Source organism: Conexibacter sp. W3-3-2 (assembly GCF_009707605.1).
Lineage (GTDB): Bacteria > Actinomycetota > Thermoleophilia > Solirubrobacterales > Solirubrobacteraceae > Paraconexibacter > Paraconexibacter algicola.
On sequence record NZ_WLYW01000001.1, the window covers coordinates 3,649,178 to 3,876,875 of the forward strand.

At 74.1% G+C, this 227,698-nt stretch carries 201 protein-coding genes, 1 tRNA gene and 6 pseudogenes (2 of these 208 cut by a window edge); 99 read left to right on the top strand and 109 right to left on the bottom strand.

All coding sequences use genetic code 11. The annotated features are described in order from the left end of the window. The 4 genes from GKE82_RS17620 to GKE82_RS30400 all read left to right on the top strand — a co-directional run. Positions 1–949 carry the 3' portion of an NAD(P)/FAD-dependent oxidoreductase gene (locus GKE82_RS17620; RefSeq protein ID WP_154734193.1) on the top strand. It extends 530 nt beyond the left edge of the window, so the window shows 949 of its 1,479 coding nt (coding positions 531–1,479); its start codon lies off the left edge, out of view; its stop codon occupies positions 947–949. 55 nt (positions 950–1,004) lie between these two features. Next, on the top strand, positions 1,005–1,775 hold the full coding sequence (locus tag GKE82_RS30935) for a peptidoglycan DD-metalloendopeptidase family protein (RefSeq protein WP_154734194.1): 771 nt from the start codon (positions 1,005–1,007) through the stop codon (positions 1,773–1,775). 13 nt (positions 1,776–1,788) lie between these two features. Further along, a complete protein-coding gene (gene thpR, locus GKE82_RS17630) occupies positions 1,789–2,364 on the top strand; it encodes an RNA 2',3'-cyclic phosphodiesterase (RefSeq protein WP_154734195.1) in 576 nt (191 codons plus the stop codon). 145 nt (positions 2,365–2,509) lie between these two features. Then, complete coding sequence (locus GKE82_RS30400) at positions 2,510–4,903, top strand: hypothetical protein (protein WP_154734196.1); 2,394 nt, start codon at positions 2,510–2,512, stop codon at positions 4,901–4,903. A gap of 105 nt (positions 4,904–5,008) precedes the next feature. On the opposite strand, the gene GKE82_RS17640 is transcribed toward GKE82_RS30400, so the two are convergent. Genes GKE82_RS17640 through GKE82_RS17650 form a run of 3 tightly spaced genes read right to left on the bottom strand, consistent with a single transcriptional unit; the run spans position 5,009 to position 6,909 of the window. Further along, complete coding sequence (locus tag GKE82_RS17640; protein WP_107568366.1) at positions 5,009–5,692, bottom strand: SDR family NAD(P)-dependent oxidoreductase; 684 nt, start codon at positions 5,690–5,692, stop codon at positions 5,009–5,011. Positions 5,693–5,722: 30 nt separating this feature from the next. Next, positions 5,723–6,586 (bottom strand): aldo/keto reductase, encoded by an 864-nt coding sequence (locus tag GKE82_RS17645; protein ID WP_230316210.1) that lies wholly within the window; start codon positions 6,584–6,586, stop codon positions 5,723–5,725. A 5-nt stretch (positions 6,587–6,591) separates the two neighbouring features. Beyond that, positions 6,592–6,909 carry a GNAT family N-acetyltransferase gene (locus GKE82_RS17650; protein WP_154734197.1) on the bottom strand — a complete coding sequence of 106 codons (318 nt, stop codon included), beginning with the start codon at positions 6,907–6,909 and terminating at the stop codon, positions 6,592–6,594. 106 nt (positions 6,910–7,015) lie between these two features. On the opposite strand from GKE82_RS17650, the gene GKE82_RS17655 reads away from it, so the two are divergent. The 8 genes from GKE82_RS17655 to GKE82_RS17690 all read left to right on the top strand — a co-directional run bounded on the left by GKE82_RS17655 (position 7,016) and on the right by GKE82_RS17690 (position 14,194). Next, positions 7,016–8,188: a S1C family serine protease gene (locus tag GKE82_RS17655; RefSeq protein WP_154734198.1), complete on the top strand. Its 1,173-nt coding sequence runs from the start codon at positions 7,016–7,018 to the stop codon at positions 8,186–8,188. Then, entirely contained in the window at positions 8,185–9,171 is a 987-nt protein-coding gene (locus GKE82_RS17660) for a VWA domain-containing protein (protein ID WP_154734199.1), read from the top strand. The genes GKE82_RS17655 and GKE82_RS17660 overlap by 4 nt, the downstream gene beginning before the upstream one ends. Positions 9,172–9,250: 79 nt before the next feature. Beyond that, positions 9,251–9,484, top strand: a complete 234-nt coding sequence (locus GKE82_RS17665; protein WP_146175302.1) for a hypothetical protein — start codon at positions 9,251–9,253, stop codon at positions 9,482–9,484. Continuing rightward, positions 9,485–10,138, top strand: a complete 654-nt coding sequence (locus GKE82_RS17670; RefSeq protein ID WP_107568372.1) for a response regulator transcription factor — start codon at positions 9,485–9,487, stop codon at positions 10,136–10,138. It abuts the gene before it with no gap. After that, complete coding sequence (locus tag GKE82_RS17675) at positions 10,138–11,238, top strand: HAMP domain-containing sensor histidine kinase (protein WP_154734200.1); 1,101 nt, start codon at positions 10,138–10,140, stop codon at positions 11,236–11,238. The genes GKE82_RS17670 and GKE82_RS17675 overlap by 1 nt, the downstream gene beginning before the upstream one ends. Positions 11,239–11,263: 25 nt before the next feature. Next, positions 11,264–12,304, top strand: a complete 1,041-nt coding sequence (locus GKE82_RS17680) for a MoxR family ATPase (protein WP_154734201.1) — start codon at positions 11,264–11,266, stop codon at positions 12,302–12,304. 4 nt (positions 12,305–12,308) lie between these two features. Beyond that, on the top strand, positions 12,309–13,247 hold the full coding sequence (locus GKE82_RS17685; protein ID WP_107568375.1) for a DUF58 domain-containing protein: 939 nt from the start codon (positions 12,309–12,311) through the stop codon (positions 13,245–13,247). Next, positions 13,244–14,194: a VWA domain-containing protein gene (locus GKE82_RS17690; protein WP_107568376.1), complete on the top strand. Its 951-nt coding sequence runs from the start codon at positions 13,244–13,246 to the stop codon at positions 14,192–14,194. Before GKE82_RS17685 ends, GKE82_RS17690 begins: the two co-directional genes overlap by 4 nt. Positions 14,195–14,210: 16 nt before the next feature. Here GKE82_RS17690 and GKE82_RS31575 read toward each other — a convergent pair whose 3' ends face one another. Next, positions 14,211–14,510, bottom strand: a complete 300-nt coding sequence (locus tag GKE82_RS31575; RefSeq protein WP_375337007.1) for a hypothetical protein — start codon at positions 14,508–14,510, stop codon at positions 14,211–14,213. Here GKE82_RS31575 and GKE82_RS17695 point away from each other — a divergent pair. Then, complete coding sequence (locus GKE82_RS17695) at positions 14,427–15,482, top strand: DNA polymerase domain-containing protein (RefSeq protein ID WP_154734202.1); 1,056 nt, start codon at positions 14,427–14,429, stop codon at positions 15,480–15,482. The genes GKE82_RS31575 and GKE82_RS17695 overlap by 84 nt on opposite strands. 12 nt (positions 15,483–15,494) lie before the next feature. On the opposite strand, the gene GKE82_RS28900 is transcribed toward GKE82_RS17695, so the two are convergent. Further along, on the bottom strand, positions 15,495–17,555 hold the full coding sequence (locus tag GKE82_RS28900; protein ID WP_230316211.1) for an ABC transporter substrate-binding protein: 2,061 nt from the start codon (positions 17,553–17,555) through the stop codon (positions 15,495–15,497). 65 nt (positions 17,556–17,620) lie between these two features. After that, complete coding sequence (locus GKE82_RS17710) at positions 17,621–18,022, bottom strand: RidA family protein (protein ID WP_154734204.1); 402 nt, start codon at positions 18,020–18,022, stop codon at positions 17,621–17,623. A 62-nt stretch (positions 18,023–18,084) separates the two neighbouring features. Here GKE82_RS17710 and GKE82_RS17715 point away from each other — a divergent pair, with 62 nt between their 5' ends. From GKE82_RS17715 to GKE82_RS17730, 4 genes are read left to right on the top strand one after another with little or no spacing between them, the layout of a single operon-like run. Next, positions 18,085–19,074, top strand: a complete 990-nt coding sequence (locus tag GKE82_RS17715; RefSeq protein WP_154734205.1) for a YafY family protein — start codon at positions 18,085–18,087, stop codon at positions 19,072–19,074. A 37-nt stretch (positions 19,075–19,111) separates the two neighbouring features. Further along, positions 19,112–20,545, top strand: a complete 1,434-nt coding sequence (locus GKE82_RS17720) for an MFS transporter (RefSeq protein ID WP_154734206.1) — start codon at positions 19,112–19,114, stop codon at positions 20,543–20,545. Then, positions 20,545–21,198 (top strand): hypothetical protein, encoded by a 654-nt coding sequence (locus tag GKE82_RS17725; protein ID WP_107568387.1) that lies wholly within the window; start codon positions 20,545–20,547, stop codon positions 21,196–21,198. Before GKE82_RS17720 ends, GKE82_RS17725 begins: the two co-directional genes overlap by 1 nt. An 11-nt stretch (positions 21,199–21,209) precedes the next feature. Next, entirely contained in the window at positions 21,210–21,650 is a 441-nt protein-coding gene (locus tag GKE82_RS17730) for an SRPBCC family protein (RefSeq protein WP_154734207.1), read from the top strand. Between the two features lie 41 nt (positions 21,651–21,691). Here the strand turns inward: GKE82_RS17730 and GKE82_RS17735 are convergent, their stop codons facing one another. Continuing rightward, on the bottom strand, positions 21,692–24,271 hold the full coding sequence (locus tag GKE82_RS17735) for a hypothetical protein (RefSeq protein WP_154734208.1): 2,580 nt from the start codon (positions 24,269–24,271) through the stop codon (positions 21,692–21,694). Between the two features lie 142 nt (positions 24,272–24,413). Here GKE82_RS17735 and GKE82_RS17745 point away from each other — a divergent pair, with 142 nt between their 5' ends. Then, the gene (locus tag GKE82_RS17745; protein ID WP_196189286.1) at positions 24,414–29,990 is read left to right on the top strand and encodes an ExeM/NucH family extracellular endonuclease; all 5,577 of its coding nucleotides are present in this window, start codon (positions 24,414–24,416) and stop codon (positions 29,988–29,990) included. A gap of 21 nt (positions 29,991–30,011) precedes the next feature. On the opposite strand, the gene GKE82_RS17750 is transcribed toward GKE82_RS17745, so the two are convergent. Next, entirely contained in the window at positions 30,012–31,205 is a 1,194-nt protein-coding gene (locus tag GKE82_RS17750) for an FAD-dependent oxidoreductase (protein ID WP_154734211.1), read from the bottom strand. 102 nt (positions 31,206–31,307) lie between these two features. On the opposite strand from GKE82_RS17750, the gene GKE82_RS17755 reads away from it, so the two are divergent. Beyond that, positions 31,308–31,949, top strand: a complete 642-nt coding sequence (locus GKE82_RS17755) for a response regulator transcription factor (RefSeq protein WP_309233685.1) — start codon at positions 31,308–31,310, stop codon at positions 31,947–31,949. An 18-nt stretch (positions 31,950–31,967) separates the two neighbouring features. Here GKE82_RS17755 and GKE82_RS17760 read toward each other — a convergent pair whose 3' ends face one another. The 3 genes from GKE82_RS17760 to GKE82_RS27250 form a co-directional block, all read right to left on the bottom strand. After that, on the bottom strand, positions 31,968–32,252 hold the full coding sequence (locus tag GKE82_RS17760) for a hypothetical protein (RefSeq protein WP_154734212.1): 285 nt from the start codon (positions 32,250–32,252) through the stop codon (positions 31,968–31,970). 100 nt (positions 32,253–32,352) lie between these two features. After that, on the bottom strand, positions 32,353–32,655 hold the full coding sequence (locus GKE82_RS17765; RefSeq protein WP_154734213.1) for a hypothetical protein: 303 nt from the start codon (positions 32,653–32,655) through the stop codon (positions 32,353–32,355). A 54-nt stretch (positions 32,656–32,709) separates the two neighbouring features. Next, positions 32,710–33,150: a DUF488 family protein gene (locus tag GKE82_RS27250; RefSeq protein ID WP_196189287.1), complete on the bottom strand. Its 441-nt coding sequence runs from the start codon at positions 33,148–33,150 to the stop codon at positions 32,710–32,712. A 113-nt stretch (positions 33,151–33,263) separates the two neighbouring features. On the opposite strand from GKE82_RS27250, the gene GKE82_RS27255 reads away from it, so the two are divergent. Beyond that, the gene (locus tag GKE82_RS27255) at positions 33,264–33,557 is read left to right on the top strand and encodes a hypothetical protein (RefSeq protein ID WP_196189288.1); all 294 of its coding nucleotides are present in this window, start codon (positions 33,264–33,266) and stop codon (positions 33,555–33,557) included. Positions 33,558–33,677: 120 nt separating this feature from the next. Here the strand turns inward: GKE82_RS27255 and GKE82_RS17775 are convergent. Next, positions 33,678–33,750: transfer RNA gene (locus GKE82_RS17775), tRNA-Phe, on the bottom strand. A gap of 95 nt (positions 33,751–33,845) precedes the next feature. On the opposite strand from GKE82_RS17775, the gene GKE82_RS17780 reads away from it, so the two are divergent. Continuing rightward, on the top strand, positions 33,846–35,483 hold the full coding sequence (locus GKE82_RS17780; RefSeq protein ID WP_154734215.1) for a hypothetical protein: 1,638 nt from the start codon (positions 33,846–33,848) through the stop codon (positions 35,481–35,483). A gap of 8 nt (positions 35,484–35,491) precedes the next feature. Here GKE82_RS17780 and GKE82_RS17785 read toward each other — a convergent pair whose 3' ends face one another. Together GKE82_RS17785 and GKE82_RS17790 are read right to left on the bottom strand one after the other, a co-directional pair. Beyond that, complete coding sequence (locus GKE82_RS17785; RefSeq protein WP_154734216.1) at positions 35,492–36,172, bottom strand: CAP domain-containing protein; 681 nt, start codon at positions 36,170–36,172, stop codon at positions 35,492–35,494. A gap of 81 nt (positions 36,173–36,253) precedes the next feature. After that, positions 36,254–37,246 carry a M23 family metallopeptidase gene (locus GKE82_RS17790; protein WP_196189289.1) on the bottom strand — a complete coding sequence of 331 codons (993 nt, stop codon included), beginning with the start codon at positions 37,244–37,246 and terminating at the stop codon, positions 36,254–36,256. Between the two features lie 148 nt (positions 37,247–37,394). Here GKE82_RS17790 and GKE82_RS17795 point away from each other — a divergent pair, with 148 nt between their 5' ends. The 3 genes from GKE82_RS17795 (at position 37,395) to GKE82_RS17805 (ending at position 45,754) form a co-directional block, all read left to right on the top strand. Beyond that, the gene (locus GKE82_RS17795; RefSeq protein ID WP_196189290.1) at positions 37,395–40,217 is read left to right on the top strand and encodes a LuxR family transcriptional regulator; all 2,823 of its coding nucleotides are present in this window, start codon (positions 37,395–37,397) and stop codon (positions 40,215–40,217) included. Positions 40,218–40,310: 93 nt separating this feature from the next. Continuing rightward, positions 40,311–43,154 carry a hypothetical protein gene (locus GKE82_RS17800; protein WP_154734218.1) on the top strand — a complete coding sequence of 948 codons (2,844 nt, stop codon included), beginning with the start codon at positions 40,311–40,313 and terminating at the stop codon, positions 43,152–43,154. Continuing rightward, positions 43,154–45,754, top strand: coding sequence for a pre-peptidase C-terminal domain-containing protein (locus GKE82_RS17805; protein ID WP_154734219.1), 2,601 nt, complete (start codon positions 43,154–43,156; stop codon positions 45,752–45,754). The genes GKE82_RS17800 and GKE82_RS17805 overlap by 1 nt, the downstream gene beginning before the upstream one ends. Here GKE82_RS17805 and GKE82_RS17810 read toward each other — a convergent pair. Next, positions 45,751–46,368 carry a TetR/AcrR family transcriptional regulator gene (locus tag GKE82_RS17810; RefSeq protein WP_158276736.1) on the bottom strand — a complete coding sequence of 206 codons (618 nt, stop codon included), beginning with the start codon at positions 46,366–46,368 and terminating at the stop codon, positions 45,751–45,753. The two genes, GKE82_RS17805 and GKE82_RS17810, sit on opposite strands and share 4 nt — an antisense overlap. Before the next feature lie 352 nt (positions 46,369–46,720). On the opposite strand from GKE82_RS17810, the pseudogene GKE82_RS30405 reads away from it, so the two are divergent. The 8 genes and pseudogenes from GKE82_RS30405 to GKE82_RS17840 form a co-directional block, all read left to right on the top strand. Beyond that, positions 46,721–47,041, top strand: a pseudogene (locus GKE82_RS30405) (AarF/UbiB family protein); the annotation flags it as partial. Positions 47,042–47,063: 22 nt separating this feature from the next. Next, a complete protein-coding gene (locus tag GKE82_RS28905; protein ID WP_309233819.1) occupies positions 47,064–47,924 on the top strand; it encodes an AarF/UbiB family protein in 861 nt (286 codons plus the stop codon). Further along, positions 47,921–49,333, top strand: coding sequence for a cytochrome P450 (locus GKE82_RS28910; RefSeq protein ID WP_230316213.1), 1,413 nt, complete (start codon positions 47,921–47,923; stop codon positions 49,331–49,333). The genes GKE82_RS28905 and GKE82_RS28910 overlap by 4 nt, the downstream gene beginning before the upstream one ends. Then, positions 49,330–50,850, top strand: a complete 1,521-nt coding sequence (locus GKE82_RS17820) for an NAD(P)/FAD-dependent oxidoreductase (protein ID WP_107568409.1) — start codon at positions 49,330–49,332, stop codon at positions 50,848–50,850. Before GKE82_RS28910 ends, GKE82_RS17820 begins: the two co-directional genes overlap by 4 nt. Then, positions 50,847–51,632 (top strand): SDR family NAD(P)-dependent oxidoreductase, encoded by a 786-nt coding sequence (locus GKE82_RS17825; protein WP_154734221.1) that lies wholly within the window; start codon positions 50,847–50,849, stop codon positions 51,630–51,632. Before GKE82_RS17820 ends, GKE82_RS17825 begins: the two co-directional genes overlap by 4 nt. A 2-nt stretch (positions 51,633–51,634) precedes the next feature. Further along, on the top strand, positions 51,635–53,086 hold the full coding sequence (locus GKE82_RS17830) for an NAD(P)/FAD-dependent oxidoreductase (protein WP_154734222.1): 1,452 nt from the start codon (positions 51,635–51,637) through the stop codon (positions 53,084–53,086). Continuing rightward, positions 53,086–53,601 carry a hypothetical protein gene (locus GKE82_RS17835; protein ID WP_107568412.1) on the top strand — a complete coding sequence of 172 codons (516 nt, stop codon included), beginning with the start codon at positions 53,086–53,088 and terminating at the stop codon, positions 53,599–53,601. Before GKE82_RS17830 ends, GKE82_RS17835 begins: the two co-directional genes overlap by 1 nt. A gap of 142 nt (positions 53,602–53,743) precedes the next feature. Continuing rightward, complete coding sequence (locus GKE82_RS17840) at positions 53,744–54,655, top strand: type IV toxin-antitoxin system AbiEi family antitoxin domain-containing protein (RefSeq protein WP_154734223.1); 912 nt, start codon at positions 53,744–53,746, stop codon at positions 54,653–54,655. A gap of 60 nt (positions 54,656–54,715) precedes the next feature. Here GKE82_RS17840 and GKE82_RS17845 read toward each other — a convergent pair whose 3' ends face one another. The 3 genes from GKE82_RS17845 to GKE82_RS17855 are packed head-to-tail and all read right to left on the bottom strand — an operon-like array spanning position 54,716 to position 59,051. Beyond that, positions 54,716–56,614: a hypothetical protein gene (locus GKE82_RS17845; protein ID WP_154734224.1), complete on the bottom strand. Its 1,899-nt coding sequence runs from the start codon at positions 56,612–56,614 to the stop codon at positions 54,716–54,718. Further along, positions 56,611–57,534: a short-chain dehydrogenase/reductase gene (locus tag GKE82_RS17850; protein WP_107568415.1), complete on the bottom strand. Its 924-nt coding sequence runs from the start codon at positions 57,532–57,534 to the stop codon at positions 56,611–56,613. Before GKE82_RS17850 ends, GKE82_RS17845 begins: the two co-directional genes overlap by 4 nt. Beyond that, positions 57,531–59,051 (bottom strand): NAD(P)/FAD-dependent oxidoreductase, encoded by a 1,521-nt coding sequence (locus GKE82_RS17855; RefSeq protein WP_230316214.1) that lies wholly within the window; start codon positions 59,049–59,051, stop codon positions 57,531–57,533. The genes GKE82_RS17850 and GKE82_RS17855 overlap by 4 nt, the downstream gene beginning before the upstream one ends. 91 nt (positions 59,052–59,142) lie before the next feature. Here GKE82_RS17855 and GKE82_RS17860 point away from each other — a divergent pair, with 91 nt between their 5' ends. Further along, complete coding sequence (locus GKE82_RS17860; protein ID WP_196189291.1) at positions 59,143–60,459, top strand: TetR/AcrR family transcriptional regulator; 1,317 nt, start codon at positions 59,143–59,145, stop codon at positions 60,457–60,459. Positions 60,460–60,586: 127 nt separating this feature from the next. Continuing rightward, positions 60,587–61,117 (top strand): hypothetical protein, encoded by a 531-nt coding sequence (locus tag GKE82_RS17865; protein ID WP_154734226.1) that lies wholly within the window; start codon positions 60,587–60,589, stop codon positions 61,115–61,117. On the opposite strand, the gene GKE82_RS30940 is transcribed toward GKE82_RS17865, so the two are convergent. The 3 genes and pseudogenes from GKE82_RS30940 to GKE82_RS17880 form a co-directional block, all read right to left on the bottom strand. Continuing rightward, positions 61,087–62,559 carry a Zn-binding domain-containing protein gene (locus tag GKE82_RS30940; protein WP_154734227.1) on the bottom strand — a complete coding sequence of 491 codons (1,473 nt, stop codon included), beginning with the start codon at positions 62,557–62,559 and terminating at the stop codon, positions 61,087–61,089. The genes GKE82_RS17865 and GKE82_RS30940 overlap by 31 nt on opposite strands. 247 nt (positions 62,560–62,806) lie before the next feature. Continuing rightward, a pseudogene (locus GKE82_RS17875) lies at positions 62,807–63,451 on the bottom strand (DEAD/DEAH box helicase); the annotation flags it as partial. A 9-nt stretch (positions 63,452–63,460) separates the two neighbouring features. Further along, a complete protein-coding gene (locus GKE82_RS17880) occupies positions 63,461–65,578 on the bottom strand; it encodes an ATP-binding protein (RefSeq protein ID WP_154734228.1) in 2,118 nt (705 codons plus the stop codon). 106 nt (positions 65,579–65,684) lie between these two features. Between GKE82_RS17880 and GKE82_RS17885 the strand changes: the two genes are divergently transcribed. Beyond that, the gene (locus tag GKE82_RS17885; protein ID WP_107568421.1) at positions 65,685–66,512 is read left to right on the top strand and encodes an HAD family hydrolase; all 828 of its coding nucleotides are present in this window, start codon (positions 65,685–65,687) and stop codon (positions 66,510–66,512) included. Positions 66,513–66,520: 8 nt separating this feature from the next. Here the strand turns inward: GKE82_RS17885 and GKE82_RS17890 are convergent, their stop codons facing one another. The 7 genes and pseudogenes from GKE82_RS17890 to GKE82_RS17915 form a co-directional block, all read right to left on the bottom strand. After that, positions 66,521–66,706 (bottom strand): hypothetical protein, encoded by a 186-nt coding sequence (locus GKE82_RS17890; protein ID WP_107568422.1) that lies wholly within the window; start codon positions 66,704–66,706, stop codon positions 66,521–66,523. 32 nt (positions 66,707–66,738) lie between these two features. Further along, positions 66,739–67,509: an NAD(P)H-dependent glycerol-3-phosphate dehydrogenase gene (locus GKE82_RS28925; RefSeq protein ID WP_309233686.1), complete on the bottom strand. Its 771-nt coding sequence runs from the start codon at positions 67,507–67,509 to the stop codon at positions 66,739–66,741. A gap of 109 nt (positions 67,510–67,618) precedes the next feature. Further along, positions 67,619–67,885, bottom strand: a pseudogene (locus tag GKE82_RS30945) (glycerol-3-phosphate dehydrogenase); the annotation flags it as partial. 87 nt (positions 67,886–67,972) lie between these two features. Beyond that, positions 67,973–68,818 (bottom strand): glycerate kinase, encoded by an 846-nt coding sequence (locus GKE82_RS17900; RefSeq protein ID WP_154734229.1) that lies wholly within the window; start codon positions 68,816–68,818, stop codon positions 67,973–67,975. A 172-nt stretch (positions 68,819–68,990) separates the two neighbouring features. Then, positions 68,991–69,971 carry an ATP-dependent DNA ligase gene (locus GKE82_RS17905; RefSeq protein ID WP_107568425.1) on the bottom strand — a complete coding sequence of 327 codons (981 nt, stop codon included), beginning with the start codon at positions 69,969–69,971 and terminating at the stop codon, positions 68,991–68,993. 10 nt (positions 69,972–69,981) lie between these two features. After that, positions 69,982–70,482, bottom strand: coding sequence for a PaaI family thioesterase (locus GKE82_RS17910; RefSeq protein WP_154734230.1), 501 nt, complete (start codon positions 70,480–70,482; stop codon positions 69,982–69,984). Next, a complete protein-coding gene (locus GKE82_RS17915; RefSeq protein ID WP_154734231.1) occupies positions 70,479–71,876 on the bottom strand; it encodes an MFS transporter in 1,398 nt (465 codons plus the stop codon). The genes GKE82_RS17910 and GKE82_RS17915 overlap by 4 nt, the downstream gene beginning before the upstream one ends. Positions 71,877–71,972: 96 nt before the next feature. Here GKE82_RS17915 and GKE82_RS17920 point away from each other — a divergent pair, with 96 nt between their 5' ends. Then, positions 71,973–72,470, top strand: coding sequence for a helix-turn-helix domain-containing protein (locus GKE82_RS17920; protein ID WP_309233688.1), 498 nt, complete (start codon positions 71,973–71,975; stop codon positions 72,468–72,470). A gap of 25 nt (positions 72,471–72,495) precedes the next feature. Here the strand turns inward: GKE82_RS17920 and GKE82_RS17925 are convergent, their stop codons facing one another. Beyond that, complete coding sequence (locus GKE82_RS17925; protein WP_196189292.1) at positions 72,496–73,488, bottom strand: DMT family transporter; 993 nt, start codon at positions 73,486–73,488, stop codon at positions 72,496–72,498. Between the two features lie 71 nt (positions 73,489–73,559). On the opposite strand from GKE82_RS17925, the gene GKE82_RS17930 reads away from it, so the two are divergent. After that, on the top strand, positions 73,560–74,525 hold the full coding sequence (locus tag GKE82_RS17930) for a LysR family transcriptional regulator (RefSeq protein WP_154734233.1): 966 nt from the start codon (positions 73,560–73,562) through the stop codon (positions 74,523–74,525). A gap of 116 nt (positions 74,526–74,641) precedes the next feature. Continuing rightward, positions 74,642–76,267, top strand: a complete 1,626-nt coding sequence (locus tag GKE82_RS17935; RefSeq protein WP_154734234.1) for a serine protease — start codon at positions 74,642–74,644, stop codon at positions 76,265–76,267. Between the two features lie 26 nt (positions 76,268–76,293). Here the strand turns inward: GKE82_RS17935 and GKE82_RS28935 are convergent, their stop codons facing one another. Next, positions 76,294–76,503 (bottom strand): hypothetical protein, encoded by a 210-nt coding sequence (locus GKE82_RS28935; protein WP_230316216.1) that lies wholly within the window; start codon positions 76,501–76,503, stop codon positions 76,294–76,296. 83 nt (positions 76,504–76,586) lie between these two features. Beyond that, positions 76,587–77,246, bottom strand: a pseudogene (locus tag GKE82_RS31580) (SDR family oxidoreductase); the annotation flags it as partial. Between GKE82_RS31580 and GKE82_RS17945 the strand changes: the two are divergent. After that, complete coding sequence (locus tag GKE82_RS17945; RefSeq protein WP_107568431.1) at positions 77,140–77,856, top strand: metal-dependent transcriptional regulator; 717 nt, start codon at positions 77,140–77,142, stop codon at positions 77,854–77,856. The pseudogene GKE82_RS31580 and the gene GKE82_RS17945 sit on opposite strands and share 107 nt — an antisense overlap. 153 nt (positions 77,857–78,009) lie before the next feature. Here the strand turns inward: GKE82_RS17945 and GKE82_RS17950 are convergent, their stop codons facing one another. Next, a complete protein-coding gene (locus GKE82_RS17950) occupies positions 78,010–78,834 on the bottom strand; it encodes a PhzF family phenazine biosynthesis protein (RefSeq protein ID WP_154735241.1) in 825 nt (274 codons plus the stop codon). A 2-nt stretch (positions 78,835–78,836) separates the two neighbouring features. Further along, on the bottom strand, positions 78,837–79,505 hold the full coding sequence (locus GKE82_RS17955; RefSeq protein ID WP_107568432.1) for a peroxiredoxin: 669 nt from the start codon (positions 79,503–79,505) through the stop codon (positions 78,837–78,839). A 100-nt stretch (positions 79,506–79,605) separates the two neighbouring features. Here GKE82_RS17955 and GKE82_RS17960 point away from each other — a divergent pair, with 100 nt between their 5' ends. Then, the gene (locus GKE82_RS17960) at positions 79,606–80,901 is read left to right on the top strand and encodes a CAP domain-containing protein (protein ID WP_154734236.1); all 1,296 of its coding nucleotides are present in this window, start codon (positions 79,606–79,608) and stop codon (positions 80,899–80,901) included. Between the two features lie 8 nt (positions 80,902–80,909). Here GKE82_RS17960 and GKE82_RS17965 read toward each other — a convergent pair whose 3' ends face one another. Next, on the bottom strand, positions 80,910–82,001 hold the full coding sequence (locus GKE82_RS17965; protein WP_107568433.1) for a PLP-dependent aminotransferase family protein: 1,092 nt from the start codon (positions 81,999–82,001) through the stop codon (positions 80,910–80,912). A 106-nt stretch (positions 82,002–82,107) separates the two neighbouring features. Here GKE82_RS17965 and GKE82_RS17970 point away from each other — a divergent pair, with 106 nt between their 5' ends. From GKE82_RS17970 to GKE82_RS17985, 4 genes are all read left to right on the top strand, one after another. After that, positions 82,108–83,022, top strand: coding sequence for a collagen-like protein (locus GKE82_RS17970; RefSeq protein WP_154734237.1), 915 nt, complete (start codon positions 82,108–82,110; stop codon positions 83,020–83,022). Positions 83,023–83,400: 378 nt separating this feature from the next. Continuing rightward, on the top strand, positions 83,401–83,577 hold the full coding sequence (locus tag GKE82_RS28945) for a hypothetical protein (RefSeq protein WP_154734238.1): 177 nt from the start codon (positions 83,401–83,403) through the stop codon (positions 83,575–83,577). 64 nt (positions 83,578–83,641) lie between these two features. Continuing rightward, entirely contained in the window at positions 83,642–84,031 is a 390-nt protein-coding gene (locus tag GKE82_RS17980) for a response regulator (protein ID WP_196189294.1), read from the top strand. 21 nt (positions 84,032–84,052) lie between these two features. Then, positions 84,053–85,798, top strand: coding sequence for an FAD-binding dehydrogenase (locus GKE82_RS17985; RefSeq protein WP_309233689.1), 1,746 nt, complete (start codon positions 84,053–84,055; stop codon positions 85,796–85,798). On the opposite strand, the gene GKE82_RS17990 is transcribed toward GKE82_RS17985, so the two are convergent. From GKE82_RS17990 to GKE82_RS18005, 4 genes are all read right to left on the bottom strand, one after another. Next, entirely contained in the window at positions 85,735–86,196 is a 462-nt protein-coding gene (locus tag GKE82_RS17990) for a VOC family protein (protein WP_154734240.1), read from the bottom strand. The genes GKE82_RS17985 and GKE82_RS17990 overlap by 64 nt on opposite strands. Before the next feature lie 267 nt (positions 86,197–86,463). Beyond that, the gene (locus GKE82_RS17995; protein WP_154734241.1) at positions 86,464–86,820 is read right to left on the bottom strand and encodes a VOC family protein; all 357 of its coding nucleotides are present in this window, start codon (positions 86,818–86,820) and stop codon (positions 86,464–86,466) included. Continuing rightward, positions 86,817–87,605, bottom strand: coding sequence for an MBL fold metallo-hydrolase (locus GKE82_RS18000; protein ID WP_107568440.1), 789 nt, complete (start codon positions 87,603–87,605; stop codon positions 86,817–86,819). The genes GKE82_RS17995 and GKE82_RS18000 overlap by 4 nt, the downstream gene beginning before the upstream one ends. A 15-nt stretch (positions 87,606–87,620) precedes the next feature. After that, positions 87,621–88,301, bottom strand: a complete 681-nt coding sequence (locus GKE82_RS18005) for an HAD-IA family hydrolase (protein ID WP_107568441.1) — start codon at positions 88,299–88,301, stop codon at positions 87,621–87,623. A 106-nt stretch (positions 88,302–88,407) separates the two neighbouring features. Here GKE82_RS18005 and sucC point away from each other — a divergent pair, with 106 nt between their 5' ends. The 11 genes from sucC (at position 88,408) to GKE82_RS31585 (ending at position 102,348) form a co-directional block, all read left to right on the top strand. Further along, a complete protein-coding gene (sucC, locus tag GKE82_RS18010; protein ID WP_107568442.1) occupies positions 88,408–89,556 on the top strand; it encodes an ADP-forming succinate--CoA ligase subunit beta in 1,149 nt (382 codons plus the stop codon). Next, complete coding sequence (sucD, locus tag GKE82_RS18015) at positions 89,556–90,434, top strand: succinate--CoA ligase subunit alpha (protein WP_107568443.1); 879 nt, start codon at positions 89,556–89,558, stop codon at positions 90,432–90,434. Before sucC ends, sucD begins: the two co-directional genes overlap by 1 nt. Positions 90,435–90,571: 137 nt before the next feature. Further along, complete coding sequence (locus GKE82_RS18020) at positions 90,572–92,500, top strand: integrin alpha (protein ID WP_154734242.1); 1,929 nt, start codon at positions 90,572–90,574, stop codon at positions 92,498–92,500. A 180-nt stretch (positions 92,501–92,680) separates the two neighbouring features. Continuing rightward, the gene (locus GKE82_RS18025; RefSeq protein ID WP_154734243.1) at positions 92,681–93,544 is read left to right on the top strand and encodes a hypothetical protein; all 864 of its coding nucleotides are present in this window, start codon (positions 92,681–92,683) and stop codon (positions 93,542–93,544) included. After that, entirely contained in the window at positions 93,537–93,887 is a 351-nt protein-coding gene (locus tag GKE82_RS18030) for a hypothetical protein (protein ID WP_107568446.1), read from the top strand. Before GKE82_RS18025 ends, GKE82_RS18030 begins: the two co-directional genes overlap by 8 nt. A 1-nt stretch (position 93,888) precedes the next feature. Then, entirely contained in the window at positions 93,889–94,182 is a 294-nt protein-coding gene (locus GKE82_RS18035) for a hypothetical protein (protein ID WP_107568447.1), read from the top strand. Beyond that, on the top strand, positions 94,179–96,476 hold the full coding sequence (locus GKE82_RS18040) for a glycosyltransferase (protein WP_154734244.1): 2,298 nt from the start codon (positions 94,179–94,181) through the stop codon (positions 96,474–96,476). The genes GKE82_RS18035 and GKE82_RS18040 overlap by 4 nt, the downstream gene beginning before the upstream one ends. Before the next feature lie 4 nt (positions 96,477–96,480). Then, entirely contained in the window at positions 96,481–98,268 is a 1,788-nt protein-coding gene (locus GKE82_RS18045; protein ID WP_154734245.1) for a hypothetical protein, read from the top strand. A 2-nt stretch (positions 98,269–98,270) separates the two neighbouring features. Continuing rightward, positions 98,271–99,056: a hypothetical protein gene (locus GKE82_RS18050; RefSeq protein ID WP_154734246.1), complete on the top strand. Its 786-nt coding sequence runs from the start codon at positions 98,271–98,273 to the stop codon at positions 99,054–99,056. Then, positions 99,056–100,576: a hypothetical protein gene (locus tag GKE82_RS18055; protein WP_154734247.1), complete on the top strand. Its 1,521-nt coding sequence runs from the start codon at positions 99,056–99,058 to the stop codon at positions 100,574–100,576. Before GKE82_RS18050 ends, GKE82_RS18055 begins: the two co-directional genes overlap by 1 nt. Then, the gene (locus tag GKE82_RS31585) at positions 100,573–102,348 is read left to right on the top strand and encodes a substrate-binding domain-containing protein (protein WP_375337008.1); all 1,776 of its coding nucleotides are present in this window, start codon (positions 100,573–100,575) and stop codon (positions 102,346–102,348) included. The genes GKE82_RS18055 and GKE82_RS31585 overlap by 4 nt, the downstream gene beginning before the upstream one ends. A 2,419-nt stretch (positions 102,349–104,767) precedes the next feature. Here the strand turns inward: GKE82_RS31585 and GKE82_RS18065 are convergent. Genes GKE82_RS18065 through GKE82_RS18075 form a run of 3 tightly spaced genes read right to left on the bottom strand, consistent with a single transcriptional unit; the run spans position 104,768 to position 107,552 of the window. Next, positions 104,768–105,244 (bottom strand): N-acetyltransferase, encoded by a 477-nt coding sequence (locus GKE82_RS18065; protein WP_154734249.1) that lies wholly within the window; start codon positions 105,242–105,244, stop codon positions 104,768–104,770. Continuing rightward, entirely contained in the window at positions 105,241–105,705 is a 465-nt protein-coding gene (locus GKE82_RS18070; protein ID WP_154734250.1) for a DUF4442 domain-containing protein, read from the bottom strand. Before GKE82_RS18070 ends, GKE82_RS18065 begins: the two co-directional genes overlap by 4 nt. 50 nt (positions 105,706–105,755) lie before the next feature. Beyond that, a complete protein-coding gene (locus GKE82_RS18075; protein ID WP_154734251.1) occupies positions 105,756–107,552 on the bottom strand; it encodes an acetyl-CoA carboxylase biotin carboxylase subunit in 1,797 nt (598 codons plus the stop codon). Positions 107,553–107,744: 192 nt separating this feature from the next. Here GKE82_RS18075 and GKE82_RS18080 point away from each other — a divergent pair, with 192 nt between their 5' ends. The 3 genes from GKE82_RS18080 to GKE82_RS27270 all read left to right on the top strand — a co-directional run bounded on the left by GKE82_RS18080 (position 107,745) and on the right by GKE82_RS27270 (position 109,621). Next, positions 107,745–108,185: a hypothetical protein gene (locus GKE82_RS18080; RefSeq protein WP_154734252.1), complete on the top strand. Its 441-nt coding sequence runs from the start codon at positions 107,745–107,747 to the stop codon at positions 108,183–108,185. Positions 108,186–108,719: 534 nt separating this feature from the next. Further along, on the top strand, positions 108,720–109,388 hold the full coding sequence (locus tag GKE82_RS27265) for a hypothetical protein (RefSeq protein WP_196189295.1): 669 nt from the start codon (positions 108,720–108,722) through the stop codon (positions 109,386–109,388). Beyond that, positions 109,385–109,621: an endonuclease domain-containing protein gene (locus tag GKE82_RS27270; protein ID WP_196189296.1), complete on the top strand. Its 237-nt coding sequence runs from the start codon at positions 109,385–109,387 to the stop codon at positions 109,619–109,621. Before GKE82_RS27265 ends, GKE82_RS27270 begins: the two co-directional genes overlap by 4 nt. 273 nt (positions 109,622–109,894) lie before the next feature. Here GKE82_RS27270 and GKE82_RS18090 read toward each other — a convergent pair whose 3' ends face one another. The 6 genes from GKE82_RS18090 to GKE82_RS18115 all read right to left on the bottom strand — a co-directional run bounded on the left by GKE82_RS18090 (position 109,895) and on the right by GKE82_RS18115 (position 115,836). Further along, positions 109,895–111,208: a sulfate adenylyltransferase subunit 1 gene (locus GKE82_RS18090; protein WP_154734253.1), complete on the bottom strand. Its 1,314-nt coding sequence runs from the start codon at positions 111,206–111,208 to the stop codon at positions 109,895–109,897. A gap of 21 nt (positions 111,209–111,229) precedes the next feature. Further along, positions 111,230–112,156, bottom strand: coding sequence for a sulfate adenylyltransferase subunit CysD (gene cysD, locus GKE82_RS18095; RefSeq protein WP_107568459.1), 927 nt, complete (start codon positions 112,154–112,156; stop codon positions 111,230–111,232). Then, positions 112,153–113,082 (bottom strand): sulfite exporter TauE/SafE family protein, encoded by a 930-nt coding sequence (locus GKE82_RS18100; protein WP_233243783.1) that lies wholly within the window; start codon positions 113,080–113,082, stop codon positions 112,153–112,155. The genes cysD and GKE82_RS18100 overlap by 4 nt, the downstream gene beginning before the upstream one ends. A gap of 4 nt (positions 113,083–113,086) precedes the next feature. Beyond that, positions 113,087–113,716, bottom strand: a complete 630-nt coding sequence (locus GKE82_RS18105) for a phosphoadenylyl-sulfate reductase (protein WP_196189297.1) — start codon at positions 113,714–113,716, stop codon at positions 113,087–113,089. Continuing rightward, positions 113,704–115,545, bottom strand: coding sequence for a nitrite/sulfite reductase (locus tag GKE82_RS18110; protein WP_107568461.1), 1,842 nt, complete (start codon positions 115,543–115,545; stop codon positions 113,704–113,706). Before GKE82_RS18110 ends, GKE82_RS18105 begins: the two co-directional genes overlap by 13 nt. 96 nt (positions 115,546–115,641) lie before the next feature. Beyond that, a complete protein-coding gene (locus tag GKE82_RS18115; protein ID WP_154734254.1) occupies positions 115,642–115,836 on the bottom strand; it encodes a hypothetical protein in 195 nt (64 codons plus the stop codon). An 89-nt stretch (positions 115,837–115,925) separates the two neighbouring features. Here GKE82_RS18115 and GKE82_RS18120 point away from each other — a divergent pair, with 89 nt between their 5' ends. After that, entirely contained in the window at positions 115,926–117,008 is a 1,083-nt protein-coding gene (locus GKE82_RS18120; protein WP_154734255.1) for a hypothetical protein, read from the top strand. Positions 117,009–117,029: 21 nt separating this feature from the next. On the opposite strand, the gene GKE82_RS18125 is transcribed toward GKE82_RS18120, so the two are convergent. Then, positions 117,030–118,001 carry an ornithine cyclodeaminase family protein gene (locus GKE82_RS18125; RefSeq protein ID WP_196189298.1) on the bottom strand — a complete coding sequence of 324 codons (972 nt, stop codon included), beginning with the start codon at positions 117,999–118,001 and terminating at the stop codon, positions 117,030–117,032. Positions 118,002–118,041: 40 nt separating this feature from the next. Next, positions 118,042–118,683 (bottom strand): RDD family protein, encoded by a 642-nt coding sequence (locus GKE82_RS18130; protein WP_196189299.1) that lies wholly within the window; start codon positions 118,681–118,683, stop codon positions 118,042–118,044. A 48-nt stretch (positions 118,684–118,731) separates the two neighbouring features. Here GKE82_RS18130 and GKE82_RS18135 point away from each other — a divergent pair, with 48 nt between their 5' ends. The 4 genes from GKE82_RS18135 to GKE82_RS18150 all read left to right on the top strand — a co-directional run bounded on the left by GKE82_RS18135 (position 118,732) and on the right by GKE82_RS18150 (position 122,945). Beyond that, the gene (locus GKE82_RS18135; RefSeq protein WP_146175307.1) at positions 118,732–119,496 is read left to right on the top strand and encodes a class I SAM-dependent methyltransferase; all 765 of its coding nucleotides are present in this window, start codon (positions 118,732–118,734) and stop codon (positions 119,494–119,496) included. Between the two features lie 38 nt (positions 119,497–119,534). Beyond that, positions 119,535–120,212 (top strand): Bax inhibitor-1 family protein, encoded by a 678-nt coding sequence (locus tag GKE82_RS18140; protein ID WP_107568467.1) that lies wholly within the window; start codon positions 119,535–119,537, stop codon positions 120,210–120,212. Positions 120,213–120,347: 135 nt separating this feature from the next. Next, entirely contained in the window at positions 120,348–121,775 is a 1,428-nt protein-coding gene (locus GKE82_RS27275) for a collagen-like protein (RefSeq protein WP_196189300.1), read from the top strand. A gap of 141 nt (positions 121,776–121,916) precedes the next feature. Beyond that, a complete protein-coding gene (locus GKE82_RS18150) occupies positions 121,917–122,945 on the top strand; it encodes a S8 family serine peptidase (protein WP_154734259.1) in 1,029 nt (342 codons plus the stop codon). Positions 122,946–122,954: 9 nt separating this feature from the next. On the opposite strand, the gene GKE82_RS18155 is transcribed toward GKE82_RS18150, so the two are convergent. Continuing rightward, positions 122,955–123,245, bottom strand: coding sequence for a metal-sensitive transcriptional regulator (locus tag GKE82_RS18155; RefSeq protein ID WP_107568469.1), 291 nt, complete (start codon positions 123,243–123,245; stop codon positions 122,955–122,957). A 47-nt stretch (positions 123,246–123,292) separates the two neighbouring features. Here GKE82_RS18155 and GKE82_RS18160 point away from each other — a divergent pair, with 47 nt between their 5' ends. From GKE82_RS18160 to GKE82_RS18170, 3 genes are read left to right on the top strand one after another with little or no spacing between them, the layout of a single operon-like run. Further along, positions 123,293–123,490, top strand: a complete 198-nt coding sequence (locus GKE82_RS18160) for a heavy-metal-associated domain-containing protein (RefSeq protein ID WP_107568470.1) — start codon at positions 123,293–123,295, stop codon at positions 123,488–123,490. A gap of 2 nt (positions 123,491–123,492) precedes the next feature. Beyond that, positions 123,493–124,449, top strand: a complete 957-nt coding sequence (locus GKE82_RS18165; protein WP_154734260.1) for a hypothetical protein — start codon at positions 123,493–123,495, stop codon at positions 124,447–124,449. Next, positions 124,446–126,668, top strand: a complete 2,223-nt coding sequence (locus GKE82_RS18170; protein ID WP_154734261.1) for a cation-translocating P-type ATPase — start codon at positions 124,446–124,448, stop codon at positions 126,666–126,668. The genes GKE82_RS18165 and GKE82_RS18170 overlap by 4 nt, the downstream gene beginning before the upstream one ends. On the opposite strand, the gene GKE82_RS18175 is transcribed toward GKE82_RS18170, so the two are convergent. Beyond that, complete coding sequence (locus GKE82_RS18175) at positions 126,565–127,326, bottom strand: helix-turn-helix transcriptional regulator (protein WP_154734262.1); 762 nt, start codon at positions 127,324–127,326, stop codon at positions 126,565–126,567. The two genes, GKE82_RS18170 and GKE82_RS18175, sit on opposite strands and share 104 nt — an antisense overlap. A gap of 65 nt (positions 127,327–127,391) precedes the next feature. Here GKE82_RS18175 and GKE82_RS30950 point away from each other — a divergent pair, with 65 nt between their 5' ends. After that, a complete protein-coding gene (locus tag GKE82_RS30950) occupies positions 127,392–128,342 on the top strand; it encodes a DMT family transporter (protein ID WP_309233690.1) in 951 nt (316 codons plus the stop codon). Here the strand turns inward: GKE82_RS30950 and GKE82_RS18185 are convergent. The 3 genes and pseudogenes from GKE82_RS18185 to GKE82_RS18195 all read right to left on the bottom strand — a co-directional run bounded on the left by GKE82_RS18185 (position 128,339) and on the right by GKE82_RS18195 (position 132,753). Continuing rightward, positions 128,339–129,982 (bottom strand): alkaline phosphatase, encoded by a 1,644-nt coding sequence (locus GKE82_RS18185; protein WP_154734263.1) that lies wholly within the window; start codon positions 129,980–129,982, stop codon positions 128,339–128,341. The two genes, GKE82_RS30950 and GKE82_RS18185, sit on opposite strands and share 4 nt — an antisense overlap. Before the next feature lie 240 nt (positions 129,983–130,222). After that, positions 130,223–131,787 (bottom strand): annotated as a pseudogene (locus GKE82_RS30025) (acyl-CoA carboxylase subunit beta). A gap of 129 nt (positions 131,788–131,916) precedes the next feature. After that, positions 131,917–132,753, bottom strand: coding sequence for a hypothetical protein (locus GKE82_RS18195; RefSeq protein WP_154734264.1), 837 nt, complete (start codon positions 132,751–132,753; stop codon positions 131,917–131,919). 98 nt (positions 132,754–132,851) lie between these two features. On the opposite strand from GKE82_RS18195, the gene GKE82_RS18200 reads away from it, so the two are divergent. Then, positions 132,852–133,193, top strand: coding sequence for a hypothetical protein (locus GKE82_RS18200; RefSeq protein ID WP_107568478.1), 342 nt, complete (start codon positions 132,852–132,854; stop codon positions 133,191–133,193). On the opposite strand, the gene GKE82_RS18205 is transcribed toward GKE82_RS18200, so the two are convergent. From GKE82_RS18205 to GKE82_RS18235, 7 genes are all read right to left on the bottom strand, one after another. Further along, complete coding sequence (locus GKE82_RS18205; RefSeq protein WP_107568479.1) at positions 133,112–133,609, bottom strand: DUF2269 family protein; 498 nt, start codon at positions 133,607–133,609, stop codon at positions 133,112–133,114. The two genes, GKE82_RS18200 and GKE82_RS18205, sit on opposite strands and share 82 nt — an antisense overlap. A 70-nt stretch (positions 133,610–133,679) precedes the next feature. After that, complete coding sequence (locus tag GKE82_RS18210) at positions 133,680–135,308, bottom strand: methylmalonyl-CoA mutase (RefSeq protein WP_107568480.1); 1,629 nt, start codon at positions 135,306–135,308, stop codon at positions 133,680–133,682. Between the two features lie 103 nt (positions 135,309–135,411). Beyond that, positions 135,412–137,880 carry a DUF1963 domain-containing protein gene (locus GKE82_RS30955; protein ID WP_154734265.1) on the bottom strand — a complete coding sequence of 823 codons (2,469 nt, stop codon included), beginning with the start codon at positions 137,878–137,880 and terminating at the stop codon, positions 135,412–135,414. After that, the gene (locus GKE82_RS18220; protein ID WP_107568482.1) at positions 137,877–138,248 is read right to left on the bottom strand and encodes a type II toxin-antitoxin system VapC family toxin; all 372 of its coding nucleotides are present in this window, start codon (positions 138,246–138,248) and stop codon (positions 137,877–137,879) included. The genes GKE82_RS30955 and GKE82_RS18220 overlap by 4 nt, the downstream gene beginning before the upstream one ends. After that, positions 138,245–138,508 (bottom strand): type II toxin-antitoxin system prevent-host-death family antitoxin, encoded by a 264-nt coding sequence (locus GKE82_RS18225; protein WP_309233692.1) that lies wholly within the window; start codon positions 138,506–138,508, stop codon positions 138,245–138,247. Before GKE82_RS18225 ends, GKE82_RS18220 begins: the two co-directional genes overlap by 4 nt. Before the next feature lie 45 nt (positions 138,509–138,553). Then, positions 138,554–139,183, bottom strand: a complete 630-nt coding sequence (locus GKE82_RS18230) for a bifunctional 2-polyprenyl-6-hydroxyphenol methylase/3-demethylubiquinol 3-O-methyltransferase UbiG (protein WP_154734267.1) — start codon at positions 139,181–139,183, stop codon at positions 138,554–138,556. A gap of 39 nt (positions 139,184–139,222) precedes the next feature. Beyond that, positions 139,223–140,728 carry a hypothetical protein gene (locus tag GKE82_RS18235; protein WP_107568485.1) on the bottom strand — a complete coding sequence of 502 codons (1,506 nt, stop codon included), beginning with the start codon at positions 140,726–140,728 and terminating at the stop codon, positions 139,223–139,225. 116 nt (positions 140,729–140,844) lie between these two features. Between GKE82_RS18235 and GKE82_RS18240 the strand changes: the two genes are divergently transcribed. Genes GKE82_RS18240 through GKE82_RS18250 form a run of 3 tightly spaced genes read left to right on the top strand, consistent with a single transcriptional unit; the run spans position 140,845 to position 144,179 of the window. Next, positions 140,845–142,473, top strand: coding sequence for a flippase activity-associated protein Agl23 (locus GKE82_RS18240; protein ID WP_196189301.1), 1,629 nt, complete (start codon positions 140,845–140,847; stop codon positions 142,471–142,473). Positions 142,474–142,482: 9 nt separating this feature from the next. Next, a complete protein-coding gene (locus tag GKE82_RS18245) occupies positions 142,483–143,115 on the top strand; it encodes a molybdenum cofactor biosynthesis protein MoaE (protein WP_154734269.1) in 633 nt (210 codons plus the stop codon). Beyond that, a complete protein-coding gene (locus GKE82_RS18250) occupies positions 143,112–144,179 on the top strand; it encodes a GTPase (protein WP_107568488.1) in 1,068 nt (355 codons plus the stop codon). Before GKE82_RS18245 ends, GKE82_RS18250 begins: the two co-directional genes overlap by 4 nt. An 18-nt stretch (positions 144,180–144,197) precedes the next feature. On the opposite strand, the gene GKE82_RS18255 is transcribed toward GKE82_RS18250, so the two are convergent. The 3 genes from GKE82_RS18255 to GKE82_RS18265 form a co-directional block, all read right to left on the bottom strand. Then, positions 144,198–146,309, bottom strand: a complete 2,112-nt coding sequence (locus GKE82_RS18255) for a DUF2298 domain-containing protein (RefSeq protein WP_154734270.1) — start codon at positions 146,307–146,309, stop codon at positions 144,198–144,200. Further along, on the bottom strand, positions 146,302–146,913 hold the full coding sequence (locus tag GKE82_RS18260) for a GNAT family N-acetyltransferase (RefSeq protein WP_196189302.1): 612 nt from the start codon (positions 146,911–146,913) through the stop codon (positions 146,302–146,304). Before GKE82_RS18260 ends, GKE82_RS18255 begins: the two co-directional genes overlap by 8 nt. Before the next feature lie 64 nt (positions 146,914–146,977). After that, complete coding sequence (locus tag GKE82_RS18265; protein WP_107568491.1) at positions 146,978–147,511, bottom strand: ferritin; 534 nt, start codon at positions 147,509–147,511, stop codon at positions 146,978–146,980. A 105-nt stretch (positions 147,512–147,616) separates the two neighbouring features. Between GKE82_RS18265 and GKE82_RS18270 the strand changes: the two genes are divergently transcribed. The 4 genes from GKE82_RS18270 (at position 147,617) to GKE82_RS18285 (ending at position 151,469) form a co-directional block, all read left to right on the top strand. After that, positions 147,617–147,820: a hypothetical protein gene (locus GKE82_RS18270; RefSeq protein WP_107569731.1), complete on the top strand. Its 204-nt coding sequence runs from the start codon at positions 147,617–147,619 to the stop codon at positions 147,818–147,820. A 12-nt stretch (positions 147,821–147,832) separates the two neighbouring features. Continuing rightward, positions 147,833–148,780, top strand: a complete 948-nt coding sequence (locus GKE82_RS18275; protein ID WP_107568492.1) for a UDP-glucuronic acid decarboxylase family protein — start codon at positions 147,833–147,835, stop codon at positions 148,778–148,780. Between the two features lie 89 nt (positions 148,781–148,869). Further along, positions 148,870–150,399: a sugar transferase gene (locus GKE82_RS18280; RefSeq protein ID WP_107568493.1), complete on the top strand. Its 1,530-nt coding sequence runs from the start codon at positions 148,870–148,872 to the stop codon at positions 150,397–150,399. A gap of 71 nt (positions 150,400–150,470) precedes the next feature. Next, positions 150,471–151,469 (top strand): endo-1,4-beta-xylanase, encoded by a 999-nt coding sequence (locus GKE82_RS18285; RefSeq protein ID WP_196189303.1) that lies wholly within the window; start codon positions 150,471–150,473, stop codon positions 151,467–151,469. A 205-nt stretch (positions 151,470–151,674) separates the two neighbouring features. On the opposite strand, the gene GKE82_RS30960 is transcribed toward GKE82_RS18285, so the two are convergent. The 4 genes from GKE82_RS30960 to GKE82_RS18305 are packed head-to-tail and all read right to left on the bottom strand — an operon-like array spanning position 151,675 to position 154,605. After that, positions 151,675–152,709 carry a glycosyltransferase gene (locus GKE82_RS30960; RefSeq protein WP_154734273.1) on the bottom strand — a complete coding sequence of 345 codons (1,035 nt, stop codon included), beginning with the start codon at positions 152,707–152,709 and terminating at the stop codon, positions 151,675–151,677. Continuing rightward, positions 152,706–153,071, bottom strand: a complete 366-nt coding sequence (locus GKE82_RS18295) for a hypothetical protein (RefSeq protein WP_107568496.1) — start codon at positions 153,069–153,071, stop codon at positions 152,706–152,708. The genes GKE82_RS30960 and GKE82_RS18295 overlap by 4 nt, the downstream gene beginning before the upstream one ends. Further along, positions 153,071–153,832: an ABC transporter ATP-binding protein gene (locus GKE82_RS18300; protein ID WP_309233693.1), complete on the bottom strand. Its 762-nt coding sequence runs from the start codon at positions 153,830–153,832 to the stop codon at positions 153,071–153,073. Before GKE82_RS18300 ends, GKE82_RS18295 begins: the two co-directional genes overlap by 1 nt. Beyond that, positions 153,829–154,605, bottom strand: coding sequence for an ABC transporter permease (locus GKE82_RS18305; protein ID WP_196189304.1), 777 nt, complete (start codon positions 154,603–154,605; stop codon positions 153,829–153,831). The genes GKE82_RS18300 and GKE82_RS18305 overlap by 4 nt, the downstream gene beginning before the upstream one ends. Here GKE82_RS18305 and rpiA point away from each other — a divergent pair. Together rpiA and GKE82_RS18315 are read left to right on the top strand one after the other, a co-directional pair. Then, positions 154,604–155,326: a ribose 5-phosphate isomerase A gene (rpiA, locus tag GKE82_RS18310; RefSeq protein WP_154734275.1), complete on the top strand. Its 723-nt coding sequence runs from the start codon at positions 154,604–154,606 to the stop codon at positions 155,324–155,326. The two genes, GKE82_RS18305 and rpiA, sit on opposite strands and share 2 nt — an antisense overlap. Before the next feature lie 307 nt (positions 155,327–155,633). Continuing rightward, positions 155,634–156,644 carry a BadF/BadG/BcrA/BcrD ATPase family protein gene (locus GKE82_RS18315; protein WP_154734276.1) on the top strand — a complete coding sequence of 337 codons (1,011 nt, stop codon included), beginning with the start codon at positions 155,634–155,636 and terminating at the stop codon, positions 156,642–156,644. Positions 156,645–156,719: 75 nt separating this feature from the next. Here the strand turns inward: GKE82_RS18315 and GKE82_RS18320 are convergent, their stop codons facing one another. The 4 genes from GKE82_RS18320 to GKE82_RS28970 are packed head-to-tail and all read right to left on the bottom strand — an operon-like array spanning position 156,720 to position 160,687. Continuing rightward, positions 156,720–157,139, bottom strand: a complete 420-nt coding sequence (locus GKE82_RS18320; RefSeq protein ID WP_154734277.1) for a VOC family protein — start codon at positions 157,137–157,139, stop codon at positions 156,720–156,722. Between the two features lie 11 nt (positions 157,140–157,150). Continuing rightward, positions 157,151–157,963, bottom strand: a complete 813-nt coding sequence (locus GKE82_RS18325; protein WP_154734278.1) for a PfkB family carbohydrate kinase — start codon at positions 157,961–157,963, stop codon at positions 157,151–157,153. Between the two features lie 10 nt (positions 157,964–157,973). Further along, positions 157,974–159,866, bottom strand: coding sequence for a hypothetical protein (locus tag GKE82_RS18330; protein ID WP_154734279.1), 1,893 nt, complete (start codon positions 159,864–159,866; stop codon positions 157,974–157,976). Further along, positions 159,863–160,687 (bottom strand): WecB/TagA/CpsF family glycosyltransferase, encoded by an 825-nt coding sequence (locus GKE82_RS28970; RefSeq protein WP_107568503.1) that lies wholly within the window; start codon positions 160,685–160,687, stop codon positions 159,863–159,865. The genes GKE82_RS18330 and GKE82_RS28970 overlap by 4 nt, the downstream gene beginning before the upstream one ends. 125 nt (positions 160,688–160,812) lie before the next feature. On the opposite strand from GKE82_RS28970, the gene GKE82_RS18340 reads away from it, so the two are divergent. Both GKE82_RS18340 and GKE82_RS18345 read left to right on the top strand, forming a co-directional pair. Continuing rightward, positions 160,813–161,844 (top strand): glycosyltransferase family 1 protein, encoded by a 1,032-nt coding sequence (locus GKE82_RS18340; protein WP_154734280.1) that lies wholly within the window; start codon positions 160,813–160,815, stop codon positions 161,842–161,844. Then, positions 161,841–162,818, top strand: coding sequence for a glycosyltransferase (locus tag GKE82_RS18345; protein WP_196189305.1), 978 nt, complete (start codon positions 161,841–161,843; stop codon positions 162,816–162,818). The genes GKE82_RS18340 and GKE82_RS18345 overlap by 4 nt, the downstream gene beginning before the upstream one ends. Here GKE82_RS18345 and GKE82_RS18350 read toward each other — a convergent pair. Then, positions 162,808–163,713 carry a bifunctional 2-polyprenyl-6-hydroxyphenol methylase/3-demethylubiquinol 3-O-methyltransferase UbiG gene (locus GKE82_RS18350; protein ID WP_154734281.1) on the bottom strand — a complete coding sequence of 302 codons (906 nt, stop codon included), beginning with the start codon at positions 163,711–163,713 and terminating at the stop codon, positions 162,808–162,810. The two genes, GKE82_RS18345 and GKE82_RS18350, sit on opposite strands and share 11 nt — an antisense overlap. Positions 163,714–163,737: 24 nt before the next feature. Between GKE82_RS18350 and GKE82_RS18355 the strand changes: the two genes are divergently transcribed. Further along, the gene (locus tag GKE82_RS18355) at positions 163,738–164,697 is read left to right on the top strand and encodes a glycosyltransferase family 2 protein (RefSeq protein WP_199223895.1); all 960 of its coding nucleotides are present in this window, start codon (positions 163,738–163,740) and stop codon (positions 164,695–164,697) included. A 4-nt stretch (positions 164,698–164,701) separates the two neighbouring features. Continuing rightward, positions 164,702–166,099, top strand: coding sequence for an NAD(P)/FAD-dependent oxidoreductase (locus tag GKE82_RS18360; RefSeq protein ID WP_154734282.1), 1,398 nt, complete (start codon positions 164,702–164,704; stop codon positions 166,097–166,099). On the opposite strand, the gene GKE82_RS30965 is transcribed toward GKE82_RS18360, so the two are convergent. The 3 genes from GKE82_RS30965 to GKE82_RS27280 are packed head-to-tail and all read right to left on the bottom strand — an operon-like array spanning position 166,065 to position 168,753. Continuing rightward, positions 166,065–167,036: a glycosyltransferase family 1 protein gene (locus tag GKE82_RS30965; RefSeq protein WP_154734283.1), complete on the bottom strand. Its 972-nt coding sequence runs from the start codon at positions 167,034–167,036 to the stop codon at positions 166,065–166,067. The genes GKE82_RS18360 and GKE82_RS30965 overlap by 35 nt on opposite strands. Next, on the bottom strand, positions 167,033–168,085 hold the full coding sequence (locus GKE82_RS18370) for a glycosyltransferase family 4 protein (RefSeq protein WP_196189306.1): 1,053 nt from the start codon (positions 168,083–168,085) through the stop codon (positions 167,033–167,035). The genes GKE82_RS30965 and GKE82_RS18370 overlap by 4 nt, the downstream gene beginning before the upstream one ends. After that, entirely contained in the window at positions 168,082–168,753 is a 672-nt protein-coding gene (locus GKE82_RS27280; protein ID WP_196189307.1) for a hypothetical protein, read from the bottom strand. The genes GKE82_RS18370 and GKE82_RS27280 overlap by 4 nt, the downstream gene beginning before the upstream one ends. A 91-nt stretch (positions 168,754–168,844) precedes the next feature. Between GKE82_RS27280 and GKE82_RS18375 the strand changes: the two genes are divergently transcribed. From GKE82_RS18375 to GKE82_RS18385, 3 genes are read left to right on the top strand one after another with little or no spacing between them, the layout of a single operon-like run. Then, entirely contained in the window at positions 168,845–169,459 is a 615-nt protein-coding gene (locus tag GKE82_RS18375; protein WP_196189308.1) for a methyltransferase domain-containing protein, read from the top strand. Between the two features lie 4 nt (positions 169,460–169,463). Continuing rightward, complete coding sequence (locus GKE82_RS18380; protein WP_154734286.1) at positions 169,464–170,531, top strand: glycosyltransferase family 1 protein; 1,068 nt, start codon at positions 169,464–169,466, stop codon at positions 170,529–170,531. Further along, complete coding sequence (locus GKE82_RS18385) at positions 170,528–171,715, top strand: glycosyltransferase (RefSeq protein ID WP_154734287.1); 1,188 nt, start codon at positions 170,528–170,530, stop codon at positions 171,713–171,715. Before GKE82_RS18380 ends, GKE82_RS18385 begins: the two co-directional genes overlap by 4 nt. A gap of 10 nt (positions 171,716–171,725) precedes the next feature. Here GKE82_RS18385 and GKE82_RS18390 read toward each other — a convergent pair whose 3' ends face one another. The 7 genes and pseudogenes from GKE82_RS18390 to GKE82_RS18415 all read right to left on the bottom strand — a co-directional run bounded on the left by GKE82_RS18390 (position 171,726) and on the right by GKE82_RS18415 (position 180,280). Further along, positions 171,726–173,357: a hypothetical protein gene (locus GKE82_RS18390; protein ID WP_154734288.1), complete on the bottom strand. Its 1,632-nt coding sequence runs from the start codon at positions 173,355–173,357 to the stop codon at positions 171,726–171,728. A 4-nt stretch (positions 173,358–173,361) separates the two neighbouring features. Then, entirely contained in the window at positions 173,362–175,596 is a 2,235-nt protein-coding gene (locus GKE82_RS18395) for a M48 family metallopeptidase (protein WP_154734289.1), read from the bottom strand. Then, on the bottom strand, positions 175,574–176,176 hold the full coding sequence (locus GKE82_RS18400; protein ID WP_154734290.1) for a hypothetical protein: 603 nt from the start codon (positions 176,174–176,176) through the stop codon (positions 175,574–175,576). The genes GKE82_RS18395 and GKE82_RS18400 overlap by 23 nt, the downstream gene beginning before the upstream one ends. Positions 176,177–176,324: 148 nt before the next feature. Continuing rightward, a complete protein-coding gene (locus GKE82_RS28975) occupies positions 176,325–177,386 on the bottom strand; it encodes a glycosyltransferase family 4 protein (RefSeq protein ID WP_154734291.1) in 1,062 nt (353 codons plus the stop codon). Next, positions 177,383–177,883, bottom strand: a pseudogene (locus tag GKE82_RS28980) (glycosyltransferase family 4 protein); the annotation flags it as partial. The gene GKE82_RS28975 and the pseudogene GKE82_RS28980, both read right to left, overlap by 4 nt. Next, positions 177,871–178,557 carry a glycosyltransferase gene (locus tag GKE82_RS28985; protein ID WP_230316219.1) on the bottom strand — a complete coding sequence of 229 codons (687 nt, stop codon included), beginning with the start codon at positions 178,555–178,557 and terminating at the stop codon, positions 177,871–177,873. The gene GKE82_RS28985 and the pseudogene GKE82_RS28980, both read right to left, overlap by 13 nt. 37 nt (positions 178,558–178,594) lie before the next feature. Next, a complete protein-coding gene (locus GKE82_RS18415; protein ID WP_309233695.1) occupies positions 178,595–180,280 on the bottom strand; it encodes a glycosyltransferase in 1,686 nt (561 codons plus the stop codon). A gap of 24 nt (positions 180,281–180,304) precedes the next feature. On the opposite strand from GKE82_RS18415, the gene GKE82_RS18420 reads away from it, so the two are divergent. Next, entirely contained in the window at positions 180,305–181,468 is a 1,164-nt protein-coding gene (locus GKE82_RS18420) for a glycosyltransferase family 4 protein (RefSeq protein WP_154734294.1), read from the top strand. Between the two features lie 303 nt (positions 181,469–181,771). Here the strand turns inward: GKE82_RS18420 and GKE82_RS18425 are convergent, their stop codons facing one another. Beyond that, a complete protein-coding gene (locus tag GKE82_RS18425; RefSeq protein ID WP_154734295.1) occupies positions 181,772–182,740 on the bottom strand; it encodes a PD40 domain-containing protein in 969 nt (322 codons plus the stop codon). 178 nt (positions 182,741–182,918) lie between these two features. Next, a complete protein-coding gene (locus GKE82_RS18430; RefSeq protein WP_107568519.1) occupies positions 182,919–183,878 on the bottom strand; it encodes an NAD(P)-dependent oxidoreductase in 960 nt (319 codons plus the stop codon). Between the two features lie 100 nt (positions 183,879–183,978). Between GKE82_RS18430 and cysC the strand changes: the two genes are divergently transcribed. Then, positions 183,979–185,148 carry an adenylyl-sulfate kinase gene (cysC, locus tag GKE82_RS18435; RefSeq protein ID WP_154734296.1) on the top strand — a complete coding sequence of 390 codons (1,170 nt, stop codon included), beginning with the start codon at positions 183,979–183,981 and terminating at the stop codon, positions 185,146–185,148. On the opposite strand, the gene GKE82_RS18440 is transcribed toward cysC, so the two are convergent. From GKE82_RS18440 to GKE82_RS18450, 3 genes are all read right to left on the bottom strand, one after another. Further along, positions 185,112–186,371 (bottom strand): nucleotide sugar dehydrogenase, encoded by a 1,260-nt coding sequence (locus GKE82_RS18440; RefSeq protein WP_107568522.1) that lies wholly within the window; start codon positions 186,369–186,371, stop codon positions 185,112–185,114. The two genes, cysC and GKE82_RS18440, sit on opposite strands and share 37 nt — an antisense overlap. 93 nt (positions 186,372–186,464) lie before the next feature. Beyond that, positions 186,465–187,988, bottom strand: coding sequence for an exopolysaccharide biosynthesis polyprenyl glycosylphosphotransferase (locus GKE82_RS18445; RefSeq protein ID WP_154734297.1), 1,524 nt, complete (start codon positions 187,986–187,988; stop codon positions 186,465–186,467). Positions 187,989–188,115: 127 nt separating this feature from the next. Next, entirely contained in the window at positions 188,116–188,964 is an 849-nt protein-coding gene (locus tag GKE82_RS18450; protein ID WP_107568524.1) for a WecB/TagA/CpsF family glycosyltransferase, read from the bottom strand. A gap of 149 nt (positions 188,965–189,113) precedes the next feature. On the opposite strand from GKE82_RS18450, the gene GKE82_RS18455 reads away from it, so the two are divergent. After that, entirely contained in the window at positions 189,114–190,076 is a 963-nt protein-coding gene (locus tag GKE82_RS18455; protein WP_309233696.1) for a GDP-mannose 4,6-dehydratase, read from the top strand. Positions 190,077–190,082: 6 nt separating this feature from the next. Here GKE82_RS18455 and GKE82_RS18460 read toward each other — a convergent pair whose 3' ends face one another. Both GKE82_RS18460 and rfbA read right to left on the bottom strand, forming a co-directional pair. Beyond that, on the bottom strand, positions 190,083–191,033 hold the full coding sequence (locus GKE82_RS18460; RefSeq protein ID WP_154734298.1) for an alpha/beta fold hydrolase: 951 nt from the start codon (positions 191,031–191,033) through the stop codon (positions 190,083–190,085). A 43-nt stretch (positions 191,034–191,076) separates the two neighbouring features. Continuing rightward, complete coding sequence (rfbA, locus tag GKE82_RS18465) at positions 191,077–191,943, bottom strand: glucose-1-phosphate thymidylyltransferase RfbA (protein WP_107568527.1); 867 nt, start codon at positions 191,941–191,943, stop codon at positions 191,077–191,079. Positions 191,944–191,979: 36 nt separating this feature from the next. Between rfbA and rfbB the strand changes: the two genes are divergently transcribed. Continuing rightward, positions 191,980–192,978, top strand: coding sequence for a dTDP-glucose 4,6-dehydratase (gene rfbB, locus GKE82_RS18470; protein ID WP_154734299.1), 999 nt, complete (start codon positions 191,980–191,982; stop codon positions 192,976–192,978). Positions 192,979–193,002: 24 nt separating this feature from the next. Here the strand turns inward: rfbB and gmd are convergent, their stop codons facing one another. Then, positions 193,003–193,971, bottom strand: coding sequence for a GDP-mannose 4,6-dehydratase (gmd, locus tag GKE82_RS18475; RefSeq protein WP_107568529.1), 969 nt, complete (start codon positions 193,969–193,971; stop codon positions 193,003–193,005). Positions 193,972–194,113: 142 nt separating this feature from the next. Between gmd and GKE82_RS18480 the strand changes: the two genes are divergently transcribed. After that, positions 194,114–195,139 (top strand): glycosyltransferase, encoded by a 1,026-nt coding sequence (locus tag GKE82_RS18480; RefSeq protein WP_154734301.1) that lies wholly within the window; start codon positions 194,114–194,116, stop codon positions 195,137–195,139. Here GKE82_RS18480 and GKE82_RS30410 read toward each other — a convergent pair. Then, positions 195,049–195,645: a CatB-related O-acetyltransferase gene (locus GKE82_RS30410; RefSeq protein WP_309233697.1), complete on the bottom strand. Its 597-nt coding sequence runs from the start codon at positions 195,643–195,645 to the stop codon at positions 195,049–195,051. The genes GKE82_RS18480 and GKE82_RS30410 overlap by 91 nt on opposite strands. Before the next feature lie 21 nt (positions 195,646–195,666). Between GKE82_RS30410 and GKE82_RS18490 the strand changes: the two genes are divergently transcribed. The 5 genes from GKE82_RS18490 to GKE82_RS18510 are packed head-to-tail and all read left to right on the top strand — an operon-like array spanning position 195,667 to position 201,540. Next, entirely contained in the window at positions 195,667–196,674 is a 1,008-nt protein-coding gene (locus GKE82_RS18490) for a class I SAM-dependent methyltransferase (RefSeq protein ID WP_154734303.1), read from the top strand. Further along, a complete protein-coding gene (locus GKE82_RS18495) occupies positions 196,671–198,104 on the top strand; it encodes a flippase (RefSeq protein ID WP_154734304.1) in 1,434 nt (477 codons plus the stop codon). Before GKE82_RS18490 ends, GKE82_RS18495 begins: the two co-directional genes overlap by 4 nt. Further along, the gene (locus GKE82_RS18500) at positions 198,104–199,273 is read left to right on the top strand and encodes a glycosyltransferase family 1 protein (protein ID WP_154734305.1); all 1,170 of its coding nucleotides are present in this window, start codon (positions 198,104–198,106) and stop codon (positions 199,271–199,273) included. The genes GKE82_RS18495 and GKE82_RS18500 overlap by 1 nt, the downstream gene beginning before the upstream one ends. After that, positions 199,270–200,382, top strand: coding sequence for a glycosyltransferase family 1 protein (locus tag GKE82_RS18505; RefSeq protein WP_154734306.1), 1,113 nt, complete (start codon positions 199,270–199,272; stop codon positions 200,380–200,382). The genes GKE82_RS18500 and GKE82_RS18505 overlap by 4 nt, the downstream gene beginning before the upstream one ends. A 15-nt stretch (positions 200,383–200,397) precedes the next feature. Beyond that, positions 200,398–201,540 (top strand): glycosyltransferase family 1 protein, encoded by a 1,143-nt coding sequence (locus GKE82_RS18510; RefSeq protein WP_309233698.1) that lies wholly within the window; start codon positions 200,398–200,400, stop codon positions 201,538–201,540. An 8-nt stretch (positions 201,541–201,548) separates the two neighbouring features. Here the strand turns inward: GKE82_RS18510 and GKE82_RS18515 are convergent, their stop codons facing one another. Beyond that, positions 201,549–202,694 (bottom strand): glycosyltransferase family 4 protein, encoded by a 1,146-nt coding sequence (locus GKE82_RS18515; protein WP_154734307.1) that lies wholly within the window; start codon positions 202,692–202,694, stop codon positions 201,549–201,551. Between the two features lie 305 nt (positions 202,695–202,999). Between GKE82_RS18515 and GKE82_RS18520 the strand changes: the two genes are divergently transcribed. Further along, positions 203,000–204,046 (top strand): glycosyltransferase family 2 protein, encoded by a 1,047-nt coding sequence (locus tag GKE82_RS18520; protein ID WP_154734308.1) that lies wholly within the window; start codon positions 203,000–203,002, stop codon positions 204,044–204,046. Between the two features lie 528 nt (positions 204,047–204,574). Next, positions 204,575–206,272, top strand: a complete 1,698-nt coding sequence (locus GKE82_RS18525) for a DUF2142 domain-containing protein (protein WP_154734309.1) — start codon at positions 204,575–204,577, stop codon at positions 206,270–206,272. Positions 206,273–206,303: 31 nt separating this feature from the next. Here the strand turns inward: GKE82_RS18525 and GKE82_RS18530 are convergent, their stop codons facing one another. From GKE82_RS18530 to GKE82_RS18550, 5 genes are all read right to left on the bottom strand, one after another. Next, the gene (locus GKE82_RS18530) at positions 206,304–208,346 is read right to left on the bottom strand and encodes a hypothetical protein (RefSeq protein WP_154734310.1); all 2,043 of its coding nucleotides are present in this window, start codon (positions 208,344–208,346) and stop codon (positions 206,304–206,306) included. A 125-nt stretch (positions 208,347–208,471) separates the two neighbouring features. Then, positions 208,472–209,740, bottom strand: a complete 1,269-nt coding sequence (locus GKE82_RS18535; protein WP_154734311.1) for an RNA polymerase sigma factor — start codon at positions 209,738–209,740, stop codon at positions 208,472–208,474. Positions 209,741–209,975: 235 nt separating this feature from the next. Then, positions 209,976–211,148: a glycosyltransferase family 4 protein gene (locus tag GKE82_RS18540; protein ID WP_154734312.1), complete on the bottom strand. Its 1,173-nt coding sequence runs from the start codon at positions 211,146–211,148 to the stop codon at positions 209,976–209,978. A 173-nt stretch (positions 211,149–211,321) separates the two neighbouring features. Beyond that, complete coding sequence (locus tag GKE82_RS18545; protein ID WP_196189050.1) at positions 211,322–212,647, bottom strand: IS256 family transposase; 1,326 nt, start codon at positions 212,645–212,647, stop codon at positions 211,322–211,324. A gap of 89 nt (positions 212,648–212,736) precedes the next feature. Then, positions 212,737–213,258: a DUF1697 domain-containing protein gene (locus GKE82_RS18550; protein WP_154734313.1), complete on the bottom strand. Its 522-nt coding sequence runs from the start codon at positions 213,256–213,258 to the stop codon at positions 212,737–212,739. Positions 213,259–213,377: 119 nt separating this feature from the next. Here GKE82_RS18550 and GKE82_RS18555 point away from each other — a divergent pair, with 119 nt between their 5' ends. After that, complete coding sequence (locus tag GKE82_RS18555; protein ID WP_154734314.1) at positions 213,378–213,857, top strand: hypothetical protein; 480 nt, start codon at positions 213,378–213,380, stop codon at positions 213,855–213,857. Positions 213,858–213,860: 3 nt separating this feature from the next. On the opposite strand, the gene GKE82_RS18560 is transcribed toward GKE82_RS18555, so the two are convergent. Both GKE82_RS18560 and GKE82_RS18565 read right to left on the bottom strand, forming a co-directional pair. Next, complete coding sequence (locus GKE82_RS18560; protein WP_154734315.1) at positions 213,861–216,002, bottom strand: glycosyltransferase; 2,142 nt, start codon at positions 216,000–216,002, stop codon at positions 213,861–213,863. Beyond that, on the bottom strand, positions 215,999–216,280 hold the full coding sequence (locus GKE82_RS18565; RefSeq protein ID WP_154734316.1) for a hypothetical protein: 282 nt from the start codon (positions 216,278–216,280) through the stop codon (positions 215,999–216,001). The genes GKE82_RS18560 and GKE82_RS18565 overlap by 4 nt, the downstream gene beginning before the upstream one ends. A gap of 23 nt (positions 216,281–216,303) precedes the next feature. Between GKE82_RS18565 and rfbC the strand changes: the two genes are divergently transcribed. Continuing rightward, positions 216,304–216,870, top strand: a complete 567-nt coding sequence (gene rfbC, locus GKE82_RS18570) for a dTDP-4-dehydrorhamnose 3,5-epimerase (protein WP_154734317.1) — start codon at positions 216,304–216,306, stop codon at positions 216,868–216,870. A gap of 171 nt (positions 216,871–217,041) precedes the next feature. Here rfbC and GKE82_RS18575 read toward each other — a convergent pair whose 3' ends face one another. The 5 genes from GKE82_RS18575 to GKE82_RS18595 form a co-directional block, all read right to left on the bottom strand. Next, positions 217,042–217,479 (bottom strand): hypothetical protein, encoded by a 438-nt coding sequence (locus tag GKE82_RS18575; RefSeq protein ID WP_154734318.1) that lies wholly within the window; start codon positions 217,477–217,479, stop codon positions 217,042–217,044. A gap of 204 nt (positions 217,480–217,683) precedes the next feature. Further along, positions 217,684–218,421 (bottom strand): bifunctional 2-polyprenyl-6-hydroxyphenol methylase/3-demethylubiquinol 3-O-methyltransferase UbiG, encoded by a 738-nt coding sequence (locus tag GKE82_RS18580; protein WP_196189310.1) that lies wholly within the window; start codon positions 218,419–218,421, stop codon positions 217,684–217,686. Positions 218,422–218,730: 309 nt separating this feature from the next. Continuing rightward, positions 218,731–219,558: an ABC transporter permease gene (locus GKE82_RS18585; protein WP_154734320.1), complete on the bottom strand. Its 828-nt coding sequence runs from the start codon at positions 219,556–219,558 to the stop codon at positions 218,731–218,733. Beyond that, entirely contained in the window at positions 219,555–220,817 is a 1,263-nt protein-coding gene (locus tag GKE82_RS18590) for an ABC transporter ATP-binding protein (RefSeq protein WP_154734321.1), read from the bottom strand. Before GKE82_RS18590 ends, GKE82_RS18585 begins: the two co-directional genes overlap by 4 nt. A 67-nt stretch (positions 220,818–220,884) precedes the next feature. After that, positions 220,885–221,562, bottom strand: a complete 678-nt coding sequence (locus tag GKE82_RS18595; RefSeq protein WP_154734322.1) for a class I SAM-dependent methyltransferase — start codon at positions 221,560–221,562, stop codon at positions 220,885–220,887. Between the two features lie 51 nt (positions 221,563–221,613). On the opposite strand from GKE82_RS18595, the gene GKE82_RS18600 reads away from it, so the two are divergent. Further along, positions 221,614–223,848: a glycosyltransferase gene (locus tag GKE82_RS18600; protein WP_154734323.1), complete on the top strand. Its 2,235-nt coding sequence runs from the start codon at positions 221,614–221,616 to the stop codon at positions 223,846–223,848. Positions 223,849–224,371: 523 nt separating this feature from the next. Here the strand turns inward: GKE82_RS18600 and GKE82_RS18605 are convergent. The 4 genes from GKE82_RS18605 to GKE82_RS18620 all read right to left on the bottom strand — a co-directional run. Then, positions 224,372–224,653, bottom strand: a complete 282-nt coding sequence (locus GKE82_RS18605; protein ID WP_154734324.1) for a hypothetical protein — start codon at positions 224,651–224,653, stop codon at positions 224,372–224,374. Positions 224,654–224,746: 93 nt separating this feature from the next. Beyond that, on the bottom strand, positions 224,747–226,639 hold the full coding sequence (locus GKE82_RS18610) for a glycosyltransferase family 4 protein (protein WP_154734325.1): 1,893 nt from the start codon (positions 226,637–226,639) through the stop codon (positions 224,747–224,749). Between the two features lie 66 nt (positions 226,640–226,705). Then, positions 226,706–227,665: an NAD-dependent epimerase/dehydratase family protein gene (locus GKE82_RS18615; protein WP_154734326.1), complete on the bottom strand. Its 960-nt coding sequence runs from the start codon at positions 227,663–227,665 to the stop codon at positions 226,706–226,708. Continuing rightward, positions 227,662–227,698, bottom strand: partial view of a hypothetical protein gene (locus GKE82_RS18620; RefSeq protein ID WP_154734327.1) — the final stretch only. The gene runs 1,343 nt beyond the window's last position; only the last 37 of its 1,380 coding nucleotides appear in the window; the start codon falls outside the window, past its right edge; it ends in the stop codon at positions 227,662–227,664. The genes GKE82_RS18615 and GKE82_RS18620 overlap by 4 nt, the downstream gene beginning before the upstream one ends.

Below are 227,698 nucleotides of genomic sequence, written 5' to 3' on the forward strand. Positions count from 1 at the left end.
CGGCAAGCGCGTCGTCGTCATCGGCAGCGGCGCGACCGCGGTGACGCTGATCCCGTCGATGGCGCGCGAGACCGCGCACATCACGATGCTCCAGCGCTCCCCCAGCTACGTGCTGTCGATCCCGTCCGTGGACCCGGTCGCGCAGCTGCTCAAGCGGTTCGTCGGGCAGGAGCGCGCGCACCAGAGCACGCGCCGCAAGAACATCCGCATCCAGCGTGGCCTGTACAAGCTCGCGCAGCGCTACCCGAAGGCGGTCCGCAAGGTCATCATGGCCGACGCGCGCCGGCGGCTGCCCAAGGGCTACGACGTCGACACGCACTTCAACCCGTCCTACGACCCGTGGGACCAGCGGCTGTGCATGGTCCCCGACGGGGACTTCTTCCGCTCGATCCGTCGCGGCGACGCGTCGGTCGTCACCGACACGATCGACCGCTTCGTCCCCGAGGGGATCCGCCTGACCTCCGGCCGCGTCCTCGAGGCGGACGTCGTCGTCACGGCGACCGGCCTGAACATGCTGGCGTTCGGCCGCATCGAGCTCGCGGTCGACGGCGAGGACGTCTCGATCCCGGGCTGCGTCGTCTACAAGAGCATGATGCTGTCGAACGTGCCGAACTTCGCGTTCGCGTTCGGCTACACGAACGCGTCGTGGACGCTGAAGGTCGATCTCGTCTGCGAGCACTTCTGCCGCCTGCTCGACCACATGGACGCGCACGGCAAGACGACGTTCACGCCGCGCTTGGACCGCGAGATCCGGCGCGCCCCGCTGATGGACCTCAGCTCCGGCTACGTGCAGCGCGGGATCGACCGGTTCCCGCAGGCGGGCGCGGAGGGCGCCTGGACCGTGGAGATGGCCTACGAGGCGGACGTCGCGCGCCTGCGCGAGGGGCCGATCGAGGACGCCGACCTCGTGTTCGGGACCGCGTCCCCGCGCGAGCCCGCGACCGCCTGACCGGTCGCGCCGACGCGGCCGGGAGCGCCCCCGGCCGCGTCTATGATCCGCGACCGTGCTCGCGCTCCTCGCCACCGCGGCGGCCGCCGCTCCCCCGCCGGACTTCGGCGTCACGCAGCAGCAGGTACGCCCCGCGCGGATCTTCCTCGTGCGCGACCCGGTGCGGATCGCGTTCACGCCCACCGGCAGCCGCACGCTCGACCTCGACGTCGAGATCGTCGCCGAGCGCGACGGCACGGTCGCGCGACGGCTCACGGTGCGCGCGGCGCGACCGGGCCGGGAGCAGGTCGTGCGCTGGGACGGCGTGCGCGGCAGCGGGGCCGCGGCGGCGGACGGTCGCTACCGCGTCCGCGTCGTCGCCCCCGCGATCGGGGAGCGCCGGCGGCTCGGGACGTTCACGCTGCGCGGCCACATGTACCCGATCCGCGGCCCGCACGCCGACCGCGGCGTCATCGGGCTGTTCGGGGTGCCGCGCAACGGCGGGCGCACCCACGAGGGCTACGACGTCAACGCGCCGTGCGGCACGCGGATGGTCGCCGCGCGCGGCGGCACCGTCGTGCGCAGCCGCTTCGACCCGGTGCTCTACGGCCACGAGGTGATCGTCCGCGGCGCGCTCGACGGGCGCACCTACCGCTACGCGCACCTGCGCACCACGCCGCGCGTGCGCCGCGGGGACCGGGTCCGCACCGGGCAGACGATCGGCTCGGTCGGGGACACCGGCAACGCCCGGACGACGGGCTGCCACCTGCACTTCGAGCTGCGGACCCGCGGCGGGCGGCTGCTGGACCCCCAGCCGTTCCTGCACCGCTGGGACCGCTTCAGCTGACGCGCCGCGGACCGTGACGCGCCCCGGCCACCGGCTGTTCGTCGCGGTCGCACCGCCGCCGCGCCTGGCGGACGAGCTCGCCGCGTGGGCGCGCGCCCACCGCGGCGCGGGCCTGCGTCCGGTGCCGCCCGCGAACGTGCACGTGACGCTCGCCTTCCTCGGCGCCCGCCCCGCGGCCGACGTCGAGGCGGCGCTGCGCGCCGTGCGAGCGGGGGTCGACGAGTGGACGCTCACCGGTGGCCGCGCCCCGGTCGAGCTGGCGCTCGCCGGGCCGTGCTGGCTGCCGCCCCGGCGGCCGCGGGCGCTCGCGGTCGACGTGGTCGACTCCACGGCCGCCCTCGGGGAGCTGCGCGACCGGATCGTCCGCGCGCTCGACGAGGCCGTGGGGTTCGCGGAGGACCATGCGCGCTTCCGCCCGCACGTGACCGTCGCGCGCGGCGCCGGGCGCGCGGTGCAGGACGGGGGCGCGCCGCTGCTCGGGCCGTCCCCGCAGGCGACGTTCCCGGTCGACGTCGTGACGCTGCACCGCTCGTTCCTGGAGCCGGGCGGCGCCCGCTACGAGGCGCTCGGCGACGTGCCGCTGGGCTGAGCAGCGGCGCGCCGGGTCGTCGGTCGGTGGCGGGAAATACCCACGTGCGGGTTGGCGGTCCGGCGGGTCGCGCCCTAGCATCGCGCGCCGGCAGGTCCGGGCGGGGGTACGCCCGGGGTCCACACAACGGCAAGGCAGGGGTTCCATGAGCAGGTCAGCACTGAGGCGCGCGGTCGCGTGCGCGCTCGTCGTCGTCCCGGGCGCGCTCGCGGGCGCGTCCAGCGCCCACGCGGCGCTCGCGCAGCAGGCGTACGTCAAGCCGCATCACAGTCCCGTCGGCCAGTTCTTCGGCCACGGGGTGGCGATCGACGGCGACACGATGGTCGTCGGCGCGCGCGCCGAGGGCTCCGGAGCGGTCGGGGTGAACGACAGCCCGACCGCCACGCCGGCACGGCCCTCCTCCGGTGCCGCGTACGTGTACGTCCGGACGGGGGCGACGTGGACGCAGCAGGCGTATCTGAAGGCCTCGAACCCGGGGGAGAACGACGGCTTCGGCTGGTCGGTGGACGTCGACGGGGACACGATCGTCGTCGGCGCGCGCGACGAGGACAGCGCCGCGGTCGGGGTGAACGGCAACGAGGCCGACGACACCGCCGGGAACTCCGGTGCGGCCTACGTGTTCACGCGCACCGGCACGACGTGGTCGCAGCAGGCGTACCTGAAGGCCTCGAACACCGAGGCCGGTGACAACTACGGCGTGTCGGTCGGCGTCGACGGCGACACGATCGTCGTCGGGGCGGCCGCCGAGGCCAGCGCGTCGACGGGGGTCAACGGCAACCAGAACGTCAACGGCACCCTGGCGTCCGGGGCGGCGTACGTCTACACGCGCACCGCCGGGAGCTGGAGTCAGCAGGCGTACCTGAAGGCGTCCAACACCGGCTTCAACGACCGCTTCGCCGCGGTGGCGGTCAGCGGCGACCGCATCGTCGTCGGCGCCTGGGGCGAGGCCAGTCAGTCGCCGCTGGGTGACCAGGCCAACAACACCGCGTCGGGGGCCGGTGCCGCCTACGTGTTCGCCCGGACGGGGACGACCTGGACGCAGGAGGCGTTCCTGAAGGCCGGGACGGTCGCCACGAACGACCGCTTCGGCTGGTCGGTGGCGATCGACGGATCCACGATCGCGATCGGTGCCACCGGTGATGACAGCGTCGCCACCGGCGTCGGCGGGACGGAGGCCGACGACTCGGCGAACGATGCGGGTGCGGCCTGGGTGTTCGTCCGCAGCGCTGCGGGCGAGTGGACCCGGCAGGCGTACGTGAAGGCCTCCAACACCCGTGCAGGCCAGTCGTTCGGCCATGCGATCGCGGTCGACGGCGACCGGCTCGTCGTCGGTGCGACCGGCGAGTCGAGCACGGACCGGGGCGTCGACGGACCGAACCCGTCGAGCACCTCTGCCTCCTTGTCGGGCGCGGCGTTCACCTACACGCGCTCCGGGACCACGTGGACGCCGGAGCACCGCCTGAAGGCCTCCAATGCGGACAACAGCGACCAACTCGGGTGGTCCATCGGCGTCAGCGGCGGGACCGTCGTCAGCGGCGCGTATCTCGAGCGCGGCGCGGCGACCGGCATCAACGGGGACCCGACGAGCAACACGGCGATGTCCGCCGGTGCGGCGTACGTGTTCGCGGCGCCGCTGCCGGCGCGTCCGACGCAGGTCGGGACCGACCCGAGCGGGGGCGGGAACACGACGTCGCCGAAGCTGCGCGGTGTCGCTCCGGCGGGGTCGACGGTGACCGTGTATCGGTCGGGGGACTGCTCGGGTGCGCCGGTGGGTTCGGGCACGGCGGCGGCGTTCGCGCTCGGCGGGGCGGGGATCTCGATCACGGTTCCGGCGAACACGGTCTCGACGCTGACGGCGACCGCGACGGTGGACGGGGTCGCGTCCCCGTGCTCGGAGGCGATCACCTACGAGCACGACGGCGTCGCGCCGGGCAAGCCGACGCTGGCGGTGACGCGGGTGTCGGCGACCCAGGTGCGGGTGCGGGTGACGGGCACGGAGCCGGGGTTGGTGTTCCTGTTCCGGGCGGCGATGTGCTCGGGGCCGCCGCAGCCGGCGCTGTCGACCGCGCAGGCGGCCGACGAGGGCTTCCTCGTGGATGCGCCGGAGTCGGGCACGACGACGATCTCCGCGACGGTGACCGACCGGTTCAACAACCCGGGCGCGTGCAGTGATCCGGTGACGATCGGCACCGCCCCGGCGAGCCCGGCCGCCCCGGCGGCCACGCCATCCCCGGCGGTCACGCCCGACGGTGGCCCGGCGGCGGCGCCCGCGGTGCCGGTGGTGACGCCGAACGTGTGCCGGTCGGTGCGGCGGTTCACGGTGCGGCTGCTGCGCGGGGCGCGGTCGGCGACCGTGACGCTCGGGGGCAGGCGGCTGGCGGTCCGGCGGGAGCAGGGCCGGCTGGTCACCACGGTGGATCTGCGTGGTCGGCCCGCGCAGACGGTGACGCTGCGGATCCGGGTGCTCACGCGTGGCGGTCGGGTGGTGCAGCAGACGCGCACGTACCGCACGTGCGTGTTCGTCCGCGCGGCCAGCTGAGGCTCGTACGCTCGCCGCGCCGGCGCCCGCGTGGTGCCGGCGCGGCGCGGTGCGTCGTGGACCGCTCGTCCTTCGCGGAAGGATGAGCGGTCCACGCGACCCCGCTCACCAGGGCAGCGGCTCACCGTCGCGGAAGAACCCGCCGGTCGGGCCGTCGTCCGGCAGGCGCACGCCCCACAGGACGCTCGCGGCACCCTCGGCGACCGTCCGCTGGGCCTGCGGGCCGCCCATGTCGGTCTGCACCCAGCCCGGGCACGTCGCGTTGACGAGCACGCCGTCGGCGCGCAGCTCGTTGGCCGCCGTGACCGTCAGCATGTTCAGCGCGACCTTCGAGACCCGGTAGGCGCCCGCACCCGACTGCGCGTCGGAGAGCTGGCCCATCCCGGAGGACACGTTCACCACGCGGCCGCGCGGGCCGGCCGCGCGCAGCTGCCGGGTCAGCGCCTGCAGCAGCGCCCAGGCGCCGAGGACGTTCGTCTCGAACACGCGGCGCACCTCCTGGAGGTCCTGCTCGAGGACCGGGCCGCGCACGTTCTCGCCGATGATGCCCGCGTTGTTCACCAGCGCGGTCGCGCCGCCGAACTCGCTCGCCCGCGCCGCGACCGCCCGGACGCTCGCTCCGTCGGTGACGTCCAGCTGCACGGGCTCGACCCCGTCGACGCCCTCGAGCGTCGCGGGGTCACGCGCCCCCGCCAGCACCGTCCACCCGTCGGCCGCGAGCGTCGTCGCGACCTCCCGGCCGATGCCCCGGCTCGCTCCGCTGACGACGACGACTCCGCGTGTGCTCATGGAGCGAGCCTACGACCCGGCGATGCTCGGCTACGGCCGCACGAACGTCTCGGGGTCCGGGCCGATCCGCCGGCCGGCGTCCAGCGCGGCGATCGCCTCCATGTCCGCCTCGGTGAGGTGGAACGACAGGACGTCGTAGTTCTCCGCGATCCGCGACGGCGTCACCGACTTCGGGATCACGACGTTGCCGAGCTGCAGGTGCCAGCGCACGACGACCTGCGAGACGGTGCGCCCGTGGCGCTCGGCGATCCCCGCGAGCGTGTCGTCCTCGAAGACCTGGCCCTGCGCGAGCGGGCTCCACGCCTCGGTCGCGATCCCGAGGTCCTCGTGCTCGCGGCGCAGCCCGGTCTGCTGGAAGTACGGGTGCAGCTCGACCTGGTTGATCGCCGGGGTGACACCGGTCTCGTCGACGAGCCGCTGCAGGTGCGCGGGGTTGAAGTTCGACACGCCGATCGACCGCACGAGGCCCTGCTCGCGCGCCTCGACGAACGCCTCCCACGTCTCCACGTAGCGGTCCTGGGAGGGGACGGGCCAGTGGATGAGGTACAGGTCGACGTGGTCGAGCTCGAGCTGCTGCAGCGACCGCTTCAGCGCCGCGGTCGCCTGGTCCTTGCCGTGGTCGTCGTTGAAGCACTTCGTCGTGATGAAGACGTCGTCGCGGTCGATGCCGCTGGCGCGCAGCGCCTGGCCGACGCCCGCCTCGTTGCCGTAGGCGGCGGCGGTGTCGATGTGGCGGTACCCGACGCGCAGCGCCTCGGCGACGGCCTGGTAGGTCTCCTTCGGGGGGACCTGCCAGACCCCGAAGCCCAGCTGCGGGATCTGGACGTCGCCGTCGAGCGTGACGGTGGGGACCTGGACGGAAGAGGAGGAGGACATGCCCTCTGGCATGCCCATCGCGCTCACCGTTGGAACTGCGGACGGAGCGCCGGGGTGACCAGATCGGCGTAGTCCGGATGCCGGTGGATCCACCCGGCGACGAACGGGCAGACCGGCACCGCCTCGAGCTCGCCGGTCGTCCGCACCCAGTCCAGCGCGGCGCGCGCGAGCGCCCCGCCGACGCCCTGGCCCTCGAACGCCGGATCGACCTCGGTGTGCGTGAACACGACGCGCACGCCCGCCACGAGGTACTCCGCGTAGCCGGCGAGGCGACCGTCGACGTGCGCCTCGAAGCGCGGCTTGTCGGCGTCGGGGTGCTGGGTGACGATCGGAGCGGCCATCGCCGCAGCCTAGTCGGCCCGCCCGCGCGGCCGAGTTGGCGCGGGCGCGCGCGCCGGTCGGGGGCCGTTACGGCGGCGTGACGCCGGATGCGACACCCTCCCGGTCATGTCCCGCCGCCGCGACCCCAGCCTGTGGACCGACCGCCCCGACGACTGGCCCGAGCGCGGCGACGAGCCGCCGCGGCAGTGGATGGACCCGCTCCCGCCCGAGCCGCCCCGCAAGAGCCGTCGCACCGCGCTGATCGTCGGCGCCGCCGTGCTCGTGGGCGCGGGCGGCGCGAGCGCGATCGCCGCGCTCGGCGACGACGAGCCCGACCGCGTCCCGCGCGGCACCCAGGCCGCGCCGCTGCCCGCCGTCAACGGCCAGCTCAAGCAGTCCTCCACCGCCAAGCTCTACGCGGGCGCCAGCGGCGCGGTCGTGTCGATCCGGGTGCGGTCCGGCAGCAGCCTCGGCTCCGGCACCGGGTTCCTCATCGACAAGAACGGCACCGTCGTCACCAACGCGCACGTCGTGCAGGACGCGCGCACCGTGGCGATCCGCCTCGACGACGGCGCCGAGCCGATCGAGGCGCGCGTCGCCGGCACCGACCCGTCCACCGACCTCGCCGTGCTGCGCGCCGACCCCGACGACGTCAAGGGCATCACGCCGCTGAAGCTCGCGGACTCCGACGACGTGCGGGTCGGCGACTACGCGCTGGCGATCGGCTTCCCGCTCGGCCTCGACCGCACCGCGACCGAGGGGATCATCTCCGGCCTCGAGCGCGTCATCGAGGCGCCCAACGGCTTCCGCATCGACGAGGTCCTGCAGACCGACGCCCCGATCAACCCCGGCAACTCCGGCGGCCCGCTGCTCGACGGGGCCGGCCGGGTCATCGGCGTCAACTCGCAGATCGCGACCGCGGGCGGGGGCGGCGGCAACGTCGGCATCGGCTTCGCCGTCCCGTCGAACACCGCCCGCGAGATCGTGCCGCGCCTGCTGGCCGGCGAGCGGATCCGCCGTCCGTTCCTCGGCGTCAGCACCGGCGACCCCGTCAGCGGGCCGGCCGGCGCCACGGTCGCCGAGGTCGTCTCGGGCGGCCCGTCGGACCGGGCCGGGATCCGCGTCGGCGACCGCATCACCGCGGTCGACGGCAAGGCCGTCCGCGAGGCCGACGACGTCGCCGACTCGATCGCCGACCTCAAGCCCGGCGACGAGGTCGACGTGAAGCTCACCCGCGGTGGCGCGCAGGAGACCGTCCGCGTGCGTCTCGGCACGCGCCCCGAGCAGGCGACGCCGTGAGCTTCGGCGCCCCGCTCTGGTTCATCGCGCTGCTGGTCGTCCCCGGCATCGTCGCGGCCTACGTCGTGCACGAGCGCCGCGCGGGCGCCCGGAGCCGGGCGCTGATCTCCGCGCCGCTGCTCGCCGCGGTCGCGCCGCGCCGGCCGCGCTGGCGCCGGCACGTGCCGGTCGCGCTGCAGGTGCTCGCGGTGACCGGCCTGATCGTCGCGCTCGCCAAGCCGCAGACGACGCGCGCGGTCACCGTCGAGCAGGCGACCGTCGTGGTGGTGACCGACCGGTCCGGCTCGATGCTCGCGACCGACGTGGCCCCGAACCGGCTGGTGGCGGCGCGCAATGCGGCGCAGACGTTCGTCGACGCGACGCCCGACACGCTGCGGCTCGGCGCGATCGCCTTCAACCAGCGGGCGACCGTGCTCGCCAACCCGACCCGCGACCACGACGCGGTCCGCGCCGCGCTCGGCACGATCCGGGCGGCGGGCAGCACGGCGACCGGGGACGCGATCACCTCCGCGCTGGAGATGATCCAGCGGGCGGGCTCCCAGGAGACCGAGATCGACCCGTTCACCGGGCTGCGCCGCGAGACCGTCAAGGCGCCCCCGTCCGCGATCGTCCTGCTGTCCGACGGCAAGAGCGTGCGCGGCGGCAGCCTCACCGAGGCCGCCGAGAAGGCCAAGGAGCTGAAGATCCCCGTCTACACGGTCGCGCTGGGCACGCAGTCCGGCACGATCACCGGCTCCGACGGCCAGGTCCGCGACGTGCCGCCCGACGTCCAGGCGATGCGCGACGTCGCGCAGACCACGGGCGGCGAGGCGTTCGCCATCAGCGACGCCCAGGAGCTCGACCGCGTCTACGAGAGCCTCGGCTCGAAGCTCGCCAAGGAGGACCGCAAGCAGGAGGTCTCCAGCACCTTCGCGGGCACCGCGCTGCTGCTGATCCTGCTGGGCGCGCTGGCCTCCATCCGCTGGTTCGGGCGCGTCATCTGAGCGCCGACGCGCCTCGTTCTCAGGAAACTCTCAGCTTCCCTGAAGGTTGGGGAACGGTCCCTGCGGTGAAGTGGACGTCATGCCCTCCGCTCTCGTGCACCGTGCCGTGACCGCGCTCGCCGTGACGCTCGGCGCCGGTGCCCTCGCCGCGTCCGCCAACGGCATGCGCTCGATCGACAGCGAGCTCGTCTCCGTGACGAAGCCCGTGCAGCAGCAGGAGCAGGTGAAGCCCTGCCCCGAGCCGCAGAACCAGGTGCCCGACGGCGAGGTCCGCGAGTCGCTGCCCGGCAGCGAGAACGCGCGGGAGCTCTAGATGCGCCTGCTCCTCGCCGAGGACGAGCCCAAGGTCGCCGCCGCGGTCGCCAAGGGCCTGCGCCGCCACGGCGCCGCCGTCGACGTCGCGCCCGACGGCGCCGTCGCGCTCCAGCACGCCCGCGTCCACCCGTACGACGTCGTCATCCTCGACCGCGACCTCCCCGAGGTCCACGGCGACCAGGTCTGCCGCACGCTCAGCGCCGAGCAGCCCGAGACGAAGATCCTCATGCTCACCGCCGCCCGCACGACCGACGACCTCGTGCAGGGCCTGGCGATGGGCGCCGACGACTACCTCGCCAAGCCGTTCCGGTTCGCCGAGCTCGTCGCGCGCGTCCACGCGCTCGCCCGCCGCGGCGGCGTCGCCCGCCCGACCGTGCTCGCGCACGGGGACATCGAGCTCGACCCGGCCCGCCGCACCGCCACCCGCGCCGGCCGCGATCTCGAGCTCAGCGCCAAGGAGTTCGGTGTCCTGCAGGCCCTGCTCGCGGCCGACGGCGCCGTCGTCAGCCCCGAGGAGCTGCTCGAGCGCGTCTGGGACGCGAACGTCGACCCGTTCACGAACACCGTCCGCATGATCGTCATGAAGCTCCGCCGCAAGCTCGGCGAGCCCGCCGTCATCCACACCGTCCCGGGCGCCGGCTACCGCCTCTGATGCGGCGCTGGTCCTCGCTCCGGGTGCGGCTGACGCTGGGCTGCGTCGCGCTCGTCGTGGTCCTCAACGCCGGTGTCCTGGGCCTGAGCTGGGGCCTCATGGACCGCCACCTGGAGCGGACCGTCCCCGCCCAGTACGCGACCGACGTGGCGTCCGAGCTGGCCCGCCAGTACGTGCTCGCCGTCGTCGGCGCCGGACTGCTCGCGCTCGCGCTCGCCTGGGCCGGTGCCGGCCGGCTGCTGGCCCCCGTGCGGCGGATCGCCGCGACCGCCCGGCGCGTCGGCGAGGGCGACGACCTCCGTGAGCGCGTGCGGCTCCCCGACGGGCCGCAGGACGAGCTGCACGACCTCGCCGTCACCTTCGACGGGATGCTCGACCGCGTCGAGGGCGCGGTCGGCGCGCAGCGGCGCTTCGTCGCCAACGCCAGCCACGAGCTGCGCACCCCGCTCACGTCGATCCGCGCCGAGGTCGAGGTCGCGCTCGACGACCCCGACGCGACCGCCGAGGAGCTGCGCGCCGTCCTGCGCAGCGTCGTCGAGACCGGCGAGGGCGCCGAGCGCCTGATCGACGGGCTGCTCGTGCTCGCCGGCGCCACCGACGGCGTCCCGCGCCGCGAGCCGGTCGACCTCGCCGACGCCGCCGGCCGCGCGCTCGACCAGCTCGGGCTCGAGCGGGTCCCCGGTCGCGTCGAGCCCGTCGTCGTCCGCGGCGACGACGTCCTCCTCACCCGCGTGGTCGTCAACCTCGTCGAGAACGCGATCGTGCACGGCGAGGACCCGGAGCTCGACGTCCGCCGCGAGGACGGCGACCGGGCCGTCGTGGAGGTCCGCAGCCGTGGACCGCAGCTGGACCCGCAGCTCGTCGACCGCCTGCACCAGCCGTTCGAGCGCGGCGGCCGCACCCGCCGCGAGGGCCGCGGCGCCGGCCTCGGGCTGTCGATCGTGCACCAGGTCGCCCGCGCCCACGGCGGCACGCTGCGCCTGCACGCCCGGCCCGGCGGCGGGCTCGTCGCGCGCGTCGAGCTGCTCGCCGACCCGCTCCCCGCCCCTGCGGTCGGGCCGGCCGCACGCCGCGACGAGGCGGCCGTTACCCCGACGTGACGCCCGGTCCCGCACCATGTGGGACATGAGCGAACCGCACGGCCACGATCCCCTCCTCCCCGAGACCGCCGTCGAGGACGACGTCGCCGGGCAGGCGCGCAAGGCGCTCCAGGGCGCGCTGTGGGAGTGCAAGCGCGTCGTCGTCGGGCAGGACGCGATGCTCGAGCGGGTCCTCATCGCGCTGCTCAGCGGCGGCCACGTGCTGCTCGAGGGCGTCCCCGGCCTCGCGAAGACGCTCACCGTCCGGACGCTCGCCGACACGCTCGGCGGCAGCTTCAACCGCATCCAGTTCACGCCCGACCTCGTCCCCGCCGACCTCGTCGGCACGCGCATCTGGCAGCCGGACACGCACGAGTTCCGCACCGAGCTCGGCCCGGTCGTCGCCAACCTCGTCCTCGCCGACGAGATCAACCGCGCCCCCGCGAAGGTCCAGTCCGCGCTGCTGGAGGTCATGCAGGAGAAGCAGGTGACGATCGGCGGCCAGAGCTACCAGGTGCCGAGCCCGTTCATCGTCCTCGCGACCCAGAACCCGATCGAGTCCGAGGGCACCTACCAGCTGCCCGAGGCGCAGGTCGACCGCTTCCTCTTCAAGATCAAGGTCGACTACCCCGACCTGGAGGACGAGGTCGCGATCGCCCGCGGCCAGGCCGGCGAGGGCCTCCAGGCCCAGCGCGTGCTCGAGCCCGCCGACCTGCTGCGCTACCGGCAGGCCGCCCGCGGCGTGCAGGTCGACCGGCAGGTCGCCACCTACGCGGTGCAGATCGTCGCCGCCACCCGCGACCCCGCCCGCCACGGCCTGCACGACCTCGCGCCGCTGATCGAGTTCGGCGCCAGCCCGCGCGCGTCGATCGGGCTCGTCCAGGCCGCCCAGGCCGTCGCGCTGCTGCGCGGCCGCTCGCACGTCACCAACGCCGACGTCCACGACCTCGCCCGCGACGTGCTGCGCCACCGCGTCGTGCTCACCTACGACGCGCTCGCCGACGGCGTCGACGTCGACGAGCTCCTCGACCGCCTGCTCCTGCACGTCGCGCCCGAGGGGCGCGCGCCGCTCTCGCAGGCCGGCTGACCGGATGGCCCGACCGCCCCGAACTCCGAAGACGACGGCCGGCCCGTCGCTCGTCGTCCCCGCCGGACGGCAGGGCCCGGGCACGGTCACCAGCGACGCGGTCGCGCGCGTCGACCTCGGCCTGCTGCGGCGCGCCGGCGGCGTGCTCCCCGGCGACCACCTCGGCATCGGGGCGGGCGCCGGCACCGAGCTCGCCCGGCTGCGCCCCTACGAGGCCGGCGACGACGTGCGGCAGATCGACCCGGCCGCCACCGCCCGCACCGGCGAGCCGCACGTCCGGCTGCAGGTCCCGGAGCGCTCGATCACCACCTGGCTGGTCCTCGACGTCTCCCCGTCGATGGGGTTCGGCAGCCGCGACCGGCTCAAGAGCGACATCGCCGAGGGCGTCGCCGCGGTCGTCGGCCGCGTCGCGATCCGGCGCGGTGGCCGCGTCGCGGTCGTCACCGCCGGGGAGGACACCCCGCGGATGCTGCGCCCGCGCGGCGGCCGTGGCGCGCTCGCCGGGCTGCAGCGCCTCGTCGCGCAGGGCATCCGCCCCGACGGCGTGCCCGGCGGGCCGCTGTCGGAGGCGCTCGTGCGCGTCGCGCGGCTCGCCCGCACCCGCGGCGTCGTGGTCGTCGTGTCGGACTTCCGCGCCGAGGGCGAGGAGTGGACGGTCATGCTGCGCCGCCTCGCGTCCCGGCACACGGTCGTCGCGATCGAGATCGCCGACCCGCTCGAGGCCGCGATCCCGGACGTCGGGCACCTGCAGCTCGTCGACCCCGAGACCGGCGAGCTCGTCGAGCTCGACACGTCCTCGCCCGCGCTGCGCGAGCACTACGCGAAGGTCGAGTCGACCCGTCGCGCGCGGGTCGCGCGCGCCCTGCGCCGTGCGCCCGCCCGCCACGTGCAGCTGTCCACCGACCGCGACTGGGCCCGCGACCTCGTGAAGGCGCTGCGATGAGCTTCCAGGAACCGCTCCACCTGCTCGCGCTGCTGGCGATCCCGCTGCTGCTGCTGTTCTGGCGCAGCGAGCAGGCGCGCCGCCGTCGGATCGCGATCCGGCACCCGGCGGCCGGCATGGTCGCGCGGACCGGCGTGGCGCGCACGGGCACGCTGCGCCGCGTCCTGCCCGCGACGCTGCTGGCGTTCGCCGCGGTCGGCCTGACCGCCGCGTTCGCGAAGCCGACCCGCACCGTCGACGTCCCCGTCGACCAGGCGGCGATCATGCTCGTCACCGACCAGTCCGGCTCGATGCAGGCCGACGACGTCGCGCCGAACCGCATCACCGCGGCGAAGAACGCGGCGAAGACGTTTGTCGAGGAACTGCCCGACGGGCTGCTCGTCGGCTTCGAGAGCTACTCCAGCGGCGTCGTCAGCGTCGTCGACCCGACCACCGACCACGACGAGGTGCGCGACGCGATCTCCGGCGTGGAGGCCAACGGCGGCACCGCGACCGGCGAGGCGCTGACCGCGGCCCTGGACCGCCTCGAGGCCCGCAAGACCGACGACGGCCGCACCGCGCCCGCAGCGATCGTCCTGCTGTCCGACGGCAAGACGACCGAGGGCGTCGACCCGCTCGTCGCCGCCGAGCGCTCCAAGCGCCTGCGGATCCCGATCTACACGGTCGCCCTGGGCACCGACGACGGATACGTGATCGGCCCCAACGGCGAGATCCTCGCGGTGCCGCCGGACCGCGAGACGCTGCGCGAGATCGCGCGCCTGTCGGGTGGCCGGCCGTTCGAGGCGGCCGAGGCCGGCGAGCTCGACGCGGTCTACCGCACGCTCGGCTCGCGGATCGGCACCCGCAAGGAGGACCGCGAGATCACGACCGCGTTCGCGGGCGGGGCGCTCGTGCTCCTGCTCGCCGGGCTCGGCACCGGCCTGCGCTGGCGCAGCCGCCTGGTCTGAGACGGGCGCGGCCCGGTCAGCGCAGCGGCCGCCCGCGCAGCCGGGCGGCCTCCAGCAGCCGCTCGAGCGCGAGGTCGAACGCGGCGTCGCGCAGCGGCCGGTCCGCGCGCGCGGCGCGCTCGCGGACCTCGTCGCAGGCGCGGCGCATCGCCGCCGTGAGCCGCAGGTCGACCTCCTCGGCGGTCCACTGCTCGCGCAGCAGCCCCTGCTGCCGGGGCGATAGCGTCCGCCCATGCCGTCCCCCGCGATCGAGCTCGACGCCGGCGGTCGCGCGCTGCGGGTCTCCAGCGCCGACCGGGTGATCTTCCCCTCCCACGGTGCCACCCCGCAGATCAGCAAGCGCGAGATCGTCGAGTACTACCTGTCGGTGGAGGACGGGATCATGCGCGCGCTGCGCGAGCGGCCCGTCACGCTCGAGCGGTGGCCCAAGGGCGTGCGCGACGACATGCGCATCAGCACCCGGGACGGCTTCAAGGGCGACGCCTTCTACCAGAAGCGCGTGCCCAAGGGCGCTCCTGACTACCTCGAGACGGCGCACATCACGTTCCCGTCGGGGCGCACCGCGGACGAGATCTGCCCGACGGAGATCGCCGTCGTCGGCTGGGCCGCCCAGATGGGCACGATCACCTTCCACCCGTGGCCGGTGCGCCGCGCCGACGTCGACCATCCCGACGAGCTGCGGATCGACCTCGACCCGCAGCCGGGCACCGACTTCGCCGACGCGGTCAGCATGGCGGCGAGCGCGCGTGAGCTGCTGGACGAGCTCGGCTACGTCGGGTTCCCGAAGACCTCCGGGGGGCGCGGCATCCACATCTACGTGCGGATCGAGCCGCGCTGGACGTTCACCGACGTCCGCCATGCAGCGATCGCGTTCGGCCGCGAGCTCGAGCGGCGCCGTCCCGGTGACGTGACGACGAAGTGGTGGAAGGAGGAGCGCGGCGAGCGGATCTTCGTGGACTACAACCAGAACGCGCGGGACCGCACGATCGCGTCGGCGTACTCGATCCGCCCGAAGCCGGGCGCGCCCGTGTCCGCCCCGGTCGAGTGGGACGAGCTCCCGTCCGTGCAGCCGTCGGACTTCACGGTCGCGACGATGCCCGCCCGGTTCGCGCAGCGCGGCGACCTGCACGCGGCGATCGACGACGTGCAGCACTCGCTGCAGCCGCTCCTGGACCTGTACGCGCAGGACGAGCAGGGCGACATGCCCTACCCGCCCGACTACCCGAAGATGCCGGGCGAGCCCAAGCGCGTGCAGCCCTCGCGCGACACCGACCGGCGCGAGGGCTGACGCTCCCGCCGGTCAGCCGATCCGCTGCGGGGCGGTGCCGGCGACCGCGCGCTCGAGCCGCGGCACCAGCCGCTCCAGCAGGTACGGCAGGCTCAGCGGCGTCGGGTAGTACAGGGCGCCCGCGAGGATCCGGTCGGTGTACACGGCGTGCCGGTCGCGGACGGCGCGCAGGCCGCGGAACGTCGGCACCTCCAGGAGCTTGCGGACGTCCGCGGCACGCTCGGTCGCGGCGACGAGGACGTCGGCGTCGAGCACGTCGAGCCGCTCCGCCGAGACGCCGACCTGGACGCCGCGCTCGGCCGCCAGCGGCGTCAGCCGCGGGTTGACGGTGAAGCCCAGCAGCGACAGCGGCTGCGTGTTCAGGCCCTCCGGGTAGGCGTACAGCTGCCCCTGGTAGAAGCCGTTCTGCGTGAACGTGATCGTCTTCCCGGCGAACTCGGGATGCTCGCGGGCGACGGCGGCGTAGTCGCGCTCGATCGAGGCGACGAGCTCGCGGCCCTGTCGGGCGCGACCGAGGGCGGCGGCGATCAGCTCGGTCTGCACGTCCCACGGGGACAGGAACCTCGTGCCGCCGCGGGGCTGCGCGACGGTCGGGGCGATGCGGCGCAGCTTGTCGTAGTCGGCGCGCGCGAGGCCCGCGTTCGTCGCGAGGATCAGGTCGGGGCGCAGGGCGGCGATCCGCTCGAACGCCAGGCCGTCGGTCGTCGGCAGGACGGTCGGCGTGGCGTCCCCGAGCTCGTCCTGCGCCCACGGCCACACGGCGTCGGGCTGCTCGCCGTACCACTCCGAGGTGGCCAGGGGGTGAGGCCGAGGGCCAGCACGGTGTCCTGCTCGGTCGGGCCGAGCACGACGATCCGTCGCGGCGCGGCCGCGACGGTGGTGGAGCCGAACGCGTGCGTGACGGTCGCGGGGAACGTGCCGCCGGAGGCCGTCGTCCCGGCGTCGGTCCCGGTGGGGTCGGAGCTGCCGCAGGCGGCCAGCGCCAGCGTGGCCGCGATCGCGGCGAGGGCGGGGAGCAGGCGGGACATCAGCGGCTCCCCCCGGTGGTGACGACGCGGTGCGGGGCGCGGCCCTGCAGCGCGCGCCCGAGCTGCGGCACGAGACGCTCGAGCACGTACGGGAGGCTGAGCGGGCTGGTGAAGTAGATCGCCCCGGCGAGCGTGCCGTCGGTGAAGACGGCGCGGTTCTCGCGCACGCCGTCGAGCGCGCGGAAGGTCGGGACGCGGTCGAGCGCGGCGACGTCGGAGGGCTTCTCGGTCGCGAACAGCAGGGCGTCCGCCTCGAGCAGGTCGACCCGCTCGGGGAGAGCGTCACCTGCTCCCCGGCCTTCTCCCGCAGCCGCGTGATCGCGGGCGCGATGCGGAAGCCGAGGTCGGTGAGGAACTCCGTGTTCAGCCCTTCGGGGTAGGTGTAGATGAGCCCGTCGTAGAACGCGTTCTGGGTGAAGGTGACGGTCCTGCCCGCGAACTCGGGGTGCGCGCGGCGGGCGGCGGCGAACGCGCCGCGGATCCGGGCGACGATGGCGCGGCCGGCGGCCGGGCGGCCGAGCGCGGTGGCGATCGTGACGGTCTGCTGGTCCCAGGGGGAGAAGACGTCGCTGCTGCCCTTCGGCGCGGCGACGGTCGGTGCGATCCGGCTGAGCTTCTCGTAGTCGGACCGCTTCATCCCGGCGTTCGTCCCGACGATCAGGTCGGGGCGCAGCGCGGCGATCTTCTCGAGCTCGAAGCCGTCGCCGAGGCTCAGGACCTCGGGCCGGGCGTCGCCGAGCTCGTCCCGCGCCCACGGCCAGACGGCGTACGGCTGCTCGCCGTACCACTCGGTGGTCGCGACGGGGACCTCGCCGAGGGCCAGGAGCGTGTCCTGCTCGGTGTAGCCGACGGACACGATCCGCTGCGGGCGTCGCGGCACGGTCGTGGTGCCGTAGCGGTGCTCGACGGTCGCGGGGAACGTGCCGCGGTCGGCGGCGGCGGGCGTGGTGGCGGCGGTGGGCTCGGGGTCGGGCTCGGACGAGCCGCACGCGCCGAGGGCGAGCGCGGCGGCGGCCAGGAGGGGGATCGGGAGGCGAAGGCGCATCCGCACATAGTAAGGGTGCCCTTACAAAGTCCGCGTCCCGGCCCCCGCTCCGGCGCCACCGGTCCTCAGCCGACCGCGGTCGCCTCGAGCTCGACGAGCAGGTCCGGCAGGACCAGCCTCTTCACCCCGAGCACGGTCGTGGCCGGCTGCGCGCCCGCCCCGCCCAGCCGACCCGCGAGCACGCCGTAGTGACCGAACAGCAGGTCCACGTCGGTCGCGTAGACCGTCAGGCGCACGAGGTCCGCCAGGCCCATCCCCGCCTCGGCCAGCACCGCCTCGAGGTTGTCCAGGGCGAGCGCGAGCTGCGCCTGCAGGTCCCCGGCGTGCTGCGGCTCGCCGCTCGCGCTCATCGCCGCCTGACCGCTGACGTGCAGCGTCCGGGTGGCGCCGGTGACGAGCTCGCCCTGCGTGTAGCCGAGCGGCAGCGACCAGGGCCAGGGGTTGATCGGAGTCCGTGTGGGTGTCATGGCCGCCACGCTGACAGGGGCATCACGACACCCTCTGTCGTGTATCCGGAAAACTTGCGCTGATGCGCGCCGACCGCCTGGTCGCCCTCGTGCTCCTGCTGCGCCAGCGCGGCCGGATGACCGCCGCCCAGCTCGCCGAGGAGCTCGAGGTCTCCCCGCGCACCGTGCTGCGCGACGTCGAGGCGCTCGCGGTCGCCGGCGTGACGATCGAGGCCGAGCGCGGCCGCTACGGCGGCTTCACGATCGACCCCGGCCTGCGCACCGAGCTGACCGGCCTGACCCAGGACGAGGCGCTCGCGCTGCTCGCCGCCGGGACCCGGCACGGGGCCGGCGCGTTCGGGCTCGGCTCCGCGCTCGCGTCGGCGATGCTGAAGGTCCTGGACGCGCTGCCGCCGCCCCGCCGCGAGGCCGCCGCGGGCGCGCGCCGCCGACTGCTCCTGGACCCCGAGGTCGATCTCCTCTCCCGGCGCGTGCCGCGCGAGGACCTGCCCGACGCCGTGGTCGCCGCCGTCCGCCGCGCCGTCCTCGACGGGCGACGGCTGTCGCTCCTGCACGCCGCGCCCGGCGGGGAGCCGCGCCGCCGGACGGTCGACCCGGTGGGGCTCGTCACCGTCCGCGACCTCGGCTACCTGCTCGCGCTCCGCGACGGCGAGGACCGCACCTACCGGCTGTCCCGCATCCGCGAGGCGACGGTCCTCGACGAGCCCGCCCGCCGGCCCGCCGACGTCGACCTCGAGCGCGAGTGGCGCGAGCGCAGCGCCCGCTTCCGGGCCGGGGACGGCCAGCTCGCCGTCCGGCTGCTGCTGCACCCGCGACGGCGCGAGGAGCTGCTCGACACCGCGCTCGCGGTGCTGCACGAGGAGCCGAGCCCGCCGCAGGACCCCGAGCGGCAGCTGCTGGAGGTCACCTTCCAGGACCTCCGCCACGCCGAGTGGGCGCTCTGGCAGCTCGGCACCGACGCCGTGGCGCTCACACCCGACGCCCTCCGCGACGCGCTGCGCGAGCGGGCCGCCGCGTTCGCCGCCGCCTACGCGCGACCGCGGCCCGACTGAGCCGCCGCCCGCGGCCACGACCCGGCACACTGCCGGGATGCGGTCCGACCCCCCGCAGGCTCCCGCGGCGCGGGCCGCCCCCGCCGCGCCCCGCGGTGCGGTCGCCGTGCTCGCGCTCGCCGTCGGGATCGTGCTCGCCGACAGCGCGATCGTCACGCTCGCGCTGCCCGAGATCCTGCGCGAGCTCGGCGCGGAGGTGGCGGAGGTCGCCTGGGTCCTCACCGGCTACAACCTCGTCCTCGCGCTCGCCGCCGTGCCCGCCGCCCGTCTGTGCGTGCGCCCGAGCGGCGCCCCTGTCGCGGGGACGGTCGGGCTCGTCCTCTTCGCGGCCGCCTCGGCGGGCTGCGCGCTGGCGGGCACGCTTGGCGTGCTGATCGGCGCCCGGATCGTGCAGGCGCTCGGCGGCGCGCTGGTCATCGCCGCGTGCCTGGAGCTGCTCGTCGCCGCGACCGGGGACGAGCGGCGCGGCGCGGCCCGCTGGGCGGCGGCCGGCGTCGCGGGCGCCGCGATCGGGCCGGTCGCGGGCGGGCTGCTCACCGAGGCGATCTCCTGGCAGTCGATCTTCATCGCGCAGGTGCCGCTCGTGCTGCTCGCGGTCCCGGCGACGCTCGCCCTGCGCGGGGCGACGGCGCCGCACGCCGCCCCGGCGGACGCGCCGCCGGACCGGCCGCACGTCGCCGCGAACCTCGCGCTCGCGCTGCTCAGCGCCGCCCTGACCGCGGCGCTGTTCCTGCTCGTGCTGCTGCTCGTGGAGGGCTGGCGGCGCTCCCCGGCCCTGGCCGCCGTCACCGTCACGGTCATCCCCGTCGCGGCGATCGCCGCCGGCGCGCTCGCGCGGCTGGCGCGCGCCGGCACGCGGGCGGAGGCCGTGGCCGGGGCGATCCTGATGGCGGGCGGCCTCGTGTCCCTGGGGCTGCTGCCGGACGCCGACCCGCGCTGGACCCTCGCGCCGCAGGCGCTCGTCGGGCTCGGGCTCGGCCTGACGATCGACTCGCTCACCGCCGTCGCGCTCGCCGACCGGGTGCCGCGCGCGCTGCACGGCGGCTGGACGATCGCCGCCCGGCACGCGGGGGTCGTCGCCGGGCTCGCGCTGCTCACCCCGATCTTCACCGCCGACCTGCGGGACGCGCAGCGCCCGGCGCAGGAGGCGATCGCCGCGCTCGTCATCGACGCGCCGCTCCCGGCGACGACGAAGCTCGACCTCGCCGACGGCCTCGGCCGGCAGCTGCAGGCCGAGGGCGGTCGCGTGCCCGACCTGCGGCCGGCGTTCGCGGCGCTGCGGCTGCCGCCCGCGCAGCGGGCCCGCGCCGAGGTGCTCGAGCGCGCTCTCGACGACCAGCTCGAGCGGGCCGCGACCCGGGCGTTCCGCGACGCGTTCCTGCTCGCGGGCGGTCTGGCGCTGCTCGCCGTCCTGCCCGCCCTGCTGCTCGGCGGTGGCGCGCCCGGCCCCGGTCGTCCGGCGGGATCGTGATGCGCGCGCTGCTGCTGCCGCTGCTCGCGCTCGCCGCGTCGGTCGGACTGATCGCCGTCCACCTCGCCTCCGGCGGGGACGACTTCGTGCCGCGCAGCCCGGCGGACCCGTGCGTCGAGCGGCCGCTGCGGCCGGCCGCCCAGGTCGACGACCTCGAGCCGCTGGTCGAGGAGCTCGTCGTGCTCGGGGTGGCGCGCGCCGCGTGCACGTTGCGCGTCCCCCGCGAGCGGCTCGTCCTCGCCCTCCCGGTCGCCCGCGACCGGCGCGCGATCGCCGACGACGCGACGCTCGCCCGCGCGCTGAAGGGCGGCCTGGCCCGCACCCTCGACCGGCTGGAGCGCGGCGACCGGCTCCCGCGCGCGTCGGCGCTGCGCGACGCCTACAGCGACCAGCTCGGCCTGCCGGGCCTCGCCGAGGAGGCGGTCCGGCGCATCCCCGACGGCGTCGTCGACGACCTGCTCCCGACCGGCGCCGTGCTGCGTCGCGCCCTGGACGACCTCGACGTCCTCGCGGTGATCCGCGAGATCGACGAGCCCGACGCGCTCGAGCGGCGGCTGCGCGACGGGATCGAGCGCGCCGCCCGCGCCGAGGCGCGCGAGCGGCTCATCGGCAAGCTGCCGGGACCGCTGCGCTCGCTGCTCGGGCTCGGATAGCGTCCGCCGTCGTGAGCATCGAGATCAGCCAGGACATCGACGTCGACGCGACGCCGCAGGAGGCGGCCGCCCTCGTCGCCGACCTGCCCCGGTGGCCCGAGTGGTTCGCGCTCCACAAGGGCTGGTCGGGCGACGAGCCCACGGGTCCGGCCGGCAAGGGCACGACCTTCAAGCACCGCATCCGCGTGATGGGCGTGAGCGGGGACGTCACCTGGAAGGTCGCGGAGTCCGACCCGCCGCGCCGCTTCCGGCTCGAGGGCAAGGGCCCGAGCCGGTCGAACATGGAGGTCGACTTCCGCATCGCCCCGCGCGCGGGCGGCGGCAGCACGCTGTCGTTCACCGCGAAGATCGGCGGCCTCGCGCTGCGCCCGTTCGAGGGCCAGATCAAGCCGTGGCTGATGGTCCGCGTCGACCGCACGACCGACGCGCTGCAGCGGCTGCTCGCGGAGTAACGGCCGCGCAGAGGCCGGGCCGGACCGCGCCCGGCGGGAGCTCAGTCCTGCATGAGGCCGAGCTTGCAGACCAGGCCGAACGCCGGGGCGGCCGCGCTCGCGCCGTCGCGGGCGGCGAGCGTGCGCGACGCCGTCTCGCTGACCGGCCGGATCCGCATCGCGGCCGCGGCGACGGCCGGGTCCGGTGCGACGGCCGCGAAGCGGCGCGGGACCTGCGCGAACGCGCCCCGCAGATCGCGGCCGCTGCCGCGCGCGGCGCGACTCGTGGTCACGCCGACGGCCTGCACGCGCCCACGCGACACGCGGTACGCGTAGGTCGTGGCGCCCGCGCGCCGCGCGACGATCCCGCCCGTCAGGCGCCGCACGCCCGGCCGGCGCAGCAGCGCGCCCGCCGCCGTGCCCGGCCGCACGCCGCCCGCCTCGTGCCCGGGCGCGCTGGAGGCGACGAGGTCGACGCGGCCGCTGCGCGCCCCGACGACCGCGACCGCGCGGGTCCGGGCGGACCGCGCGCCGCGCACGCCCCACGTCCACGCGCGGCCGCGCCGCTCGGGCTGGCCCGCCGCGCGCAGCAGCGCGTCCGGGGTGGCGCCGAGCCGGATCGTGCCGAGGCCGCGGCGGGTCAGCCGCTGCCGCGGCTCGCGCGAGGTCAGCGGTGCGATGCCGTTCGTGCGCTCCCACATCTGCAGGTACGCCTCGGTGCCGCGCAGCAGGTCCTCGGCGATCTGCGGCCCGCCGAGCTTGCGGACCTCCTCGACCCAGTCGGCGTACAGGCCGTAGTGCGCGACGCCCTCGCGGGCGTAGTCGAACGTGCGGCTGCCGGTGCGCTGGCGCTCGAACGTCACGCGTCCGTCGAGCGAGCGGAACGGGTACGTGACCCTGGCCGGCGAGTCCTGCGGCAGCGGTGCGCCCTGCTCGGCGAGGCCGCCGAGGTCCGCGCCGAAGCCCCAGCCGAAGTAGAACGGGGACTCGCCGTCCTTCGGGCGGTACTCCTTCCACCGCTCCACGAAGCGACCGGCCGAGGACGCCTGCGGGTAGGCGAGGCCGCCGAGACGGCGCAGCCGCGGCCAGTTGTCCGGGTCCATCCAGGAGTGCGGGCTGATGACGCCCGAGTAGCCCTTCGCCTCGGCGAGCGTCAGCGTCGCGTCGACGGCGGCCTGCGACATGTGGTCGGGGTTGACGATCCAGCCGCGCTCCATCAGCCGCCGCACCGCGTGCGCGCCGAGGTCGGTCAGGCCGCGCGTGTTGCAGTGCGGGCCGGGCGGGTAGGCGGGCAGCGTGCCGCCGGGCACGCCGGCCTCCTTCAGCGCCTCGGGCACCGGGCCGCCCTGCGTCGGGACCTCGTTGTCGGTCAGCGCCGTGCCCGGCTCGCACGTCTTCGCGTCCCACCAGCGCCCGGCGCTCAGCCGGTTGCCGAGGTTGACGATGATCCCGGAGGTCCCCTCGTCGAACCGGACCCCGCCGAGCGGGTTGTCGTACTTGCCGACGAGCAGGGAGGAGCGGACGCCGAGCCGGTGCAGCTCGGCCATGTCCCGGTCGATCTTCGCGGCGTCGCACGTCGGGGCCTCGACGCCCGAGCAGCCGAACGGCTCGCTGAGCTCCATCTCCAGGACGACCGCCATCTTTCCCGCGTTGACGACCTTCCGGGCCTCGAACGGGTCGGTGACGATCCGGAACCAGCCCTTGCCGGGACCGCCGTTGAGCGCGTCGACGTACTCCTCCATCTGCCGGATCGACCGGACCGAGCGGCGCACCGTCTCCATCTCGTCGCACGGCTGGTCGCGGTTGGTCTGCAGCAGGCAGAGGATCCGGTTCTCGTTGACGCCCATGACCATCAGGCGCATGCCGGACATCCAGACCCGCTCGACCCACTTGTAGTACGTGCCCTCGTAGGTGAGGTTCGTCCGCGACCAGGAGTCGAGCGTCGGGTACCCGGCGGTGCTGTGCGGCGCGACCGGCGACCCGTAGCTGAGCAGGTTCTGGAACGGGGCGGCCGCCCCTCGGGGCCCCTCGATCTCCTCGCAGTCGGGCAGCGCGCGCGTGATCCCGTACGGGTGGAACGGCGCGCCGCAGTGGAAGCGCCCGCCGAAGTACAGGTAGGTCATCCAGTGCATGTGGCCGTCCATGAAGCCGCGGGTCTCCCCGTAGCTCGTGGTGCCGCGCGCCGGGGTGCCGGTGGCGTTCAGCTCGGCCTCGGGGAACCGCGGGCAGCCCTCTGCCGGGGCGGCCCGGACCGCCGGGGCGGAGGTCGCGGCGACCGTGGTGCCGTCGCGGCCCAGCGCGCGTCCCGGGTCGGTGGACGGGGAGAGCCTGAAGCCGCCGCCCGGCACCTCGGTGACGGTCCAGTCCCCGGCCGGGGACGGGCCGGGCGCCGCGGTCGTGCCGTCGCCCGTGGCGGTCAGGAACCGCCCGTCGCCGGTGAGCAGCAGGTAGCCGCCCAGGCGGGTGGCCTGGAAGCGCAGCGGCCCGGCGACCGGGGCGCCGTCGGGTGCGGTGAGCGTGAAGCAGCCGCCCTGGAAGCCGTAGCGGTCGGGCGGGCCCGCAGCGGCGGCGCTCGCGGCGGTGGCGCCGGCGACGGACGCCGCGGTGGCGAGGAGGACGAGGACCCGGGAGCCGGCGCGCATGCCGCGAGTCTTACATGAACGGTCACGTTCGTGTGACTGCGCGTCGCGCTTGACCGTCGGTGCGCCACGGTCACCGGACGTTCACCGGCCGGTCACGGTGCGGTAACGGGAGGCCGGGAAGCCGCGACTAGCGTCGCCGCCCGTGATCCCCAAGTCGCTGGTCCCTGCCGTCCTCTGCTGCCTCGCCGCGCTCCCGGCGACCGCTGTGGCCGACACCGCCACCCATTCGCTCTCCGCCGGATCGCTGAATCAGAATTGGACGAACGCGGGTCTGATCACTGCGAACGACAACTGGACCGGGGTCCCATCCATCACCGGCTACCTCGGCAACGTCGGTTCCGCGACGGACGCGGATCCGCGCTCGATCACGGCGTCGACGACGGACGAGGACGTCATCGCCAACCAGACGAACCCCAACACCGTCACGACGGGGGGCGTCGCCGAGTTCGCGATCACGGACCCGGTCGTCGCGCTCCAGGGATCCGGCACGGCGACCGCCCCGAACCTCGTCCTGCGCGTCAGCGCCACCGGTCGCAAGGACACGACGCTGACCTTCAACGCCCGCGACATCGACGGCTCGGCGGACAACGCTGTGCAGCAGATCGCCGTCCAGTACCGCCTCGGAACCAGCGGTGCGTTCACCCGCGCCGGCATGGCAGCCACTGACGGGTACATCTCCGACGCCACGACCGGCCCGTCCGCCGCGACCCTCGTCACCCCCGTCACCGTGACGCTTCCCGACGCGACGGACGGCCAGGCCACGGTCGACATCCGGATCCTCACCTCCAACGCGACCGGTTCCGACGAGTGGGTCGGCATCGACGACCTGACGGTCAGCTCGACCGCCGCGACCGTCGACCCGGAGCCGACGCCGACCCCCACGCCGACGCCGACACCCACGCCGACCCCGACGCCCGAGCCGCCGACGGTGCGGCCGATCGCCGAGATCCAGGGGACCGGGGCGACCAGCCCGCTCGACGGCCAGACCGTCACCACCGAGGGCGTCGTCACCGCCTCCTACCCGACCGGTGGCCTCAACGGCTTCTACCTCCAGACCCCGGGCACCCCGGACACCCCGGACACCCCGGGCGCCTCCGACGCGATCTTCGTCTACGGCGGATCGACCGGGTTCGCGACCTCCCCGGCGGTCGGGGACCCCGTCCGCGTCACCGGCACGGTCAGCGAGTTCAACACCGTCACCCAGATCACCGCCACGAGCGTCGCCGCCGCCCCGTCGGTCACCGGCACCGTGACGCCCAGGACGACCGTTCCGGGCACCGACTGCGCCCTCCCGGGCACCGACTGCCTCGCCGGCACCGCGCTCGACGCCGCCCGCGAGCCGCACGAGGGCGAGCTGTTCCAGCCGACCGCCGACTGGACCGTCACCGACTCCTACGACGGCTCGCCGTTCCCGAGCACCTCCTCGAACTTCTTCGGCGAGATCGGCCTGGCGGCCGGCAGCGACCGCGCGCTCGTGCAGCCCACCGAGGTCCACGACGCCCAGACCGAGTCCGCGCTGATCACCGCCCGCACCCGCTACAACGACGCCCACCGCATCGTGCTGGACGACGGCGCGACCGTGAACTACACGACGCAGACCGGCCAGCCGTACCCGTGGCTGACCCCGACGAACACCGTGCGCGTCGGCGCCGCCGTCACGTTCCCCAAGCCGGTCGTCCTCACCTACGGCTTCGGCACCTGGCGGGTGCTCCCGCAGTCCCAGGCGCAGGGCGCGTCGACCGACAAGGTCGCCTTCGAGCAGGACCGCCCGGCCGCCCCCGCCGCGGTCGGCGGGGACATCCGCCTGGCCACCTTCAACGTCCTGAACTTCTTCCCGACCACCGGTGAGGAGTTCGTCTCCTCGGGCCTCGGGAGCTGCACGTACTTCACCGACCGGGCCGGGCAGCGCACGACGACCCGTGACTGCGGGGCCAGCGGCCCGCGCGGGGCCGCGAACGACACCAACCTCGCCCGGCAGCGCGACAAGATCGTCGACGCGATCGGCAAGCTCGGCGCGGACGTCGTCGCGCTCGAGGAGATCGAGAACTCCGTGAAGTTCGGCAAGTCGCGCGACTTCGCGCTGGGCGCGCTCGTCAGCGCCCTGAACGCCGCGCAGGGCGCCGGCACCTGGGCGGCCGTCCCGTCCCCGCCCGCGGCGGAGCTGCCCGACCTCGCCGAGCAGGACGTCATCCGGCCGGCGTTCATCTACAAGCCCGCGAAGGTCGCGCTCGTCGGCCCCTCGAAGGTCCTGACCGGCAGCGCCGCGTTCGCCAACGCGCGGGAGCCGCTCGGCCAGGTCTTCAAGGCGGTCGGGCGCCCCGACAGCCAGGGCTACCTCGTCGTCGCCAACCACTTCAAGTCCAAGGGCTCCGGGGCCGACGACGGCACCGGCCAGGGGCTCGCCAACCCCGACCGCGTCGCGCAGGCCCAGGCGCTCGTGACCTTCGCCAACGACCTGAAGACCGCGCGTGGCGTCGACCGCGTCTTCCTCACCGGCGACTTCAACGCGTACTCCAAGGAGGACCCGATCCAGGTCCTCGAGGACGCCGGCTACGACGCCCTGGAGGCCGACGACCCGACCCGCGAGAGCTACAACTTCGGGGGCCTCGACGGGTCGCTGGACCACGTGCTCGCCAACGCGGCCGCGAAGACCGACGTCGCCGGTGTCGACGTCTGGCAGATCAACGCCAACGAGTCCGTCTTCTACGAGTACGGCCGCTTCAACGCCAACGTCACGAACCTCTACGACGCGGGGCCCTACCGCTCCTCCGACCACAACCCGGAGGTCGTCGGGATCGACCTGCCGGCACGTCCGCCGGTCGAGGTCCAGATCCTCGGGACCAACGACTTCCACGGCCGCCTGGTCGACGACCCGCAGTCGACCGCGGCGGGCGCAGCGGTCCTCTCCGGGGCGGTCAAGCAGCTCCGCGCGCAGAACCCCAACACGGTCTTCGCCGCGGCGGGTGACCTCATCGGCGCGACGACCTTCGACTCGTTCATCGACCAGGACAAGCCGACGATCGACGCGCTGAACGAGGCCGGTCTCGAGGTCTCGGCGGTCGGCAACCACGAGTTCGACCAGGGCTACGACGACCTCGTGAACCGTGTCATGAACCTGAACGCCGCGAAGGGCGGTGCCCGCTGGAAGTACCTCGGCGCGAACGTCCGCTTCAAGGCCTCCAACTCCCGGGCACTCGAGGGCACGTGGATCAAGGAGATGGACGGGGTGCAGGTCGGCTTCGTCGGCGCGGTGACCGAGCACCTCGACGAGCTCGTCTCGCCCGCCGGGATCGCGGACATCAAGGTCACCGACATCGTCCAGGAGACCAACGTCGCCGCCGCGGACCTGAAGACCGCCGGCGCCGACGTCGTCGTCCTGCTCGTCCACGAGGGCGCGCCGAGCACCGCCTGCGAGACCATGGCCAGCGATCCGGCCTCCGACTTCGCGCGGATCATCACCGGGGTCAGCGACGACGTGGACGCGATCGTTTCGGGCCACACGCACCTGGCCTACGACTGCTCGTTCCCGGTCGCCGGCTGGGCCTCCCGCCCGGTGACGACGCGGCCCGTGGTCTCCGCGGGCCAGTACGGCTCGAACCTCAACAAGCTCACCTTCACGGTCGACCCCGGGACGGGGATCGTGCAGGCCCGCAGCCAGTCGATCCTGCGCCTGAAGGCGGCCAACGCCGGCCCGGCCAACTACCCGCTCGACGGCCCGACGAAGACGATCGTCGACGCGGCGGTCGCCAACGCCGAGGTGCTCGGCGCCCAGGTGCTCGGTCGGATCGGAGCGCCGTTCAACCGCGCCAAGCTCTCGACCGCCGCGGAGAACCGTGGCGGCGAGTCGAGCCTGGGCAACCTCGTCGCCGAGGTGCAGCGCTGGGCGACCCGCAACGCCGAGTCCGGCTCGGCGCAGCTCGCATTCATGAACCCGGGCGGTCTGCGCGCCGACCTGGCCGGTGTCGCCGGTGCACTGCCGCGCGACGTCACGTTCCGCCAGGCGGCGACCGTGCAGCCGTTCGCCAACACCCTGGTGAACATGGACCTCACCGGCGCCCAGATCAAGGCGGCGCTCGAGCAGCAATGGCAGCCGGCCGGGGCGTCGCGCCCCTTCCTGAAGCTCGGGATCTCCAAGGCGCTGACCTACACGTACGACGCGGCGCTGCCGCAGGGGTCCCGGATCACGGGCATCCGGGTCGACGGCGTCCCGGTCACCCCGACGCAGACGTTCTCGGTGACCGTCAACTCCTTCCTCGCCAGCGGCGGTGACAACTTCAGCGCGTTCGCCGGCGGCACCGGCAAGCAGGACACCGGCCGGACGGACCTGCAGGCGATGGTCGACTACTTCGCCGCGATGGCGAGCGGCGTGCAGCCGCCGCTGGCGCTCGACGCGTCGCAGCGCGCAGTCGGCGTGCGGTTCCCGAGCGGGGCGCCCGCGTCCTACGCGCCGGGCGCGACGGTCGCGTTCTCGCTGAGCTCGCTCTCGATGTCGACGGCCGACGACGCGAAGGACGCGAACGTCACGGTCAAGCTCGGCAGCGCGACGCTCGGGACCTTCCCGGTGACCACCACCGCCGGGACGACGCCGGACGACGAGATCGGGACGGCGAGCGTCAGCGTGACCGTCCCGGCGAACGCGCCCGCCGGCCCGGCCGATCTCGTCGTCGAAGGCGCCACGACGGGCACCCGGGCGGTCGTGCCGATCACCGTCGCCCGCCGCCAGGCGGTCACCGCCACGGGCGCGAGCGTCGTCTGGGGCCAGACGCTCGCCATCCCGGTCACCGTCGACGGCAACGCGGGGACCCCGACGGGCACGGTGGAGCTACGGGACGGCACCACGCGGTTGGTCGACGGCACCCTGGGCGCCGGCGGCACCGCGACGCTGACGCTCCCCGCCCGCTCGCTCGACCCGGGCACGCGGACGGTGACCGTCGCCTACGGCGGTGGCGGCGTCTACGACGCGCAGACGACCACGATCACCGTGACCGTCACGAAGGCCCCGGCCACGGTGTCCGCGCCCACGACCGCGGTGCCGTTCGGTCAGAACGGGACCGTCGTCGTCACCGTCAGCACGCCGGCCGGCACGACGCCGACCGGCACCGTGCGGATCCTGCGCGGGGCTGCCGAGCTGGGCAGCGCCCCGCTCGGATCCGACGGCCGCGCCACGGTGCCGGTGGCCTCCTCGGGACTCGCCTCCGGACCGAGCGAGCTGACCGCGAGGTACGACGGGAGCACGTTCCTGCAGGACGCGTCCTCGACGTTCACGTACACGGTCGGCGCGGCCCCGACCCCAGACCCCGATCCGACGCCGCAGCCGACCCCGACGCCCGTGACCCCCGAGCCGACGCCCGGCACCCCGACCCCGACCCCGGGCACCCCGGGCACGGGCCAGACGCCGACGACCCCGCAGCCGACCCCCGGCCCGGGCACCACGCCCCAGCCGCCGGTGAGCGGCCAGGGACCGGCGGCGTGCGTCGGCAACCGCCGCGTCACCGTCACGCTGCGCCCGAAGAAGGGCCAGACGCTGCGGTCGGGCACCGCGACGTTCCGCGGTCGGGCGGTCACGCTCCGCAAGCGCGGGCGCGTCCTCGTCGCCACGATCGACCTGCGGGGCCTGCGCGAGGCGACCTACACGGTGCGGCTCGTCGGTCGCACCACGACCGGCCGCCGTGTCACGGCGACGGTCCGCGTCAAGAGCTGCGTGCGGACCGCGCGCTGAGCCGGTGCTGCGCCGGTGCCCTCACGTGGGCGCCGGCGCGAGCACGGGGATCTCGAGGTCCAGGCCGGGGGCACCCGGGCCCGCCTGCAGCGGCAGCCGCACCAGCCCGCGGCCCTCGAGGTACGGGGCCAGGTGGCGGCCCGCGACCTTGCTCGGCGGCCACCACAGCGGCTCGGCACCCACCGAGCCGACGTCGCGCGGACCCTGGCGCTCGAGGAAGCGGTCGCGCCGTCCGGTGAGCAGCCGCCCGCGGAGCACCTGCCGCAACGGCGGCAGGACGTCCAGGCGCCCGAGCTCCCAGGCGATGTGCGCCGCGGCGGCCTCCGCCTGCTGGCAGGCGAGTCCGCCCTGCTTGACCGGCCGGTCCGTCATGTCGCCGACGGCGTAGACGCCGTCGAGGCCGTCGACCACCCCGTGGTCGCTCACGGGCACGAACCCCTGCGCGGTCGCGGGCACCCCGTCCAGGCGCGGGCCCTCGAGCGCGGGGAGCGCGAGCACGCGGTCGACGCGCAGCACGGGATCGAACCCCGTGTCGACGATGCCGCCCGCACGGACCTCCGCGGCGACGCCCCGGTGCACGGTGATCCCGGCGTCGCGCAGCAGCTCGGCCACCACCACCGATCCCTGGGGGCCGAACACCGACAGCGGCTGCAGCTCGGGCGTGACGAGGTGCAGCTGCGTGCCGGGCCGCCGGACGGTCAGCGCCTCCGCGGTCATCAGCGCCAGCTCGTAGAGCGGCAGCGGCCACGTCGCCCCGCGCGGCACGACGAAGGCCGCCGAGCGCGCCCGGCCGCTGTGCAGGTCGGCGACGAGCTCGCCGAGCGGGCGGCGCCCGGCGCCGAGCGTCGTCGCGGCGCAGAACGCCGGGACCGCGGTGGCGCCGAGCGCGAGCACGAGCGTGTCGTAGGGGATCTCCAGGCCGTCGGCGCATCGCACGCGACGCCGGTCGGCGTCGACCGCGACGACCGCGGCCCGCACGAACGTGCCGTCGAGCTCGGCCAGCAGCTCGCGCAGGGCGATCCCGTCCGCGCTGCCGCGACCGAACGGCGCAGCGGTCTGCAGGGCGCGCAGCTCGAACACCGGCTCGGGGGCCACGAGCGTGAGGTCGACGGCGTCCGCGGCGAACGCGCGGAGGGCCAGCACCGCCTCCAGCGCGGCGACGCCGCCGCCGACGACCACGACGCGGATGGGCGGGACGGGGGCTTCACTGGACATGGCCCGATCCTGCCGCGGGCCGGCGGTCGCGCCATCCGGGCGGGACGCTCGCCGCGGTCCGTGTCCACTACGGACCGGGGTCCGCGGGCTAGCATCGGGGGTGTGAGCGAGATCCGCATCGTCCTCGCCGACGACCACGGCGTCGTGCGCTCCGGTCTGCGCCTGCTGCTGGAGGCCGAGCCGGACTTCGCCGTGCTCTCCGAGGCGGCGGACGTCGACGGGATGCTGCGCGCCGTCCTGGGCCACAAGCCCGACGTGCTCGTGCTCGACCTCAACATGCCGGGGACGACGTCGAGCCTCGACGCGATCCCGGGAGTGGGGGAGCGGTCCCCGGGCACGCGGACGGTGATCCTGACGATGCAGGACGACCCCGAGTACGCGCGCCGGGCGCTGCGCGCGGGCGCCTGCGGGTACGTGCTGAAGGAGGCGGCGGACACCGAGCTCGTCGAGGCGGTCCGCAGCGCGGCGGAGGGACGCACGTACCTGACCCCGAGCCTCGGGGCGCGCCTCGCGACGCTCCCCGAGACCCCGCAGGGTCCGCCGGACGACCTCTCCCCTCGAGAGCGCGAGGTGCTGCGGTTGATCGCCCTCGGGCACACGAACCCCGAGATCGCGCAGCAGCTCTTCCTGTCGGTCCGGACGGTCGAGACGCACCGGACCCACGTCCAGCAGAAGCTGGGCCGCAGCTCGAGGGCGGAGCTGGTCCGCTACGCCCTCGACCACGGCCTGCTGACGCCGGACTGAGGCCGGCGTCGGCAGCGATCAGTGCGCCACGGGCCGCAGCCGCGGCCGCGCGGAGCGCGCGGGGGCGGGACGGGCGTCGACCGCCGCCGGGGCGGTCGACGGGACAGGCGCCGCGTCGTCGGCCATGAGCGCCACGACCGACCGGCAGATGAGGACCGCGCAGACGGCGATCAGCGCGAGGACCGCGGCGACCGCGGCGGTGCTGGCGACCGTCCACATCCAGATCTCGGCGGCCACGACGCCGTACACGACCGCGGCGGCGAGGGCGATGAAGGCGCCCGGGGAGCGGGTGATGAGGAACATGGCTCCATGCTCCGCCCCGCGGGACGCCCGCACGTCCGGGGCGGCCACCGGTCCGGGTGCGGGCTTTCCCGCAGGTCGGCTCCGTGGTCCGGTCGCCCGCTCAGTCCCACAGACCCCGGAACTGCCACGTGAGCGGTGCGCCGCAGCGGCTGCACGGCACCGTGGCGGTCCGGCCGGTCACGAGCCGCTCGAGCGCGGCGTCGACGCGGACGGCCGTCGCGCCGCAGTCGGGGCACGGCTCGTCCGGCGCGCCGGCGGGATCGGCACCGACCGATCGTGCGCGACCGCAGCCACCGCAGGCCCGTACGACGCGCTCGACGAGGAAGCCCGGACCGACGGTCAGCGGGACGTCGGGCGCCGCGCAGCCGGCGCCGGTGCAGTGCAGGAGTCCGAAGGTGCCCATGGGGACGGGTCGCCCCGGGCGGGCCGGGTCTGACGGTCGCGCAATCTGGCCGGTCTACAGGTCGATCACGACGAGCTCGGGGCGGCGCTCGCGCAGCGCGTCGGTCACCTGGCGGCGGTGGCACTCGTGCGGCTGCGCCTCGAAGCACAGCAGCGCGGTGGCCGGGCCCTCGTCGAGCTCGGCGGCGAGCGCGTCGAGCTCCTGCGCCGCCGTGTCGCGCAGGTGTGCGCGGTACTGCTCGGCGCCCTCCTGCGCCCGCCGGTTGCGGTAGAGCCAGCGGATGTCCGGGGGCGTGCCGAGCGTGCGCCGGTTCTCGTAGGCGATGCCCGCCTCCTGAAGGGTCGCGCCGAGCCGCGTCTTGGAGAACCCGGCGCGGCGCGACTGCGGCCGGAACCGCACGTCGAGCACGCGCCGCACCCCGGCGGCCTGCAGCTCGGTGACGAGCTCCTCCAACCGCACTCCCTCGTAGCCGATCGTCCAGATGCGCGGGGCCATGGTCATGGTGTACCCGTCGCCGCGGCGGGAGGAGCCGGGCCACGGCGAGAGCCGGCGCCGGATGGACAGGACCGGCCCGCGGGAGCGTGGGCGGCGTGCGATGGTCCCCGGTGATGAGCGCCGAGCCCGACACCACGCCCGTCTGCGCGCACCCCGGGTGCCGTCGCGACGCGGAGTACCGCGTCGCGACCCCGGACCGGCTGGTGACGCTGCGCTGCCGCTGGCACGTCGACGAGGCCTGGCGTCCGCACGGCGCGGCCGCGACGGTGACCGCCATCTACGGGGACGCGCCCCCGATCGACACCACCCGCACCACGCGTCGCCCGCCCGTCGGCGCGCTGGTGCTCGGCGCGCTCTTCGTGCTCGTGGTCCTCGGCTTCGCCGCGCTCGCGCCCGTGCTGCTGTAGGTCCCTGGATCGAGCGACACCACCGCCGAAGGCGGCGGGCGGCAGGACCGGGTGCGTGACAAGTCCCGCGCGTCCTCGCCCCGGAACGCGGAAGGCCCCGCATCGCGGGGCCCTCGGGGATGGCACCTCCCGGACTTGAACCGGGGACACCACGATTTTCAGTCGTGTGCTCTACCAACTGAGCTAAGGCGCCAGGGCTGCACAGGATAGCGGGACTCCCGCGAGCGTTGCGCTCCGACGGTCGGGCGTCCCATCCGTGGGGTCGGGAGCGGTTACGCTCGCAGCCCCATGTCGCCGCGCACCCTCACGCTGATCCCGATCGTCGTGGTCGCGGTCTTCCTCGGTCTGCTGGTGCTGATCGTGACCGGGGGCGGCGACGACGACGGCGGGAGCGGCAGCGCGGCGACCGCGGAGATCGCCGACCCGCTCGCGGAGGCGCTGACCTTCGTGCCCACGGACGCGCCGCTGGTCGGGGTCGTCGAGACGGACACGGCGGCCGGTCCCGCCGCCGCGCTCCAAGCGCTCGGCGGGCGGATCCCGGGCGCGGCGCTCGCGAGCGGCGCGCTGGGCGAGCTGCTCGGCGACCAGGAGCTCCAGGCCGAGCTGCTGCCGCTGCTCGGCAACCCGCTCGTGGTCACCGCCACCGAGCTCCCGCGCGAGGACGCGACGCCCGCACCCGCCGGCCTGCCGTTCCGCGTGCCGTCCCCGCGCCGCCTCGCCGAGCACGTGCGCGTCGCGACCGTCGTGCGCGACCGGGCCGGCCTCGACGCGATGCTCGACCGCATGACCGGCACCGGGATGCTGCAGCGCGACGGGGAGAGCCGCGGCTTCGACCGCTACACGCGCACCGACGGCGCGTCGCTCGCGGTCGACGGCCCGGTGCTCGTCGCGACCGGCTCCCGGACCGACCTCGGACAGGCGCTCACGCTCCACGCGCGCGCGACCCGCGGCGGCGGCGCCACCGGCGGCGACGGGACCGGGGCGCTCACGCCCGTCGGCCTGCGCGAGCGGCTCGCCGGCCTGCCCGGCCGTGGCGCCGCCGTCGCGCGCATCGCCGCCGACGTCGAGGAGCTGCAGGACGCCGACCTCAGCGAGCTCGAGGTGCCGTGGCTCGGCGCGCTGCGGCGCGTCGCCCTGGCGCTCGTGCCGTCCGAGGACGGGCTCGACGTCCGCTTCCGGCTCGCCACCGACCCGGAGAGCGTGACCGACGGGGACGTGCCGATCGCCACCGGTCCGGGGACCGCGTCGCCCGCGGCGCAGGAGGACGCGCCGGTCGTCGTCGGGATCCGCAACGTCGCGCACACGATCGAGTTCGTGCGCCGCACCCTGCGCTCCACCGCGCCCGAGCTCGCCGCGCAGGTCGACGGGGTCGAGTCGAGCCTGCGCCGCCTCGCGCGCGTCGACCCGTCCTCCCAGCTGCTGCTGAAGCTCACGGGCACCACCACGGTCACGCTCGGGCCCGGCGGGGGCGTCGAGGTCCGGGCCGAGGTCCGCGACCCCGAGATGATCGAGGACGTGCTGCGGCGCCTGCCGAGCGCCGCCGCGGGCGGGGCGCTCACCGGCGGCGTCTCCGGGGAGGTCGACCTCGCGGGGATCGCCCTGCGCGACCAGGGCGACGGCACCTACGTCGTGGAGCGGGACGGCGGGCCGCTCGCGCGCGTCGCCGTGCTCGGCGAGGCGCTCGTGGTCAGCACCGACGACAGCACCGACCTGCAGGCGCTCGCCGACGCGTTCCCCGAGTCCCCGCCGGAGGGCGCGCGCGGTGCCCTCACCGCCCGGGTCAGCGCCGAGGAGGCGATCGACCTCGTCGGCCTCTCACCGGACCTCGCCGAGGCGCTCGGCACGTTCGGGACCGTCACCCTGCAGGCCCGCGGGGAGACCGAGGCGGTCTCCGGCTCGATCGGCCTCGTCGAGGGGGACGAGTAGCCGCGCGGCTACCGCGTGCCGAAGTTCTGGACCGCGTATCCGTCGACCCAGGCGGGACCGATGAGCGTGTAGATCGGGTCGAGGATGTTGCGCTTGTGGCCCGGGCTGGCCATCCACCCGCGGCACGTCGCCTCGGCGCTGGAGAAGCCCATCGCGATGTTCTCGCCCATCGCCCGGAACGGGAGCGCGCCCTGGAGCGCCGCCTCGATCCGGTCCCACGGGGTGCGGCCCTCGGGCGTCTCGTGGGAGAAGTAGGACCGCTGCGACATGTCGGCGGCGTGGCCGCGCGCCGCCCGGGTCAGCGACGCGTCGATCTGCAGCGGCCCGATCCCGCGCGCGGCGCGCTCGCGGTTGGCGCAGTCCATCACGCCCTGCTCGAGCGCGCTGATCGTCACGGTCTCGACGACCGTGTCCACCGGGGTCGGCGGCTGCGTCTCGTCGACCGGCTCGTCGTCCTGCACCGGCGGGGTCGGCGTCACCGGCCGGACCGGGCGGCGGACCGGCTTGCGGCACGCCCGCCGGACGGCCTTCTTGCGCGCGGCGCTCGAGGACTTCTTCGCCTTGGCCTTCGCGGCCTGGCAGGCGGTCGGCTTGCGCTTCGCCTTCGCGTCGGCGGACGCGGGCGCGGCCGAGCCGACGAGCAGGACGGCGGCGAGGAGGAGGAGCAGCAGCTGAAGGATCGGTCGCATCACGACCTCGGTCGGCAGCTCGCCGTCCCACCTGCGACATCCGGCCGTCCGATGTGGACGGATGTCCGGCGCGTGTCGCGGTCAGCGTCCGGCCCACGCCCGCAGCTGCGGGAGCGGGTCGACCGGGGTCGAGCGCGCGTCCACGCGCCAGCCGCCCGTCCAGATCTCGAAGTGCAGGTGCGGCCCGCTCGACGCGCCCGTGTTGCCGACGTCGCAGACCCGCTGTCCCGGGGTCACCGGCTGGCCGGCGCGCACGACGACGGTCTGCGCGCGGCAGTGCGCGAAGAAGAACGAGCGGCCGTCGACGGCGTCGATCACCGCGTACCAGCCCGCCCCGTCCCGCTGGTAGTCGACCGCGCGCACGGTGCCCGCCGTCGGGGCGACGACCGGCACGCCGCGTGCCGCGACGATGTCCTGGCCCTGGTGGACGTGCCCGTCACGGGCGGCGCCGAAGCGCGCGCCGTCCCCGCCGAAGCTCCACGGGCCCTGCACCGGGAACACCCCGCCGGCCCGCACGAGCGGGGCGCTCGGGGTCGGGGTCGCCGCCGGGGTCGGGGTCGCCGCGGGGCGTGGGGCGGCGCGCACCACGAGGCTCGCCCGTCCCGACGCGCGGGCGCGGCGCAGCAGCGTCCCGCCGCCCGGACCGGTGGCGTGCAGGCGCACCGTGTAGCGGCCGGCGACCAGGCGCGTCCCGCGCGGCCAGCGGACCGTGATCGTCCGGCCGGTCCGGACCCGTCCCAGACCGACGCGCAGCACCTGCCCTGTGCCACGCGCCGGCCAGAGAACGAGTCGAGCCCGCACCGTCAGCACCCCCTGCTGCTCGATGCGGAAGGTGATCCGCGGCGGCGTCGTCCCCTCCGTCACGCTCCCCGGGCGGACGCGAAGGGACTGCGCCACGGGCCGCGGATCCCGAGCCGAGAGGACCACCTGGCCGTACTCGGCTCCACCCGACCCACCGTGCGTGGGCGGCACCTGCGCGCCTCCGGCCGACGCGTCCGCGGAGCTCGCGAGCGCACCGGCGACCGTCGCGACGAGCGCGCAGGTCGGCAGGAGGGACTGGCGGGGACCGGCCACGACCGGACCATCGGCCCGCCCGCGCGCGACCGCACCCCGGTGTGCAGCCTTGTGGAGGTTTCGGGCGGAACGGGTGGAGGTTTCCGCCGGGAAGCGGCAGGTTCGGCGGCTCGACCGGGCCCCGGACGCGCCATATAGTGGAGCGGACGTGAGCCCGGGGGGACCCACCGGCAGGCCGATGCTGCAGCGGGAGGCAGAGCTCGCGCGGCTGCACGCCCTGTGCGCCGCCGCCGCCGACGGGCACGGGGCACTCGCCTTCGTCGAGGGGCACGCCGGCATCGGCAAGACCCGGCTGCTGGACGCCACGGTCGCCGCGGCGACCGACCGCGGGCTCGGGGTGCTGCGCGCCCGCGGCGGGCTGCACGAGCAGGGCGACGCCTACGGGATCGTCCGGCAGCTGCTCGGGTTCGTCCTCGACGAGCGCCTCGCGCTGCTGCACGGTCCCGCCGCGCTCGCGACCGGGGTCCTGGAGGGCCGCGCGCAGCCCGGGGCCGACAGCCCGTTCCCGGTCCTCCACGCGCTCCACCGGGTGCTCGTCACGCTGCTCGCGGACGGGCCGCTGCTGCTCGTGGTCGACGACGCCCACTGGGCCGACGAGCCGTCGCTGCGGCTCCTGGACGTGCTCGCCGCCCGGGTCGACCGGCACCCGCTCGCGCTCCTCGTCGCGGCCCGACCGCGACGCCCGGGCCGCGACGACACCGCCCGCCTGCTGGCCGCCCTGCGCGCCCGCGCACCCGACGCGCTCGTCGAGCCGGCCCCGCTGGGCCCCGCCGCCGTGCGCGAGCTGCTGGCCCGCGACGGCGCCCCCGCCCCGCGCGACGACGTCGTGCGCGCCTGCGTCCAGGTCACCGCCGGCAACCCGTACCTGGTCGGCGAGGTGGTGACGAGCCTCGAGCGCGCGGGGCGAACCCCGGCGACCGCCACGGAGGCGGAGATCCGCGGCCTGGGCCCCGCGTCGATCGCCGCGTCGCTGCGCCTGCGCCTCTCCGTGCTGCCGCCGTCGATCGAGGCCGTGGCCGAGGCCGTGTCGATCCTCGCCCCCGCGGCGGAGATCCGGCACGTCGCCGCGCTCGTCGACCGCCCCGGCGACGAGGTGGCGGTCGCCGTCGACGTGCTCGCGGGCCTCGGGATCCTCGCGCCGCGTCGCCCGGTGCGGTTCACCCATCCGATCGTCGCGCAGGCCGTGTCCGATGAGCTGCCGCCGGCGCAGCGCGCCCGGCTGCACCGACGCGCGGCCGACGCGCTGCTGGCGGAGGGGCAGCCGCCGACCCGCGCCGCGTCGCACCTGCTGCGCTGCGAGGCGGCCGGCGACCCGGAGGTCGTCGCCGTGCTCCGCGCCGCTGCGGTGACCGCGCTCGCCCAGGGGGCCGCGACGCCCGCCCGCCGCTACCTCGACCGGGCGCTCGCCGAGCCGCCCGCCCTCCCCGACCGCCCCGGGCTGCTCGGGCTGCTCGGCCAGGCGCTCGCCGCCGAGGGCGTCGACCTCGACGAGGCCTGTCGCCGGTTCGAGGAGGCCGCCGAGCTCGAGCCGACGCGCGAGACGGCCGCCGTCCACCTCGAGCACGCTGCGCGGCTGCGGCTCTTCTCCGGCGATCCGGCGCGCGCCCTGCGGCTGCTCGACCGGCCCTTCGCGCGCGGGACCGTCGACCGCGAGACGACCCTGCGGCTCCGGGCCCACCAGGCGTCCATCGGCGTGCTCGCCCCGCTGCACGGCCGACCGGAGCTGGAGCGCCTGGAGCAGTGGGCCGCGCTGCCGGGCGACACCCCGGGGGAGCTCGCGGTGCTCGCCGAGCTCGCCGCGGCACGCTGGCTGCAGGGACGCATCCGCGACGCCGCCGCGCTCGCGCAGCGCGCGCTCGCGGACGGGCGGCTGCTCGCCGCCGAGGGACCGCTGTCGACCGGCTTCAACCACGCGCTGCACGTGCTGCTGGACGCCGACCGCCACGATCTCGCCGAGCCGGTGCTCGGGGAGGCGCTCGCGCTCGCCCGGGCGCAGGGCGCCACCCTCGCCGCGAGCAGCCTGCTCGGCCTCCGCGCGGTGGCGCTGTGGCGGCGCGGCGACGTGCCCGGCACGCACCGCGCGGCGCAGGAGGCACTCGCGCTGCTGCACGAGGTCAGTCCGGGGATGGCCGGCCCGGCGCAGGCCGGGTACGTGGCGCTCGCCGCGGTCGAGCTCGGCGATCTCCCCGGGGCCCAGGCCGCGCTCGACGGCGCGGGGCTCGTGCCGCAGCTGCACGACCTGACGTTCCTCGGCGCACCGTTCGACGCCCGCGCGCGGCTGCAGCTCGCCCGCGGCCGGTCCCGGGAGGCGCGGGACACGCTCGAGGAACTCGCGGACCGCGACCGTCGCCTGGGGCTCGGGCACCTCAGCACGCCGTGGCGTCGCACCGCCGTCGAGGCGGCCCTGGCCCACGACGCCCGCGAGGAGGCGCGGACGATCGCCGACGAGCAGCTACGCCGCAGCGAGCGGTGGGACGTCCCCTCCGCGCGCGGGCTCGCGCTCGCCACCAGCGGGCTCGTCACCGCCGGCCCCCGCGGGATCGAGCAGCTGCGCGCCGGCATCGCGCTGCTGGAGGGCTCGCCCGCCCGCCTGGACCTGGCCCGCGCGCAGCTGGACCTCGGGCGCCTGCTGCGCCGCGAGCGCCGCGAGACCGACGCCCGCGACCCCCTGCGCGCGGCGCTCGACCTCGCCGACCGCTGCGGTGCCGCGACCCTCGCCGACCGGGCCCGCGAGGAGCTGCTCGCCACCGGGGCGCGGCCGCGCGGCGCGCGGACCAGCGGTGACGCCGCGCTGACCGCGGGCGAGCGCCGCATCGCCCGGCTGGCCGCCGCGGGGCGCACGAACCGCGAGATCGCCGCCGAGCTCGTCCTGTCCGTGCGGACCGTCGAGAACCACCTCGGCCGCGTGTACGGCAAGCTCGGGATCGGCTCCCGGCACGAGCTCGCAGGCGCGCTCGAGCCCGAAAGATGAGTGGTCACCACTCATGAGATGCCTGCGGGTGACGGGCAGGATCGGGCCTGCACGGGGACCCCACCCCGGCGCGCTCCGAAAGGCAGCAGTCCCATGTCCGTCCGTCCGCGGCTCCGTGCCGCGCTCCTCGCCACGCTGCTCGCCGTCACCGGCTCCGCGATCGTGGCCGCGCCGTCCCACGCGGCCGTCGAGATCCTCAGCCGCGGCTTCGCGCCCGACCCGGCCGTCGAGGGCGGCCAGGCCACCCTCACCGTCGACGTCACCGTCGGCCAGGCCCCGTACATCGTCGAGTTCTTCTGCTGCGACGCCACGAACATCGACACGCCGGCGCAGACGAAGGTCCTCCAGGAGACGAGTCCCGAGACCCAGGGCCTGCGCGGCACCCACGCGTTCACGTTCGACGTCGGCGCCGCGGGCACCCCCAACCGCACCGTCACCGTCCGCGTCACCGACTCCACCGGCGCCCAGCAGCGTCAGGCCCTCACCTTCCAGCCGCCGACGCGCGCGACGCCCCCGGTCCCGGTCACACCGCCCGAGCCCGCCGGGCCGACCCGGGTCGAGAACTGCCCCAAGACCGTCGAGTTCACGCTCGTGCGCCTGCGGACGACCGGCGGCTCCTGCTGGCAGGAGATGCGCGCCGGGACCGACGCGCTCACGCTCGGTGGCGTCGCGCTCGAGCCGCGCCAGCGGTTCTTCCAGACCGCGGACCGGTTCGTCCTCAACGGCATCCCCTTCCCCGCCGCCCCGGACGGCACCACCTACGTGCTCGGCGCGCCGACCCAGCGGGCGCCCGGCGGCACGCTCGGCATCGACCGCAGCATCGAGGTGAAGCTCGGCCCGGTCACCGTGCTGCGCGGCCAGCTGCTGTGGAAGCTCCCCTCCGGCACGAGCGAGGGCGCGCTGCCGGCGATCACGCTGCCCGCCGGGCGGCTCGGCGGCCTGCCGATCGGCGGCCAGGTGCAGGCGATCTTCCGCAAGCGCGCCGGGCGCTTCACCACGTCGTTCCCGATCAGCGTGACGCTCCCCTCGATCTTCCGGCCGTCCCCCGGGACCACCGGGGCGATCACCGGGCAGACCGAGATCTCCACCGACGACGCGCGCGGCGTCAGCGTCGACGGCGGCCGCATCGAGGTCGCCAACGCGGCGATCGGCAAGGTCGCGCTGAAGAACCTCTGCTTCTCGTACCTGTCGGCGAACGTGTCACGCAGCTTCGCGGCGTGCGAGCCGCCCTCGCTCAACGGCGCCCCGGCCGTGCAGTGCACGCCGCCGTCCCAGCGCCAGGAGCGCTTCGACGGCTCCGTGCTGATCGGCCTGCCGACACCGTCCCGCGCGGACTTCGCCGCCTACGGCGGCATCGCGGGCGGCCAGTTCGCCTACGCGGGCGGGTTCGTCGACAACGCGCGGATCCCGCTCGTGCAGGGCATCACGCTCGAACGGGTCGGCTTCGGCCTGTGCCTGCGTCCCGACGTCGTCGTGCGCGGGGACGCGGGCCTGGGCTTCGCCAACGGGCTCGTCCGCGGCGACGTCTCCGTCACCTACGCCGAGCAGGGCCGCACGTTCTTCGTCGAGGCGGCCGGCTTCCTGCGCGTCGCCGACATCCCGGTCGGCAACGGCCGCGTGCGCGTCAACAGCAACGGGGTCGTCGACTTCGACGTCAACGCCAGCGTCCTGCTCGCCGGCGGCTTCGTCCAGATCAACGGCGGCGTCTCCGGCTTCGTCCAGCCGCGCCCGTTCCTGTTCAACCTCGACGGTCGCGTCGCGCTGTGCCTGAACCTCGGGATCTTCGGCTCGCCGTGCGTCGCCCAGGCGTCCGCGACGGTGTCGAGCCTCGGGATCGGCGGCTGCGGCGAGTTCAGGTTCATCGGCGCCTTCAGCGGCTTCTTCTTCTACCAGACCCCCCGCAACGGGAAGCGGTTCGACTTCGGCGCCGGCTGCGGCTTCCAGTCCCGCGTGCGGATCGCGCGGCCCCGGCAGATCGGGCCGCAGGAGCTGACGTTCCCGGTCCCGCCGGACAACGACCAGTACGTGCTGCACGTGCAGGGCGTCGGCAAGCCGCCGAAGATCCTCGTCTCCAGCCCGACCGGCCGCACGTTCCAGTCCGGCCCCGACGCCCAGACCACCGACAACGCGACGTTCCTCATCGTCGAGAACCCCGAGGCGCCGGAGACGAGCGTGTTCTTCAGCAAGGACGCGGTCGCGGGCGGCTGGAAGGTCCGGGCGCTCGAGGGCAGCCAGCTGGCGGGCGCCGAGTTCCAGGCCGAGGAGAAGCGGCCGACCGTCGTCGCCGGCACGATCCGCGCCACGCGCGACGGGCAGCGCGAGCTCGACCTGCGCTACCGGCTGCGCGAGGGGGACACGGTGACCCTCGACGTGATCGGCAAGGACTTCCAGCAGCCGATCGCGTCCGGCCTGCGCGGCCGGCCGTGCACCGGCGGCCGGCGGGCCCCCGGCTCCACGACCGCCGAGTCCCGCTGCCGCACGCTGCGGTTCCGGCCCGCGTTCGGCTACGAGGGGCGGCGGATCGTCCGCGCGATCGTGCTCGACGCCCAGGGGGCCGAGCAGGACCGCTTCGACGTCACCTCCTACATGGCGCCCGCGCCCGCCACGCCGCGGCGGACCCCGGCGCTGCGCCTCGTGCGCCGTGGCAGCGACGTCTTCGCGGTCTGGGGACGGACCGGGGGGAACACCACCCGCTACGCGGCGTACGCGACGCTCGGGGACGGCCGCCGGCTCGGCCACACGGCCCCCGCCGACTGCCTGGCGTGGCGGATCGGCCGGGTCCGGCGCGACGTCCCGGTGACGTTGCGGATCCAGTCCGGCCGCCAGGACATCCGCTTCGGCCGGACCGCCAGCGTCACCCTCCGGGCCGGGGCGAGCTACGCGGGGCCGCGCGCCCTGCGCTCCGCCCGCCTCCCCCGAGCCTGCGCCTCGATCTGATGCGCCGCCCGCTCGCCCTGCTCGTCGTCCTCGCCGGACTCGTCACCGCCGCCCCGGCGTCGGCCGTGCCGCTGGAGGCGACTCCGTTCCCGGCCGAGCCGGTCGTCGGGGTGGAGCCCAACGAGACGCCCGCGACCGCGCAGCCCGTCCTCAGCGGCCAGCGGATCCGCGGGACGCTGCTGGCCCAGGAGGACGTCGGCCTCGACCTCGACCACTACCGCGTGAGCGCGCAGGCCGGTGAGCGGCTGTTCGCGGCGGTCACGACGGCCACCAGCCCGGTCGCGGACGTCGGCCTGCGGCTGATCGGCCCCGACGGCACCACGGTCCTGGAGTCCGACGCCGACGACGGCGAGCAGAACCCGCTGTCGGCGACCCTCGCCGGCGTCCCGCTCCCGCAGACCGGCACGTACACGCTGCGGGTCTCGCGCGACGGGCCGAACGTGATCGCCCCGTACGACCTCGTCGTGCGGGTCGTGCCTGGGGCCGCGACGGCCGAGAGCGAGCCCAACGACGTCGTCGCGCAGGCCAACCCGCTCCCGGCCGGCGGCGTCCTCGGCACGTACGCGGCCGGGGTGGGCGGCCAGGACCTGCACCGCCTGCAGCTGCAGGCGGGCGACACGGTCGCGCTCGCGCTCGACCTCGACCCCGAGCGCGACGGGGTGACCTGGAACGGGCGCCTGGCGCTCGCGGGCCCGTCGGGCCCGCTGGACCGGGTCGACGATCCCGGCGGTGACGCGACGCCGTCGGAGGCGCTCGTCCTGACGGCCGCCGAGACCGGCACCTACGTCGTGACCGTCGACTCCTCGTCGGCCGGGTCGGCGACCTCCACCTACCGGCTGGTCGCGACCGCGGTCGCGCGCGAGACGCCGTCGTGCCGCAGCGTCGCCGGCTCCCCGGCGGGGATCGGCGACGGCACCACCGAGGTGCCGATCGTCGTCACGGACCCGGCGGAGATCCGGCGGCTCGCGGTGAACCTGAGCATCACGCACACGCGGCTCGAGGACCTCGACGTGGCGCTGCGCTCCCCGTCCGGCGTGGAGGTGGCGCTGTTCAACGACGTGGCCCTGGGCGCCTCGGGCACCACGACGCACACCGCGACCTACGGGACGCTGGCCGGCGCGACGCTCGGGGTCGGGCTCGCGCCCGTGTCCGTCGCCCCCGGCGCCACCACGCGGCTGCAGTGGTTCGAGGGGACCGAGGCCTCCGGGACCTGGCGGCTGGTGCTGCGCGACGACACCCCGGGCAACGGCACGAGCGGCTCGGTGCTGCCGCCGACGCTGGTGCTGTGCCCGCAGGACCCGCTGCCCACCGGGAACGAGCTCTTCGCCGCGACCTTCAACGCCGACGACGGCGGCTTCACGCACAGCGGCACCGCCGACGAGTGGGAGCGCGGGACGCCCGCGACGGTCGCCACCAGCGGCCCCAACCCGGTCGCCGGCCTGTCGACGTGCGGCGAGGGCAGCGGCTGCTTCAAGACCGACCTCGACGGCACCTACGGCAACGGCACCCAGGTGCTGCTCTCCCCGCCGATCTCGCTCGCCGGCCGCAGCGGCCGGATCCTCGCCAGCTGGCGGCAGTGGTTCCAGCTGGAGTTCGCGCGGTTCGACTTCGCCCGCGTGAGCGTGGTCGAGGTGGGCGGGGCGAACCCCACGACGCTGTGGGAGTGGGACGGGCCGACGATGACGAACGTGGGGGTCGGTCCGGGCGTCGGGCTCGCGATCCCCGCGGCCGCCGGCTGGGCGCGGCTGACCGGGAACCTCTCCGCCTACGCGGGACGGACCGTGCAGCTGCGCTTCGCGCTGCAGGGCGACGCGAGCGTCAACTACGCCGGGCTGGCCATCGACGACGTCCGGATCGTCCAGCCGACCGGCACGCTGACGGTGGCGCCGGCCGGCGGCGGGACGGGTCGCGTCACCTCGTCGGTCGGCGGGATCGACTGCGGCGCGGCCTGCGCGTCGACGGCGCTGCCGCTGGACACCCCGGTCACGCTCACCGCGGTCCCCGCCGCCGGCAGCGTCTTCACCGGCTTCGCCGGTCCCGGCTGCAGCGGTGCGGCGACGACGTGCACGGTCACGCTGGACCGCAGCCGCACCGTCACCGCGACGTTCGAGCCCGCGCCCATCCCGGACCCCGGGGTGAACCCCGGCACCGGCACCGGGACCGGGACCGGGACCGGGACCGGGACCGGCGCACCGGGCGCCGCGACGCCCGATACGGGCAGCGGCTTCCTGCCCGACCCCGGGCTCGCCGGGGACGTGGACGCCGACACGGTCCGCCCGGCGCTCGCGATCCGGCTGGGCCGCGGTCGCCTGACCGCCCGGCGCAGCGCCACCGTCACGCTGACGCTGTCCGAGCGGGCGTCGGTCGCGGGATCGCTGAGCCTGCGCACGTGCACGCGCCGGCCCGGCGCCCGGCGGTCGACGTGCCGGACGACCACGCGGTCGGTCGTGCTCGGGACGCGCGGACAGGGGCGCAGCACCGCGCGGATCCCGCTGCGTGGCCTGCGTCCGGGCACCTACACGCTGCGGCTCACGGCCCTGGACGCGGCGGGCAACCGCTCGGCGGTCCGGACGCTGCGGCTGACCGTGCGCCGCCGCTAGCCGTCCAGCAGGGCGCCGGCGACGTCGGCGAGCACCGGCTTCATCGCCGCCCAGCGCGCGTCGATCTCCGCCGCGCCCGACACCGGGATCGCCATCACGAGCCCGCGGATGAGGGAGACGGCGGCGTCGATCGACGGCCGGAACCGCGGGTCGTCGCTGATGTCCGGGAACAGCGTGGCGGCCGTGCCGAAGATCAGCCCGCCGAGGCGCTGCTCGAGCTCGTGCAGGGCGGCGGCGAGCTGCGGCTCGGCCCATGCCGCGGCCCACAGCTGCGCCGCGGCGATCGCGACGGGGGACGTGAACTGCGCCCACGCCTGGTCGAGCACCGTCTCGCGCTGGGCGGGCTCGCGCAGCGCGACGAGGTCGAGCGCGTCGATCGCCTCGTCGGCGAGCCGCATCGCCAGGTGGCTGACGGTCTCGACGAGCAGCGCCTCGCGGGTCGGGAAGTGGTGCATGAGCGTGCTCTGCGCGACCCCGGCGAGCTCGGCGACCCGCCGCGTGGTCAGCTCCGCGTAGCCGTCCGCGACGAGCACCTCGCCGGTCGCGTCGAGGATCGCCGTGCGCGTGGCGACGCGCTGCTGGGCGCGGGTGAGGCGGCGGGGCTCGGCGGTCATCGAGCCGCAGTGTCGCAGGCGGCGTGTGCAGGCCTGCGCGCGTTGCGGTGGAGCCCTCCGCATTTCGCCGTTCACATGATCGACCAACTCTGGTACGGTGCCGCCCGTCGATCACGTGATCGGCGAAATCGATCAGGAGGACGGCGGGATGGCGAACGAGATCCGAGGCTCGCGACTGCGACGGGCCGCGTCGATCACCGGCGTGGCGGCCGGCGTCGCGGCGCGCGAGGCGTCCGCGCGCGTCATCACGAAGACCGGGGACTCCGACGCCCGCCGCGCGGCGGCCAACCGCCAGCAGCTCAAGAGCGCGCAGGCGCTCGTCAAGGTCTTCGCCGGCATGCGCGGGGCCGCCATGAAGGTCGGCCAGACGCTCTCCGCCGTCGACCTCGGCCTCGTCCCCGAGGAGATCCGCCCCGAGTTCCAGGAGATCCTCGCCACCCTCCAGCAGGGCGCCGACCCCGTCCCCTTCCGCGCGATCCGCAAGGTCGTCGAGGAGGACCTCGAGGCCGCGATCCCCGACCTCTTCGCCTCCTTCGACGAGACGCCGCTGGCCGCCGCCTCGATCGGCCAGGTGCACCGTGCCCGACTGCACGACGGCCGCGAGGTCGTCGTGAAGGTCCAGTACCCCGGCATCGCCGAGGCGATCCACGCCGACATGCAGAACCTGCGGCTCGGCCTGAAGCTCCCTCGCCTCGATCGCCCCGGGCATCGACACCGGCGCGATCGCCGACGAGATCCGCGAGCGGATCGCCGAGGAGCTCGACTACGAGCTCGAGGCCTCCAACCAGCGCGCCATGGCGCGCGTCTACCGCGACCACCCGTTCGTCGTCGTCCCCGACGTCGCCATGGCGCTCTGCCGCGAACGGGTCATCGTCATGGACTTCGTCGACGGCCGCCGCTTCGCCGAGGTCCGCGACCTCCCCGCCGCCGACCGCGACCGGCTCGGCGAGATCCTCTGCCGCTTCTACATCAACGGCCCGATGCGCCACCGGCTGCTCAACGGCGACCCGCACCCGGGCAACGCCCTCTACCTCGACGACGGGCGCGTCGCGTTCCTGGACTTCGGCTTCTTCAAGCGCCTGGGCGACCGCGAGGTCGAGCACCTCGTCCGCTCCAACGTCGCCACCTACCGCGGCGACGCCGACGGCCTGCTCGACCTGATCGTCGAGCTCGGGGCGCTCCCGCCCGACCCGCAGCTCGCCCAGCCGTTCTACGAGAGCTACCACGCGATCTTCGGCTGGCTGATGGTCGACGAGCACACCACCGCCGACCCGAGCACCACCGCGGAGATGATGCGCCGCTACACGCAGATGCGCGGACAGGAGGGCTTCGACGAGCTCGTCCTGCCCGCCGAGCACTTCGTGATGATGCGCTCGGTCATGCTCCTGATCGGGCTGCTCGGCCAGCTCGGCGCCACCAACCGCTGGCTCGACATCTCGCGCGAGTGGATGTTCGGCGACGAGCCCGTCACCGAGCTCGGCCGCCAGGAGGCCGCGTTCTTCGCCGGCCGCCACGACTACACCACCCCCGCCGTCGACGCCGGGAGCCGGGCATGAGCACCGCCGTCCGCACCCCCTCGGTCAGCGGCCTGCACGCCGCCCAGTCGATGCTCCTCAAGGGCCTCCACACCGGCTCCCCGATCGTCAAGGGCGCCCCCGGCAGCGACATCGCGCGCATGCGCGTCGGGCGCCGCACGTCGTTCACGATCAAGCACCCCGACTACGTCGACCACGTCCTCCACGGGGCCGCCGACCGGTACCACAAGAGCATCGAGTACGAGCTCCTGCGCGCGGTCCTCGGCCTCAACCTCTTCACCGACGAGGACGACTCCTGGCGCCGCCACCGGATGCTGCTCAACCCGACCATGTCCAAGCGTCACGTACGCGGGATGGTCGACCTCATGATCGACCCGATCGCCGCCTACGTCGACGCGTTCGACGACGGCAGCGACCGCATCGAGGTCGAGATGGCGTCCTCGATGGTCGGCCTGACGATGGACGTCGTCGGCACCGCGCTGTTCGGCCACCGCTTCGGGGAGGTCGGCGCGAAGATGACGAAGGTCGTGACGACCGGCCTGCGCAGCGCCGAGGTCGCCACCCGGCTGCTCATCGTCGCCTCGCCGCCCGTCTGGGGCATGCGCGCGTTCTCCCGCGCGCTGCACCACGCGCCCTACGTGCCGCCGCCGCTGAACGCCCTGCAGTGGGTCATGCGGACCGTCGACGAGATCGTCTGGGACCTCATCGACGACCGCCGCGCCCACCCCACCGGCACCGACGACCTGCTCAACCTGCTCCTCTCCACCCAGGACGAGGAGGGTCGCCACCTGCCGCTGCGCCGCGTGCGCGACGAGGTGACCACGTTCATGCTCGCCGGCCACGAGACCACCGCCAACGCGCTCGCGTGGATGTGGTACCTGCTGGCGCTCAACCCCGACGCGCGCGACCGCATGCTCCGCGAGGTCGACGAGGTCCTGGACGGCCGCCGGCCGACGGTCGACGACATCCCCAACCTGCCGTGGACGACCGCCTGCTTCCAGGAGGCGATGCGGTTCTACCCGCCCGCGTGGATCATCCCGCGCACCGCGATCGAGGACGACGAGATCGACGGCCACCGCATCCCCAAGGGCGCGACGGTCATCGTCCCGATCCACGCGATCCACCACGACCCGCGGTTCTGGCCCGACCCCGAGGTGTACGACCCGTCGCGGTTCCTGCCGGAGAACGCGCGCGGCCGGCCGCGGTCGCACTACCTGCCGTTCGGCGGCGGCCGTCGCATCTGCATCGGCACGAGCTTCGCGCTGATGGAGACGACGCTGATCACCGCGATGATGTCGCAGCGGTTCGTCTACGACCTGGTGCCCGGGCACCCGGTCGAGCCGGAGGCGACGCTGACGCTCCGGCCGCGCAACGGTGTGAAGATGGTCGCGCGACGGCGCGTCGCGAACACGACGAGGGAGGCAGCATGAGGACAGCGGACCACGAGGTCGTCATCGTCGGCGCCGGGTTCTCCGGCATCGGCACGTCGATCCGGCTCACGCAGGCGGGCATCCACGACCACCTGCTCGTCGAGGAGGGCGACGACGTGGGCGGCACCTGGTACTGGAACACCTATCCGGGCGTCGCGGTCGACATCCCCTCGTTCAGCTACCAGTTCAGCTTCGAGCGGCGGACCGACTGGTCGCGCATCTACGCGCCCGGCAAGGAGCTGCGCGCGTACGCCGACGACATCGCCACCAAGCACGGGGTCCGCGCGAAGACCCGCTTCGGCACGCGCATCACCGGCGCGACGTTCGACGAGGACGTCCACCTGTGGCGGCTGGAGACCTCGGCCGGCGACGAGATCACCGCCCGCTTCGTCGTCGGCGCCACCGGCGTCCTCACCCAGCCCAAGCCGCCGGAGATCGAGGGCCTCTCCTCGTTCGGCGGCACGACGATCCACACCGCCCGCTGGGACCACTCCGTCGACCTGCGCGGCAAGCGCGTCGCGGTCATCGGCACCGGCGCGTCCGCCGTCCAGCTGATCCCGGAGATCGCCACGGAGGTCGAACACCTCACGGTCTTCCAGCGCACGCCGATCTGGTGCCTGCCCAAGCCCGACGGCCCGCTCCCCGGCGCCGTCAAGTGGCTGATGGGCAAGATCCCCGGCGGCGACCTCGCGGCCCGCGCGGCGAGCCAGGCGTTCGTCGAGATCACGTTCCCGCTGGCCGCCCACTACTCGGCGGTCGTGCCGTTCGGCAAGCTCGGCGAGAAGGCCGGACTGCGCGCGCTGCAGGAGGTCCGCGACCCCGAGGTGCGCGAGAAGCTCACCCCGAAGTACGCGGTCGGCTGCAAGCGCCCGAGCTTCCACAACTCCTACCTGCAGACGTTCAACCGCGAGAACGTCCTGCTGGAGACCGACCCGATCGCGCGCATCACGAAGACCGGCGTGCGCACCGAGGCGGGCACGCTGCACAAGATCGACGTGCTGATCCTCGCCACCGGGTTCAAGGTCTTCGAGCACGGCAACATGCCGCCGTTCCGGGTCACCGGACGCGACGGCCTCGACCTCGAGGCGTTCTGGGACGAGCACCGCTTCCAGGCCTACGAGGGCATCAGCGTCCCCGGGTTCCCGAACTTCTTCATCGTGCTCGGGCCCTACGGGTACAACGGCAGCTCGTACTTCAACCTCATCGAGACGCAGACGCGGCACATCCTGCGGGTGCTCAAGCGCGCACGCGCGGAGGGGGCGACCGCGGCCGAGGTCCGGCGCGAGGCCAACGACCGCTACTTCCACGCCATGCTCGCCCGGCGCGGCGGCCAGATCTTCTGGCAGGACAGCTGCGCGGTCGCCAACAGCTACTACTTCGACGCGCACGGCGACGTGCCGTTCCGGCCCGCCCCGACGATCGAGACGGTGTGGCGGTCGCTGCGCTTCGACCTCGACGACTACGCGTACACGCGCGCGCCGGTCACCGCGGACGAGCCGGTCGGGGCGGCGGCGTGAGCCGCGTGCGGCTCGCCGAGGCGCTCGCCGTCGTCACCGGCGCCGGCTCCGGGATCGGGGCCGCGACGGCGCGGCGCTTCACCGCGGCGGGCGCCACCGTGATCGGCGTCGACCTCGACGGGGACGCCGTCGCCGAGGTCTGCGGCGCGTCCTCCTCCTACGTCTGCGACGTCGCCGACCGCGCGGCGGTCGAGGAGCTCGCGGACCGCATCGCGGCCGACCACGGGGACGTCGACGTCCTCGTCAACAACGCCGGTGTCGGGGTCTACGGGCCGTTCCTGGACGCGTCGCTGGACGACTGGGACTGGCTCGTGTCGATCAACCTCGACGGCGTCGCGTACGGGTGCGCGGCGTTCGGGCGCGGCATGGTCGAGCGCGGGCGCGGCCAGGTCGTGAACGTCGCCTCGGGTGCCGCGTACATCCCGAACCGCAACATGGCCGCCTACTGCGCGACGAAGTCCGCGGTCGTCGCGCTGTCGCAGTGCCTGCGCGCGGACTGGCGCGGGTCCGGGGTCGGCGTGAGCGTCGTCTGCCCGGGCGTCATCTCCACCCCGATCGCGCGCGCGACGCGCTACGTCGGGCGCGAGGCGCACAAGGCCGACCGCGGCGCGGCGCTGCTGGCCCGCGGCCACTCCCCGGACCTCGTCGCGAAGGCGATCGCGGACTGCGTCAAGCGCAACCGCGACGTCGTGCCGGTCGGGTTCGAGTCGACCCTCGCTTACAAGCTGCTGCGCGGCGCGCCGCAGCCGATCCAGGGGCTCGTCGCCCGCGGGGCGATCTGAGCGTGCACCACCGCGTCGCGATCATCGGTGCCGGGATCTCCGGCATCGGGATGGCGGTCCGCCTCAAGCAGGCGGGCATCGACGACCTCGTCCTGCTCGAGCGCAACCACGCCGTCGGCGGGACCTGGTTCGAGCACACCTACCCGGGCTGCGCGTGCGACGTCCCGACGCACCTGTACTCGTACTCGTTCGCGCGCAACCCGTCGTGGTCGCGGCTGTTCCCGCGGCAGGACGAGATCCTCGCGTACGTGCGCGGCGTCGCCGACGACCACGACGTGATCCGGCACGTCCGCTTCGGCACCGAGCTGCACGAGGCGCGCTGGGACGCCGACGCGTCCTGCTGGCGGCTGCGCACGAGCACCGGGGAGCTGTCCAGCGACCTGCTCGTCAGCGCCGTCGGCGGCACCGCCGAGCCGCACACCCCCGCCTTCCCGGGAGACGACACGTTCGCCGGCCACCGCTTCCACTCCGCCCGCTGGGACCACCGCCACGACCTCACCGGGGAGCGCGTCGCGGTCCTCGGGACCGGGCCCGCGACGGTCCAGTTCCTGCCGCGGATCGCGCCGCGCGCCGCGCACGTCACGGTGTTCCAGCGCACCCCGCCGTGGGTGCTGCCGCACCCCGACCGGCCCGTCCCGCTGCCCGAGAAGCTCCTGTACCGGCTGCTGCCGCCCGCCCAGGACCTGCACCGCAACCTGCTGTTCGCGCTGTACGAGGGGCTCGGGTACGGCTTCCACACCGACCAGCGGATCCTCCGCCCGCTGGAGGAGCTCGGCAACGCGCACCGGCGGCTCCAGGTCCGCGACCCCGTGCTGCGCGCGCAGCTGAAGCCCGGCTACCGGCTGGGCTGCAAGCGCCCGATGATGTCCAACACGTACTACCCGGCCCTCGGCCGCGAGGACGTGACGCTCAGCACGGCGGGGATCGAGCGGATCGTCCCGGAGGGGATCGTCACCGCCGACGGCGTCACCCACCGGGTCGACACGATCATCGCCGGGACCGGCTACCGCTACGCGCGGTCGGAGGGGGCGGACCGGATCGTCGGCCGCGACGGCCGCACGCTCGGCGAGGCGTTCCGCCCGTCACCGCACGCGTACAAGGGCGCGACGGTCGCCGGGTTCCCGAACCTGTTCCTGCTGCTCGGTCCGAACTCGATCGGGATCAACTCGGCGATCTTCTCGCTGGAGGCGCAGATGACCTACGCGCTCGCGGCGATCGGCGCGATGGACGAGGCCGGGGCGGCGACGGTCGAGGTGCGCCCCGACGCGCTGGAGGAGTACGCGGCCGAGCTCGACCGGCGCAACGCGGGGACGGTCTGGACCCAGGGCGGCTGCTCGAGCTACTACCTCGACGAGACCGGCCGCCAGTACGCGCTGTATCCGGGCTTCGCGACCGCGTATCGCCGCCGCACGAGCACGTTCGACGCCGACCGCTACGTCCTGGGCGCCGCCTGATGCTCTGGTTCTTCCGTGGCGTCGTCGCGCTCGCCGAGCTGCCGACGACGCTCGACCGGCTCGCCCGGGCGCTGCAGAACATCGACCGGCTCGCCGAGCTCGACGACTCGCTGGAGCGCATCGCCGCGCTGGGCGACAGCGTGGAGCGGCTGTCCACGGTCGTCGAGTCGCTGCCCGAGCTGACCCGGCACGCGGCGGCGCTCGAGAACCTCACCGCCCACGCCGCGTCGCTGCCGGAGCTCACGCGGGCGGCGTCCTCGCTGCCCGCCCTGACCGCGTACGCGGCGTCGCTGCCGGAGCTGACCGCGCACGCCTCGGCGCTGCCCGACCTGAGCCCGCGCGTCGAGCGGCTCGAGCGCATCGCCGAGCAGATCCTCGCGGACCTCGACACGCTGCAGCCCGCGGTCGGCGCGCTGCAGGCCGTGGCGACCGAGCTGCACGAGGCGGTCGGGCCGATCGGCCGGATCGCCGGCCGCCTGCCCGGCGCCCGCGACCGGTCGGCGGCCGAGAGCTGAGCGCGACCGCCGTACGAACCCCGCGCCTGGTGCGGGGGTTCGTACGGCGGTCGCCACGCGCGCGGCCCCGCGCGCAGAATCGGCACGGGGCCGTCACGGACGCGTCTGCTTCCGTGACGTGCCGGGGGGCCATGCTCGCCGCATGGTCGACTGGCAGCAGATCACCCGGCACGCCCGACGCCAGGACGGCGCCGTGTCCCTCGGCCAGCTGCGCCTCGCAGGCATGACCGACGACCAGGTGCTCCGCGCGTGCGCCACCGGCCGCCTGCACCGGCGCCACCGCGGGGTGTTCGTGGTCGGCAGCGACGTGCCGACCCGTCACGGACGGCTGTGGGCCGCGTCGCTGGCCGCCGGCCCGGGGGCGTGGCTGTACGGCCTCACCGCGCTGGAGCTGCTCGGCCTCCGGCCACCGGCGGGTGACGCGATCCACCTCGGCGCGCCGACGCGCCGGCGCACGCGCGGCGCCGTGGTCCTCCACGAGGCGTCGCGCGTCGAGGCGCGACATCTGTGGCGCCGCCGCGGGATGGCTGTCGCCTTCCCGCCGCTGGCGCTGCTCGGCGCCGCGCCGTCCCTCGACGACGACGCGCTCGCGGTCCTCGTCGCCAACGCGGTCGCGCGACGCATGACCGCGCCACCCCGGATGCTGGCCGCCGCCGAGCACGTTCTGCGCCACCCGGGGGTCCCGGCGCTGCGGCGCGTCGTCGCGGCCGAGCTCGCGGACCCGGGGCACGGCCGCACGCACGCGGAGATGGTGGCCCGATTCCTGGCGCTGCTGCGCGCCCTGCCCGGGCTTCCGCCCTACCGGCGCAACGAGCCGCTGCACCTGGCCGAGGACCACGTCGTCGTCCCCGACGTGTGGTTCCCCGGCCCGCGGGTGTGGCTGGAGCTCGAGTCCCGGACCTGGCACGAGCAGCGCCGCGCGATGGACCGCGACCGCCGCAAGGACCAGCGGGCGGCGGCGCTGGGCGTCGTCGTCTTCCGGATCACGTGGCAGCAGCTGCTGCACGAGTGGGAGCGGGTCGCCCGCGACCTGCTCGCCGTGCTCGCCCGCTGACCGCCGTACGAACCCCGCGCCTGGTGCGGGGGTTCGTACGGCGGTCGGGTGCCGGTCGGCTCAGACGCCGACCGGGACGCGCTTCTCGACCTCGCGGATCACGCGGTCGGCGCCCTCGATGAGGAAGCCGGGGGGCGCCTGCACGGTCGGGGCCTGGCCGCGCATCCGGCCGAGCCGCACGCAGATCCACGCCATCAGCACGAGCAGCGACAGGTCCATGGAGAGGACGAGCAGCAGCGCGGGCATCCACGCCCACGTCGGGCCGTCCTCGCGCCGCTCGATCTGCAGGAGCTTCGTGTCGCGGATCATCGTCCGCGTCGCCACGGGCTCCGCCGCGAAGCCCGCGAAGTCGAGCGCGGGGTCGGCGGGCATCCGGATCGGGGCGGAGATCATCGTGCGGCCCTTGTGGAAGCGCACGAACGACTTCCAGGTGCCGCCGATCGGCACCGGCCGCGACGAGCGCAGCGTGCCGTCGGCCTGCCGCACGAGCGGCTCGGCGTAGCGCCCGTTGCCCTGCCAGCCGAGGATGTACGCCCAGTTGCCGTCCCGCGCGAGCTCCGGGTCGGAGAGCCGGACCGTGACGTCGGCGACCTGCGTGCGGTCCCCGCCCGGGGCGACGGCCTCGCGCACGTTCGCGATCCGCACCTCGGCCGTCTCGCCCTGCGGGGTCTGGACGATCGCGGCGTTGACGCACAGCCCGAGGGCGAGGGCGGCGGCGGCCAGCGCGGTGCGCAGCGGTCGCGGCCCGGCGGGCAGCGTGCCGGTGAGCGCCTGGCCCATCAGGGCGCCGAGCGCGCCGCCCGCCAGGCCGGCGAGCAGCGCGACGGGGATCGCCTCGGTCAGCAGCGCGGGCTCCCACGCCACCGGGTAGGCGACCTGGGTCCACGCGTAGTTGGCGGCGAGGCCGATCGTGCCGACGCCCGCGCCCGCGACGAGCCCGAAGCGCAGCGGCGAGCCGCGCAGGCCGCGCCACGCGACCGCCTCGATGATCAGCGCCTCGGCGACGAACAGCGGCATCGCGGGCATCGTCGTGTCGAGCGGCCCGCCGATCGCGAGCGTCATCGCGACCTGCATCGGCATCCACACGGCGAGCGCGCCGAACGTGCCGCCGCGACCGCCGAGGATGCGCGCGAGCACCATCGTGTGCGCGCCGCCGAACGCGAGGATCATCGGCATCCAGATCTCGCGGTACTGCGGGACGCCCCAGTTGAACTCCGCCAGGGACGCGGTCCAGAGGTAGAGGAAGATGCTCGCGATCAGCCCGGCGATCGGGCGGCGCAGCAGGCCCTTGGCGCCGAACGGGTCGCGGCCGGCGGCCCGTGCGCCCTCGGCGAGCAGCAGCGCGGCGCCGGTGCCCGCGGCGAGCACGCCGCCGATGAACATCGTGTGCGTGGGCCCCCAGAGGGTGACGTCCTGGCCGAAGATGCGGTGCCAGAGGTCGTCGAGCGGGAAGCCCAGCAGCGCGAACGCGGAGCCGCCGGCGAGCAGCGCGGCGGCCGCGGGCACGGTCCCGACCCCGCGCACCCGGAACGCGACCGAGCTCGACGCGGACGGCCTGCGCGGCGCCATGCCGACCGACAGCACGCCCATGAGGAACATGCCGATGAGGCCGAACAGCAGCGGGTAGTGCGCGGCGGTGCCCAGCGGGCCCTCGTCGCGGCCGACATCGATGTGCAGGCCGATGTCCCAGGTGGCACCCCAGATCGTCAGCAGCGACCCGAGGATCGCGCCGAGGCCCGGGATCGCCGCCCAGCCGGGCAGGCCGACGGCCCGCTCGACGCGCGTCTCGAAGGCGCGGAAGCGCGGGGCGCCGCCGCGGCGGTAGGCGATGATCAGCCCGAGCAGCGCGAACGTCGTCAGCGAGATGCCGCCACCGACGATGAGGATGTCGGCGATCGGGGCGCCGCCCGCGGGCTTCTCGGCGATCGCCGGGTCGGCCTGGGCGAGGAGGGGGGTCATGCGCGGTCCTCCGAGGGGGTCGTGGTGGTGAGCAGCGGCTGCTCGTCGATGGGCCCGGCGGCGATGCCGAGCGTCAGGTCCTGGGCGGCGAGGCCGGGCGCGGGCGCGGCGGCCTCGAGCGCGGCGGGCAGCCGCCGGCTGCGCATCGCGCGCTGCTCGGCGAGCGGCTGCACGAGCCCGCGCAGCCGCAGCGCGCCGCCGACGTAGCGGGGGGCCCACACGCGCGCCCGGCGGCCGACGACCGCGCGCTCGATCGCGTCGGCGGCGACGTCGACGGACACGTGGCGGCGCACGAAGCCGGGCATCAGGCCCTCCATCGCCTGCGAGGAGGCGTGGTGCATCGAGCTGCGCACGAGGTCGGTGTCGATGAAGCCGAAGTACGCGCAGCCGACGCGGGTCCCGCCGGGGCGCAGCTCCTGCCGCAGCGCGTCGGTGAGCGCCTCGACGCCCGCCTTCGACGCCGCGTAGGCGCCCATCAGCGGGGCGTGCGAGGCGGCGGCGAGCGACGCGACGTTCAGCAGGTAGCCCTGGCGGGCGATGACGTGCGGCGCCGCGGCCCGCACGGTCCGCAGGACGCCGAGGAGGTTCACGTCGATCTCGCGCTCGAGCTGCTCGATCGGCGCGTCGACGACGGAGCCGATGAAGTGCAGGCCCGCGTTGGCGACCGCGACGTCGAGCGCGCCGAACCGCGCGACCGTGTCGTCGACGGCGCGCTGCACCGCGGCGGCGTCGGTCACGTCGGCCTCGAAGGCGGCGGCGCGCGGGCCGAGGCGGTCGGCGAGCGCGTGGAGCTTCTCGGGCTCCAGGCCGACGAGCGCGACGTTGGCGCCGCGGTCGTGCAGGCGCTGCGCGGCGGCGGCGCCGATGCCGCGCGCGGCGCCGGTGATGAGGACGGTGCGTCCCGCGACGTCCCAGCTCATGCCACGACCTCCGTGGGCGCCGGGGCGGCGGGCGTGCCGTCCGGTGTCGGCACGGGAGCGTCGAAGCGGTAGTCGGCGTCGACGACGGTGCCGAGCGTGCGGCGGAACCGCAGCGAGGACGCGGGCCACAGCGTCGTGTTGCGGCCCTGCTCGTCGAGGTACCAGGAGCTGCACCCGCCGCGGATCCAGACGGTCTTCTCCATCCGCCGGTCGATCCAGCGGTTGAACGTCGCCTGCGCCTCGGGCCGCGGCTCGATGACCGCGTCCCCGCGCTCGCGCAGCCGCGTCAGCGCGGCCATCGTGTGGGCGATCTGCTGCTCGATCATGAAGACCTGCGAGGTGTGGCCGGTCCCGGTGTTCGGGCCGGGCATGAGGAAGAAGTTCGGGAACCCGGCGATCGTCGTGCCCTTGTGCGCGCGCATCCCGTCCGCCCAGGCGGTCCGCAGGTCGACCCCGTCGCGTCCGACGACGGCGAGGTCGCCGACCGGGTCGGTGGCGGCGAACCCGGTGCCGAAGACGAGGACGTCGGCCGCGTGCTCCACGCCGTCGGCGGTGACGACGCCGCGGGCCGTGACGCGGGCGATCCCGCCGCCGACGACGGCGACGTTCTCGCGCGCGAGCGTCGCGTACCAGTCGTTGGAGAGCAGCAGCCGCTTGCAGCCGATCCGGTAGTCGGGCGTCAGCTGCCGGGCGAGCGCGGGGTCGCGCACGAAGCGGCGGATCCAGGCGCGCCCGACGGACTCCAGCGGCCGCGTGAGCGCCTGGAAGCGCGTGTTGCCGAGACCCGCGTACTCCTGCGTGGCCCAGACGAGGCCGCGGACGGCGCGCTGGGTGACGGGCAGGCGGCGGTGCAGCGCCTGCTGCACGCGCGGGATCGGGAAGTCCGGCTTGGGCAGCACCCACGGCGGGGTGCGCTGGAAGACGTCGACGTGCGCGGCCTCCTTCGCGATCCGCGGGACGAACTGGATCGCGCTCGCGCCGGTGCCGACGACGGCGACGCGGGCGCCGCGGAGATCGACGTCGTGGTCCCAGCGGGCGGAGTGGAACCAGGGGCCGGCGAAGTCGCCGAGGCCCTCGACGTCCGGGTAGGCGGGGCGGGACAGGCCGCCGGGCGCGTTGACGACGACGCGCGCGACGACGGCGGGCTCGCCGGCGACGTCGACGGTCCAGCGCTGCATGGCGTCGTCCCAGCGCATCCCGGTGACCTCCTGCCCGAAGCGCAGGTGGTCGCGCACGCCGAAGCGGTCGCAGCAGTCCTCCATGTACGCCTGGATCTCGTCGTGCGGCGCGTAGAAGCGCGACCAGTCGGGCTTCGGCGCGAACGAGAACGAGTAGTAGGGGGTGGGGACGTCGCAGGCGCAGCCGGGGTAGTGGTTGGCCCGCCAGGTGCCGCCGAGGCCGTCGGCCTTCTCGAGCACGACGAAGTCGTGGTGGCCGCTGCGGCGCAGGGCGATCGCCATGCCGAGTCCGGCGAATCCGGATCCGATGATGGCGACGTCGGTGTGGGTCGGCGTCATGCTGCTGGTCCTCCTCGGGACACGTTACGGCCTTGTAGCTACGGCATCGTTACATACTCCTGACTGCTCGGACAGTCACACTGGGTGTCCGGTGGCCTCCCGAACGCCACGGCTCGCGCCCGAGGTCCGCCGGGCGCAGCTGCTCGACACGACGCTCGACCTCATCACCGAGGAGGGCTTCGCCGCGGTCTCCGTCGAGGCGGTCGCCCGCCGCGCGGGCGTCACCCGCCCGGTCATCTACGACCAGTTCGGGGACCTCGACGGCCTGATGGTCGCGCTGCTGGACCGCGAGGAGGCCGCCGCGCTGCAGCCGCTGCTGGCGATCGTCGGGGAGGACCAGGGCGACGACGTCGACCCCGAGGCGTTCCTCGTCGAGGCCGTCGAGACGTTCTGCGAGGCGGTGCTCGCCGCCCCGCGCACGTGGCGGCTCGTCGTCATGCCGCCGCGGGGCCGCTCGCCCGAGCTCGAGGCGCGCGTCACCCGCAGCCGCCGGATCGTCGTCGAGCGCGTCGCCGCGCTGCTGCACTGGGGGCTCGTCCGTCGCGGCGGGCCGCTGGGCCTCGACGCCGAGCTGCTCGCGCGCGTCGTCGTGGCCTGCGGGGAGGACGGCGCGCGGCTCATGCTCGAGCAGCCGGACCGCTTCCCGCCCGCCCGCCTCGCCGCGCTCGCCCGCGAGGGGCTGCAGCTGCTGCCCGCCGACGCCACGCCCGCCGGCGCCCCGCGACCGACCCTGCCCGACCTCGGCCCGCCGCGCCCGTCCGCCGCACGGCGCCCGGAGCCGGACCCGGCCGACCCGCCGCCCGCGCCCGCCCGGCGGATGCCGCAGGCCGAGCGCCGCCGCCAGCTCATCGGGGTGGCGCTCGACCTCGTCGCCGCCGAGGGCTTCGGCGCGCTGACGATGGAGGAGGTCGCCCGCCGCGCCGGGGTCAGCAAGGTCGTCGTCTACCGCAGCTTCGCGAACGTCGGCGTGCTGCTCCTCGCGCTCCTGCGCGTCGCCGAGCGCCGCACGCGCACGACCCTCGAGGGACTGCTGCCGACCGACCCGGCGGGCCGCACCCCCGCGGTGCTGCTCGGCGAGGCGCTCGCCTCGCTGCTCGCCGCCGCCGAGCACGACCCGCCGCTGTGGCGGCTGGCGCTGCTGCGTCCCGAGCAGGCGCCCAAGGCGGTGCAGGCGGTCATCCACCGCCGTCGCTCCGCGCTGGCGCGCGACCTGCGGCCGCTCGTGCGCTGGGGCCTGCAGGGCGTCGGCGCGCGCGCCTCCGGCGTCGACGTCGAGGTCCTCACCCGCCTGCTGCTCAGCGCCGGGGAGGAGCTCGTCCGCGAGGTGCTCGAGGAGCCGCGCACCCCCGCCGACGAGATCCTCGAGAAGGTCTGGACGCTGCTCGACCGGCTGCCGGTCGGCGACTGACGCTGCTCTACGATCCGGGCGTGCGCCCCGATCCGGACCGTCCCCTCCCGCAGTTCCTGCTGCGCCGCCTCGTCGCGATGGCCGCCGTCTTCCTCGTCCTCTGGGGCCTGCTCGAGCTGGTGGGCGCGTGACCGTCGCCGAGCGCCTCGAGCGCGCCCGGACCGACCGCGAGCTCCTCACCGTCGAGCACGCCCCGACCGACGAGGCGTTCGACGGGTACGTCGTCGCGGTCGGGCCCGAGTGGTTCGCGCTCGCGGTCGTCGAGCCCGCGGTCGTCGCCCTGAACGGGCTCGTCGTGCTGCGCCTGGTGGACGTCGCCGCCGACGCGCCCGAGGGCACGTTCGTGGCCCGCGCGCTCGAGCACCAGGGCGTCGAGGTCCCCGGCGATCCGGGGCTCGAGCTCCACGCCACCGGCAAGCTGCTGGAGAGCGCCGCCGCGCGCCACGCGGTCGTCACCGTGCACACCCGGCAGGGCGAGGTGCTCATCGGCGTGCCGACGAGCACCGCCGACGGGCGCGTCGAGCTGCTGGAGGTCGACGCCGACGCGGAGTGGATGGACGACACGCCCGTCATCGCCCACGAGGACGTCGCGCGCGTCGACCTCGGCGGCCGCTACGAGCAGCTGCTCTACGAGCTGGCGGGCCCGCCGCCGGGCTGAGCCGCCGCGGGCGCCCCCTGCGCGAGCATCGCGCGCAGCAGGTGCAGCGCGCCCGCCTTGTGCAGGTGGTCGTTGAGGTTGCCGCACTTCGGCGACTGCACGCACGACGGGCAGCCGTGCTCGCACGGGCACTCGCCGATCAGGCGCTGCGCGTCGCGGGTCAGCTGCTCGAACCGCGCGAACCCCTGACGGGTGATCCCGATGCCGCCGGGGTGGCCGTCGTAGATGAAGATCGTCGGGCCCCCGGTCTGCGGGTGCGCGTTGGTCGAGAGGCCGCCGATGTCCCAGCGGTCGCACATCGCCAGCAGCGGCAGGACCGCGATCTGCGCGTGCTCGGCGGCGTGCAGCGAGCCGAGCAGGAGGTCCAGCGGCAGCGCCTCGGGCGAGGTGGTCAGCTGCCCGGGGCCGACGCCGAGCACCTCGGGCCCGAGCTCGTACCAGAGCGCCTGCGTGGTGAACGTCGTGGGCGGCAGGTCGAGGGTGTGGAGGTCGATGACCTCGTGGCTCTGGAGCTTCTTGCGCTGGTAGGCGAGCACCTGGTCGGTGACGCTGACGATCCCGAAGCTCAGGGTCACGCCGAGCACGTCGCGGCGGTCCAGCAGCTTCTCGATGTGGGTCATCGTCTCCTGCTTGGCCTGCGTGTACCAGTCCCCGTGGAACGGCTCGACGAGCGCGTGGCGGGCCCGCAGGTCGAGCTCGCGGACCTCGTAGGAGCGCGCCTGGTGCAGGTAGATCGAGCCGTCGTGGAGCGTCTTGTACGCGCGGCCGCCCTCGACGGTGCCGAGCATCTCGCCGCTGCGGACGTCGACGACCGCGAACTGGTCGGTCGAGGAGGACCGCAACGACACGCGGCCGGCCGGGAAGTCCTCGGGGGCGCGCAGCACGTACTGGCCGCGCCGCTGCACGAGCGTGCCCTGCGCGACGAGCTGCTCGCAGTGCGCGACGAGGTCGGGGCCGAGCACCTCGACGTCGGTGCGCGGGTCCAGCGGCCCCTCGTGCGCGGCGCAGACGAGGTGGGCGTGGTGGATCTCCTCGCTGGTGTGGTCGAGGATCGCGGCCTCCACGGGCCGGTCGAGGAACTCGTCCGGGTGGCGGCAGAAGAACTGGTCCAGGCCGTCCTCGCCCGCCACGTAGACCGCGAGCCCGCGCCCGCGGCGCCCGGCCCGGCCCCACATCTGCCGCAGCGACGCGACGGTGCCGGGGAACTCGACGCACACGGCGGCGTCGAGCTCGCCGATGTCGATGCCGAGCTCGAGCGCGTTGGTGGTGATGACCGCCTGGGTCTCGCCGCGCATCAGCCGGCCCTCGAGCTCGCGACGCTGCTGCGGCGTGTACCCGGCCCGGTAGGGGATGACCTTGTCGGCGAGGTCGGGGTCGAGCTTGTCCTTGACCATCTTCGCGACGAGCTCGACGCCGCCGCGCGACTTCACGAAGCAGATCACGCGCGCGCCGCCCTGCACGAGCGAGACGACGACGTCGGCCGCCTCCCCCGCGCGCGCTGCGCCGCGTCTGGAGCGCCTCGTCGGTGACCGGCGGGTTCCACATCGCGATCCGCCGCGCCGCGCCGGGGGAGCCGTCCTCGTCCACGTGCTCGATCTCGGGCAGCCCGGTGAGCCGCTGCGCGAGCTCGACCGGGTTGGCGATCGTCGCGCTGGCCAGCAGGAACCGCGGCTCGGTGCCGTAGGCGCGCGCGATCCGGCGCAGCCGCCGCAGCACGTTCGCGACGTGGCTGCCGAACACGCCCCGGTACACGTGCGCCTCGTCGATCACGACGACCGCGAGGTTCGCGAAGACGTCCGCCCACAGCCGGTGGTGGGGCAGGATCCCCATGTGCAGCATGTCCGGGTTGGTGAGCACGAGGTTCGCGCGGCGGCGGATCTCGCGCCGGTCCTCGACGCGCGTGTCGCCGTCGTAGATCGCGGGCCGCAGCTGCTTGGTGAGCCGCAGCGCGTGCAGCGCCCGCGCCTGGTCCTGCGCGAGCGCCTTCGTCGGGTAGAGGTAGAACGCGCGGGCCTTCGCGTCGCTGCACAGCACGTCGAGCGTCGGCAGGTTGAAGCACAGCGACTTGCCCGACGCCGTGCCCGTGGTGACCACGAACGGCCCGTCGGCGGCCGCCTGCAGCGCGTGCGCCTGATGGCGGTAGAGCTCGTCGATCCCCGCGCGCGCGAGCCCGGCCAGCAGCGCCGGGTGCAGGTCGTCGGGGACCGGTTCGAGGACCGGGGCGCGCGCCCCCTCGTAGGCCTCGCGGACGAGCCGCCCGTCCTCGCCGCCGGTCCGCAGGAGCTCCGCCCACGGGTCGGCGGGCGGAGCGGGCGAGCGGGACGGCGGGGTCACCCGTCGAAGTTAGCGCGCCGCGAGCACCGCGTCGGCGACGCGGTCGCAGGCCTCCCGCAGCTTGCGGAAGTACGTGGCGCGCGAGACGTTGAGGTCGAGCGCGGCGCGCTCGTGCCCGCCGTCCGGGTCGAAGTAGCCGCGCCGGATCGTCTGGGCGAGCAGGCGCTCGTCGACGCTGTCCCCGAAGCCCTCGCGGACCGCGCGGTCGAGCTCGGCGCGGACGGCGGCCGCGCGCTCGGCGGGCGTCCCGAGCGCGGGCGCGAGCGGGCTGGCGGCGAGGTCCAGCGGCCGGTGGTAGCGGCGCAGCGCGAGGCGGATGTCGTCCGCGGTCACGACCGGCCGCCCGGCGTCCGCGTCCGCGGCGGGCGCCACGGGTCCGGGGACGGTCGCGGAGCCGGTGCGCACGAACCGTCGCGCGGGGGCGGGCGCGGAGACCAGGCCGTCGTCGCCCTCGTCCCCGGCGACCTCGCCGCGCGCCGCGCGCTCCCCGGCGCGGGCCGCGATCTCGGCGTGGATGACGTCGCGCAGCTGCTGCAGCACGCCGCCCTCGCCGTGCTCGAGCACGTGGCACTGGATCACCCGGCCGCCGCCGCGGCGCACGTCGAGGTGCGGCACGTGCACGGCCCCGGCGCCCTGCGCGAACGCGCGGGCCACCGGGTTCTCCGGGTCGATCGGCAGGTAGCTGCGGCGGATGTTCGGCAGGCCGCAGCGCAGCATCGCCGCGGTGTTCATCAGCGCGATGACCGGCGAGTGCACGTTGCCCTCGCGGCCGCTCGTCAGGTCGGTCGAGTCGCGCCAGACGAGCGTCTGGTCGCTGTGGTCCTGCTCGGCGGCGTGCTCCAGCCAGGGGCCGAGCAGCGGGTCGCGGCGCACGACCGGGTTGGCGGCGCGCGGCGTTGCGCTGATGCAGTAGCCGGCGAGGCGGTCGGAGGCGTCGCGGGCCATGACGACGTGCTCGGGTGCGCGCTCGATGAACGGCCGCACGTGCGAGTCCCACACGCCGGGCCCGAAGCGGTCGGCGAGCGCGTGGGCGATCGTCGTCGTGTCGCCCGCGCGCGGGCCGTCGAGCCGGTGGGTGACCGAGCCCTCCGCCCCGAAGCCCCAGCGCAGCGCCTCGGCGTCCATCAGCTCGGCGAGGTCGGTGATGCGCCGCAGGCCGTCGGTGCGGGTCAGCCCGTGGATGTGGTCGGTGATGCGCGCGCGCAGCCGGCACTCGAGCTCGGGTGCCCCGGCGCGCAGCTCGGCGCGCACGGCGCGGCGCAGCAGGTCGTGCAGGGCGATGCCGTCGCCGACCCGCTCGGAGAAGGACCGCTCGCGCAGCCAGCGCTCGGCGCGCCGCGCGTCCACGTGGGGGAGGACCTCCTCGAGCAGCTCGCGGGTGCAGACGCGGGCGATCGCGGCGACGGCGAGCACCTCGCGGTCCCCGGCGCCGATCTCGGGACCGGCGATCCGCTGCACGAGCGTGCGGGCGAGGTCGGGGCGGCCGTCGAGCGTCGGGGCCACGAGGTGCGGGGCGCGCGCGGTGCCGCCGGCGGCGTCGAGGCCGACGGCGAGCGCCAGCGGCGACCCCAGCGACCAGCGCACGAGCGTGTCGGCGGCCGCCTCGTCGGTGATGCCGTGGCGCTGCACGAGCGCGAGGGCGTCGGACTCGTCCAGGGGCCCGAGCTCCAGCGAGGTCGTGACGGACTCCCAGCCGTCCTGGAACCACTCGGGCTCCGGCGTGCGGCGACCCGCGATGACCACGAGGGAGCCCTCGGGCAGCGCGGGCAGGACGCGGCGGCGCAGGTGCGTGCCGGTCGCGGCGAGCCGCTCGTAGGTGTCGAGCAGCACGACCGGACGCTCGGCGCCGCTGACGCCGTCCAGGGCGGCGTCGAGCTCACCGGGCACCGGGGCGATGTCGCGGCCCTCGACGCGGTGGACCGGCCGGCCGGACGCGGCGGCGCGGCGGCCGATCTCGCGCAGGAGGGTCGACTTGCCGATCCCGGAGGGACCGTGCACGAGGACGACGGACGCGGGCGCGTCGGCGTCGTCCAGCAGAGCGGCGAGGCGGGAGAGCTCCGTCTCGCGGCCGACGAAGCGCTGGGCGTCGCGGCGGGCCAGTCGCTGGCCGAGCGTGGTGGTGGTCATCGCGCCTTCAACGGGCCTTCCACCCGGTGCTTACGCGGGCCAGCGAAAAAGTTCTGGTGGACGTCCGGTCCCTGCATGCGATCCCCGTGTGCATAGGCTTCACGCCATGCTCGATGCCGTCTACGTCGACCTCGACGGAACGCTCCTGGGGCCCGGTGGGGCCCTGTTCCGCGACGCCGAAGGCGGATTCTCCCCCCTCGCGGGGCGTGTTGTCGAGGCCTGCGTGCGGTCGGGCGCCGAACTGGTGGTGATGACGGGCCGCCGCAAGGCGCAGGCGATGGAGGACGCGCGGCTGCTCGGGCAGACCTCCTACGTGTTCGAGGCGGGCGCGTGCGTCGTCCTGGACGGCGAGGAGCACTGGATGACCGCGCCGCTGCTGCCACGGCCCGGGGCGCGCGGCTCGATCCACGACCAGATCGAGGACGCGGGCGCTGCGCAACTGCTGCTGGACACCTATCCGGGGCGCCTGGAGTACCACGACCCGTGGCACGTCGGCCGCGAGGTCTCGCACCTGTTCCGGGGGCTCGTCGACGCGCAGGAGGCGACCGCGCTGCTGGCCGAGCACGGCCACGACGGGCTGCGGCTGCTCGACAACGGCGGCGTGCACCGGCGCTCGGAGGCGCTCGCCGGACTCGAGCAGGTCCGCGCCTACCACCTGGTCCCGAAGGGGGCCTCGAAGGCGGCGGCGGTGGCGTTCCACGCGCGGGCGCGCGGCCACGACCCGGCGCGCTGCATCGCGGTCGGGGACTCGCGCGAGGACCTGCAGTGCGCGCGGTCGGTCGGGACGTTCTGGCTCGTCGCCAACGGCCTGGCGAAGGATCCGTCGATCCGCGAGGCGCTCGCCGCGCAGCCCAACGCGCGCGTGGCCGAGGGGGCGCACGCCGCCGGGGTGTACGAGGCGGTCGTCGAGACGCTGGCGACGCGCGGCGGCTGACGGCGCGCTCAGCGGCGGCGCAGGGTGCGCCGCAGGACCTTCAGGCCGAGCAGCACGAGCACGGCGGCGAGCGCGAGCAGCCCCGCGGCGGCGAGGTCGCCGCCCAGCGGGTCGTCCCGGCCGATCGCCACGCCCACGAGCAGCAGCACGGGCGCGAGCAGCAGCAGCAGCGCGACGAGCAGCGACGAGAGCACCGGTCCGCCTCAGCCCGCGCGTCGGTGCGCGGTCACTCGGGGTCCCCGGCGCGGCGGGCGGCGCGGCGCGCGCGCCGGTCCTCCCAGCGGGTGCGCATCCGCGCCCGGAAGGTCTCGCCCTCGCCGCGCGGACGCGGGCGCCAGCGGGCGGGGGACGGCGGCACGGTGGTGCGCACGAGCGCGACCCAGCCGTCGAGCGGCAGCTCCCCGGCGATGAGGTCGGCGAGACCCCGGGTGACCGGCGCGTCGACCCCGGACCGCTCGAGCGCGCGGGCGAGCAGCGGCACGGACTCCAGTGCCTCGACCGCCTGCCCGATCCGCCCGGGGATCTCGGCGGTCGGCACGCCCTCGCCGAGCAGCTCGCCCGCGCGACGGTTGCGCGACTGGGGCGCGAGCGCCGTCGCGACGAGGTCCCCGGTGCCGGCGAGCCCGATCATCGACTCGGGCCGGGCGCCCTGCGCCTCGGCGAACCGCCAGACCTCGGCGAAGATGTGGCCGGCCGCGGCACCGGCGGCGTTCAGGCCCTGGCGCTCGGTCGCCCCGGCGGCGAGCGCGGCCGCGTTCTTCGCGGCGCCCGCGAGCTCGACGCCGACCGGGTCGTTGGAGGACTCGCAGACGACCCCGGCGCGGATGAAGACGCTGCTGATCGTCGTCGCGAGCTCCTCGTCGGTGGAGGCGACGACGAGCCCGGCGCCCTCGCTGACCATCTCGCGTGCGTGCGCCGGACCCCCGACGCAGGCGACGCGGTCGGCGCCGAAGGCGCGGGTCAGCAGGATCGTGGGCGCGATGCCCTCCGGCGGCACGAGGCCCTTGGCGAGCGAGATGATCGACGCGCGCGGCGACAGGCCCGTCCCCCTCGAGCGTGGCGATGACGTCCTCGAGGCCCCGCGAGGGCACGCCGAGGAACACGAGCTCGGCCTTCGCGAGCCCGTCGCCGACGTGACCGATCCGCAGCTCCTTCGGGAACTCGACCCCCGACAGGTACGCCTCGTTCTGCCGGTCGGCCTGCAGCCGCTCGGCCTGCTCGGGGGTGCGCGCCTGCAGCGTGGTGCGGAACCCGCCGCGCGCGAGCAGCACCGCCACGGCGGTGCCGAACGAGCCCGCGCCGACGACCGTGGCGCGGCGGCCGAGCGGGGTGGGAAGGCGGGCGGGGAGCTGGGGGCGGGGACGGTCGGCCACGGTGCGCGGGACGGCGGAGGGGTCGGGGAGGGTACCCGGCGGGCGGCCCGCGGTTGCGCGGCGCGGCGCGCCCGCCCGGAAGACCGCTCAGAGGTGCTGCGCGATCCGCTCGCCCGCCGCCTCGATCTCCGGCAGCGTGGTCGCCTCCGCGATCACCTGGAGGTCGAGGATCCGGACCTCGAACGGGTCGACCGCGGCCTGCCCGACGACCGCGTGCGCGGGCACGCCCGCCTGGCGCGCGCGGATCGCGAGCTCGCCCGCGATCTTGCCCTCGAGGCTCGTGCGGTCCAGGCGGCCCTCGCCGACCACGACCGCGCGGGCGGCCCGCATGCGCGCGTCCGCGTCGAGCGCGTCGAGCACGAACGCGGCCCCGGGCTCGAGCGTCGCGCCGTACGCGCCGTGCAGCCCGCCCGCCAGGCCGCCGGCGGCGCCGCCGCCGCGCACCCCGAACGGGGATCGCGGCAGGGTGCGCCCGAACGCCGCGCTGCGGGCGGCGAGCCGCGCGACCGTCGCCGCATCGGCGCCCTTCTGCGGGCCGAACACGTCGGCGGCGCGCTCGAACGGGATCCGCACGTCGCACAGCACGACGAGCGCCGCGCCGCGCAGGCCGCCGCGCTCCTCGATCGCCGCGATCGCCCCGGCCCCGCCGTCGGTGGTGGCGCTGCCCCCGGCGCACACGAGCACGACCGCCGCGCCGGCGTCGACGGCGGCGGCGATCAGCTCCCCGGTGCCGCGGGTCGACGCCTCCCAGGCGGTCGCGGGCCCGCGCTCGTGCTCGGCGACGTGCGCCCAGCCCGACGCGCCGGCGACCTCGACGATCGCGGTCCCGCCGTCCTCGATCAGCGCGAACCCGGCGGGGACGGAGCGGCCGAGCGGGTCGGTGACCGTGGCCCCGCCGGTCTCGCCGCCGAGCGCGGCCAGCAGCACGCCCATGGTGCCCTCGCCGCCGTCGGCCAGCGGGCACAGGTCGGGGGCGGCCAGACGCCGGCGCGCTCGAGGCCGCGGCCGATCGCGGCGGCGACCTGCGGGGCGGTGAAGGTCCCCTTGAAGCTGTCGGGCGCGACGAGGACCGGCCGGCCCCACGGGTCCGCGCGCGCGGGACCGCTCACCCCTGGAGCTGGTCCGCGAGGCACTCCTCGGGACGCTTGTCGTCGCGCCAGCGCTGCACCTTCGTGCCGTGGCGGATGCGCCCGTCGGAGGCGTGGTCGTAGCTGATCTCGACGACGAGCTCGGGCCGCAGCGCGACCCACTCGAGCTCCTCGTCGGGCTTCCAGCGGGACGGGTCGCCGCTGCCGCGCTCCCCGGTCTCGTACGGGCGCAGCCGGTCGACGAGCTCGCGCTTCTCCTTGGCGCTGAAGCCGGAGGAGTGCCCGATCACGCGCAGCGTCCCGCCGGGCTCGTCGTAGACGCCGAGGATGATCGAGCCGACCGTCCCGGCCGCCTTGCCGGGGCGCCAGCCGAGGACGACGGCGTCGAGCGTGCGGACGCGCTTGATCTTCACGAAGCCCGTGCGCTTGCCGGGCTCGTACGGCGCGTCGAGCTCCTTCGCGATCGCACCCTCGCCGTGGTAGAGCCACTTCTCGGCGTCCGCGGCGGCGTACTCGATCGGCGTGACGCTGAACGGGTGCCCGGCGGATGCCGGGTCGTGCTCGGCCGCCCACGCCTCGAGCCGCCGGCGTCGCTCCCCGAACCCGAGCTCCAGCAACGACTCGTCCCCGTCGGCGAGCAGGTCGAACGCGACGTACCGCGCCGGCGTCTTCTCCGCGAGCATCGCCACGCGCGAGGCGGCGGGGTGGATGCGCTGGGAGAGCGTGTCGAAGGTCTGCACGCCCTCCTCGTCGGAGTCGATGACGATCTCGCCGTCGAGCACCGCGCGAACGCCCGCGGGAAAGGTCACCTCGGGGAAGTACCGCGCCATCGGCTTGCCGCCGCGCGACTGCAGGTACGCGTCGCCGCTGCCGTCGAGGAACACGAGCATCCGGAAGCCGTCCCACTTGGGCTCGTAGGCCCAGCCCTCCTCGTCGGGCAGGCCCTTGCGGGGCCGGGCGAGCTGCGGGGGGACGGGCGGCTGCAGCGGGAGGCTCACCCGCGGGAACCTACCCCCGCGGCTCGACGACCAGACAGGTCGTGCTCGCGTGCGCGACGAGCTTGCCGCTGTCGGCGAGCGTCAGCCGGCCCTCCGCGGTCGCGACGCGGGACCCGCGGTGCACGACGGTGCCCTCGGCGAGCATGTCGCCCGCGTCGTGGGGGACGGCGCGCACGTAGTTGACCTTCAGCTCAAGCGTCGTGTACGCCACGCCGACCGGCAGCGTGGTGTGGACGGCGCAGCCGACGGCGGAGTCCAGGAGCGTGGCGATCGCCCCGCCGTGCACGCTGCCGAGCGGGTTGAGCATCCACGGTGCGGCGGTGGCGCGGAAGACGATGCGGCCCTCCTCGACGGCGTCGATGCCGAAGTCCATCGAGGCGCCGATCGGCGGGCGCGGCAGCTCGCCGCGGGCGACGGCCCGCCAGATCTCCAGGCCGCTGAGGTGGGCGGCGGCGAGCCAGACGGGGCTCGGGTCCTCCCAGGTGAAGGTGTGGGTGCCGGCGGTGGTCATGCGAGCGCCTCCGTGGTGCGCGGGGTGGACGGGGTGACGGGCGCGGGAGCGCCGAGCGGGCCGATCGCCAGGAGCGACAGGCCGGCGGCCGCGGTCGCGGCGACCATGAGGGTCCAGGCGCCGTCGAAGGCGCCGGCGCCGTCGACGGTGCCGAGGATCGGGACGAGCAGCGCGACGCCGAGCGCGGTGCCGAACTGGCGCCCCATGGTGAGGACGGCGGCCCCGGTGGCGAACCGGTCGGGCGGCAGCGAGGCGGCGGCCGCCGAGGTGAGCGCCGGGTTGACGAGGCCGACGCCGACGCCGCTGATCACCATGCCGGGGAGGAAGTCGGTGGCGAACGCGACGTCGTCGCCCAGCCGCCACGCCCACCAGACGGCGGCGGCGCCGACGAGCAGCGCGCCGAGCGCCCCGACCCGGGCGGGGCCGAACCGCTGCCCCAGGCGCGCCCCGGGCAGGCTGCACAGCGCGGCAGTGGCGGGACCGGGGGCGATCATCAGCCCGGCGGTCAGGACGTCGCGCTGCCAGACGTCGGTGAGGAACAGGACGCCGCCGAGCAGCATGGCGGAGAACGCGACGAAGAACAGCAGGCCGCCGAGGACGGCGAGGCGGAAGCTCCGCACGCCGACGATCTCGCGCTCGAGCACGGGGGCCTCGTGCGTGACGGTGCGCCGCGCGACGATCGCCAGGAGGACCGCCGCGGCGAGCAGCAGGCCGAGCACGCGGCCGGACCCGAAGCCCCAGTCCTCGCCGTTGACGATCGCGGCGATCAGGGCGGCGATCCCGAGGGTGACCGCGACGGCGCCGAGGACGTCGATCCGCGCGCCGCGGGCGTCGGCGGCGCGGCGCTCGTGCAGGATGCGCGACCCGGCGACGATCGCGGCGAGCCCGATCGGGAGGTTGACGAGGAACACCCAGTGCCAGGAGAGCTCGACGAGGAGGCCGCCGACGGGCGGGCCGGCGGCGGCGGCGACGCCGCCGGACGCGGCCCAGATCCCGATGGCGACGGGCCGCTGCTCGGCGGTGAACTCGGGCAGCAGCAGCCCGAGCGAGGTCGGCAGCAGGAACGCGGCCCCGGCGGCCTGCACCACGCGGGCGGCGACGAGCGCCTCGACGGAGTCGGCGAGCGCGCAGGCGGCGCTGGCGAGGGTGAACACCGCGAGCCCGGCGAGGAAGGCGCGCTTGCGCCCGACCGCGTCGGCGATGCGCCCGGCCGGGACGAGCAGGGCGGCGAACACGATCGTGTACGCGTTGAGAACCCAGCTGAGGTCCCCGAGGCCGGCGCCGGAGAAGTCCGCGGCGATGTCGGGGAAGGCGATGTTGACGATGAAGAGGTCGAGGCTGGCGACGAAGACGCCGACGCACACCACGATCAGGACCTGCCAGCGACGTTCCATGGGATCCCCCGGACGACGAGTCGGTTGCTTGAAGAAACGCACCCTAGCGGCAGTGGGTTGCTTCACGCAACCCGACCCGGCTACGATCGTCGCAGCGTGCTGCGCAGCGACTACGACGGACAGACCTGCTCGATCGCCCGCACCCTCGAGGTCGTCGGGGAGCGGTGGACGATGCTCGTCCTGCGCAACGTCTTCCTCGGCCTGCGCCGCTTCGACGAGATCCAGCGCAACCTCGGCATCGCCCGCAACGTCCTCGCCGACCGGCTCGGCACGCTCGTCGAGCACGGCGTGCTCGAGAAGGTCCCCTACCAGGAGCGCCCGGTCCGTCACGAGTACCGGCTGACCGAGAAGGGCGTCGACCTCTGGCCGGTGATCGTCTCGCTCATGCAGTGGGGGGACCGCCACGCCCCGACGCCCGCCGGGCCCCCGGTGCTGCTGCGTCACCGCGACTGCGGCGGCGCGGTCTCCCGGCACCTCACCTGCGAGGCCTGCGGCGCCGCCCTCGGGCCGCGCGACGTGCGCTCGCTCCCCGGTCCCGGCGCGCCGCCGGACCACCCGCTGCTGGTCGCGCGGGGCGCGGCCGACGGCGGCTGATCCCGAGCGCCCGGCCGCCGCGGCGTCAGGCCGTCGCGCCGACCGGCACGGGCGCCGGTGCGGCCTCGTGCGGAGGGTCGGCCGGAGCGTCCGGCTCCGTGCGTGCCGGCTGGGCGGGCGCCCGGCGCGGGCGCAGGTTCAGCACCACGACCGCGCTCAGGACGAGCAGGGCGCCCGCGAGCTGCACGGCCGTGAGCGCCTCGCCGTAGATCGTCATCGCCAGGCCGACCGTGACGACCGGCTCGAAGGTCGAGACGATCGACGCCCGCGACGGTCCCACCCGCGCCATGCCCGCGAGGAACAGGGTGACCGCGCCGACGGTGGACACCAGCGCGATCGCGACGATCCACCCCGCCGCGCCGACCATCGCCCCGGGGTCGAGCTCCCCGCTCGCGAGCCAGGCGACGCCGAACGAGAACGCCGCCCCGGTGGTGATGAACGCCGACAGCGCGAACGGCTCCGCGTCGGTCGCGGCCCGATCGGTGCAGAGGATGTACGTCGCGTACGCGAGCGCGGCGCCGACCGCCATCGTGACCCCGAGGCCGTCGAGGTCGCCGACCCCGCCGCCGAGCAGCACGAGGATGCCGCCGGTCGAGGCGGCGCCCAGCGCCGCCCAGGTGCGGGCGCCCGGCGTCTCGCGGCCGGTGGTCAGCGCGCCGAGCACGACGATCACGGGGTGCAGATAGAGCAGCAGCGCCACGAGCGACGCGTCGATCCGCGTGAGCGCCCCGAAGTAGAGGCCGGACTGCGCGGCGTACCCGACGGCACCGAGGAGCAGGCCGGCCTGCACGGTCGCGCGCGACGGGGCGAAGCGCGCGGTGCCGCGCCGGTGGCGGACGGCGACGACGATCCAGAACACGAGGGCCGCGCAGACGAACCGCGCCTCGAGCAGCGAGAGGACGCCCAGGCCCGTGGCGTACGCCTCCTTCGCGAACACGGCCATGCCGCCGAACGCGGTGGCCGAGCCGAGGACGAGCGCGAGTCCACGCAGGTCGGAGGAGGGGGAAGGGGCGGGCACGGACCGCAATCTAGGCACCCGAGGTGGATCGTGCCAGCCTTGATGACCTTGCCGATCCATAGGATCGTCCTATGACACTGCTGCAGCTGCGCTACCTCCTCGCGACCGTCGAGCACGGCTCCTTCAGCGCCGCGGCCGACGCGCTGCACCTCGCGCAGCCGACGCTCAGCGAGCAGTTGCGCAAGCTCGAGCGCGAGCTCGGCGTCGAGCTCTTCCGCCGCGTCGGACGCGGCATCGTGCCGACCGAGGCGGGGCTCACGCTGCGCGACCACGCCACCGCGGTCCTCGAGGCGGTCGACGGCGCGGTCGATGCCGTCGCCGCCGTCCGCGAGCTGCGCGGTGGCGTCGCCACGTTCGGCACCTGGGGCACCGCGCGGTACTACCCGGGCGCCGAGATCGTCGCCGCGTTCCGCGCCCGCCACCCCGGTGTCCGCGTCCGCATCGTCGGCCAGAACTCCGCCGAGGTCGTCGCGATGATCCGCTCCGGCGAGCTGGAGGCGGGCATGGTCGCCCTGCCCGTGGACGACCGCGACCTCGAGATCCGCCCGATCATCGACGACGAGGTCGTGTACGTCAGCGCCCACCCCGAGCACGTGCGCACGTCACCGACGATCGAGACCGTGGCCGCCACGCCCCTGGTCCTGTCCGAGTCGACGTTCGGCACCGAGGACCCGACCCGCCGTCAGCTCGTCGAGCGCGCGCAGCGCGCGGGGGTCGACGTCGACCCGGAGATCGACGTCGAGGACATCGAGGCGGCACTCGATCTCGCCGCGCTCGGGCACGGGGCGACGATCGTCGCGCGCGGGATGCTCCGCGGCCTCGGCGACCGCGTCCCCGCGAACCTCGGCTGGACCCCGTTCGCCGAGCCGCTCGTCGACACCTTCGCGTTCGTGCACCGCCGCGGCGCGCACCTCTCCCCGGCCTCGCGCGCGTTCCTGGAGCTGGCGGAGGCGCATCTGCTCGACCTCGCCCGCGCGCTCCGCGTCTCCCCGCCCTCCCGCCGCCCGGCGCGCGGGCCCGTCACCCGCCTCGCGTGAGTGGCGGGGCGCCACGTTCAGGTCGTCGCACCAGGTTGTTGGACTAGAGCGTGCCCGCGCCGGGCAGGACCGGCCGCGTTCGGGGGACCACCACCGACCGCAGTACAGGAGACGGCATGAGGAAGTCATGGTTGGGGATCGCGGCCGCGGTCCTCCTGGGGGTCACGGCGACGTCCGCAACCGCAGCGGAGCAGCAGCCACAGCGCATCATCGGCGGCGGACCGATCCAGATCACGCAGGCGCCCTGGCAGGTCGGGCTCCTGCTCACCGACGCGAACTTCCCGTTCCGCGACAGCAGCATCCGCGGCCGCTTCATCTGCGGCGGCTCGATCGTCGACGCGACGCACATCGTCACCGCGGCGCACTGCATGTTCCCCTCGGAGGGCTACGAGGCCCAGCCGGAGGACCTCGAGGTCCTCGTCGGCGCCACGCGCCTGGGCAACGGCCTCACCGTCCCGGACGAGGGCACGCGCATCCCCGTCGCCTCGATCCAGCGCGACCAGCGCTTCGTCGACGGCGGCAACTACGCGCACGACTACACCGTCCTGACGCTCGCCCGGCCGATCCAGTTCAGCGACCGCGCGCAGCCGATCCAGCTCGCCACGCCCGAGGAGCAGGTCCTCTACCGCACCAACGGGCAGTCGGCGTTCGTCTCCGGCTGGGGCAGCACCATCCCCTACCCGGCCGACTTCCAGGGCGACCCGCCGTCGGACCGCCCGACCGACCTCAAGCAGGTCGGGGTGGACATCGTCGACGACGCCACGTGCTCGTCGATCTACTCCTCCGCCGGCCTCGACTTCACCGAGGAGGTCTGCGCCGGTGACCGCGTCAACGGCGGCCGCGACGCCTGCCAGGGCGACTCGGGCGGCCCGCTCGTCACGCTGTCCGACAACGTGCCGATCCTCATCGGCATCGTCAGCTTCGGTGGCGGCTGCGGTGACGCCCGCGCCCCCGGCGTGTACGCCGAGGTCGCCGCCCAGCGCGCGTTCCTCAAGGCCGACGCGGGCCCGGCGATCCGCAACATCGCGCGGCCGACGCTCACCGGCACCCCGCGGGTCGGCGAGACGCTGACCTGCAACCCGGGCACCTGGACGAGCGCCCCGACGTTCACCTACCGCTTCGCGCGGGTCGGCGGCGGGACCCTCAGCGGGCCGGGCGGCGCGCCCACGTACGTCCCGGTCGACGCCGACGCGGGCACCCAGGTGATCTGCGAGGTCGCGGGCACCAACGCGGCGGGCACCCGGACCGTGCAGACGACCGCGGTCACCATCGCCGCCCGTCCGCAGGCCCCGGCGCCCACCCCGACCCCGACCCCGCAGCCGCCGAGCACGCCCGGTCCCGACCGGGTCGCGCCGCAGATCACGTCGCTGACGATGACGTCGATCTTCCGGCCCACCACGACCGGCTCGTCGCCGTTCGCGACCGCCAGCGCGGTCACCCGTCGCGGCGGCCGGCTGTCGTTCCGCCTCAGCGAGGCGGCCCGCGTGCAGCTGACCATCACCCGGCTCGCCAACGCGGTCGGCCCGAAGAGCCGCTGCGGCTTCGCCCGCACGAAGGCCAGCGACCTCAAGCGGGTCGCGCTGCAGACCCGGTCGCTCGCCGCCGGGCGCAACACGCTCACCGTCTCCGGGCGCGTGAACGGCCGGCCGCTCCCGCGCGGCCGCTACGCGGTCCGCCTGCACGCCCGTGACGCCGCGGGCAACCTGGCCTCCCCGCGGACGGTGACGTTCACCGTCTGCTGAGCCCGGCCCACCCCCGTCGCGACGCGTCAGTCGCGGCGGGGGGCCGCCGTCCCGCCGCGCAGCACGCGCAGGAACGCGTCGCTGGCCCGCGGCGACAGGTTGTGCAGCACCCCGAGCAGCCGCACGATCGACGGGAACGCCAGCCCGCGACGGTCCTGCTCCACCGCCTCGACGATCTTCCGCGCGAGGTCCGGCGCCGGCGCCGCGTCCGGGCCGCCCCGGTACCAGTCCGGCATCGTCGCCTTCTCGTGGTCGTGCAGCGACGTCGCGATCTCCCCGGGAACACCGTCGTCAGCGACACGCCCGTGCCGCTGAGCTCGTGCCGCAGCGCCTCGGCGAACATCCGCTGCGCCGCCTTCGTCGCGCCGTACACCGCCGCCCACGGGAACGACCGCAGCGCCGCCCCGGACGACACCACGACGATGTGCCCGTGCGCCGCGTCCAGCAGGTGCGGCAGCCCGTGGTGGACCGTGTACAGCGTCCCGTACCAGTTGATGTCCGTCATCCGCCGGGCGTGCTCCAGCGGCTGGTCGCGGAACGGCCCGTAGTGCGTGATCCCCGCGTTGGCGACCAGCAGGTCCAGGCCCCCGGCCTGCGCGACGAACCCGTCGATCGCCGCCCGGACCGCCTCGTCGTCGGAGACGTCGCACGCGAACACGTGATGGGACCCGGGCAGCGACGCGGCGAGCTCCGCCAGCTCCTGCTCGTTGCGGGCCGCGAGCCCGACGACCGCGCCGCGCGCCGCCAGCTCCTGCGCCAGCGCGCGCCCGATCCCGCGTGAGGCGCCCGTGACGAACGCTCGTGTGCCCGGTCCGATCTCCATCGCGCGAGCGTACCCGGACACCGGTCGATCGGACGCTACGATCGAGGCCATGAGCGCTCCGCACGCCACCGTCGCCGAGGAGGAGTACCTCCAGACCCTGTTCTGGCTCCACGAGGTGGGCCTGCCGATGACGGGCGCCAACGTCGCCCGCGCCATGCAGCTCTCCGCCCCGACCGTCCACGAGATGATCGGCCGCCTCGAGCGTGACGGCTACATCGAGCGCGGCCCCGACAAGGTCATCGCCTTCACCTCCACCGGCCAGGAGCACGCCGAGGGCATCGTCAGCCGCCACCGGCTCATCGAGCGCTACCTCACCGACGTCGTCGGCGTCCCCTGGGACGACGTGCACGAGGAGGCCGAGCGGCTCGAGCACGCCATGAGCCCCCGGTTCGAGGCGTACATGCGCCGCGCGATCGGCGACGCCACCACCTGCCCGCACGGCCACCCGATCGAGGTCGGGCAGCGCGGCGAGGCCGTCCCGCTCGCCGACGTCGAGCTCGGCGCCAGCGTCGAGATCATCCGCTTCGAGAACGAGGCCGAGGACCTCCTGCACTACCTCAAGGAGTCCGGCCTGGAACCCGGCCTCACCGGCACCCTCGACAGCAAGGACGAGGACGCCGTCGTCGTCCTCGCCGCCGACGGCCGCCGCTGCTCGGTCACCCCCTCCGTCGCCGAGACGATCAGCGTCACCGCCGACCCCAGCCCGCCCTCGCGCACCGCGCTGCCTGACCAGCTCGTCCTCGCCAAGGACAAGTGGGGCATGTGACCTCCGGGGCGTCCGGGCGCCCCTGACGGTCCGCGCCGGAGGTCCGACCCCGGGCCGTGCGCCCGCGACCGCCGTGCGAAGCCCGCGCCTGGTGGAGGGAGACGTACGGCGGTCGCCGGCACCGGCTGCGCGACCGCGGGTGTCCGCGGCGGCTCAGAGCGCGACGTGCCCGGTGACGACCGTGGTCGTCGCGCCCGCGACCCAGACGTCGCCGTCGGCGGCGGACACGTGGACGCGGCCGTCGCGGCCGATCGCGGTGCCCTGACGGGCGACGTACGGCTCGGCGAGCAGGCCGTCACCGAGCAGCCACTGCCCGAGCGACGCGTTCAGCGACCCGGTCACCGGGTCCTCCGCGACCGTCCCGTCCTCGGGGAAGAACGCGCGGACCTCGAGCTCGTGCCCCGCCCCCGGCGCGGTCACCGCGGCCAGCCCGAGCTTCAGCGCCAGCGCGTGCGGGCGCCGGACCGCGAGGACGTCCTCGGCGCTGCGCAGCAGCACGCCCAGCCAGCCCGGCCCGTTGTCGACCCAGCGGGCGGCGACCACCCGGTCGGCCGACAGGCCGCAGGCCTCGAGCACGTGCGCGAGATCCTCCGCGTCGACGGGGCCGTCGCGGACCAGCGGCGGTGCCGCGAACGCGAGCAGCCCGCCCGCCGTGCGGCGCAGCTGCACCGGGCCCGCGGCGCACTCCTGCACCACGCGCTCCGCCGGCCGGCCGTCGAGCCACGCGTGGCAGGTGCCGAGCGTCGGGTGTCCCGCGAACGGCAGCTCGCCGCCGGGCGTGAAGATCCGCACCGCGTAGTCGGCGCCCGAGCCCGGGGTGGGCGGCAGCACGAACGTCGTCTCGGAGAGGTTCGTCCAGCGGGCGAACGCCTGCATCTCCGCGGTCGACAGCCCGGTCGCGTCGAGGACGACGGCGACCGGGTTGCCCGTCCCCGGCGCGGTGCCGAAGACGTCGACCTGGGCGAACGGCCGGCGCAGCGTCAGGCCGCGGTCGGGTCCTTGACGATGCGGATGTACGGCTTGGGCTCGTCCCAGCCCTCCGGGTACTTCTCCTTCGCGGCATCGTTGCTCACCGAGCCGGCGATGATCACGTCCTGGCCGGGCTGCCACTGGGCGGGCGTCGCGACCTGGTGGTTGGCGGTCAGCAGCAGCGAGTCGACGACGCGCAGGACCTCGTCGAAGTTGCGGCCCGTGGTCATCGGGTAGATGAGGACGAGCTTGATCTTGCGGTCCGGCCCGACGACGAAGACGTTGCGCAGCGTCGCGTTCTGGGCGGGGGTGCGGGCGGTCGGGTCGCCGTCGACGTCCGCGGGGAGCATGCCGTAGGCCTTCGCGACGGCGTGGTCGACGTCGGCGATGATCGGGTAGTTGACCGCGCTGCCCTGGGTCTCCTCGATGTCCTTGCTCCACTCGGAGGAGCCCTCGACCGGGTCGGTCGAGATCGCGAGGATCTTCACGCCGCGCTTGTCGAACTCGCCCTTGATCGAGGCCATGTAGCCGAGCTCGGTCGTGCACACCGGCGTGAACGCGCGCGGGTGCGAGAACAGGACCGTCCAGCCGTCGCCGGCCCAGTCGTAGAAGCTGATCGGGCCGTCGGTGGTGTCGGCCTGGAAGTCGGGGGCGGTGTCGCCGATGGTCAGCGTGGGCATGCGGGGATCTCCTTCATCAAAGGGGGAATGCCGATCGGGTTTTCGATCATAACGGGGTGGGGTCGTCGGCCTGGCGCGCCGCTGCTAGCGTCGCGCGACCATGCCGCGTCGCCTCCTCCCGCCGGCCCTGCTCGGCGCCGCCCTGCTCCTCGCCGCGCCCACCGCCGCGACCGCCGCGCCGGCCGACCGCGCGAGCGCGCTGGCGGCCTGGCAGGCCGCCCAGGTCGACGCCGCCGTCCCCGCGGGCTGGACCGGGGCCGTCGGCGGCTGCGACCCCGGGAACGAGAGCGACGCCTCGCGCGCGGCGACGCTCCGCACGATCAACACGCTGCGCTCGTTCGCCGGCGTCCCGCCGGTCACGCTCTCCGACGAGTACAACCGCAAGGCGCTCGCCGCCGCGCTGATGATGCGCGCCGCGTCCGACCTCAGCCACGACCCGGGCCCGGCCTGGCCCTGCTCCTCGGCCGAGGGCCGCGAGGGCGCCGCCTCCAGCAACCTCTTCCTCGGCCTCGCCGGGCCGGCCGCGATGGTCGGCTACGTCGACGACGAGGGCGTCGCCTCGCTCGGGCACCGCCGCTGGGTGCTCAACCCGGCCGCCACGACCTTCGGCACCGGGTCCACCGGTGCGCGCGACGGCAGCGGCCCGCCGACGAACGCCCTCTGGGTGTTCGGCCCCAGCGCCCCGGTCGCGCCCGGCACGCTCGTCGCCTGGCCGCCCGCGGGGTGGACGCCCTGGGAGTGGGTGTTCGCCGACTGGACGGTCGCCGTCGGCGGCGACGGCCAGACCGTCGACCTGTCCGCCGCCACCGTGACCGTGACGCTCGACGGCGCGCCGCTCACCGTCAGCGGCATCCGCGACATGGGACCGGGCTACGGCAGCGGGCGCACGCTCTCCTGGCAGGTCGCCGTCCCGCCGACCGCGCGGACGGGCGACCACGTCCTCGAGGTCACCGTGGGCGGCGCCACCGTCGACGGCGCGCCCACCCCGATCAGCTGGCGCGTGTCGGCGTTCCGGGCCCAGGGCACGGGCGGCGGCACGGGCGGCGGGGGCGGCGGCACGGGCTCGGGCGGTGGCACCGGCACGGGTGGCGGCTCCGGCTCCGGCGGTGGGACCACCACCTCGGTGAGCTTCACCCGTCGCCCCGCGATCACGGGCGCCAGCCGCGGGACGACCCGCGTCGGCGCGCTCCTGCGGGCCCGGACCGGGCTGCGTGGCGCGACCCGCACCACGTACCGCTGGCGTCGCGACGGCGCGACGATCCGGGGCGCGACGCGCTCCTCCTACCGGGTGACGCGCCGCGACCGCGGCCGGCGGATCAGCGTGCGGATCACCGGCCGTGACGCGGCGGGCCGCACGGTGGTCGCGACGAGCGCCACCGTGCGGGTCCGGCGGTAGCCCCGGGGCTACAGCGAGCGGTAGGCGTCGGCGAGGCGCTTGATGCCCTCGTCGATCTGATCGGCCGTCACGCCCGAGTAGGCGAGCCGCAGCGTGTTCTGTCCGCCCTCGAGCAGGAAGTCCGTGCCCTTCACGAACGCGACGCCGCGCTCGTTGGCCGCGTCGAACAGCCGGTCGACGTCGGTGCCCTCCGGCAGCGACACCCACATGAAGTAGCCGCCGTCCGGCGCGACGAACTCCGCCTCCGGCAGCTCGCGCGCGAGCGCGGCCGTCAGCAGGTCGACGCGCTCCTCGAGCGCCGCCTTGACGGTGGCGATCGAGCGGTCGAGCCCGCCGCTCACGCAAAACTTGTGGACGATCGACTGCGCGACCTGGTTCGGCGAGATGTACGTGTTCGTCGCCCGCTTGGCGATCGCGGCGATGACGTCCTTGGGCCCGACGAGGTAGCCGACGCGGATGCCCGGGCACACCGTCTTGGAGAACGAGGAGGCGTAGACGACGTTCTGCGTGTCGGCGCCGCCGTCGAGGTCGAGCATCGTCTCCAGCGACTCGCCGCGGAAGCGGATCGCCACGTACGGGTCGTCCTCGAAGATCGTGAAGCCGTACTGCTTGGCCAGCGCCAGGAGCGCCTGCCGCTTCGCCAGCGACAGCGTGTAGCCGGCGGGGTTCTGGAAGTTCGGGATGATGTGCGCGAGCGTCGGGCGGACCCCGGACTCGAGCAGCTGCGCGAGCTCGTCGGTGTCGATGCCGTCGGGCTGCAGGGAGACCATGTGGACCTCCGCGCCGCGCCCCTTCAGCGACAGCAGCGTGCGGTCGTAGGTCGGCTTCTCGACGATCACCGGCTTGCCGGACTCGACGAGCTCGTCGAACAGGAACGCGTCGGCCTGCATCGAGCCGTTCGTGACGAGCACGTTCTCGGGCGCCACGCCGTGACGCTCGGCGATCCACGCGCGCAGCGGCACGTAGCCGATCGACGTGCCGTAGCCGGTGGTGCCCGCCGGGTCCTCGGTGAACGCCTGGGCGGCCGCGGCCTTCAGGCCCTCGATGTCGACGATGTCGAGGGACGGGGCGCCGCGGGCGAAGGAGATCGTGTCAGCCATGTCTCGCACTCTACGGATGGGGCTTTCCGAGCGCCCATCGGCACGCCGCCGGGTTCGTGCTTGACTCACCGCACCGTTGTGCCGACAGTGGTGTTCGAGCCCACGCGTGCCCCGCCCGACCGTCCCCCATCGCCTGCTGACCCTCGGCGCCGCCTGCGGCGCGAGCTTCGCGCTCGCCGCCGGCGCGGCGCTCGCGCTCGACGCGGACCTGCCCGGATCGGGGCCGGACACCACGCCGACCGCGACGGCCGCGGCGGCGAAGAAGCCCGCCGCGGGGCGTGGGCCGAAGGGCCCACGGGGCCTGCGCGGCTTGACGGGCCGGCGCGGCCCGCAGGGCGCGCGCGGGGCGACCGGGGAGACCGGTGTCGGCGGCGCGCAGGGTCCCGCGGGGCGCGAGGCGATCGTGCTGCAGCCGATCTCGATCAACTGGCAGAACGGCCAGTCCACCGGCCGCGACCGCGCGACCTTCACGGCGCCGGGCATCGGGCAGGGCCAGGTGATCTGCTCGCGCGACGCGCAGATGATCACCTTCCGCCGCTACGACCAGCGCAACGACGTCGCCCTGTGGGCCGCGAAGGTCTTCGACCGCTCCGACGGCCAGAGCGTCTTCGACGTCAAGCGTGGCCTCCTCACCCAGTTCACGGGCGAGGAGGTCAACGAGGGCTTCAACCTCACCGCCGACGCGCTCCGGGGCGACGGCGCCTACCGGGGGTCATCGCCAGCCACGGCGACCGCTCCGGCCCGGGGGTCCGGGCCCGGCACCGACCGCCTTCCACCTGACCTTCCACTGGCGCTTCGGCGACCAGTTCGGCGACCGCTGCTACGTCGCCGGCTCCTTCACCACCGAGAGGTGACCATGACGTCCCGCCGCACGCTCCTGCTCGCCACCGTCCTCAGCGCCGTCCTCGGCGTGCTCGCCGTCGGCGCGGTCTCGGGCGCGGTCACGGGGGGCTCGTCCTCGTCGTCGTCCTCGTCGGGCTCGGAGCGGCCGACCGCGTCCGCCGCCGCGACGAAGAAGTAGACGAGCTCGCGGCGCGGCCCGCGCGGCCCGCGCGGTCCCCGGGGCCTGCGCGGCCGGACCGGTCCGCGCGGCGCCACCGGGCTCGTCGGCCCGCAGGGCGCGCCGGGCGCGCAGGGGCCGCAGGGCCCGGCGGCGGTCGAGGTCGCGCGGTCGCTGACCGTCAACTGGACGCAGAACCGCTTCGCGGGCCGGGAGAGCGCGTCGGCGACGCTGCCCTCGGTCGGCCGGGTCGACGTCGTCTGCACCGACGCCGAGCAGGTCCTGCAGCTCACGCCCGCCCGGGGCGACCAGCGCACGGCGCTGGGCCTGCAGCGCTTCGAGGGCACGACCGGCAGCCACCAGCAGCTGCTGTCGACCGGGCCCGCGGACCCGATCCGGGTGACGCTGCCGCCCAACGGCATGCTCACCGGGACGATCAGCCTGCAGCCGGTCGCGGGGGACGGCGGCGCGGGTCCGGCGCCGGCGACCTTCACGCTCTCCTCGGCGTACGTGGTCAACGACGGCGCCAACAACAGCTGCCACGTCGCCGCGCAGATCCTCGCCGCCGGTAGCTGATCCGCCATCGCGGCGGACGGATGTCCGGCACGGTCGTCCCGGAAATCGGTCGATGGTGGCCGGGATGACCGACGTCGCCCTCCGTGTCCTGATCGTCGACGACGATCCCGCCTACGGGCGTCTCGCCGGGCTGCTGCTCGAGGAGGCGCGCCCCGGAGTGGTGCAGACCCGCACCGCCACGACGCTCGCCGCGGCCCTCGCCGCCGGGCCGTGGGAGCCCGGGTGCGTGCTGCTGGACCTGAGCCTGCCGGACGGCGGCGGCCTCGACGCGGTCGCGCGGCTGCGGGACGGCGGGGTGGATGCGCCGGTGCTCGTGCTCAGCGGGCGGACCGATCCCGGGATCGCCGATGAGGCGGTGGCCCGTGGCGCCGCCGGCTTCCTGCCCAAGGGCCGCGAGCTCGACGGTGGGCTCGCGGCGGCCGTCGCCGCGATCGCGCCCTGCCCTGTCAGCTGAACGTTTGCGTATATTTAGGGCGTGACCTCCTCCTCGCCCTCCACGAAGGCCGACGTCGTCGTCGTCGGCTCCGGCCTCGCCGGCCTCGTCGCCACCGCCGAGCTCGCCGACGCGGGCCGCCGCGTCATCCTCGTCGACCAGGAGCCCGAGGCCTCCTTCGGCGGTCAGGCCTTCTGGTCGCTCGGCGGCCTGATGTTCGTCGACAGCCCCGAGCAGCGCCGCTGCCGCGTCAAGGACTCCGTCGAGCTCGCGCTCCAGGACTGGATGGGCACCGCCGGCTTCGACCGCGAGGAGGACCGCTGGCCGCGCGCGTGGGCGGAGGCGTACGTGCACTTCGCCGCGGGCGAGAAGCGCTCGTGGCTGCACCAGCAGGGCATGCGCTGGCTGCCGAACCCCGGCTGGCCCGAGCGCGGCGGCTACCACGCCGACGGCCACGGCAACTCGGTCCCGCGCTTCCACATCACCTGGGGAACCGGCCCGGGCGTCGTCGCGCCGTTCGAGCGGCGGGTCCGCGAGGCGGTCGCGCGCGGGCTCGTGCAGCTGCGCTTCCGTCACCGCGTCACCGGCCTGACCGTCACCGACGGCGCCGTGACCGGGGTCACGGGCGAGGTGCTCGCGCCGTCGTCCGTGGGTCGCGGGGAGGAGAGCTCCCGGGACGTCGTCGGCGACTTCGCGCTCGAGGCGGACGCGGTCGTCGTCACCACCGGCGGCATCGGCGGCAACCACGAGCTCGTGCGCCGCAACTGGCCCGCGCGCCTGGGGCAGGCACCGGAGCGGATGCTCAGCGGCGTCCCGGCGCACGTCGACGGCCTGATGCTCGGCGTCGCGCGTGAGGCGGGCGCCAGCGAGATCAACGGCGACCGCATGTGGCACTACGTCGAGGGCATCCACAACTGGGATCCGATCTGGCCGCGCCACGCGATCCGGATCATCCCGGGCCCGTCCTCGATGTGGTTCGACGCGACCGGCCGCCGGCTCCCCGGGCCGCTGTACCCGGGCTTCGACACGCTCGGCACGCTCGACCACATCATGCGCACGGGCCACGACTACACGTGGTTCGTCCTGACGCAGAAGATCATCGAGAAGGAGTTCGCGCTGTCGGGCTCCGAGCAGAACCCGGACACGACGTCCAAGAGCCTGCGCGCCGTGTTCAAGGAGCGGCTGGCGAGCGGCCCGCCGTCCCCGGTGCAGGCGTTCATGGACAAGGGCGAGGACTTCATCGTCGAGCGCGACCTGCGGACGCTCGTCGCGCGGATGAACGCGCTGACCGGCGAGGACCTGCTCGACCACGACGAGCTCGAGCGCCAGATCGTCGCGCGCGACCGCGAGATCACCAACGCGTACGCGAAGGACGGTCAGGTCACGGCGATCCACGGGGCGCGCCAGTACTTCGCCGACAAGATCACGCGCGTCGCGGCACCGCACCGCATCCTCGACCCGGAGGCGGGTCCGCTGGTCGCGGTGCGTCTGTCGATCCTCACGCGCAAGTCGCTGGGCGGCCTGGAGACCGACCTCGACGCGCGCGTCCTGCGCCCGGACGGCGAGCCGCTGCCGGGCCTGTACGCGGCGGGCGAGGTGGCCGGCTTCGGCGGTGGCGGCATGCACGGCTACCGGGCGCTGGAGGGCACCTTCCTCGGTGGCTGCCTGTTCAGCGGTCGGGTCGCGGGCCGCGCGCTGGCGCAGGCGCTGGGCAGCGGCCGGCGTCAGTCCGGCCAGATGGCGCCGACGACGAGCTCGACCGACGTGCCCGCCGGATCGCGCACGTAGACGGACCGGCCGCCGAGCGGCCAGGTGATCTCGGCCTCGACCTCGATGCCCGCGGCGGCGAACCGCCGTCGCGCGGCGGCGAGGCCGTCCTCGTCCACGGTGAACGCGACGTGCCCGTCCCCTTCGGCGCCGTGCGGCGGCACGAACCGGCCGGCCGCCGTCGTGCGGTCGGGGTCGAACAGCAGCAGGACCGACCCGCTGGCGCCGACGCGCAGCGCCGCGTAGGTGTCGTTGGGCGCGACGACGACCCGCAGCCCGATCACGTCGCGGTAGAAGGCGACCGCGGCCGGCAGGTCCCGCGTGTACAGCGCCACCTCGTGCACCCCGAGCGGCCCAGGGCCCTGCGCGCCGCCGCCACCCTGCGCCTCATCGCCACCCTGATGCGTGTGAACGGACATTTCCAGACCCTAGAGGGGCGGGAGATGGACAGTCCGGGCGTGGTCCTGAACGCCGCGCGATCAGGGTCGCGCGGTGCCCGCCCCGTCAGCGCGCGCGCCGCACGGCGCTGCCTGTCCATCTCCCGCCCCCAGGAGGGCTGGAAATGTCCGTTCACCCACCGCCAGGGGGACCACGCGCCTGGCCCCGGCGCCGCCCCGCCTCCGCCTGCAGGGTCGGCACGCGCCCGCCCGCCGCGCCGCGGCCCCGCCACCCGCCGGGCGGCCGCCCTACCCGGGCGGCCGCGCGGTCAGCTCGACGAGGTGGCCCGCCGGGGAGCGCACCTGGGTGCGGGGGGCGTCCCAGTACTCGCGCCGCGGCGCGGCCTCGTGGCCGGCGGCGCGCAGGGCGGCGACGGTGTCGTCGTAGGCGGCCGCGACGACGGCGACGTGCCCGGTCACCGGGACGACGGGCGCCGCGACGGTGAGCAGGTGGATCTGGGAGCCGTCGCGGGACTGCACCCACCGCGACCGCTCGGCCAGCGACGGGTCCGGCGGCGTGACCTCGCGGAAGCTCAGCAGCGCCCAGAACGCGACCTCGGCGTCGGTCGACGCCGTCGGGACCTCGAGGCCGACGTGGTGGATCACGCGCCGGTGACGAGCGCGACGTTGCGCTCGTGGATCTTCTTCTGCTCGGGGGAGCGCCGCGCGATCGGCAGGGCCGAGGCGCTGCCCGCGGGGTCGCGCTCCAGCGCCGCCAGGTACGCGTCGTCCTCGCGCAGGATCGCGAGCGCGCGCTGCGCGTCGAGGACGGCCCCGTGCCCGGGCACGACGTGGTCGGCCTGCTCGGCCAGCGGCGCGAGCCGTCGCAGGGTCGCCCGGTACTCCGACACCGAGCCGCCGGGCGAGAGCATCGGGATCTCGCAGGGGGACACGTGGTCGCCGCAGACGAGCACGCGCGCCCACGGGATCCACACCGCCATGCCGTCGGCGGTGTGCCCGCCGGTCGGGTGCAGCTCGAGCGCCTGCTCGCCGATGTCGAGGTGCCCGGGGACGGGGAGCGCCTGCACGTCCCCCAGGCGCAGGGTGCCGGCGCGCTCCACGTAGTGCTCGTCGTCGAAGGCGCGCAGGCGCCGCGCCGCATCCCCGGGCTCGGCCCGCAGGCGCGCCGCGGTCGTCTCCGCGACGCCGAGGGGCGCGTCGGGGAACGCGAGCCGCGCGAGCAGGTGGTCCCAGTCGGCGTGCGTGGCGAGCAGGCCGCTGAGCGGGAACCCGGCCTGCTGCACGAGCGTCGGGAGCAGCTCGAGCTCGGTCGGGAAGACGGGGGAGTCGACGACGAACGCCTCGTCGCCGGACCGGACGATCGTGCACGTGGTCTGCCACGCCGCCGAGGTGGCGACGAGGACGTCCGCGTGCAGCGCGACGACGCGCACGGTTCCGCGGCGCGCCTAGGCGCCGAGGAGCTTGGCCGCCTCGAGGAGGGTCTTGACCTCGGCCGTGGGCTTCTTCTGCCCCGACTCGAGGACCTCCTTGTTGCGGTTGACCCAGATGACCGGGACCTTCGCCTTCAGGCACGGCTCGATGTCGTGGTAGTGGCTGCAGCCGATGTGCACCCACCCCTTCTTGCCGCCGATGCGCCGCGCGAACTCGGTGAAGTGCGCCGGGTCGGGCTTGTAGGAGCGGACCTGCTGGGCGGTGACGACGAGGTCGAAGTCGCCCGGGATGTGGCGCCGGGTCTGGCCGAGGAGCTTGTCGTCGACGTTGGAGATCAGGCCGGTCTCGAACTTCTTGCGGAACTTGTTCAGCTGGGTGTTCGTCTCCTTGAACGCCGCCCAGCGCTGGACGGAGTCCGGGAGGAAGCCGGAGCGCGACGGCTCCAGCGGCCAGCCGATCCGCTTGGCGATCTCGACCGCGGTGCGGCGCAGGACCTCGGCGTACAGCTCGTAGGAGCCGCCCTCGACCTCGCGGGAGATCTCGTGGAACAGCGGGATGATCTCGCTCGGGTCGTCGATCGTGAACCCGTCGCGCGCCGCCTCCTTGCGGAAGGCGTCGTAGATCCCCTTCTCCCAGTCGATCAGCGTGCCGTAGACGTCGAAGGTGACCCACTGGATCTTCGCTGGGAGTGCCATAGGCGGGGCATTGTGCCATTTCGCCGGGCCGTCCCGCCGTCCGGGTGGGGTCGCCCGCGGCGGCGCACCGCGCCGGGCAACCGCGGCCTATAGCATCGCCCGCGCTATGGACCTCCTCGAATATCAGGGCAAGCAGCTCTTCGGTCGGCACGGGCTCGCGGTGTCCGACGGCAAGGCTGTCACCACCGTCGACGACGCCGTCGCCGCCGCGAACGAGATCGGGTACCCGGTCGTCGTCAAGGCGCAGGTGCTCATCGGCGGACGCGGCAAGGCCGGCGGCGTCAAGCTCGCCGCCAACGAGGAGGAGGCGCGTGAGCACGCGACCAACATCCTCGGCCTCGACATCAAGGGCCACATCGTGCGGACCCTGTGGATCGAGTACGCCTCGGACATCGACACCGAGTACTACGCGTCGATCCTGCTCGACCGCTCGGCGAAGAAGCCGCTCGTCATGTTCAGCGTCGAGGGCGGCGTCGACATCGAGCAGGTCGCCGAGGAGACGCCCGAGAAGCTCATCAAGCAGAACGTCGACCCGCTCGTCGGGCTGACGAAGGAGCAGGCGCTCGACATCGCCACCAAGGGCGGGGCCGCCGAGGACGTCATCGACGGCGTCGCCGACGCGCTCGTCGCGCTCTACGAGGTCTGGATCGAGGAGGACGCGAGCCTCACCGAGATCAACCCGCTGATCATCACGCCGGACCGCAAGGTCAAGGCGCTCGACGCGAAGGTCACGCTCGACGGCAACGCGCTGTTCCGTCACCCGGAGAACGCCGACCTCGGCGACTCGGCCAACGCCGACCCGATCGAGCTGAAGGCCAAGGAGCAGGGCGTCACCTACGTCAAGCTCGATGGCGACATCGGGATCATGGGCAACGGCGCCGGGCTGGTCATGTCGACGCTGGACGTCGTCGCGCAGTACGGCGGCAAGCCCGCGAACTTCCTCGACGCCGGTGGCGGATCGGACGCCGAGACGGTCCAGAAGGCGATCGAGCTGATCCTCGCCAACGAGAACGTCAAGGCGGTCCTGCTGAACATCTTCGGCGGCATCACCCGCTGCGACGAGGTCGCCAAGGGCCTCGTCGGCGCGTTCGAGGCGCTGAAGCCGACCGTGCCGTTCGTCGTGCGCCTGGACGGCACGAACGACGTCGCGGGCCGCAAGATCCTGGAGGAGGCCGCACTGCCCAACGTGCAGGCCGCGACGACGATGGACGGGGCGGCCGAGCAGGTCGTCGCCGCCGCGAAGGGGAACGCCTGATGTCCATCCTGATCGACAACGACACGAAGCTCGCCGTCGCCGGCATCACCGGCCGTGAGGGCTCGTTCCACACGCTGAACAACCGCGCGTACGGCACGAACGTCGTCGGCGGCATCAACCCGAAGAAGGCCGGCGAGAACGTCGAGGGCATCCCGGTCTTCGCGAACTGGGCCGACACGGTCGCCGAGACCGGCGCCAACACGGCGATGATCTTCGTGCCGCCGCCGTTCGCGGCCGCGTCCGCGCTGGAGGCCGCCGAGGCCGGCGTCGAGCTCGTGGTGATCATCACCGAGGGCATCCCGGCGCACGACGAGCTCAAGCTCTACAACACGGTCAAGGCCAAGCACCCGGGCACGCGGCTGATCGGCCCGAACTGCCCCGGCTTGCTGTCCCCGGGGAAGGCGAACGTCGGCATCATCCCGGCGTCGTTCTTCAAGGAGGGCAACGTCGGCGTCGTGTCGCGCTCGGGCACGCTGACCTACCAGATCGGCAACGAGCTGGCCCAGGCCGGCTTCGGCAACTCCTCGATCGTCGGCATCGGCGGCGACCCGGTCCCGGGCTCGTCGTTCATCGACATCATCGAGCTGTTCGAGCAGGACGACCAGACCGAGCTGATCGTCATGTCCGGCGAGATCGGCGGCTCCGCCGAGGAGGAGGCCGCCGAGTACATCAAGGCGAACGTCTCCAAGCCCGTCGTCGGCTACATCGCGGGGTTCACCGCCCCGGCCGGCAAGCAGATGGGCCACGCGGGCGCGATCGTGTCCGGCTCGGCCGGCACCGCCGCTGCGAAGGCCGAGGCGCTGGAGGCCGTCGGCGTCCAGGTCGGCCGGACCCCGACGCAGGTCGCGAAGATCGCGATGGAGATCCTCGGCGCGTAGCCGTTGCGCGCCCTCCGAGCCGTCCCGAACGCCCCGGTCCACCGGGGCGTTCGTCGTGCCGGTGGCCGCGCAGCCGGTCCGGGCGCCGTCGTCCGGTCGGCCACGGGTGTCCGACCGGACGATCGTCCGATCGGACGATGAAGGCGGCCGTCGCTCCGGGCAGTCTTCCGTCCGTGCCCTGGGGCAGGACACGCCATCTCGCCGTTCCCGTCGCGCTCGCCGCAGGACTCGGCGCGCCCGCGGACGCCGTCGCCGTCCCGGTGGGCGTCGATCTCGCGCGCCCCGACGGCGACGCGCTGCGCCTCGTCGGAGACCGCGGCGACAGCGCCGCGTACACCGTCGCCCCCGCCGGTGACGTCAACGGCGACGGGGTCGGCGACCTCGTGCTCGGCGCCCCGTACGCCGACTACAACCGCCGGCGCGACAGCGGCTCGGTCTACGTCGTCTACGGGCGGCGCCCGTTCGACGGCGTCGACCTCCACTTCCTCGAGACGCGCGGCGGTGGGTTCCGGATCGACGGCATCGCCGCCGGCGAGCGGTTCGGCACCGCGGTGGCGGGCGGACGGGATCTCGACGGGGACGGCTTCGGCGACATCGTCGTCGGCGCGCCGAACGCCACGTTCCTCGGTCGTCGCGAGGCCGGCGTCGCCTACGTCGTCTACGGGGGGCCGCGCAACGGCGCGGTCGACCTCGCGAACGCCCCGCTGGACGCCTACGACGTGATCGGCGGTCGCTCGCCGCAGGACCACACCGGCCGCAGCGCCGCGCTGACCGCGGACGCCACCGGCGACGCGGTGCCCGACGTGCTGCTCGGCGCGCCCGACGCGGACAGCCGCGTGCCCGGCGCCACGACCGCGAACACGCGCACCGGCTCCGCCTACCTCGTCACGGGCCAGCGCGCCCGGCGCGGCGTCCCCGTGGACCTCGCCGCCGCCCCGGGCGACGTCCGCCAGCTCGACGGCTCGGTCACCTCCGAGCGGGTCGGGGCGAGCGTCGCCGACGCCGGGGACGTGAACGGCGACGGCACCGGGGACCTCCTGCTCGGGGCGCCGACCGCCGACCGCAACGACCGGGTCGACAGCGGCAGCGCCTACGTCGTCTTCGGACGCGACGAGCGGTCGGTCCTCAGCCTCAGCCTGCTCACCCCGTCGCTCGGCTATCGCGTCGACGGCGCGTCGACCGGCGCCCGCCTCGGCCAGGCGGTCGCGGGGCTCGGCGACATGAACGGGGACCGCCGCGCCGACGCGATCCTGGGCAGTCCGGGGGCCGCCGTCGGCACGCGCCGCAGCGCCGGCCGGGCGACCGTCGTCTACGGGCAGACCGCCCGGCTGCGCCTCGACGCCCGCGCGCTCGGGACGGCGGGGTTCTCGATCCTGGGTGCGGCGGCGGGCGACGCGGCGGGCGCCGCGGTGGCGGGCGCGGGGGACGCGAACGCCGACGGGCTGGCCGACGTGGTCGTCGGCGCCTACGACGCGGACAACAACTGTCGCGGCGGCTCGGGCTCGGCCTACGTCGTGTACGGCAAGTTCGGCCGCGCGCCCGTCTACCTCTCCCGGCTGCAGCCCGCGCGCGGGTACCGCGTCGACGGCGCTCGTCCCGGGGACCGGCTGGGCTGGTCGGTCGGCAACGCCACCGGGTTCGCCGGGCCGGGGCCGGTCGTGATCGCGGGCTCGTACTCGGTGAACGCGCCGCGGCCGTTCGCCGGTGCCGCCTACGCGCTGCGCCGCGGCGTGCGCAAGACCGCCTCGCGTCGCTACGCGACCCGCCTGCCGCTGCGGGTGCTGCGCCGCCCGGGTGGTCGCGCGCGCGACTACGAGGGCTTCCTGTCGATCCCGGTCGAGGCGACGGCCGGTCCGATCCGCGACGTCTACGCGGCGGTCTACACCTTCGGCGGCCGCCGGATCGGCAGCACGAGCGTCCCGCGGCTCGCCGGGCGCCGTCAGCTCGACCTGCGCCTGCGCGAGCGGCTGCGTGGCGGCGGCTACACCGTCGTGGTCAGCGGTCAGCCCGATCCGGCCCGCTACTGCGGGCGGAAATCCCGCGAGCTCGTGCTGAGGTTCCGCTGATGGCGCGCGCAACCCGGATCCCAGCGACTGCAGCGATGGTGAGGTTCCCCGTCATTTGCAGCGTTTTCGCCTACGACATCTCGCCGGAACATCCGGGGTCGACTGCTACTGTCCGCCCCTGTTCGCGCGGCCTCCGGCTGCCGATCACCTACCGGACGGATCACCACGACAGGACCTCCCATGCCGGGCGCTGAACGCGACATCACCTCCACCCTGAGCGAGCTCGAGCGCAAGCTCGAGGATCTCGAGAGCGAGCTGGCCGCGGCCGGCGAGCCCGTGGTCCCGCCGCCCCCGACGCCGGCCGCGGTCACCCCGCCGCCCGCGGTCGCCCCGTCGGTCCCGAACGGCTCGTTGGACGACCTGCGCGCGCAGCTCGCCGAGCTCGAGCGGTTCCGCGACTCGCTCGAGTCCTCGACGCGCGCGCTGATCGACGAGTACCGCCTGCTGCTGGCGCAGCGCCCGGCGCCGACCCCGGCACCGATCCTGACGACGCCGAGCGACCTGCCGCCGATCGGTGGCGGCTGGTCGCCCAGCGCGCCCGTACCGACCACGCCGGTCGTCCCGCCGGCGCCGCCCACGCCGCCGGTGTCGACCGTCGTGCCGCTGCCGACGCCGGAGCCGGCCGTCCCGTCGGCCCCGCCGCCGCTCGCACCGGTCGTCCCGGAGCCCGCCGACCCGGTCGCCCACATCCCGGCGCCGGCGCCGCCCGCCTCGGTCCCGCCGCCGTCGTTCTCCCCGCCGCCCGGTGACGCCGTCGCGGCCGATCCGACGGTCCAGGGCCAGCTGACGCTCGACGCCGGGCCGTTCGCGGACATCGCGACGCTCAGCAGCTTCGAGCAGGCGCTCGGCCGCCTCCCGGGCGCGCAGGACGTCTACGTGAAGGGCTTCGAGGGCAACCGCGCTCTCATCGACCTGCAGCTGGCCGGACCGATCGCGCTCGCCACGCGACTGCGCGAGGTCTCGCCGCTCCCGGTCACCGTCCGCGAGCCCGTCCCGGGCGCCGCGCGCATCCAGGTCGACGTCGAGGAGATCACCGGTGCCTGACCAGCAGCAGGAGGAGAAGTACCGCCCGCTCGCGCTCATCGCCGTCGTGATCGCCGCGCTGCTGCTGTTCGCGGTCTTCTTCCTCGCGTTCCTCGTCGCCCCGCTGGCGATCCTCGCGCTCTTCTACATCCTCTTCGCCGCCTCCGACCGGTCCAAGCGCGCCGGCAGCGGGCCGCCGCCCACCCCGGGCACGCCCACGGACCCGGCCGTGGAGGAGGCGCGCCTCAACCAGGAGCGCCTCGACCGCGAGGCGTCCTCGCGCCGCTCCACGATGGAGGGTCAGGACCGCGAGGCCGGCCGCGCCGCCGAGCGCCTGACGACACGCCCCGGGGCCGGGTCTTGACGTGGACGACGCTCTCGGCATCGCGCTCGCGGCGAACCTGCCGTACACGGGCCTGCGCGGCTTCGACGTCGACGCCCGGCTGTGGCGCTACGTCCCGCTGCAGCTCGCGCTCAAGGAGCGCGTCGTCCCGCTCACGCTCGTCGCGGACGAGCTCAAGGTCGCCGCGGCGCACGCCGATCCCGACCTCTCCGCGCTTCGCACCCACTTCCCCAACCTCCGGATCGGCGTCGTGATCGCCCCCGCCGCAGAGATCGACGCCGCGCTCGCCCGCGTTCAAGGACCGCAAGACGCATGAACCCTCCGTCCGCAACCGAACCCAGCCGCCGCTTCTACCGGCAGCTCGCGACCCACGCGGGTCTCGAGTTCGTCGTGCTCGACCCGGCCGACGCGGGCACGCCCGAGCACCGGGCGGTCAACCCGCTCGCCGCACGGATGCTCTCCGAGCAGATCTGCCGGCACTTCACGATCCTCCCGATCAGCTACGCGGGCGGCACCGTCACGATCGCGACCTCCACGCCGGCCGACGACGTCGCCCGTGACGTCGCGCAGTCGCTCACCGGTCGCGACGTCGCGTTCGTCGTCGCCCCCGAGGAGGAGCTGCAGCGCGCGATCGACGAGACGTTCGTGCAGTGGCCCGCGGGCATGGGGCCCGAGGGCGGCGCCGCCGGTTCCTGGGAGGGCTCGACCGAGGCGGACGCGGACACGCGCGTCACCGACCCCGCGTTCCCGACCCGCCTGGGCGACCTGCTGGTGGCGCGCGGCATCGCGACGGACGAGCAGATCGCGGGCGCCCTGGCCGAGCAGGCCCGCACCGGCAGCCGCCTCGGCGAGGTGCTCGTCCACAGCGGCATCATCACCGAGCCGGAGCTCGTCGCGATCCTCGCCGAGCAGTTCCAGCTGCCGCTCGTCGACCTGTCCGAGTACGACCCGGACCCGGCCGCGCTCGCGCTCATCCCCGAGCCGCTCGCGCGCCACCTGCGCTGCGTGCCGATCGCGGTCGACGACACGACCCTGTACCTCGCGGTCGCCGACGTCCTCGACGACGACACCGTCTCGGCGCTGCGCGAGCACACCCACCTGGAGCTGCGCGGCTTCCTCGCCTCCCGCAACTCGATCGACGAGCTGCTGCAGCGCGTCAACGGCGGCGAGTACGTCTCGGTCGCGAAGTCCGAGCTGCTCGAGCGGTTCCCGGAGGAGTGCGCCAACCGCGTCCTCAGCTCCGCGCAGAAGGTCTTCTTCATCGCGCTGGCCGTCGTGATCGTCGTGCTCGCCGTGATCTTCCCGAAGGTCACGATCATCACGCTGATCGGCCTCGCGTCGATCTTCTACCTGGCGACCTCGCTCTACAAGTTCGTCCTGACGTACAACGCGCTCGGGCACACCTACGAGATCGACGTGACGCAGGAGGAGCTCGACGCGATCGACGAGCGCGACCTGCCGGTCTACACGATCCTCGTCCCGCTCTACCGCGAGGCCGCGGTCCTCCCGCGCCTGGTCGACGGTATCGGCGGCCTCGACTACCCGAAGACGAAGCTCGACGTGCGGCTGCTCTGCGAGGAGGACGACGACGAGACCGTCCCGGCCATCCGCGCCATGAACCTGCCGCCGCACTTCAAGCTCGTCGTCGTCCCCGACGCGCAGCCGAAGACGAAGCCGAAGGCGTGCAACTACGGGCTGCTGCAGGCCGACGGCAAGTACGTCGTCATCTTCGACGCCGAGGACCGGCCCGACCCGGACCAGCTGAAGAAGATCGTCGTCGCGTTCGACAAGGCGGACCCGCGCGTCACCTGCATCCAGGCGAAGCTCAACTACTTCAACTCCGACCAGAACCTCCTCACCCGGTGGTTCACGACGGAGTACTCGATGCACTTCGACCTGCTGCTCCCCGGCCTCGACGCGCAGGGCGTGCCGATCCCGCTGGGCGGCACCTCCAACCACTTCGTCACCGACCGGCTGATCGACCTCGCCGCGTGGGATCCGTTCAACGTCACCGAGGACGCCGACCTGGGCATCCGCCTGCACAAGGCGGGCTTCAAGACGGCGATGATCGACTCCACCACGCTGGAGGAGGCGAACTCCGACCTCAACAACTGGATCCGCCAGCGGTCGCGCTGGATCAAGGGCTACATCCAGACGTGGCTCGTGCACATGCGCAACCCGCCGCGGCTCCTGCGCCAGATCGGGCTCAAGAGCTTCATCAGCTTCCAGCTCGTCGTCGGCGGCACGTTCATCTTCCTGCTGAACCCGATCTTCTGGGCGCTGACGACCGTGTTCTTCTTCACGGAGGCGGGCTTCATCCAGGAGCTGTTCCCGAGCTTCGTGTTCTACGCCGCGGCGTTCATGCTGTTCATCGGGAACTTCGTGTTCATGTACCTGAACGTCGCCGGCTCGGTCCAGCGCGGGTACTTCGACCTCGCCAAGTACGCCCTCCTGTCCCCGCTGTACTGGGGCCTCATGTCGATCGCGGCGTGGAAGGGCTTCCTGCAGCTGTTCTACCGGCCCTTCTACTGGGAGAAGACGGTGCACGGACTCGACGCGGGCCACGAGAGCCCCGCGCCGGTGACGACGTCCGCGCCGCCGACCCGCTGAGACCATGAGCACCGTCCTGAACCCCCCGCCCGGCGGCACCCCGCCGTCCAACCCCGCTGCGCACGGGCACCGCTCCGGCACCGTCCTGGACGACGCTCCGCGCGGCCCGCAGGTCGCGATGCCGGGCGCCCTGGTGTCCTTCGGGCTGTTCCTCGCGCTCGCGGTCGTCTACTTCCTGATCGGCTACAAGATCACGATCGACCAGCACGTCATCGTGTTCGACGCGCTGGACCGCCTGACGCGCGCGTACCTGGTCTGGCACAACGACCCGCCGAAGCTCGCCGCGATCGGCTTCGTGTTCGCGCCGCTGACGACGTTCGCGATGCTGCCGTTCGCGCTCGTGAAGCCGCTGGCGACCTCGCTGATCGCGCTGCCGCTGATGAGTGCCGTGTTCGCCGCGGGCACGATCGTCATCCTCGACCGCACGCTGGCGCGCTGCGACATGAACGCGATCCTGCGGCTGCCGCTGCTCGCGCTCTTCGCGTTCAACCCGTTCTGGGTCTTCTACGCCGGCAACGGCATGAGCGAGGTCATCTACGCGTTCTTCCTCGCGTTCAGCCTCTACTGCTTCGTGTCCTGGTACGCGACGACCGAGCCGCGCTTCCTCATCGGCGCCGGCTTCGGCATCGCGGTCCTCGTGCTCACCAGGTACGCGTTCATCGTCTGGGCCGTCCTGCTCGCCGTGCTCATCGCCGTCGCGCTCGTGCGACGCCGCGCGAGCAAGATCGAGGTCGAGGGCTCCGTGATCGCGTTCGCCGCGCCGGTCGTCTACGTGCTGGCGCTGTGGATCCTCTTCAACACGCTCATCGTCGGCGACCCGTTCGGCTGGATCACGAACACGACGACCTCGACGCAGGCCGTCAACGCGACCGGCATCGACACCTCCGGCGACCTGACGTTCAACGAGATCGCCCGACGGCTGCTGGAGCTGAACGTCACGGTCTTCCCGCTCGCGTTCGTCGTCGTCCCCGCGCTGGTGCTGACGTTCGTCGCGCAGCGCAACGACATGGCCCTGTGGCTCGCGTCGTTCGTCGTCCTGGGCATCGTGATCATGGGCGGCAACGCCTACATCAACGACCAGGAGGGCCTGCTGACGCTGCGCGACTCGATGCCCATGTACGTCGCCGCGTTCGTCGGTGCCGCCTGGGTGTTCCGCAGCTTCGAGACGGCCCGGGTCGGCGTCTGGGCGGCGACCGTCGCGCTGCTGGTGATCAACCTGTTCACGGCCTGGAGCGGAATGCAGAGTTATCCGTTCCAGTCGCTGGAGCAGGCGTTCGTCCGCGCGGTGAAGACCGGCGACGACCAGACCGGGGTCGCGTCGCGCGGCGGCTTCCGCGGCGGCGTGCTCTCCGAGGCGCAGATGGCCGGCTACATCAACCGCAACGTCACGCGCAACAACGCGATCCTGACGGACAACGCGAAGACCTTCGGCGTGATCATCCTCAGCGGCCGCCCGCAGCTGTTCTTCGACCGCATCGACAAGGGCGACACGCGCTTCCGTCAGGTGCTCGACAACCCGTGGGGGACGGTCGACTACGTGCTGCTGACGATCAACCCGAGCTCGGGCGATCTCGTCCAGCAGAAGTACCCGCGGGCCAACGACGGCCTCGTGCGCGGCCTGACCGCCGTCGCCCGCACCGAGCGGTACCTGCTGCTGCGGGTCGCGCGCACCAACCCGGCCCGGCGTCGGACGGCCGCGCGCACGCCGGCGACCGCAGGCGCCGCCGCCGCCCCGTCCGCGACGCCGGCCGCCACGCCGACCCCGACGCCCACCCCGACCGCGACCCCGTGACGATGGTCCACGATCCGTCCACCCCCGCCTCCCCCGAGGGCGACGACCTCGCCGCCGCGGTCAACGCGCGCGTCGCGGCGATCCTCGCGGACGCCGAGGCCCGCGCCCGCGAGCTGCAGGCCGAGGTCGAGGCCGAGACCGCCCGCCGGGCCGTCACGGTCCGCCTCGACGCCGAGGAGGACGCGACCGCGATCCTCCAGGAGGCCGAGCACGAGGCCGCCCGCTACCTGGAGGAGGCGCGGCGCCGCGTCGACCGCTTCGCCCAGGGGCGGGTCCAGCGGCTGACGTCGATCGCCGACGACCTCGCCGCCCGCGCGGGCGAGCTGCAGCTGCGCCTCGACCAGACGCTCGAGGTCAAGGCCGAGCTCGACCAGCTCGTCGAGACGCTCCGCTCCGCCGCCGCGGACGCTGCCGCCGAGGCCGCCAAGCCGATGCCGACGCTGCCCGGGCTGACCTCCGACGAGCTCGGTCGGGCCGTCGCGCCGCGCCGGCCCGACCCCGCCCCGGCAGCCGCGCCGCGCGCGGCTGCCGCGCCGGCGCCGGCGTCGTCGCCGACCGAGCCCGACGCGGCACCCGCGCGGCCCGCCCTGCGCTCCGTGACCGCGACCCCCGCCGCGCCGCCGGCCCGGCCGCTCAGCCCCGAGGCCGAGGCCGTCCGTGCCCGCATCCGGGACGCGGCCCGTGCCCTGCCCGAGACCTCCCCGACGCCGGACCGTGCCGCCGCCCCGCAGCGGAAGCCGCGCCCGGCCATTCCCGTCCGTCCGCCACTGCCGAAGGACGATGCCTGATGCGTGTCGCCCGTCTGACGATGATCGCCGCGACCGCCGCCCTCCTCGGCGGCTGCGGGGCGGTCGCCAACGAAGACCAGAACTCCGACATCTCGACCAGCACGACGCGGACCACCGCGACGACGCCCCGGACGACCACCACGCCTGACGCGACGACGCGCACCCGCGCCGACTCGGCCAACGACCAGGGCGGTCAGAAGGTGCTCGGCGGGCCCGGCTCCCCGTCGGTGACCGGGCCGAGTGGCACCCCCACGCCGGTGCCGTCCACCGAGCAGGGCCTGCCCGCGGGCGGCGTCGCCGCGGCGGGGACGGCCACCACCGCCACCGGCTCGGCGCTCTCGCGCCGCCCGTTCGCCGCCAACTCCCCGTGGAACACGATCGTCGAGAACTCGCCGATCGACCGTCGCTCCCGGCAGTGGATCGACGGCGCCCAGCAGCGCATCGGCGTCGTCGAGCAGGCCGGCCAGCCGCCGCGCCGCGAGCGTCGGCGGATCAACGCCGGGCTCTACATCAACACGCGCCGGTGGACCGTCCCCGTGGTCGACGAGGAGGGCGCCGTGCCCACCCGCGTCGTCTGCCGGCAGCTGCCGCCCTACTGCGGTGACGGCGCGCGCGTCAACCAGCTGCTCATCCCGGCCGACACCTCGCCGCTGCCGCAGTACGACGGCTGGTTCACGGTCATCAACCGCAGCGAGGGCGTCGCCTACGACCTCTGGCGGGCGCGCCGCGGCCGCAGCGGCAACGTCATCAGCTACCAGTTCATGCGCCGCTGGGACCTCAACGGCCCCGGCTTCCAGGAGCCGAACACCGCGTCGGCGCGCGGCTCGGGCCTGCCGCTGTTCGCGGGGCTCGTCGACCCGGCGGAGATCCAGGCCGGGCGGATCGAGCACGCGCTCGCGATCTCGCTGCCCGGCCCGGCCCAGCGCAACTACGTGCAGCCCGCGTCCGCGAACGACGGCATCGGCCTGCTCACCTCGATCCCCGAGGGTGCGCGCATCAAGCTCCGCTCCTCGGTGACGCTCGCCTCCCTGAACGGCCGCGTCGACGCGCGCTGCGACGACCCCGACTTCGGGATCACGCGCAGCGACGACGGCACGCTCGACCGCAGCGTGCGCCGCAGCGCCTGCACGCCCTACCGGTTCCCCGGTCGCACGAACCGCAAGGCGGCGGACGCCCTGATCACCGCGCTGAAGAGGTACGGCGCGATCGTCGTGGACCGCTCGCGCGTGCCGACGCTCTACGCGAAGCAGAACTACGACTGGACCCAGCCGCTGCGCGACCCGCAGGGACGGCTCCTGGACGGGAACGGCCGCGTGCTCACCCGCTCGCAGCTGAACGCCGCGGGCGACGTGTCGACCCCGCTGCTGCGCGGCAACGAGATCGAGGGCCTGAAGGTCTCCGACTTCGAGGTCGTCCAGGTCCGCGGTCCCATCCTGAAGTTCCCCGCACTGAACAGCGTCACGGCGCAGGGCCAGACCCGCACCCCGAACGCGCAGACGTCCACCCCCGGAGTCCCATGAGCCGACGACTGACCTCCTCCTGGATCGCCATCGCGGCCTGCGGCCTCCTCGTCGCCGGCTGCGGCGTCGACACGCAGGACGCCGGCGACGTCTCGACGTCCCCGACCGTCCCGTCCACGACCGGTGGCCGCGGCGCCACGACCGGGCAGAGCGCCGCCGAGCGCCAGCGCCTGCTCGAGGCCCGGCTGCCCAAGCGCCCGTCGGGCACCGTGGCGATCGACAGCCGCACGCAGGACTCGATCACGCGCCAGGGCGCCCAGGCCTACCGCGGCGAGGGCGGGACCTCGCGGATCGCGTTCAGCGGCACCACCGAGGACCGCGCCTACCAGAACCTGTGCGCCGGTCGGGTCGACGCGATCGAGGTCACGACCCTGCCGTCGCAGGGCATCGTCGACCTCTGCGCCTCGCGCGGCATCAAGCTCGTCAACCCGCTGCAGCTCGCCTCCGACGCGATCGTGCTGGCGACGAAGAACGGCTCCGACGTCGGCGGTGACTGCATCACCGTCAACCAGGCCAACGACATCTTCCGGGCCGGCTCCGACGTCACGAACTGGTCCCAGCTCGGCTTCGACGACCTGCCGCTCCGGGCCACGGGCCGGGAGGCCGACAGCGACGTCTTCCAGTTCTTCGGCCAGCTCGTGCTGAACCGGGTCGACGCGTCGCTCTCGGACGTGCGCAGCGACTACATCGTCCACCGTGCCGACGCGTTCCAGCGTCGCGAGGTCACGAACGCCGTCCGGATCCAGCGCGTCGCCGGCCGCGTCGCCCGGTACCGCGCGCGCCTGCGGTCACGCACGATCTCCGCGCGTCGCGCGTACGTCTCGCGCGCCGAGCGGGCGGCCGACCGGCGCATCCTCGCCGAGATCCGCCGGGTCAACGAGCGCAACCGTCGCCTGAAGATCACCGTGGACGGCGAGCAGCTCGCCGCCCGCAACCGTCGGCTCGTGGAGAACGCCAAGCGCCAGGCCCGTGCGCGGGCGAACGCCGCGTACGACGCGCGCCTGGAGCAGCAGGTGCGCCGCTACCGCACCGAGCAGCTCGGGATCGCCGACGAGCCCGGGACGGTCGGCGCCTTCCGCTTCAGCTACTACGAGCTGTTCGAGGAGGAGCTGCGCCCGCTCGAGCTCGACTTCGGCGTGCCCGAGACCGAGAGCGGCCAGCCGGTCCGCATCGAGGACCTCAGCGCGGCCGACCAGCGGCGGATCGCGGGCGGCGCCACCGGGCCGTCGGGACCGACCGGCGCAACGGGTGCGTCCGGAGCGACCGGCGCGTCGGGGACCAGCGCGGTCGACCCGCGCACCCCGCTCAGCGGCAGCGAGAACCTGCCGAAGACCGACCGCAACGGCAAGACGATCTACCCCGGTCCGAGCTGCGTCTTCCCGGCGCAGCAGACGATCACCACGGGCGTCTACCCGCTCACCCAGCGCGTGTTCATCGTGACGTCCGAGCTGGCGCTGCGCCGCCGCGAGGTGCAGACCTTCCTCGACTACCTCGTGAGCCAGTCGCGGGCGCTCGCGAGCGAGAACCGCCTCGTCCCGATCACCGACCAGCAGCTCTCCGACGAGCTCCTGACGATCCGCGGCAAGCGGCCCACCGAGCAGGAGGTCGCCGCGACCGACATCGAGCCGACGGAGCCGGAGACGGCCGTCACGCCGATCACGCCGCCCGGCCGTGAGCCGGCGCCGGCGCCGTCCGGTCGCGTGCCCGTGACGCCCGCGCCGTCCTCCGACGGTCGGTCGGACATTCCCGGCGTCGCCGCACGCGGCGGCTGATCGGCCCACCCGCAACCGCCTGACGGGACGGGCGTCGGCTCCCTCGGGGGTCGGCGCCCGTCCGTCGTCCTGGCCCGTGCGGGTACGACCACGGAGGCGCGGCGGGCCCCGACGCTGCGGCGCTGGGCCCGGGAGGCCGCTAGAGGCTCTGGGGGGCCGCCCGCGGAGCGGACCTGCTGCTTGAGCCGCTCGATGCGCGCGGCGAGCTCGTCCAGCGAGGCGGCGGCGCCGGGCGAGCCGGCGCCCACGCTCGGGACGGCGGGTGCGGCCGGCTGGTCCGGCTGCGGGGCGGGGTCGGCGACCGTCTCGGACGTCGCGTGGTGCGCGTCGACATCCGCGGTCGGCGTGGGCGTGGGCGCGACGGGTCCGGGAGCCGACGCGCGCGACGGGCCCGCCGCGACGCCATCCGTGGACGCGGCCGAGGTCGGCGCCGGGGCGGTCACGGTCGGCACGGAGCTCGCCGCCTCGCGGCGCACCGCGGTCAGCTGCCCGCGCAGGTCCCCGGCGATGACGCTGACGCGACGCAGGAGCACGTCGCGGCGCTCGATCTCCTGCTCGAGGTCGTCGCAGCGCTGCCGGCTCTCGTCCGCGGCGCGGCGCGACGCCTCGATCTCCCCGCGCAGCTGCTCGGTGAGGCGCCGGATCGTGTCGCGGTCGGTCTCGGCGGCGATGCGGGCGCGCTCCTCGCTGCCCACCTGCTGCTCGAGCTCGTGGACGCGCCGCTGCAGCCGCGAGCGCTCGCGGTCGAGCTCGGTGCGCAGTCCCGCGGTCGTGTCGCGCAGCTCGGTGCGCAGCGTCTCGATCCGGGCCTGCAGGTCGGTCTGGAGCTGCGTGCGCAGCTCGCGCTCGGCGGCCAGGGCGGCGGCGCTCTGCGTCTCGATCGCGACGATCTGCTGCTCGAGCTCCTGGCGGCGCTGCGCGTGCGCGCTGCGCTCGGCCTCGAGCGCCTGGCGGCCCTGCTGCTCGGCCGCGCGCAGCCGCTCCTCGAACGCGGTGCGCTCGAGCTGCAGCCGGGCGTCCGCGGCGCCGCGCTGGACCCGCTCACGCTCGAGCTCCTGCTGCGAGGCGGCGATGCCGACCTGCGCCTCGGCGAGCTGCCGCTGCGCGCTGACGAGCGCGTCCTGCTGCGCCCGGGCCTCCGCGCGCAGCCGGTCGAGCTCCTCCTGCCGGGCGCGGACCCCGTCCTCGGCCCGGGCGACCCGGGCGTCCGCCTCCTCGGCGCGCCGCACCGCCTCGATCCGCGCGGCGACCGCGTCGCGCAGCTCACCGGTCCGGGCGAGATCGGCGGACCGCTGCTGACCGGCGAGCCGCTCCCGGTCCGCGCGCTCGGCCGCCAGCAGGGCCCGCGCACCGTCGAGCTCCCGCTCGAGCGCCGCGATCCGCGCGTCGCGCTCGGCGACGACGCGCTGCGCCTGCACCGTCGCCCGGTCGCGCTCCGCGGCGGCCCGGTCGCGCTCGGCGGTCGCCTGCCGTGCGGCCTCGTCGGCCCGGGTGCGGTCGCCCTCCGCGCGCTCGGCGCGCGCGGTCAGGTCGGCCGCGAGCGTCTCGAGCGCGTCGAGCTGCGCGGCGACCCGCTCGGTCTCCTGCGCGAACCGCAAGGCCGTCGCGGCGCTCTGCGCGCGGTGCTCGTCGAGGTCCGCCGCATGGCGGGCCCGCAGCTCGTCGATCTGCGCGGTCAGGCCGGCGACGCGCTCGTCGCTGCCGGCCTCGAGCTCCTCGCGCGTCGCCTCGTGCGCTGCGCGCTCGGCCTCCAGCTGCGACGCGGCCTCGACCGCGGCGGCGTGGGCCTCGGCCTTCTGCGCGTCGAGCTCGGCGGCGATCGCGACCGCGGCCTCACGCTCGGCCTCGAGCTGCCCGACGAGCTCGCGGACGGTCTCATCGCGGTCGGCGCGCTCGTGCTCGAGCTCGGTGGTCGTCGCGTCGAGGTCGGCGAGGACGGTCTCGATGTCCGCCGTCAGCTCCCGTACGCGCTGCTCGAGCTCCGCCGTCCGGGCCTGCTCGGCCTCGAGCTCGTCGACGACGCGCTCGTGCCGGGTGCGGAGCCCGTCGAGCTCGGCGTCGCGGTCCGCGCGCAGCCGCTCGATCTCGGCGAGGTGCTCGTGGCGCTCGCCGTCGACCTCGGCGCGCAGCGCCGCGACCGCGGCGCGGGCGGCGGTGACCTGCGCGGTCACGTCGTCGACGTCGCTCGCGGGCGTGGACGCCACCGGTCGCGCGCGTGCGGCGACCGGTGCGGCGGGTGCGGCCGGCGCGCCGCCGCCGATCAGCTGCTCGGCCCGCGCCCGCAACTGCTGCAGGCGCGCCAGGGAGGCGTCGACCGACGGCGGGGGCGACGAGACGTGATCGGTCGAGGGCATCGCGGGCACGAGCGTATCTGCCGAGCAGGACATTCGGCGTACAGCCCGACGTCCGTTCGAGGAGCTCAGGGGTCGAGGTGCACGCGCATGTAGAGGTCGCGCGCCGTCGAGCCGACCGAGCTGGCCCGGAACCCGAACGACTCGTAGAGCGCGATCGCGGCCGGGTTCTCCTCGTTGACGTCGAGCTCCATCCGCCGCGCGCCGCGCTCGCGCGCCCGCGCCACCGCCGCTGCGAGCATCGCCCGGCCGACCCCGTGCCCGCGAGCGCGGTCGCGGACGAACACGTCCTCGACGAGGCAGTCGTACCCCGCCCGCCAGATCCCGTAGCGGAACCGCAGCTGCACGACGCCGCACGCGTCCCCGGTCGGGTCCGCGTAGCCGAGGACGTAGTCGGTCTCGGGGTCGTCGAGGAGGTGCCGCACGCCGCGGTGGAAGACCTCGTCCGGGGGGAAGTCCATGCCGAAGTGGTCGCGGAACGCGACCAGCAGCTCGGCGACGGCGGCGGCGTCCTGCGTCCCGGCGAGCCGCGCGGTCGCGCTCATGCGGGGGTCTCCGCGGGGGCGGTCCGCCGCACGTACCAGTGCACCGTGACGCGTCCGACCTCGACGCCCGCCTCGTCGTGCAGCTCGACGCCGACCTCGAACCGCGCCTTGCCGTCGGCGTCCAGCGCGGCGAGGACCTCGTCGACCGGCGTGCGCAGCGCCGCGCTCGCGGTGATCGGTCCGCGCGCGATCTTCAGGTAGGCGATCTCCGCGCGCTCCGCCAGCGGCGTGAGCGTCGCGAGGTGCTCGGCGAACGCGCCGAGGAACGCGCCGCCCGACGCGGCCTCCGCGACGGTGAAGAGCGCGCCCGCGTGCTGCGAGCCCACGTGGTTCTTCAGCTCGTCGGCGTCGGGCAGCACCGCGACCGCGGTGCCGGGTGCGATCTCGCGGATCGCGATCCCGATGTGGTGGGCGAACGGGATCATCCGCTCGTACCCGGCGGCCAGGGCGACGTAGTCCATGGCCGCCAACCTACTCCGGGCGCGGGGCACGGGGCCCCGCGCAGGATCGGCTACTCGGCCGCGGGCTCGGCGGGCGCGCTGGTGATGTCGGCGATCGGCGCGCCGGCGGTGATCGGGTCGCCCTCGGCGATGTGGAGCTTGGAGACGGTGCCCGCCTTGTGGGCGACGATCTCGTTCTCCATCTTCATCGCCTCGATGATGCAGACGAGCTGGCCCTCCTCCACCGTGTCGCCCTCGGCGACGACGATCTTCCACATGTTCCCCTGCATCGGGGAGTCGAGCCGGTCGGCGCCGCCGCCGCCGCCCTTGGCGGCGCGCTTCTCGCGCTTCTTCGGGCCGGCGGCCCCGGGCGCGGCGGCCGGCGCGGCACCGTACGCGGGGGCGTCGCCGAACACCTTCACGTCGAAGCGCTTGCCGCCGACCTCGACGACGTAGTCGCTCTGGACCTTGTCCTCGTCGTCGGACTCGTAGCGCTCGCCCGCGTCCTCCGCGGTGGACTTCAGCCAGTCCTGGTCCTCGACGAGGTCCTTGCAGATCGAGCCCTTGGCCCAGTCCTCGGTGGACAGGAGCGCCTTGTGGAACGGGATCAGGGTCTCGAGGCCCTCGATCTCGTACTCCTCCAGCGCGCGGATCATGCGGGCCGTGGCCTGCTCGCGATCGGCGTCCCAGACGATGAGCTTGGCGACCATCGGGTCGTACATCGGCGAGACCTCGCCGAACGCCTGCACGCCGGAGTCGACGCGCACGCCGGGGCCGGTCGGCTCCTTGTAGTTGCCGATCGGGCCGGGGGCGGGAGCGAAGTTGCGCGGGGCGGACTCGGCGTTGATGCGGCACTCGATCGCGTGCCCGCGCAGCTCGATGTCCTCCTGCTTGTAGTCGAGCGGCAGGCCGGCGGCGGCCTTGATGCCCTGCTTGACGATGTCGATGCCTGTCGTCATCTCGGTCACGCAGTGCTCGACCTGGACGCGGGTGTTCATCTCCAGGAAGAAGTACTCGTCGCCCTGGAGCATGCCCTCGATCGTGCCCGCGCCGACGTAGTTGACGGCCTTCGCGGCGTCGATGCCGATCTTGCCGATCCGCTCGCGCATCTCCTCGTCGACGACCCACGACGGGGCGGGGGACTCCTCGATGAGCTTCTGGTGGCGGCGCTGGATCGAGCAGTCGCGCTCGCCGAGGTGGATGACGTTGCCGTGCGTGTCGGCGAGGATCTGGACCTCGACGTGGCGGGGCTCGGGCAGGTAGCGCTCGAGGTACACGGTGCCGTCGGAGAAGAACTTCTCGCCCTCGCGGCTCGCGCCCTCGTAGGCGTCCTTGAGCTTGTCCTCGGTCAGCGCGACGCGGAAGCCCTTGCCGCCGCCGCCGGAGGCCGCCTTGACGGCGACCGGGTAGCCGATCTCGTCGCGGGCGATGCGGACGGCGTCCTCGTAGGTCTCGACGGCCTCGGTGGTGCCGGGGACGATCGGGACGCCCGCCTTCTGCATCAGCTCGCGGGCCTTCGTCTTGGAGCCCATCGCGTCGATCGCGGACGCGGGCGGGCCGATGAAGACGATGCCGGCGTCCTCGCACGCCTTCGCGAACGGCGCGTTCTCGGACAGGAAGCCGTAGCCGGGGTGGATGGCCTCGGCGCCGCACTCCTTGGCGACCTCGATGATCTTGTCGACCTTGAGGTAGTTCTCGGACGCGGGACCGTCCCCGATGAAGTACGCCTCGTCCGCCTTGGTGGGGTGCAGCGCGTTGCGGTCGGTCTCGGAATAGACGGCGACGGACGTGATGCCCATCTCCTTGCACGCGCGGAAGACGCGGATCGCGATCTCGCCGCGGTTGGCCACCAGGATCTTCGAGAACATAGGGGCCGGAATCTACTTCAAGGCGGGCGTCGGGCGGCGTCTGGCGGGCCTGGGGACCCGACGCGTGTCCGGGCGGGGTGTGCGGGGCGCGGTGCGGGGGTAGGGCAGGCGCCCAGGGCGGCTCGTCGGCCGCCGCGCACGGGAGTACGCTCCTGGCGCCCATCCGCTCAAGCCTCCAAGGAGGACCCGTTCGTGGACGCATCCCAGCTCAGCACCGGTGCCAAGGTCGCCGGTGGTGCCGGTCTCGCGCTGCTCATCATCATGTTCCTGCCGTGGTACGAGGTGTCGGCGTCGTTCGGCAACATCTCGGCCTCGGACAGCGGGAACGCGTGGCAGGTGTTCAGCTTCATCGACATCGTCCTGTTCATCACCGGCGTCGTCGCGGTCGGCGTGGCCGTCGCCGCCGCGCAGAACAAGCTCGGCGCCCTCCCGGTGCCCGCGGGCCAGCTCGTCCTGGGCCTCGGAGCCCTCGCGACGCTGCTCGTGCTGTTCCGCATCCTCAGCGTGCCGGACGGGGACATCCCCGACGGCCTCGACGACGGGATCGACATCGGTCGCAAGATCGGCGTCTTCCTCGGCTTCTTCGCCTCCGCGGCCATCGCGTACGCGGGCACCCTGCTCGCGAAGGAGTAGGTCCCGGACCGTCGCGTCGCGCCAGGTGCGCGACGCGACATCGGGCGTGGCATCCGCGGCCGGGTCCGTGCCCCGCCGCGGGCGCGGCGCCCGGGCGTCCCGCTCGGCCGCCACGTCGCGCCGCCGCCGGCTCGCCTGGGCGTCCCGCCGCGGGCGCATCGGCGCGGGCGCGTCGCCGCGGCCGTTTCGCCCGGCGGCCTCGCCCCAGCGCTCCGCCGCGGGCGCATCGTCGCGCCGCTCCGCCCGTTCTGGGTGATCTGGAGGCCAGATATGGACTCCGCCTCACCCAGTTCGGCGTGGGCGCGGCGGCCGCGGCCGCAGTCCGCGCGTTCTGGGTGATCTGGGTGCCGGATATGGGCTCGGCCTCACCCAGTTCGGCGTGGGCCGGGGTGGCCGCGACAGCGTCCGGGTCGTCCGTGACGCTCGAACCGTCTGTTGCGCGCGGGCGCAGGTTCGCGTCGGGCGGCACGCGATCCAGCACTGCTTCGGTGACAGAGGGCGGCTCCCGCGCGCGCCCGGGTGATCGTCCTGCGCATGGTCACCTTCCCTCTCCACATCCGGGAGCTCGTGCTGGCCCAGTCCGGGGTCGTCACCGCCGCCCAGCTGCGCGCCGGCGGCGTCGCGCTCGCCGACGTCCGCCGTGCCCGCCGCGCCGGGCTGCTGCGTCCGCTGCACGGAGGGACCGGCGTGTACGCCACCTTCCCCGAGGGCCTCGCGCCGCCCGACGCGGCGCTGCGCGCCGCGGTCCTCGCCTGCGGCCCGGACGTCGTGCTCTCCCACCAGACCGCGGCCGCACGCTGGCAGCTCGTGGCCCACGGACCCCCGGGGCTCATCGAGCTCGCCTCGCGCCGGGAGCTGACGCCGCCCGAGGGCATCCGGATCCACCGATCGCGGCTACGCGCGGCCGAGGTCGTGCCGCTCGACGGCTTCGCGATCACGACGGTCGAGCGGACGCTGCTCGACATCGCGATCCGGTTCGCGCCCGCCGCGCTGGACCGGGCGCTGCGCGAGGCCGAGTTCCACCACGGCACGCGGCCGGAGGATCTCGCCGCCCTCCTGCGCCGTGGTCACCGGGGCAGCGCGAGGCTCCGGGCGGCGATCGAGCGGCACGTCCCCGGGTGGGGGAGATGCGCAGCCGGCTCGAGCGGCGGTTCCGCAGCCTGCTGGTCCGCCACGGGATCCCGCTCCCACGGCGCAACGTGACCCTCGGACCGTGGATCGTCGACTGCCTCTGGCCGGAGCTCGGCGTCGTCGTCGAGCTCGACGGGCGTCAGCACGCGCGCCCCGGGCAGGCGGCGGTGGACGCCCGGCGGGACCTGTGGCTGCGCGCCAACGGCTACGTCGTCCTGCGGTACACGTGGCAGCAGGTGACCGAGGACTCGGACGCGGTCGTCGCCGATCTCCTCGCGGCGCTCGGCGCCCGGCGTTCTGGGTGATCCGAGACCCACATCTGGCCCTGCGACCACCCAGTTCGCCCTGCGGCGGGGGGCGGCCCGGCGTTCTGGGTGATCCGAGACCCACATCTGGCCCTGCGATCACCCAGTTCGCGCGTTGCGGGAGGCGCGCCCGTTCACTCGGGGGCGCGTGGCCTCGCCGCGCCGCGCCCGCCCGCGCGCCTGCGCCTGCGCCTGCGCGCCTGCGCCTGCGCCTGCGCGCCTGCGCCTGCGCCTGCGCGCCTGCGCCCGCGCGCCTGCGCCCGCCCGCCCGCCTCAGGCGATCATGCCCGCGGCGACGGTGTCGTTCGTGCCCTCGTCGATGAGGATGAACGCGCCGGTCGCGCGGTTGACGGCGTAGGGGTCGACCGCGAGCTCGCGCGAGACGCGCAGGCGGACGCGGCCGATGTCGTTGAGCGCGAGCTCCAGCTGCGGCACGTCGGCGAACTCGTCGTCCGGGTCCGCCGCGGCCGCGCCGCGCGACTCGAGCGTCTCGACGTCGACGACCGATTCGATCGCGTCGACGATGACCCGCGCGGACGCGGTCGTGTGCTTGATCGCCAGGCGGGCACCGGGACGCAGCGGCTGCTCGCCCATCCAGCAGACGTCGGCCTCGAGCGTCCGCGCGACCGTGGGGAGCGAGGACGAGTGCACGATCATGTCGCCGCGCGAGACGTCGCGCTCCTCGGCGAGGCGGATCGTCACGGACATGCCGGCGAACGCCTCGTCCAGCGGCCCGTCGTAGGTCTCGACCGCGGCGATCGTCGTCGTGGCACCTGACGGCAGGATCGTCACCTCGTCGCCGGCCCGGAACACGCCGGAGGCGACCTGGCCCGCGTAGCCGCGGTAGTCGCTGCCGCCGTCGCGGATCACCCACTGCACGGGGAAGCGCGCGTCGGCGAGGTTGCGGTCCTCGTCCAGCGACACGGTCTCGAGGTGCTCGAGCAGCGGCGGGCCCGTGTACCAGTCGGTGTGCTCGGAGCGGTCGACGACGTTGTCGCCGAGCAGCGCGCTGATCGGGATGAACGTCGTCTCGCGCACCCCGTGCAGCCGCGAGGCGAGCTCGGTGAAGTCGCGCACGATGCCGTCGAAGACCTCCTCGCGCCACTCGACGAGGTCCATCTTGTTCACGGCGACGGCGAGGTGCGGGATGCCGAGCAGCGCGCTCAGGTACGCGTGCCGCTTCGTCTGCTCGATGACGCCCTTGCGCGCGTCGATCAGCACGATCGCGAGGTCGGCCGTCGACGCGCCCGTGACCATGTTGCGCGTGTACTGCACGTGCCCGGGCGTGTCGGCGAGGATGAACGTGCGGCGCGCCGTGGCGAAGTACCGGTAGGCGACGTCGATCGTGATCCCCTGCTCGCGCTCCGCGCGCAGGCCGTCGGTCAGCAGCGACAGGTCCGGCACGTCGGAGCCGCGCTTGCGCGACACCTCCTCGACGTGCTCGAGCTGGTCGGCGAGCACCGCCTTGGAGTCGTAGAGCAGCCGCCCGATCAGGGTGGACTTGCCGTCGTCGACGGAGCCGGCGGTCGCCAGGCGCAGGAGGCCGGCGTTCGCGAGGTCGGTCTGGGAGGGGGGAGGGGCGGTCATCACGGCGGTCTCGGTCTCGGTCTAGAAGTAGCCAGCGATCTTGCGGTCTTCCATCGCGGCCTCGGACACCTTGTCGTCGGCGCGCGTCTCGCCGCGCTCGGTCACCCGGGTGGAGGCGATCTCCGCGACGACGGCCTCGAGCTCGCTCGCGGTCGAGCGCACGGCGCCGGTGCAGCTCATGTCGCCGACGGTCCGGTAGCGCACGGACTCCACGAACGGGGTCTCGCCGTCCATCAGCTCGACGAAGTCGCTGACCGCGTAGAGCATGCCGTCGCGGGCGAAGACCTCGCGCTCGTGGGCGAAGTAGATCGACGGGATCTCCAGGTTCTCCTGGGCGATGTACTCCCAGACGTCCAGCTCGGTCCAGTTGCTGATCGGGAAGACGCGGACGTTCTCGCCACGGCGGATGCGCCCGTTGTAGAGGTTCCAGAGCTCCGGGCGCTGGCGCTTGGGATCCCAGCCGCCGAAGTCGTCGCGGAAGCTGAAGATGCGCTCCTTCGCGCGGGCGCGCTCCTCGTCGCGGCGGGCACCGCCGAAGGCGGCGTCGAACCCGTGCTCGGCGATCGCGTCGAGCAGCGCCGTCGTCTGCAGCCGGTTGCGGGACGCGCGCGGGCCGGTCTCCTCGGTGACGCGGCCCTTGTCGATCGCCTCCTGCACGGACGCGACGACGAGCCGGACGCCGAGCTCCTCCACGCGGCGGTCCCGGAACTCCATGACCTCCGGGAAGTTGTGCCCGGTGTCGACGTGCATGACCGGGAACGGGATCGGCGCGGGCCGGAACGCCTTCTCGGCGAGGCGCAGCAGCACGATCGAGTCCTTGCCGCCGCTGAACAGCAGCACCGGGTTCTCGAACTCGGCGGCGACCTCGCGCATCACGTGGATCGCCTCGGCCTCGAGGGCCTGCAGGTGGGTGAGCTCGCGGTTGCGGGCGTCGACGGGCGGTGTCATGCGGGTGCGACCTCCGATGAGGGGCGGGGTGCGGACGAGGAGCGGTGGCGCTGCAGCGCGTACGCGGCGGCGCCGACGAGGAGCGGGGGACCGACGATGCCCCACGCGGGCAGGTCCAGGCCGGCCTTCGTGGCGACGCCGAGCGCGCTGGCCAGGAGCACGCAGCCGAGCGCGGGCCGCAGGCCGGCGGCCGGGACGCGCGGCAGCAGCGCGGTGCCGATCCAGACGCCCGGCAGCGAGCCGAGCAGGATCGTGCCCATGAGCCCGAAGTCGACGTTGCCGCCGATCCAGTGGGCGATGCCCGCGCTCCAGAGCAGGATCGCGGCGTGGAAGACGTCGGTGCCGACGACGCGGTGCGGCGTCAGGCGGAAGATGAGGATCAGCGCGAGGCCGATGAGCGCGCCGGAGCCGACCGAGGTCAGGCCGACGATGAAGCCGAGCACGAAGCCCAGGCCGGCGGCCCCGGACTTCACGCGCTGCGTGAGCTCGACGGTCTCGCGCTCGCGCTCGGCGAGCTTCGGCATGAACAGCGCGCGGCCGAGGATCGTGATCGCGACGATCACCAGGGCGACCGCGATCCCGGCGAGCAGCACGTCGTCGAAGCCGTCGCCGTAGCGGGCGTGCAGCTCCTCGACGACGAGGACCCCGAGGATCGAGCCGGGGACCGACCCGACCGCCAGCCACTTCGACACGCCGAGGTCGACGGTGCCCGACCGCCAGTGCTTCCAGCCGCCGACGGTCTTCGTGACCGCCCCGTACGCGAGGTCGGTGCCGATCGCGACGACGGGGTTGATGCCCGCGAAGAGGACGAGCAGCGGGGTCATCAGCGAGCCGCCGCCGATGCCGGTCAGGCCGACGAGGATGCCCACGCCGAGGCCGAAGACGACGATGACGGGATCGATGCCGAGCATGGGCGGGGCGGCCACGTCCTCAGACGTGGAGGCCGCACTCCGTCTTGTCGGTGCCGGCCCAGCGGCCCTCGCGGCCGGACCCGGGCTTCGTGCACGGCGCGCAGCCGATCGACGCGTAGTCCTGGTCGTGGAGCGGGTGGTACGGGATGCCCCGGTCCATGATCCGCGTCCACAGGTCCTTGTCGGTCCAGTGCGCGAGCGGGTTGTACTTGGGGATGCCGCCGCGCTTCTCGTCCGCCTCGACGAGCTCCGCGCCGGCGCGGGTCGGCGCCTGCTCGCGGCGGATGCCGGTGATCCAGGCGTCGGCGCCGGCGAGGGCGCGCTCGAGCGCGGCGACCTTCTGCACGCCGCAGCAGTGCTCGGGGCCCGTCCAGGCGGGCGTGCCCTCGGGCGCCGAGGCGTCCTCGACGTGCACGGTGATGCCCCAGCGGTCCTCGAACGCCTTCCAGGTGGTCAGCGTCTCGGGGAAGAGCACGCCGGTGTCGATGGTGACGAAGCGCACGGCGTCGAGCGCGTCGAGGCGCGCGAGCTCGTCGACGATCACCGACTCCTCCTTCTGGAAGGAGGTGAGCAGGACCAGGCGGCCGTCGGCGTGACGCTCGACGGCCTCCTGCAGGACCCGCGTGGTGTCCTGCGTCAGACCGCGCACTCGCCCTCGCCCCGGACGACCTGGAACGGCACGTTCTTGGTCCAGTCCATGAACATGTTCATGGTGTCGAGGCCGAACTCGACGGGCATCGCGAGGTCGCGGATCTCGTCCTCGAAGCGCTTCGTGCCGACGCGGTCGGCGTAGGCGTTGAACGCCTCGCCGTCGTGGCGCTCGGCCTCGTACATGCGCACCCAGCGCTCGACGGCGTCGGGGACGCGCTTGGACGGGATGCGGACCTTGAGCCGCTTGCCGTAGGCGACCTGGCCCTGCTCGTAGGTGCCGCCGACATGCGGGATCGTCGCGGGGATCGTGTGCTCCCCGGCTTTGATCGAGGCGCCGTAGAAGCCGATGTTGGCGATGTGGTGCTGGCTGCAGCCGTTGGGGCAGCCGGACATCTTGATCTTGATGTCGCGGGTGAGCGGGTCGGTGATCCCCATCTCGACGACCTTCTCGTGCACGGCCTTGTTGAGGCCCATGGAGCTCGTGATGCCGAGCTTGCAGGAGTCGGTGCCGGGGCAGGAGACGACGTCCTCGATCGTGCGGACGCCCTTGTCGCCGACGCCGAGCTCGACGAGCTTGGTCCAGACCTCGTAGACGGACTCGTCGCGGACCCAGCGCAGCAGCAGGTTCTGCTGCACGGTCGTGCGGGCGAGGCCGCCGGAGTAGTCGCGCATGACCTGCGCGAGGCCGCGCCACTGGGCGGGGTCGAGGTCGCCGCGGGTGATCTTCACCTCGACGGCGCTGTAGCCCTCCTGCTTCTGGGCCTGCACGTTGTACTCGCGCCACGCCTCGAAGGCGGCGCGGTCGGCGTCGGTCGGCTGCGCGTACTCGCGGGCGGGATCGGCCTGGGGCGCGAGCGTGGCCTCGTCGACGTTGAAGTACTTCTCGTCGATCGAGAAGTCGCGCTGGGCGACCCAGTCGCCCTCGAGCTCGTCCTTGATCATCTGCGTGACCGCCTCGGCGCCGTCGCGGTCGACGAGCACCTTGATCCGCGCGCGGGCGCGGTTGACGCGCAGCCAGTCCTGGGCGTCGAAGATCCGGAAGACGGCCTCGGCGACCTTCAGGTACTCGCCGTCGTCGGCCGACGCGAACTCCCACAGCGTGGGCGCGACGCGCGGCATGATCGAGGTGCCGCCGCCGACGCGGATCTCGAAGCCCTTGACGCCGTCCTTGATCTTGGCGAGGAACGCGATGTCGTGGATGCCGGTGATCGAGCGGTCCTCCGACGGCGTGCCGTCGAACGCGGTCTTGATCTTGCGCGGCATCAGCTGCGTCGTGGGGTGGCGCACGAAGTAGCGGACGTAGGCGCCGACGTACGGGGTGGTGTCGAAGACCTCGCCCTCGGCGATGCCGGCCCACGGGTCGCCGGTGACGTTGCGCACGGTGTTGCCGCAGCCCTCGCGGGAGGAGAGGCCGGACGGCGAGATCTCGCGGATCAGCGCGGCCATCTTCATCAGCGGCACGTGGTGGATCTGGATGTTCTGCCGCGTGGTGATGTGCGCCTTGTTCAGCGGCGCGTACTTCTCGACGACGTTCGCGACGGTGTCCATCTGGTCGGGCGTCACGCCGCCGAAGGGCAGCTTGATCCGGCACATGTTCACGTCGGGCTGGCGCTGCCCGTAGACGCCCTGCTTTAGGCGGAAGCCGATGAACTCCGGCTCGGGCGTGTGCCCGTCGAGGAACTTCGTGGCCTCGGTGTCGAAGTCGTCGAACTCGCGCTCGATGATCGGGATGATGTGGCCCGGGACGTCGAGGCGCTCGGGGTCCTTGAGCGAGCCGCGACCGGCGGCGTCGGCAGCAGTGTCCGTGGGGACCGAAGAAGGCTCCATCGGGCCAATGTAGCAAAACCCGATCGCACTTCAGGAATTAGAAAACCGGCATGAATGCTGGACATTCCCCACGGACAATGTGGGGAATGGGCGGGGTCAGCGCAGCCAGGGATGGTCGGCGCCGGCGGGCAGGCCGACGCCCTCGAGCAGCGCCGCGCGCTGCCAGCCGGGCAGCCCGACGGGGGCCGGGGCGGCGGGCGGGGCGTTGTCGCGCAGGTACTGCTCCACGGCCGCGACGACCGCGGCGGCCTCGTGCTCGGTCGCGGGGCTGGTGATCTCGACTCGCGCCATGCGTGCATCCTGCCATGCGCGCGCGATCGGCACCGCCCCGGCCCGCCGACGACTGGAAACCGGAGTGTCGGATGTGCGAGGGTCGCCGCGTGCTCCGACCCCGTCGCCTGCCCGTGCCCGTCCTCGTCGCCCTCGGCGTGCTCGCGCCCAGCGCCCTCGCCGCCGAGGCGCCCGTCGTGTTCACGAACACCGGCACCGACTGCCGCAACCTCGCGATCACGCTGCCGATCGACCCGGTCGCCGCGCGTGAGCTCGTGCCCGAGCGCTTCGCCTTCGCCGGCGAGGAGCCCGAGGGGTTCGTCGAGCTCGCCACCTGCCCCGAGGGGACGATCGACGGGGTCCGCCGTCCCGCCTACCGCATCGCCGAGGCCGCGGTGGTGATCCGGACGCCCGTCCCGCTCGACGACCCCGGCGGCACGATCACCCAGGACATCTACGCGATCTCGCAGCTCGACACCGACCCCGAGCTCTCGCGCCGCAAGGTCGACGTCGGCTTCCGCTCCGACCTCGTCGACATCGCCTTCGACCGCTCCGGGCCGCTCGGGACGCGCATCGACGCGCGGATCCCGTGGGCGTTCTCGCCATACACGATGACCGCCGACCTCACCCCCGGTACGCCGCCGCTGCCCGGTGTCACCATCGTCACCCGGATCTGGGGGCTCGGACCGAAGGGCCTCGTGCTGACCCGCAACGACATCGAGCAGGTCCACGAGGGATCGGTCGCCTCCGGCACCGTGACCTTCGCCCCCGGCTCGCCGCTGTCGCGGCTGTTCGGCGGCACGACCCTGCGCGGCACCGGGATCTCCGGCCGCGGCACGTTCACGAACGTCACGCGGATCGTCGAGCCCGCGCCGGTCGCGTCGCCCGCCCCGGCCCCCGCCGTCCGGCCGCGACTCGTCGTCCGCCGCGACGGCCGCGCCGTGCGGATCGCCGTCCGGGACGCCGCCGGCCCGTTCCGGGCCACGGTTCGCCGCGGCGCCTCCGCGCGCGGCGGGCTGGTGCGGACGCTGCGCGGCGCGACCGCGGTGCGCTGGGACGGCCGTCGCGTCGACGGGCGCCGCGTGCCCGACGGGCGCTACACGGTCCGCGTGCGGCGCACGACCGGCGACCGCGCGCTCGTCGGCGCGGTCACGGTGCGCGTGGCGCGCGGCGCCGTGCGCCCGACGGGCTGAGGGCCGGGCGCCCGCCGCCTCTCAGAGCTCGATCGTCTGCGCCGACACCCGGCCCGCGCGCAGGGCGTCGAGTGCGGCCGCGGCGATCGCGAGGTCCTGGATCGCCAGGCCCGTGGAGTCGAACAGCGTCACCGCCTCCGGTCCGCGTCGTCCGGGCGCCTCGCCCGTGAGGACCGCGCCGAGGTCGGTGACCTGCTCGCGGGTGACCATGCCCGCCTCGACGGCCCCGGTGAGCTCGCCGCCGTGCGACGCCTGCGCCCACTCGTCGCAGAACAGCGCGCACGAGGCGACCGCGCCGATGCTCATCTCCGCCTTGCCGGGGCCGTCGGCCCCGAGCATGTTCAGGTGCAGGCCCGGTCGCAGGTTGCCGACGTCGAGCACGATCTCGTGCCCGGGCGTGACGCAGCAGAGCACGTCGCAGCGCAGTGCGTCCGCGGTGCTGCCGACCGTCCAGCGGTCGGCGCCGAGCTCGTCGGCGAGCGCCGCCGCGACGTCCGCGCGCGGGTCGACCAGCACGTTCCCGGCCCCGCCGCCGTACCCGTCGGCGACCAGGCACCGCGCCGCCCACGCACCGTGCAGCCCGCAGCCGATGATCGCGACGGTCGCCGCCTCGGGCCGCGCGAGCGCCCGCGTGGCGACGGCCGCGACGGCGCCGGTGCGCAGCGCGGTGACCGCTCCGGCGTCGAGCAGCAGCAGCGGCTCGCTCGTGCGCGCGTCCGACACGCAGACGAGGCCCATCACGGTCGGCAGCGGCTCGGCGCGGTCCGGGTTGCCCGGGAACGACGAGATCCACTTGAGCATCGCGAGGTCCCCGCCGAGCGCGGGCATCGCGCGGAAGTCCCCGTACGGCGGGGACGGCAGGTAGACCTTCGACGGCATCGTCCACGCGCCGGCGTGGTGGCGCAGGAACGCCTCGCGGGTGTGGTGGATCGCGTCCGCGGCGGTGACGGCGGCCAGCACGGCGTCGCGGTTCAGGACGGGCAGGGCGGGCACGGCGCGCAGGCTGTCACACGCGACGGCGCCGCGGGGCCGCTCAGCCGTCGAGGCCGATGCGGCCGGCGAGGTCCTCGCGCTCGCCGTGGCCCGCCGGACGGCCCGGGGCGGGCGGTGGGGGTGGCAGCAGGCTGCCGGGGACCGGCGCGGCGAGGCGGTCGCCGCCGAAGGCGTCGACCTCGTCCTCGCCGTCGAGCACGACGCGGGTCGAGCAGACGAGGTCGTGGATGGCGCGCTGGTGGGGGTCCCACAGCGGCCAGAGGAAGCTCAGGAGCAGCGGCACCGTGAAGAGCCCCAGCGCGCCCTTCGCCAGGGCCTCGCGCAGGAACGCGGTGCCGAGACCCACGGGCCCGCCGTCGTTGCGCACGACGCGGATGCCGACGATCCGACGACCCGGCGTGCGGCCCCGCATCAGGCCCAGCAGCAGCCACGGGTACAGGAAGGCGCTCGCGATCCCGACGCCGATCGCCCACGCCGCCCAGTACGGCGCGGTGGCGGTGGCGTCCGTGTCCTCGTAGCGGTACTCGCCCCAGTCGGTGACGAACCCGACGACCACCGCGACGGCGACGACCAGCAGCAGCTGGACGAGGAGGTCCAGCAGCAGCGCGCCCGCGCGCTGGCCCCACCGGGCCGCCGGGAGGGCGAAGGCGGCCGGGGCGGGACGCTCGGGGGCGACGGACACGCGCCGGATCGTACGCCCGGCCGCGGTGCCGCGGTAGGGTCCGGCCCCGTGCTGCCCTCCGCCACCCAGCGCATCCTCGACACGCTCCCCGACGGCGCGACCCTCCTCGACGTCGGCGGCTGGGCCGCCCCGTTCAACCGCGCCACGCACGTGCTCGACCTGATGCCCTACGAGACGCGCGGGGCGATGGGCAGCTACGGCCCGCGCGGCGAGCGCTTCACGCGCCGGACGTGGACGGTCCGGGACATCTGCGACCACCGGCCGTGGCCGTACGCGGACGACCAGTTCGACTTCGCGATCTGCGTCACGACGCTGGAGGACATCCGCGACCCGATCTGGGTCTGCCACGAGCTGAGCCGTGTCGCGAAGGCCGGCTACGTCGAGGTCCCCACGATCGAGGCGGAGCTGATCTTCAACGTCGAGGGCAACGGTCCCTGGCTCGGCCACGAGCACCACCGCTGGCTCTGCGACGTCGTCGACGGGGCGCTGCGGTTCACGCACAAGCCGCACTCGATCCACCACGACTGGACGCTGCGGGTCAACGACCGCTGGCGCGCGCGGATGGAGCTCGAGGACCACCTGCTCGGGCTGTTCTGGGAGGGCACGCTGCCCGCGTTCGAGCGGCCGCTGATCGGGGAGGACGACTACCAGCGCCTGTTCGCGGAGCTGCGCGAGCGGATCCGGCGGCGCTTCGAGCCGTCGGAGGCGGAGCTGCGGCTGAAGACGGCGCGCGATCTCGCGCGGCACGGCGCCGCGCTCGCAGCACAGCGGCCGCGGCGGCTCGCCTCGCAGCTGATCGATCGTCTGCGGTAGGCGTCGGGCGCCCCGCGTCGGGGTACCATCGGCGCACCATGGACGACCAGCGCTCCGGATTCACGTACCCCGCCGAGTCGAGCTTCGGCCGCTCGCGCGTCGAGATCTCGACGGCCCAGCTGCTCGGGCAGGTGATGTTCCTCGTCGCGGTCGCGCTCGGCTTCGCCGTGCTCGGCACCTTCCTGGGGCGCGAGCTCGAGGTCGGCGCCGCCCGGATCTGCTCGTTCGCCGGCTTCGGCATGCTGCTGGTCTCCTCCTTCGGCGGGGAGCGCTTCCGCGTCGGGCCGCTCGCGATGGGCTGGCTGTTCGCGACCGCGCTGCTGATCGGGCTCGGGCTCGGCCCGGTCATCGGCTACTTCGCCGAGGTCGATCCGGCGCCGCTGACGCAGGCCGCCGGGGCGACGGCGCTCGTCGTCGCGGGCACGGGCTCGCTGGGCTTCGCGCTGTCGAAGGACCTGAAGTCGTGGATGCGGCCGCTGAGCTTCCTCGTCTTCGGCCTCGTGATCGTGTCGCTGCTGCTGATGCTCGCGGGCGGCGGGGGCAACCCGCTGATCTCGATCGCGATCGGCGCCGTCAGCGCGCTGCTGATCGTCGTCGACTTCAACTACCTGCGCAAGCACGGCACCGAGGACGACGCCGTGATGCTCGCCACGGGGATCTTCGTCTCGATCGTGAACATCTTCCTCGCGCTGCTGAACATCTTCGGCAACCGCTGATCGGCCGTAAAACGGCCCATCGATGGCCAGTTGAACGGACTTTCAGCGGGCCGTGCAATCTCGTCACGTTGCCACTACGGTGTGACCGACGTGGCGGGGGAACGGGTCCCCCGCAGGGCAGATGCAAGGGGGAACATGACGTTCAAGAACACGCGCGCCACGCTCGGTGCGCTCGGGTCGACCGCGGCGATCGCCGCCGCCATGGCGGCGCCGGCACAGGCCGCCACCACCACCTATCCGGCCGGCGGGAGCAGCTTCACCAGTGGCCTGGAGGGCTGGCAGGACACGAGCACCTCGTGCGTCCTGCTCGTGCTGCCGTCGCTGCTGTGCGACGTCGACAACCTCCACGCCGCCGGCGTCGGCAACCCGGCGGGCTCGCTGCAGGTCCGCTACACGACGCTGCTCGGGCTCCTCGGGGTCGCGACGGGCACGAGCGTCGTGACGTCGCCGTCGTTCACGGTCGCCGAGACCGGCGGCTCCGGCGTCCTGCAGCTCGATCGCCGCGCCGACATCCAGGCGCTGCTGGACCTCGGCGGCACCGCCGGCTACCGGGTCGTCCTCGTCAACCAGTCCAACGGCGCTCGCACGGTGCTGCTGGAGGAGGCGCTCGACGACGCCGACAGCGCGTTCGTCAAGCGCACCGCGGCGGTGCCGACCGGGCTGCTGCAGCCGGGCACGAGCTACCGCCTGGAGATCACGACGCGCCTGACCTCGCAGCTGCTGCAGATCCTCGGCGGCAGCGTCAGCGCCTACTTCGACAACGTCGGCCTCGCGGTCACCGACGGGCCCGCCGGTCCGACGGGTCCGAGCGGCCCGACCGGGCCGAGCGGTCCGACCGGGCCCACCGGTCCGAGCGGCCCGACCGGTCCGAGCGGCCCGACGGGTCCGAGCGGCCCGACCGGTCCGAGCGGCCCCACGGGCCCGAGCGGTCCGACCGGACCGACGGGTCCGGACGGCCCCACCGGTCCGACGGGTCCGAGCGGCCCGACGGGTGCGACCGGCCCGCAGGGCCCGACGGGTGAGACCGGGGCCCCCGGCCCCGCCGGCCCCGCCGGGGCGAACGGCACGAACGGCACCAACGGCGCCAACGGGGCGGCCGGGCCGGCCGGTCCCGCGGGCCCCGCCGGCCCGCAGGGCCCGGCCGGTGCGACGGGCGCGACCGGCGCCTCGGTCGACGGCGCCTCGCTGCCGACGTCCAAGCAGCTCCTGCGGATCGACTCCACGAACCTCGCCGTTCCGCGGTCGAAGGCCAAGGGCTCGAAGATCGTGAAGGTCCGGATCTACTGCCGGCCGTTCGCGACCCGCACCTGCTCGGGCACCGTGAAGATCCGCTCGACGAACAAGCTGCGGTTCGGCCGCTCCGGCAACGAGCGCGTGACGTTCGGGACCAGCGAGTTCCAGCTCAACCGCCGCCAGGTCGGGTTCGTGAAGGTCCCGCTCGGCGCCGACCGCGTCGCGCTGGCCCGCAAGCGCCGCACGACCGAGGTGATGGTCACCGTCGCGGTGATCGACACCAGCGGCAACCGGCAGACGTTCCGCCGCACCGTGCGCCTGCGCGGCTAGCCGCCCGCCGCACCGCCTGACCGCGACCGGCCCCGTACGCCCACGAGGTGTGCGGGGCCGGTCCGCGTCCGGGCCCGGACATCCGTCCAGGTCCGTTGACAGCGCCGCGCAGATCCGCGCCCGCCCGCCGATGGACGGGCCGTGCGCCGCGCCCGTCCCCAGGCCCTGCTCCTCGCCCTCGCGGTCGTCGCGCTGCTCGGCGCGCCGACCGCCGCGTCCGCGGCGGTCCCGGGCCTCGGCTGGCTGCAGCGGGCCGTCGGCGTCCAGTCCCGGATCGCGGTGCCGGCCACGACCGCCGCGCGCACGGTCACGGTGGCGGTCGTGGACAGCGGTGCCGATCTCGCGCACCCGGCCCTCGCCGGTGCGCTATGGACGAACCCCGGGGAGACCGCGGGCAACGGCGTCGACGACGACGGCAACGGCCACGTCGACGACGTGCACGGCGTCAACCTCCTCGACGACACCCAGCCGCCGCTGGACCAGTCCGGGCACGGCACCGCGGTGGCCGGGATCGTGGCGGGCCGGCCGCGCTGGCGGGGCCGCAGCGGGCTCGCGTCCGGCGTCGCGCGCGTCATGGTCGTGAAGGTCCTGGGCGAGCGCTCGAAGGGCTCCACGGGCACGGTGGCGGCCGGCATCCGCTACGCCCTGGCCGAGGGGGCGCAGATCATCAACCTCAGCGTCACGACGCCCGACGACGACCCGGAGGTCGCCGCCGCGGTCGGCGAGGCGGCCGCGCGCGGGGTCCTGCTCGTCGTCGCCGCCGGGAACCACGGCCGCGATCTGCGCGACGCCCCGCTCTACCCGGCGGCCTACCGGACGCCCGACATGGTCACGGTCGGCGCGACCGACCGTGACGGCTACCTCGTGGACCTCAGCGCCTTCGGGCCGGGCGTCGATCTCGCGGCGCCGGGGCTGGACGTGCCCGCGCTCGCGCCCGGCGGGCGTGCGACGCGGTTCAGCGGCACGAGCGCCGCCGCGCCGCTGGTCTCCGGGGCTGCCGCGCTCCTGCTGGCGCGCCATCCGGGCACGCCGGTCGTCACGCTGCGCGCCGCGCTGCTCAACGGCGCCCGCCGCACGACGGCGCTGCGCGACGAGATCCGCACGGGCGCCCTGGACGTCGGCCGCGCGATCCGCCGGCTCGACCGGCGCGCCGCGGTCCGCGGCCGCTGAGCCGCCGCGTCAGCCGCGCCGCATGAGCCGCGCCACGGCGGCCATCAGCTCGTCGGTGCGCTCCGCGCGCAGCTCGTCGGGGGCGTGCAGGACGCAGTGGCGGGCGTGCTCGTCCATCAGCCCCAGCGCGACCTTGTCGAGGGCCGCCTGGACGGCGCTGATCTGCGTGAGCACGTCGATGCAGTAGCGGTCGTCGTCGACCATCCCCTGGATCCCGCGGACCTGGCCCTCGATCCGGCGCAGGCGCGTGCGCAGCTGGTCCTTCGTCGCGGTGTACCCCCGGGTCGTCGGCTCGGCCATGGACGCAGCGTAGCGGATACCCCCCGGGGGTGTGCTACCGTCGAGGCATGAGCGAGACGACCTACACCGTCACCGGCATGACCTGCCAGCACTGCGTCGCCAGCGTGCAGGAGGAGGTCTCCGAGGTCCCGGGCGTCACCGAGGTCCGCGTCGACCTCGACACCGGCCGGGTCGTCGTGGTGGGCGAGGCGCAGGACGCCGCCGTCCGCGCGGCGATCGACGAGGCCGGGTACGCGGTCGCCTGATCGTGTCCGTCGCCGCCCGCCTGAGCGCGTTCGCGCTGCTGCTCGCCGCCGTCTTCGCCGCGGCCGCGCTGGCGGGCGGGCTCGTCGACCCGGACGGTGCGTCCGACGCCACCGGGACCGCGCACGGCGCGACCGCGACGCCGCACGACACCGACGGGACGCACGGCGGCGCGTCCGCCGACGCGCACGGCGCCGGCGGCGCGTCCGACGCGGCGGACCACGGAGCGGACGCGGGCGCCGACCACGGGACGGCCGGCCACGCCGACGGCACCGCTCAGGCCGCCGCGCCGCCCGGCCTGACCGCCGAGCAGGACGGCTACCGCCTGGTCCTCGACACGGCACCGCGCACGGTCGGGGTCACCGCACCGCTGCGCCTGCGGATCCTCGGACCCGACGGGCGTGCCGTCCGGCGCTTCGACGTCGCGCACGCGCGGCGGCTGCACCTCGTCGTCGTCCGCCGGGACCTCCAGCACTTCCGCCACGTCCACCCGGTGATGGGCACCGACGGCACCTGGAGCATCCGGCTGGCGCTCCCCGCCGCCGGCACCTACCGCCTCTACGCGGACACGACGATCGACGGGGTGCAGCGGACGCTGGGCACCGACGTCCAGCTCCCGGGGACCTTCACGCCGCGGCCCGTCGCGCGCCCGGCGACGCTCGCCGACGCCGGGGACGGGCTGCAGGTCCGTCGCCGCCCCGGTCCCGCCGGCACCGTCGCGTTCGACGTGCTGCGCGACGGGCGCGTCGTGACCGGCGAGCTCGAGGACCACCTCGGCGCCCGCGGCCACCTCGTCACCCTCCGGGCCGGCGACCTCGCGTACCTCCACACGCACCCGGCCGGTGACCAGCTCGCGTTCGGCGTCGAGCTCCCCGGGCCGGGGACCTACCGCAGCTGGGTCGAGTTCCGGCTCGACGGGCGCGTGCACACCGCCGCCTTCACCGAGGTGGTGTCCGGATGAGCCGGCTGGAGCTGCCGATCACCGGCATGACGTGCGCCGCGTGCGCGAACCGCATCGAGCGCAAGCTCAACAAGCTCGACGGGGTCAGCGCGTCGGTGAACTACGCCACCGAGCGGGCCGCCGTCACCTACGAGGACGCGACCGTCGGCCCGGAGGACCTGGTGGCCACGATCCGCGCCGCCGGGTACGACGCCGCGCTGCCGACCTCCTCCTCCGAGCAGGACCCGCCCGCCGAGACCGACGAACCGACGCGCGCCCTGCGCACGCGGCTGGTCGTCAGCGCGGCGCTCGCGCTGCCCGTCCTCGTGCTGTCGATGGTGCCCGCACTGCAGTTCGACGACTGGCAGTGGCTGGCCTGGAACCTCGCGACCCCGGTGGTGCTGTGGGGCGGCTGGCCGTTCCACCGCGCCGCGTGGCTGAACCTGCGCCAGGCGACCGCGACCATGGACACCCTGGTGAGCGTCGGCACCCTCGCCGCCTGGACCTGGTCGGTCGTCGCCCTCTACGCCGGGGACGCCGGCGTCACCGGCATGACGATGGGCTTCGACCTCGTCCCCGACCGCTCCGCCTCGCTGGACCACGTGTACTTCGAGGTGGCGGCCGTCGTCGTCACCTTCCTGCTCGCCGGCCGCTTCTTCGAGGCGCGCGCCAAGCGCCGCGCCGGCAGTGCGCTCGCCGCGCTGCTCGAGCTCGGCGCCAAGGACGTCGCCGTGCTCGGGGACGACGGCGTCGAGCGCCGGATCCCGGTCGCGGAGCTACGCGTCGGGCAGCGGTTCGTCGTGCGGCCCGGGGAGCGCGTCGCCACCGACGGGGAGCTCGAGGAGGGCACGAGCGCGGTCGACGAGTCGCTGCTCACGGGGGAGTCCGTGCCGGTGGAGAAGCACCCGGGCGACGCCCTCGTCGGCGCGTCGGTGAACGTCGGCGGCCGGCTCGTCGTGCGCGCCACCCGCGTGGGCGCCGACACGGCGCTCGCGCAGATCGCCCGGCTCGTCACCGACGCCCAGTCCGGCAAGGCACCGGTCCAGCGGCTCGCCGACCGCATCTCCGGCGTGTTCGTCCCCGTCGTCCTCCTCGTCGCCACGGCGACGCTCGGGTTCTGGCTGGGCGCCGGGGAGAGCGCCGCGTTCGCGTTCACCGCCGCGGTCGCGGTGCTGATCATCGCCTGCCCGTGCGCGCTCGGCCTCGCGACGCCGACGGCGCTGCTGGTCGGCACCGGTCGCGGCGCCCAGCTCGGCCTGCTGATCAAGGGGCCGGAGGTGCTCGAGTCGACCCGCCGGGTCGACACGATCGTCCTCGACAAGACCGGCACCGTGACCACCGGCCGCATGGCCCTCCTGGACGTCGTCCCGGTCCCGGGCACCTCGCGGGAGGAGCTGCTGCGCCGTGCGGGCGCGGTGGAGGACGCCTCCGAGCACCCGATCGCGCGCGCGATCGCGGCCGCCGCGCGTGCGGAGCTCGGCACGCTGCCGGCGGTGCAGGAGTTCGCCAACCGGGAGGGCCTCGGGGTCGTCGGTCGCGTCGACGGCGTGCGGGTGGAGGTCGGTCGCCTCGCGCCCGGAACCGCCCCGCCGGCCGACGAGCCGCTGCACCTCGCGGCGCTGCAGCACGGCGGGCGGACCGTCGTGCGCGTCGTCTGGGACGGGGCGCTGCGGGGAGCGCTCGTCGTCGCGGACACGCCGAAGGACACCTCCGCTGAGGCGGTCCGGCGCCTGCGGGCGCTCGGCCTGCGGCCCGTGCTGCTCACCGGGGACAACCGTCCGACCGCGGAGGCGGTGGCCGCGGCCGTCGGGATCGACGAGGTCGTCGCCGAGGTCCTTCCCGCCGACAAGGCCGCGGTCATCCGGCGCCTGCAGGAGGAGGGCCGCGTCGTCGCGATGGTCGGCGACGGCGTCAACGACGCGCCCGCGCTCGCCCAGGCCGATCTCGGCCTGGCGATCGGGACCGGCACCGACGTCGCGATCGAGGCGTCGGACCTGACGCTCGTCTCCGGCGACCTGCGCGGCGCCGCGGACGCGATCCGCCTGTCACGGCGGACGCTCGGGACCATCAGGACGAACCTGTTCTGGGCGTTCGCCTACAACGTCGCGTTGATCCCGGTGGCGGCGGCCGGGTTCCTCAACCCCGTGCTCGCGGGCGCGGCGATGGCGGCCTCGAGCGTGCTCGTGGTCTCGAACTCGCTGCGGCTGCGGCGCTTCGAGAGCGGCGCTCCAGGGCGCTGAGCGCCGCGGCGCCCGCGGCGGTGACCGTGAGCGCGCGGCCGTCCGGACGGCGCCGGACCCAGTCCTGGGCGAGCGCCGCGTCCAGCAGCGCCGCGCCGAGCGCGCCCGCGAGGTGCGGGCGGCGCTCCGTCCAGTCCGCGCAGGCGCGCGCGAGCGGACGCGAGGCGGCGGTCGCGCGGACCGCGTCGAGATCCACCCCGAGCGCGGCGTAGGCCGGCTGCGCGCCCGCGGGGACCGCGAACCCACCGTCGTCCGCGCGCAGCGCGGCGCAGGCGACCAGCGCGTCGGTCACCCGCACCCCGACCTCACCGGCGAGGTGGTCGTAGCAGGAGCGCGCGTGGCGCAGCGCCTGCGCCCTGGTGGCCGCCCGCAGCCCGATCGGCCGCGGCGCCGGTGCCAGCCGGCCGAGCGCCTCGAGCGCCTCCGCGACCCGCGGGCCCGCGAGCGCGACCTCCCGACGCCGGCCGACCGGCGTCACCGTCACGAGGCCGGCGTCGATCAGCCGGGTCAGGTGCCCGCTGACGGTCGAGGGCGCCACGCCGACACGGGTCGCCAGCGCCCCCGCGGGAAGCGGGACCCCGCCGAGCAGCTCCTCCAGGATCCGCGTGCGGGTCGGGTCGGCCAGGACGGCGGCGATCGCGGCGAGCTCCGACGACATCGCTCCAGCGTACGGCCGCGACGGTTGGGCGGGGACCGAAGCGTCCGGCGTCTACCGTGACGGGCGTGCCGCGCACCGACCGCCTCGCCCTCGCCGCCGCCGCCGTCACCGTCCTCCTCTGGGCGTCGGCGTTCGTCGGCATCCGTGCCGCCGCCGAGGACCTCACCGCCGGCCCGCTCGCGCTCGGGCGGCTGCTCGTCGCGTCGCTGGTGCTCACGCTCGTCGTCCTCTGGCGCGGCGAGGCGGGCCTGCCGGAGCGCCGGGACCTGCCCGCGATCGCCCTGTGCGGCGTCGTCTGGTTCGGGCTCTACAACGTCGCGCTCAACCAGGGCGAGCGGAGCGTCGACGCCGGCACCGCCGCGATGCTCGTGAACCTCGGCCCGCTGCTGATCGCCCTGCTGGCCGGCGCGGTCCTGGGGGAGGGCTTCCCGCGCGCCCTGCTGCTCGGCTGCGCGGTCGCGTTCGCCGGCACGGTCGTCATCGGGGCGGGGTCGACCGCGTCCCGGCACGCCGACCTCGCCGGGGTCGCGCTGTGCGTCGGCGCCGCCGTCGCGTACGCCGTCGGCGTGACGCTGCAGAAGCCGCTGCTCGCGCGCACCAGCGCGCTGCGCATCACCTGGCTGGCCTGTCTCACGGGCACGGTCGTGCTGCTGCCGTTCTCGGCGGTCCTCGTGCGCGAGACGGGGGACGCCGACGCCGGCGCGCTCGCGTGGACCGTGTACCTGGGGATCTTCCCGACCGCGGTCGCGTTCACCACCTGGGCGTTCGCGCTCGGTCGCACGACCGCCGGGCGAATGGGGGCGACCACCTACCTCGTCCCGCCGCTCGCCGTCCTGCTCGGCTGGCTGCTGCTCGACGAGGTGCCCGCGACGATCGCGCTCGCCGGCGGCGCCCTGTGCCTGGCGGGCGTCGCGCTGGCGCGCCGCGGCAGCGGCCCGCCCGCCGCGGCGGGCACGGCGGCGGCGGCCACGTCCCCGGTGGCCGCCGCGCGCAGCGCGCCCCCGGCCGCCTCCTAGGCGGTGGCGGGAGGTCCGTTGACGCCCTTGATCGACTGCTGGCCGCGCGCCACCCGGTAGCGCCAGCCGGTGCTCGGGAGCGTCTTGGTGGTCCGGCGCTTGATCGTCTCCATGCGGACCATCTGGCAGTCGAACGCCGACGGGGTCGCGACGACCTTGCCGTACCCGTGGTGGTCGAAGTCCGCCTGGTCGACCCACGGGTTGAAGCCCCGCAGCGTGTCGATGAGCCCCGGGTCGGTCTGGGGGTTCGCGTCGTTGCCGGGCAGCACGACCCCGCCGCCGACGTCGAGCTTCGTCTCGCCGAGCGACTGCGAGGTGATCGACCCGCCGACGAACTCGGTCGCCACGGTCTCCCCGGCCGCGGTCCGCACGTCCCCGGCGATGAACGTGTGGATGTCGCCGGTGATGAAGACCGTGTCCTTGATCGCGCGGTCGCGCAGGAAGCCGAGGAGCTCCTCGCGCTCCCCCGGGTAGCCGCTCCACGTGTCGTAGGAGTAGTTCGCGCCGCCGAGGACCCGCGTCGGCATCATCGTCACCTCGTTCGCGAGCACCTTCCAGGCCGCGGTCGAGGAGCCGAGCCGCTGCTTGACCGCGTCCAGCTGCGTGCGCCCGAGCAGGGCGCGGGGCTGCTCGAGCTCCGCGCACGGGGCGACGACCGCGTCACCGCAGGGCTGGTCCTGGCGGTAGCTGCGCTGGTCCATGACGACGAGGTCGACGACGTCCCCGAACCGCAGCGACCGGTAGATCCGCTGCCCGCTGGAGCCCGCGAACGCGGGCATGCTCTCGAAGAACGCCTTGCGCGCCGCCGCCTTGCGCGCCGCGCCGTAGCGCTTGGCGGCCGGGAGACCCCCGTCCTTCTCGGCGCCGGCGTAGTTGTCCTGCACCTCGTGGTCGTCCCACAGCATCACCATCGGGAAGCGCGCGTGGACCGCCTGGAGCGCCGGGTCGGACCGGTAGAGCGAGTACTTGGCCCGGTAGTCGGAGAGCGTCAGCGCCTCCCGCACGATGTCCCGGTTCGGTCCGCTGCGGCCGATCCGGTCGTCGCGCACCGCGGTCTTCGTGCCCTTCACGGAGTGGTAGGTCTCGGAGTAGATGTAGTCCCCGAGGCAGACGACGAAGTCGAGGTCCTCCTTGGCCATGACCTCGTGCGCGTTGTACCAGCCGTGCGTGTAGTCCTGGCAGGAGAAGAACGCGAACCGCACCGGCTGCTGCGAGCCCGCGGGCAGCGCGGTGCGCAGCCGGCCGACGCGGCTCTCACCGGTCCGCGTGCTGAAGCGGTAGTAGTACTGCTCGTAGGGCTTCAGGCCGGTGAGCCGCGCCTTGACCGCGTGGTTCGCGGCGCCGCTGGTGGCGATCTGCCGGCGCTGCACGACGCGCCGGAACGCCCGGTCGGTGGCGACCTCGAGCTCGACGCGGCCGGCGCCCTCGACGCCGGTGACGCGCGACCACAGCGTGCAGCCGGTCGGGGTCGGGTCGCCGCAGATGACGCCGTCGGCGAAGCGGCCGCCGCGGAACACCGGGGCCTTGCGTGCGCTGGCCAGGCCGAGCGCGAACGTCTGCGGGGCGAGGACGACGGCACCGCCGGTCGCCGCGGCGCCGGTGAGGAAGCGCCGGCGCGTGGTCCGGGACGGGTGGGACATGGGGACCTCCTGCGGGACGGTGGGGACCCCGCGACGCTACCGGCGCGGCGACCGTCCGTGGGGGCGGTGCAGGACGCTCGACGGATGTCCGAACCGACATCCGGAGCGGGGTGCAGCGGCGGCCGCGAGCGACGGCCGCCGCGCACGCACCCGGTTCTCCTCTCCCAGGTGTGAACGCGCGGTTCACGTCCTGGATCCTGCCAGAGTCACCGGCGGGGGACGCCGGTGACTCGCCGGGTGCTACAGCGGGATGTTCCCGTGCTTGCGCTGCGGGCCCGGGTCGCGCTTGGTCGAGAGCGTCTCGAGCGCGGTGATGAGCTTCGGACGGGTCTCGTGCGGGACGATCACGTCGTCGATGTAGCCGCGCTCGGCCGCGACGTACGGGTTCGCGAACCGCGCCTTGTAGTCGTCCATGAGGGCCTGGCGGCGCTCCTCGGGCGTCGGCGAGCTGGCGATGTCGCGGCGGTAGATGATGTTGACCGCGCCCTCCGCGCCCATGACCGCGACCTCCGCGGTCGGCCACGCGAAGTTGAAGTCCGCGAGCAGATGCTTGGACGCCATGACGTCGTACGCGCCACCGTAGGCCTTGCGGGTGATGACCGTGATCTTCGGGACGGTCGCCTCGGTGTAGGCGTACAGGAGCTTCGCGCCGTGGCGGATGATGCCGCCCCACTCCTGCGTCGTGCCGGGCAGGAAGCCCGGGACGTCCGTGAAGGTGATGATCGGGATGTTGAACGCGTCGCAGGTGCGCACGAACCGCGCGGCCTTCGCCGACGCGTCGATGTCGAGCACGCCGGCGAGCGCCGCCGGCTGGTTGCCGACGATGCCGACGGCGTGGCCGTTGAGGCGGCTGAAGCCCATGATGATGTTCTTCGCGAAGTGCTCCTGCACCTCGAAGAACTCGCCGTCGTCGACGATGTGCTTGACGACGTTGCGCATGTCGTACGGCTTGTTCGGGTTGTCCGGCACGACGTGGTCGAGCTCCGGATCCATCCGCTGCGGGTCGTCGGTCGGCTGGACGCGCGGAGGCGTCTCGAGGTTGTTCTGCGGCAGGAACGAGAAGAGGTAGCGGGTCTCCTCCAGCGCGTGGTCCTCGTCCTCGAACGCGAAGTGCGCGACGCCCGACTTGCTGTTGTGCGCCATCGCGCCGCCCAGCTCCTCGAACCCGACCTCCTCGCCCGTCACCGACTTGATGACGTCGGGGCCGGTGATGAACATGTGCGAGGTTTCCTTGACCATCAGGATGAAGTCCGTGATGGCGGGGGAGTCACGGCGCCACCGGCGCACGGGCCCATGATCAGCGAGATCTGCGGGATGACGCCCGAGCAGCGGACGTTGCGGGTGAAGACGTCGCCGTAGGCGCCGAGCGAGACGACGCCCTCCTGGATGCGCGCGCCGCCCGAGTCGTTGATGCCGATCACGGGGCAGCCGATCTTCGCCGCCAGGTCCATGATCTTGCACATCTTCTCGCCCATGACCTCGCCCAGCGAGCCGCCGAAGACGGTGAAGTCCTGGGAGAAGACGCAGACGCGACGGCCGTCGATCGTGCCGTGGCCGGTGACGACCGCGTCGGACCACGGACGCTGCTTCTGCATGTCGAAGTCGTAGGTGCGGTGGCGGACGAAGGTGTCCACCTCCTGGAAGCTGCCCTCGTCCAGCAGCTTCTCGATCCGCTCGCGGGCGGTGTACTTGCCCTTGGCGTGCTGCTTCTCGACCGCAGGCCCCTCGGCGTGGATCGCCTCGGCACGCAACTCGTGGAGCTGGGCGAGCTTCTCTTCGAACGTCTCCGGTGGCTTCTGGCGCATGGGACGGGCGAGTTTATTGCGGCTGGCGCCGGGACGACCTCCCGGTGCCCCGGGAGCCGTGGGAACGCGCCCCGTCGGGGGGCGTCGACCGCCCGGACAGGGGGTGTAGCCGGGCGTCCCCGACCGGGTTCAGCGGGAGAACGGCCGGTGGTGCGCGGCGCCGAGGTCGTCCAGGACCCCGGCGAGGATCGCGCTCGTGCGCTCGGGCGACAGCGGCTCGGGGGCGGGCGCCGGCGCGGCGGGCTCGACGGCGACCGCGGCGGGCGGCGGCTCCTCGGACTCGACGGGCTCCGGGGCGCGGACGGGCAGCGGGATGACCGGGGCGGGCGCCGGCTCGACCGGGGACGGCTCGACGGGCGCCTCGGCGGCGGGCGTGGGCGCGGTGGCCCGTGCGGCGCGCGGCGGTGCCGGGGCCGACGGGGCGGGCTCCGGGGCTCGGCGGCCGAACAGCCGCGCGAAGAACCCGCGACGCCGCGGAGCCGGCTCCGGCTCCGGCTGCGGCTGCGGCTCCGGCTCGACCGGCAGGACCGAGCCGACGGTGACGGTGGGCTCCGGCGTGGCCGCCTCGACGGGCTCGGGCGCCGCGGACGCGGACGCGGACGGCTCGAGCTCGGGCGGCACGGGCTCGCGCTCTGGCGCGGGCGCGACGACGGCGTCCACCGGCGGGACGGCGGCCGCGACCGCCGGGGCCTCGGGCTCGCCGGCCCCGGCCACGCGCGCGTCGGGCGCGAACTCCACGGCCTCCGCGGTGAGGATCACCCGGGTCCCCCAGCCCGAGACCTCGAGCTCCACCGTGCCGCGTGCGCGGTCGCCCTCCCAGGCGACGGTGGTCTCGGGCTCGGTGCGGGTGATGCGGATCTCGCCGAACTCGCCCAGGTGGCGGGCCAGCGACTCGACGTCGCTGATCTCCGCCCACAGCTCGGGCGGGCTCTTCACCAGGGTGCGCTTGACGGTCGCTTCGGGCATCGCGTCCGGGATTCCACCGCTCCCGGCCGGTTCCTTCCGGCGTGGCGCGGTTACGGAGCCTGAACGGCGCCTTGCGCCCGCCACGTACCATCAGGCACATGACGGCCCGCAAACGCGCGCTGCTGCTGGCCATCGGCGCCGCCGGGGCGGTCGCCGCGCTGTCGGGCGCCGTGCTCGAGGGCTGCGTCGCGATCGGGTTCGCCGTCGAGACCTACCTCGTGTGCTGCGCCTACCTCGCGCCGTCGTTCCCCGACGACGAGGACGACGAGCCGGACGACGACGGCGGCGGCGGGGGCGGCGACGGCGGGCCGGACCTCCCGCCGGACCCGTGGCCCGACGGGTGGGAGGAGGCCCAGGCTCAGGCGTACCCGCCCGGCTTGGCGACCATGAAGAACACGGCGACGGCGACGAGTCCGGCGGCGACCAGCCCGACCGTGTAGACGCGCTGGTAGAGCGCCTCGTACTCGGCGCTGAAGCGGACGGTGCCCGGCTCGCTGCCGCTGGCGAGGTCGCGCTGCGACAGCTCGGCGAGCTTGCGCTCCTGCGGGGCGAAGAACGCGCCGCCGAGACCGAACAGCACGATCAGGATGACCATCGGCACGCTCACCCAGACGCGGTCCCAGAGGTCGCGGTCGGAGGCCAGGTAGATCCCGGCGACCAGCACGACGACCATGCCCGGCGTGATGATCCGCTTGCCGAGCATGTCCTGCGCGCCGTGCAGCGCGGGCATCGCGTGCGGGTGGCGGCCCTTGACCCAGCGCAGCAGCAGCGGGTACGCGAAGGTGATGCCGAACGCGACGACGACGCCGAGGACGTGGACGGCCGTGACGACGTCGTAGAAGAGGATGGCGGTCATGCCCGGAAGGCTACCCGGGGCGCGGACGACCGCCGACGGGTCCGGCCGCGGGGGCCGGACCCGGACCGGCTCAGAACTTCGGCTGGTACTTGCCGAACACGTCCTGCATCGCGGCGCAGACCTCGCCCATCGAGGCGCGGTCACGCAGCGCCTCGCGGATGAACGGCACGAGGTTGTCGGTGCCGCGGGCGGCGCCGCGCAGCTCCTCCAGGCGCTGCTCGACGAGCGCCTGGTCGCGGTTGGCCTTGAACGCCTTCAGGCGCTCGACCTGCTCGCGCTCGGACGCCGGGTCGACGCGCAGGAGGTCCGGGACCTCGAGCTCCTCCTCGACGAACTTGTTCACGCCGACGACGATGTCCTGCTCCAGGCGGTAGCGCTCCTGGTAGCCCCAGGCGCTCTCGTCGATCTCCGCGGTGATGAACTCGATCGCGTTGACGGAGCCGCCGAGCTCGTCGACCTTGGCGATCAGGTCGTAGGCGCGCGACTCGATCTCCGCGGTCAGCGCCTCGACGAAGTACGAGCCCGCGAACGGATCGACCGTGTCGGTCGCGCCGGACTCGAAGCCGATGATCTGCTGCGTGCGCAGCGCGGTCTTCGCGGCCTCCTCGGTGGGCAGGGCCAGCGCCTCGTCGTAGCCGTTGGTGTGCAGCGACTGCGTGCCGCCGCAGACCGCGGCGAAGCCCTGCAGGGCCACGCGGACGATGTTGTTGACCGGCTGCTGGGCGGTGAGCGTCACGCCGCCGGTCTGCGTGTGGAAGCGCAGCATCATCGACTTCGGGTTCTGCGCGCCGAAGCGGTCGCGCATGATCGTCGCCCACATCCGCCGGGCGGCGCGGAACTTCGCGACCTCCTGGAAGACGTTGTTGTGGCCGTTGAAGAAGAACGCCAGGCGCGGCGCGAAGTCGTCGACGTTCAGGCCCGCGTCGACCGCGGCCTGCACGTAGGCGATGCCCGACGAGAGGGTGAACGCGACCTCCTGGACCGCCGAGCAGCCCTTCTCGCGGAAGTGGTAGCCGGAGATCGAGACCGTGTTCCACTTCGGGACGTTGTCCTTGCAGTACGCGAACAGGTCCGTCGTGAGCCGCATCGTCGGCTCGGGCGGGTAGATGTAGTTGCCGCGCGCGATGTACTCCTTGAGCACGTCGTTCTGCGTGGTGCCGCGGAGCTTCTCGCTCGGGACGCCCTGCTCCTCGCCGACCAGCTGGTAGAGGCACAGCAGCACGGTGGCCGGCGCGTTGATCGTCATCGACGTCGACACCTGGTCGAGCGGGATGCCGTCGAACGCGGTCCGCATGTCGTCGATCGTGTCGATCGCGACGCCCGTGCGGCCGACCTCGCCGAGGCAGCGCGGGTTGTCGGAGTCGAGGCCGAGCTGCGTGGGCAGGTCGAAGGCCATCGACAGGCCGGTGCCGCCGCGCGAGAGCAGGTACCGGTAGCGCTCGTTGGACTCCTTCGCCGAGGCGTAGCCCGCGTACTGGCGCATCGTCCAGAACTGCTTGCGGTACATGTCCTTGTGGGGACCGCGCGTGTACGGGAACGACCCCGGCTCGCCGAGGCGCTCCTCCAGGTCGTCCGGCACGTCCGCCGCCGTGTAGAGCGGGGCGATCTCGATGCCGGAGTCGGTGAAGTGCCGGGGGTCGTCGGGACCGACGATCGGGGCGACGGTCAGGCGCTCGTCGCGCTCGGAGGAGGTGGCCATGCCGGAAGCCTACGCCCGACGGCGTCGACCCGGCGGTCAGCCCGCACGGCGTCCGTGCGGGTCCGCGCCACGGCAGGCCCGCGCACGGTCGCCCCGGGCAGGCTCAGCTCGAGTCCGCGGTCGCGACCACCGCGCTCCAGTCGCCCTTCGCGAGCGCGGTCGCCGGGATCCGGAACTGGAAGTTGCCGCCGTCGGCGAAGGTGAAGCCCAGCGCCTCGTCCCAGGCGAGGTGCAACAGCAGCACCGTGTCCGGCTCGGGCTCGTGGCCCTGGACGCCGGGCTCGTGGCCGAGGACCCAGTGGGTGCCCCTGAGCGTGTAGCCGTCGTCGCGCTCCCACGCGTCGCCTCGCTCGCCGTCGTCGTGGTCGTCCAGGTCGGGGCCGCGTCGGGCGCCGCCCGCGGGCGGCTCGTCCAGCCGTTCGAGCGCCTCGCCGGCCAGCTCGTGCGCCGCTCGCAGGACTCCGCGCCAGCCGCCCCTGCGGCCGGCCTCCACGACGCGGTCGACCGCTTCGCGCACGTCGACGCCGGCCTCGGAGGACCCGGCCCGCGGCCCGGGGTCGGGCCGCTCGGTCGCGCCCCGGCCGTCGTCGCCCCGGTCGGGGTCGTCCTCGCCGTCGTCCTCGGCGCTCCCGCGACCGGGATCCCGAGGAGGGGCGGCGTCGTCGAGCAGCGCGAACGCGAGGGTCGAGTACGCCTCGGCGCTCGCACCCTCGAGCCCGAGCGTCGTGGCCGTGTCGTAGCCCGTCGGCAAGGTCAGACGGGGGACGAACCCGACGTGCCGGTCGCGCAGCCGCCGACCGTCGCCGGCGGCCCCGAGCTCGGGCGGGTGCTCGCGCTCCTGCGGACGGTCTCCCGGCGGGACGAACAGCACGCGCACGGTCGACCCCGGTGTGTTGTCCGCCTCGTCCTCGAACACCTCGTCGGCGAAGTCCGGGTCGAGCACCGCGAAGAACAGCAGGACGCCTGCGTCGGGCAGGGGCGAGCCGCCCTCGACGGCCGGCAGCTCGGCCAGGTCGACCGCGGCGAGAAAGGTCAGCGCCCGTCCGCCGCTGGTCCGAGGCCAGTCCGTGCCCGGCGGCAGGAGCGCGGGCCCGCCGAGCCGACTCGTGACCGGTCCGGTCGCCGGCTCGGCGCGCAGGCCCCACTCTGCGATCTCGTGCGCGAGCCGCCCGGCGTGCTCGGGCAGGCCGCCGTCGGTGAGGAAGCGCTCGAGCGTGGCCCGGTCGCGGTTCGCGGCCGACCAGTCGGCGGGCTCGTCGACCGCCGGGGCGCTCAGCGAGCGTCGGAACGCCGCGACGTGCTCGGCGCCGTGGACCTCGGCGGCGGCCTCCCAGCCGATCTCGTACTCGCTGTCGTACAGGGTCGCGAGCTCCACGAGGTGCAGGAACGGGTCGATCGCACCCGCCGGCACCTCCTGCGCGAGATTCCGCGCGAGCCCCCGGCGAACGTCGCCGAGCACCCGGACACAGCGGTGCAGGTCGGGCTCCGTCCCGTCGTGCGCGGCCATGGTGTTGAACTCGCGGCACGCCTGGAGGGTGGCGGCGTCGCAGGCGGGCTGCAGCGGCGCGGTCGCCTTGTGCCCCGGGCGGTCACGGGTGGCGCGCAGCGCTTCGAGCGCTCCGCCGCTTGCCGGGCGCGCCCGCGCGTCCCGGCGGATCGCGTCGCCCCCGACGGTCACCTGTCCGGGGAGGGGGCCGGGTCGGGGCTCGTGATCGCGGCGGGCGTCGACCCGGACGACGAACGGCTCCTGCACGTCGAGCCCGGCGACCGTCACGACGATCGCGCGGGTCAACCCGGAGACGAGATCCGCGACGAGCGCGTCGTCGTCGGCCCGCGGCGGCTCCGGACGGTGCGTCACGGCCGACCAGACCACCCGGTCGCCGTCCGGGTCGGCGTCCGCCGCGTCGAGCGCCTGCGAGAGCGCGGGCACGAGCGCCTGCGCGTCGGTCACGGGCGGCTCGTCATCGTGCCCGGGGGCCTGGAACCGTCCGAGGCCGGTGAACCCGCGGCGCAGCTCGTCCAGTCGGCCCTCGTCGTCGAACGTCGCCCGGAGCGTGACGCGGGTGCCGACCTCGTTCTCCCAGGTGCTGGCGGCCGCCCCGCGCGCCGGGCGCCCTTCGATCCACGTCCAGCGCTCGACCTCGACGTCCTGGCCGTTCTCGGTGGTGGCGACGAGGACGACCCGGCCGTCCTCGTCGAGGACGAGCTGCTCGACCGTGCCCGGGTGTCGCACGCGCGTGATCCCCCCGGCCGCGGGAAGTGCGGCGCTCAGGACCAACGGCGCCGCGCCCTCCGGGCCGGGGCGTTCGTGGATGACGATCGTGCCGTCGGCGTCGAGGCCGACGCGCTCGTCGCGGTCCCGCGGTGGCGGGCCGAACTCCCCCGGGGGCCGGCCGGAGCGCTCCTGCGCCCAGGGCACCGGGTCCGGGCCGCCGTGACGGATGTCGTCCCGCCAGGAGACGACCCGCGACCGTGCGAGCGCGCGGAACGCGTCAGCGCCGCCGTCGGCGCGGATGCGTGCGAACGTCTCCAGGACGGTACGGCAGGCGTCCCGGAGGATGGGCTCGGTCACCACAGGACCGCGCAGCCATACTCCCGCAGGCGCGGGTCGCCGGTGACCAGGACGCACCGCTCGAGCATCGCCTGCGCGACGATGACCCGGTCGAACGGGTCGCCGTGCACGAGCGGGAGGTCCGCGGCGAACCGGCCGTGCGCCGCGGTGATGGGGACTTCGGCGATGTCGGCCGTCTGGAGGACGTCGTGGAGGTCGACGCCGGTGTACTTCCCGGCCTTGCGCTTGATCGTGAGCTCCCAGACGCTCGCCGCGCTGAGCAGTCGCTCGTTGCCGGGATCGTCGATGGCCTCGCCGGCGCGCTGGCTCAGCCGCGGGTCGTCCGTGACCCACCAGACGGCGGCATGGGTGTCCAGCAGCAGCCTCACCCGGCCTCGCCGGACGGCAGGATCCCGAACATCCGCCCGTAGAGCTCCTCGTCTCCCGGCAGGTCGATCTCGCTCGACCTCACGTGCTTGAACAGGCCCCGGCCCCGCACCTCCCGAGGGCCGCCGTCGACCTCGACCACCGGGACGAGCTTGGCGACCGGACGGCCACCGCGGGTGACGAGGACCTCCGCCCCGGCCTCGACCTCGCGCATGAGCGAGGACAGGTTGGTCTTCGCCTCGTGGATGCCGACGGTCTTCACGGAGCCCAACCTAGACCCCGCGGACCAACAGGTCAACCAGTCCGACTAACTACGTTGCGCGACCACGGTCGTGTGGAACGGCGTGCGGTGCTCCTGCACGACCTCGAAGCCGGTCGCGCCGAGCATCGCGCGCAGCGCGCTCGGGGTGATCGCCCAGTACCAGTTGACGTAGCTGCGGGCCGGGTCGAACGGCTCGGTGTGCGTCGGGTGGATCCCCGGCTCGGGCGCGAACACGCAGACGTTCCGCGCGCCGATCCGCTCGGGGATCGTCTCGGTCGCGAGGATCAGCGTCTCGCGCGTCACGGAGCGCAGCCGCTCGAGCGTCAGCAGTGGGTGTGGCGCGTGGTAGAGCACCCCGCTGCACCAGACGACGTCGTGCGGGCCGAGCCCGGCGAGCGCCACCTCGTCGTGCAGGTCCCCCTGCACGAACCGCATCCGCGAGCGACGGCGGGCGTGCTCGGCCTGGAACTCCGGGGTCTCGCCCATGAGGTCCATGCCGCTGACCTCGCTGGCGCCCGCGTCCTCGGCGGCGAACGCGATCGCCCCGTGCACCGACCACATGCAGCCCACGTCCGCGAACGACCGGCCGGCGACGTGCGCGGCGACGAGCTCCTCACGGGGCGGGGTGGCGCGCGAGAGCCGGGCGCGCAGGCGGGCGGGGATGAGCGGCGTCACGGTGCGCGGCAGGCTACCCGCCCGCCGCGCCCGGGCGGCCTACGAGCAGATCCGGATCTTCAGCGAGACCGACTTCTTCGGGACCTTCTTGGTCTTGCGGACCTTGATGAACGCGCGGGCGCGCATCGTGATCGTGCTGCCCTTCGCCGCGGTCGCGGTGGCCGTGAGGGTCTGGCGGAACGGCGCCTTGCGGTCGGTGCGCAGGATCCGGCCGTCGATCGAGAAGTCGACCTTCGTGACCTTTACGAACAGGTTGCCCTTGCGCTTCTGCTTGCGGACCGTGAGCGTGGCGGTGAAGCGTCCTCCGCGCGGCACGCACGTGCGCGGGCCCGACACCGTGAAGCTGCCGCCGTTGGACGACCCGCTGGCGCTCGACGGCAGCCCCGAGGGCCCACCCGGCACGAACGTCGGCGTGGTGGGCGTCGGGGTGGGGGACGGGATCACCGGCGTCGGCGTCGTGGCGGGGACCGCCGGGGTGAGGTCCGCGGCGCGCAGCAGGTTGCCCTCCCCCTTGTAGACGACGAGACCCTGGCCGCTGTCGTCGATCCCGACGTCCGGGAACGTGCCGCTCTCCGCCGCGACGACCCGCAGCGCGTAGGTCGCCCCGCCGTCGCTGGACACCATCGCGTAGACGGCGCCCCCGAGCGCGCCCGCCCGCACGCTATCGCCCCCGTCCTCGGACGCGTCGCTGCGCGACAGCGAGCCCGTGAACGGCACGGTCGCGACGGGCGCGCCGAACGAGCCGCCCGCGAGCTTGCGCACGCGCACGGTGCCCCCGGTGCGCGAGAACGCGTAGGTCTGCCCGCCGCCGGACACGACGTCCGTGTCCTTCTCGCCCGCGCCCAGGAGCGTCGGGCCGACCCAGTTGCCGACGAGGTCCGCGCCCGCCTGGTCGGGGAGCGTCCAGAAGTAGGCGTTGTCGAGGTTGTTCGCCACCGCGACGAGCCCGGGGGCGCCCGCCCGCGCGACCGCGAGGTCGTAGACGAGGAACGGCACGCCGCCGTCCCCGAGCATCGCGGAGGTGTCGGTCGCCGCCTCCGACCCGTCGAGCGCCCAGCGGTCCATCCGGCGCCCCGAGTTCGTCGACGGGGTCAGCACGAACCCGCCGTCGAGCCGCAGCGGGCGCCGCGCGTCGGTCCCCGGGTTCGCGTCGCTGACCGCGGTCGGACCGGTCCACGTCGCGCCGTCGTCGACCGACCGCCAGATCCGGACGTTCCCGGCGACGTAGCGCGTGTCGACGAGGGTCAGCTCGCCGGAGCCCGCGTTGCGCAGCAGCCACGGCTGCTCGACGTCGGACGGCGCGCCGATCGTCGCGGTCGCCGCGCACGCCCGCGCGCCGCGCGGCAGGCGGCAGAACGCCACCTGGGTGGCGCTCGTCTGCCAGGCCACGTAGGCGGTCCCGTCGGCGTCGTTCATCGCGACGGAGAACTTGTCGTTGCCGTTGGTGGTGGTCCCGAGGGTGAAGGGCGTGCCCGCCGTGGCGGGGGCGGCGGCGAGCAGGGTCGCGGCCGTGACCAGGGAGACCGTCGTGCGCATCCGGTGCATGACCGGCGACGCTAGCCCCGCACCCGCGAGCGGTCCAGCGATACGAGACGGATGTGCGACCCGCGCCGTCCGCGGCGCTGCGCCGTCGCGCCGCGCCAGCCGCCATGATCCCCGCCATGGAGCGGTTGCGCGGACGGATCGGACGCCCGGAGGCGCTCGCCTGGGGCCTGCTCGTGCTCGGCGCGCTCGTCCTGCGGCTGATCGACCTCGGCGACCGCTCGTTCCACCACGACGAGAGCCAGATCGCGTACTTCTCGTGGTCGACGATCACGCAGCAGCACACCTACGAGTACAACCCGCTGCTGCACGGCCCGTGGCAGTACTACGCCACCGCGCTCACCTACAAGCTGTTCGGCGTCTCCGACTTCGCCGCCCGCTCGGGGCCCGCGCTGCTCGGCACGCTGATGGTCGCGATGCCGTTCTTCGTGCGCCGGCACATCGGCCGCATCGCCGCCTACTCCGCGGCCGTCGGGCTCGCGATCGGCCCGTCCTACCTCTACTACTCGCGCTTCACGCGCGAGGACATCCACATCGCCGCGATGACGCTCGCGGTGATCGTGATCGTCATCCGGATGCTCGACACGCCCCGCCGCTGGCATCCGCCCGTGCTGTTCGCGCTGCTCGCCGCGACGCTCACGGTCAAGGAGTCCGGCCTGATCTTCGGGTTCCTCTGCGCGCTGTTCATCGTCGCGCTGCTCGTCGGGGCGCGCGTACGGCACACCGGACGCACCCGTGCGGTGCAGGTGGCGCTCGCCGTCGGCTGGCGCCCGTGGGTGCTGGCGGGCCTCGCGTTCGTGCTCGTCTACTGCGCGTTCTTCTCGAGCTTCGGCAGCCACTGGGCCGGCATCTGGGACGGGATCTACGAGGGCCCGAAGTACTGGATCGACCAGCACGACGTCGGCCGCGGCGGGGAGCGCTGGTACCTCTACGCGGGGATCCTCGGCGGCTACGAGTGGCCCGTCGTCCTGTTCGGCCTGGTCGGGGCGATCGCCGTGCTGCGCTGGGCGGTGCGCCCGTCGACGGAGATCCCGGGGTTCACCGACCGGGTCGTCCCGCACGTGCGCGTGCTCGCCGTCTTCCTCGTCTGGCTGTTCGTCGCCTCGTTCACCGGCTACTCGATCGCCGGGGAGCGGTTCGCGTGGCTGATCCTCCACCCGCTGCTGCCGCTGCTGCTGCTCGCCGGGATCGGCCTGCAGGTCGTGTGGGCGGGCCGCGACCGGGTGCTGCCGCGGGTCGCGCTCGGCCTGCTCGTGCTCGGCCTCGCGTCGACGGTCTACTCCTCCTACCGGGTCAACGCCGACGACCCGGTCGACCCCAGCGAGCTGCTCGTCACCACCCAGTCCGGCCCGGAGATCCCGGCGGCCTCGCAGCGGCTGCACGACCTCGACACCAAGCTCCAGCGCTCGCAGGGCCGCCGGCTCAGCATCACGATCGACCCCAACGACGGGGCGTCGTTCCCGTGGGCCTGGTACCTGCGGGACCTGCAGGTCTCCTACGACGCCGGGGTGCGGACACCCGGCTACACCCCGTCGACGGACGCGCTGGTCCTGACCGCCGGATCGCAGGTCGCGGGCCTCGGCGGCCTGCAGGCGTACGATGCGCGCCCGATCCTGCTGCGGTCCGGCTGGGCGCGCGACTGGGGGGACGCGACGCCGCGCGCGTGGTGGAACTGGTACTTCAAGCGGCAGGCGTGGGGCCCGCTCTCGGACCTCGACGAGACGCTGTTCATCCGGAAGGGGCTCTAGACGGTGCGCGTGACGATCAAGCTGTTCGCCGGGTTGAAGGAGCGGGCGGGCGCCGCGGAGATCGAGGTCGACCTGCCCGACGGCGCGCGCGTGCGTGACGCGATCGCGGCGATCGAGCACCTCGCCCCGCCCGGCCTGTGCCTCGTGCTCGCGGTCAACCGCATGTACGCCGGGGAGGACCAGCTGCTGTCGCCCGGGGACGAGCTCGCCGTCGTGCCGCCCGTCAGCGGCGGGGCGCCGCGCGTGCACGTCGCGATCCGGGAGGAGCCGCTGTCGCTCGACGGGCTCGCCGGGTTCGTCGCCGACCCGGCCGCCGGGGCCGTCGTGACGTTCGACGGCCGCACCCGCGAGGTCGACTTCCTCGACTACGAGGCGTACGCCGAGATGGCGGAGCCGGTCCTGCGGGAGGTCGCCGAGGCGGCGGTCGCCCGGCACGGCCTGTGTGCCGCCGCGGTCGAGCACCGGATCGGGCGCGTGCCGCTCGGGGAGCCGTCGGTGCTCGTCGCCGTGAGCGCCGGGCACCGTCCCGAGGCGTTCCTCGGGGCGCGCGAGATCATCGACGAGCTGAAGGACCGCGCCCCGATCTGGAAGAAGGAAGAGGGCGACTGGAAGCACGAGTCGGTCCCGCCGACCGGGCCGTGAGCGCCCGCACCGTCGCGTTCGCCGGACCGGTCGGGGTCGGGAAGACCGCGCTGGTCGCGGCGCTCGCCGGGATCGAGGACGCGCTCGTCGGGGCGCAGGAGCACCGCACGGGCCGCACCGCCCTGCCCCACGAGGTGCTCTGCGACGGCGTCGGGCTGGTCGACCTGCCCGGGAGCGTGTCGGGGCCGGTGCTGGCCGCGCTCGCCGCGGCCGACGCCCACGTGCTCTGCGTGGCCGCCGACGACGGGCCCACCCCCGAGCTGCTCGAGCACGCCCACCTGCTGGCGGCGCTCGACCGGCCGGTCGCGGCCGTCTGCCTCACCCGCTGCGACCGGGCCGGCGCCGCCCCCGGGCTCGCTGCGGGCCTGCCCGCGGTCGACGCCGCCGTCCCGGTGCTGCGCACGGACGCGGCGGCGACGGGCGCGGTCGATCCCGCGCCGCTGCTCGACGTCGTGCGCGGCGTCGACCGGCGGCCGGCGACCGGACCGGTCGTGCTGCACGTCGAGTCGGTGCAGGAGGTACCCGGGGCCGGGACCGCGGTCGTCGGCGGCGTGCTGCGCGGCACGCTCGCGGTCGGCGCGGCGCTGCAGCTCCTGCCCGCCTGGCACGACGCGCTCGTCGGCGCGGTCCGGGTGCGCGGCGCGCTCGCGACGCAGGCGGTCGCCGGGGATCGCGTCGTCGTGCGCCTCGACGGCGTCCCCGCCGGGGAGGTCGCGCCGGGGGACGCTCTCGTCGGCCCCGAGGCCGGGGTCGTGCGCTCCCGCGTCCTGGACGTCGCGCTGGGCGAGCACGTGCGGCTCGCGCACGGCTCGGCGGTCACCGTGCTCGCCGGGGCGCGCGAGGTGCGCGCGGAGGTCGCGTGGCTCGGTGGCCGCTTCCACCAGCTGCGGCTCGCCGCGCAGGACGAGCTGCTCGTGGCCCCGTGGGACCGCGTCGTGCTGCGCACCGGGGCGGGCGAGGTGGCGGGCGCGGACGTCCTCGATCCCGCCGCGCGCCGGCAGGGGCCGTCGCGCGAGCTGCTCGCCGCCCTGGCCCGCCGGGCGCGCGGCGAGCGCGACGGCTGAGCTCGCCGCCGGAGGCGGTCAGCGCACGCGGTAGACGACCGTGCCGTCCGGCGCGGCGAACGCGCGCGTGCCGAGCTGCGCGACCGCCCGCAGACCGGGCCCGGGGTAGGTCGTGCGCTCCAGCGCCCCGACGACGACGTAGTCGACGCCGTAGCGGCGCAGGACCGCGCGCGCCGCGGCGGGATCGGTGCCCGCGTACACGGTGGCGACCTCGGTCTCGCGCCGGCCGATGTCCTGGTTCCAGACGAGGTGGTGACCCGCCCACGCGATCACCGTCGCGCGACCGCTGAACATCGCGATCCGCCCGGCGGTCGTGTAGTCGGGGCCCGCGGCCTCGAGCACGACCGCGTCGCGCGCGGTGCGGTCGCGCAGCCAGCGGATCGCCGCGACGTCGCCGGGTGCGCTGCGCTCCAGCCAGCGCATGCCGCCGAGCTGCGCGGGCTCCGCGAACCCGCCGGTCCGCGCGTACGGGCCGGCGACGACGAAGACGGCGGACGCGACCGCCGCGACGAGCACCGCGCCCGCCAGCGCGGTCCGCGCCGTCCGGCCCGCGTCCGACCAGACCGCCGCCAGGAGCGCCCCCGACCCCGCACCGAGCAGCACCCAGGCCGAGAACGTGAACTTGAAGATCGTGTTCTGCCGCTCGAACGGGCCGCCGTCGAACGCGTCGCGGACGTAGACCACCTCGGGCAGCAGCAGCGACACGAGCGCCGCGCCGACGAGCACGAACGCGAACCCGGTCGGCGCGTCACGCCCGCGCGCCGCCACCGCCAGGGCGACCCCGGCGAGCCCCAGCAGCAGCACCGGTCCGGCCACGGACGCCCCCAGCAGGCCGAGCAGCAGCGCCACACCGACCGCGACCGCCGCGGCGCGCCACGCGCGCGTCGCGAGCGCCAGCAGCGCGACGGCGAGCAGCACGCCCTGCGTGAGCCCCAGGCGACCGAGCAGGTGCCAGAGGTCCTGGCGGTCGTCGACCGCCCCGGTGCCGTCGGTGCCCGGCTCGAACGCCAGCAGGAACGGCGCGAGCAGCACGACCGCGGCGACCGCGACCGCGGCCATCCACGCCACCACGAGCATCGCGGAGCGCGCATCCCGTGCCTGCGGTGGCCGGCGCCACCACCAGCCCGCGCCCGCGGCGATGAGCAGGCCCACCGCCCCGGGCACGTTCCACGAGTGCATCGCGTAGAGCGCGCCCACGGTCAGTCCCGTGAGCGCCGCGCGGGCCGCGGCCACCGCGGGCGGGCCCGCCCACGGTCCACGGAGCCACGCGTGCGCCGCGAGGGCGACCCCGAGCAGCACGAACGGGATCGCGAGCAGGTGGGCGTGCAGGTCGCCGAGCATCGTGGCGAAGAAGGGGAAGTCGTCGATCCCACCGGGCGTCACGCGCGAGGCGTCGAACCACGGCAGCGCGCGCAGCGGCCCGTCGTGGTCGAGCACGATCCGCAGCCCCTCGAGGTTCGACGCGAGCACGGTGAAGCCGGTGGCGACCGTGCCCGCGAGGACCGCGCGGCGCGGCCGCACCCGTGCGGCGAGACTGCCCGCGACGCCGAACACGGCGCTCGCGCTGAGCCCGAACGTCAGGCCGATCCCGAGGTTGTAGACGCGGTCGGGCTCGATCCCCAGCGCCGTGCCGACGAACCCGATCAGGTACGAGCCGAAGTAGTAGTAGTTGACCTCCTGCCCGGCGAGCCAGAGGTCGGTCGGCGGCAGCCGGTCGGTCCCGATCGTCGCGTGCAGCAGCATCATGTCCGAGGGCTTCTCGGTCCCGAGCACGTCCGGCGCGAAGGCGGCCAGCAGGCAGCCGAGCACGAAGAACGCCACGAACGCGACCTCCGCCCCGAGCACGAGCGCGCGCGCCGTGGGGGCCGGCTCCCGTCGTGGCGTCGCGCGGTGCACGCCCAGGCCCAGCGCGGCGACGGCGAGGATCCCGAGCCAGACCCAGGGCGCGGTCACCGCACCGATCCCGAGGCTCACGAGGAGCCAGACCGCGAAGCCCGCCAGCAGCAGCGCGAGCGGCCGCGCGACGCCCGCCCCGCCACCGGGCAGCCCGGCGAGCAGCACGCGGGCCGGTGGGAGCCCGGCGAGCCCGAGCGCGCCGACCAGCGCGAGGACCGCGAGCGCGTCAGCCATGCGCGGCCAGCCGCGCCCGCAGCCGCCGGCGGACCGCGGGCCACTCCTCGTCGACGATGCTGAACCAGGCGGTGTCGCGCACCCCGATGCCGGGCACGAGCTGCTTCTTGCGGTGGATGCCCTCGAACCAGGCGCCCATCGCGGTCATCGCGTCCCGGGACCGCTGGTTCTCGGCGTGCGTCTTGAGCTCCACGCGCATGCAGCCGAGGGCGTCGAACGCGTGGGTGAGCATGAGCAGCTTCGCCTCGACGTTCGCGCCCGTGCGCCACGCGGCGGGACCGAGCCACGTCCAGCCGATCTCCAGGCCCCGGTGCTCGGGCCGCAGCGCCATGAACCGCGTCGAGCCGACCGGCACGCCGTCGCGGACGCGCACGGTCGCAAACGGGAACTCGCTGCCCTCCTCGCGGGCGCGCAGGGCGTCGTCGATCCAGGCGTCGAAGCTCGCCCGTGACGCCGGGTAGGCCCGCATCCAGCGCCAGATCGCCGGGTCGCGCGAGGCGGTGAAGAGGGCGTCGACGTGGTGCTCGGCGAGCGGCTCGAGCCGCACGATCGCGCCGGTCAGCGTGCCGGCGAGCGGGGAGGGCCAGGGGCGGGCGTCGGACACGGCGCGCGGACCGTAGCGGCCGCGCGCCGCGAGCGCCAGCGGGGACCGTGGCGCGAGGTGGCTCCTAGAGCGCGCCGCCCGCCGCGGCGGGCGCGGTGGCGTCGCCGCCCTCCTCGCCCGCGGCCTCGCGGGCGAGCCACTCCTCGGCGCGCAGCGGGTCGTCGATGCAGCGCTTGACGATCGCGAGGAGGTCGTTCATCGACGCGACCTCCTCGACCTGCTCCTTGATGAACCACTGCATGAACTGCTCGCTGGCGTAGTCGCCGTGCTCGCGCGCGGCGGCGGCCAGGCCGTTGATCTGGTCGGTCACGCGCTTCTCCTGCTCGAGCGCGAGCTGGACCGGCTCGACGATGTCGCCGAAGCCGTTGCGCGGGCCGGCGACCGCGGGGATGCTGACCTCGGCGTCCGCGTCGAGCAGGTACTGGACCATCATCATCGCGTGGTTGCGCTCCTCGAGCGCCTGCGCGTAGAAGAACGACGCGAGGCGGGGCAGCGTCTCGCCGTCGTAGTACACGGCGATCGCGACGTACTGCTGCGAGGCGGCGAACTCGTAGGCGACCTGCTCGTTGAGCTTGGCGACGAAGGGGGCGGCGGGCATGCCCACATCGTATGCGGCCGAGGGGACGAGGACGCGCCCGGCGACGGCGTGTTAGGCTACCCGAAGCAATCCCGACCTCCCGTGTCGGTCTTTGCCCTGAACCTCATGTCCAAGACGCTCGCCCCCGGCAAGAAGATCACCGCGAAGAAGAAGTGCTGCAAGGACGGCCCGCGGTGCAAGAAGTGCCCGGTCGTGCTGAAGCGTCTCGAGACGCAGGGCTACTACGAGCGCCTGGATCGCCGCACCTACACGGTCGTCGAGATCGTGCCCAAGGCCGCGCTGAAGGCCGCGCGGCGCCGCGCGAAGTAGCCTTCGCGCCCTATGGCTACGTGTCTGGTGACCGGCGGTGCCGGGTTCCTGGGGTCCCATCTGTGCGACGAGCTGCTCCGTCGCGGGCACCGGGTGATCTGCGTCGACAACCTCGAGACCGGCTCGCTGCACAACATCGAGCACATCCGGGTGCCCGAGTTCGAGTTCCGGCAGCTCGACATCATCGAGCCCTACTTCGTCGACGAGCCGGTCGACTTCGTGTACCACCTCGCCTCCCCGGCCTCGCCGATCGACTACCTGCGGCTGCCGCTGCACACGCTCAAGGTCGGCTCCCACGGCACGCACCACACCCTCGGCCTGGCGAAGAAGCACCGCGCCCGCTTCCTCATCGCCTCGACCTCCGAGGTCTACGGCGACCCGCAGGTGCACCCGCAGCAGGAGTCCTACTGGGGCCACGTCAACCCGATCGGCCCGCGCGGCGTCTACGACGAGGCCAAGCGGTACGCCGAGGCGCTCACGATGGCCTACCACAAGCAGCAGGGCGTGGACACGGCGATCATGCGGATCTTCAACACCTACGGCGCCCGCATGCGCGCCCACGACGGCCGTGCGATCCCGACCTTCATGCGCCAGGCGCTCCAGGACCTCCCGATCACCGTGTTCGGCGACGGCAGCCAGACGCGGTCGTTCTGCTTCGTCAGCGACCTGATCGACGGGATGATCCGCCTGGCCGAGAGCGGCGAGCACTTCCCGGTCAACATCGGCAACCCCGACGAGTTCACGCTGCTCGAGCTCGCCCACGCCGTCGTGGACGTCACCGGCTCGGCGTCGGACATCGTCTTCGAGGCGCTGCCGACCGACGACCCCAAGCAGCGTCGCCCCGACATCACGCGCGCCAAGGAGCTCCTGGGCTGGGAGCCCAAGGTGGCGCTGCGCGAGGGCCTGCAGCGCACGCTGGACCAGGCCGGCCGCGACGCGCTCGTCGGTCACGCCCGCTGATCCGGGCGTGTCCGCCGGTCCCCGGTGGATGATCCCGGGCATCCACAACCGCGTTACTTCTGCGAGGGTGCGGCGTTATCGGTAGGGAGATGCGCACGCAGCCGGCGCCCGATGCCGCGCGCGGAACCGATCCGCGCAGCGCGACCGACGGGGTCGCGGGTCCTCCCCTGCCCGAGCGCGACGTCCGCGCCAAGCGCCCGCCGGTCCTGCGGTTCCTGCTGCGGCTCGACACCGCCCGCCGCCTCGGTCGCGTCCTGTCGCTGCTGCTGCTCGACCTCCTCGGGGTCTTCGCCGCGATCTTCACGGCGCTGATGATCAAGTACTTCGCGCGCGACGCGTTCGAGTTCTCGACGGTCATCGACCAGACCAAGCAGTACGCGTCGTTCGCCTACCTCGTCACTGCGCTGCTGTTCGCCCGCTCGGACATGTACGGGCACCGCAGCGTGCGCCCCGGCCTGACCCGGATCGTCGCCTCGCTGTTCCAGGTGATGGTCGTCTCGTTGATCTACGCGGTCGTCAGCGGCGAGACGTTCTCCTCCTACTACCTCTTCTACGGCTCGCTGGCGTTCGCCGTCGCGTACGTGAGCACGCTGCGCTTCGCCTACGAGCGGATCACCGGCTACCTGCTGTCGGCCGCCGGCTACGAGCGCCGCGCGGTGCTCGTCGGCTCCGGCCAGCACATCGAGCAGGTCGCGCACGCGCTGAAGGCCGGGGACGCCGGCGGCATCCACCTCGTCGGCTTCATCTCCCTGACGCCGCGGCCGGACAACGGGCTGCGCTCGCTCGGCTCGCTGGAGGACCTCTCCGACATCCTCGCCCGCGGCGGGATCGACGAGGTCATCATCGCCGACCCCGACTTCCCGCAGCCGCAGGCCGTCGACCTCGTCGACCGCTGCCACCAGCGCGGCGTCCGCGTGCGCGTCGCGCCGTCGACGATGGAGATCCTCATCCACCGCGCCGAGTTCCTGCCCGGCCAGTCCGTGCCGCTGTTCGAGCTGAAGCCCCCGGTGTTCGAGGGCGTCGACTTCGCGCTGAAGCGCTCGTTCGACCTGCTCGTCGCCAGCGTCATGCTGCTGCTGCTCTCGCCGGTGCTGCTCGTCGCCGCGCTCGCGGTGCGGCTCACCTCGCGCGGGCCGATCATCTACCGCTCGATCCGACCCGGGATCGGCGGCGTGCCGTTCGCGTGCTTCAAGTTCCGCACGATGTACCGGGACGCCGACCAGGTCCAGGCCGAGCTCGAGGACGCCAACGAGGCCAGCGGCGCGATCTTCAAGATCAAGGACGACCCGCGGATCACGCCCGTCGGCAAGGTCCTGCGCCGCTTCAGCCTCGACGAGCTGCCGCAGCTCGCCAACGTCCTGAAGGGCGACATGTCGCTCGTCGGCCCGCGGCCGCTGCCCCAGCGGGACTTCGACCGCCTCGAGGACTGGCACCGCAAGCGCTACCTCGTGCTGCCGGGCATCACCGGCCTGTGGCAGGTGTCCGGCCGCTCCGACCTGGACTTCGACGACCTGGTCCGCCTCGACTTCCTCTACCTCGAGCGCTGGTCCCCGTCGCTGGACCTCACGATCCTCGTCAAGACGATCCCCGCGGTCCTGAGCCGCCGCGGCGCGTTCTGACCCGCCGGCGCGTCCTCACGGTCCTGCTGCTCGGCGGGATCCTGCTCGGGGCGCTGCTGGTCGCCGCGCTGGTGCGCGAGTCGAACGTCGGCGGGGAGCCGAACGGGCCGGTGCCGCTGCGCGAGCTCGCCGCGCGCGACGGGCGCGACGTCGGCACCGCGGTCCCCGGCCCGGCGCTGAAGAACTACGCCGGCTACCGCGAGGAGCTCGCGCGCGAGTTCTCGACGCTGACGCCCGAGAACGCGATGAAGTGGGACGCGATCGAGCCGGAGCGCGGGACGCTGAACTGGACCGACGCCGACGCCGCGGTCGACTTCGCGCGGGAGCACGACATGGCGGTCCGCGGGCACACGCTGATCTGGCACAACCAGATCCCGCGGTGGCTGACGGACGGCGGCTTCTCCCGCGAGCAGCTCGACGGCATCGTCCGCGAGCACGTGCGCCGGACCGTCGGCCGGTACCGGGGGCGCGTGTTCGAGTGGGACGTCCTCAACGAGCTGACCGCCGACGACGGCTCCGGCTACCGCAGGTCCCTCTGGTCCGACACGCTCGGCCCCGACTTCCCCGCCCGGGTGCTGCGCTGGGCGCGCGAGGCGGACCCGGACGCGAAGCTCTACTGGAATGAGATCGCCGCGGACGGCATCAGCGCCAAGAGCGACCGCTTCTACGCGTTCGCGAAGGCGCTCAAGGCGGCGGGCGCGCCCCTGGACGGCGTCGGGTTCCAGGCGCACTTCAACCTCGACGGCGTCCCGAAGGGCTTCGAGGAGAACCTGCGTCGCTTCTCCGACCTCGGCCTCGACGTGCGCGTGACCGAGCTGGACGTGGCGCTTCAGCTGCCCGCCGACGACGCCGCCCGGGCCCGCCAGGCGGACATCTACGCGCAGGTCGTGCGCGCCTGCCGGCGCGTCGACCGCTGCAAGGGCATCACGGTGTGGGGCTTCACCGACCGGTTCTCGTGGATCCCGGAGACGCAGCCGGGCTTCGGCGACGCGACGCTGCTGGACCGCGAGCTGGAGCCCAAGCCCGCCTACCGGGCGTTCGCCGCCGCGCTGCAGGCGCCGACCCCCTGAGCGCCCCCGCCGCCGCCGCACCACCCGCCACCTCGCGGGGGGCGGTGAACGGACATTTCCAGCCCCCTGGGGGGCGGAAGATGGACAGCGCGACGGGGCGATCGCCCGAAGGCGTCGCAGGCTGTCCATCTCCTGCCCCCATGAGGGCTGGAAATGTCCGTTCACCGCGGCGGGGCGGGGTGGGGCGGGGCGCGGCGGGGGCGGGTCAGCGGGCGGCGGCGGTCCGCTCGATCGCCGCGCGGAGTGCGACCGCGGTGTGCTCGTGGTCGAAGGCGCCCACGCGCGCGGCGCCGCGGCGGACGAGCTCGTCGGACAGCTCGCGGTCCTCGAGGGCCAGGGTGACGAGCTCGGCGACGACGGCCAGGTCGCGGTCCTCGACGAGCAACGCCGCGTCGCCGACCACGGACGGGATGCCGCCGACCGGCCGAGCGACCACCGGGGCGCCGAAGTGGAACGCCTCGAGCAGCGGGATGCAGAAGCCCTCGTGCTCGGAGAGGCAGACGAACGCGCCGGCCGACGCGTACCGCGTGGCGAGCTCGTCCGCGGTGAGCGACGACTCGATCGTCACCGCGCCGGGCGCGAGCTGGTCCGCGAGACCGGCGAGCGCGGCACGGTAGTTCGGGTTCAGCGGCTCCCCGACGAGGCGCAGCGTCGCGTCCGGCAGCCGGTGGCGGCGCAGCAGCGCAACCAGGCGGATCAGCTCGTCCTGCCGCTTGTGCGGCGCGAGCCGCCCGACGAACAGCAGCTCGTGCGGTCGGCGCACCGCGTCCGGCGCCGGGGTGCCGAGCGTCCCGGGGTCGAACAGGATCGGGACGACGACGTCGCTGCCGAGCTCGGCGGCGTTGTACGGCGACACGCCCGCGACGACGTCGGCGCGGGCCGCGTACTCCGGCAGCTGCGCGCGGCCGAGCTGGCAGTGGATCGCTACGGTCGGCTCGTAGTCCCAGAACCAGCGGGCCGGGGTGACGTTGTGGGAGAGCAGGAGCGTGCGGTTGGGCAGGTCCAGCACGCGGCGCAGCCGCGGCGCGTACGCGGAGTAGTGGACGAGCAGCAGGGCGTCCGGCGTCGGCGTGCCGAGCGCGCGCAGCGGCCGCACCTCGGAGGCGATCCGCGGGTCGATGTGCCCGGCGAAGATGTCCCCGGACCACCCCCACGAGCGGAACAGCGTGCGGAACTCGCGCGCCTGCGTCGTGACCGCGTCGTGCGGTCCGGCGCCGCTCAGGACCTGGTGGACGATCACGAGGACGCGCCCCGCAGCCGCGCGTTCTCCTCCTCGAGCGTGCGCACCCGGTCCTCGAGCTCGGCGAGGTGGACGAGCAGGTGCAGATGGAAGCGGCTCTCCTGCGAGGTCAGCTCGTTGAAGTGCTGCTGCAGGCCGCGCAGCAGCAGCCGCTTCAGCCACGTGATCGGGGCGCCCAGGCGACGGGTCGAGCGCATCAGCGTCTCGTCGGGCTCGATCACCGCCCACTCCATCAGCGTCTCGGTCGACACGCGGTCCGTCGGCTCGATCGCGAAGCCCTCCAACGCGTCCGCGTAGGCGCCGCGCTCCCGGGCGGCGGCGGCCGCGGTGCGCGCGGCGTCCAGGGCGTCCTCGGGCCGCATCAGGAGGTCCCCATCATCCGGTGGTAGAACGGCATGCCCTCCAGGCACGGGCCGTCGAACGCGACCTTGCCCCCGTCGAGCACCACGACCCGCGCGCACGTGCGCTCGACGAGCGCGGCGTCGTGGGAGACGAGGACGAGCGTCGCGCCCGCCGCGACCTGGGCGGCGATCCGCTCCTCGCACTTGCGCTGGAACGCCTCGTCGCCGACGGCGAGGACCTCGTCGATGAGCAGGATGTCGGCGTCCAGGTGCGCGGCGATCGCGAACCCGAGCCGCACGTACATGCCGGAGGAGTAGGTCTTCACCGGCACGTCGATGAAGTCGCCGAGCTCGCTGAAGGCGATGATGTCGTCCATCCGCGCCTCGATCTGCTCCTTCGTGAGGCCGTGCAGCGCGCCGCCGAGCAGGATGTTCTCGCGGCCGCTGAAGTCGCGCCCGAAGCCGGCGGCGAGCTCCAGCAGGGTCACGACCTGGCCGCCGAGCGCGACCCGCCCGCGGTCGAGCGGCACGATCCCGGCGAGGACCTTCAGCGTCGAGGACTTGCCGGCCCCGTTGCGGCCGACGATCCCGACCGTCTCGCCGGGCGCGATCCGCAGGGTGACGCCGTCGAGCGCCTGGATCGCGCCCGGCCCGTGCGGCGTCGCGGCCCGGCGGCGCAGCACGAGCTCCTTCAGCGTGCCGCCGCGATCGGCGCGCACGCTGAAGGCGCGCGACGCGTCCTCGAGGAGGATCTCGCCCCGGGCGACGGTCGCGGTGCTCACACGATCACCGCCAGCTCGCGCTGCATGCCGCGGAAGATCGCCCGGCCGACCAGCAGCGCGAGCGTCGCCGCGACCAGCACGTACAGGAGCACCGCGGCGCTCGGGACGGTCCCGTCGTAGAGCACGTCGCGGACCGCCTCGATGAACGGCGCGACCGGGTTCACCCACGCCATCGCGAACTTCGCGGCCGCCTGGTCGGTGATGTCCTCGGGCTCGAAGAAGATCGGCGAGAGGAAGAACCACGGCAGCAGGATCGCGCTGAGGATCGGCGCGACGTCCCGGAAGTACGTGTGCAGCACGCTGACCGCGAGCGCGAGGCCGAGCACGAACGCGTACAGCGCGACGAGGATCACGGGCAGCAGCAGGATTGCGGGGTCCAGCGTGCCGCGGACGGCGATCGTCACGACCCCGACGAGCGCCAGCACGATCGTGAACGTCACCATCTGCACGGTGACGACGGCCCCGGGGATCGTCTCGCGCGGGAACGGCGCCTTGCGGATCAGCGCGCCCTGGTCCAGCAGGGCGGGCGCGCTGGAGAGCAGCGCCTGGCTGAAGAACATCCACACGACGAGGCCGACCATGAGGAACAGCGGGTAGTCGTCGTGCTCGGCCAGCGTGAACACGACCCCGAACATCAGGTAGTAGGCGCCCATCAGCACGAGCGGGTTCACGAAGTACCAGGCGATGCCGAGCACGCTGCCCTGATACTTCTGACGCAGCTCGCGACGGACGAGCTGCTCGAACAGATAGCGGTAGCGCAGGAGCTCCCCCATGGACCATGAGTGTCCCAACTCCGACCCCGACACGACCGCCCGCCGCGCCGCGGCGCAGGAGGTCGCGCAGCTCGTCGAGCCCGGCATGGCCCTGGGACTGGGGTCCGGGCGGGCCGTCTGGGCCGCCGTGGACGCGATCGCGACCCGTCTCGGGGACGCGACCGGCACGCTCACGGCGGTCTGCGCGTCGGCGGCGACGGAGCGGGCCGCCGAGGCCGCGGGCATCGTCGCGCTGCCGCTGATGGCGGGCAGCGACCTCGCGCTGGCGATCGACGGCGCCGACGAGCTGACCACCGGCCTGGACCTGCTGAAGGGCGGTGGCGGCGCGCTGCTGCGCGAGCGGCTCGTGCTGAGCGCCGCCCGGCGGTTCGTCGTGGTCGCCGAGCAGCCGAAGCTCGTCTCGCGGCTGGGGGAGACCCGCCGGCTGCCGGTCGAGATCGCCCGCTTCGGCGCGCAGGCGACGCAGCGGCGCCTGGCGCTGCTCGTCGGCGACCCGCAGCTGCGCCTCGAGGACGACGGCAACCCGTTCGTCACGGAGGAGGGGCACCTCCTGCTGGACGCGGAGATCCCCGGGGACGCCTCGCTGCCGCTGCTGCACACGCAGCTGCTCACCACGCCGGGCGTGATGGACCACGGCCTGTTCCTCGGGGTCGCCGACGAGGCGCTCGTCGGCCGCCCGGACGGCACCGTGGCGGCGTTCACCCGCGATCCCCTGGGCTGAGGTCCCCGGCCACCCGGGCCGGGCCGGGGCCGGGGCCTGCCGGGGCCGGTCCCGGAGGGCGTGAACGGACATTTCCGGCCCCCAGGGGGGCGGAAGATGGACAGCCTCGGGCCGTCGTTGCCCGGGATCGCCCTCGAGGCCGCCGAGCTGTCCATTTCCCGCCCCTCCCGGGGCTGGAAATGTCCGTTCACACCGCCGGGGGGCCGGGGGGCCGGGGGCGCCGGGGGCAGGCCCCGGGCCGGGGGCGCCGGGTGCCGGGAACGCCGCGCGCGCCGGGGCGCCGGGTGCGGTGGGTAGGGTCCGGCGGGTGACCGTCGTGATCGACCTGCCCGCCGCGATCACCCGTCGGGCCACGTCGGGCCCGCAGGACGGGCTGGTCGTCGGGGTCGACGCCGGGGGCACCAAGACGCTCGCCGCCGCGCTCGACCTCGCCACCGGCGCGGTCACGACCGGCCGGTCCGGACCGGCGAACCCCGACGCGATCGGACTCGACGACGCCGTCGCCGCGATCACGGAGGCGGTCGGGGAGGCCACCGGGGACCGGGAGGACGTCCGCGCGGTGCTCGTCGCGGGTGCGGGCACCGACGCCGCCACGCTCGGGGAGGCGGTCGTCCGGGCGCTGCCGTCGGCCGTCTTCGTCAACGACGTCGTCGCCGCCTGGGCGGCCGTCGCGGCCGGCGAGCCCGCCATCGCGGTGATCTCGGGGACCGGCTCCAACGCCCTGGGGGTCGACGGCGAGCACCGCGCCCGTCGCGCCGGTGGCTGGGGGCACGTCTTCGGGGACGAGGGCTCCGGGCACTGGCTCGGCCGCGAGGCGGTCGGCGCCGCGATCCGCGCCTACGACGGGCGGGACGCGCCGACGCTCCTCGGAACGCTGCTGTGCGAGGAGACGGGCGCCGCGTCCGCCGCGGACGCGGTGATCGGGCTCTACGCCGACGGGGCCGGCAAGACCCGCGTCGCCGCGCTCGCCCCGATCGTGTCGCGGGCGGCCGCGCAGGGCGACGCCGCGGCGACCGCGCTGCTCGCCCGTGGCGGGGAGGCGCTCGCCGACCACGTCGTCGCGATCGCCGACGCGCTGGACCTCGAGGCCGACGCCGGCCTGCCGATCGGGCTGACCGGCTCGACCTGGAAGGCCGGCGGCGCGCTCACCGCCCGGTTCGCCGAGGTCGTCGCCCAGCGGCTGCCGAACGCCGAGATCCGCCGGGTCGAGACGCCGCCCGTCGTCGGGTCGCTCGCGCTGGCGCTCCACGCCTGCGAGCGGTCCGACGCGATCGACACCCTCCTGCCCGACGCGGCCGCCGCGCTCGCCGACGCCTGACGCGCGCACGCGCCCGCCCGGCAGGGACCCCGCACCGCCCCGGTCACGGCGGCCGACCGGCCGATCTCCCCGCGGTCAGATCGTGACCGCGCCGTCCTCGTCGAGCGCCCAGAACGGGTTGTGCGCGACCTCCCACGGGTGGCCGGCGACGTCGAGGAAGACGCCGGAGTAGCCGCCCCACGGCGTCGGCGCCCCGGCGCGGCGCACGGTCGCCCCGGCGGCCCGCGCCTCCTCGAGCACGGCGTCGACCTCCTGCGGTGACCGCACGTTGTACGCGAGCGTGACGCCGCCCCAGCCGCCGCCGTCCTCCACGCACGAGTCCGCGGCGAGCGCGGCGCGCGACCACAGCGCGACCGCCATGCCGCCGCACTCCACGAACGCGACGTCCTGGGCGCGCCAGTCGTTGGCGACGGTCCAGCCGAGCCGCTCGTAGAACCCGACCGCGTCGGGGAGCGACGGCACGCCGAGGGTGATCAGGGACACGCGCTGCTGCATGTCCCGGCACGCTACGGGGTCGGGGCGTCCACCGGGAGCAGCTCGTGGATGCGGCCGAGCAGATCGCCGACCGCGGCGTGCGCCGCCGCGACGGCGGCCGGCAGCCGCGCGCCCGCCGCGAGCTCGAGACCGATCACGGTCGCGAACACGTCGCCCGCACCGGTGTCGTCGGCCAGCTCCACCGGGGCGGCCGGCACGGACACGGTGCCCGCGCGGGTGCGCACGGTGGCGTCCCGTGGCCCGTCGGTCACCACCAGCGCGCCGCCCACCGCGACGGCGCGGTCGCCGAGGTCGCGCATCCACTCGAGCTCGCCCGCGTTGACGACGACGATCACGCGCCGGCGCAGGGCGCGCGCCCACGACGGGTCGATCGGCTCGTGGTGCACGAGCCCGGTGCCGGTGGGGGCGTCGGGCCACCCGCGCACGAGCCCCTGCGGCGTGAGGACCACGACGACGTCCTGCTCGGCCTCGTCCAGCCAGTCGGGCGCGAGCTCGCGCGCCACCGGGCCGAGGTGCAGGACGCGCGTCGTCACCGGCGTCGACCGGGGCGCGACCATGCCGCCCCAGCCGAGCAGCTCCTGCACCCGCTCGCGGTCGGTGCCGCGGTTGCGGAACGTCGACGTCGCGTCGGCCTCGTCGCGCTCGAACGTGACGCCGTCGACGCGCGGAAGCAGCGCCGCGAGGTCGTCGGCACCGGCGGTCAGCACGTGCGCGGCCTCCCCGCGCAGCGTCGCGGCCAGGGCACCGTAGAGCACGGTCCCGCCCGCCCGCCGGGCGCCGCCCGGCAGGATGTCGACGGTCACGTGCCCGGCCGCGGCGTACATCCGGCAGACCCTACGTCGTCACGCGCTCGATGGTCTGGACCATCTTCTGCGAGCAGCGCGACGGGCCGGGCAGGCCGGGCCGCGCCCGCCACAGCGTGAACGCCTCGAGCCGGCGCACCGGCGCGCCCACAGCGTCCGCGGGGCGGGGCGCGTCGTTCTTCGTGAGGATGAAGTCCGCCCGCCGCGAGATCGGCACGTGCGGATAGGACGTGTTCAGCAGCGGTCGCTGCGAGCACAGCGGCTGCCCGTGCAGCATGAACGCGACCCAGTTCTGCTCCTGCGGGTCGACGTCCAGCCGGATCGACCGCCCGGGCGGCAACGCGTCGTCGATCGACCGCAGCGCCAGGACGTGCTTGGGCAGCTGGTCGAACGTGCGCGCGAGCTCGTCGTTGGCCGACCCGAACGCGCTGAGCAGCAGCACGACCGCGGCGGTCGGCCCGACCCACGCGGCCCGCGCCCGGGCCAGCCCGGCGATCGCGAGCACGAGCGCGATCGGCGCGATGAACGCGAGCGTCTTGAAGTGGAAGTAGAACCCGAACTCGCGGATGCGGAACCAGATCCCGAACACGATCGCGAACGCGATGACGCCGAGCAGCCCGTTGCGCAGACCGCGGGGCAGCTCGCGCACCGCGAGCCAGATCCCGGAGCCCAGGACCGGGATCATCGCGACGAAGAACCACCACTCGTCCATGCCCAGGAACCACGGCTCGGGGAAGTAGCCGGTCAGGTCGCCGCCCCAGTTGCGCAGCGTGCGCGTGGGGTTGAAGACGACGTTGTAGGCGGAGGCGCCCTTCTCGACGACGCCGCGGATCGGCACGAGCGCCACGAACCCGACCGGCACCATCCACAGCAGCGACCGCGGCCCGCGCCACAGCCCGCGCAGCCACGGGCGCACCCGGCGGCGCTCGGGCCACAGCAGGATGAGGATCGGGATCATCGGGATCGGCAGCGCGAGCGGGTACGCGAACGCGAGCACGGCGGTGAAGGCGACGAGCAGCCCGACGCCGCCGCGCGTGCGCTCCTTGACGACCCACCAGGCGAGGACGAACGCGAACGGCATCGCGAAGAAGCCCCACGTCTGGTTGAAGTACGGGTGCATGATCGTGTGGAGGACCATGCGGTCGAGCCCGACGAGCCCCATCGCCACGAGCCCGACCCAGCGCGGCGCCTGCAGCACCTCACGGGTGAACAGGTAGAAGCCCAGCGCGCTGAGCGCGAGCAGGACGGCGGCGAGCGTCGAGATCGTCTGGAAGACCTCGAGGCCCGCGAGCGTCGCGGTCGCGCCCAGGGCGTAGTAGATCGGCTGCTTGGAGCGCCACACCAGCGGCATCCGGTCGACCGGCTCCTCGACCGCCTCCGCGGTCGGGTAGTGGTGCTGCAGGAAGATCGCGCTGCCGACCGCCAGGTGCGCGTCCTGCCCCTCGCCGCCGACGGTCGCGAAGCCCGCCCGGAACAGCGGGATCAGCGCGACGCACGCCAGCAGCAGCGCGACGTAGAACGGCCAGCCCGCCCGCCGCAGCGCGGGCACCCCGCCGGAGCCGAGCACGCCCCCGGGCACGCGCCGGACGGCGACGACCGCGAGCACCGCGCCGCCCGCGAGCGTGAGCGCGAGGTTCAGCTCGAACGGCACGTACGCGAACCCCAGGACGGTCATGACCAGCGCGCACACGCACGCCCCGACCGGCAGCACCCACAGCCACTCGCGGGACCGCAGGCCCGCGGGCAGGAACAGGCGCGTGATCCCGAAGCCGCAGACCCCGAACAGGACGACCGCCGCGAACCCGGCGCGGGCGAGGTCCGGCACCGCGCCGCGCCCGACGACGCCCGCGGCGTCGGCGAGGTTGAGCGCCCCGAGACCGGCGAGCAGCGCGGCCGCGGGCGACGCCCAGCGGCGGCGGCTCAACGGTGGTCGTGGCGGCTGCGGGCCTGCGCCATCACGCGGCCCACGAACTGCGGGTTGCCCAGCAGGTAGCGGCGCCACATCCGCTGCGGCTCGATCGCCAGTCGGAAGATCCATTCCAGCCCATTGTCCGCCAACCACGCCGGGGCGCGCGGCACGCGCCCGGACACGTAGTCGAACAGCGCGCCGACCGTCCACACCACGTCGGTGTCGAGCAGGTGCGCGTTGCGCTCGACCCACAGCTCCTGCTTGGGGGAGCCCATGCCGACGAGCACGATGTCGGGACGCTTGGCGTTGATGTCCTCGACGACGCGCTCGTCGTGCGCGGAGCCGGGCTCGAAGTACCCGTGGTGCGTGCCGACGACGTTCAGCCCCGGGTACCAGCGGCGCAGGCGACGGGTCGCCTCGGCGGCGACGCCCGGCTCGCTGCCCAGGAGGTAGATCGACTGGCCGGCGGACTCGCACAGCGACGCGAGGCCCCAGACCCAGTCCGCGCCGGTCATGCGGTGCGGGATCTCGGTGTCCATCGCCTTCGCGGCGAGGCGGACGCCGTACCCGTCGCAGTACACGAGGTCGCTCGACTCGAGCGCCCGGCGCAGGGCCGGGATCGCGTGCGACTGGTTCAGGACGTGCGCGTTGACGTACATGACGCGACGGGGGCCCTGCCCGTCCCCGACCCAGCCGGTGATCCGGCGCAGCAGGTCGGCGGGCTCGGCGAGGTCGACCGGGATCTCGAAGATGTTCGACCGCGCGGGGGTGTCCGCGTGGGCGTGCTTCCTCGTGTCCTGGACCTCGATCGTCGCGTCGTCGATGACTGTCGTCACCTCGGGTTCCTCCCTGCCCGGGTTTCCCCTACCGCGCGGGATCGTACGGGTTGTCACGGACGCAGGCAACGCCGAGCGTGCCCCGCGGGCCCCCGCGCGGGCATCCGCCGTACCCTTCCCCGGGCATGCGCACCGTCGTCCTCGACGCCCGGGACGCGTTCGCCCAGCCCCTGCGCGGCTGGGGACGCTCGGTCCTCGGCCTGGTCCAGCACCTGCCCGGCGCGCTCGGCGACGACCTGCGGCTCGAGCTCGTCCGGGAGGGCGGCGGCCCGCTGGAGGTGCTGTTCGAGCAGGTCCAGCTGCCGCGGATCGCGCGCCGTGCGGGCGCGGACCTCGTGCACGCGCCGAACTGCTTCCTGCCGCTGCGCCGCTCCTGTCGTGGCGTGGTCACCGTGCACGACCTCGCGTTCGAGGCGCACCCCGACGACTTCGCGCGAACGACGGGCCTGAAGTACCGGGCGATCACGCGACGCGCGGTGCACTCCGCCGACGCCGTGATCTGCGTGAGCGCCTGGACCGCCGCGGACGTGGCCGACCGCTACGGCGTCCCCGCCGAGAAGCTCCACGTCGTCCACAACGCGCCGTCGCTGCCGCTGACCGACGGGCCCGCGGGCCTCGCCGCGGCCGGCCTGCGGGACGACGGGCGCCCCTACCTGCTCGCGGTCGGGGACCTGCGGGCGAAGAAGAACCTCGCCCGGCTGGAGGCGGCGCACGGGGCGCTCGTGGCCCGCGGGGCGCTCGAGCACCGGCTGATCCTCGCCGGGACCGACACCGCCACCCGCGACCACGAGCCGGGCCGCCACGGCGCCGAGACGACCGGCTACCTCGACGACCGGGCGCTCGACGCGCTGATGCGCGGCGCCGACCTGCTCGTGCACCCGAGCCTCTACGAGGGCTTCGGGCTCGTCCTCGTGGAGGCGATGGCCCGCGGCGTCCCGGTCGCCTGCGCGGACGCGACCGCGCTCCCGGAGACCGCGGGGGGCGCCGCCGAGCTGTTCGACCCGCTCGACGTGGAGGCGATCGCCGACGCGATCCTGCGCGCCCTGGGCCGCCGCGACGCGCTGGTCGCCGCCGGGCGCGTGGTCGCCGCCGCGCACACCTGGGAGGCCACCGCGCGGGCGACCGCCGCGGTCTACCGGCAGGTGCTCGACGCGTGAGCCCGGCGCGCACCACGATCCTCGTGCTCAGCGTCGACGAGGCGCACCGGCTCGAGCACTCGCTGCCGGCCGCCGCCGTGCAGCCGGACGCCGAGGTCGTCGTGATCGACAACGCGTGCACGGACACGACCCGCACGGTCGCCGAGCGGCACGGCGCGCGGGTCGTCGCGCTGTCGCAGCGGCGCAGCTACGCCGCGGCGATCAACGCGGGCCTCGCGGCCACCGACGGGGAGGCCGTGCTGCTCCTGAACGCCGACTGCGTGCTGGACGCGGGCTTCCTCGCCGCCGCCCGGCCGCAGCTCGACCGGCCCGGGATCGGCTCCGTCGCGCCGCGCCTGGTGCGCGCGACCGGCATGACCGAGGCGGAGCGGCTGGAGGTCCTCGACACCGCCGCGATGGCGATCGACCGCCGGCGCAAGAACGGGCTCGTCGGGCACGGGGAGCCGATGGCCCGTCGCGCGCGCCGCGCCCCGGTGTTCGGGGGTGACGGCGCGTGCGTGCTCTACCGCCGCGAGGTGCTCGACGCGTGTGCGGTCGGGGCCGAGGTGCTCGACGAGGACATGGAGCTGTGGGCCAGCGACGTCGACCTCGCGTGGCGCGCCCAGCTGCTCGGGTACGGCTGCACGTACGAGCCGGCCGCCCTGGCCTGGCACGTGCGGTTCTACTCGCCGACCACGCGGTCGCAGATCAGCCCGGCGCACCGGACGCTGCAGTTCCGCAACCGGCTGCTGATGATCGCCAAGAACGACAGCGCCCGGTCGCTCGCGCGCGACCTGCCGCGGCTGCTGCTCTACGAGGTCCTGGCGCTCGGCTACGCGGTCCTGCGCGAGCGCCACCTGCTGCGCGGGTACCGCGACGCCTACCGGCTGCTCCCGGGGGCGCGCCGCCGGCGCGCGGTGCTGCGCGCGCGGATGGCCGAGCGCGGCGGTGCGGCGGCCGCGCCGTTCGGCCTGGAGCCGCCCGTCAGCCCCTGAGCGGGCGCGCGAGGACCTGCATGCGGTCGCGGAAGTCCGGGGCCCACAGGCGCTCCGCGAGCCCGACCCGCGCGGCGGCGCCGACCGCGGTCCGCGACAGCGCCGGGGAGTAGCCCGCCAGTCGCTCGAGGTAGTAGCGGACGGTGAACGCCTTCGGGGCCGTCGCGACCTCGAGCACCTCCCAGCCGTGCGTGCGCAGCAGCGTGCGGACCGACGTGCGCGTGAAGTACTGCACGTGCGTGGGCAGCACCGACCACCAGCGCGCGCCGAGCCCGCGCGCCACCGCGCTGCCCGCGTCGGGGAGCGCGAACCACGCCACGCCGCCCGGCCGCAGGAGCGCGGCGATGCGCTGAAGCGCCTCCCCGGGCCGCGGCAGGTGCTCGAGCACGTCGCCGAGCACGACCGCGTCGTAGCCGGCCGGCGGCAGCGCGGCGGTGAAGAGGTCCTCGGTCCGCACGTCCAGCCCGAGCTCGTCGCGGGCGAACGCGGACGCGAACGTGCTCGGCTCGACGCCGGTCGTGCGCCAGCCCCGGTCGCGCGCCTCGGCGAGCAGAAACCCGACCCAGCAGCCGAGGTCCAGCAGCTCCTCCGTGCGCGCGGCGTGCCGCTCGATCCGCTCGAGCGCTCGTCGGGCCGTCTCGCGCTGCCCGACCTCCTCCGCGACGTAGTCCGCCGACGCCGCGTCGGCGTACGCCTGCTCGAGCACCGCGTCCTGCGGCATCGGCGACAGCTGCATGTGCCCGCAGGCCGGGCAGCGCACGATGTCCGCCAGCGCGGTGCCGTACCGGTCGGTGGTCGGGATCAGGCCGTCGGCGCCCATCTCGCCGGCGACGCGCAGGTGGTCGCGCAGGCCGCGGGTGCCGCAGGCCACGCAGGACGGACCGGTCGCGTTCACGGCGGTGGACACTACGATGCGGCGGTGACCGGCGGTGAGCCGACCCGCGACGGGCTGATCAGCGTCGTCGCGCCGATGTACGACGAGGCGCAGAGCGTCCGCCCGTTCGTGGAGCGCGTGTTCGCCGCGCTCGCCGACGAGGACGTCGAGCTGATCGTCGTCGACGACGGCTCCGTCGACGGCACCGCGCAGGCGCTCGCCGAGCTCGCGGCGCAGGAGCCGCGGCTCGTCGTCGTCGAGCTGAGCCGCAACTTCGGCCACCAGGCGGCGATCACCGCCGGCCTCGACCACGCGCGCGGCGCGGTCGCGGTCACGATCGACGCGGACCTCCAGGATCCGCCCGAGCTCATCCCGGTGCTGCTGACCCACTGGCGGGCGGGCGCCGACGTCGTCAGCGCCGTCCGCACGAGCCGGCCGGGGGAGACGCGGTTCAAGCTCCGCACCGCCGACGCCTTCTACCGCGTGCTGTCGCGCGTGGCGGACATCGAGGTGCAGCAGAACGCCGGCGACTTCCGGCTGCTGGACCGCCGGGCGCTCGACGGGCTCCGCGCGATGCGCGAGAGCAACCGCTACCTGCGCGGGATGACCAGCTGGGTCGGCTACGTGCAGACGACGGTCCCCTACGAGCGTTCCCCGCGGCACGCCGGGGAGACGAAGTACCCGCTGCGCAAGATGGTGCGGCTCGGGCTCGACGCGATCGTGTCGTTCTCGCACGCGCCGCTGCAGGTGGCGACGATCGTCGGGTTCGTCAGCGCGCTCCTGGCGTTCCTCGCGATCCCGGTCGCGGTCGGCTTCCGCATCGCCGGGCAGTTCGTCCCCGGCGTCACCACGACCGTGATCGCCGTGCTGCTCCTGGGCGGCATCCAGCTGATGGCGATCGGCGTGATCGGCGAGTACGTGGGACGGATCTACGACGAGGTCAAGCAGCGCCCGCTCTACCTCGTCGGGCGCGTGCGCAACCGGCCCGACGCCGAGGAGGACTGAGCGCGTGCGCGTCGCTGTCGTCGGGGCCGGGGTCGCCGGCCTGACCGCCGCGCTGCGGCTGCAGCAGGCCGGGCACGTCTGCGACGTCCACGAGCGCTGGCCCGGTCTGGGCGGGATGGCCGCGACGCTCGACGTCGGCGGCGGGCACCTCCTGGAGCGCTACTACCACCACTGGTTCACCAGCGACCGGCACATCGTCGCGCTCTGCGAGGAGCTCGGGGTCGGGCCGATCGACTGGCACCCGTCCTCGACCGCGTTCTTCCTCGAGGGACGGTCGTGGCCGTTCACGTCGCCGCTGGACCTCCTGCGCTTCTCGCCGCTGTCGCTGCGCGACCGGCTGCGGATGGGCCTCGCGGTGCTGCGCCTGCAGCGCGCCGGCCGGCCCGTGACCGAGTACGAGCACGAGACCGCCCGCGCGTGGATCCTGCGCCAGATGGGCGAGCGGCCCTACGAGCGGGTCTGGGGGCCGCTGCTGCGCGGCAAGTTCGGGTCGCGCGCCGACGACATCTCGATGGCGTGGCTGTGGGGGAAGTTCATGCTGCGCCGCCAGCTCGAGGGCAAGGAGGCGCGGGAGGAGCTCCTCGGCTACCCGCGCGACTCGTTCGAGCCGCTGTGGACGGCGCTGCAGCAGCGCATCGAGGCGGGCGGCGGGCGCGTCCTGATCGACCGGCCGGTGGCGCGGATCGAGCGCGCGGAGCGCTCGGGCTTCACGGTGCACGCGGGGGCGCCGCAGTCGTTCCGCCGCGGCCACGACCCGCGCGCCTTCGCGCTCGCGCCCGAGGGGCCGGAGCACTACGACGCGGTGCTCGCGACGGTGCCGAGCGACATCTTCCGCGGGCTCCTGCACGGCGACCTCGCCGCCGCGATCGGGGACGACTACCTCGGGCGGCTCGGGCGCGCCGAGTACCACGCGGCGCTGTGCCTGCTGCTCGAGCTCGACCGGCCGTTCTCGCCCTACTACTGGACGAACATCGCCGATCCGCAGATCCCGTTCGTCGGGCTGGTGGAGCACACGAACCTCGTCGATCCCGCCCGCTACGACGGCCGCCGGTTCCTCTACGTCGCCAACTACGTGGCGCCCGACGACCCGCTGCTGGCGCTCGACCGCGACGCGCTGCTGGCGCACTACCTGCCCGGGCTGCGCCGCGTGCGCCCGGACCTCGACCCGTCGTGGATCCGGGCCTCCTGGCTCTTCCGCGAGCCCGCCGGGCAGCCGATCGTCACGGTCGGGTACCACGAGCGGATCCCGCCGCTGCAGACCGGCGTCCCCGGGCTGGTGCTCGCGAACACCACGCAGATCTATCCCGAGGACCGGGGCACGAACTACGCGGTGCGGCTCGGCGGCGAGGCCGCGCAGGAGCTGCTGCTCAGCGTGGGCGCCGCGGCGGCCGGGCCGGCCTGACCTCGGCGATCTCCCGGTACACGGCCCAGGTGGCGCGGGCGGCGTCCTCCCAGCTCCACGCGGGCGGGGCGGGCGCGGGCCGCGCTGCCGCGTGGGCGGCCGCGACGAGCGCCGGCAGGTCGTCGACGGGGACGAGCGTCGCGCGGCCGTCGAGGACCTCGCGCAGCGCCGGCACGTCGCACGCGGCGACCGGCGTCCCGCACGCGAGCGCCTCCACGGTCGGAAGGCCGAACCCCTCGTCGTCGGAGGCGAACACGAGCGCGTGCGCCGCCGTGTAGATCGCGGCGAGCTCGTCGTCGCTGACGTGCCCGGTGAGGATCAGCGGCGCGCCGGCGTCCGTGCTGTCGCACAGCGCGTGCGCCCACTCGCGCGCCGGGCCGACGAGCACCAGCGGCAGCTCGCGCGGCGTCGCGGCGAGCTCGGCGACGCGCTTGCGCGGGTCCGGGCGCTCCATCCCGCCGACCCAGACGAGGAACTCGTCGGGCAGCCCGTAGCGCTCGCGGACCGCGGCGACCTCGTCGGCCGGGCGCGGGCGCATCGCCGGCGCGGGCGCCTCCCCGATCACGCTGATCCGCTCCAGCGGCACGTCGAGCCGCTCGACGACGTCGTGCGCGACCGCCGCGGTCGGGCAGATCACGCGCTGGGCGCGCTCGACCGCGAGGTAGCGCAGGCGGAACCGCATGCCGGTGCGCAGGTACTCGCTGCGGCGCTTCAGCGGCACCACGTCGTGCAGCGTCACGACCTGCGGGACGCCCGCCCGCACGTTCGCGCCGTCGATCCACGGGGAGTGGAACACGTCGACGCGGCGCGGCCGGTGCGTCTCGACGACCACGTCGTCGTCCTGTGCGGTGGCGAGCAGCGCCTCGTGCAGGCAGCGGATGTAGCGGCCGATCCCGCGCGGGTCGCCCGCGCCGCGGGTGTCGAACGCGACCCTCACGCGCCGTCGGCCGGGGTCGCGAGCAGGGGGCGCAGGAGCGCCTCGACGCGGTCGCTGTAGGCGTCGGCGCCGAACCGCCGCGCGGCCTCGCGGGCGCGCGCCCCGAGCTCGTCGCGGCGCTCCAGCACGCGCAGCACCGCGGCGGCGAGCGCGGGCGGGTCGCCCGGCTCCACGAGGATCCCGTTGACGCCGTCGTCCACGACCTCCGCGAGGCCGCCGACGCGGGTCGCGACGACCGGGACGCCGACCGCCATCGCCTCCGACAGCACGGTGCCGAACGGCTCCTGGTGGGAGGGTGCGACCAGCACCGAGAGGTGGCGCATGATCGCGGGCGCGTCGTCGACCCACGGCAGGTGCTCGACGGCCGGGGCGCTGCGCACGTCGGCGAGGTAGTCGGGGTCGGTGTCGTAGGGGTCGTCGCCCATCACCACGACGCGGATCTCCGGGTCGTGCGCGCGGATCGCGGGCGCGGCGGCGACGAGGTCGGCGACGCCCTTGCGGGGCTCGATCCGGCCGACGAAGCCGACGACGGGTCCGGTCTCGCCGTGCGGGCCGGTCGGCGCCCAGGGCGCCGGGGCCTCCCCGGGGTCGAGCTCGATCGGGCAGTAGACGACGTGCGCGCCGAGCCCGTCGAGGCGGTCGGCGACCGCCTGGGAGTCGGCGAGCACGACGTCGGCCCGGTGCCAGTGGCGTGGGACGCGCTCGACGACGTCGTGGACGTGCAGCACGGTCCGGTGCCCGCGCAGCGCGGGCAGCAGGCGCCCGCACACGGTGGAGTTCAGGTAGACGACGTCGTGGGCCCGGGCGAGCTTGCGGGCGCGCGGCCAGGCGGCGACCGCGCGGGCGCCCTCACCGGCACCGAGCCCGCCGACGTCCAGGCGCGCCCAGTCGAACCCCTGGTGGGCCAGCGGCCCGGCCTCCGGCGAGGTCAGCGTGATCTCCCAGCCGCGCGCCCCGAGCCGGCGGGCGAGGCGCACGAGGCCCAGCTCCGCGCCGCCCGGGTGGTCGACCGCGTTGACGGCGAGCAGCCGCGGCGCCTGCGCGGTCACGCGGACACCGGGGCGGGGAGGCAGGTCACGTCGCGGGCGGCGAGCCCGGTGGCGGCGACGAGCAGCTCGGCGAGCGACCGCGGGCCCAGCGGCGCGTGACGCCAGCGTTCGGGGTCGCGCAGCAGCCGCCGGGCGGCGAGCGCCGCGACCAGCGGGGCGGTGAGCACGAGCGCGGGCCGGGGCTCGGTGGCGGCGGCCACGACCCGGCCGTGCGCGGCGGCCTCGCGGCGCAGCTCGCGCAGGGTGGCGGCGATCGCGGGGCGGCCCAGCCGCGGCACGCGGGCGGGGACCGCCTCGCAGTGCCAGGCGGGCCCGTCGACCCGCAGCAGCCCGTCGTCCGCGCGCAGGCCGTCGAGCACGCCGAGCAGCGGCGCGCGCAGGTCGGTGCGCGCGTCCAGCCAGACGACCGCGGCGCCGGGCGCGCAGGCGTGCGCATGGGCGAGCGCGGTCACGAGCGCGGCCGTCGCCGATCCACCCGGGGCGCGCAGGACGTCGGGACCGTCCGGGCCCTCGGGCCACGGCCGCGTGTCCGGGTCGCGGACGGCGTCCAGGACGACGACGCGGTGCGGGGCGGGCTCGTGGTCGCGCAGACGGTTCAGCAGCTCTCCGGCGTCGCCGTAGGCGTGCTGTCCGCGTCCGGCGACGATGGCGACGACCGGGTCGGGCATCGCGACGAATCTACGGCACCTGCGGGGCCGACGGGGCGCACGCGCACCGAGGGCTCCGGGGACGGGGGCGGCCGGTAGGGTCCCCCGGCCGATGGAGTCCCTGCGCGAAGCGGTCTGGCAGGCCGTCCCGGAGGACGTCGAGCCCGAGCGGTTCGCGGTCCGCCGCGCGTTCCTCCTGACGCACGTCGGTCCCGCGGACCGCGTGCTGGACGCGGGCTGCGGCGCGGGCGCGTTCGCGGCGGCCCTGGCCGACCACGGGGCGGAGGTCGTCGGCGTCGACGTCAGCCACGAGGCGATCCGTCGCGCCCGCCGCGCCCACGCGGGCCGCGCGACCGACCTGCGCGTCGTCCCGGAGGGCGTGGCGCTGCCGTTCGAGGAGGACGCGTTCGACACGGTCTGGGCGGGGGAGGTGCTCGAGCACATCGTCGATCCGGTCGGCTGGCTGGCCGACGTGCGGCGCGTCCTGCGCTGGGGCGGGCGTCTGGTCCTCACCACGCCGTACCATGGCCGCGTGTCCACGGTGCTCCTCGGGCTGCGCGCCGCCGCGTTCGACGCGCACTTCGACCCGCGCGCGGACCACCTGCGGTTCTTCAGCGCCCGCACGCTCGACGGGCTGCTGCGCGACGCCGGCTTCGCGGAGGTCGACCTGCGCGCCGTCGGCGGCCCGCCGCTGCTGCGCCACAGCTTCCACGTCGTGGCGAGCTGAGCCCGTGCGCGTCCTGCTCGACACGACCTTCGCGCTGCGCGGCCACTCCGGGACCGGCGTGTACCTCGCGCACCTCGCCGAGGCGCTGCAGCGCATCGGCGTCGACGTGGTCGAGGCGCGCAACGAGGGCCGCCGCGCCCCGGGCGGCGGCGTGCGACGCAGCGCCGTGAACGCGTCCGCGGACCACTGGTGGACGGCGGTGGAGCTGCCGCGCCGCGCCCGCGAGTGCCGCGCCGACGTCGTGCACCACCCGCTCCCGGCCACCAGTCCGCTGGGGTTCGTGCCGCAGGTCGTCACCGTCCACGACCTCGCGTTCGAGCGGCTCCCGGACAGCTTCGACGCGCGCTTCCGCGTCTGGGCGCGGCTCGCGCACCGGGCGGCCGCACGCCGCGCGCAGGCCGTCGTGGCGGTCTCGCGGACCACCGCGCAGGACGTCATGGCGCGCTGGGGGATCGCCGCCGACCGGATCGTCGTCGCCCGCCACGGGCCGGGGCAGGAGCCCGACGCGGTGCGCCCCCGTGACCGCGAGCCCGCCCACCTGCTGTACGTCGGGGACGACGAGCCGCGCAAGAACCTCGGGCTGCTGCTCGCCGCCCACCGCCTGTACCGCGAGCACGCGGCGGCGGTCGCGGGCCCCGACGAGGCGTTCGAGCCGCTGCCGCTCGTGCTCGCCGGGAGCGCGCACGCCGAGCAGGAGGGCGTGCGGGTCGTCGAGCGCCCGGACGCGGAGGCGCTCGCGCGCCTCTTCTCCGGGGCGGCCGCGCTCGTGCACCCGTCGCTGCACGAGGGGTTCGGCCTCACGCCGCTGGAGGCGATGAGCGCCGGGGTGCCGGTCGTGGCCGCGTGCTCGCCGGGCGTCGTGGAGATCTGCGGCGACGCGACCCTCCTGGTCGACCCGCGCGACGCGCACGCGCTCGCCGCGACGCTGCGGCGCGTGAGCACCGACCAGCGCCTGCGCCGCGACCTGACCGAGCGCGGCCGGCGTCGCGCGGCGGAGTTCTCGTGGGCGAGGTCAGCGCGCGATCACGTCCACGCCTATACGCTCGCGGTGGAGCGAGGTGGGCACGGATGAGAGTGGCGATCCTGGGCACGCGGGGAATCCCGGCGTCCTACAGCGGTTTCGAGACGGCGGCCGAGCAGTTGGCCTCGCGGCTGACCGACCGCGGGCACGAGGTGGTCGTGTACTGCCGCCCGCACGTCGTCGACCGGCGGCTGACCGAGTGGAAGGGCGCGCGCCTGGTCCACCTGCCGACGCTGCGCAACAAGTACCTCGACACGTTCGCCCACACGCTGCTGAGCGCGGTGCACGCGGCGCGGCACGTGCGGCCGGACGTCGCGCTGTTCTTCATCGCGGGCAACAGCCCGATGTGCCTGATCACCCGCGGGGCCGGCATCCCGACGGTCATCAACGTCGACGGCCTCGACTCCGACCGCAGCAAGTGGCCGTCGACCGCCAAGCGCTACCTGCGGTTCGCGGAGCGCAACGCGCCGCGCTGGGCGGACCGGGCGCTGACCGACTCGCACGCGGTCGCCGAGATCTTCGAGCAGCGCTACGGCCAGCGGATCGGCGTCGTGCCCTACGGGGTCGACGATCCCGGGCACACGGGCACCGAGACGCTCGAGCGGCTCGGGCTCAAGCCGCGCGAGTACATCCTCTTCGTCGGGCGCCTGGAGCCGGAGAACAACCCGCACGTGCTCGTCGACGCGTTCGCGCGGATCCCCAACGAGCGGGCGCGCGGCATGAAGCTCGTCGTCGTCGGGGGCGCCCCGTACGCCGACGAGTACATCACCCAGGTCATGCGCAAGGGCGATCCGCGGGTGATCTTCCCCGGCTACGTGTTCGGCCGCGGCTACTGGGAGCTGCAGCACCACGCCTACGCGTTCTGCGCCCCGACCGAGGTCGGCGGCACCCACCCGGTGATCCTCGAGGCGCTGGCGGCCGGGAACTGCGTGATCGTCAACGACCACGCCCCGAACGTCGAGACGGTCGGGGAGGCGGGCCTGACCTTCAGCGGCAGCGAGGGCGTCCCGTCGCTGACCGCGCAGCTCGAGCGGGTCCTCGACGACCCGGAGATGGTCGCCTCCTACCGCGAGAAGGCCCGCGAGCGCGCGAAGCAGTACTCGTGGGACGCGGTGACCGACCAGTACGAGCAGCTGCTCCTGGAGGTCTGCGCGGCCGGGGGGCCCGGCGCGCTGCCGGACCACCTGCTCGACCATGACGCGCCCGGGCCGCCCGCAGTCGCGGGCCGGCCCTGAGCGGCGCGCCCTACCGGCGCTTCTTCGTGACCGTGAAGGTCGCGCTGCGCGAGATCACGCGCTTGCGCGACCCGTCGACCCACACGAGCCGCGCCGACCCGGAGGTCCGGACGCTGACGCGCGTGTCGAGGTAGTGGCGCTGGTTGGTGACGGTCACGGTCTTCGCCCGCCGCCACTTCGACCCGCGGCGCGCCGAGCGGAGCTCGACGGCGACCCGGACGGGCCGACCGGCCGGCGCGGGGCGCACGAGCCCCCAGACGCGCAGCTGCTGCCCGCGGCGGATCGTCTCCTTCGGCAGCACGATCGGCAGCTTGTACGCGGCGTAGGCGGGCTTGCGCTTGCCGGAGAGCGACAGCAGCCCGGTCTGGAACGTGCTGCCCCACGCGGCGGCGGTGTTCTCCGGCACGCCGGGCAGCGGCTTGTCGTCGACGAGGAGGAACTGGGCGTGCGTGCGGACGTCCGGGTCGCGCGCGGTGACGAACTCGGCGAGGTTCAGGAACCGCGCCTGCGTCGCGAGCGTCACGCCCGTGGGATCCGGCGGGCGGGTCTGGTACCCGAACTCGGTGAGGTAGAGCGGGACGTTGCGGCCGCCGCCCGGGATCGGCTGCGCGTAGGTGCGGTAGATCGTGGCGAGCAGCCGCTTCAGCGACGACAGGTTCGCGATCGTGAAGAACTCGCGGTCGGTCGGCCGGCGCGTCGGGGAGAAGGTCAGCTCGTACGGGTGGTGCGCGTAGCCGGTCGCGCGGAACAGGCCCGGGTGGGCGGCGGCGAACGCCTCGCGGGCGTCGGCGCCGGGCGGGCAGCCGCGGATCTCGGCGGCGGTCCCCTGCAGCGGCACGAGCGCGTCGTCGAGGCAGTAGAGCTGGCGGATGAACCGGCCGGGCTTCATCGACCGGGTCGTGCCGGTGATGTTCAGGCCCTTCGGGGCGGTCTCGCCGACCAGGATCGTGTCGGAGCCATGACCGGTCGTCTCCAGCGCGCTGAACGACGCGTCGACGAGGTCGCGGTAGAGGCGGGGCGCGGTCTCGACCTGGCCGCTGGGATCGCGCGAGTCCGCGGTCCACTGCGGGGTCAGCCAGCCCGCCTGGTTCGGCTCGTTCCAGATCGTCCAGTAGTCGACGCGGGGCAGCGGTCCGTCGTCGGGACGCCGCGGATCGGTGAACGACCCGTTGTAGCGCTCCGCGACGGCCTGCGTGAACAGCCCGAACTCCCGGGCGCTCGGCTCGAACGTCTCGGCGATGTCCTCGCGCTCGGGCGTGCCGGTCGCCCACAGCGGGGCGGGCGAGGTGAGGTTGAGGTTGATCGCGAGGCCCCGCGCGGCCGCCTGGCGCAGCAGCGAGTCGTAGCGGTCCCACGAGCCGGGCGGGTACGCGGTCGGGTCGCCGGCGTCGAACGCGGGCTTGGTGCGGGACTGGGCGTCGGGCGCCACGATCTTCCAGAACACGCTGACGCGCAGCCGGTCGACGCCGAGCGCCTTGAGCTCGTCGAGCGTCGCGGCGACGTTCTCGGGCGTGTCGTAGATCAGGCGGTTGTCGTCCTGGAAGGTCGACTCCTGGCTGAGCGCCGCGGAGGCGGTTCCGGCGCCGGCGGTGGCGCAGAGGACGAGCGCCGCGCAGAGCGCGGCGAGGGGGAGCGTTCGCATCGGGTCAGGGCCTCGGGGTGGCGGTGCCGGACGGCCCGGTGGTCGCACCGGGCAGCGGCGGGGTGACGGGGACGGTCGCGGCGGCGGGCAGGCCCGCGGTCCGGCGACGTGCCTCCAGGAACAGCGACACGCCCGTGTTGGAGCGGGGGTCGAGGTAGAGCGCCGGCCCGAGCAGCTGCAGGGCACGCCGGGCGTCGCCGGCGACGAGCAGGTGGAACTCGGCGAGCCGCACCCACGGGGTGGCGTTGGAGGGCTGCAGGCGCACTGCCTGCTCCAACGCACGCTGGGCGTCGTTCTTGCGGCCGGCGGCGAGCTCGACCGCGGAGCGCTCGAACAGCGGCTCGACCGAGAGGGGGTTGAGGTCGCGGGCGTCGATCGCCTTGCGGCGGGCCTCGTCGAGCTTGCCCTCGTCGATCAGGGCGAGCGCCTCGTTGCCGGTGTGGAACGAGCGCTCGGGCTGCCAGGTCGCCCAGGCGGCGCCGAGCGCGACGAGCACGACGCCCGCTGCGGCGGCTGCCCGGGTGCGGTCGCGCAGCCCGCTGCGGACGCGCTCGCGCAGGGCGGCGCGGACGACGGGCCCGCCGACGGGACTGCTCGGCGCGTCCGCGTCCGGGCTCTCGCCCAGGGGACCGCGCCCGGCGACGTAGCCCGCCGCGAGCAGCGCGAGGATCGCGAGGCCGGGCACGAACCAGGTGAAGTCGACGAGCGAGTGCACGCCGAACGTCACGACGACCGCCAGCAGCGTCAGGTGCCCGACGCGCTCCGCGGTCCAGGCGCCCTGCCGCCAGCTGCGGCGGCGCAGGTCGAGCGTGCTGCGCGCGGCGGCCAGCCAGGCGGCGAGCAGCGCGAGGCTGACGCCGAGTCCGAGCAGGCCGAGGTCGGCGGCGGTCTGCACGAGGTAGCCGTGGGCGTGCCGGACGGCGAGGTCGTCGGTGCGGAACCGCGGGCGCGCGGTGGCGTACCCGCCCGCCCCGACGCCGTGCAGCTTCTCGGCCCGGAAGATCTTGAGCGCCTGGTCCCAGTAGCGGGCGCGGACGCTGCCGACCGCGGTGAGCCGTCCGGGGTCGTTGGCGGGGAGCGTCGCGTCCGGGTCGGTGAGCTTCGTCCAGCCGTCGGAGATGCTGCCGCCCAGGCCCTTCTCGCTGAACGCGAGCGCCCCGATGACCCCGACCGGCACGAGCGCCAGGCCGACGAGCAGGACGGTCCCGGCCTGCCGCCGGGTGGTGGGCCGCGGCGGGCGGCGCGCCGCGAAGAACAGCAGCGCGAGGCCGACGATCAGCAGGACGACGAGCAGCGCGAGCATCGCGATGCCGAGCTGGTGCCCGGCCGAGGCGCGGATGTCCAGCGGCACCTCGTCCTTCGTGAGCTCGTCCTGGGCGAACACCCACCAGCAGACGATCGAGGCCCCCAGCGCGGAGGTGGAGAGCGCGGCGGCGCCGCGCAGGCGCAGCGGGACGACCGCGAACCAGACGCCGCAGCCGACGACGACCGCCAGCAGCGACCCGCGCGAGTACGCGAGCAGGATCGTGACGAACAGCAGCCCGAGGATCGGGTAGGCGAGCGCGCTGATCGCGGCGTGCCCGTGCCGGCGGGCACCGAGCCACAGCGCGCCCGGGACGCCGAGCGCGGCCATCAGGCCGACCGCGTTCCAGTAGCCGAACGGCTCGCGCAGCCGCGCGAACGTCTCGTCGGGCGCGAAGGTGCCGGGCAGGATCTTCGTCAGCAGCGCGTACGTCGAGATGACCGTCGCGCAGACCACGGTCGCGCCGACGATCGCCGACCAGCGGTGCGGGGCGAGCCGGGCGAGCGCGACGCCGGCGCCGAACGCGGCCGCGTAGGCGAAGGTGCGGTTGGTCTCCAGCCAGGAGTCGGACGGGTTGACCGACCACCAGATCGACGTGGCGGTGAGGATCGCGAGCAGCCCGAACGCCACGAGCGTCGGGGCGCCGTGCAGGCGACCGCCGTCGCGGACCAGCAGCGCGGTGGCGCCGAGCAGGCCGCCCGCGAGCTGCACGCCCATCTCGACCTCGGTCGAGCGGCCGAGCTGCAGGCCGCCGCCGGCGCGCAGCGCGATGAACGCGAGGAGCAGGCCGAGGCCGAGCGTCCAGAGCACGTCGTCGGACGGGCGCGGCAGCGCGCGCAGCCGCGCCCCGGCACGGCCCGCGACGGGCGGGAGACCGGGGAGGGCGGGGCGGCGTCGGGCCGCGGGAGCGGGCTCAGTCGCGACGGGGGCGGACACGCTTCATCACCTGCACGCCGCAGGTGGCGAGCCCGACGAGGGCCAGCAGCACCAGGACGGCGATCAGCGGGGTCGGGAGGGACGTGGAGGACGAGACGCCGATCCGGGGCCCGACGAGGGCGCCGCCGATGTCGATCGGGGTGCGGGCACCGCCCGCGGCCGTCCTGGCCAGTGCGTCCTTCTCCTGCTGGGTCGCGTTCGCGAGCGCCTCGGTGGCGTTGCTCGACCCGCCGCCGGAGCCCGAGCCGCCGCCCGAGCCGCCGGCCCCGCCGGCACCGGCGACGCCGCCGGCCGCGCCCTGCGCGCCGCCGGAGCCCGAACCGGACCCGCCGCCGGACGAGCCGCTGAGGCCGAGCTGCGCGCGGCGGATGACGTCCCGGCAGTCGGTGTACTCGTCGAGGTCGGTCGGGATGTCCTCGATCGCCTTGCGCAGGTCGCCGCGGCTGTGCTGCTGGTCCAGCCGCCCGTCCTGGCAGTCCTGCAGCACCGCGTCACGGTCCGCGGAGGCGACGCCGGCGGGCACGCCGAACGCGGCGCAGAGGGCGAGCAGGGCGATGACGAGTCGACGCGCGGTGGTCATGCAGCGGGGTCGCGTCGCGGGGTTGATCCGTGCGCGGCGACGCGGGAGGTTCCGGTCCTCGGGAACGAGGCTACCGACATCGGGTACCCCTCGACCCCGCGGCCCAAACGGGCGGGAGGAGGCGCGGCGCCCGGCCGGGGCCGTCGGATCATGCGCGGGCGACCGCCGCGTCGATGCCCTGACGCAGGCCCTCGGCCCACGCGGCGAAGGTGTAGGGCGCGACGTCGCGGCGCGCGGCGGCCCCGAGGCGCGCGCGCAGCGCCGGATCCTCGCGCAGGGCCACGAGCGCGTCGCGCAGGGCCGTCGCGTCGCCGGCCCGGACGACGAGCCCGTTGCGGCCGTCGCGCACCAGACCACCGGCGGCGGCGCCGACGGCGTCGGTGGCGATGACGGGGAGACCCTGGTGCATGGCTTCGTTGGCGACGAGTCCCCACGGCTCGCGGAAGGCGGGCGTGGCGACCGACGGTACGACCAGAACGTCCGAGCCGGCCAGGAAGTTGCGGACCTCCTCGGGGGTCGCGAGTCCGTGCGCGGTCACGCCGGGGACGCGTGGGCGGCCGGTGTCGCGCTCGGTGACCCCGACGAGCGACAGGCGGCCGTCGCCGACCCCCGGCCACGCGTCGAGCAGCACGTCGAGGCCCTTGCCGGGCGCGTGCCGGCCGACGAAGACGGCGGTGAACGGCCGCGCGGTCGGGGCGGCGCCCGGGGCGGGCGCACCCCAGAACGCGGAGTCGACCGCCTGCGGCGCGGTGTGGATGCACCGCGCGCCCTGGCGTCGCGCGTGCGCGGCGACGTGCGGCCCGTAGACGACGACCGCGTCGGCGTCGGCGTGGATGCGGCGCAGCAGCGGGGCGGCGAGCCGGTGGGCGGGGGTGCGCACGGGCGCCCACAGGGCGCTCCAGAGGACGAACGGGGTCCGTCCGCGCCGCGCACCCGCGTAGGCGGCGGGCAGCGCGATCCTCCCGGCCGTGCCGCACACGACCGCGCGCCACGGACCGCCCCGGGCGGCGAGTGTCGCGATGTCGCGCTGGGCGACGTGGCGGTGCGGCACGCCGGGGTCCTCGACGCCTCCGGTCGCGTGGTGGGAGCGGCCGCCGAACAGCGCGAGCTCGATCCCGACGCGCTCGTGCAGCGCGGCGAACGCGCCGGTGCGGTCCGGCGGCACGTGGTTGGTGACGAACAGGACCGGGGCCCCGTCGCGCCCGCTCACCGCAGTGCCTCCTCGTAGGCGGCGACCGTCGCCTCCCCGCACCGCTGCCAGGTGAACGCGCGCTCGACCGTCTGGCGGGCACGGCGACCGAGCCGTCCGAGCGCGGCCCGGTCGGCGATCAGCGCGTCGATCTGGCCGGCGAGCGCCTCGATGTCCCCGGGCGGGACGAGCGCGAGCCCGTCCCCGACCTGCGCGATCTCACCGGGACCGGGCTCCCCGAGCGACGCGATCGCGGGCACCCCGCCCGCCATCGCCTCCACGTAGGCGACGCCGAACGCCTCGTCGATGCTCGGCATGACGAACAGATCGGCGCCGTGGCAGAGCGCGACGGCCTCGTCGTGCGGGCGCTGCCCGGCGAACTCGACGCGGTCCGCCAGCTCGAGGTCCGCGGCGAGCCGCTCGAGCGTGCCGCGTTCCGGGCCGTCCCCGACGACGAGGTAGCGCAGGTGGGGGTGGCGGTCGCGCAGCAGCCACAGCGCCCGGATCACGTCCCCCTGGCGCTTGCGACCGACGAGGTGCGCGACGGTGACGAGCGTCGGGTGGTCGTACTGGCGGGGGAGGTCGGCGGCACGTCGGCGCCGAGCCGCACGACGCGGGTGCGCTCCGCGGGCGCCCCGAGCGCCCGGGCGCGGTCGGCGACCCCGTCGGAGTTCGCGAGCACGAGCCGCGCGTGCCCGAACGCGGCGACGACGTTGCGGTGGCCGTCCGTGAACGCGCCGGCGGTGAAGAACACGTCCCCGCCGTGCACGGAGACGACCGCGGGCGCGGCGGGCATCGCGCGGCGCAGCGCGTCGCCGGCCGGGACGGCGTTGTGGGCGTGCAGCAGGTCGAAGCGGAACGACCGGCGCACGCGGGGCAGCTCGCGGCGCAGGACCGGGGCGGCCCAGGCGCCCCAGGAGCCGTAGGACCGGGGTCGCGGCGGCGACACGAACGGCACGTAGCGGACGGTCAGCCCGTCGAGCTCCCGCACGCGCGGGTGGCGCCACAGGGCGAGCGCGGCGGAGGCCAGCTGCGCCTTCGGGGTGGCGGACGGCGGCACGACGCGGTGCAGCACGAGGACCTGCACGTCGGCGCCCGCGTCGCGCGCGGCGAGCGCCTGCTTGTGCGCCCAGATGCCGAGGACCGGGTCGTGGGCCCGCGGGTAGAACTCGGCGACGTGCAGGACCTTCATCGGCCGGGGACGGTACCCGACCGTCCCGGCGCGCCCGTCACGGGACGGGGATCCGCCCGGACCGGACGGTGCGGACCTCGTCGCGCGGGACGTACGGGCGCGTGCGCAGGAACGCGGTCGCCTCGGCGACCGCCTCGTCACGCGGGTAGGTGTCGGCGACGGGCCGCAGCTCGTGCCCGACCGGGGTGGCGTCCACGACGCCGATCGGCCAGCCGTGCTGGGCGGCGACCGCCGCCCAGTGCAGGTCGAGTCCCCAGCCCATCCGCAGATCGGGGAACGGCAGCAGGGTGCGGAACGTGTCGCGGTGGAACGCGGTGACGGGCCCGATCTCCACGAACGTCGTCTCGCGCCAGTCGGCGGCCCGGTCGCGGCGACGGGTGACGTCCCACGCGGCGTGCGAGGAGAGCCGGTGGGCGGGCTGGGCGAGCCGCAGGCCCGCCTCCTCGCAGGTGAGGAGGAACACGTCGAGGAACCCGGCGGGCAGGTCGACGTCGTCGTCGATCACCAGCAGCCAGTCGACGCGCTCCAGCGACGCCTGGGCGAGCAGCCGGTTGAGGTTCTCGAACTTGCCGGCGGTCCCGGCGATCGCGGTGCGGACCTCGACGTCGTGCACGGACCGGGCGAGCTCGGCGTGCGACGCCGCCATGGTGTTCGCGACGTCGGGACGCTCGACGCCGAGGACGAGGACGCGACGGCGGGGCGCGTCGGGCGCCTCGGCGCGCCGGCGCAGCGCGCGGCGGCGGCGCCGGGTGCGCCGGTCCAGGTAGCGGTCGCCGTGGCGGCGCAGCACGGCGCGGCGCCCGCCGACGGTCCCGGAGGTGCCGGAGAGGAAGTCGGGCGTGCCGGCGGCGGCCGGGGCGCGGTGGCGCGGGTGCCACTCGGCGAGCAGCTCGCGCACGCGACCGGCGGAGTGCGCGGCGAGCACCGGGCCGTTCATGCACAGGCGCCGCGGTCCGTGCAGCAGGCAGCCGGCGAGGACCCGCAGCTCCTGCGCGGTGGAGGGCTGGGTGCGCTTGAACGCGTCGAAGCGGCGGCTCGCCCGGCCGCGGCGGAACGCGGCGCGCATGAGCGAGCGCATCCGGGCGTCGTCCCCGGCGCGACGGTGGTCGAGCGCCGCCGCGGCGACGTAGCGGATGCGGCCGCCGACGGCGCGCCAGCGGTCCTGCCACTCCTGCTCGTCGCCGTACAGGTGGCGGGACTCGTCGAACGCGCCGACGCGCTCGACGGCACTGCGGCGCACGGTCATGTTCGCGCCCCAGGCGTGCGGGGCGTCGACGTCGACCGGGCCGAGGTCGAGCTCGGTGACCGGCGCGCCCTCGCGTCCGCAGCGCCAGAAGCGGTGGTCCTCGAAGCGGGCGCGGATCGGGCCGGTGAGGACGCCGACCTCCTCGGGCAGCTCCTCGGCGGCGGCGAGGAGCGCGGCGAGCCAGCCGTCGCGGACCTCGACGTCGTCGTCGACGAAGACGAGCAGGTCGGCGTCGGCGGCGGCGGCGATGCCGGTGTTGCGGGCCGCGTTGAGCCCGCTGGGCCGCTCGTGCGCGACGTACTCCGCGCCGTGCGCGAGCGTCACGCGCCGGGTCTCCTCGCCGGGGCCGTCGTCGACGACGAGCAGCCGGGCGCCCGCCGCGGTGACCTGCGGGGCGAGCGACGCGAGCGCGACCGCGAGGTAGTCGGGTCGGGCCTGGGTGGGGACGATGACGGCGGCGCGGACGGGCACGGGCACCACTGAGGCTAGCCTGCAGGCACGGTGATCCTCGTCCTGCACCATCGCTATCGGGTCCTCGGCGGCGAGGAGCGCGCGGTCGACGACCTCGTCTGGCTGGCGTCCTCGCACCTGGGCGAGCGCGTCGAGCGGCTCGAGCGCGACAGTGCCCGCACGACGTCGGCGGCGGCCGCGGTCGGGCTGGTGCGCGGGGGCCTGCGTCCGGGGGAGGTCGCGGACGCGGTCCGCCGGACCGGGGCGGACGTCGTGCACGCCCACAACCTGAACCCCACGTTCGGCTACCGGGCGCTCGCGGCCGCCCGGGACGCCGGGGCCCGGGTGGTGCTGCACCTCCACAACTCGCGGCTGGTCTGCGCGGTCGGCACGACGATCGATCCGGACGGCCGGGACTGCACGCGCTGCCACGGCCGCGACACCCGGCCCGGGTATCGGCTGCGCTGCCGCGGGGATGCGCGCGAGGCGGCCTTGTACGCGACGTCGCTGGCCGCCTGGTCGGCGCGCCTGGTGGCGCAGGCGGACGTCGTCGTCGTGCCGAGCGCGAGCGCGCTCGAGCGCCTGCGGGCCCTGGGCGCGCCGCTGCCCGCGGAGGACCGCATCCACGTCGTGGCGAACCTCGTGCGGTCGCTGGACCGCCCGCCCGGGGTGCCCGAGCCGCGGGTGCCGTCGCGGGCGCCGGACGGTCCGGCGCTGGTCGTCTCGCGGCTCGCGCCCGAGAAGGGCGTCGAGCTGGCGATCGACGCGTGCCGCGAGGCGGGGGTGCCGCTGGTCGTGGCGGGTGACGGACCGCTGGCGGGGGCGCTGGCCCAGCGTGCCGCGGGCGCCGACGTCACCTTCCACGGGCACGTCGACGGTGCGGCGCTGGCGCGCCTGCGTGCGGAGGCGAGTGTCGCGCTCGTCCCGACCCGCGCGCACGAGAGCTTCGGCCTCGCGGCGCTGGAGTCGCTCGCCGCCGGCCTGCCGGTGGTGGCGACCGCGATGGGTGCGCTGCGCGAGCTCGGCGACGACGTGACGCTCGTCCCCCCGGGGGACGTGCCGGCGCTGGCCGCGGCGACGCTCGCCGCGCGCGCGGACGCGGACGCCCCGGCCCGCGCCCTGGACGCCGCCCGCCGCCGCGCGGCCCCTGAGGTCGTCGCCCCGCAGCTGCGGGCGGTCTACGCGGCGGCGCGCGCCGCCACGCGACCGGGATAGGGCGCGGCGCCGCGTCGGAGCGCCCACGCCGAGCCCGGGCGCCCACGCCGCGCCGGAACGTCCGCGCCGCGGCGGGACGCGCGAGCCGCGCCGCGCCAAGCGCCCAACGCCCTCCGAGCCCGCCGCGCCTCCTGGGCGCGCCGCGTGGACGCCTCGTCCTTCCGGGAAGGTGCTGGTGTCCACAGGTCCGACGGGCCCGTCTGTCTGCCCGCGCCCACCCCGTCCCGCCCGCAGCGCCCCTGCGGACGCCTCATCCTTCAGGGAAGGACCAGGCGTCCACTCGGCGGGCTCGGCCGCGCCCGGCTACCGCCCGCGGCGCCGCGGGAGCGTCTGCCACTCGGGCGACTCCTCGACGCCGGGGCTCGCGTACGCGGACCGCTGGGCGCGACCGTCGCGGCGCATGACCCAGATGTCGCCCTTGGGATCGGCGCGCTCGCTCGTGAACGCGATCAGCCGGCCGTCGGGCGACCAGGCCGGGCCCTCGTCCTTCGTCGTGTTGGTCGTCAGGCGCTGCTCGCGGCCGCCGCGCGCGTCCATCGTCCAGATCTCGTCGGAGGCCTCGACCGCCGGGTCGGCGTCGGGGTTCCCGGGCAGCGAGGCGCGCTCGAACGCGATCCGCCGGCCGTCCGGGGACCATGACGGCGCCGACTCCCAGAGCCCGCTTCCCGCGGTGAGATTGCGGGCGTTGGAGCCGTCCGCGTCCATGATCCAGATGTCCGGGTCGCCGGCGCGGTCGGAGCGGAACGCGATCCGCCGGCCGTCGGGCGAGGACACGGGGTAGAGGTCGTTTGCGTCATCGGCGGTCAGGCGGATCGGGTCACCGCCGTCGCCTGCGCGGATCGACCACACGTCGTACGGGCCACCCCGGTTGGAGCGCACGAGCAGCCGCTCGCCGTCCGCGGTCCAGCCGGGCTGGGTGGAGAACCGCAGGTCGCCGGGCGTGTCGGTGAGCGCGCGGGCGGGGCCGCGGCCGTCGAACGGGGCGAGCCAGGTCTCCTCGTCGCGCGGGTCGGCGGTCACGGTCTTGTAGGCGACGGTCCGGCCGTCCGGGGAGACGGCGGGCTGCTGCTGACGCAGCGGGCCGCCGACGATCATGCGCGGCTCGCGAGTGCCGCGCGTGAGCGCGTAGATGTCGTGGCTGCCGGCCTTCGTGGAGGTGAAGACCAGGGCGCCGTTGCGGCCGGGGAAGGCGGCGTCGGCCGGCGCGGCCGCGGCGAGGGCCGCGACGCACCCCAGCAGGGCGGCGGCTCGGGGTCGGGTGCCGGTCGTCATGACGTGCTCTCCCTTCTCTCGGACGGCGGTGGCCCGTCCCCGCCGGCGCCCGGGGGCACCGGCGGGGCGAGCCGTGTCGGCCCGGGGGCCGACGCCCACTCTTCGTGTGAGGTCCAGTTCACACGGAGGTGGGCAACGAACCGTACAGAGTGCGACAAACCGCGTCGCAGTTCCTGGGTCAGACGACGGTGCGCAGCCAGTCGACGGTGCGGCCGATGCCGTCCTCGACGTCGATCTGCGCCTTCCAGCCGAGCAGGCGCTCCGCCTTGGAGACGTCGGGCCAGCGGCGCACGACGTCGACCTCGTAGGTGGGCAGGTGCTCGAGCGCGAACGCGTCGGGCGCGAGGCCGCACTGCTCCCAGATCACCCGGGCGATCTCCGCGACCGTCATCTCCCGGTCGGCGCTGATGTTGAAGTCCTCGAGCAGCCCGGCGGGCGAGCTCATCGACGCGACGATGCCGTCGGCGATGTCGTCGATGTGGGTGAGCGTCCGGGTCTGCGTCCCGTCCCCGAAGATCGGCAGAGGCTGCCCGTCGGTGAGCTTCAGGCACTTCTTGATCACGTCGGGGACCATGTGCGCGATGCCGGGCTCGTCCTCGGGCATCTCGCCCGGTCCGTACGCGTTGAACGGACGGCAGATCGTGTAGGGCAGGCCGTGCTCGTCGTGCGCGGCGCGGACGTACACCTCGCCGGTGAGCTTGCTGAACCCGTAGGCGCTCTTCGGCACCGGGCAGGTCCAGATGTGCTCCTCGGTGGTCGGGTACTCCGTGGCGCGCTCGAACACCATCGAGCTCGACACGTAGACGAACCGCTCGACGCCGAGGTCGATCGCCGCCCGCACGACGCCGTTGTACAGGCCGTTGTTCATCTCGGTCAGCGTGTACGGCAACTTGTGGAAGTTGCCGATCCCGCCGACGATCGCGGCGAGGTGGATGACGTGCGTGCAGCCCTGCGTGGCGGCGCGCGCCTCGTCGAGGTCGCGCAGGTCGCCCTGGTGGACCTCGCAGCCCTCGCGCATCCACTGCGGCGCCTCGCGCTGGTCGGACACGCGCACCTCGTAGAGCGGATCGCGGAGCAGACGACGGACGACGGCGGCGCCGATGGTGCCGGCACCGCCGGTGACGAGAACGCGGTTCATAGCGCCCGCCAGCGTAGTGGACGGGGCCGCGCCGACCGGTGCCGACGCGCCTGTCCCACGGCGCGGCCGGGGCACGCCGAGGTGCTAGCGTCGGCGCCCGATGGACGTCGAGACCCTCGTCGCAGAACTCGGTGACCTGGCGGCGGGCGGCTCGTTCGAGGGCGGCTCCAGCGTCGCGCAGCGCCGGCACTTCCAGCGGCTCGTGCGCGGGCTCGGCGACCGCCGGGTACGGGTCGTGGAGATCGGCTTCAACGCGGGCGCCGGGTCCGCGGCGTTCCTCACGGCGACCGACGCGGTCGAGGTCGTGGCGTTCGACCTGGGCGTCCACGAGTACGTCGCGCCCTGCTCCGCGCACCTGTCCGACCGCTTCGGCGACCGCTTCTCGCTGGTCCTCGGGGACTCGCGGGAGACGCTGCCCGCGTTCGCGGCGGAGCGTGGCGCGTGGGCGGACCTCGTGCTGGTGGACGGCGGCCACACCGAGGAGGTCGCCCGCTCGGACGTCGAGTGGGGCTCCCGCGCCGCGATGGCCGAGGCGCTGATCGTCGTCGACGACCTCCTGCCGCAGGCTCCCTGGGGGTGGAGGTCCAGCGCGTCTGGGACGACCTCGTCCTCCGCGGCGTCCTCGTCCGGCCGCAGGTCTGGTGCTCGGTGGAGGGCGACGACGACCCGCACCCCGACGACGACGCCTCCGTGCCTGGCCCGGACCGGCGCTGGGGTGTCGCGCAGCGTGCCTGACGGCGCCACCGTGTGGCTCACCGGCCTCTCGGGGGCCGGGAAGACGACGATCGGGGACGCGCTCGTCCCCGCGCTCGCCGCGACGGGCGCGCGCGCCGTCCTGCTGGACGGGGACCGCCTGCGCCGCGGGCTCAGCCGGGACCTGGGGTTCAGCCCGGCGGACCGCGCCGAGCAGGCGCGTCGCACGGCGCAGCTCGCCGCGCTGCTGGCGGGCGACGGTCTCGTCGCGGTCGTGGCGCTCGTCTCGCCGCTGCGCGCCGACCGGGCGGCCGCACGGACGGCCCACGTCGCGGCCGGCGTGCCGTTCCTGGAGGTGTGGGTGCGCACGTCGCTGCGGGAGTGCGAGCGCCGCGACCCCAAGGGTCTCTACGCCCGGGCCCGCGCGGGTGAGCTGACCGGCCTGACCGGGGTCGACGCCCCGTACGAGCCCCCGTGCGCCGCGGAGCTCGTCGTCGCGACCGAGGAGGAGTCCGCCGCGCGGGCGGCCGCCCGGATCGCTCAGGCCGTGCGCAGCGCCGCGAGCTCGCTCGCGTAGCCGAAGACCTGGCCGGCGCCCCAGCAGTTCCAGGGGTCGATCACCAGCGCCGACGGTGTCGCGCACGCGGCGATCGCGGCGAGCGTCTCCGCGGTGCAGAACTCCGGGTGGTTGGCGGCGACCATCACCGCGTCGGCGCCGTCGAGCGCGTCGGTGAGCGGCTGCGTCGGCGTCGTGACCCACGGGTCGTGGACCGCGACGTCGGCGAGCTCGCGCTCGAGCAGCCGGATGAGCTTGTGGGACAGCGAGTCGCGCTCGTCGTCGGTGGCGGACTTGAACGCGAGGCCGAGCACCGCGACCTTCTTGTTCTCCAGCGACCCGAGGCGGCGCTTGGCGCCCTCGACGAGGAACAGCGGCACGCTCTCGTTCACCCGCGAGGCGGCGAGCAGCATGCCGGGCGCGGTCGAGCGCTCCTCGCTGAACGCGAAGTCCTTGCGCAGGCACGTCCCGGCGGTGAAGCCGGGGAGCTTCATGCCGCCGCGCGGGTAGTCGCGGTTGATCAGGTCGATGACCTCGAAGACGTTCGCGTCGTACTGCTCGCAGTCCATCATCAGGAGGTTCGGCAGCGCGAACGTCGCGTAGCGGAGGATGTTCGTCCAGATCTTCGCGAGCTCCGCCTGCTCGGGCGTGGTCTGCACGATCGGCGCGCCGAACACGGAGAACAGCTCGCCCACGACCTCGCCGGAGCGCTCGCCGACGCCGCCGACGATGCACGGCAGCGACACGATCTCCTCGAAGAAGCGCCCGGCGGCGATGCGCTCGGGGGCGTGCGCGACGAAGACGTCCTCGCCGATGCGGAAGTCACGGTGCTTGCGCAGGTAGCCGGCGACGAACGCGGTGGTGCGCGGCGCGATCGTCGAGCGCAGCGTCAGGCTCGTGCCGGGGCGCAGGTGCGGCAGGAGGTCGTCGAGGACCGAGCGGATGTCGCGCAGGTCGATCTCGATGTGGCTGAACGACGGGGTGCCGAGCGTGATCACGACGTGGTCGGCGGCCGCCGCGTCGGCGACCCGGTCGGACCAGCTGATCGTCCCGGCGGCGGTGACGCGCTGCAGGACCTCGGGGGCGCCGGGCTCCTCGAACGGCATCCGCCCGTCGCGGACCGCCTCGAGGATCTGCGGCGAGCGGTCGACGCCCAGCACGTTGAGGCCCCGGTCGGCGAAGGCCAGGGCGAGGGGCAGGCCGACGCGGCCGGTCCCGATCACTGCGACGTCGAGGGTGCTCATCCGGCTCCCAGGGTACCGGCGCGGGGTTCGCTGCTCATGCCTGCAGGAACGGCTGCGGTGCGCCGAAGTGGCGCAAACCGCGACGGGTCGTCGTCAGACGCCGTGGCGGCGCAGCACGATCGCCGCGGTCCGCAGGAGGATCTTGAGGTCGTTCCACAGCGACCAGTTGGCCGCGTACAGGTAGTCGAGCTTCAGCATCTCGCCCATCGGGATCCGCCGGTGCGAGCCGAGGATCTGCCACGGACCGGTCATGCCCGGGGTCAGCTCGAGCCGGCGACGGTCCAGGCCGGTGATGCGCTCGTCCTCGTTGCGGATCAGCGGTCGCGGGCCGACGACGCTCATCTGGCCGCGCAGCACGTTGTAGAGCTGCGGCAGCTCGTCGAGGTGCGTCTTGCGCAGCAGCCGCCCGACGCGGGTGACCCGCGGGTCCTCCGCGATCTTGAACATCCCGTCGGCGACCTCGTTCTGCGCGGCGAGCTCGCCCTTCATCGCGTCGGCCCCGTCGACCATCGTGCGGAGCTTCACCATTCGGAAGCGGCGGCCACGGAAGCCGATCCGCTCCTGGCGGAAGAACACGGGGCCGGGGGAGTCGAGCTTGATGACGATCGCGGCGAGCGCCACGACCGGCAGCGCGACGAGGCCGGCGAGCACGGCCACGGTGATGTCGAAGCCGCGCTTGACGGCGCGCGAGGAGCGGGTGAGCCCGAACCGGCGGACGCCCAGGAGGGTGACGCCGAAGACGTCGTCGAACTCGACCTGGGAGCCGACGACGTCCAGGACGCCCGGCAGGACCGAGACGCGCACGCCGGCGGCCTTCGCGGCCCGGATCAGCTCGGGCGTGTCGGTGGCGGCGGCGAGGTCCGACGGCACGATGATCACGCGGTCGACGTCGAAGGCGCCGACGAGCCGGCGGAGGTCCTCGTGGCTGCCGACGCGCTCCAGCGGGACGGCGCCGACGAACTCGGCCCCGACGCGGCCGGCGGCGCGCTCGTGGAGGTTGCGCTCCGCCTCGGCGCTGCCGAGGACGAGGATGCGCTCGGGCTGGCTCATGCCGCCGGCGACGCGCCGCGCGAGCATGCGACAGACGGTCGTCAGCGAGACGAGCAGGCCGCAGAGCGCGAGCGCCTGGCGGTCACCGACCTCGCCGATGCCGAGGTGGCCGTCGGCGATGACGATCACGAGCGTGGCGAGGACCGCGTGCTGGAAGAGCTTGGGGACCTCCTCGATCGTCGTCTTGCGGACGAGCAGGTCGTCGCGGTCGTAGAGGCCGTGGAGCTTGGACAGTCCCGCGAGGAGCGGCAGCGCGAACAGGGCGGCGGGCGCGGACATCGTGTCGGCGCCCAGGACGGCGAGGCTCAGGACGAGCGCGAGGAGCCCGGCGACCAGGTCGGCGGCGAACAGCGACCGGCGGTAGTTGCGCTCGCGCTCCAGGAGCCGGCGCGGGACGGCCTGCTGCGGGTAGTCGCCGAGGATGTCGCGCGGGCGCTGCCGACGCTCGACCCGCAGGGACGGGTCCGTGGCCGGGCCGACGCCCCGCGGACGGAAGCGGCGGCGCAGCGCGGTCGGGGCGCCGCCGTGGCCGGAGTCAGGTTTCTTGGCGCGTGCTGGAGTTCCCATGTACGACGACAGGTGTCGCTCATGGCCCCCCTGCCGTGTGAACCGTCGCACAGAAGTCGGGTCGAAAGCAAGCGCGAAACCGATTGGTCACGTTTCCGCGGGGGAAACGGGACGAGATGTGGCGCGCTCAGACGCCGAGGCGCGCGCCGGCCCACTGCCGCGCGAACCCGAGGACGAACCACGGGTTGTACTTCGCGTAGCGCTTCCACAGGCGCTTGGGCTCGCGGCTCAGCCGGTAGGCCCACTCCATGCCCAGCGACTGCACCCAGTTGGGCGCCTGCGCGACGAGGCCGGCGTGGAAGTCGAAGGCGGCGCCGACGCCGATCAGGACCGGGGCGTCGAGCTTGTCGCGCATCGCGGCCATCCACTTCTCCTGCTTCGGCACGCCGATGCCGACCCAGACGACGTCCGCCCCGGAGCGGTTGATCTCGTCGGCGACGCCCTGCTCCTCCTCGGCGGAGAGCTGCCGGAACGGCGGGCTGTAGCCACCGACGATCTTCAGGCCGGGGTAGCGTCGGCGCAGGTTCAGCGCGAGCTGCACGAGCGCGCCCTGGTTGCGACCGCCGTAGAGGAAGATCCGGGTGCCGGTGCGGGCGGACCGCTCGCAGTGGCGGGCCATCAGCTCGGGTCCGTAGACCCGCGACGGCAGGTTGCTCCCGAGCGCGTTCATCGCCCAGACGAGCGGCTGGCCGTCCGGGACGGTCAGCGACGAGTTGAGGACCGCGCGGCGCAGCTCCTCGTCCTCTTGGCAGGCCATGACGGTGTGGACGGCGGCGACGCAGACGTAGCCCTTCTCGCCGGTCTCGACGCGCGCGTCGATCCACTCCATCGCCCGCTCGTACGTCGTCAGCGCGAGCGGCACCCCGAGGACGTCGACGCTCGGCGGCGGGACCGCGGCCTCGTCGGGTTCGACGAGCTGTGCGGGCTCGAAGCTGTGCGCGGGATTCTGAAGGCTCAAGGCGTGCTCGGAACTCATGGGGACGTCCCCTGGAACGGCGAGGGTACGTCAGTCGGAACGCGCTTCGCGGGGGAAAGTCGCGTTCCTTCTGTCGTGACTACTCCAGAATTCCCCCCGAAGTTGCCCTGGGCAAACCCTGGGCGGGTTCCTGCACTACCCTCCGCGGCGTGCCTCGCGCCCTCATCACCGGCATCGCCGGCCAGGACGGCTCCTACCTGGCGGACCTGCTGCTGGAGGACGGGACCGACGTCGTCGGCCTGATCCGGGCGGAGGACCGGGACGGCCCGAACCTCGCGCATCTTGCCGGTCGCGTCCGACTGGTCGAGGGCGATCTGCTGGACCCGGCGTCCCTGCGCGCCGCGGTCGGGGACGTCGCGCCCGACGAGCTGTACCACCTGGCCGCGCCGACGTTCGTGCCCGCCTCCTGGGACGACCCGACCACGACCGTGGCGGCGATCGCGGGCGCGACCTCGACGATCCTGGCCGCGGCCCGCGAGACGGACCCGGCGATGCGCGTCTACGTCGCGACCTCCAGCGAGATCTTCGGCGATGCGGGCGTGTCCCCGCAGGACGAGGACTCGCCCAAGCGGCCGCGCAGCCCGTACGGGGTCGCGAAGCTCGCCGCCCACCAGCTGATCGCCCTCCTGCGCGAGCGTCACGGCCAGCACGTGAGTGCCGGCATCACGTTCAACCACGAGTCCCCGCGGCGTCCGCCGCACTTCGTGCCGCGCAAGATCACGCGCGGCGCGGCGGCGATCTCGCTGGGCCTGCAGGACGAGCTGCGGCTCGGGGATCTCGGTGCGCAGCGCGACTGGACCGATGCGCGCGACGTCGTGCGCGGCGCGGTGCTGGCCCTGCGCCACGACGTCCCGGGCGACTACGTGTTCGCGTCCGGGGTGCCGCGGACCGTCAAGGACCTCGTCGACGCGGCGTTCGCGCACGTCGGCGTGGATCCCGCGGGCCGGGTCGTCGTCGACCCGGAGTTCGTCCGTCCGCCCGAGCCGACGCAGCTGCTCGGCGACCCGACCCGGGCGCGCGAGGTGCTCGGCTGGGAGCCCCGCATCGGCTTCGCGCAGATGATCGGCGAGATGGTCGAGACCGATCTCGCCGAGCTCCGCGCCGCGGGCTGACCCTTCTCAGCCGCGCCGCTTGGTGGCGGCGCGCTTCTTGACGCTGGCGCGCTTCTTCGCGGCCTTCGCGGCTGCCGGCTGCGCCCCGAGCGGCTGGTCGCAGCGCACGGGACGGGCGTTGGCCGGATCCAGGGCGTTGAGCGTCAGCCGCGCGACCGCCGGGTCGACGGCGACGAGCAGGTGCTCGGAGAGGTTCTTGCGGCAGACGTCCTGCAGCACGATGTTCGTCGCGTCCGGCCGGTCGTTGATCCCGCTGGTGTACGGGACGACCAGCTCGTCGTAGCGGGTCATGATCGTCGTGTACCGCACGCCCGGCGTCCCGGAGCCGCCGACGTTCAGCTGGCGCACCACGTCGGAGCCGGCGAGCACCTCGGTGCAGAACTCGCAGAACGTGTTGAAGAGGTCGACCCCGAGCTTCGAGAGGCCGGTCGGCGCGAGCAGGTCGCGCAGCTGGCTGACGCCCAGGAGCTTCGTGCCGTCGTAGAGCGGGGTCCAGGCCACGTAGGTGTGGACCTTCGGGCCGCCGCCGAGGACCTTGAGCCAGTACTCGGGCGTGAACGTGCCCTCGGAGTGGCCGACGAAGTCGACCTGCGTCGCGCCGGTCGCCTGGAGCACGCGGTCGACGAACGCGCCGACCTCGGGGGCGGAGCGCGTCACGGAGATCGTGCCGCCGCGGCTGGGCAGGCGCGGGTCCAGGCCGTAGGTGAGCGCGAAGACGCAGTAGCCCTCCCGCTTGAGGATCGGCGAGAGGTAGCTCCAGTTCTCGCTCATCGTCGCCCCGAGCCCGTGGAGCAGGACCACGGGGCGCGGGTGCGCGGCGGACGGCTGGCAGGAGAAGTCGTTGGCGCCCGGGGGCGGGTCCTTCAGCGAGCTGAGGGCCGAGGCGGGAGCGGCGCCGGCGACGAGCACGGTGCCGCAGGCCAGCAGTGCGAGGAGCAGGGCGCGCAGACGGGACATGGCCCAAACATACATGCGCGTAGCTTCTCGGGTGACGGGTCGGTCAGTCCGTGCGGACGAGGTCCAGCAGGTACTCGCCGTAGCCGCTCTTCACCAGCGGCTGGGCGCGCTCGCGCAGCTCGTCGTCGCTCAGCCAGCCCTGCCGCCAGGCGATCTCCTCCGGGGCCCCGATCTTCAGGCCCTGCCGGCTCTCGACCGCGCGCACGTAGTCCGACGCGTCGTTGAGGTCGTCGAAGGTCCCCGTGTCGAGCCAGGCGCTGCCGCGCGGCAGGATCTCGACCTGCAGGGTGCCGGCCTCGAGGTAGATGCGGTTGAGGTCGGTGATCTCGAGCTCGCCGCGGGCGCTGGGCTGCAGCTGTCGGGCGTGCTCGACGACCGAGTTGTCGTAGAAGTAGAGGCCCGGGACCGCGTACGGGCTGCGCGGGCGCGCGGGCTTCTCCTCCAGCGAGATCGCCTTGAAGTCCTCGTCGAACTCGACGACGCCGTACGCGGTCGGGTCGCTGACCTTGTAGCCGAACACCGCCGCGCCGTCGAGGTGCTCGAAGCGCCGCAGCTGGGACCCCAGGCCGGAGCCGTAGAAGAGGTTGTCGCCGAGGATCAGGCCGACCCGGTCGTCGCCGATGTGGTCGGCACCGATCGTGAACGCCTGGGCGAGGCCGTCGGGGCTGGGCTGCTGCGCGTACGTGAGGTTGATGCCGAGCTGGGAGCCGTCGCCGAGCAGGCGGTGGAAGCCCGGGGCATCGTGCGGCGTGGTGATGATGAGGATGTCCCGGATCCCCGCGAGCATCAGCGTGCTCAGCGGGTAGTAGATCATCGGCTTGTCGTAGACCGGGACCAGCTGCTTGCTCACCGCGAGGGTGATCGGATGCAGCCGGGAGCCCGTCCCGCCGGCGAGGATGATGCCCTTCATGCCGACAACCCTAGGGGTCGGGCTACCCTCCAGGGCATGCGCAGGATCCTCGTGACCGGTGGAGCGGGCTTCATCGGCTCCAACTTCGTCCACCACCTCGTCGCCCGCACGGACGCCCACGTGACGGTGCTGGACAAGCTCACCTACGCGGCCTCGGAGGCGTCGCTCGAGGGCCTGCCGCGTGACCGCGTCGAGCTCGTCGTCGGGGACATCGCCGACGAGCAGGTCGTCGACCCGCTGGTCGCGGGCGCCGACGCGGTCGTGCACTACGCGGCCGAGTCGCACAACGACAACTCGCTGAGCGACCCGCGCCCGTTCATCGAGACGAACATCATCGGGACGTTCTTGCTGCTGGAGGCCGCGCGCCGCCACGGCACCCGGTTCCACCACGTCTCCACCGACGAGGTGTACGGGGACCTCGAGCTCGACGACCCCGAGCGGTTCAGCGAGTCGTCCCCGTACGAGCCGTCCTCGCCGTACTCGGCGTCCAAGGCCGGGTCCGACCACCTCGTCCGCGCGTGGGTGCGCTCCTTCGGCGTGCAGGCGACGCTGTCGAACTGCTCGAACAACTACGGGCCCTGGCAGCACGTGGAGAAGTTCATCCCGCGGCAGATCACCGAGCTGATCGACGGGCGGCGGCCGCGCGTGTACGGCGACGGGCTGAACGTGCGCGACTGGATCCACACCGAGGACCACTCCTCCGCCGTCCTGGCGATCCTCGAGCGGGGCCGCATCGGCGAGACGTACCTCATCGGGGCGGACGGCGAGCAGGCGAACATCGACGTCGTCCGCGCGCTCCTGCGCGGCTTCGGGCGACCCGAGGACGACATCGAGTGGGTGACCGACCGGGCCGGTCACGACCGCCGCTACGCGATCGACTCCACGAAGCTCCGGGACGAGCTCGGCTGGTCGCCGGCGTTCGGCGACTTCGATCGTGGCCTCGCGGACACGATCGCCTGGTACCGCGACAACGAGGCCTGGTGGCGCCCGCAGAAGGACGCCACCGAGCGCAAGTACGCCGCTCGCGGCCAGTAGGCCCGGGCGGCGCGCCGGTGGGCGCTACTTCTTGAGCAGCTCCAGGTCCGAGCGCGTCATGAGGCGGATGAGCTCCTCGAAGCTCGTCTTCGGCTTCCAGCCGAGGTCGCGCTCCGCCTTCTCGTAGCTGCCGATCAGCAGGTCGACCTCGGCGGGCCGCACGAACTGCGGGTCGATCTCCACGTACTGCTTCCAGTCGCCCAGGCCGGCCTCGTCGAACGCGACCTCGACGCACCGCTCGACCGTGTTCGTCTCGTTCGTCGCGATCACGTAGTCGTCGGCCTTGTCCTGCTGGAGCATCAGCCACATCGCCTCGACGTAGTCCTTCGCGTAGCCCCAGTCGCGCTGCGCGTCGAGGTTGCCGAGGTAGAGCTTCTCGCGCAGGCCGTGCTTGATCGCCGCCGCGTGCCACGTGACCTTGCGCGTGACGAACTCCAGGCCGCGCCGCGGGGACTCGTGGTTGAAGAGGATGCCGCTCGTCGCGTGCAGGTCGTAGGACTCGCGGTAGTTGACCGTGATGAAGTGCCCGTACGCCTTCGCGACCCCGTACGGCGACCGCGGGTAGAACGGCGTGTCCTCGGTCTGCGGGACCTCGAGCACCTTGCCGAACATCTCCGAGCTACTCGCCTGGTAGAAGCGCGCCTCGGGACACACCTCGCGCATCGCCTCGAGGATGCGCGTGACGCTCACGCCCGTGAACTCCGCGGTCAGCGTGGGCTGCACCCACGACACCGCGACGAAGCTCATCGCCGCCAGGTTGTAGATCTCGTCCGGCTTGCTCGCGCGCAGCGCGTCGACCAGCGACCGGTGGTCCAGCAGGTCCGCCTGGTGCAGCGTGATCTTCTCGCGCAGGTGCTCGATGCGGTCGAACTTCTCCGTCGACGCGCGACGCACCATGCCGTGGACGTCGTAGCCCTTCTCGAGCAGCAGCTCGGCGAGATACGAGCCGTCCTGGCCGGTGATGCCGGTGATGAATGCGGTCTTCTGAGCCATGGTCAATCGGGGAGGGTCGCAGATACGGGGAGGGTCGCGCCGTGCGGCGCGCCTCAGGAAGCGACAACGGGCGAGCGGGCCGGAAGGAGCGCAGTAGGGGCGGGGCGGGCGCCCTCAAGGGCGGGTGAATACCCTCAGCCCGATGCTCGGCGCCGTCGCGATCGCGATCGTCAACTACCGGACGCCGGATCTCGTCGGGGACTGTCTGGACGCGCTCGGCGATCTCGCGGCGTACGCCGAGGTCGTCGTCGTGGACAACGCCAGCGGCGACGGCTCTCCCGACATCATCGAGCGTCGTCACCCGGCTGCGCGTGTGGTCCGAAGGTCGGACAACGGCGGCTTCGCCGCCGGGGTCAACGCCGCGTTCGCCGCCACGTCCGCGCCGGTGGTCGTGCTGCTCAACCCGGACACGCTTCCTGCCCCGGCGGCGATCGCCGCACTGGCCGACCACCTCGACGTCCACCCAGGGTGCGGTGTCGCCGCCCCGATGCTCGAGCACCGCGACGGCTCGCCCCAGCCGTCGGCGTACCGCCGGTTTCCCGGCACGGCGATCATGGCGCTCGAGCTGTGCGCTCCGCTCGGCTTCGTCGTCGAGCGCGTCGCCGGGGACCGGCATCCGTACCGGGCAGCGGCCGCGGCGGGCGACCACCGGGCCGTCCCGGTCGCCCACGTCATCGGCGCGGTCCTCGCGATCCGCCGCTCCGCCTACGAGGCGGCGGGACCGTTCGACGAGGGGTTCTTCCTCTACCTCGAGGAGACGGAGTGGCAGCGACGAGTCGGCCGGGCAGGCTTCACGGTCGAGATCCTGCCCGCCACACGTGTCGTGCACCTCGTGCGCGGCGGGGACGGCGCGGAGCTCGCACCGTCCCCCCCATTTCCTCCCGAGTGCGGTGCGCTGGATGACGCTCGACGGGACCTCTCCCCGCGTCGCACGGATGGTCGTCGCAGTCGCGCTCCTCGGCTCGCGCGTCGGCTTCCGGGTGTTCGCGCTGACGATGCCCGGCCGTCGCGAGCTGCACCTCAGCCGTGCCCACGCGTTCGACGCCCTCTGGAAGCGTCGCCCGCGTGCTGGCGACCTCAGTGGGCGTCCAGCAGCGCGGTGACGTCGGGGGAGCACAGCCGGTCGACCTCGGCGATGACCCGCTCGTCCGGCCACGTCCACCACTGAAGGGCCAGGAGCCGGTCGACCGTGTCGTCGTCGAACCGGCGGCGGATCTCCTTCGCCGGGTTGCCCCCGACGATCGCGTAGGGGCGCACGTCCCGCGTCACGACGCTGCGCGCCGCCACGACCGCACCGTTCCCGATCGTCACGCCGGACAGGATCAGCGCCTCCCGGCCGAGCCAGACGTCGTGGCCGATCTCGATGTCCCCGTTCGAGGCCGGATGACCGTCCTCGAAGGCGCCCGGGAGTCCGAGACGTGCCCGGATCGGAAACGTCGTCGCCCAATCGACGCGATGGTTGCCGCCGCACACGAACGTGACGCCGTGCGCGATCGACGTGAAGCTCCCGACGCGCACACGTCCCGTGTCGCCGTCGTGAGCGAGGACCAGCGGGTCACCGTAGGAGTGACGCCCCAGCGTCAGTCGCGACGGATCGTGCCCGGCCGGCGCGACAGGAATGCCACGCAGGCGGTCCAGGGCGGCGCGCAGGCGCGTCGGACGACGGTCGGGCACGAGGTCGACCACACTACCGGCATGGATCGCGTTGAGACCGTGCCCGTCCCGGCCTGCCCGGTCTGCGGTCGTGGCGACGCGCCCGTCCTCCACGCCGATCTCGAAGATCGCGCGTTCGGGGTCGCGCCGGGCCGCTGGACGATGCGCCGCTGCACCTGCGGAGCGGGGTTCCTCGACCCTCGTCCGGCCGACCACGAGGTGGGCCGGCTCTACGCGACCTACTACACGCACGAGCCGCCCAGCCCGAACGTCGCACCGACCGGGATCGGCATGCTCCTGCGCCGACTGCGCGACGGCTACGCCAACGCGCAGCTCGGCCACGACCGGGAGTCCGGGCTCAGGGCCGGTGCCCTGCTCGGGCGCGGCATCCCGCCGGTCGGAGCGCTGATGGAGCGCCCGCTGCGGAGCCTGCCGCCTGGCCGGGTGCTCGACGTCGGCTGTGGGTCCGGACTGTTCGTCGGGGAGGCCAACGCGGCCGGCTTCGATGCGCGCGGGATCGACCTCGACGAGCAGGCGGTCGCGGTCGCCCGGGCTGCGGGCCTCCCGGTCGACACCGCCCGGCTCGAGGAGGTCGCCGAGCAGGAGCCGGGCAGCTACGACGCGGTGACGATGAGCCACGTCATCGAACACGTCACCGATCCCGTCGCCTTCCTCGGCGCCGCGCGCACCGTCCTGCGCGCCGGGGGCCTCATCTGGATCGCGACCCCGAACCTGGGTGGCGTCGGCCATCGGCGCTTCGGGCGCGAGTGGCGAGGCCTCGAGCCGCCCCGTCACATGGTCGTCTTCGACCGGCCGTCGATCGAGCTCGCCCTCGAGACGGCTGGGTTCGCCGATGTGCGGTGGCTCAGGCCGACCCCGGTGCACCACCACATCCACGCGATCAGCGCCAACGGCGCCGCCGGCCGTGTGCCGACCGACCTGGTCGGCAAGCGGAAGTCCGATGTGCGCCGCGGTGCGCGGTACGACGCGCTCGCGCAGGTCCGTCGACACGGAAACGACGAGCTGCTCCTGCTGGCCCGCGCCGTATGACCGAGGACGTCCTCGACGGTCCCGACGCCGGCCAGGCCGCGATGCGCGGCGGCATCCTCCGCGTCGTCGGATACGCGGCGGGGACGGTGCTCAGCCTCGTCGCGGTCGCGCTGCTCTTCCGCGAGCTCGGCGTCGAGGACGGCGGACGGTACGTCACGGTGCTCACCGTGGTAGCGCTGGCGGGCGGCTTGACCGACGCGGGCCTGACCGCGATCGGGGTGCGCGAGTACGCGATCCGGACCGACGAGGACCGCGACATGCTCATGCGCGACCTGCTGGGGGTCCGCGTCATCCTGACGACCGTCGGGATCGCGGGAGGGCTCCTGTTCGCGCTGCTCGCGGGCTACGACGCCACGATGCTGTCGGGCGTCGTCGTGGTCGGCATGTCACTGCTGCTGGTGTCGACCGCGTCCGCCTACGGCGTCGGGCTGATGGCACGCCTGCGAATGGGCTGGGTCACCGCCGCGGACGTCGCGCGTCAGGCGGTGTCCGCCGCGACGGTCGTGCTGCTCGCGCTGCTCAACGGCTCGTTGGCCGCGTTCTTCTGGACGCCGCTCGTGGGGGCGGTCGCCGCCCTCGGGATCACGGTCTTCGCGGTGCGTGGGCTCGTCCCGCTGCGTCCGTCCTTCCACCCGAAGCGCGTGAAGTCCCTCCTGGCCGACACGCTCGCGTACACGGCGGCGACCGCGCTGGGCTCCGTGTACTTTCGCGTCTCCGTCGTGATCGTCTCGCTCGCGTCGACCGCCCAGGAGACCGGGTACTTCGGGGCGGCCTTCCGCGGCGTCGAGGTCCTCATCGTGGTCCCGCAGTTGCTCGTCAGCACCGTCTTCCCGATCATCGCTCGCGCGGCCCACCTGGATCGCGATCGGCTGGCGTACGCGATCGGCCGCGTCTTCGACGTGATGCTGATCCTCGGTCTCGCGGTGATGCTCGGACTCGTGATCGGCGCCGGCCCGGTCATCGAGGTCGTCGCCGGCCCCGAGTTCGCTCCGGCGGCCGACGTGCTGCGGATCCAGGCGGTCGGCCTCGCACTGTCGTTCGCGGGATCGGCCTGGGCCTATGCCGCGCTCAGCCTGCGGCTGCATCGCGAGGTGCTGGTCGTCAACGCCTGCGCGCTGCTCGTCAGCGTTGCTCTCGTCCTGACGCTCGCGGGCCCGCACGGCGCCGTCGGTGCGGCGATCGGGACGACGATCGCGGAGTTCACGATGGTCGTCGCGCTCGCGATCGCGGTGCGGCGGACCGGCGTCCCGTTGAATCCGGACCGTCGCGCGCTGGTACGCGTCGTCGGCGCCGCGGCCGTCGCCGCCACGGCGGTGCTTCTGCCGCTGCCGGACCTGGCCCAGGCGGTCATCGCCCTGGGGGTCTTCGGTGGACTCCTCCTGGCGCTTCGTGCGTTGCCCTCCGAGGTCCTCGAGCTGGTGCGGCGCTGATGCACGTTGCGCTGAACTGGCTCTTCATGCACCCGCGGGCTGGCGGCGTCGGGACAGCGGCCCGCGAGGTCGTCCCGCGCATGCTGGCCGCCGACCCGGAACTTCGCCTGACCATCATGGCCGGGGCAGAGGCAGACGACGTGCGCGACGTGCTGCCGTGGAAGGACGAGGTCACCTGGGTCCGGGACCCGGTCACGGTGACCCACGGGCCCCCGCACAACGCCTTGCGCACGCTCAACACCCAGTGGGTGCGCCAGCCGCTGCGTGCGCGGCGCCTCGGCTGCGACGTCCTCCACGGCCCGGCGAACTCCGGTGCCGTGATCGCCCCGGGCGTCGCGTCCGTCGTGACCGTGCACGACCTCATCTGGATGGCGTACCCGACGGCGATGTCGCCGCGCGATCGCCTCGGAACCCGCCTGACGACGGTCGCGGCCGCTCGTGCCGCCGATCTGGTCCTGACCGACTCGCAGGCGTCGTGTGACGTCCTCGTCGAGCGCCTGGGACTCGACCAGGAGCGCATCCGGGTCGTTCCGCTGGGCGTCGAGCAGGAACCGCCGCCGGCGGGCGACGCCGCCGGGGTCCGCGCCCGCCTGCGCCTCGGGCGGGACGAGCCGGTGCTGCTGTGCGTGTCGCAGAAGCGCTCGCACAAGAACCTGACGACGCTGCTGCGCGCGCTGGCCGCCGTCCCCAGGGCTGACGTCCGGCTCGTCATCCCCGGGGCGACGACCCCGTACGAGGACGAGCTGCGCGACCTCGCCGCCGCGCTCGGCCTCGGGGATCGTCTCGTCCTCCCGGACTGGTTGGCGGCGGACGAGCTCGAGGCGCTGTACGAGACCGCGACCGCCGTCGTCCTGCCCAGCCTCGAGGAGGGCTTCGGGCTGCCCGTCCTCGACGCGATGGTCCGCGGAGCGCCCGTCGCGTGCTCCAATCGTTCGAGTCTCGCCGAGGTCGCGGGGGACGCCGCGCTGCTGTTCGATCCGCTGGACCCGCACGACATCGCGAACGCCATCGCGCGCCTGCTCGACGACGAGCCGCTACGCGCGCGACTCGTTGCCGCCGGGCGGAAGCGGGCACTGCAGTACACGTGGGAGCGGACCGCGCAGGCGACGCTCGCGAGCTACCGCGAGGCGCGCGAGCGCCGCAAGCTGCTGAGGTGGGACCGAGCATGAAGATCGGCCTCAACCTCACGTTCCTCGCCACCGACTCCGGCGGCAGCGCCACCTACGCGGAGGGGCTGATCCGCGGGATCCGCGCCGTGGAGCCGGCGGCGGAGTTCACCGCCTGGGTCGGGCGCGACGCGCCGCAGGAGCCGTGGCTGCAGGACGTGGACGTCATCCGCCTGCCCGTCGTGGGCGTCGGCGGGGTCGCGCACTACGCGTGGGACCTGGCCGCGATGGTGCCGCAGGCGCGACGGCGCGGGCTCGACGTCTTGCACGGCCTGGCGTTCGTCGCGCCGCCGATCCATCCAGGGCTGCCGGTGGTGGCGACGATCCTCGACACGACCTGGCAGCGCTATCCGGCTTCGATGGAGTGGAAGGGACGCGTCGTCTTCGGGGTGATGTCGCGCGTGCTCGGACGCACGGCCAGCCGCGTCATCGCGATCTCCGAGGCCGGAGCGCAGGATCTCGTGACCGACCTCGGGATCCGGCGGTCCCGCATCGACGTCACGCCGCTGGCGGTCGACCCGCCGGCACGGCGCGAGCCGGTGTCGGACTCTCCGGCGCTCCGCGAGCGCCTCGGGATCGGCGCGGAGCCGGTCGTGCTCTGCGTCGCGCAGAAGCGCGCCCACAAGAACCTCGAGGCGGCGATCGAGGCGCTCGCGCTGCTCGACGCTCCGGCGCAGCTCGTGCTGCCGGGGTCGCCGAACGCCTACGAGGCGTCGCTGCGTGACCTGGCGATCGCCCGCGGGGTCGCGGACCGCGTGCGTTTCATCGGCTGGGTCGACGACGACGACCTCGAGGCGCTGTACGGCAGCGCGCGCTGCCTCGTCTTCCCGTCGCTCATGGAGGGCTTCGGGCTGCCGCTGCTTGAGGCCATGGCGCGCGACGTCCCGGTCGCCTGCTCGAACGTGAGCGCGCTGCCCGAGGTCGCTGGGGACGCGGCGCTGCTGTTCGACCCGCACGACCGTCGGGCGATCGCCGACGCGCTGCGGCGCCTGCTCACCGACGAGCCGCTCCGGGCCCGGCTCGTCGCGGCCGGCCACGACCGCGTCGCAGCGTACACGTGGGAGAACACCGCCCGCACGACGCTCGCGTCCTACGCGAAGGCGATCGGCTGACGGCCGGGACGGCACGTGCACGTCGGCTTCAACCTGATCTTCCTCGTGCCCGGCGAGACCGGCGGCATGGAGGTCGCGGCGCGCGAGATGCTGCAGCGGATCGACGGTGCGGCGCGCGCCGCCTCGGGCGGGACCCCGGTGCGCCTGACGGCGTTCGTCAACCGCGAGGCCGCGGGCGGCGGATGGGGGCCGGGCGTCGAGGAGGTCGTCGTCCCGGTCAACGCGACGGACCGCAAGCAGTGGGTGTGGGGCGAGCAGCGTCATCTCCCGCCGCTCGCCGCTCGCGCGGGCTGCGACGTCGTGCACTCGCTCGGCTCGACCGCCCCGCTGTGGGGGAGCTTCGCCCGGGTGACGACGATCCACGATCTCAACTACAAGCTCGTGCCGGACGCGCACTTCGGGGTGCGCGGCAAGGTCATGGGGGTCCTGGTGCCGTCCGCTGCGCGTCGCTCGCACCGGATCGTCGTGGACGCGGCGTCGACCCGGGACGACCTGTTCGAGCACCTCGGGACGCCGCGGGAGAAGGTCGACGTCGTCCCGCTCGGCGTGTCGCCCCGCCCGGCGGTGACCCCACGCGACGAGCGGGAGCTTCGCGCGGAGCTCGAGCTGGGGGAGCGCCGGATCCTGCTGAGCGTCTCGGCCAAGCGCCCGCACAAGAACCTGCTCGCACTCATCGAGGCGTTCGCGGGCCTCCCGGCCGCCGACCGTCCGGTGCTGGTCCTGCCCGGCTATCCCACCGAGCACGAGGCCGAGCTGCGTTCCCGCGCCGCGGCGCTGTCGGTCGTGGACGACGTGCGGTTCCCGGCCTGGCTCTCGACGGAGGACCTCGAGGGCCTGTACGCGGCGGCCGACGTGTTCGTCTTCCCGTCCCGCTACGAGGGGTTCGGGCTCCCGGTCCTCGAGGCGATGGCGCGCGGCGTCCCGGTCGCCACCTCGGGTGTCTCGTCGCTCGGCGAGGTGGCGGGGGACGCGGCGCTGCAGTTCTCCCCCGACTCGGTCGACGACATCCGCGGGGCGATCGCGCGCCTGCTCGCGGACGGGGCGCTGCGCGAGCGGCTCCGCGCCGCGGGCGTCGCCCGGGCGGCCGAGTTCACCTGGGAGCGCACGGCAGCGCTGACCTTCGCCGCGTACGAGCGCGTGCTCCGCGACCGCGGCTGACGACTGCCTCAGCCGCCCGCGTAGCGTTCGACGACCCGCTCGAGCGACGTGCGCAGGGCGAGGTCCTCGGCGTTGCGGGCGAACCAGTCGGCGGTGCTCTCGCGCAGTGCCGCGCCGCCGCGATGGACGCGGACGATCGCGTCGGCGAGGTGCTGCGGTGCGGGGCTGTCGGCGATCACGCCGTTGACCCCGTCCTCGACGAGCTCGACCGCGGCGTTGTCCTCGCCGCGCACGACGATCGCAGGGACCCCGACCGCCGAGGACTCGACGACCACGAGCCCGTAGCCCTCGCGCGACGAGGGCAGGATCGTGCACAGCGCGCTGCGGAACGCGGCGTCGACCTCCTCGCCGGGAGCGAAGCCGGGAGCGTCGACCACTCCGGGGTCGGGGAGGGCGGCGATCGCCGCGTCGAGCTCCGCCCGCTGCGGGCCGTCGCCGAAGATCCTGGCGCGCAGCTCCGGGACCTCCTCGGCGGCGAGCGCGATCGCGGGGGGGATGGCGGGGACGCGCTTCTCCGGGATGAACCGCCCGGCGAACACCACGGTCGAGGACGCTGGGGCGGGCTCCGGGCGGTCGGTCGACCCCGGGAAGAGCCCGCGCAGGACGGTCGGCTCGCGGCGCACGCCGATCTCCCGCAGGCGGCGGGCGTGCAGCTCGCTGAAGCAGAACGCGTCCTGACGGACCCGCGCGCACGCCCGCTGGATCCGCCGCGCCACCTGCGCCTTGGGCCCACCCACGTAGGCGGTCCAGTAGGAGTCGCTCCAGACCTCGAACCAGTCGGTGACGAGCCGGTAGCCGGCGCGGCGCCGCACGGTGGCCGCGGCGAGCAGGCTGAAGTACGGGAACGAGCAGGTGTGCACGACGTCGTACTGGCGCCCGTGGCGGGCGAGGTGCCGCAGGACCCCGATCCCGAACCGGACCGGCTCACCGATCGTGCGGTTGCCGTCAGGTCCGTAGAGCTCCTCGCGCCGGCTCACCGGGATGACGGTGACGCCGGGGATCGCGGGCGCGTCGGTGTCGTCCCATTGCAGGCGCGTCAGGTACGTGATCTCGTGGCCTTCGGCGGCAAGGGCCTCGGCGAGAGAGCGCATCCACCGTTCGGCGCCCCCGACGGTCCAGGGGAACAGGCAGTCGTAGACGAGGCAGATCCGCATCGCGCTGGAGGGTCGCAGAGGCGCGCCCGGAGCGGCGCGCGACGTTGCGGCGTCGCACCCAAGGGCGCGACTTCCGCGCGCCCCGCGCGTTACCGCAAGTGCGCCCCGGGGTAGCCAGTCCCGAGGCGTGGGATCCCTTCGCGCCGCGCACGACGCAGGAAGCACCACCTTCATGAGCCTTCTCGAGCAGACCGACACCGCCAACCGGGGCATGCCCGTCGACGAGTTCACGGTCTCCGTCGTGATCCCGTGCCTCAACGAGGAGGGAGAACATCGAGGCCTGCGTCACGCAGGCGCTCGAGGCGATGGAGCGCGCCGGGATCGACGGTGAGGTCGTCGTCGCCGACAACGCCTCCGAGGACCGCAGCGCCGAGCTCGCCACCGCCGCGGGGGCGCGCGTGGTGTCGGAGCCGCGCCGCGGGTACGGGTCCGCGTACCTGGCGGGGTTCGCCGCCGCTCGCGGCAAGTACATCGTCATGGGCGACGCCGACCTGACGTACGACTTCAACGAGATCCCGAAGTTCGTCAAGCACCTCGACGACGGCGCCGAGCTCGTCATGGGCGACCGGATGGACAACATCCAGCCCGGCGCGATGCCGTGGCTGCACCGCTACGTCGGCAACCCGGTGCTCAGCGGCATCCTGAACTTCTTCTTCAAGACGGGCATCAGCGACGCGCACTGCGGCATGCGCGCACTGCGACGCGACGTGCTGCCGCGGCTGGACCTGCGGACGACCGGCATGGAGTTCGCGTCCGAGATGGTGATCCGGGCCGGCAAGGAGAACCTCCGCATCTCCGAGTTCCCGATCGACTACCACCCTCGCGGCGGCGAGTCGAAGCTCAACACGTGGAGCGACGGGTGGCGCCACCTGCGTTTCCTGCTGGTGCACTCGCCGACGCACCTGTTCGTCGCCCCGGGCGCGATCCTCGCCGGACTCGGCCTGCTCGTCTCGCTGATCTCCCTGCTGCAGATCGACCTGTTCGGTCGCGAGTGGCAGCTGCACACGATGATCGCCGGCGCGCTCCTGACGATCGTCGGAACGCAGATCGTCGCCCTGGGCCTCTGCGCCCACGCCTACGGCGCGTATTTCATGGGCGAGAAGGACCCCTGGTTCGACCGCATGCGCGACCGCTTCCGGCTCGAGCACGGCCTCGTCCTCGGTGGCGTGATCGCCACCGTCGGCTTCATCGTCGCCGCAGTCATCGTCGGTCAATGGATCGCCGACGGCGCGGGCCAGCTGTCCGAGGAGCGCACCGCCATCGCCGCCACGATGCTGATCATCGTCGGCGTGCAGGTGTTCTTCTCCTCGTTCCTGCTGAGCATCCTGGGCCTTCGGCGCCGGGACTCGTAGTACGTGGCGTCAGTGGCGCCCCCCGAGTCGCGGATGACGCGACTACGGACACTTGTGCTCCCGGGTGCTCGGGCCACGTGGATCGCCGCCCTGCTGGGCTTCTTGGTTTTCGCCGTGCTGACAGCGCGAATGTTGTCAGCGACGACAGCGTCTCTCACGGGCACGAACAGCGTCGGTGTTGGGACGGTTATTGCGAAGGCCAACCCAGGCGAGCGAACCTGCATTCGCGGACTCGTCGTTCCCCGAGGGACGGGGCAGGTCGGAGTGTGGTTGTTCGGCGAGCGAATTCGGCGTGGCGCTCGTGTTTCAGCGTCGATTACTTCGGGAGGCCCGGCGCGGCTCGCCCTCATCGACCGGTCGGTCTCCGGGACCGGGGACTTCGCCTACTTCCGGTTGCGGCAACCCGTCGCGAAAGAGATCCGAAACGCGACTCTCTGCGTGACCGGTCGCCGGACAGCGCTGGGATTTGGAGGGGCGTCCGTCCAGCGTTTGCCAGCGGACCCAGTCTCGACTGTAGGAGGCCGACCGATGGTCGGCCAAGACATCTCGGTTCGCTTTGCTTTGCCCGCGGGCGTCTCACGGAGTTTCGGGTCGCAGATCGACGACGCCCTGCGGCGCTCAACGGTTTTCGAGCCTCTAGCTGGACGAGTCTTGACGTGGAGTGCGCTTCCCCTGCTACTGTTGGTGATGTATTTCGCAACTCGCGTCGCGGCTACGGCACAGCTGCGGAGCCAGAGGTACTTGGTCGTAGCCGCTTGCGGTGTGGCACTGGCCCATGGAGCGACGTGGGCTGTGCTGCTTCACCCGTTTCACGGAGCTGATGAGAGCGAGCATTTCGCATACGCACAGCACCTCGCGGCCACTAACGATCGCCCGGACGACTCAGCCGATTCGCAAAGGCCGCCCTACTCCTCGGCCGAAGAGCGCCTCATGGCGGCGCTTCATCACAACTCAACCACGCTCAATCCATCGTCGCGCCCAAGATGGGACGAGTTCTGGGAGACGCGGTGGCGAGAGGCGCTTCGCGGAACGAGCCCGAGCGATGGCGGTGGGTTTACCGAGAGCGGAACAGGGCACGGACCGCTCTACTACGGCCTAATCGGGCTCCCGCTACGCGTTTTCGATGCGCCAGCGCAGCAGCCGAGTGTGCTTCTGATGATGCGGCTTCTTAATGCGGTCCTTGCGGCACTCGTTGCCGGCATCGCAGTGATCGTCGCGGGACTTCTGTTTCCCCGACGCTCGGAGCTTCAGTGGCTCGCGGGAGTCCTCGCCGGGATGCAACCGGTGTTTGGCAGTGTCGCAGGTTCGGTCAACAACGACACGGCGGTCAACGTTGCAGCGGCAGTGATGGTCCTGCTGTTGGTTACTAGCGTCGTCCGCGGTCCGTCGACGCGTCTAGCTGCGTGTGTTGGGGCGCTCATGGTTGTCCTGCCTCTGGCGAAGATCACGGGCTTCGGCGTAGTTCCCGTGGTCGGGGTGGCCGCTTTCGTCCTCGCAATTCGGTACGGCGCCGGGGCAGCCGCGCGGTGGGCGATTACGGCACTCGGGCTGGCAGCCTGTTGCGCAGTCGCCTGGATCTTTGTGATCTCTCCGCTGATGGGAACAGGAAGCGGGAGCCTCGTCTATCGCCACCCAGCCGTGGCGAGCGCGCCCAACGGGTCGCCGACTCCAGGCCCGCCGGGACCGACTCCCATTCAGAAGGCTGAGTACGTAGCGCAGACCTTCATTCCTGATTTGTCTGTGGGCGGGAGAAGGTTTGCGCTCCCAGGCGCGTCAGCACTAGAGCGCTGGCCGGCCTACCGCATCTACGTTGACCGTGGCTATGGCCTGTTCGGTTGGAAGTCGACCAATCTGACCATCGGTCTCCTGCGTGGAATCTTTGCTGGTCTCTTGGTGGGCTGGATGCTCGCTATCGCGGCCACGATCCGCCACCGCTCTCGCTGGAGAGAGTGGGCAGGGCCAGTGACGGTCCTTCTGGGCGCCATTGGCAGCGTGTTGCTCTTCGTCTCGTGGGCGTATGCGTCGCTCGATGTGCGCACAGACCTTGGAGAACAAGGGCGCTACATCTTCCCCGCGCTTGTCCCGCTGTCTGTGCTCTTGGTTTCCGGCGGAATGCTGGTGAAGAAGGCGTCCTACCGGCAGGCGTTTGCCGGGCTCGGCACCGTCGCTGCCTCCGGGCTCGCTGTTTTGACTTGGACCAGTGCCCTTCGTGGCTGGTTCACCTAGCGCGTCGCCGGAGCGACGCGCTAGGCCTCTGTCAGCCAACACGGACGGTGGCCGTCCTCCCCCTCGAGGTCCCGACCGCGAACGGGTAGCCGTCGGTCGGCATGGTCCGTGCGCGGAAGCTGTACCGACCGTAGGCCGCGGTACCGAAGCGGTACTTGACGCTGAAGCGACCGTCGCGGCCCACTCGGAAAGTTCCGATCGTGCGCCAACTGCGACGGAAGTAGACCTGGAACTCGACGAGCTTCTCCCGACTGTTCGTGTGACCGCCTCGAAGCTGCCCGCGGAACTGTGCAAGTCCGCCGGAGCGGATCTTCTTGCGGATCGCCCGTAGGGTGACGTGGGCCGTTACGCGCTGCCGCACGGTGAGCGTTGCGGCGTTGACGCCGTCACCTGCCGCCACGACCAGCGTCCGACTGGGCCCGCGAGGAATCTGGAATGCCCAGTTGCCGTCCGGGTCGGTGACGGTGCTCCCGAGCGCGACGGTCTTGCCGTTGACCGCCTGAGTGACGAACAGCTTGAGTCCGCCCATAGGTGAACCGTCCGGACGCGTGAGGCGCCCGCGCATCTTGAAACTGGACCGCACCCAGCGTGCCTGCTTGCCAACGTAGACCGCCGTCTCTCGGCCAAGAAGGAACCTCACGGTGCCCGCGGCCCCGACGGTCGTTCCGCCCACAAGGGTGGTGCTGCTGTTCGCCGTCGAACTGGTGTTGGTCGTCGTAGTGCTTGAGCTAGGTGACGCGGGGCTTCCGGGCCGGCTCGAGTCGTACGGAGCACTGTCCGCCAGGTTCGGGACGCCATCCCCGTCGAGATCGTCGTCGTTCCGATTCGCGATTCGGTCGCCGTCGAGGTCGCCGCACTCATCCGTCGAGCCGGTAGGGCGGTTGGTGCAGTACGTGCTTACCAGCTGGCCATCTGCGAATGGAGGCTGCGTGATCGACGACTCCCGATCCGCTGTGCCGCCGTTGTCCGTGGCGCTTACGCGACAGATCAGCTTTCGCCCCTCATCGGCCGCAGAGATGGTGTAGGCGGCGTTCGTCGCGCCCGGAATCTCGTACCGCGCGCTGCCGTCGCTGGCAGCGCGAATCCACTGAAACCGCACCTCCGGGGTCTGGCCAGCGACCGGGGCCGTGCACGTCAGGACATCGCCTTCGCGTGCCGTCCCGGAGACCGCCGGGGCACCGACGGCAGGAGGGACATTGTCTACGGTGATCGTCCAAGGCCCGTGGAGCCGCTTGTTCTCGTCGGTGGCGTCTCGAACGTCGAGTACGAGCTGATGCGTCCCGTCACTCAGGGTGCTGGTGTCGAAACTAACCGAGCCGCTCATATCTGGCTTGCACGGGGTTGGCGTCGTGAAGGGGAGGACGCACCGTCCGCCGTTAGCGTCCGCCAGTTCGGTGCTTCTTTCCGAGCCATCAATGATCAGGCGCTCGCGAAACACTCCGCCGCCAGCGTCTGTCGCGTCGTACGTCAGCGACCGGACTCGCGCGCGATCTGTCTCGCTCCGCAGCGTGCCCGCCACGTTGGCGAGACTTGGCGCCTGATTGTCGCGGAGCCGGATCTCGATGTCTTGCAGCGAGTACGACGTATCGCCCACGGGGCAGCCTGATGTGCCTTCGCAGTACGCTCCCCAGGAGACGGACCGGTCCCCGTCTAGGGCGAACGCGATCATGCCCTGTCCACTCGCAGGGTAGCCGGCGACAGCCGCGAACGCTTCGCGCGAGCCTGAGGGGATCGACGAGAGGCGGGCCACGGGAGCACCGTTCGCGCGAGCTGCCCCAGCTGTCGCTGTCCGTCGCGCGCTAATCGAGTCCAGGCTTGTGCCTTGCGGAGCGCTAAAGGTCACCTGCGCGAACTCGCCGCCCGAACGCTCTCCGGATGCCGTCAGCGCGGCCCCGACGGTCCGGGAGCTCGGGTCGCAAGCTTGATTGGTGTACGCGTACGCGCCCTGGAAGCTGCCGACCAGCCCGCTGACGGCGTAGTTGGTCTGGCTGTGGCACTGCTGGATCGTGTACGTGGCCGCGTGGGTTGCTGACGGGGCCGCGAGGATGCCGGCGGCGGTCAGGGTCGCGGCCACCAGGCCGAGAGCTCGGTGGCGTGGCCGGGGGTGCATCGTGCGGTGCTCCTGGAGGTGGTTTGGAGGGCTCATCTGTCCGTGATGAGTCGTCGTGGACGCGGGCTGCTGGAAAAGTTCGTGGGGCCTCATGGCAGGAAGGCCTCCTGGCCGGCGGGGTCGGGCGCGGCCGGCGCGGTCGAGCCGCCTCCGGAGGAGGTGCCGCCGGAGGGCGCGGGGGCGCTCGAGGCGCTGCTCGCGGAGGGAGCGCCGCCGGACTCGACCGTGCCGAGCTCGAAGACGTCCTCCCGGCGCTCCGCCGCGCGCTGCCGTGCAGCGGCGCGCTCGGCCGACCGCTCGGCACGCTGCTCGGCCGCCCGCTCACGTGCGCGCTCGCGGCGCACCGGGGCCTGCTGCTGCTCCTCGGATGCGCGGCGGATGACCGCCGGCGCCGGCGTGGCGGCGGACACCGCCACCGCCGGCCGGGCGACCGCGGTGATGGTCGGGCGGCTCGAGCTGGCAGCGCGGTCCTCCCCGCCGCCGGCTACCGTCCCGGCGCCCACGGCCACCGTCGCGGTCGTCGCGACCACCGCGCCGACCTTCGCGACGCCGGCCAGGCCCCCGCCACCGAGGATCGCGCTGCCGACCATCTCGGTCCGCCCGCCGCCGCCCCCGCCGAACGGCACCAGATCCGCCAACCGCTCCACGAGCGTCCGGCCGTGCTCGCCGGCCGCCGCCCCCGGCAACGGCAGCACGCCCGCGGCGAGGCGGCCGGTCCGCCGGACCTGCGCCGCGTACGCGCGGCGGCACACGGCGCAGGCGTCGAGGTGCGCCATCGCCCGCCGCGCCGTGCCCTCGTCGTCCGAGCCGCCGAGCATCCGCAGGATGTCGCTCTCGCGCCGCCCGCACCACTCGCCGGCCCGCCGGATGCCGAGGAACACCTCGAGCTTGCGACCGGCGGCCTCCAGGTGCTCGGCGGTGGCGTGGCGGCTGATGCCCAACTGGCGGGAGGTCTGCGCGACGGACAGCTCCTCGCCGTGGACGAGCTTCCACACCTCCGCCTCGCGCGGGGTCATCGCCGCGAGGAAGTCGCGGACGACGAGCAGCTCCTGCTCGTGACTGATCCGGTCCTCGTGGTCGGCGAGGTCGTCGGGCAACAGGTCGAGCGCGTCGTTGTCCAGCTCGAACCCGCGGCGCTGCCGCCGCCGGAACACGTCGCGCGCCCGCAGCTCCATGCCGGTCCAGAGCGAGGCGCGCACGTGGTCGGCGTTCTCGAAGCGGTCGGCGCGGCCGACGAGGATCTCGGACGTCGCGTCGAAGAGCTCCTCGACGTCGTGCTCGGAGAGCCCGCTGAACCGCGGGTGACGGGCCGCGCTCGTGGTCATCCGCGCCCGGGCGCTCACGACCATCTCGGCCACCTCGTCCGCCGAGAAGGCGCGCGGAGCAGCCGCTTCCGCCCGGTCTGTCGTGCTCCGCTGCCCGTCCCGTTCCTGCTGCGCCGCCAAGGTCGCCCCGCCTGCCGTGTGTCGCCCTACGTCGGCTCCGAGGGCCGACCCCATGTGTCGAGTACGTCGACGAACGTGCACGGTAACGCCATGCGGTTCGGGGGCGAAGCAGTTGACACGAAATCGGCGCGAACGCCGAACGAACCCGTTACGAACCGCGCATCGCGTCGCGCAGCCCGGTCTCGACCTGCCTGGACGCCGCCGCCCATGAGCGCTCGGCGGCCAGCGCGAGCCCGTCGCGCGTGCGCTCAGCGCGCGCGAGCAGGTCGTCGAGCAGCGTCTCGATCGCGTCGGCGATCGCCACCGGATCGACCGGTGCCAGTGCGATGGGGCCGCCGTCGCCGAAGGTCGCGCGCATCGACGGCGTCGCGAGGTCCACGACGGGCAGCCCGCAGGCGAGCATCTCGGTCGGCACCAGCGACGGGTTCGTCAGCGAGAGCACGAGACCGACCGTCGCGCTGTTGTAGGCGTGCGCGAGCCCCTCGGGGTCGAGGACCCCCAGCTCGCGCGCCGGGTACGGCACGTCGAGCGGCCGCGCCTCACCGAAGTGCGCGATCTCCACCGACGGACGACGACGGTGCAGCTCCTCCAGGGCGAGGACGCCGAGCGGGACCGCGCGCCGCGGCGTCACCGCGCGCGCGTAGAAGAGCACGAGGTCCTCGCGGCGGTGAACGGCCTGCGTGCGGTAGGCGTCGTGGTCGACGCCGAGGTCGAACGACGACGCGCTGCCCCCGTACTCCTCGCGCACGATCGAGGCGAGCCACGGGGACGCGCAGATCGCGTGCAGGCCCTGCCGGTAGGTCCAGGCCGCCCACTCGCGCTCGACCGAGGTCGCGTAGAACTCCGGCTCGTGGTCCTGCACGAGGTACGCGCGCGACCGCGCGCCGCGCAGGCGCAGCACCGCCGGCACGGTCTGCCAGCCGGTCGCGACCACGACGTCCACCGGGCGGTCCGACAGCGCGGCGGGATGCAGGCGCGCCACGTCCGCGCGCATCGCCCCGAAGAACTCGTGGAACTGCGCGCGCAGATCGGCGTCCGAGGCGCCCCCGTGACGACCCTCCTCGTCGACGACCCACAGCGAGAGCCGATGCCCGAGGGCCTCCAGCCCGCGGACGAGATCCGCGATCGTCTTGTGCCCACCGCTGCCGCGCCGGAACTGCGGGACGACCACCGCGACCTCGAGGGTGTCCGCGTCCGCCCGGTCGGTCGCCCCCGGCGCGAGCGGCACGGCGCCGTCCCGCAGGGCGGCGAGCATCCCGGGGGCGAGCCGGACGGCCAGCGGCTCGTTCGTCGCGCCGCCGCGGCGCAGCAACGGGCTCAACGGAGCGGAAGGCAGGAGACGGGCACGCGCGCGAGGATAGTCAGGCGGTGCCGTCGAGCATCGCCAGCAGTTGCGTCATCGTCCGCCAGTTGCGGGCGGTCGCGTTGCGGGCGGGCGACCCGTCGCGGAGGATGTCCCGGTCGCCGTGGAACTTCTCGGCGGCGGTTCGGTGATCAGTGAGCGGGTGCGAGCGTAGCGGCCGGCTCGGGGGTCGTGGTGGACATGGTCGGCGAGGCGGTTGCGGAGCGTCGGGCGGCGAGGTCGCGCTCGACGGCGATCGTGAGTGTGGCGAGGTGGTCGACGCCGATGATTTTCCGGAACTGCTGTTCGGCTTCGAGCATGCCGGCGGCGGTCCATCTGAGGCACATGTCGCCGGACTGCCAGCGCTTCACGTTCCTGGAGGTGCGGCGGACGAACTCGATCATCGACTCGATCGGGTTCGTCGAGGCGAGGGTGCGGCGGAGTTGCTCGGGGCAGCCGAGGCGCTGCAGTGTGAGCGTCTCGGGGAGGCCTTCGCGCAGCGACGCCGCGGCTCCGGGATGGGAGTGGGCGAGTTCGTCGGCGAGCCGGTTGAGGCCGTCGAGCGCGAGCTCGTAGTTGGACTGCTTCCAGGCGGTGCGCAACCTGCGCTTGACGAGGTCGCGATCGGCCTCGGGGAGGTGGTCCAGGACGTTCCTCTCCTTGTGGCGGATGCATCGCTGGACGGGGACCGGGCCGAGGACCTGGTCGACCGCCGCGCGCAGCGCCTTTCCGCCGTCCAGGACGACCAGGACGCCCTGGTCGAGGTCCAGGCCACGGTCGACGAGGTCGGCGAGGAGGTGCCGGGCGACCGTCTGGTTCTCGGTGCTGCCGTCCCAGAGGCCGAGCGGGACCTTCACCCCATCGGTCGTGACCCCGAGGGCGACGACGCAGCAGCGGCCTTTGAGCTCGATCCCGTCGAGCATCAGCGCCGCCAACCGCACGTCGCCCAGGTCGCGCGACATGAGCGCGCGCAGGTGCTCGGTCGTGCGCCCGACGAACTCGCGGCTGACCGCGCTCTTGGAGGTCGACCGCTCGGCCGCGGTCACGTGCTCGCCGACCGGCTCCCGGGTGCGCGCGAACCGTCGCGTGGAGACGCCGGCGAGCATCTGCTCGAGCACGACCCGGGTGAGTGGGTCACGGTCGGCGAAGTGCGCGTAGGTCTGAAGGCGGATCTCGCCGCTGCCGTCAGCGGCCCGCACCCGCGGGCGTTGCACGCCGACACGCCGGCCGCCCAAGGTGACCTCGCCCGGTTCGTGGCCGTGGCGCACCGCGACGCGGTCCGGGTCGCGTCGGCCTTTCGGGCCGACGACCTCGGTGACCTCTTCTTCCATCAGCGTGTCCAGCACGCCGAGCCCGACGCCGACGCTCAACGCCAGCAGCCCGTCCTTGGCGGCATTGACGAGCTCTCCGAGCGCCTCCTGCACAGCGGGCGGCAGCGCGAGCTCGCGGCCGTCGGGGTCCTGCTCTACGTTCCTCACGGCGGTTCTCCTGTCTCGGATGGACTTCAAGCACCCGTCACGCTCCCAACGGGAGCGGACGAGGCGGGAGAACCGCCGCCTACAAAGTTCTACGAGCTACGGGACAACCTCCCGTCGCGGCCCCCGAGGGTCAGCGCCTGCGCGAGGACGCTGCGCCCGTACCCGTCCGGGGTGGACACGTACAGCGTCGTGCCCGCCAATGCGACCTCGTCGCGCGAGCCCGCCGCCCGCGCCTTCTCGCGCGCCCGTTCGATCGTCTCGAGCTCCGCTTCGGTGACCGGCCCGTCACGCAGCATGGCGTGCAGCAGCCGGCCGTCCTGCGGCTCCCCGAACGGGTTGGCGTCCAGCTCGGCGGCGAACGCGTCACGGTCGCGGACGACGAACGGCACGTCGATCCCGAGCCGCGCGTCGAGAGCGGACCGGAGCGCGGTCGCGAGCGCCGCGGGCGCCCCGGCCCCACCCGGTGCCGGGGTGAACACCAGGTTCCCGGACTGGATGTAGGTCGCCACCTCGTCGTGTCCGCACTCCGTGGCGGCGGCGCGCAGCTCGGCCATCGGCACCTTCACGCCGCCGACGTTGATCCCGCGCAGCAGCGCGACGTGGGTTGGCATGGCCCGATCCTATGGCCGTCGAAGAACCACGTAAACGCGCTCGCGGGCTCCTGACGAACGACGCGCCGCGTGCGTCTCCTCAGGCAGATTCCCACCACCCGCAAGGAGCTCGACACCCGATGCCGTCCATCCGTACCGCCGTCGCCGTCCTCGGCACCTCCGTCCTTCTCGGTGGCCTCGCCACCCCCGCGCTCGCGCAGGAGGCCGGCAGCTACCCGACCGACACGACCACGCAGCAGCCCGCCAAGAAGAAGGGCAAGAAGGGCAAGCGCCACGCGCCGCGTCTGACCGACGCGCAGCTCGCGACCGTCGCCGAGCAGCTCGGCGTCACGCTCGAGCAGCTGAAGACCGCGATGGCCGAGGTCAAGGCGGCCGTGAAGGCCACCGAGGCGCGGGAGACGAAGGCCCAGGAGCAGGCGCTGCTGGCCGAGAAGCTCGGCAAGACCGCCGCCGAGGTCAAGGCTGCGTTCGACAGCGTCCGTCCGGCCCGCGGCGAGGGCGACCGTCGCGGCGGCTGCAAGAAGCCCGCCGCCGGCAGCACGACCGACACGGGCACGGACTACCCGACGACCGACTACCCGACCACGACGACGAGCTAGCCCCTACCGCGACGGGGCCGCGAGGCGCAACGCGAGCGCCTCGCGGATCCCGGCCTCGACCTGCCGGGCCGCGACGTCCCACGTGCGGCCCTGCACGAACGCCAGGCCGGCCTCGTGCCGGCGCTGCCACTCGGCGCGGTCGGTCAGCAGCCGCTCCACCCGGTCGGCCAGCGCGATCGGATCGAACGGGCTGAGCGACACCGGCCCGTCGGCGCCGAAGACGCCCTCCGCGGAGATGCCCTCGAGGTCGACGCAGGGCAACCCGCAGGCCAGCATCTCCTGGGGGATCAGCGAGTAGTTCGTCAGCGACAGCACCAGTCCGACGGTGGCCTCGTTGTACGCCTGTGCGAGCTCGTGCGGGTCGCGGACCCCCAGGTGCTCGTAGGGGACCGGCATGTCGATCTCGGCGTCGTTGCCGAACGACAGCACCCGGAACTCCAGGCCGCGGTCGGCGAGCTCCCGCAGCGCGAGCTTCGCCAGCGAGACCGCGCGACGCGGGGTCGCGTCACGGCCGTAGAACAGGATCGTCGACTCCTGCCGCGGGACCTCGATGGGCCGGTAGACGTCGTGGTCGACACCGAAGTCGAACAGCGACGAGGTCCGCCCGTAGCGCGACGAGACGATCTCCTGCAGCCACGGCGACGAGCAGATCATGTGCATGTCCAGGCCGTAGGAGGCCTCCGCGAACCGGGACTCCACCGACGTGGCGTAGAACTCGGACTCGTGGTCGTGGATCAGGTAGACCCGCGACCGGCAGTTCGGCAGCAGCACGACCTCGTGCGCGGTCTGCCAGCCGGTGGCGACGACCACGTCCGCGCCGAACCACTCGTCGAACTCCTTGAACACCGGTCCCTCGATCGGCGCGAACCACTCGCGGATGTCGCGCCGGATCCGGGCGGGCCGCTCGTAGTCCTTGTGACCGTGCTCGTCGTTGATCCAGATCGACACCGTGTGGCCGGCCTGCTCGAGCCGCCACATCGTCTGGAAGATCGAGTTGTGCCCGCCCGACCCGCGGTCGAACGGCGGGATCACGCACGCGATGTGCAGCGGCGCGTCGGTGTCCTGCCCGGGCAGCGGATCCAGCAGCGGGGCCGCGCCGTCGCGGGCGTAGCGGCGCACCGCGTCCCAGACGACGGGACGCGCACCGATCGGCTTGCCGGAGATCGGTGCGCGCGGACCGCGTCCGGCCGCGAGCGGACCGGGATCGGCCGCGCCGACCGTCCCCTCCAGCGAGAGCCGTCGTTGCACCGCCGGCGGCATCCCGTGGGCGCGGGAACCCAAGGCAGCGAAGACCTGTCGTGAGGCGTGGTGCAGCCCCGAACGTGCCGTCCACCGCGCGAGGTCCCGCGGCGCGTAGCCCTGCTCGCGCATCCAGGCGCGGTCCCCGGCGACCAGGTCTCGGACCGTCCGGGTGGTCGAGCGGACCCCGAGGTGCTCCACGTGCCCGATCGTCTCGCGCAGACCGCGGTACTCGTCGAAGTAGCGGCGCGCGAACTGCACCGGCGGGTAGTCGTGGGCGTGCAGGACCGCCGCGTCCGGCACGTACGCCTTCGCCCATCCCGCCTCGAGCGCCGCGCCCGCGAAGCCCTGGTCCTCGGCGTACGGGACCTCCGGGAAGCGCACCGCCGCCCAGCAGTCGCGGCGGTAGGCGGCGTTGACGTTCGACAGCCACGCGTCGCCGCCGGCGCGCTCGACCTGCGGGCCGCCGTCCGGCGCGGCCTTCGTGGCGAAGAACGCGGCGAGCTCACGGGCGATCATCGGCGAGGTGTCCGGCCGCGCGAGATGGGGGCCGAACACGATCCCGACGTCGTCGGCGAGCGCGAAGCCCGCGAGCAGCGCGTCGACCCAGCCGGCGACCGGGGTCGCGTCCTGGGTGAGGAAGGCGATGACATCGCCCGAGGACCACTCAGCCCCGAGGTTGCGCGTCCGGCCGTGCTGGAACGTCGACGGCTCGATCTCCACGACCCGCGCACCCGTCGCGCGCGCGAGCTCGCAGCTGCCGTCCGTCGAGCCGCTGTCCACGATCAGCACGTCGACCGGCACGCCCGAGGACGAGGTCGCCGGGATCGCGGCGAGGAGCTCGGCCAGGTACCGCCCGCCGTCCTTGACCGGGACGACGACCGAGACGCTCCCGATCGCGCTCATCGGACGCCGCGCACCCGGCGCGACGTGACGCGCACCCAGCGGATCACCGAGCGCACCGACTTCAGCGCCTCCAGCGCGGGGATCGCCCCCGGCTTGGCCATGACGCGGTCGAGGTCGACGTTCCACCGCTCGAGCCAGTAGAGCTTCTCCTGCGAGCGCGCGACGAGCGCGTTGGTCGCGCGGGACTGCTCGGCGAGCTGGGCCTCGAGCTCGGCGACGCGGGCGCGCAGCGTGAGCACCTCGTCGCTCTCGGTGACGGTCGTGGAGTCGTCGGACACTCCCCCGAGAGTACCCTCCGCGGATGCCCTTCGAGGTCCTGCCGTCCCGCTTGGACGGGCCCAAGCTCCTGCAGCCGACCGTGTTCCCGGACGAGCGCGGCTTCTTCTGCGAGACCTACCGGGAGAACCAGCTCGCCGAGCACGGCATCGACGACGCGTTCGTCCAGGACAACCACTCACGGTCCTCCTACGGCGTCATCCGCGGCATGCACTTCCAGATCGGCGCGGGCTGCGGCAAGCTCGTCCGCTGCGGTCGCGGCACGATCGTGGACGTGGTCGTGGACCTGCGGCGCTCGTCGTCCACCTACGGGGAGTGGGAGGCGTTCGAGCTCTCCGACGAGACCATGCGCGCGCTCTACGTGCCCGTCGGCTTCGGGCACGGCTTCGCGGTGACGAGCGAGGTCGCCGACGTGCTCTACAAGCAGTCCGCCTACTACTCCGCCGAGGTCGAGCGGGGCATCTCGTTCCTGGACCCGGCGGTCGGGATCGACTGGCCGATCCCGCAGGCCGACCGGATCTTCAGCGAGCGCGACGCGGACGCGATGACGCTCGAGCAGTTCGCGGCGTCCGGCGAGCTGCCGGACTGGTGATCGACGCCGTCAGCGTGGCTCGAGCTCGAGCCACGCTGGCGGCCCGTCCGGAACTCCCACACGGCGAGCTGGGCGGTCACGAGTGGCATGAACTGTGCCGCCGGAACGTCTGCGACGAACTCTCGACGCTCCAGATCCCCATCGACGCGTGGGCTGCCGCGAAGGCTCGCGTCAGCGCGTCGGCCGTCGCCCGGACGAGCTTGTCTGCTTCTCAACGATCAGCCGCGCGCTTCGCAAGCCGGGCACAGCCGCGGGTCCAGAAGCACCTTCTCCGCGCCTTCGCAGTCGCTGATGACGAGGCTGCGGCAGTCGAGCGCGGCCTCCAACCTCGGGGGACGCGAACTCCGGGAAGATGAGGCAGCGTTCCGGAAGACCGGCGGCGTCGAGGAGTGCGGTGAGGGCGTCACCTGCCGGCTCGCTCGGCTCGATCGCCACGAGGCGTGACGCGGGGAGTCGTCGTGCCAGTCCGAGGACGTAGAAGCCACCCGCGGACCGGACGTTGACCACTGTCGACGGCTCCCAGGCGATCGCCCGCTCGACCGCGTCGTCGAGCTCCTGCTCGAAGCATCCGAGCACCTTCTGGGGGTACGGATCGACGCGATCGATCACCCAGTCCGGATAAGGTACGACAGGCTGGCGAACGGTCCCGCGACGACCGTCCCGTCGGACTGGTCCCGGACGCGACGATTCGCCCAGCGACTAGGAACAGGCGCTCGGTGTCGAGGCGCTCGAGCAACTCCGTCTCGCGTGCTCGGAGCTGCGCGACCTCGTGCCGGAGCTCGGCGGCCTCCTTCTACGCGCGACGGGACCCGATCACAGGTCCTCTCGCCCGAGGACGATGAGGTCCTGATTGCCGTCGAGCCCGCCGGGGCGGAAGAGCCGGATCGACCAGCCGGGCGTCATGTGCTCGGAGAGCCAGTCCAGCGTGAAGTAGGCATTGCCCCACTCCGGGTCCCGCACCCCCCAATCGCCCTCATCGCCGAACACGTCGATGAAGTGGAAGCCGGATCGGACGAGCTCGGCCGTTGCCTCGGTTGCGCTGCCTTCGGACAGCTCGTCGACGGAGCGGGTCTTCGCGATCGACGTCAGGCCATGCGTCGTCAGGACCAGGCGCCCGTCGGGGCGGATGAGCCGGTGCATCTCCGCGAGCCAGTCGAGAGCCGGCGCGCGGTTGAAGTGCGACCAGATCGAAACGGCGTACACGAAGTCGAGCTCGCCATAGGCGAGATCCAGCGGCGGGCGCTGCGGACTCACGAAGAACTCCGCCATCGGCAGGTGCTTCTGCGCCCACTCGATCGCGGGTCGATTCGGATCGCAGCCGAGGCAGCGGACGTCGTCCCGAGCAGCTGCGATCGCGCGCAGCACGCGCCCGGACGAGCAACCGAAGTCGAGCACTGTTCCCCCGTCGGGGATCGTGTAGCCGGTCTCGGCCGCGGCGTGGACCACGGCGTCCGCGAGCCACGGATCGCCGCCCGCGGCCTGTGGGCCGTGCGCCATCGCGTGGACCTCGGGCGGTGGCATGGCCGCGCTGAGGCCCAGCCGCTCCAGCACGTCGTCCATCCTCGTGTGGGCCGCGATCGCCAGCGCGAGGCGACCACGGTCCGCGTCGGAGGCGACGTCCCACGTCGGACGGAGCTCTCCGGCGGCGTCCGCGATGCGCTCGAGGTCGTCCGTGCCGAGGCGGGCGGTGAGGATCCCGGAGATCGGGGTGTCGTAGCTCGGACCGCGTTCCTGCCGTGCCCCGAGCAGGTCCAGCAGGAGCCGGTCCGCGGACGCGGGGGGCGTGTCCTGCGTCTGAGTTGCGTGCGGGGTGGGGTCCGCGGAGTCTGAGCCTCGGCCGAAGAGCGCCACGGGTCCAACCTAGAGGTTCTCGGCGATCCGCGGGCTCGCGCGCCGGAACACCAGCACGCCGAAGCCGAAGATCACCACGATGACTCCCATCGGGATGAGAAGCCGCGGATACCCGCCGATGATGGTCGCGGCGGTCGGTGCGTCCTGATCGATGACCGCGTGACGCATCTGCGCGAACAGCGCCGAGATCGGATTCAGCAGGAACTCCGCCCGGTAGGAGGCCGGGACGCTCGTCGCGACGAACAGCACCGAGGAGGCGTAGAACAAGATCTGGCTGAAGACCTCCCAGATCGGGAAGACGTCCCGGTAGTGCACGTAGAGCGCGCTCAACAGCATCCCAACCCCGGTCGCGAGCAGGGCGAGCGCGACGACGATCGCCGGCAACTGCAGCCAGTCGAGCGACGGATAGATGCCGTTCGCGAGCGCGAAGATCAGTACGGCGCACAACGTCGTGGCGAGGTTGAGCAATCCCGTGACGAGCACGGAGAGTGGGATGACGACCGGTTCGAAGCTCATCTTGCGCAGGAGGTTCTCGCGGTCGACCAGGGACCGGACGGAGTTCAGCGTGACCTCCGCGAAGAACGAGAAGAGCACCATGGCAAAGAGGATGTACACGCCGTAGTTCTCGACGTTCGCATCGAGGCTCGCGATCTCGGTGAACACGAAGTAGATGACGCCGAAGAAGGCGAACGGGCGGATCAACGTCCACAGCACGCCGAGCACGGAGCCGTAGAACCGGAGCCGGAAGTCGGTGACCGCGAGGGTCCAGACTAGGTTGGCCGTACGGCGGATCTCGCCCCGGCGCGAGGTGATGGTGCGGTCTTCCGGCGAGCTCATGCCCGTGCGATGTCAATGGTGTACGGGAAGTCGACGAGTCCGCCCGAGGTCCGCGTCGCGTGGATCAGCAGAGTCGTCATGTCCTCGCGAAGGTCGAGTGCGTCGGCGCCGGACCCGGCGCGGGCCACGGACGGGGTCAGGAGGTAGGTGGACGGCGCGAACCAGCTCTCGAGCCCGAACCTGACGACGACCTCGTCGCCGCCCGCGAACGTTCCGGAGCTTGCGACCTGTACGTCGCTCGTCGCGACGCAGACCGTGTGGCCGATCTCGTTGCGCAGCGTAATGCCAAAAACGGGATCGACCACGCCGTCGTGGAACCGGACCTTCATCGCGACCTCTAGCTCCTCGCCCTGCAGCAGCTGAGGGACCCGCTGCCCGGCGTGCTCGAACCACGCGTCCGAGATCGTGCAGACGGACTGGTCGCCGTAGCGGCCGTCCTGCGCTGCCTGGGCCGGGGAGTGCACGAGCCGGCCGAAGTTCAGCTCGTTGTAAGCGCGGGCGATGGTGTGCGGCTCGTCGATCGCGAGGACCTCGCCCCGCTCGATGAGCATCGCCCGGTCGCAGAAGCGCTCGGTCGCACCCATGTCGTGCGTGACGAAGACGATGGTCTTCCCGACCTTGCGCAGCCGCGTGAACTCCTCGTAGCACTTCTGCTGGAAGGCGGCGTCGCCCACGGCGAGGACCTCGTCGACGAGCAGGACCTCGGCGTCGACCTGGATCGCGGTCGCGAAGCCCAAGCGGACGGCCATTCCGGACGAGTAGTTCTTGAGCTTCAGGTCGACGAACTCCTCGAGCTCCGCGAACGCGATTACCTGATCGAAGGCTCGGCGCGCCTCCCGGCGGCTCAGGCCGAGCATGACCGCGTTGATGATCACGTTGTCGCGAGCGGTCAGGTCTGGGTTGAACCCGACGCCCAGCTCGATGAACGGCGAGAGGCGCCCGTTGACGGTGACGCTGCCGGCGTCCGGCTTGTAGATCCCGGCGATCGTCTTGAGGAGCGTGCTCTTGCCCGACCCGTTGCGCCCGACGATCCCGAAGAACTCCCCGCGCGCGATCTGGACATCGACGTCCTGCAGCGCATGCAGTTCGTCGTAGGCCATGGAGCGGAAGGGATGCAGTGCCCGCTCCTTGAGCGTGTGGTACTGCTGGTGCGGCAGCTTGAACGACTTCTTGACGTGCGAGATGTCGACCGCGGTCGGTGCGCCGTGGAGGCGCTCGAGCCGTGCGGCCTGCTGGGGGTCGATGCGCTGGGTGGACACGAGCGCTAAACGGTACCGGCCGGTCTGGAGTTTCGCGGTTAAGCGTCGGCTTGTGGCGTGGTGGCCCTCAGCGCCAGCGCTGCAGCGCCGCTGCGGACAGCACGAGCACGTGACCGCCCTCAAGGCGCTCGATGCGCTGCGCCGGCTCGATGTCGTACGGCGGACGCTCGAGGTTCACGGGCGCGAAGTTCCAACGGTCGAAAGTCCGCTGCGAGTTGTCCGGGTTGTCGCTGGACGTGAGCAGGAGCCAACGGAACCGTGAAGCAGCGAGGTTGCGAAGCGCGAGTTCGATCTGAGAGTCGGTCAGGTGGAACAGCACGTCCTTGCACAGGACGACGTCGGCGTCCACGCGGAACCCCGAGGCCGTCAGATCTCCGACGAGGAACCGACCCCAGCCCCGGGAACGGAGTTCCGCAACGAGCTCGGGAACGATGTCTATACCGAGGTAGTCGATCGATCCGTCGATCAGCGACGGGATCTCCTCGATCCAGGTCAGGTCACCGCAGCCGACGTCTGCGATGGAGCGCTCCCCGGCGGCAATCGCGTCCTCGAGCCAGGTCCGGACTCCCGAGGAGTACTCCGGGAGCGAGCCCCGACCTGAGCGCGGCATGCCGGGAATCGCATCCGTCCACACGCCTTCGCGGTAGATGGTCGAGAACAGCTCCTGCAGCTCGTCCGAATCCCGGTCGAGCCGCGAAGCGCGCCGCTCGGAGGCGCGAAGACGTCGACGGCCCAGCGGCGACACATACCCATCGTACCGGGCGGCGCAAAGGCTCTGTACTACGCTCCCCGCTCGATGCGTATCTGCTTCGTGTCCAGAGAGCTCTATCCGTGCGCGGGAGGCGGTATCGCACCGATCGTCGCCGCCGCGGCGGCGCAGCTGTCCGAGATAGCTGAGGTCGTCGTGGTCACGAGCGCGACGGCGCGGGACCGCCTCGAGGAACTCCGCGCGGCGGGCGACCCACGCGTCCTCCCGGAGACGGTCGAAGTGCTCTTCGCGCCGGAGCCCGAGGACGAGGACAAGGGTGGCTTCCTGCACTACATGCACCGCTACTCGGCAGGTGTGCATCGCATCCTGCGCGAGCACTACCGTGATCGCGGACCCGACGTCTTGGAGTTCTGCGACTACCTCGGGGAGGGGCTGGTGACGATCCAGGCCCGCGTGACCTGCGCGCCGTGGCTGGCGCAGACGCTCGTCTGCGTCCGCGTGCACACGACCTCCGAGCTGTGCGCTGTCCTTGACGGCTACGTGCCGGACGAGTTCGAGGTCGAGGCGCTCTTCGACAGCGAGCGGTACTGCCTACGACACGCCGATCGCGTCCTCACCTCCGGCGGAGACGTCCTCGACACGTACCACCGGTACTACGGCACGTCCCAGGTGGCGAACGCGGTCGAGATACCGGACGCCTTCCTCGACGAGTCCGTCGGTGCGCCCGGAAGCCGCGATGGAGGGCCGCTCGGGCACGGGCACCCGGTCCGCCTCCTCTACCTCGGACGCGCGGAGCGCCGCAAGGGTATTCAGGACCTTCTCGCGGCACTGCTGGAGAGCGGACGCCACGACTGGCGGCTCACCCTGGTGGGCGGCGACACCGACACCGGACCACTCGGGACGTCGCTCGGCGCGCAACTACGGCTGCTTGCCGCGGAGGACCCGCGCGTGGACTTCCGAGACGCGATGCCGCGTCCCGCGATCGGCGCGCTCATCCGAGAGCACGACGTCGTGGTCGTGCCATCTCGTTGGGAATGCTGGCCGAACGTCGCGCGAGAGGCGCTGCAGCACAACCGCCCGATCCTTGCGACGCCCGTCGGCGGTCTCGTCGCGATGGTCCGCCCAGGGGTCAGCGGCTGGCTCGCGACCGGTACCACCAGACGCGAGATCGGGACGGCGATCTCGGCGCTCTTGGACGACCCGGACCAGATCACCGAACTTATTGCCGCCGGAGGACCGCGATCGGTCTTTGACGAGCTCACGGACGTCGACGCCCTGCGGCAGCGCTACCGCAGGCTGGCCGACGAGACCGCACAACTGCCGCCGCGACCGGACCGGGACGCCGACCCGCTGGTCAGCGTCGTTGTTCCATACTTCCACATGGACGCCTTCGTCGAGCAGACGCTGGACGCGGTAGCCGCGCAGACCTACGACAACATCGAGACCATTGTCGTCAACGACGGATCCTTCCGGCCCGAGGATCTCGAAGTGCTCGCGCGGGTGGCCTCCCGGCCAGGTGTCCGGGTGGTCTCCCAGGCCAACGCCGGACTGGGCGCCGCCCGCAACTTCGGGGTCTCGCAGGCGGCCGGGAAGTACGTCCTCCCTTTGGATTCGGACGACCTCATCGTCCCGGAGTTCGTCGGTCGTCTCGTCGAGGTTCTCGAGCGTCGGTCCGAACTCGCGTACGTTGGCACATGGGTGCAGTACGTCGACGAGGACGGCGTGCCGTTCGGCGGTGATTCCGACGGGTACATGCCGCTCGGCAACTCCGTCGGGCTGATCCACCGCAGCAACGTCGGTGGCGTCTGCACTAGCCTCTTCCGGCGGGCGGTGTTCCAGAGCGGCCTCCGCTACGACGAGGAGCTGACGTCGTACGAGGACTGGATGCTGCTCCGCGAGATGCACGATCGTCGTCTGGTCGGCGCGATCGTCCCGGAGCGGTTGTTTCATTACAGGATTCGGACGGCGTCGATGACACGGCAGGTCGCGCGCCCGCGTCTTGCTCGGCTCGAAGGGGAGCTGCGCGCGCGCCGCCTCGAGTACGGGACGCGCTGGACGGCCTCCGCGATTGGCGTCGACCGCAGTGCTCCGTCGGAGCACCACGTCGAACTCCCGGCCCCGCCTGCGCCCGATGACCAAGGCGACAGGCTCCTCGCGTCGAACGCGCAGCTGGCCTCCGCGATCGGGAGGCGCGGAGCTGCTGCCGGTGCCGCCCTCGCGGGGCTTGAGGAGGCGCGAGCCCGGGTCACAGAGCTCGAGGCGGAGACGGCTCGATTGCGCACGGAACTCGCGCGCGCTCGTCGGCTGGCGGGTACCACGTGAGCGCTGACCGACTGCTCCCGTCGCTGGACGCGCACCAGCGCGAACAGCTGGCGATCGCGCAGGCGGCGGCGTGCGCGGGCCGCACCGTGCTCGTTCTGGCGGGGGCACACGGAGCCGACCTGTCGGGAGTGGCCGGGGCGGCCCGGAGCTGGACGTCGTACTGGACGACGGCCACCGCCGACCAGTACGAGGCCGCCGATGCACTGATCGTGCAAGACCACAGGGTCGTGCGAGATCCCGATGCCCGTGCACGGCTCGTGGACCGTGTCCGTGCCGGTGCCGCGCTCGTAGCCCGCGTCGGTCCCGACGAGGTTCGCGAGCTCCGCGTGTCGTTGCCCGACCTGCACGTGTACTGGCTCAACCTCGTAGAGGTCTCGTGGATCGCCGCGGAGGGAGCAAGCTCGGCGTCGATCGCCCTCCCCTGTGCCCCCGCTGTGTCCGGTGGGGGAGCCATTGTGGTCCACGACGATCGCACCCCCCCGTCCTCAACTCGTCGCCGACATCGACGGTCATCCATCGCTCGCTACTCGACGCGCTGGCACAGGCCAACGAGGATCTGCGTGCGTCGAACGCCGCACTGAGCGGCGCGGGAGAGCGACGGGTGAGCGCCGCGGCGGCCGCGTTTCAGGCCCGGAACGACGTGGCGCAGGCGCAGCTCGCCGAGGCCCGGCAGGAAGTGGCGGCACTCCGTGAGGAGCTGCAGCGTGCTGCTGAGCGCCTCGAGATCGAGATCGAGGTGGCGCGGACCAATGACGCGCTGTTCCAGGATGCGCGGGCGCAGTTGGGTATTGCCATCGACCGCCACCAGGCCCTGCTCGGCACGAGGCGCTATCGACTGGCGACGCTCATAGGAGACGCGGCAGGACGGGTTCCGGGGCGGCGCATGGCCAGTCGGGCACTACGGCGCGGCTGACGCCGCCGAGTTCCAGCTGGCGGGGGGTACAGGGGCGACCGGCTCGGGGGCCTGCGTCAGCGGTCCGTCGACGACCCGCCCGACAAGTGGCGCGGCGATGACTGCGCCCACTTGTCCCTCGGCCGCGAGCTCGACGACGGCCTGTCGTATCGTCGTGTCCGGATGACCTGCTCGCTCCGCTAGAGGCGGACCGAGCAGCGCGACCGACGCCAACCTGAGCTCGCCGCCGGTGTCCGGACTCGCCGCGCTTCCCAGTGGTGCGTGATGCGGAGCACGACCCCGCGCATACGCGGTGACGTACGCGGGCGGGGAAGCCGTAGCCAGCAGATTGCAGGCGCGTTCCAAAAACGCAGCGTCCAGACGCTGGCCGGCCGTGAGGAGCAAAGCGGGACCGGTCCCGTGCCGCGCGCGTAGTCCGGCCTTCCAACGATCCTCGACCGACACGGAAGCCGACGGGTCGAAGGCGAGGACCGCATGCGCGCGAGCTGCGTCGGCGGAATGCAGGAGCTCCAGCCGACCGCAGACGAGCACGACTTCGACACGCGTCCCGGGCAGCGTCCTTCCCAGGTCGTCAAGCGTTCCGGCAAGGTCGCGGCCAGGAACGACATCGATGACCGCCGTGACGGTCGTCGCCGTCGCCCCAGTCGGCGTGGCGCATCGGGCATCGAGTTTCATGAGGGCGGTGTAGCGCTGGGCCGGGGCCGGACGGGGGAGGCGTTCGTACGCGTCGCGAAGCGCGTCGCCGGCAAGCACGCGATCGAGCGCGGCGGGTGCCTTGAGCAGCGCGCCGAGTCGCTCTCGCAGCCCGGCTCGATCGTCCGGCTCGACGTACCACCCGGTCTCGCCGGTTTCGAGGACGCCTGCGAATCCGCCCTGCGAAGAGGCGAGAGCAGGACGGCGGTGCTCGAGGGCCTCGCGGAGGACGTACCCGAAGCTTTCGAACCGCGACGGGAGCACCACAAGGTCATGCTCGGCGAACCACCGGTGGAGCTCACCGTGCGGCACTTCGTCGACGAAGTCGATGCGGTCGTCACCGTCGGCAATGCGCTCGAGGTGGGCCCGCATCGAACCGCCGCCCGGTCCCGATGCGGTGTCACGACCGATGACGGTCAAGCGCAGCCGCGGGTCGTCGAGCTCGTGGACGACGGACACGAGGTCGTCGATGCCCTTGACCCGCTGGAGACGTCCGACGAACAGGAGCCGGAGCTGGCCGTCGGCTCGCTTGGCCGGCGAGACCATCTGGGACTGGGGCCGGAGCGGGGGCGGGATGACCGCAAGTCGCGGCCCGACGTCGGTCAGGCGGTAGAAGCGCGCGATGGCGTCGGCCGCCGCCGGAGCAGAGGCGATGATTCGATCGGCCAATCGCAAAGCCGTGCGTTCGAGCTCGACGACCGCGCGGCCACTCGACGCTACCGGAAGCTCATCGAGGGCGGAGACGATCTCCCAAGAGGAGTGGAGGCGGACCGCGACAACTGTCCCCTCCAGCGCGGGTTCGCCGCGTCGGGCGGCCAATGTGACCGCGGCGAGCCCGCGGTAGTCCTCGAACTCGACGAGGTCCACCGGTCGCTCCTCGGCCAACGTGACCAGCGCGCGAAAGTACGCGTCGCTCCACGCGTGGAACACCGAGGAGAACGGTGCGATGTCACCGTCCGGGGCGGGCACCCACACGAGACGCACCGACTCCGGCAGCTCTGCGGTGGCGCGTCCCGCGTCGGGGACATGGCCGCGCCACCGTTCGTCAGCGAGAACGGTGACATCGAGCTCCGAGATCAAGGCGCTACTCAACTCGCCGATCATCCGCCCGATGCCCCCGGCCGTCGTGAACGGCCATAGCTCCTGCGTGGCGAAAACGATGTGTCGACGGCGGTCCGAGTGCATCACAATCCAGATGGCAGCGCGGGGGAGCCGCCCGATAGTAGGGGGCGACGGAGCCGATGCCCGACGCTACGCCGACCGCTCATGACGAGCTTGCGCCCAGGAGTACGTGCGGGCGATCCCGTCGGACAGCGACGTCGCTGCGATGAAGCCGAGCTCCTCGCGGGCTCTGCCGACGTCGAGGCACGAGCGCTGGAGCTCGCCGAGGCGGGCCTCGCGGAACTCGGGCTCGAACGCGTCGACCTGCAGGCCGGCGGCCTCGCGCACCGCGGCAACGAGCTGCAGCACGGTGACCTCGGTCTGCGTGCCGACGTTGTAGGCGCCGCGGGCGCCCGGCTGCTCGCCGGCGAGGAGGTTCGCCGCCACGATGTCGTCGACGAAGACGTAGTCCCGTGTCTGGAGACCGTCGCCGAAGATGATCGGTCGGCGCCCCGACGATGCGGCACCGCAGAAGATTGCGATCACGCCCGCGTCCCCGGCTGGGTTCTGACGCGGACCGTAGACGTTGCCGTAGCGCAGCGTGACGGTCTCGAGGCCCCAGAGGCGCCGCATCCACTCGCAGTAGCGCTCGGCGCAGTCCTTGCTCTGGCCGTACGCGGCCATCGGCTGGGTCGGGACCGACTCCGGGGTCGGAATCAGGTCCACGTCGCCGTAGATCGCACCGCCGGTGCTGGTGTTCACGAACCGCTGGACCCCGACCCGCCGGGCCGCCTCGAGCAGGTTGACGGTCCCGATCACGTTGATGGACGCGTCGATGCCCGGGGTCTCGATCGAGACCCGGACGTCGGCCTGCGCAGCGAGATGGAACACGTGCGAGGGGCGTTCCGCGTCGAATACGGCGGTGACCTCGTCGGCATCGCGGATGTCGACGACGTGGAGCCGCGCTCCGCGTTCGATCGCAGCGTCGAGGTTCGCGCGGTCCCCGCTCCAGAGGTTGTCGATCACCGCCACCTGATCGCCGCGCTCGAGCAGCGCGTCGACGAGGTTGGAGCCGATGAAGCCGGCGCCGCCGGTCACGAGAGCCTTCATGCGCGCAATGTAGCCGTGCCCACCGACCGACCC

Bases quoted from the DNA above. Each gene is read 5' to 3' on its own strand.
- GKE82_RS18295 (WP_107568496.1), bottom strand. From the start codon at position 153,071: ATGCGGCCCGAGGACGCCCTGGACGCCGCGCGCACCGCGGCCGCCGCC.
- GKE82_RS18005 (WP_107568441.1), bottom strand. From the start codon at position 88,301: ATGGCACTCCCAGCGAAGATCCAGTGGGTCACCTTCGACGTCTACGGC.
- GKE82_RS17675 (WP_154734200.1), top strand. From the start codon at position 10,138: ATGCGGCGCTGGTCCTCGCTCCGGGTGCGGCTGACGCTGGGCTGCGTC.
- GKE82_RS18305 (WP_196189304.1), bottom strand. From the start codon at position 154,605: ATGGGGGAGCTCCTGCGCTACCGCTATCTGTTCGAGCAGCTCGTCCGT.
- GKE82_RS18090 (WP_154734253.1), bottom strand. From the start codon at position 111,208: ATGACCGCCCCTCCCCCCTCCCAGACCGACCTCGCGAACGCCGGCCTC.
- GKE82_RS17650 (WP_154734197.1), bottom strand. From the start codon at position 6,909: ATGGCCGCTCCGATCGTCACCCAGCACCCCGACGCCGACAAGCCGCGC.
- GKE82_RS17840 (WP_154734223.1), top strand. From the start codon at position 53,744: ATGGTCGACTGGCAGCAGATCACCCGGCACGCCCGACGCCAGGACGGC.
- GKE82_RS18025 (WP_154734243.1), top strand. From the start codon at position 92,681: ATGCCGGGCGCTGAACGCGACATCACCTCCACCCTGAGCGAGCTCGAG.
- GKE82_RS18450 (WP_107568524.1), bottom strand. From the start codon at position 188,964: ATGAGTTCCGAGCACGCCTTGAGCCTTCAGAATCCCGCGCACAGCTTC.
- sucD (WP_107568443.1), top strand. From the start codon at position 89,556: ATGTCCATCCTGATCGACAACGACACGAAGCTCGCCGTCGCCGGCATC.
- GKE82_RS18275 (WP_107568492.1), top strand. From the start codon at position 147,833: ATGGCTACGTGTCTGGTGACCGGCGGTGCCGGGTTCCTGGGGTCCCAT.
- GKE82_RS18050 (WP_154734246.1), top strand. From the start codon at position 98,271: ATGGTCCACGATCCGTCCACCCCCGCCTCCCCCGAGGGCGACGACCTC.
- cysC (WP_154734296.1), top strand. From the start codon at position 183,979: ATGGACGTCGAGACCCTCGTCGCAGAACTCGGTGACCTGGCGGCGGGC.
- rpiA (WP_154734275.1), top strand. From the start codon at position 154,604: ATGGACCATGAGTGTCCCAACTCCGACCCCGACACGACCGCCCGCCGC.
- GKE82_RS17960 (WP_154734236.1), top strand. From the start codon at position 79,606: ATGCCGCGTCGCCTCCTCCCGCCGGCCCTGCTCGGCGCCGCCCTGCTC.
- GKE82_RS17835 (WP_107568412.1), top strand. From the start codon at position 53,086: ATGCTCTGGTTCTTCCGTGGCGTCGTCGCGCTCGCCGAGCTGCCGACG.
- GKE82_RS18430 (WP_107568519.1), bottom strand. From the start codon at position 183,878: ATGAACCGCGTTCTCGTCACCGGCGGTGCCGGCACCATCGGCGCCGCC.
- GKE82_RS17810 (WP_158276736.1), bottom strand. From the start codon at position 46,368: ATGACCGCCGAGCCCCGCCGCCTCACCCGCGCCCAGCAGCGCGTCGCC.
- GKE82_RS17750 (WP_154734211.1), bottom strand. From the start codon at position 31,205: ATGTCCAGTGAAGCCCCCGTCCCGCCCATCCGCGTCGTGGTCGTCGGC.
- GKE82_RS18615 (WP_154734326.1), bottom strand. From the start codon at position 227,665: ATGAAGGCTCTCGTGACCGGCGGCGCCGGCTTCATCGGCTCCAACCTC.
- GKE82_RS18495 (WP_154734304.1), top strand. From the start codon at position 196,671: ATGACCGAGGACGTCCTCGACGGTCCCGACGCCGGCCAGGCCGCGATG.
- GKE82_RS18265 (WP_107568491.1), bottom strand. From the start codon at position 147,511: ATGCCCGCCGCCCCCTTCGTCGCCAAGCTCAACGAGCAGGTCGCCTAC.
- GKE82_RS17805 (WP_154734219.1), top strand. From the start codon at position 43,154: ATGCGCCGCCCGCTCGCCCTGCTCGTCGTCCTCGCCGGACTCGTCACC.
- GKE82_RS18200 (WP_107568478.1), top strand. From the start codon at position 132,852: ATGACGGCCCGCAAACGCGCGCTGCTGCTGGCCATCGGCGCCGCCGGG.
- GKE82_RS18240 (WP_196189301.1), top strand. From the start codon at position 140,845: ATGGAGCGGTTGCGCGGACGGATCGGACGCCCGGAGGCGCTCGCCTGG.
- GKE82_RS17845 (WP_154734224.1), bottom strand. From the start codon at position 56,614: ATGACCCCCCTCCTCGCCCAGGCCGACCCGGCGATCGCCGAGAAGCCC.
- GKE82_RS17670 (WP_107568372.1), top strand. From the start codon at position 9,485: ATGCGCCTGCTCCTCGCCGAGGACGAGCCCAAGGTCGCCGCCGCGGTC.
- GKE82_RS18040 (WP_154734244.1), top strand. From the start codon at position 94,179: ATGAACCCTCCGTCCGCAACCGAACCCAGCCGCCGCTTCTACCGGCAG.
- GKE82_RS17720 (WP_154734206.1), top strand. From the start codon at position 19,112: ATGCGGTCCGACCCCCCGCAGGCTCCCGCGGCGCGGGCCGCCCCCGCC.
- GKE82_RS18505 (WP_154734306.1), top strand. From the start codon at position 199,270: ATGAAGATCGGCCTCAACCTCACGTTCCTCGCCACCGACTCCGGCGGC.
- GKE82_RS17725 (WP_107568387.1), top strand. From the start codon at position 20,545: ATGCGCGCGCTGCTGCTGCCGCTGCTCGCGCTCGCCGCGTCGGTCGGA.
- GKE82_RS18140 (WP_107568467.1), top strand. From the start codon at position 119,535: ATGGACGACCAGCGCTCCGGATTCACGTACCCCGCCGAGTCGAGCTTC.
- GKE82_RS17820 (WP_107568409.1), top strand. From the start codon at position 49,330: ATGAGGACAGCGGACCACGAGGTCGTCATCGTCGGCGCCGGGTTCTCC.
- GKE82_RS18385 (WP_154734287.1), top strand. From the start codon at position 170,528: ATGAGAGTGGCGATCCTGGGCACGCGGGGAATCCCGGCGTCCTACAGC.
- GKE82_RS17900 (WP_154734229.1), bottom strand. From the start codon at position 68,818: ATGGGCGTGCTGCTGGCCGCGCTCGGCGGCGAGACCGGCGGGGCCACG.
- GKE82_RS18555 (WP_154734314.1), top strand. From the start codon at position 213,378: ATGCCGTCCATCCGTACCGCCGTCGCCGTCCTCGGCACCTCCGTCCTT.
- GKE82_RS17880 (WP_154734228.1), bottom strand. From the start codon at position 65,578: ATGACCACCACCACGCTCGGCCAGCGACTGGCCCGCCGCGACGCCCAG.
- GKE82_RS18585 (WP_154734320.1), bottom strand. From the start codon at position 219,558: ATGAGCTCGCCGGAAGACCGCACCATCACCTCGCGCCGGGGCGAGATC.
- GKE82_RS18185 (WP_154734263.1), bottom strand. From the start codon at position 129,982: ATGTCCCACCCGTCCCGGACCACGCGCCGGCGCTTCCTCACCGGCGCC.
- GKE82_RS18160 (WP_107568470.1), top strand. From the start codon at position 123,293: ATGAGCGAGACGACCTACACCGTCACCGGCATGACCTGCCAGCACTGC.
- GKE82_RS18550 (WP_154734313.1), bottom strand. From the start codon at position 213,258: ATGCCAACCCACGTCGCGCTGCTGCGCGGGATCAACGTCGGCGGCGTG.
- GKE82_RS17885 (WP_107568421.1), top strand. From the start codon at position 65,685: ATGCTCGATGCCGTCTACGTCGACCTCGACGGAACGCTCCTGGGGCCC.
- cysD (WP_107568459.1), bottom strand. From the start codon at position 112,156: ATGACACCGCCCGTCGACGCCCGCAACCGCGAGCTCACCCACCTGCAG.
- GKE82_RS18075 (WP_154734251.1), bottom strand. From the start codon at position 107,552: ATGTTCTCGAAGATCCTGGTGGCCAACCGCGGCGAGATCGCGATCCGC.
- GKE82_RS18445 (WP_154734297.1), bottom strand. From the start codon at position 187,988: ATGGGAACTCCAGCACGCGCCAAGAAACCTGACTCCGGCCACGGCGGC.
- GKE82_RS17785 (WP_154734216.1), bottom strand. From the start codon at position 36,172: ATGCGACCGATCCTTCAGCTGCTGCTCCTCCTCCTCGCCGCCGTCCTG.
- GKE82_RS18480 (WP_154734301.1), top strand. From the start codon at position 194,114: ATGCTCGGCGCCGTCGCGATCGCGATCGTCAACTACCGGACGCCGGAT.
- GKE82_RS18270 (WP_107569731.1), top strand. From the start codon at position 147,617: ATGTCCAAGACGCTCGCCCCCGGCAAGAAGATCACCGCGAAGAAGAAG.
- GKE82_RS18205 (WP_107568479.1), bottom strand. From the start codon at position 133,609: ATGACCGCCATCCTCTTCTACGACGTCGTCACGGCCGTCCACGTCCTC.
- GKE82_RS17665 (WP_146175302.1), top strand. From the start codon at position 9,251: ATGCCCTCCGCTCTCGTGCACCGTGCCGTGACCGCGCTCGCCGTGACG.
- GKE82_RS27280 (WP_196189307.1), bottom strand. From the start codon at position 168,753: ATGCCCGACCCGGTCGTCGCCATCGTCGCCGGACGCGGACAGCACGCC.
- GKE82_RS18155 (WP_107568469.1), bottom strand. From the start codon at position 123,245: ATGGCCGAGCCGACGACCCGGGGGTACACCGCGACGAAGGACCAGCTG.
- GKE82_RS17685 (WP_107568375.1), top strand. From the start codon at position 12,309: ATGGCCCGACCGCCCCGAACTCCGAAGACGACGGCCGGCCCGTCGCTC.
- GKE82_RS18170 (WP_154734261.1), top strand. From the start codon at position 124,446: ATGAGCCGGCTGGAGCTGCCGATCACCGGCATGACGTGCGCCGCGTGC.
- rfbB (WP_154734299.1), top strand. From the start codon at position 191,980: ATGCGCAGGATCCTCGTGACCGGTGGAGCGGGCTTCATCGGCTCCAAC.
- GKE82_RS17915 (WP_154734231.1), bottom strand. From the start codon at position 71,876: ATGGAACGTCGCTGGCAGGTCCTGATCGTGGTGTGCGTCGGCGTCTTC.
- GKE82_RS18390 (WP_154734288.1), bottom strand. From the start codon at position 173,357: ATGCGAACGCTCCCCCTCGCCGCGCTCTGCGCGGCGCTCGTCCTCTGC.
- GKE82_RS18440 (WP_107568522.1), bottom strand. From the start codon at position 186,371: ATGAGCACCCTCGACGTCGCAGTGATCGGGACCGGCCGCGTCGGCCTG.
- GKE82_RS28935 (WP_230316216.1), bottom strand. From the start codon at position 76,503: ATGCCGGACTGGTACCGGGGCGGCCCGGACGCGGCGCCGGCGCCGGAC.
- GKE82_RS18235 (WP_107568485.1), bottom strand. From the start codon at position 140,728: ATGCACCGGATGCGCACGACGGTCTCCCTGGTCACGGCCGCGACCCTG.
- GKE82_RS18055 (WP_154734247.1), top strand. From the start codon at position 99,056: ATGCGTGTCGCCCGTCTGACGATGATCGCCGCGACCGCCGCCCTCCTC.
- GKE82_RS18340 (WP_154734280.1), top strand. From the start codon at position 160,813: ATGCGCACCGTCGTCCTCGACGCCCGGGACGCGTTCGCCCAGCCCCTG.
- GKE82_RS18490 (WP_154734303.1), top strand. From the start codon at position 195,667: ATGGATCGCGTTGAGACCGTGCCCGTCCCGGCCTGCCCGGTCTGCGGT.
- GKE82_RS27275 (WP_196189300.1), top strand. From the start codon at position 120,348: ATGACGTTCAAGAACACGCGCGCCACGCTCGGTGCGCTCGGGTCGACC.
- GKE82_RS17710 (WP_154734204.1), bottom strand. From the start codon at position 18,022: ATGACACCCACACGGACTCCGATCAACCCCTGGCCCTGGTCGCTGCCG.
- GKE82_RS18320 (WP_154734277.1), bottom strand. From the start codon at position 157,139: ATGCAGCAGCGCGTGTCCCTGATCACCCTCGGCGTGCCGTCGCTCCCC.
- GKE82_RS17715 (WP_154734205.1), top strand. From the start codon at position 18,085: ATGCGCGCCGACCGCCTGGTCGCCCTCGTGCTCCTGCTGCGCCAGCGC.
- GKE82_RS17690 (WP_107568376.1), top strand. From the start codon at position 13,244: ATGAGCTTCCAGGAACCGCTCCACCTGCTCGCGCTGCTGGCGATCCCG.
- GKE82_RS17655 (WP_154734198.1), top strand. From the start codon at position 7,016: ATGTCCCGCCGCCGCGACCCCAGCCTGTGGACCGACCGCCCCGACGAC.
- GKE82_RS18515 (WP_154734307.1), bottom strand. From the start codon at position 202,694: ATGCGGATCTGCCTCGTCTACGACTGCCTGTTCCCCTGGACCGTCGGG.
- GKE82_RS17855 (WP_230316214.1), bottom strand. From the start codon at position 59,051: ATGACGCCGACCCACACCGACGTCGCCATCATCGGATCCGGATTCGCC.
- GKE82_RS18610 (WP_154734325.1), bottom strand. From the start codon at position 226,639: ATGCACTCGGACCGCCGTCGACACATCGTTTTCGCCACGCAGGAGCTA.
- GKE82_RS17980 (WP_196189294.1), top strand. From the start codon at position 83,642: ATGACCGACGTCGCCCTCCGTGTCCTGATCGTCGACGACGATCCCGCC.
- GKE82_RS18210 (WP_107568480.1), bottom strand. From the start codon at position 135,308: ATGGCCACCTCCTCCGAGCGCGACGAGCGCCTGACCGTCGCCCCGATC.
- GKE82_RS18110 (WP_107568461.1), bottom strand. From the start codon at position 115,545: ATGGAGCCTTCTTCGGTCCCCACGGACACTGCTGCCGACGCCGCCGGT.
- GKE82_RS17760 (WP_154734212.1), bottom strand. From the start codon at position 32,252: ATGTTCCTCATCACCCGCTCCCCGGGCGCCTTCATCGCCCTCGCCGCC.
- GKE82_RS18460 (WP_154734298.1), bottom strand. From the start codon at position 191,033: ATGTCCCGTCTGCGCGCCCTGCTCCTCGCACTGCTGGCCTGCGGCACC.
- GKE82_RS28910 (WP_230316213.1), top strand. From the start codon at position 47,921: ATGAGCACCGCCGTCCGCACCCCCTCGGTCAGCGGCCTGCACGCCGCC.
- GKE82_RS17990 (WP_154734240.1), bottom strand. From the start codon at position 86,196: ATGTCCGTTCACACGCATCAGGGTGGCGATGAGGCGCAGGGTGGCGGC.
- GKE82_RS18020 (WP_154734242.1), top strand. From the start codon at position 90,572: ATGAAGGCGGCCGTCGCTCCGGGCAGTCTTCCGTCCGTGCCCTGGGGC.
- GKE82_RS17930 (WP_154734233.1), top strand. From the start codon at position 73,560: ATGACACTGCTGCAGCTGCGCTACCTCCTCGCGACCGTCGAGCACGGC.
- GKE82_RS27265 (WP_196189295.1), top strand. From the start codon at position 108,720: ATGGTCACCTTCCCTCTCCACATCCGGGAGCTCGTGCTGGCCCAGTCC.
- GKE82_RS18525 (WP_154734309.1), top strand. From the start codon at position 204,575: ATGGTCGGCCAAGACATCTCGGTTCGCTTTGCTTTGCCCGCGGGCGTC.
- GKE82_RS17945 (WP_107568431.1), top strand. From the start codon at position 77,140: ATGAGCGCTCCGCACGCCACCGTCGCCGAGGAGGAGTACCTCCAGACC.
- rfbA (WP_107568527.1), bottom strand. From the start codon at position 191,943: ATGAAGGGCATCATCCTCGCCGGCGGGACGGGCTCCCGGCTGCATCCG.
- GKE82_RS18600 (WP_154734323.1), top strand. From the start codon at position 221,614: ATGCGTATCTGCTTCGTGTCCAGAGAGCTCTATCCGTGCGCGGGAGGC.
- GKE82_RS18255 (WP_154734270.1), bottom strand. From the start codon at position 146,309: ATGGCTGACGCGCTCGCGGTCCTCGCGCTGGTCGGCGCGCTCGGGCTC.
- sucC (WP_107568442.1), top strand. From the start codon at position 88,408: ATGGACCTCCTCGAATATCAGGGCAAGCAGCTCTTCGGTCGGCACGGG.
- GKE82_RS17680 (WP_154734201.1), top strand. From the start codon at position 11,264: ATGAGCGAACCGCACGGCCACGATCCCCTCCTCCCCGAGACCGCCGTC.
- GKE82_RS18425 (WP_154734295.1), bottom strand. From the start codon at position 182,740: ATGACGACCGGCACCCGACCCCGAGCCGCCGCCCTGCTGGGGTGCGTC.
- GKE82_RS18070 (WP_154734250.1), bottom strand. From the start codon at position 105,705: ATGGACTACGTCGCCCTGGCCGCCGGGTACGAGCGGATGATCCCGTTC.
- GKE82_RS17850 (WP_107568415.1), bottom strand. From the start codon at position 57,534: ATGAGCTGGGACGTCGCGGGACGCACCGTCCTCATCACCGGCGCCGCG.
- gmd (WP_107568529.1), bottom strand. From the start codon at position 193,971: ATGGCTCAGAAGACCGCATTCATCACCGGCATCACCGGCCAGGACGGC.
- GKE82_RS17800 (WP_154734218.1), top strand. From the start codon at position 40,311: ATGTCCGTCCGTCCGCGGCTCCGTGCCGCGCTCCTCGCCACGCTGCTC.
- GKE82_RS27250 (WP_196189287.1), bottom strand. From the start codon at position 33,150: ATGGCCCCGCGCATCTGGACGATCGGCTACGAGGGAGTGCGGTTGGAG.
- GKE82_RS28985 (WP_230316219.1), bottom strand. From the start codon at position 178,557: ATGAAGGTCCTGCACGTCGCCGAGTTCTACCCGCGGGCCCACGACCCG.
- GKE82_RS17765 (WP_154734213.1), bottom strand. From the start codon at position 32,655: ATGGGCACCTTCGGACTCCTGCACTGCACCGGCGCCGGCTGCGCGGCG.
- GKE82_RS17645 (WP_230316210.1), bottom strand. From the start codon at position 6,586: ATGGGCATGCCAGAGGGCATGTCCTCCTCCTCTTCCGTCCAGGTCCCC.
- GKE82_RS17910 (WP_154734230.1), bottom strand. From the start codon at position 70,482: ATGACCACCGCCGGCACCCACACCTTCACCTGGGAGGACCCGAGCCCC.
- GKE82_RS18400 (WP_154734290.1), bottom strand. From the start codon at position 176,176: ATGACCACCGCGCGTCGACTCGTCATCGCCCTGCTCGCCCTCTGCGCC.
- GKE82_RS17965 (WP_107568433.1), bottom strand. From the start codon at position 82,001: ATGGCTGACACGATCTCCTTCGCCCGCGGCGCCCCGTCCCTCGACATC.
- GKE82_RS31585 (WP_375337008.1), top strand. From the start codon at position 100,573: ATGAGCCGACGACTGACCTCCTCCTGGATCGCCATCGCGGCCTGCGGC.
- GKE82_RS17735 (WP_154734208.1), bottom strand. From the start codon at position 24,271: ATGCGCGCCGGCTCCCGGGTCCTCGTCCTCCTCGCCACCGCGGCGTCC.
- GKE82_RS17955 (WP_107568432.1), bottom strand. From the start codon at position 79,505: ATGCCCACGCTGACCATCGGCGACACCGCCCCCGACTTCCAGGCCGAC.
- GKE82_RS18175 (WP_154734262.1), bottom strand. From the start codon at position 127,326: ATGTCGTCGGAGCTCGCCGCGATCGCCGCCGTCCTGGCCGACCCGACC.
- GKE82_RS18520 (WP_154734308.1), top strand. From the start codon at position 203,000: ATGGAGCGCGCCGGGATCGACGGTGAGGTCGTCGTCGCCGACAACGCC.
- rfbC (WP_154734317.1), top strand. From the start codon at position 216,304: ATGCCCTTCGAGGTCCTGCCGTCCCGCTTGGACGGGCCCAAGCTCCTG.
- GKE82_RS27255 (WP_196189288.1), top strand. From the start codon at position 33,264: ATGAGCGCCGAGCCCGACACCACGCCCGTCTGCGCGCACCCCGGGTGC.
- GKE82_RS18195 (WP_154734264.1), bottom strand. From the start codon at position 132,753: ATGCCCGAAGCGACCGTCAAGCGCACCCTGGTGAAGAGCCCGCCCGAG.
- GKE82_RS28900 (WP_230316211.1), bottom strand. From the start codon at position 17,555: ATGCGCCTTCGCCTCCCGATCCCCCTCCTGGCCGCCGCCGCGCTCGCC.
- GKE82_RS18500 (WP_154734305.1), top strand. From the start codon at position 198,104: ATGCACGTTGCGCTGAACTGGCTCTTCATGCACCCGCGGGCTGGCGGC.
- GKE82_RS18280 (WP_107568493.1), top strand. From the start codon at position 148,870: ATGCGCACGCAGCCGGCGCCCGATGCCGCGCGCGGAACCGATCCGCGC.
- GKE82_RS18045 (WP_154734245.1), top strand. From the start codon at position 96,481: ATGAGCACCGTCCTGAACCCCCCGCCCGGCGGCACCCCGCCGTCCAAC.
- GKE82_RS18065 (WP_154734249.1), bottom strand. From the start codon at position 105,244: ATGAGCGCGACCGCGCGGCTCGCCGGGACGCAGGACGCCGCCGCCGTC.
- GKE82_RS17780 (WP_154734215.1), top strand. From the start codon at position 33,846: ATGTCGCCGCGCACCCTCACGCTGATCCCGATCGTCGTGGTCGCGGTC.
- GKE82_RS17640 (WP_107568366.1), bottom strand. From the start codon at position 5,692: ATGAGCACACGCGGAGTCGTCGTCGTCAGCGGAGCGAGCCGGGGCATC.
- GKE82_RS17695 (WP_154734202.1), top strand. From the start codon at position 14,427: ATGCCGTCCCCCGCGATCGAGCTCGACGCCGGCGGTCGCGCGCTGCGG.
- GKE82_RS18325 (WP_154734278.1), bottom strand. From the start codon at position 157,963: ATGTACGCCGCGGCCGGGCACGTGACCGTCGACATCCTGCCGGGCGGC.
- GKE82_RS30400 (WP_154734196.1), top strand. From the start codon at position 2,510: ATGAGCAGGTCAGCACTGAGGCGCGCGGTCGCGTGCGCGCTCGTCGTC.
- GKE82_RS17935 (WP_154734234.1), top strand. From the start codon at position 74,642: ATGAGGAAGTCATGGTTGGGGATCGCGGCCGCGGTCCTCCTGGGGGTC.
- GKE82_RS18115 (WP_154734254.1), bottom strand. From the start codon at position 115,836: ATGGCGCGAGTCGAGATCACCAGCCCCGCGACCGAGCACGAGGCCGCC.
- GKE82_RS18375 (WP_196189308.1), top strand. From the start codon at position 168,845: ATGGAGTCCCTGCGCGAAGCGGTCTGGCAGGCCGTCCCGGAGGACGTC.
- GKE82_RS18560 (WP_154734315.1), bottom strand. From the start codon at position 216,002: ATGAGCGCGATCGGGAGCGTCTCGGTCGTCGTCCCGGTCAAGGACGGC.